Source organism: Frigoribacterium sp. Leaf8 (assembly GCF_001421165.1).
Taxonomy (GTDB): Bacteria; Actinomycetota; Actinomycetes; order Actinomycetales; family Microbacteriaceae; genus Frigoribacterium.
Genome location: NZ_LMKB01000005.1, coordinates 2045 through 232730, shown reverse-complemented (window position 1 = coordinate 232730; position 230686 = coordinate 2045). Strand labels below are relative to the sequence as shown.

The following is a 230686-nucleotide window of genomic DNA, read 5'->3' as shown; positions in this document are numbered from 1 at the left end:
CGTGCAGGACGAAGGGTCGCAGCTCGCCGCGCTCCTCCTCAGTCGACACCGCCCCGCCACACCCGGAGAACGGTGGCTCGACATGTGCGCCGGACCCGGCGGCAAGGCCGCCCTGCTCGGTGCCGAGGCCGCTCGGGCGGGTGCCCACCTCGTCGCCAACGAGCTCGTCCCGGCACGGGCGGGGCTCGTCCGAGAGGCGCTCGAGGCCGTCCCGGGCGACGTCGAGGTCCTCGAGGGTGACGCCACCCGTTTCGGGGCGGAACGGCCAGGAGGTTTCGACCGCATCCTGCTCGACGCGCCCTGCACCGGCCTCGGGGCCCTGCGGCGGCGACCCGAGGCCCGGTGGCGCAAGCAGCCGGCCGACGTCGGTCAGCTCACGGCCCTCCAGTCGCGCCTGTTCGCCAGCGCCCTGGACGCGCTGGCGCCCGGGGGGGTCCTGGCCTACGTGACCTGCTCCCCGCACACGGCCGAGACGCGCGGAGTCGTCGAGGCGGGCCTCCGAGGCCGCGACGACGATCTCGTCCTGCTCGACGCGACGGCCGGCGTCGAGCGCATCGCCGGCCGCGCCGTCGACCTGGCGTCGGCACCGTTCGTCCAGCTCTGGCCGCACCGTCACGGCACCGACGCCATGTTCGTCGCCCTGATCGAGAAACGTGCCGGACGGTAGGCTCGTCCCGTGTCGATCCGCATCAGCCCCAGCATCCTCTCGGCCGACTTCGCGAACCTCGAGCGCGACCTCGAGCGCATCTCGACCGCCGACCTCGTGCACGTCGACGTGATGGACGGCCACTTCGTGCCCAACCTCACCCTCGGACTCCCCGTCGTGCAGCGTCTCGGCGAGGTCAGCCCCGTACCGCTCGACCTGCACCTGATGATCGACGACGCCGACCGCTGGGCACCCCGCTACGCCGAGACGGGCGCCTTCTCGGTGACCTTCTCCGCCGAGGCGGCGTCCGATCCCGTCTCGACGGCGCAGGCCATCCGCAGCAACGGCTCCCGCGCCTCCGTCGCCGTGAAGCCGGGCACCGACCTCGAGCCCTACCTCCAGACCCTCGACGCGTACGACATGATCCTCGTCATGACGGTCGAGCCGGGCTTCGGCGGGCAGTCCTTCATGCCCGAGACGATGGCCAAGCTGGCCCGTGCCCGTGAGGCCGTGCGCGCCTCCGGGCTCGACGTGTGGCTCGAGGTCGACGGCGGCATCACGACCGAGACCATCGTCACGGCCGTCGAGAACGGTGCCGACACGGTGGTCGCCGGGTCCGCAGTCTACGGTGGGTCGCCCGTCGACAACATCGCTGCACTCCGGGCCGCCGCCGCGACGGTAGCCTTGACGTCGTGAAATCCTTCGACGACCTGTACCTCGAGCTCAGCGACAAGGCCCGCGACCGGCCCGAGGGGTCGGGCACCGTGGCCGAACTCGACGCCGGCGTGCACCAGATCGGCAAGAAGATCGTCGAAGAGGCCGCCGAGGTCTGGATGGCCGCCGAGTACGAGGGCGACGTCGCGACCGCCGAAGAGATCTCCCAGCTGCTCTACCACCTGCAGGTCATGATGATCGCCAAGGGCATCACCCCGGCCGACGTCTACCGACATCTCTGAGTCGGCCTCCGTCACCCCCGTTCGTCACGCCGCTCGCGCGGCACCCCAGCAGACAGAGAACCCCATGCTCCGCGTCGCAGTGCCCAACAAGGGATCGCTCAGCGAGACCGCCTCCGCCATGCTCGCCGAGGCCGGCTACACCGGTCGCCGAGACCCCAAGACCCTCCACGTCGAGGACCCGCGCAACGGCGTCGAGTTCTTCTACCTCCGCCCGCGCGACATCGCGACCTACGTGGGGTCGGGCGCCCTCGACGTGGGCATCACGGGTCGCGACCTGCTGCTCGACTCGCACTCGCCCGCACACGAGGTCGCACCCCTCGACTTCGGCGGCTCGACCTTCCGTTTCGCGGGCCCTCCCGGCCGTTTCGCCGACCTCCGTCAGCTGCAGGGCACCCGGGTCGCGACGAGCTACGCCGGCCTCGTCGGCTCGTTCCTCGAGAGCCACGGCGTGACCGCGACCCTCGTGCCGCTCGACGGAGCGGTCGAGAGCGCCGTGCAGCTGGGCGTCGCCGACGCCGTGGCCGACGTCGTGTCGACCGGTGCGACCCTGCGGGCGGCCGGGCTCGAGATCTTCGGGCCGGTCATCCTCGAATCGACGGCCGTCCTCATCTCGTCCGACGCCGACGTGGACGGTCTGGCGGTCCTCCACCGTCGCCTGCAGGGCGTCCTCGTGGCCCGGCAGTACGTCCTCATGGACTACGACGTCCCGGTCGACAAGCTGGACGCCGCGACCGCCGTCGCCGGCGGCATGGAGTCGCCCACCGTCTCCCCGCTGCACGACCGCGACTGGGCAGCCGTCCGCGTGATGGTCCCGCGGTCCGACACCAACCAGGTCATGGACGCCCTCTACGACCTCGGCGCCCGGGCGATCCTGGTCAGCCCGATCCACGCCGCGAGGCTGTAGCCGTGACCGCCGACGACGCGGTCGTCCCCGGCGCGGTCGCCGCCGACGCCTCCCTCGCCGTCCGGGTCATCCCGTGCCTCGACGTGGCCGCCGGCCGCGTGGTGAAGGGCGTCAACTTCCTCGACCTGCGCGACGCGGGCGACCCGGTCGAGCTGGCCCGCACGTACTACGAGCAGGGTGCCGACGAGATCACCTTCCTCGACGTCACCGCCACGGTCGACGAGCGGTCGACCACCTACGACGTCGTCCGGGCGACGGCCGAGCAGGTCTTCATCCCGCTGACGGTCGGGGGCGGCGTGCGCACCACCGACGACGTCGCCCGGCTGCAGGCGGCGGGGGCCGACAAGATCGGCGTGAACAGCGCCGCCATCGCGCGGCCCGACCTGATCGGCGAGATCGCCGACCGGTTCGGAGCCCAGGCGGTCGTCCTCTCGCTCGACGTCAAGCGTTCGAGCGGCACCCCCTCCGGCTTCGTCGTCACGACCCACGGCGGTCGCACCGAGACGACCCTCGACGCGCTCGCCTGGGCGCGTGAGGCCATCGAACGCGGGGCGGGTGAGTTGCTCGTCAACTCGATCGACGCCGACGGCACCAAGCAGGGCTTCGACCTCGAACTCGTCCGCGCCATTCGCGAGCTCAGCCGGGTGCCGGTCGTCGCGTCCGGAGGGGCAGGTCGGCTCGAGCACTTCGCCCCGGCCATCGAGGCGGGTGCCGACGCCGTGCTCGCGGCGTCGGTCTTCCACAACGGCGAACTCACCATCGGCCAGGTCAAGGACGAGCTGGCCCGGTCGGGGGCCGTCGTCCGCTGAGGCGGGCCGTCACCGCACCGGGCCGCAGCCGACCAGCCGACATCGCATCGCATCGCATCGCATCGAGGAGCACACCATGACCGACCAGCTGACGCGTGAGACGGTCGAGCCCGTCGTCGCCCGTGCCCGGTTCGACGCGTCGGGCCTGCTGCCCGCCATCATCCAACAAGAGGGCACGAAAGACGTGCTCATGATGGGGTGGATGGACGCCGAGGCGCTCCGCCGCACCCTCACCGAGGGGCGCGTCACCTTCTGGTCCCGCTCTCGACAGGAGTACTGGCGCAAGGGCGACACGTCCGGTCACGCGCAGTTCGTCCGCGCCGCCGCCCTCGACTGTGACGACGACGTGCTGCTCGTCACGGTCGAACAGATCGGCGCCGCCTGCCACACGGGCTCGCACTCCTGTTTCGAGGTCGACCCGCTCGAGCCGGCCACCGCCTCCTCGTCCCTGCCGTCCGGCGACACCGACCCCACCGGAGGCCTCCGTGGCTGACGCCCCGATCCGCACCTCGACGACCCGGGCCCAGTTCGACGAGCGGCTGGCCGGGCACCGGGTCGTCCCGGTCGTCCGCGACCTGTTCGCCGACGGCGAGACGCCCGTGGGGGTGTACCGCAAGCTCGCCGACGGCAGGCCCGGCAGCTTCCTCCTCGAGTCGGCGGCCCAGGGCGGGATCTGGTCCCGGTGGTCCTTCGTCGGCGTCTCGTCGTTCGGCGTGCTCACGACCGACGACGGCGAGGCCCGCTGGATCGACTACGGCATCGACCGCGACCGGGCGCTGGGCGATGCCGTCGGCCGTCCCCTCGAGGTGCTCTCCGCCCTGCACCACCGGTGGGCGACCCCGCGCATCGACGGCATGCCGCCCCTCACCGGCGGCCTCGTCGGGTTCATCGGCTGGGAGGCCGTGCGCGAGCTCGAACACCTTCCCGACGCGCCGCCGGCCGAGTTCACGGTGCCCTCCCAGGCGCTCAGCTTCGTGTCCGAGCTCGTGGCCCTCGACCACCGCACGGGTGCCGTCCTGCTCGTCGCCACCGCGTTGAACGACGGAACCGACGAGCCCGACGTCCTGTGGGCCGACGCGCAGTCCCGACTCGACGACCTCCAATCCCGACTCGCGGCCCCGAGCGAGGCGTTCCTGTCCGACGTCGACCTGACGATCGAGGCCACGCCGACCCGCCGTTCGACCGACGACGAGTACGCGCACGCGATCCGGCGGTCGAAGCAGTTCATCCACGACGGCGACGTCTTCCAGGTCGTCGTCTCCCAGCGCTTCGACCACGAGGTCACGGCCGAGCCGCTCGACGTCTACCGGGTGCTGCGGACGCTCAACCCGAGCCCGTACATGTACCTGGTGACCCTCGACGACGTGCAGGGCCGGCCGTACACCATCGTGGGCTCGTCGCCCGAGGCGCTGGTCAAGGTCGACGGCCGGCGGGCCTACACGCATCCCATCGCCGGGTCGAAGCCCCGCGGAGCCTCGCCCGACGAGGACCAGCGCTTCGCCGACGAACTCGCCTCGGACGAGAAAGAACGCGCCGAGCACCTCATGCTCGTCGACCTCGCCCGCAACGACCTGCTCAAGGTGTGCACGCCGGGAACCGTCGAGGTCACCGAGTTCATGCAGGTCGAACGGTTCAGCCACATCATGCACCTCGTCTCGAGCGTCGAGGGCGACCTCGCTCCCGGCAAGGACGCCATCGACGCGTTCCGTGCCACCTTCCCGGCCGGCACGTTGTCGGGTGCTCCCAAGCCCCGGGCCCTCGAGATCATCGACGAACTCGAGCCCGCCCAGCGGGGCGTCTACGGGGGAGTGGTCGGCTACTTCGACTTCGCCGGCTCGGCCGACGTCGCGATCGCGATCCGCACCGTCCTGTTGCAGGACGGCGTGGCCCGCGTGCAGGCGGGTGCCGGTCTCGTCGCCGACAGCGACCCGGTCGCCGAGAACCAGGAGGCGCGCAACAAGGCCGCGGCCCCCTTGCGTGCCGTCGCGGTCGCGAACGCCATGGCACGGCTCCGCTGATGCCCGTTCGTCGCCTGAAGCTCACGACGATCCTCGGGGGCATCCTGCTCGCGGGACTCGCCCTGCTGTCCTGGACGCAGGACTGGTTCCACGTCGTCGTCGCCTCCCCGCAGGGCGGAGACCTCCCGCTCGACGTCGCCGGCGACGTCGCCGGTGCGCCGTTGTCCGCCCTGTCGCTGGCCAGCCTGGCGCTCTTCGGGGCGCTCACGATCGCCGGCCGCGTCTTCCGCGTCGTCCTGGGGGTTCTCCAGGTGGCACTGGGCGTCAGCGTGGTCGTCACGACGTCGACCGCCCTGGCCGACCCCGTGCGCGCCTCGGGGAGCGCCGTGACGACCGCCACGGGCGTCGACGGCACCGACTCGATCCGGGCCATCGTCTCCTCGGTCGAGCCCACGGCCTGGCCCTGGCTCGGGCTCGTGGCCGGCGTCCTCGCCGCGCTCCTCGGAGTCGCCACCGCGCTCCTCGCGGGCGCCTGGCCCCAGGCCACCCGCAAGTACTCCGCCACGCGACTGGTCGCCGCGGATCCCTCGGCCGATCCGGCGGCCGCCTGGGACGCGCTGTCGGGCGGCGACGATCCCACCGACGACCCGGCGCAGCTCGACGGGGGCGGGTCGGGCCCCACCGAGCCGGGTCGTACCCGGTAGACTCAGCCCTCGTACCGACCTGATCCAAGGAGCACTGTGAGCACGAACACGACGAGCACCCCGTCCGGTGGCGACGCGCCCCTCGCGAACGCCCCCGCGAAGGTCGACTCCGGCTCGAAGGGCCGCGACACCGAGACGGCCGACGACCTCGGGCACGGCAACTCGCCCGCCGCCTGGACCGCCGTCGTCATCATGCTGGTCGGCTTCGCCATCGGCACGCTGGCCTTCTTTCTCGACGTCCCGTGGATCGTCTGGGCGTCGGCCGGCCTGGTCGTCGTCGGACTGATCGTCGGTCTCGTGCTCAAGAAGGCCGGTTACGGCGTCGGTGGTCACCGCTACGTGCCGAAGGCCCACAACTAGGTGCTCGACGACCTCTACGCGGGTGCCGTGGCCGACGCCGCAGCACGCCGCGAGTCCCTCCCGTTCGCCGCCGTCGAGGCAGCGGCGCTCTCTCGTGAGCCCGCACTCGACGCCCGCACCGCCCTCGCCCCCGGCGACCGCGTCAAGGTCATCGCCGAGGTGAAGCGCGCCAGCCCGTCACGAGGCCACCTCTCGACCATCGCCGACCCGGCGTCTCTGGCCCGCTCCTACGCGGCCGGGGGAGCGAGCGCGATCAGCGTCCTCACCGAGGGCCGGAAGTTCAAGGGCTCCCTCGCCGACCTCGAGGCCGTCCGCGCCGCAGTCGACGTGCCCGTCCTCCGCAAGGACTTCATCGCCGACCCGTACCAGGTGTTCGAGGCCCGGGCGGCCGGTGCCGATCTCGTGCTGCTGATCGTCGCCGGGCTCGAACAGCCCCGCCTCCTCGAATTGCACGACCTCGTGAGGCAACTGGGCATGACCGCCCTCATCGAGGCGCACTCCGCCGACGAGGTGTCGCGCGGCCTCGACGCCGGTGCCACCGTCCTCGGCGTCAACGCCCGCGACCTCACGACCTTCGAACTCGACAGGGACCTCTTCGGTCGCCTGTCGCACTCGATTCCGACGGGCGTCACCCGCGTCGCCGAGTCGGCGGTCTCGTCGCCCGACGACGTCGCCCACTACCGTCGCTCCGGTGCCGACGTCGTGCTCGTGGGCGAAGCCCTCGTGACCCACGGCGACCCCGCCGACGCCATCACCCGCTTCCTGGAGGTCTGACCATGGCACTGCGCGACGAGACAGGTCCGTATTTCGGTTCGTTCGGGGGTCGCTTCGTCCCCGAGTCCCTGGTGGCCGCCCTCGACGAGCTCGACGCGGCCTACAAGGCCGCGGCCGTCGACCCCGAGTTCGCCGCCGAGCTGACGGCTCTCCACGCCACCTACACGGGCCGGCCGTCGATCATCACCGAGGTGCCGCGGTTCGCCCAGCACGCCGGTGGTGCCCGCATCATCCTCAAGCGTGAAGACCTCAACCACACGGGGTCCCACAAGATCAACAACGTGCTCGGACAGGCGTTGCTGGCCCGGAAGCTCGGCAAGACCCGTCTGATCGCCGAGACCGGAGCCGGTCAGCACGGCGTCGCGACGGCCACCGCCGCCGCCCTCTTCGGCATGGAGTGCGTCGTGTACATGGGGCAGGTCGACACCGAGCGCCAGGCGCTCAACGTCGCGCGCATGCGCCTGCTCGGAGCCGAGGTCGTCTCGGTCACGACGGGCTCCCGCACCCTCAAGGACGCCATCAACGACGCCATGCGCGACTGGGTCTCCAGCGTCGACACCACGCACTACGTGCTGGGCACGGTCGCCGGTCCGCACCCGTTCCCGGCCATGGTGCGCGACTTCCACAAGATCATCGGCGAAGAGGCCCGCCAGCAGGTCCTCGACCTGACCGGAGCACTGCCCGACGCCGTGACGGCCTGCGTCGGCGGCGGCTCGAACGCCATGGGCATCTTCCACGCGTTCCTCGACGACCCCTCGGTGCGGTTGTTCGGCTTCGAGGCCGGCGGGGACGGCGTCGAGACGGGCCGTCACGCGGCGTCGATCACCCTCGGCCGCATCGGCAACCTCCAGGGCACCAAGTCGTACCTCATGCAGGACGAAGACGGTCAGACGCTCGAGAGCCACTCCATCTCCGCGGGCCTCGACTACCCGAGCGTCGGCCCGGAGCACGCCTGGTTGTCCGAGTCGGGCCGGGCCGAGTACCAGCCGATCACCGACGACGAGGCGATGCAGGCCTTCCGATTGCTCTCGCAGACCGAGGGCATCATGCCCGCGATCGAGTCGGCACACGCCCTGGCGGGCACGATCAAGCTCGGTCTGGAGCACCCCGACTGGACGATCCTGGTCTCGCTCAGCGGCCGTGGCGACAAGGACGTCTCGACCGCGAGCCGGTACTTCGGCGTCCTCGACGAGAAGGCACAGCAGCTGTGACCGCCGCAGTCCCCGCCGGGACGAGCAAGGTCGGCGACGCGATCCGGGCCCGGCGAGACGCCGGGAGCGGTGCCGTCGTCGGATACCTGCCGGTCGGGTTCCCCGATCTCGACACCAGCATCGAGGCCGCGGTGGCGATGGCCGAGAACGGCATCGACGTCATCGAACTCGGCATCCCGTACTCCGACCCCGTGATGGACGGCCCGGTGATCCAGGCAGCCACACAGCGGTCCCTCGCCGAGGGGTTCCGCGTGCGCGACGTCTTCACGGCGATCCGTGAGATCACCTCCCGGGTCGACGCTCCCGTCATCCCGATGACCTACTGGAACCCGGTCGAGCAGTACGGCGTCCAGCGGTTCGCCGACGACCTCGCGGCCGCGGGCGGTGCCGGGCTCATCACCCCCGACCTCATCCCCGACGAGGCCGACGCGTGGATGTCCGCGGCCGAGGCCGCCGACCTCGACCGGGTGTTCCTGGCCGCTCCGTCGTCCAGCGACTCGCGCCTCCGGCAGGCCGTGGCCAGTAGTCGCGGCTTCGTCTACACCGTCTCGACGATGGGCATCACAGGAGCCCGAACCGACGTCGACGCGGCGGCGAGCACCCTCGTCGCCCGACTCCGCGAGGTGGGCGTCGAGAACGCCTGCGTCGGTCTCGGCATCTCCACGGCCCAGCAGGTCCGCGAGGTGCTTGACTACGCCGACGGTGCCATCATCGGTTCGGCCTTCGTCCGTGCCCTCGCCGACGGCGGGGTCGAACGCCTCGCCGAGGTCTCCGCCGACCTGTCGTCCGGCGCGGCCCCCTCCGCCTCCTGACCCCCTCGGGTCCGACGCCCTCGCGCTAGAGTCGTCACCCGTCGGGTGACCGACGCTCCGCACCCCCTCCGAAAGGCATCACGCCCGTGTTCGTTCCCTTGAGCATCCCGAGCCCGTCGGCCGCCTGGCAGTACTTCGACGTCACCGCCTGGTTGAACTCGACCTTCGGGGCGTCGTTGCCCGGCTCGCTGCGGATACACGCCTACGCGATCTGCATCCTCGTCGGCATCGTCGCAGCGGTGGTCATCACGAACCACCGTCTGAACCGGCAGGGGGCGGAGAAGGGCATCGTCATCGACGTGGCCATCTGGGCCGTGGTGTTCGGCATCGCGGGGGGACGCCTGTTCCACGTCATCACCCACCCGGCGGACTACTTCTCCTCGCCCGACCAGTACATCCACGTCCTCTTCGTGTGGGAGGGCGGCCTCGCCATCTACGGCGCCCTGCTGTTGGGTGCCGTCGGCGTCTGGCTCGGTTGCCGCTTCACCGGTCTCCGGTTCACGGTCTTCGCCGACGCCCTCGCCCCCGGCCTGCTCGTCGCGCAGGCCTTCGGACGCCTCGGCAACTGGTTCAACCACGAGCTCTTCGGCATGCCGACCGACCTGCCCTGGGGCCTCGAGATCGAGTCCACGAACGCCGCCTACCCCACCGGCCTGCCCGAGGGCACGCTCTTCCACCCGACCTTCCTCTACGAGATCGTCTGGATGCTCGCCGGCGTCGCGATCCTCGTGCTCCTCGAGAAGAAGGCCCCCATGCAGTGGGGTCGGTCGTTGGCCTTCTACCTGGTCTGGTACGGCATCGGACGGGCCTGGTTCGAGTCGATCCGCACCGATCCCAGCCTGCTCTTCTTCGGCATCCGCACCAACGTCTGGATGAGCTTCTTCGCCATCGTCCTCGGGATCGTCCTCTTCGTCCTCGCCTCCCGCCGCCACACCGGCACGGTCCCCGGCCCCTACGTGCCCGCCCGTGCGCCGAGCGAGCGGGCGGCTGCTGTAGACTCCGACGGCACGTACACGGAGAACGACGAACCCGAGTTGGTCACCGTCGGCGCATCGGACGACAACACCGATCGCTCACCGCGTCCCTAGGTCGTCCACTCCACGACGACCGCGGGCCCGGCGCCCCACCGTCGTGGCGCCCGATCCCCTCCACCCCATCCCGGTGCGAACGATCCGCCCGCGACACGGTCCCGTGCACGCACCCGCGCCTCGTAAGATCGAGCGCAGTCGGCCCCTCCCGCCGGCGTGCACGCCCACGGTCGCCACGAGCCGACCTCTCCCGCCGAGTCGGGGCCGCCCACAGAAGCCGGCCCCGTCAGGCACCTCGGGCCGACGTCGTCCCGCCCCCTGTCGGATCTCTTCGTGAGGACGGATTCCATGGCTCTCACGCCAGCACACCAGCAGTTCAGCACGGTCCCCGAGGCCAGCGGCCTCTACGACCCGCGCAACGAGAAGGACGCCTGTGGCCTCGCCATGGTGGCGACCCTCCGTGGAACCCCCGGTCACGACATCGTCGACACCGCCCTGCGGGCCCTCCGGAACCTCGAGCACCGAGGTGCCGTGGGTTCCGACGCCGGCACCGGGGACGGTGCGGGCATCCTCTGCCAGGTGCCCGACGAGTTCCTGCGCCACGAGGTCGACTTCGACCTGCCGCCGGCCGGCCAGTACGCGGTGGGCATCGCCTACCTGCCCCTCGACGAGCAGGAGCGCTCCGAGCTGAAGACGGGCATCGAGCGCATCGCCGACCTCGAGCACCTCGACGTCCTCGGCTGGCGCGAGGTCCCCGTGCGCCCCGAAGAACTCGGCACGTTGGCGCGCAACGCGATGCCCGCCTTCGAGCAGCTCTTCGTCGCCAGCAGGCACCACGACGCCGACGGCGTCCCGCTCGCCGGCGTCGCGCTCGACCGCCAGGCGTTCCGGCTGCGCAAGCGTGCCGAGCGCAAACTCTCGGCCTACTTCACCTCTCTGGGCAGCCGGACCATGGTCTACAAGGGCATGGTCACCACACTTCAGCTCGAGCCGTTCTACCCCGACCTGAGCGACGAGCGCTTCGCCTCGAAACTCGCGATCGTGCACTCGCGCTACTCGACGAACACGTTCCCGTCGTGGCCGCTGGCACAGCCGTTCCGCATGATCGCCCACAACGGCGAGATCAACACGGTCCGGGGCAACCGCAACTGGATGCGTGCCCGGCAGTCCCAGCTCGAGAACGAGCTCATCGGCGACCTGAAGCCCATCCTCCCCATCGTCAGCCCCGGGGCGAGCGACTCGGCGTCGTTCGACGAGGTCGTCGAGTTGCTCAGCCTGACCGGCCGGTCCCTGCCGCACGCGGTCATGATGATGGTCCCCGAGGCGTGGGAGAACCAGGTCGACATCGACCCCACCCTGCGCGACTTCTACGAGTACCACTCGATGCTCATGGAGGCGTGGGACGGCCCCGCGGCCATCACGTTCACCGACGGCACGCACGTCGGCGCCACCCTCGACCGCAACGGCCTGCGGCCGGGCCGCTACCTCGTCACCGACGACGGCCTCGTGGTCCTCGCGAGCGAGATCGGCGTCATCGACGTCGACCCCGCCAAGGTGGTCCGCAAGGGACGGCTCCGCCCCGGCAAGATGTTCCTGGTCGACACCGAGGCCGGCCGCATCATCGAGGACGACGAGATCAAACGCGACCTCGCCACGGCCGCGCCCTACGGCGAGTGGCTCGCCGAGGGGCGCATCCACCTCTCGGAGCTGCCCGAACGCGAGCACATCGTGCACACCCCGGCGTCGGTCACCCGCCGTCAGCGCACCTTCGGGTACACCGAAGAAGAGGTCCGCATCCTGTTGACGCCGATGGCGAAGACCGGCGCGGAGCCCCTGGGCGCCATGGGAAGCGACACGCCGATCGCCGTCCTGTCCGAGCGCCCGCGCCTCCTGTTCGACTACTTCACGCAGCAGTTCGCCCAGGTGACGAACCCGCCGCTCGACTCCATCCGCGAGTCGGTGGTCACGTCACTCAAGCTGGGTCTCGGTCCCGAGCGCAACCTGCTCGCCGCGACCCCCGAGCACGCCCGCCAGGTGATCCTGGACTTCCCCGTCATCGACAACGACGAGCTCGCCAAGATCCAGCACATCGACCCGAGCCCCGGCTCCCGCAAGACGTCGACCATCCGCGGGCTGTACCGCGCCGACAAGGGCCCGCGGGCACTCGAGAAGCGCATCGCCGCCATGTGCAACGAGGTGGACGACGCGATCGAGGCCGGTGCGGAGTTCATCGTCCTCTCCGACCGCGACTCGAACGCCGACTTCGCCCCGGTGCCGTCGCTGCTCATGATCGCCGCGGTGCACCACCACCTGATCCGCACCGAGAACCGCATGAAGGTCGGCCTGATCGTCGAGGCCGGTGACGTGCGCGAGGTGCACCACGTGGCCACGCTGATCGGCTACGGCGCGTCCGCGGTCAACCCGTACCTCGCGATGGAGACCTGCGAGAACCTCGTGAGGGCCGGGATGATCACCGGGCTGAGCCCCGAGGACGCCGTGCACAACTTGATCAAGGCTCTCGGCAAGGGCGTGCTCAAGATCATGTCGAAGATGGGCATCTCGACGGTGTCGAGCTACGCCGCGGCGCAGGCGTTCGAGGCCGTGGGCCTCAGCCAGGAGTTCGTCGACACGTACTTCACCGGTACCTCGTCGATGCTCGGAGGCGTGGGGATCGACGTCATCGCGGCCGAGAACAAGCAGCGACACACGAGCGCTTACCCCAGCGACGGCTCCGTCATCGCGCACGAGCGGCTGGCCACGGGCGGCGAGTACCAGTGGCGCCGCGAGGGTCCCCGGCACCTCTTCAACCCCGACACCGTGTTCCGGCTGCAGCACGCCACGCGCACCCGCCGCTACGACATCTTCCGCGAGTACACCAAGCTCGTCGACGACCAGGCCGAGCAGCTGATGACGCTGCGCGGGCTGTTCCGGCTCAAGCACGGCGTCCGCCCGGCCGTCCCGCTCGACGAGGTCGAGCCCATCGAGTCGATCGTGAAGCGGTTCTCGACGGGGGCGATGAGCTACGGCTCGATCTCGCAGGAGGCGCACGAGACCCTCGCCATCGCGATGAACCGCCTCGGCGGCAAATCCAACACCGGCGAGGGCGGAGAGGACGTCGACCGCCTCCTCGACCCCGAGCGCCGCAGCGCCGTGAAACAGGTGGCCTCCGGGCGCTTCGGGGTCACCAGCATGTACCTCACGCACGCCACCGACATCCAGCTCAAGATGGCCCAGGGCGCCAAGCCGGGCGAGGGCGGTCAGCTCCCGCCGACGAAGGTCTACCCCTGGGTGGCACGAACGCGTCACGCGACGGCCGGCGTCGGTCTCATCTCGCCGCCGCCGCACCACGACATCTACTCGATCGAGGACCTCAAGCAGCTGATCTTCGACGTCAAGCGCGCCAACCCCAAGGCCCGCGTCCACGTCAAGCTCGTGAGCCAGTCCGGCATCGGCGCGGTCGCGGCAGGGGTCACGAAGGCCCTGGCCGACGTCGTGCTCGTGTCCGGCCACGACGGGGGCACCGGCGCGAGCCCGTTGAACTCGCTCAAGCACGCGGGCACGCCCTGGGAGATCGGCCTCGCCGAGACCCAGCAGACCCTCATGCTGAACGGGATGCGCGAGCGTGTCGTCGTCCAGGTCGACGGTCAGATGAAGACCGGCCGCGACGTCCTCATCGCCGCCCTGCTCGGCGGCGAGGAGTTCGGCTTCGCCACGGCGCCGTTGATCGTCGAGGGCTGCATCATGATGAGGGTCTGCCACCTCGACACCTGCCCGGTCGGTGTGGCGACCCAGAACCCCGAGCTCCGTGCCCGCTTCTCCGGCAAGCCGGAGTTCGTCGTCAACTTCTTCGAGTTCCTCGCACAGGAGGTGCGCGAGTACCTCGCCGCGCTGGGCTTCCGCAGTCTCGACGAGGCCATCGGCCGGACGGACGTCCTCGACGTCGACCGCGCCGTCGACCACTGGAAGGCCTCGGGTCTCGACCTCGCCCCGGTGCTGGTCGGTCCGACGTTCTCCGACGACGAGCCCCGACGCAACCGCACCTCGCAGGACCACGGCCTCGACGAGCACTTCGACGTGCAGCTGATCGAGCGCAGTGCCGACGTGCTGGAGAACGGTGGGCACGTCGAGATCACGCTCCCGATCCGCAACACCGAGCGGGCGGTCGGCACCATGCTCGGGCACGAGGTCACCCTGCGACACGGTGAGCACGGCCTGCCCGACGGCAGCATCGAGATCAACCTCAGTGGTTCGGCCGGTCAGTCGCTCGGTGCGTTCCTGCCCGCCGGCATCACCCTGCGCCTCGAGGGCGACAGCAACGACTACGTGGGCAAGGGCCTCTCCGGCGGCAACGTCGTGGTGCGTCCGCCCCGCGGCAGCGCCTTCGCCGCCGAGGAGAACGTCATCGCCGGCAACGTCATCGGCTACGGCGCGACCCAGGGCAGCATGTTCCTGCGGGGCATCGTGGGGGAGCGCTTCCTGGTCCGCAACTCGGGGGCCAGCGCGGTCGCGGAGGGCGTGGGCGACCACGCGCTCGAGTACATGACGGGCGGTCTCGCCGTCATCCTCGGCGACACGGGCCGCAACCTCGGAGCAGGCATGTCCGGAGGGACGGCCTACGTGCACCGGCTCAAGCCCGAACGGGTCAACGCCGAGGCGCTCGCTTCGGGTGAACTCGAACTCCACCCCCTCGGCAGCGCCGACGTCGAGATCCTGACCGACCTGTTGCGCCGGCACCTCGCCGAGACCGGGTCACCCGTGGCGGAGCACATGCTCGACGACCTCGACGCCACGGTGGCCGAGTTCGTGAAGGTGCTGCCCCGCGACTACGCCGCCGTCCTCGCCACCCGGCAGACGGCCGTCGACGAGGGTCTCGACCCCGATGGCGACGAAGCATGGAAGAGAATCCTGGAGGTGACCGGTGGCTGACCCCAAAGGCTTCCTGAAGACGCAGACCCGCGAGCTGCCCAAGCGCCGACCCGTGTCGGTCCGGCTCATGGACTGGAAAGAGGTCTACGAGCAGCAGGAGAGCGGCGAGCTCCGACGTCAGGCGGGCCGTTGCATGGACTGCGGCGTCCCGTTCTGCCACCAGGGCTGCCCGCTCGGCAACCTGATCCCCGAGTGGAACGACCTCATGTGGCGTGGAGAGGGCCGTCAGGCCGTCGAGCGCCTGCACGCGACCAACAACTTCCCGGAGTTCACCGGTCGTCTCTGCCCCGCGCCGTGCGAGTCCTCCTGCGTCCTGGGCATCAACCAGCCCCCGGTGACGATTAAGCAGGTCGAGGTCTCGATCATCGACCAGGCGTTCGCCGCCGGATGGGTCACCCCGCACCCGCCCGAGCGCCTGACGGGCAAGACGGTCGCCGTCGTCGGTTCCGGCCCCGCCGGGCTGGCCGCCGCCCAGCAGCTCACGCGTGCCGGCCACACGGTCGCCGTCTACGAGCGCGAGGACCGCATCGGTGGCCTGCTGCGTTACGGCATCCCCGACTTCAAGATGGAGAAGAAGCAGATCGAGCAGCGCATCGCCCAGATGCAGGCCGAGGGCACGCGTTTCCGCGCCCGGGTCGAGATCGGTCGGGACATCGCCTGGGACGACCTCCGGGCCCGCTACGACGCCGTGGTCGTCGCGACGGGCGCGACGGTTCCCCGTGATCTGCCGATCCCGGGACGCGACCTGTCCGGCATCCACTTCGCCATGGACTACCTCGTGCAGCAGAACAGGGCCGGAGCGGGCGACACGGTGGCCGACCAGATCACGGCCGAGGGCAAGCACGTCGTCGTGCTGGGCGGCGGCGACACCGGTGCGGACTGCATCGGTACCGCCCACCGGCAGGGTGCCCTCTCGGTGACCAACCTCGCGATCGGCCAGCAGCCCCCGGAAGAACGCCCCGAGGCACAGCCGTGGCCGATGTTCCCCACGCTGTTCGAGGTGTCGAGCGCCCACGAAGAAGGCGGCGAGCGGGTCTACCTCGCGTCGACGGTCGAGTTCCTGACCAACGAGGTCGGCGAGGTGCGGGCCATCCGCGTCGCCGAGACCGAGTACGTCGACGGGCGACGGGTCCCCAAGGCGGGCACCGAGCGCGAGGTCCCCGCCGACCTCGTCCTGCTCGCCCTCGGCTTCACGGGACCCGAGCGCGACACCATCGAGGAGCAGCTGCGGCTCACCTTCGACGGTGGCGGCTCCCTCGAGCGCGGTGCCACCTACGAGACGGGCGAACCCGGCGTCTTCGTGACCGGCGACGCCGGGCGCGGTCAGTCGCTCATCGTCTGGGCGATCGCCGAGGGCCGCGCCACGGCCTCCGCCGTCGACGCCTACCTCGAGGGCCAGACCGTGCTGCCCTTCCCGGTGAAGCCCACCGATCGGTCCATCTCGGTCTGATCCGGCCATCCGACGGGAATAGGGTGGGAGTCGGGCTGTAGTCGTCCCACCCCCTTTCCCCCCACACGAACGGAACACATGAGACGCGCAAAGATCGTCGCCACCCTCGGGCCGGCGACGTCGAGCTACGACGACATCCGGGCGATCATCGACGCCGGCGTCGACGTCGCCCGCATGAACCTCAGCCACGGCAGCTACGACGTCCACGAAGGCGTCTACGCGAACGTCCGCCAGGCGTCGGCCGACTCGGGCCGCGCCGTCGCGGTCCTCGTCGACCTGCAGGGCCCCAAGATCCGCCTCGGCAAGTTCGCCGACGGTCCGCACGACCTCGAGGTCGGCGACGTGTTCAAGATCACCACGGACGACATCCTGGGTTCCAAGGAGATCTGCGGCACGACGTTCAAGGGCCTCCCCGACGACGTCACGGCGGGAGACCCGCTCCTGATCGACGACGGCCGTGTCAAGCTCCGCGTCCTCGAGACCGACGGCACCGTCGTCACGACCGAGGTCGTCGTCGCCGGCACGGTGTCGAACAACAAGGGCATCAACCTCCCCGGCGTGGCGGTCAACGTGCCCGCCCTCTCCGACAAGGACGAGGCCGACCTCCGCTGGGGTCTCCGACTCGGCGCCGACCTGATCGCCCTGTCGTTCGTGCGCGACGCGGACGACGTCGTGCGCGTGCACGAGATCATGGCCGAAGAGGGCCGCAAGGTCCCCGTCTACGCGAAGATCGAGAAGCCCCAGGCCGTCGACAACCTCGAGGCCATCATCGACGCGTTCGACGGCATCATGGTCGCCCGTGGCGACCTGGGCGTCGAGTTGCCCCTCGAGGCCGTGCCCATCGTGCAGAAGCACGCGGTCGAGCTCTCGCGTCGCATGGCGAAGCCGGTCATCGTCGCCACCCAGATGCTCGAGTCCATGATCTCGAGCCCGATCCCGACCCGCGCCGAGACCTCGGACGTCGCCAACGCCGTCCTCGACGGCACCGACGCGGTCATGCTCTCGGGCGAGACGAGCGTCGGCGAGTACCCGGTCATCACGGTGCAGACCATGGCGCGCATCGTGGCCTCCACCGAAGAGCACGGGCTCGAGCGCATCCCTCCGCTCGGCACGCGTCCGCGCACGCAGGGCGGCGCCATCACCCTGGCAGCGGCCGACGTCGCCGACTTCGTCCAGGCGAAGTTCCTCTGCGTCTTCACCGAATCGGGTGACTCGGTGCGTCGCATGTCGCGCCTGCGTCACTCGATCCCCATCCTGGCCTTCACACCCAACGAGGCGATCCGACGCCGCATGGCGATCAGCTGGGGCGTCCAGTCCTACCTGGTCGAGACCGTCACGCACACCGACGCCATGTTCGCGCAGGTGGACGACATCCTGCTCGGCAACGACCTCGCCGAATCGGGCGACAAGGTCATCGTGATCGCCGGGTCCCCTCCCGGGATCGCGGGCTCGACGAACGATCTCCGGGTGCACCGCGTGGGTGACGCCCACGGGGAGGCCGCTCCGGCCTACGCGTCGCAGCCCTGACGCACCGCGACACCCCTGGCGAAGCCGGGGCGATCCCCTCGGATCGTCCCGGCTTCGTCGTGTCGGCGGGGCGTACGCTCACGGCATGTCCGTGGACGCCCGTCATCCCTCGTGCTTCGAGTTCGAGGCCCGCTTGTACGTGGTGCCGTCCTGGAGCGGTCACGGTGTGGTCGAGACTCGTCGCAGCCTCGGCCCCGAGATCCGAGAGACCAGCCGAGGAGGCGCGGGGGTGGGCCGGTGGGCAACTCTCGGTGCCCTCGTGGGCGGCTCGTTCCTCGGGGGAGTGGCGGCGACGGTGTGGCGGGTCGACGGCCTCTGGGCCCTCTCGCTGATCTTCGTCCTCGGCGCTGCGGTCGGGGCCGTGCTGGCGATCGGCACCCGGACGATCTTCCAGGAGGGTGCGGGTGACCAGGCTCGTGGGACCGCGGCGCCGAGTCCACCGGAAGGACCTCTGCCTGCCGTCGAGGTGCCGTGGGACGTCGCCCGGGCGGCGCCCGAGGACTCCACCGGGGACGAACTGGTCCTCTGGGCGACCTTGACCAGCCGATACCGCGAGGCGCGGGAAGCACTCGTCGCCGGTGGCGGCGAGGACGACCGGTTCACCGACCCGAGGGAGGCCGGAGCACGGATCGCCGAATGGGAGAGCGCTTACCGGACTGCGAGCCGGGACTACGAGCCGGTGGCGCGCCTCCTCGGCTTTCCCCTGCCGTGAGATGGCCGACCCTCCCACCCGAGACGGGAACGGAGAAAGCCCCGACCCGCCGGAGCGGATCGGGGCTTTCGGTTCAGTGGCGGGCGAGCCCGCCGACTGACGGCGTCACGAGGACGCCACCGAGTCAGATGACGCGGATGTTCTCGGCCTGGAGGCCCTTGTTGCCCTGAGCCGTGTCGAACTCGACCTTCTGGTTCTCTTCCAGGTTGCGGTAGCCGTCGCCGGCGATCGCGGAGAAGTGCGCGAAGACGTCAGTGGTTCCGTCGTCGGGGGTGATGAAGCCGAAGCCCTTTTCGGAGTTGAACCACTTAACGGTGCCTGTTGCCATTTTTCTTGTTCCTTCAATCAGAGTTGTCGATCTCGATTTCGAGATCGCTCGTCGCGGTGCCTTTTTGTCCGCTCCCTCTGAGAACGACGCCACCGTCGGAACCCCTCTCGGTGAGAGGAGGCCTTCGGCACGTCGCGAGATACAAATGCGTAACACAACAACCAGTTCCATCAGCGTAGTGCACGGATGCCCACGAACACACCCTCTGAGCAGAACTCGTGTCGGTGTGTCGGCCCGATGACCGGACGAGGCAAGGAGAGCCACATCTCGTCGGTCGGCTTCGCGCCGGGGCTGGTGCCGGATGTGGGACTCGAACCCACACGCCCTCACGGACAGAGCATTTTGAGTGCTCCGCGTCTGCCATTCCGCCAATCCGGCGCACAACAACCAGGTCGACAATACCGTAGGCTTCACGTCGTGAGTGACCAGGAAGCAACCCCAGCAGCACCCCGTCGCGTCGTCGTGGCCGAAGATGAGTCCCTCATCCGCCTCGACATCGTCGAGATCCTCCGCGACAACGGTTTCGAGGTGGTGGGAGAGGCCGGGGACGGCGAGACCGCCGTCGCCCTCGCCACCGAGTTGCGCCCCGACCTCGTCATCATGGACGTCAAGATGCCCCAACTGGACGGCATCTCCGCCGCCGAGCGGCTCTCGAAGGCGCACATCGCGCCGGTCGTCCTCCTGACCGCGTTCAGCCAGAAAGAGCTCGTCGAGCGGGCGAGCGAGGCAGGCGCCCTCGCCTACGTCGTGAAACCCTTCACCCCCAACGACCTGCTGCCCGCGATCGAGATCGCCCTCTCGCGGTACGCACAGATCATCACCCTCGAGGCCGAGGTCGCCGACCTGGTCGAGCGCTTCGAGACCCGCAAGCTCGTCGACCGGGCGAAGGGGCTCCTCAACGAGAAGATGGGGCTCACCGAACCCGAGGCCTTCCGATGGATCCAGAAGGCGTCCATGGACCGCCGCCTGACGATGCACGACGTGGCCCAGGCGATCATCGAACAGTTGAGCGCCAAGAAGTAGTCGTCCGCGACGAGAGAAGGCCCGCCCCGACGATCGGGGCGGGCCTTCTCTCGTCGGCTCACCGGTCGCGGGCGTCCGTGAGGAAGTTCGTGATGCGGACCGTCGACAACAGCCGACCGCGATCGTCGGTCATGACGACCTGGTGCGTCGTGAGCGTGGAACCGAGATGGATGGCCGTGCAGGTGCCCGTCACCCACCCGGTCGCCGCCGAGCGGCTGTGGCTCGCGTTCAGTTCGATGCCCATCGCGACGCGTCCCGCTCCCGCGTGCACGTTCGCCGCCACGGACCCGAGGGTCTCGGCCAGGACGACGTGCGCGCCGCCGTGAAGGATGCCGACGGGTTGGGTGTTGCCGTCGACGGGCATCCGACCCACGGCACGCTCGGCGCTCATCTCGTCGATCACGATGCCCATCTTCTCGGCCAGGGCACCGACACCCCGTCGTCGGAACAACTCGACGGCGGCATCGCTCAGGGACGCGTCCGACGCGACGGTCCTCTCGGCGTCGTTCGGGACGGCGGACGGAGTGCTCATGGTTCTCCGGTGGATCGGACCGGGGCGCCCGGCGACGGTGTCGGGGGTGCCCGCTAGGCTGACGTGGTGACGGACGACACGAAGCCTACCCTCCTGGTCATCGACGGCCATTCCCTGGCGTTCCGGGCCTTCTACGCCCTCCCGGTCGACAGTTTCGTGAACCGCGAAGGTCAGCACACCAACGCCATCCACGGCTTTATCTCGATGCTGCTCAGCCTGCTCAAGGCCGAGAAACCGACGCACCTGGCCGTCGCCTTCGACATCTCTCGCTTCTCCTTCCGCACCCGCGAGTACCCCGAGTACAAGGGCACGCGGTCCGAGACCCCGCCCGAGTTCGTGGGCCAGATACCGCTTCTCCAAGAGGCGTTGCACGCCATGGGCATCACCACGATCACCAAAGAGGACTTCGAGGCCGACGACATCCTCGCGACCCTGGCGAGCCGCGGTCGCGACGACGGGTACCGGGTCCTGGTGGTCTCCGGCGATCGCGACGCCATCCAGATGGTCAACGACGACGTCACCCTCCTCTATCCCTCGGCCCGCGGCGTGAGCGAACTCACCCGGTACGACCGCGACAAGGTCTTCGAGCGATACGGCATCGAACCCCACCAGTACCCCGAGGTCGCCGCTCTCGTCGGCGAGACGAGCGACAACCTCATCGGCATCGACAAGGTGGGGGAGAAGACGGCCGTCAAGTGGATCAACCTCTACGGGGGTCTCGACGAGATCATCGCTCGTGCGGACGAGATCAAGGGCGTCGTCGGGCAGAAGCTCCGCGAGCAGAAAGAGAACGCCATCCGCAACCGCCGGCTCAACCGGCTGGTGACCGACGTCGAGCTCCCGGTGGGGCCGGGTGACCTCGAGCGCCGGGCGATCGACGAGGCGGCCGTCCGAGAGCTCTTCGACAAACTGCAGTTCCGCACCCTGCTCGAGCGCGTCCTGGCCCTGTCGGGATCGACCGAGCCCTCCGCGGCGAACGCGGGTGAGACAGCGGTGACGGCGGCCCCCGAAGGCCTCCCCGTCGTCCGGACCCTCATCGACGAAGAACTGGCCTTCTGGCTGAAGAAGCATGCGTCCGACCCCGAGAAGCCCGTCGGCCTCACGGTCGAGTACGGCGCGGACGGCATCGTCGGGCTCGGCATCTCGTCCCTCGACGAGTCGGCGTACGTGCCCTGGGCCGCGGGTCGCGGCGACTACGTGGCCCTCGAGGCCTGGCTGGACGACGCCACGCCCAAGGTGGTCCACGACGCGAAGCGCGCCTACAAGGCGCTGTCGCGGGCCGGCCTCACGCTGACGGGCATCGCCGGCGACCCGCGGATCGCCGCCTGGCTGCTGCGCCCGGGCCGCACCTCGTTCGCCCTGTCCGACCTCGTCTACGAGCAACTGGGAGAAACGCTGCCCGTCGGAGATCCCAACCAGCTCGTGTCGGCGGACGACGACGTCAACGTGGCCTCCGAGGCCTGGTACGTCCTCCGATTGTCCGAGTCGTTGGTTGCCGCCCTCGACGAGGGCTCCCGTCGGGTGCTCACCGAGATCGAGCTGCCCCTGGTGCCGGTGCTCGGAGACATGGAACTCACCGGTGTCGCCGCCGACCGCGACACGCTCAAGGCGCTCTCGCTCCGTCTGGGTGAACAGGCCGGCGAACTGGCCGCGGCGGCGTTCGCCGAGATCGGACGCGAGGTCAACCTCGGCTCACCCAAGCAGCTGCAAGAGGTGCTGTTCGAGCAACTCCAGATGCCCAAGACCCGAGCGACCAAGACGGGCTTCTCGACCGACGCCGCCTCCCTGGCCGATCTGCAGGAGAAGCACCCGCACCCCTTCCTCGACCTGCTCCTGAAGCACCGCGACGCGACGAAGCTGCGCCAGATCATCGAGACCCTCGAGAAGTCGATCGCCGACGACGCGCGCATCCACACGACGTACGACCAGACGGGCACGACGACCGGGCGCATCTCGTCCGTCGACCCGAACCTCCAGAACATCCCGGTCAAGGCCGCCGTCGGTCGCGAGATCCGCGCCGCGTTCGTGCACGGTCCCGATTACGAGACGCTCCTCACGGCCGACTACTCGCAGATCGAGATGCGCATCATGGCGCACCTCTCGGGCGACGAGGGGCTGATCCAGGCGTTCAACGAGGGCGAAGACCTGCACCGGTTCGTCGGTGCCCGCATCTTCGGGGTCGAACCCGCCGACGTCAGCCCGGCCATGCGCACGAAGGTCAAGGCCATGTCCTACGGCCTCGCCTACGGGCTCAGCGCCTTCGGCCTGTCGAAGCAGCTGCGCATCGAGACCGCCGAGGCACGCCAGCTCATGACCGACTACTTCGCCCGGTTCGGTGCCGTACGGGAGTACCTCCGCAACGTCGTCGAGCAGGCGCGCGAAGACGGCTACACCGAGACCATCTACGGTCGGCGCCGCCCCTTCGCCGACCTCAAGTCCCCGAACCGCGTCCTGCGCGAGAACGCCGAGCGGGCCGCCCTGAACGCCCCGATCCAGGGCTCGGCCGCCGACATCATGAAGATCGCGATGCTCGGTGTCCGATCCGAACTGGACGAGCGAGAGATGGGGTCGCGCGTGCTGCTGCAGGTGCACGACGAACTCATCGTCGAGGTCGCACCGGGCGAGGTCGACGACGTGCGCGAGATCGTGCGTCGGCGCATGAGCGGGGCGGCCGACCTGCGCGTGCCGCTCGACGTCAGCGTCGGCCTCGGCGAGAGTTGGGACGCAGCGGCCCACTGAGCCCCGGGCGCCGCGGCGCCGAACGGCCACGGACCCTGAGGTCCATCTCGGCGACGTCGCACGTCGCACGTCGCACGTCGCACGTCGCCCGTCGCCCGTCGCACGTCGCCGAGACGGTCCGTCCTGCCCTTCTGCGCGCGCCTCCTGTCCCCGGGGTCCTACGACCCGGCCCGAGCGGCCCCGCTCGGGCACGTGCTGCCCGTTCATCGGGCATCGGTTGCCCATCGGGCAGCCAATCGACGCCCCACTCGGGCACAAACGGACACGACACGCGGTACAGACTTGACCGGGCCACACAAACGGACTTATATAAGCGCAGATCAACAACAGTTGAACTCCTTCCGCACTTCCGCACCACCGGTCAGCCCCCGAGGCGGCCGTGCAGTCCGACGACGAGGTCTCCCATGTACGCACCGGAGCGTCACCAGCAGATCCTCGACACGGCCCTGTCCCGGGGCCGAGTCGAGGTGGCCGGTCTCGCACGAGAGCTCTCGGTCGCGCCCGAGACCGTGCGCCGCGACCTGACCGCCCTCGAGCGCCGGGGCGTCCTCCGCCGCGTCCACGGAGGCGCCATCGCCGTCGAGCGCCTCGGCATCGAGCCTCCCGTGGTCGACCGGGAGGGAACGGCCGCGTCCGAGAAGGAGCGCATCGCCCGGGCCGCCCTCGACGAACTGCCCGACGGCGGCTCGATCATCGTCGACGCCGGCACCTCGACCATCCGTCTGGCCGAACTCCTGCCCCTCGACCGGGAGCTGACCGTGGTCACCCACTCGCTCGCCGTCGCCACCATCCTCATCAGCCGACCGAACGTCACGCTCCACCTGCTCGGCGGCCTCATCCGCACCCGCACGTACTCCGCGGTGGGGGACTGGACGCGGGCCCAGATCGCCGACGTCTTCGCCGACGTCGCGTTCATCGGGACGAACGGCGTCTCGGTGGAGCGTGGGATCAGCACCCCCGACCTGGCGGAGGCGCGGGTCAAGCGCGCGCTCATCGCCGCGTCACGACGCACCGTCGTCCTCGCCGACCACACCAAGTTCGGTCGCGAGGACTTCGCCAAGGTCGCACCGCTCACCGACGTCGACACCGTCATCACCGACTCCGGCGTGGACGCCGAGCTGGCCGACGACGTCGAACAGGCCGGCCCCCGGGTCGTGATCGCATGACGCGACTCCGACCGGCCCCCCTCGTTCCCTCCCGACGCACCACAGCACCTCGCACCACCTCCATCACCCCACACCCCTCTCGTCGCTGAGAGAAACAAGGAGAAGTCGTCACCATGTCCGAATTCACCCCCACCGTCACCGGTACGGGAGCCCGAGCGCGCGTCCAGCGCTTCGGCGGCTTCCTGGCCGGCATGATCATGCCGAACATCGGCGCCTTCATCGCCTGGGGCCTCATCACGGCCCTGTTCATCCAGACCGGTTGGACGCCGGTGCCCCAGCTCGGCGGCTTCGGCGAGATGTCCGACGGCACCCCGTGGCCCGGCCTCGTCGGTCCCATCATCAAGTACCTGCTGCCGATCCTGATCGCCTACACGGGTGGTCGCATGGTCCACGGTCAGCGCGGTGCCGTCATCGGCGCCGTCGCCGTCATGGGCGTCATCGTCGCGACCGACGTGCCCCAGTTCCTCGGCGCGATGATCGTCGGCCCGCTCGCCGCCTGGGTCCTCAAGCAGTTCGACAAGCTCGTCGACGGCCGCATCAAGTCCGGCTTCGAGATGCTCGTCAACAACTTCTCGCTCGGCATCATCGGTGGCGCCATGGGCGTGCTCGCCTTCTTCGGCCTGGCCCCGGTCACCACCGCGATCACGAACGTCTTCGGCGGCGCCGTCGGCTTCCTCGTCGACCGTGGCCTGCTGCCCCTGGCGTCGATCATCATCGAGCCGGCCAAGGTCCTGTTCCTCAACAACGCCATCAACCAGGGCATCCTCACCCCCCTCGGTGGCACGCAGGTGCAGGAGGCCGGCAAGTCGATCCTCTTCATGCTCGAGTCGAACCCCGGCCCGGGTCTCGGCATCCTCCTCGCGTACCTCTTCTTCGGTCCGCGCGCCATCCGCCCCTCGGCCCCGGCCGCGATCATCGTGCACTTCTTCGGTGGCATCCACGAGATCTACTTCCCGTACGTGCTGATGAAGCCGATCCTGCTCGTCGCCGCCGTCCTCGGTGGAGCGACCGGCATCGCGACCTTCGCCCTGTTCAACGTCGGCCTCGTCGGCCCTGCCTCGCCCGGCAGCATCATCGCCTACACGCTCGTCGCCGCCCGCGGGGACCTTCTCCCGATCTACCTGGGTATCCTGCTCTCGGCGGCCGTCTCGTTCGTCGTCTCGTCCCTCCTCATGGGCTTCGGTCGCAAGGAGAACCGCGAGGCCCGTGCCGAGGACTCCGCCGCACAGGAGCAGGCTCTCGCCGACGCCCAGGCCGCCACCGCGGCCAACAAGGCCACCAGCAAGGGCACCGCGGCACCCACCGCCTAGCCCGCCCGCACCACCAGTCAGCACCACCACCACACAAGGAGAAGGTCATGGCAACCCTCGACGGTTCCAGCATCAAGAAACTCATCGTCGCGTGCGACGCGGGCATGGGCAGCAGCGTCATGCTGGCGTCCACGCTCAAGAAGCAGCTGAAGAAGAGCGGTGTCACCGTCGAGCACTCGCCCGTCGCGTCGATCCCGTCGGACGCCGACGTCGTCGTCACCCAGAACAACCTCGCCGAGCGTGCCCGCGGCGTCGTGCCGAACGTGCCCGTCGTGCCGTTCCAGCTGTTCATGGGAGACCCCAACGTCGCCAAGGTCGTCAAGGCGATCCAGGACGGCTCGACGGTCGAGGTCTGACGATGACCGACCAGCAGGCACCCGAGCTCTCGGCGCTCCTCGCGGAGTCGTCCATCCGACTCGACGAGGTCGCCGCCTCGCGTGACGAGGCCATCCGCAAGACGGGTCGGGCCCTGATCGACGCGGGTGCGATCGACGAGTCGTACGTCGACGCCATGTTCGAGCGCGAGAACTCGGTGTCCACCTACGTCGGCGAGGGTGTGGCGATCCCGCACGGCACCCTCGCCGGCAAGGACTCGGTCAAAGAGGACGCCCTCGTCGTGCTGCGGTTCCCGACCCCGGTCGACTGGGACGGCAACGAGGTCTCGGTCACGGTCGGCATCGCCGCCAAGGGCAACGGCCACATCGCCATCCTCAGCCAGCTCGCCAGCATCCTGATGGACCCCGACAAGGCCGCCGCCCTGCGCGGGTCGACCACGACCGCCGAGGTCTACGAGTTGCTCGCGTCGACCGACGACGACGACTGATCCCCACCCCCTCCAGAGGAGAAGACATGCCAGAACGTTCCGTCACCATCGCCTCGAGCGTCGGGCTGCACGCCCGCCCCGCCTCGTTGTTCAGCCAGGCCGCCGGCAAGACCGGCGCCAAGGTCACGCTGACCTCCGCGGCCGGCAAGAGCGTCAACGCCGCCAGCATCCTCGGCGTGCTCTCGCTGGGCATCGGCCACGGTGAAGAGGTCGTCGTCGCGACCGAGGGCGACAACGCCGAGGCCGCCCTCGACGAACTCGTCGCGCTCCTGGCGACCGACCTCGACAAAGAGTAGGTACCGACACCAGAACGGGACGCCCGCCGACGAGAGTCGGCGGGCGTCCCGTTCGTCGTGGGAGCCGAGGAGGCGCGGTGCGGGGCCCCCTGCACCGCGCCTCCTGCGTCACTAGGCTCGTCGGCATGACCGATGCCGCGACGACGCCGACCCCTCGCACGCCCACCCCCGTCGACGGGGTCGCCGAACGCTGGGTGGACACCCTCTGCGAGCTCGACCCCACGACCGCGACCTGGATCGGCCGTGAGGGCCGGACGGGCGAGTACGGCGACTACTCGCCCGACGGTCATGCCCGACGCGTCGAGGCCGTCCGGGCCACGCTGGCCGAACTGCGGGCCACCACCCCCGTGGACGACGTCGACCGGGTCACCCGGGACGACCTGACGAGCGAGCTCGAGCTCGAGCTGCTCTACGCCGAACAGCGCCTCGAGTTGCGCGACCTCAACGTGATCGCGTCACCCGCCCAGGGCATCCGCGACGTGTTCGACCTCATGCCCACCGCCTCCGAGCGCGACTGGGTCGACGTCGCGACCCGCCTCGGCCGGGTACGGACCGCCGTCGACCAGTACGTCGAGACGTTGCGCGCGGGCATCGCCGGGGGAGTCACCCCCGCCCGGCGCCAGGTCGAGAAGGTGGCCGAGCAGTGTGCCCGCATCGGTGCCGACGACGGCTTCTTCGCCGAGTTCGTGCGGGACGCCCGGCTCGGTGACGGCACCGAACCCGGAACGGCGCTCGGCCGGGACCTCTCGTCGGGCGCCTCGTCGGCGGCGGAGGCCTACGTCGACCTCCGACGCTTCCTGCTCGACGAGTTGCTCCCCGCGGCGACGGCCGACGACGCCGTCGGGCGCGACGCCTACGCCCTGCACTCGCGACGGTTCCTCGGAGCGACGGTCGACCTCGACGAGACCTACGAGTGGGGGATCGACGAGCTCGCCAGGATGACGGCCGAACAAGAAGAGGTCGCCCGGTGGATCGAACCCGGGGCGTCGGTCTCCCGGGCCATCGAGCTGCTCGATGCCGATCCCGCACGCCAGCTCGACGGCACCGACGCACTCCGCGCCTGGATGCAGGAGCTCAGCGACCGCGCGGTCGCCGAGCTGGGTCGGGACCAGTTCGACATCCCCGAGCCGGTCCGCCGGCTCGAGTGCCGCATCGCACCGACCAAGGACGGCGGCATCTACTACACGAGCCCCAGCGACGACTTCTCGCGTCCGGGCCGCATGTGGTGGTCCGTGCCCGAGGGGGTCACCCGTTTCGGCACGTGGCGCGAGACGACGACGGTCTTCCACGAGGGGGTCCCCGGCCACCACCTCCAGCTCGGTCAGGCCGTCCACAACCGGGCCACGCTGAACACGTGGCGTCGACAACTGGCCGGCACCTCCGGGCACGCCGAGGGCTGGGCCCTGTACGCGGAACGGCTGATGGACGAACTCGGTTGGCTCGGTGACCCGGGCGACCGGTTGGGCATGCTCGACGGTCAGCGCATGCGTGCCGCGCGTGTGGTGCTCGACATCGGTGTCCACCTCGGCAAGCCGTTCCCCGGCGGCGGCGGGCGGTGGGACGCGACGAACGCCTTCGCCTTCATGTCGGAGAACGTCAACATGGACACCGAGTTCGTGCGCTTCGAGGTCGACCGGTACCTCGGCTGGCCGGGGCAGGCGCCGTCGTACAAGGTCGGTCAGCGCATCTGGGAAGACCTCCGTGCCGAACGAGCCCGTCGAGACGGCGCCACCTTCGACGTCAAGGCCTTCCACCGCGACGCCCTTCAGCTGGGCGGGGTCGGGCTCGACACGCTCAGGCGGGCACTGCTCGCGTGAGTCGCCGCGACCCGCGACACGCCGTTGCCCACACCTGCGGCGCCGCGCTAAGATGACCGAGCGCTATCTGCGTCGACATTTCCGCACGCCGCGTTCGACACACCCTCCCGGACACCGTTCGAGGGACGAGCACGGCCCGATTCATGCCCGTACTGGAGCACTAACTACATGACAACCGTAACGACCAAGGCACCCAAGCAGGTCGCCATCAACGACATCGGATCCGCTGATGACTTCCTGGCCGCGGTCGAGAAGACCCTGAAGTTCTTCAACGACGGCGACCTCATCGAGGGCACCGTCGTGAAGATCGACCGCGACGAGGTCCTCCTCGACGTCGGCTACAAGACCGAGGGCGTCATCCCCTCGCGCGAACTCTCGATCAAGCACGACGTCGACCCCACCGAGGTCGTCGAGGTCGGCGACACGGTCGAGGCCCTCGTCCTCCAGAAGGAAGACAAAGAAGGCCGTCTGATCCTGTCCAAGAAGCGCGCTCAGTACGAGCGTGCCTGGGGCGACGTGGAGAAGATCAAGGACGCCGACGGCGTCGTCACCGGTACGGTCATCGAGGTCGTCAAGGGTGGCCTCATCGTCGACATCGGCCTCCGTGGCTTCCTCCCCGCATCGCTCATCGAGCTGCGCCGCGTCCGCGACCTCACGCCCTACCTGGGCCAGGAGATCGAGGCCAAGATCCTCGAGCTCGACAAGAACCGCAACAACGTGGTCCTGTCGCGCCGTGCCCTCCTCGAGCAGACGCAGTCCGAGAGCCGCACGACCTTCCTCAACAACCTCCACAAGGGCCAGGTCCGCAAGGGCGTCGTCTCGTCGATCGTCAACTTCGGTGCGTTCGTCGACTTGGGCGGCGTGGACGGCCTCGTGCACGTCTCCGAGCTCAGCTGGAAGCACATCGAGCACGCCAGCGAGGTCGTCGAGGTGGGCCAGGAGGTCACCGTCGAGATCCTCGAGGTCGACCTCGACCGTGAGCGCGTGTCGCTCTCGCTCAAGGCCACCCAGGAAGACCCGTGGCAGGTGTTCGCCCGCACGCACGCGATCGGTCAGGTCGCTCCGGGCAAGGTCACCAAGCTCGTCCCCTTCGGTGCGTTCGTCCGCGTGGCCGACGGCATCGAGGGCCTCGTGCACATCTCCGAGCTGTCGGCGAAGCACGTCGAGCTGGCCGAGCAGGTCGTCGCCGTCGGCGACGAGGTGTTCGTCAAGGTCATCGACATCGACCTCGACCGCCGTCGCATCTCGCTGAGCCTCAAGCAGGCCAACGAGGGCGTCGACCCCGAAGGCACCGAGTTCGACCCGGCGCTCTACGGCATGCTCACCGAGTACGACGACCAGGGCAACTACAAGTACCCCGAGGGCTTCGACCCCGAGACGAACGAGTGGCGCGAGGGCTTCGACTCGCAGCGCGAGAAGTGGGAGCAGGACTACGCTGCCGCCCAGGCGCGCTGGGAAGCCCACAAGAAGCAGGTCGCTGCCTCGCTCGTCGAAGAGACGACGTTCGACGCTCCCACGGGTTCGTCGTTCTCGGCCGAGTCCGCTTCGGGCGCCGGCACCCTCGCCGACGACGAGTCGCTCGCCGCGCTGCGCGAGAAGCTGTCGAACAACAACTGAGTCCCTCCGGTCTCGACCAGAAGGCGGTTCCCCCTCGGGGGAGCCGCCTTCCGGCGTTTCCGGCGTAGTCTCGACGTCGTGTTCGTCTGTGGATTGACCGGTGGCATCGCCGCCGGCAAATCGGTCGTGGCCCGTCGACTCGCCGAACGGGGCGCGGCGCACATCGACGCCGACGCCCTCGCCCGCGAGGTGGTCGAGCCCGGATCCGCCGGACTCGAGGCCGTCGTCGCCCGCTTCGGGTCCGACGTCCTGCAGCCCGACGGCTCCCTCGACCGAGCCGCCCTGGGGGCGATCGTCTTCGCCGATGCCGCTGCACGCCGCGACCTCGAGGGGATCACCCACCCGGCCGTGCACGAGCTCTCGGTCCGGCGCATGTCCGACGCCGTCGCGGACGACGCGGGTCGCGTCGTCGTCTACGACGTGCCGTTGCTCGTCGAATCGCGGGGGACCGACGGCTTCGACGTGGTCGTCGTCGTGCACGCCCCGCGCGAGGTCCGCCTGAGGCGACTCGTCGAGCTCCGCGGGATGGACGACGAGGAGGCGCGGCGTCGCGTGGACGCGCAGGCGGACGACCGGACGCGGCTCGCCGTGGCGGACCTCGTCGTCGACTCCTCCGGTTCGCTCGAGAGCACGCTGGAACAGGCGGACGACCTCTACGACCGTCTGCGTTCGCTGTCAGCGGCGAAGCAGGCGGCCTCCCACGACACGAGTGTCGGTGGTCCCTCCTAAGCTGGAATCCATGGAACCGACCCGCAGTGTGCGCCCGTTCGAAGTCATCAGCGAATTCGAACCCAGTGGCGACCAGCCGGCCGCCATCGCCGAACTGGCGGGGCGCATCAACGCCGGCGAGACCGACGTCGTCCTGCTCGGCGCCACCGGAACGGGCAAGTCGGCGACCACCGCCTGGCTCGTCGAGCAGGTGCAACGGCCCACGCTCGTGCTCGCCCACAACAAGACGCTCGCGGCCCAGTTGGCGAACGAGTTCCGATCGCTCTTCCCGAACAACGCCGTCGAGTACTTCGTCTCGTACTACGACTACTACCAGCCCGAGGCCTACGTCCCGCAGACCGACACCTTCATCGAGAAGGACAGCTCGGTGAACGCCGAGGTCGAGCGGTTGCGGCACTCGACGACGAACTCGCTGCTGAGCCGACGCGACGTCATCGTCGTCTCGACGGTCTCCTGCATCTACGGGCTCGGCACCCCCGAGGGCTACATGGAGGCCATGATCGCCCTCCAGGTCGGCATGCGGATCGATCGCGAGACGCTCATCCGGCGGTTCGTCTCGATGCAGTACCAGCGGAACGACATCGACTTCTCCCGTGGCAACTTCCGCGTGAGGGGAGACACGATCGAGATCATCCCGATGTACGAAGAACTGGCCATCCGCATCGAGATGTTCGGCGACGAGGTGGAGGCGCTGTACGCCCTCCATCCGCTCACGGGCGACGTCGTCAAGACGATGGACGCCGTCTCGGTCTTCCCCGGTTCGCACTACGTCGCGGGCACAGATGTCATGCACCGCGCCATCGGCACCATCAAGGACGAACTCGCCACCCGCCTCGACGAGCTCGACAAGCAGGGAAAGCTCCTCGAGTCCCAGCGCCTGCGCATGCGCACGACCTTCGACCTCGAGATGATGGAACAGATCGGCTTCTGCAACGGCATCGAGAACTACTCCGCGCACATCGACGGTCGGTCGCCCGGCGAGGCACCCCACTGCCTGCTCGACTACTTCCCGGACGACCTGCTCGTGGTGATCGACGAGTCGCACGTCACCGTGCCCCAGATCGGCGCCATGTACGAAGGCGACGCCTCGCGCAAGCGCACCCTCGTCGACCACGGCTTCCGGCTTCCCAGCGCCCTCGACAACAGACCCCTCAAGTTCGAGGAGTTCCTCGACCGGGTCGGCCAGAAGGTCTACCTCTCGGCGACGCCCGGCAAGTACGAGCTGGGCATCACCGACAGCGTCGTCGAGCAGATCATCCGACCCACCGGGCTCATCGATCCCGAGATCGTGGTCAAGCCGTCCGCGGGCCAGATCGACGACCTGCTCGAAGAGATCCGCACACGGGTCGAGATCGATGAACGTGTCCTGGTCACCACCCTGACCAAGAAGATGGCCGAAGAACTCACCGACTTCCTCACCGAGGCCGGAGTGCGAGTCCGCTACCTGCACTCCGACGTCGACACGCTCCGGCGGGTCGAACTGCTCACCGAACTGCGGCAGGGCGTCTACGACGTGCTCGTCGGCATCAACTTGCTCCGTGAGGGCCTCGACCTCCCCGAGGTGTCGCTCGTCGCGATCCTCGACGCCGACAAGGAGGGCTTCCTCCGTTCGTCCACGTCACTCATCCAGACAATCGGCCGTGCGGCACGAAACGTCTCGGGTCAGGTCCACATGTACGCCGACGTGATGACCGACTCGATGAAACAGGCGCTCGAAGAGACCGATCGTCGTCGAGAGAAGCAGGTCGCCTACAACCTCGAGCGAGGCATCGACCCCCAACCGCTCCGCAAGAAGATCGCCGACATCACCGAGGTCCTGGCCCGAGAAGGTGCCGACACCGCACGCCTCCTCGCGGATCGCCAGGGTGGCAAGCGCGCCCCCACGCCGAACCTCCGCCGCGAGGGCAAGGCCGCCAGCGCCGCGAACGGCCTCGAAGCGATCATCGCCGACCTCAACGAGCAGATGCTGCAGGCCTCGGCCGAGCTCAAGTTCGAGTTGGCCGGTCGGCTCCGCGACGAGGTCGCCGACCTGAAGAAAGATCTGCGACAGATGGAGGCGGCCGGTCATGCCCGGTGATCGTCGACGCGTCGTCGTCACGGGTGCGACCGCAGGGCTCGGCTATTACTCCGCCGAGCGGCTCGTCGCGGCCGGTCACCAGGTCGTCCTCGCGGCCCGCGACGCCGAGAGGGCCGTGCGGGCCGCCGATCTCCTCCGCAGCCGCGTGCCCGGGGCGGACGTCGACACGGTCGCCCTCGACCTGGCCGACCTCGCGTCGGTCCGCACGGGTGCATCCGCCATCGCCGCCGGCGGACCGGTCGACGGCCTCCTGGCCAACGCCGGCGTCGTCGGCTCCCGTCGGCGTCAGACGACGACCGACGGGTTCGAGCTCCAGTTCGGCACCAATCATCTCGGCCACTTCGCCCTGGTCTCGCACCTCATGCCGGCCCTCGAGTCGGCAGGGCGGGCTCGAGTCGTGCACCTCGGAAGCATCAGCCATCGGTGGGTGCGACTCGACCTGGACGATCCCATGATGGTCTCGAGCTACTCCGGCGCGGTCGCCTACGCACGTTCCAAGCTCGCGGTCATGACCTTCGGCTTCGACCTCGACCGTCGCCTCCGGGCCGCCGGATCCTCGGTCTCCAGCGTCGTCGCCCACCCCGGGTTCTCGTGGGACTCGCTCAGCGACCCGCGCCCGCCCGTCGTCGAGCCCCGCCGCCCTCCCGCCGTCCTCACCTCGATGATGCACGTCTTCTCCCAGGGCAAGGAGGTCGGAGCAGAGCCTCTCGTCCACGCCCTCGTGGGCGAAGACGTCCACGGCGGGGAATACTGGGGTCCGGCCGGATGGTTCCAGTTGACCGGCGCTCCGGCACGCGTGCCCGCGAAACGTCACAGCCGTGACGAGTCGGTGGCCTCGCGTCTGTGGCAGGTGTCCGCCGGCCTGACGGGCGTCCATCCGACCGTCTCGTCCCCGGCCCCCTGACCCCGCGCCGCCGGCTGCACCTCCCGCGGGCCCGCCCGCCACGACGACGAGTGTCGTCCACATCGACAGAATGGTAAGAGTGTCCATCTCACCTGTAGAAGGTTCCTCCACGCTGAGCGTCCGGGGTGCCCGAGTGCACAACCTGAACAACGTCGACCTCGAGATCCCACGTGACTCGTTGGTCGTCTTCACCGGGTTGTCCGGCTCGGGCAAATCGTCCCTGGCGTTCGACACGATCTTCGCCGAGGGGCAACGTCGGTACGTCGAGTCCCTGTCGGCCTACGCGCGGCAGTTCCTGGGTCAGGTCGACCGTCCCGACGTCGATTTCATCGAGGGCCTGAGCCCGGCCGTCTCCATCGACCAGAAGTCCACGAACCGCAACCCGCGGTCCACGGTCGGCACGATCACCGAGATCTACGACTACATGCGCCTCCTCTGGGCACGCATCGGCGTTCCGCACTGCGCCGTCTGCGGCGAGAAGATCAGCAAGCAGAGCGTGCAGCAGATCGCCGACCAGCTCATGACCCTCGAGTCGGGCATCCGGTACCAGGTGCTGAGCCCCGTGGTCTCGCAGAAGAAGGGCGAGTTCGTCGACCTGTTCGCCGAGCTCGCGTCCACGGGGTATTCCCGGGCCATCGTCGACGGTGAGCAGATCCAGCTCAGTTCGCCGCCCAAGCTGAAGAAGCAGATCAAGCACGACATCTCGGTCGTGGTCGATCGCCTCGTCGCCTCCGACCAGGCGCTGACCCGTCTGACCGACTCGCTCGAGACCGCCCTGCGCCTGACGGACGGCCTGGTCACGATCGACTTCGTCGACACCGACGAGGGCGCGGCCGGCAAGTACCGGACGTTCTCCGAGAAGCTCTCGTGCCCGAACAACCACCCGGTCCAGCTCACCGAGATCGAACCCCGCACGTTCTCGTTCAACGCCCCCTTCGGCGCTTGTCCCGAGTGCTCCGGACTCGGCACGAAGATGTCGGTCGACTCCGACCTGCTGCTCGGCGACCCCGAGCTCAGCCTCGCCGACGGAGTCATCCTGCCCTGGACCCAATCCGGCAAGGGGCTCTACAACTACTTCCAGAAGCTCCTCGAGGGCTTGGCCGGTGATCTGGGCTTCAGCCTCAAGACGCCCTGGCACGAGCTGCCCGAGAAGGTCCGACAGGCCGTCCTGCAGGGCAACGACTTCGAGGTCACCGTGAAGTGGCGCAACCGCTTCGGCCGAGAGATGACCTACTCGACGGGCTTCGAGGGTGTCATGCCCTACATCGAGCGCAAGTACGCCGAGGCCGAGACCGACACGCAGCGCCAGCGCTACGCGTCCTACCTCCGCGAGATCCCGTGCGTCGTCTGCAAGGGCAAGCGGCTCAAGCCCGAGGTCCTCGCCGTCCTGGTCGACGGGCACGACATCGCGAGCGTGTCCGAACTCAGCCTCGCCGACGCGTTCGGGTTCATGAACAGCCTCACCCTCACGACCCGCGAGGCGCGCATCGCGGCCCAGGTGCTGCGTGAGATCCGGGTCCGACTCGAGTTCTTGCTGGAAGTGGGTCTCACGTACCTCTCCCTGGCCCGCGCCGCGGGGTCCCTCTCCGGTGGAGAAGCCCAGCGCATCCGCCTCGCGACCCAGATCGGGTCGGGTCTCACCGGAGTCCTCTACGTCCTCGACGAGCCGAGCATCGGCCTCCACCAGCGTGACAACCGCCGACTCATCGACACGCTGGTCAAACTCAAGAACCTCGGCAACACGTTGATCGTCGTCGAACACGATGAAGACACCATCAAGACGGCCGACTGGGTCGTCGACATCGGCCCGGGTGCCGGCGTCAACGGCGGCACGGTGGTGCACTCGGGCAGTTACGAGGACCTCGTCGCGAACACCGACTCGTACACCGGCGACTACCTCGCCGGGCGGCGCTCCATCGAGACCCCGACCAGCCGTCGCCCCGTCGACAAGAAGCGCATGATCTCGGTCGTGGGCGCCAAGGCCAACAACCTGCGCGACGTCACCGTCGACTTCCCCTTGGGCACCTTCGTCGCGGTGACAGGCGTCAGCGGCTCGGGCAAATCCTCGCTCGTCAACGACATCCTGTACAAGGTCCTGGCCAACCAGCTCAACGGAGCCCGTCAGATCCCCGGCAAGCACACGCGGGTCACGGGCCTCGACGCCCTCGACAAGGTCGTCCACGTCGACCAGGCGCCGATCGGTCGCACCCCGCGCTCGAACCCGGCGACCTACACGGGTGTCTTCGATCGCATCCGTACCCTCTTCGCCGAGACGACCGACGCGAAGGCCCGCGGCTACCTGCCGGGCCGGTTCAGCTTCAACGTCAAGGGCGGCCGCTGCGAGAACTGCGCAGGTGACGGCACGATCAAGATCGAGATGAACTTCCTTCCCGACGTCTACGTCGCCTGCGAGGTGTGCGGTGGTGCGCGGTACAACCGCGACACCCTGGCGGTGCGGTACAAGGGCAAGAACATCTCCGAGGTCCTCGAGATGCCGATCAGCGAGGCCGCCGAGTTCTTCGCCCCCATCTCGGCGATCTCCCGGTTCATGTCGACGCTGGTCGACGTCGGCCTGGGCTACGTGCGACTCGGCCAGAGTGCCACCACGCTGAGCGGGGGCGAAGCCCAGCGCGTGAAGCTCGCGACCGAGCTGCAGAAGCGCTCCAACGGGCGCAGCGTCTACGTGCTCGACGAACCGACGACCGGCCTGCACTTCGAGGACGTCCGCAAGCTCCTCCTCGTGCTGAACGGTCTGGTCGAGAAGGGCAACACCGTCATCACGATCGAGCACAACCTCGACGTCATCAAGTCCGCCGACTGGCTGATCGACATGGGCCCTGAAGGAGGCGCGGGTGGCGGCACCGTCATCGCCACCGGAACCCCCGAGCACCTCGCGACCGTGCCCGAGAGCCACACGGGCGTCTTCCTGAAGGAGATCCTCGAATCGGGTCACACCGTGCCCCGGGTGCAGAAGAAGAAGGCCACGTCGACTCGACGCCGGGAGGCCGTCGAAGCACGATGAGCAACACCGTCTCCTGGCGTCCGAAAGCGGGCGAGATCCCCACCGACCCCGGCGTCTACCGCTGGCGTGACGAGCGGGGGAGGGTGCTCTACGTCGGCAAGGCCAAGAACCTCCGGGCCCGGCTGAGCAACTACTTCGCACCGCTTCCGTCGCTGCACGAACGCACCCGACGAATGGTCCTCACCGCTCGATCCGTCGAATGGACCGTGGTGGGCAGCGACATCGAGGCCCTCCAGCTCGAGTACACGTGGATCAAAGAGTTCGACCCGCCCTTCAACGTCAAGTTCCGCGACGACAAGACCTATCCGTTCATGGCCGTCACCCTGGCCGACGAGGCACCTCGGGTGATGGTCACGCGCAACCCGCGCATCAAGGGGGCCAAGTACTTCGGGCCGTACCCGAAGATCTGGGCCGTCCACGACACCATCGACCTGATGATCAAGGTCTTCCCGATCAGGACCTGTTCCGACAGCAGCTACAAGAAGGCCATGCAGACGGGCAAGCCCTGCTTCCCGGGGCAGATCGGTCGTTGTGGGGGGCCGTGTTCGCACAAGGTGTCGATCGACGAGCACCGGGCGATCGTCGACGAGTTCGTCAAGTTCATGGGCAGCTACGACAAGAGGGTGATCGCCGACCTGCAGCGCTCCATGAAGACGGCCGCCACGGAGCAGCGCTTCGAGGACGCGGCCACGTACCGCGACCAGGTGCAGGCCCTCGAGGCCGTGCTCGACAAGTCGGCGGTCGTCCTCCGCGACAACGTCGATCTCGACCTCTACGCCCTCGCCGAGGACGAGCTGGCGGCCGCCGTCCAGCTCTTCACGGTGAGGGGCGGTCGCATCCGTGGCTCCCGCGGCTGGGTCGTCGACAAAGAGATCGACATCTCGACCGGCGACCTCGTCGAGCAGGTCCTGCAGGGCATCTACACCGCCGGCGCCGAGCTTCCCCGCGAGATCGTCGTGACCGAGACGCCGGACGACAACGACGCCCTCGAGAGCGTGCTCAGCACCCTCCGCGGTCGGGGACGGGTCCAGATCCACACGGCACAGCGCGGCGAGAAGGCCAACCTGATGCAGACGGCGACCCTCAACGCGCAGCAGTCGCTCATGCTCTACAAGACCCGTCGCAGCGCCGACTTCGCCACCCGGTCGACCGCCCTGGCCGACATCCAGGAGGCCCTCGGCATGAGCGACGCGCCCTTGCGCATGGAGTGCTACGACGTGTCCCACCTCTCGGGCACGAACATCGTCGCCTCGATGGTGGTCTTCGAGGACGGCCTGCCGCGGAAGGACCAGTACCGGCGTTTCAACATCCCCCGGTCGACCGACGACACCGAGTCGATCTACCAGACGCTCAGCCGCCGTCTCTCTCGCCTCGACGACGAACTCGCTCCCGTCGAGGAGGTGGGTGAGCAACGCAAACGGTTCGCCTACCGCCCCAACCTCCTCATCGTCGACGGCGGACAACCCCAGGTGGCGGCGGCCCGACGAGCACTCGACGACGCCGGCGTCACGGACATCGCGCTCTGCGGGATCGCGAAACGGCTCGAGGAGATCTGGCTGCCCGACGACGACTTCCCGGTCATCCTCCCTCGCAACAGCGACGCGCTGTTCCTCATCCAACGCATCCGCGACGAAGCGCACCGGTTCGCGATCACACACCAGCGACAGCGTCGCAAGCGCGACATCTCGACGCAGCTCGCGGAGATCCCGGGGTTGGGGCCCTACCGGGTGGCCGTGCTCCTGAAGCACTTCGGCTCGGTCAAGCGTTTGAAGGATGCCGAGGCAGCGGACATCTCGGCCATCCGCGGCATCGGCCCGACGCTCGCCGCCGCAGTCGTCGAGCGGCTTCGCGGAGCCGAGGACGTCACGGCCGACGACGTGGCGGCCGACGACGTCGTGCCCCCCACGAGCCCCGCCTAGACTCGATGCACCGCATGCCGACCCGGAGGACACCACCGACATGAGCGACGTCAGCGAACAGCAAGAGGTCCTGATCGTGACGGGGATGTCCGGCGCCGGACGGTCGACCGTCGGCAACGCCCTCGAGGACCTCGACTGGTACGTGGTCGACAACCTGCCGGCGCAGATGTTGCGACCGCTGCTCGACCTGGCCGAACGTGCGGGGGACTCGCTCCCCAAGATCGCTGCCGTGGTCGACGTCCGCGGGGGACGCCTCTTCAGTGAGGCCCAAGAGGCCGTGCGCACCTTGCGGGCGAGCATGCCCAGCAAGGTGCGGGTGCTGTTCCTCGACGCGACCGACGCGGCGCTGGTCCGGCGTTTCGAGCAGGTCCGGCGACCGCACCCGTTGCAGGGTGACGGCACCTTGCTCGACGGCATCCTCGCCGAGCGTGCGCGCATGGAAGAGCTCCGCGAGACGAGCGACGTGATCATCGACACGTCGGAACTCAACATCCACCAGTTGGCCACGACGATCTCCGAGAAGTTCGCCGAGTCCGACCGCGCCGGGGTCCAGGTGACCGTCCTCAGTTTCGGGTTCAAGTACGGCCTGCCCACCGACGCCGACATGGTGGGCGACGCGAGGTTCCTCCCCAACCCGTTCTGGGTGCCCGCGCTCCGGCAGCAGTCCGGGCTCGACGAGCCGGTCACGTCGTACGTCATGCAGCAGGACGGGGCCCGGGAGTTCGTCGACGCCTTCGCCGCTTCGCTCGTCCCCGTCTTGTCGGGCTATCAGCGTGAGAACAAGAGACACGCTACGATCGCCATTGGCTGCACCGGGGGCAAACATCGATCGGTCACCCTCGTGGGTGAACTGGCGGCGCGTCTGCGTGGACTCCCCGGCGTGGCCGTCAGCGTGAAACACCGCGACCTCGGCCGAGAATGACCCACCGAGGTGCTTCAGCACGCCCGTGCACCGACGACACCTCGACCTGACGAAAAGGAACAACCGGAGTGGCCCAGACTGCCGACGTCAAAGAAGAACTCGCCCGCGTCGAGGTGAGCAGGACGACGATCCGGGCCGCTGAGCTCGCCACCGTCCTCCGTTTCGCCGGAGGACTGCACCTCATCTCCGGTCGGATCGCCGTCGAGGCGGAACTCGATTCCGCGCTCATCGCCCGACGGGTCCGGAAGGACCTGGCCGAGCTGTACGGAGCCAGGAGCGACGTCGCGATGACGGCTCCTGCCGGCTCACGCCGCACCCCCGGGTTCCTCGTCCGGGTCCACGAGGCCGGTGAGACGCTGGCCCGTCAGACCGGGCTCATGGACGCCCGCCGACGACCCGTCCGTGGCCTGCCGAACCGGCTCACGACCGGCTCGCGCGACGATCTCGCCGCCATCTGGCGAGGGGCGTTCCTCGCGCAGGGCTCGTTGACCGATCCCGGTCGGTCCGCCTCGCTCGAGGTCGTGTGCCCCGGCAACGAGACCGCCATGGCGCTCGTCGGGGCCGCTGGCCGACTGGGCGTCGCGGCGAAGGCCCGAGAGGTCCGCGGCGTGCACCGGGTCATCATCCGCGACGGCGAGGCCATCGGCACCATGCTCAAGGTGATGGGCGCCGAGAAGAGCGTCACCGACTGGGAAGAGATGCGCCAGCGCCGCGAGGTGCGCGCGACGGCGAACCGACTCGTCAACTTCGACGACGCCAACCTGCGACGGTCGGCCCAGGCCGCCGTGGCCGCGTGCGCCCGCGTCGACCGGGCGATGGAACTGCTCGGCGACGACATCCCCGAGCACCTCAAGTACGCGGGCGAGCTGCGACTTGCCCATCGCGACGCCAGCTTGGACGAACTCGGCCACCACGCCGACCCCCCGATGACCAAGGACGCCGTCGCGGGTCGGATCCGTCGCCTGCTCGCCATGGCCGACAAGAAGGCCGGCGACCTGGGGTTGCCGGGTACGGACGCCAACCTGCCGCACGACCTCGACCTCGACTGAGGGGCGGCGGAGGGTCTTCACGACGTCACCGGAGGACGAATTCCGGAGGGCTGCTGCTACTGTCGTAAGCGGTGTCCGACCCGAGGTCATCGAGAGTTCGGGCGTCGCCACGGGCCTGGTCGCCCACACCCTCCACGCGTCCCCACGACGCCTGATCATCAGGAGTTTCATTGACCGTCAAGATCGGCATCAACGGCTTCGGTCGCATCGGCCGTAACTACTTCCGCGCGGCGCTCGCCAAGGGAACCGACATCGAGATCGTCGCCGTCAACGACCTGACCGACAACGCCGCCCTCGCGCACCTCCTCAAGTTCGACTCGATCACGGGACGTCTCGACGCGACCGTCGAGCTGGACGGCGACTCGATCGTCGTCGACGGCAAGCCGATCAAGGTCCTCGCCGAGCGCGACCCCGCCAACCTGCCCTGGGGCGAGCTGGGCGTCGACATCGTCGTCGAGTCGACCGGTTTCTTCACGAAGGCCGAGGACGCACGCAAGCACATCACCGCCGGCGCGAAGAAGGTCCTCATCTCGGCTCCGGCCACGGGTGACGACGCCACCATCGTGCTGGGTGTGAACGAGGGCATCTACGACCCCGCCAACCACCACATCATCTCGAACGCGTCCTGCACGACGAACAGCCTGGCCCCCCTGATGAAGGTGTTCCTGGACAACTTCGGCGTCGAGCGCGGTCTCATGACGACGGTCCACGCGTACACGGCCGACCAGAACCTGCAGGACGGTCCGCACAAGGACCCCCGCCGCGCCCGTGCCGCCGCGCTCAACATCGTCCCGACGTCGACCGGTGCCGCCAAGGCCATCGGCCTCGTGATCCCCGAGCTCGCCGGCAAGCTCGACGGTTACGCCCTGCGCGTGCCCGTGCCCACCGGCTCGATCACCGACGTGACCCTCGAGACCAGCACGCCGGTGACGGTCGAGCAGATCAACGCCGCCTACAAGGCCGCCGCCGAGGGTGAGCTCAAGGGCATCCTGGCCTACTCCGAAGACCCTCTGGTGTCGACCGACATCACCACCGACCCGCACTCGTCGATCTACGACTCGGGCCTGACCAAGGTCATCGGCAACCTCGTCAAGATCACCTCGTGGTACGACAACGAGTGGGGCTACTCGAACCGTCTCGTCGACCTGACGAAGTACGTGGCCGACCGCCTCTAGTCCGACCTCGGTGCCCCGGCCCTCACGGGCCGGGGCACCGTCCTCCGAACCCGAAACGAACCCATGAGCCTGCGTACCCTCGATTCCCTCGGTCCCCTGTCGGGCAGACGCGTCATCGTCAGATGCGACCTCAACGTCCCTCTGAAGGACGGCGAGATCACCGACGACGGCCGCATCCGTGCCTCCCTCGAGACCCTCGACCTGCTGATCAACCAGGGGGCCAGGGTCGTGGTCATCTCGCACCTCGGCCGCCCCGACGGCGAGGCGAAGCCCGAGTACAGCCTCAGACCGGTCGCCCAACGCCTCAGCGAACTCCTCGGGAAGAGCGTCGGCTTCGCCGCGCACACCGTGGGTGACGAGACCGCCGCAGCAGTGGACGACCTCACCGACGGCCAGATCGTCGTCCTCGAGAACCTCCGCTTCAACGCCGCCGAGACGTCGAAGGACGAGTCCGAGCGTCAGGAGTTCGCCGCACGCCTGGCCGAGCTCGGTGACGTGTTCGTCTCCGACGGCTTCGGGGTCGTGCACCGCAAGCAGGCGAGTGTGTACGAGTTGCCCGCGCTCCTCCCGAGCGCGGCCGGGACGCTCATCTCGCGTGAACTCGAGGTCCTCGACAAGCTGACCGAGAACCCCACGCGCCCCTACAGCGTCGTCCTCGGCGGCTCGAAGGTCTCCGACAAGCTCGGCGTCATCGAGCACCTCCTTCCCCGGGTCGACAACCTGCTCATCGGTGGAGGGATGCTCTTCACGTTCCTCGCCGCCCAGGGACTCCCCGTCGGCAAGAGCCTGCTCGAGAAGGACCAGCTCGACCGGGTCCGCGGCTACGTCGACGAGGCCGCGCGCCGGGGCGTCAACCTCGTGCTCCCCGTCGACGTGGTGGTCGCCTCGTCCTTCAGCGCGGACGCCGAGCACACGGTGGTCGCCTCGGACGGCATCGAATCCTCTGCTCTGGGCTCCGAGGCCCTGGGCCTGGACATCGGCCCCGAGACGGCCGCGCGCTTCGCGGAGACCGTCCAGACGTCGTCCACGGTCTTCTGGAACGGTCCGATGGGAGTCTTCGAGTTCCCCGCCTTCGCACACGGCACCCAGAAGGTCGCCGACGCGTTGACCCGGGTCTCCGGTCTCGGCGTCGTGGGCGGCGGCGACTCGGCCGCGGCCGTTCGTGCCCTGGGGTTCTCCGACGACCAGTTCGGCCACATCTCCACCGGCGGTGGAGCCAGCCTCGAGTTCCTCGAGGGCAAACGACTCCCCGGACTGGAGGTCCTCGGATGGTGACCACACGCACGCCCCTCATCGCCGGCAACTGGAAGATGAACCTCGATCACCTGCAGGCGATCGCGTTCGTCCAGAAGCTCGCATGGTCCCTCAAGGACGCCAAGCACGACTTCGACGCGGTCGAGACCGCGGTGTTCCCGCCGTTCACCGACCTCCGAAGCGTGCAGACCCTGCTCGACGCCGACAAGCTCGAGTTGGCTCTCGGAGCCCAAGACCTGTCCGCTCACGACTCGGGCGCCTACACGGGCGAGATCTCGGGGCAGTTCCTCGCCAAGTTGGACGTGCGCTACGTCCTGGTCGGGCACTCTGAGCGTCGGACGCTCCATGCCGAGGACGACGAGGTCGTGGCGACGAAGGTCGCCGCCGCGCATCGCTCGGGCCTCGTCCCCGTCGTCTGCGTCGGTGAGACGGCCGACGATCTCGAGCAGCACGGCCCCAGCGCGGTGCCCGTGGCCCAGCTCCGTGCGGCGCTCGCCCAGGTGCCGGCCTCCGCCGAGATCGTCGTCGCCTACGAGCCCGTCTGGGCCATCGGCTCCGGACAGGCCGCCACGGCCGAGCAGGCCGAGCAGGTCTGCGCGGCCCTGCGGGCGGCCCTGGTCGAGATCGTCGGTCCGGACGCCGCCGCCACCACCCGCGTCCTCTACGGCGGCTCGGTCAAGTCCACGAACATCGCATCGTTCATGCGAGAGCCCAACGTCGACGGAGCCCTCGTCGGTGGGGCGAGCCTCGACGTGTCCGAGTTCGCCAACATCGTCCGCTTCCAGGCGCACGTCGGCGTCTGACGGGCCGGGTGCGTCGCCCGTCGGCGCCCCTCCGACTCGGCCTGCCAGGGCGACGGCCTCTCGCGGTTATACTGTTCAGCGGTCTCACCGCATCGAAAGGTCCTACGTGGAAATTCTCCAGGTCATCCTGCAGGTGTTGCTCGGCATCACGAGCCTCCTGTTGACCCTCCTCATCCTGCTCCACCGCGGCCGTGGTGGCGGTCTCTCCGACATGTTCGGCGGTGGCGTCACGAGCAACCTCGGGGCATCCGGCGTCGCCGAACGCAACCTCAACCGCATCACGGTCTTCCTGGGTCTCGTCTGGATCACCTGCATCGTGGTCCTGGGCCTCATCACCAAGTTCGCGGCGGTCAGCTGATGGCCTCGGGCGGTAGCGCAATCCGCGGCTCGCGCGTCGGCGCAGGTCCCATGGGTGAGCAAGATCGCGGCTTCCACGCCGAGCGGATCACCATCTCGTACTGGGATGCCCTCGGCAACGAGGTCGTCCGTCACTTCGCGGCCAACGTGCCCGACGAAGAGATCCCCGAGACCGTCGACTCACCCTCGAGTGGATTGCCGGCAGGGCGCGACAAGGCGAACCCGCCGACGGTCGCGAAGCTGGAGCCGTACAAGACGCACCTCGCGTACGTCAAAGAGCGACGGACCGAAGAAGAAGCCGAGCAGTTGCTCGAAGAGGCTCTGCAGCAGCTGCGAGTCCGACGCGGCAAGGCCTGATCCAGCCGATCGCGCCTCCCGGTGTCTCCACACCGGACATGACGAAGGGCCCCGCAGCCGCGAGCTGCGGGGCCCTTCGTCATGCCGGCGTCGGTGCGCCCGCGGCGGGACTCAGTAGGTGGAGGCGATCAAGTTCTCGGGGACCTCAGCCGCCGCGTCCTGGTCGACGAAGAAGACCGTCCGCTTGCGTCCCTTGACCCCTGCCACCGGCACCTGGTCTGCGCCGGCACCCGCCAGGGCGAGCCCCAACGACGAAGCCTTCTCGGCTCCGGCGAGGATCATCCAGACGCGCTGGGAGTTGTTGATGACCGGCAGGCTCAACGTGAGGCGTACGGGCGGAGGCTTGGGGGAGTCGTCGATCGTGAGCACGGTCGGCTCGAGCTGACGGATCTGTGCCTTGTCCGGGAACAACGAGGCGACGTGACCGTCGGGACCGACCCCGAGGAGCGTGATGTCGAAGCGGGGGGCCGCGTCGTCGGCCTGTGCGTGCTGCAGCAACTCGTTCCGGTAAGCGTCGGCGGCCGCCTCGACGTCGTCGAAGTCGCCGACCGCACCGAATCGGTGGACGTTCTCGGGCAGCAACCCGATGTGGTCGAGCAGGTCGATGCCGGCCTGGGTGTCGTTTCGGTCCGCGTCCCCTGCGGGGACCCAGCGCTCGTCGGCCCACCAGATCGAGACCTTCGACCAGTCGACGCTGTCACGAGCCGGCGACGCGTTGATGGCCGCCAGCACGAGGGTGCTCACCGAGCCACCGCTGACGACGACCGACGCGTAGTTCTGCTCTTCGAGCACGTCGATGATCTTGGTGATGAAGCGGGCGGCCACGGAGGCACCCAGCGATTCTTTGTCGGGGTGGACCAGCACCCGGCGTTCGTTCGTCACGGTTCTCTATCTGCTCTAGTTGCTCTGGACGGGTTCGCTCAGTTGGCCGACCCCGTGTCTCACGACGTTCCCGAACAGGTCGTCGGGGTCGAGTCTACGGAGTTCCTCGGCCAGGCAGTCGCGCAGCGAGCGGCGTGGCAGCGCGAGGTCGTGCGTGGGTTGACCCGGTTGGGTGAGCGTCGCCACGTCGTCCAGGGAGCGTTCGAGGACGATGGACCCGGAGGCGCGGACCAGTTGGACACCGTGGATGCCGCTCGATCCCGTCGCCCGGGTCGTCAGCTCACCGTCAACGGGTACCTGGAGCTGCAGACGCAACCAGGCGGCCAAGAGCAAAGTCGACGGAGAATCGGGTGCGCCGGAGACACCGACCTCGGTGACCGATTCGTAAGGCGGTTGGTCGAGCACGGCAGCCAGTTGCGCCCGCCAGAGGGTGAGCCGGGTCCAGGCGAAGTCGGTGTCGCCGGGAGCGTAGCTCCGGGCGAGGTCGATGATCGACTGGCGTGGGTTGGACTGGCTCGCCGCATCCGTGATCCGCCGTTGCGCGATGCGCCCGAGGGGAGACTCGGAGACGACGGCGGGAGCGGTCTTCGGCCACCAGGCGACGACGGGAGCGTCGGGCAGCAGGAGCCCGGTCACGAGCCCCTCCTCGTCGCTCGCGGTCTCTCCGTAGGCCCGGAGCAGGATGACCTCGCTGGCACCGGCGTCGCCGCCCACCCGGATCTGCGCGTCCAGTCGCCCGTCGACCTCGTCGAGATCGAGGTCGGTCGACGTGGAGACGACGATGACCCTCATGGGGTGCTCTCGCGAGGCGTCGTTCGCGGCCTCGATGGCTTCCTCCTCGTCACCGAGACGGGTGGAGATGATCAGGGTGAGGACTCGGCCCAGCGCGACCGCGCCTCCTTCTTCCCGGATCTTGACCAGCGTCTTCTGGACGCGGCTGATGGTGCTGTCGGGCAGGTCGACGATCACGGACGCCTCCAGGTACGGCCGTCACGGGCCATGAGTTCGTCGGCAGAGGCGGGTCCCCACGTGCCGGGTCGGTACTGTTCGGGCTGACCCTCAGTCGCCCAGAACTCCTCGATCGGGTCGAGGATCTTCCAGGAGAGCTCGACCTCCTCGTGCCGGGGGAACAGGGGCGGGTCGCCCAGGAGGACGTCGAGGATGAGACGCTCGTAGGCCTCCGGGCTCGCCTCGGTGAAGGCGTGCCCGTATCCGAAGTCCATCGTGACGTCACGGACCTGCGTGCCGATCCCGGGCACCTTGGACCCGAAGCGCAGGGTCACTCCCTCGTCGGGCTGGACCCGGATCACGAGGGCGTTCTGCCCCAGCGACGTCTGCGTGCCGAAGATGTTCTCGGGCACCTGCTTGAAGACGACGGCGATCTCGGTCACGCGACGGCCGAGACGCTTTCCGGCCCGGAGGTAGAAGGGGACTCCCGCCCACCGCCGGGTCGCGATCTCGAGCTTGATGGCGGCGAACGTCTCGGTCGTGCTCTCGGGATTCATGCCTTCTTCGTCCAGGAATCCGAGCACCTTCTCTCCGCCCTGCCACCCCCCGGCGTACTGACCCCGCGCGGTTCCCGCGGCGAGGTCGGCGGGGAGGCGGACGGCCGAGAGGATCTTCTCCTTCTCGGCCCGGAGGTCACGGGCGGCGAAGGTGACCGGTTCTTCCATCGCCGTCAGGGCGAGGAGCTGGAGGAGGTGGTTCTGGATGACGTCACGAGCGGCGCCGATGCCGTCGTAGTAACCGGCGCGGCCGCCGACGCCGATGTCCTCGGCCATGGTGATCTGCACGTGGTCGACGTAGTTGGAGTTCCAGAGAGGTTCGTACATCTGGTTGGCGAACCGCAGCGTGAGGAGGTTCTGCACCGTCTCTTTGCCGAGGTAGTGGTCGATTCGGAACACGCTGTCGGGCTCGAAGACGGTCTCGACGACGGCGTTGAGCTCGCGGGCCGTCGTGAGGTCGCTGCCGAAGGGCTTCTCGATGACGACGCGTCTCCACGCACCGTCCTTCTCCTCGGCGAGGCCCGAGTTGCGCAACTGCTCGGTGACCATGGGGAACGCCTTGGGCGGGATCGAGAGGTAGAAGGCGTGGTTGCCCATCGTCCCGCGCTCACGATCGAGCTCTTCGATGGTGTCCTTGAGCCGAGCGAACGCGTCGGCGTCGTCGAAGACCCCCTGGACGAAACGGAAGCCTTCTTTGAGTTGACGCCAGACGTCTTCGTCGAAAGGCGTGCGAGCGTGCTCCTTGACGGCCTGGTACACGACCTGTTCGAAGTCCTGGCCCTCGAATTCACGACGGGCGAAGCCGACGAGCGCGAAGCCGGGGGGCAGCAGGCCACGGTTGGCCAGGTCGTACACGGCGGGCATGAGCTTCTTGCGGGAGAGATCACCCGTCACACCGAAGATGATGAGACCGCTGGGCCCCGCGATGCGGTTGAGACGTCGGTCGGAGGGCAACCGGAGCGGGTTGGACTCCGGCGTGATCGGCACCGGTGACATGATGTTCCGTTCTGTGGTTCGAAGGTGTTCCGGTCGGGACGGGCGGAGACGGCCGGGAACACCGGTGGCAAGGCGAAAGGGCCGGCGCCCCTGGGGACGCCGGCCCTTTCGGCTCAGCGGAGTGCGGCGGTGATGACCGGCAGCGCGGCCGCCACGTCGGTCACCGTCAGCGTGAGCACGGGACGACCGTGCTCGGCCAGGACCTTGGCATCACCGGCGGCCTGGGCCTGCACGAGCTGCCCGAACGTGAACGGGCTGTCCGGGATCTCGAGGTCGGTCGCGGGGACCTGCGTGATCTGCAGGAACACCCCGTTGGCCGGCCCACCCTTGTGGTATTGACCCGTCGAGTGCAAGAAGCGCGGACCCCATCCGAAGGTGACGGGACGCTGCGTGCGCATCGCGAGGAGGTCGCGGACCTCTTCGAGCTGGGGGTTCGCCACGCGGTCGACGTAGGCCTGGATCGAGACGTAGCCGTCATCGCTCAGGTGCGAGAGGAGCGCGGCCACGGCGGACTCGAGAGAGTCGCCCAGCTCGATTCCCCCGACCTCGCGGACCTCGACACCCTCGGCCGTGAAGGCCGGGGGAGTGGGCTCGGGACGGTCGTCGAGCAACGCCCGCGTCGCGACCTTGGCCGACTCGACGTCGGGCTGGTCGAACGGGTTGATGTCGAGCAGACGCCCGGCCACGGCGACGGCGTACTCCCAGACCATGATCTGGCCACCGAGCGAACCCGAGATCTCGACCTCGCCGGGCGCGACCTCACGGGTCTCGTCGGCGTTCGCCACGAGACGGACGACCTGCACGTCGTGCAGCCCCGCCGTGATCTCGGGGGCGGAGGTGCCGATGACGACGGGGAGCAGGCCGCGACCCTGCTTGCCGGTCGACTCGGCGATGAGCTGTTCGGCCCAGTCCGGGAACCCCACGATGTGGGTGCCGTCGGCGACGATGGCGATCTTGTCGCGCAGGGGCGAGGTGCCTGCCAGGACGGCACCCAACACGAGACCCGGGTTGTCGGCGCGGTCCTGGGCCAGCTCGACCGTGACGGCGTCGGCCTCGGCGAGCAGCTCGCGGATGTCGGCGCCGGCCAGGCCGGACGGCACGAGGCCGAACGCCGACAGGGCCGAGTAGCGCCCGCCGATGTTGGGGTCGGCGTTGAAGACGCGGTAACCGGCCTCACGGGCCTGCCCGTCGAGGGGCGATCCGGGATCGGTGACCACGACGATGCGCTCGACGGGGTCGATGCCGGCGTCGGTGAACGCCTTCTCGAAGGTCTTGCGCTGGCTGGCGGTCTCGACGGTGGAACCCGACTTCGACGAGACCACGAGCACGGTGCGCTCGAGACGGTCGGCGAGGGCCGTGAGGACCTGACCGGGCTCCGTGGCGTCGAGCACGGTGAGCTCGACGCCGTAGGTGCGGGTGATGACCTCGGGCGCGAGCGACGATCCACCCATGCCCGCGAGCACGACGTGATCGACGCCCTTGGCGGCGAGCTCGTCCCGGAGCGAGTCGATCTCGTCGAGCAGCGGAGTCGAGACCACGACGGCCTCGGTCCAGCCGAGACGCTTGGCGGACTCGTCCTCGGCGTCAGGGCCCCACAGGGTGGGGTTCTGAGCCGTGATGCCCGAGGCGACGAGGTCGCTCACGAGCTGCGGGACGACCGTCTCGACCGCCTGTGCGGCGTCGCCGCTGGCAGCGATGGTGATGGTCACTTGGACTCCCCGGCGGGCTTGGCGGCCTCGAGGGCAGCGGTGACCGTGTCGAGCAGTTCGTTCCACGAGACGACGAACTTCTCGACGCCCTCTTTCTCGAGGGCCTCGGTCACGTCGTCGTACGAGACGCCCTGCGCCGCGATCGCGTCCATGGTCTCGTTGGCCGAGGCGTAGGAGGCGCTGATCGTGTCGCCACGGACGTCACCGTGGTCGAAGGTCGCCTCGAGCGTCTTCTCGGGCATCGTGTTGACGACGTCCTGGGCGACGAGCTCGACCACGTACGTGGTGTCGAGGACGGCGGGGTCCTTGACACCGGTGGAAGCCCAGAGGGGACGCTGCTTGTTGGCGCCGGCGGCGAGGAGGCCCTTGGCCCGCTCGGTGTCGAAGGCCTGCTGGTAGACCTCGTAGGCGAGCTGGGCGTTGGCCACGCCGGCCTTGCCCTTCAGGGCCTTGGCCTCGTCGGTCCCGACCGCGTCGAGACGCTTGTCGATCTCGGTGTCGACGCGCGACACGAAGAACGAGGCGACGGAGTGGATCTCGGTGATGTCGATGCCGGCGGCCTTGGCCTGCTCGAGACCCGTGAGGTACGCGTTGATGACGGCGCGGTAGCGCTCGAGGCTGAAGATCAGGGTCACGTTGACGCTGATGCCCTGGGCGATCACGGCGGTGATGGCCTCGAGGCCCTCGACGGTCGCGGGGATCTTGATCAGGGCGTTGGGGCGACCGACCTTGGCGGCGAGCTTGACCGCCTGGTCGATGGTGCCCTGCGCGTCGTGCGCGAGACCGGGCTCGACCTCGATCGACACGCGGCCGTCGAAGCCGTCCGTCGTGTCGTAGAGCTCGCGGAAGATGTCGCAGGCGCGGGTGACGTCGTCGGTCGTGATCTCGAAGACGGCGTCCGTGACGCTGACACCGGTCTTCGCGAGCAGGGCGACCTGGTCGTCGTAGGCCTCGCCCTTGGCGAGAGCCGACGCGAAGATCGTGGGGTTGGTGGTGACGCCGACGACGTTGCGCTCGGCGATCAGCTTCTGGAGGCCGCCCGCGTTGATGCGCTCACGCGAGAGGTCGTCGAGCCAGATGCTGACGCCTGCGGCGGACAGCTGTGCGGTGTTGGAATCGGTCATGGTGTTCTTCTCTTTCCTTCGTCGTCGCTCAGAGAGCGGCGATCGAGTCCTTGGCGGCGGCGACGGCGGCTTCGGTCGTCATGCCGAACTGCTTGAACAGCGTCTTGTAGTCGGCCGAAGCACCGAAGTGCTCGATCGACACGCTGCGACCGGCGTCACCGACGATGCCGCGCCACGGCATGGCCACACCGGCCTCGATCGAGACGCGGGCCTTGACGGCGGCCGGGAGGACCGCCTCCTTGTACTCGTCGCTCTGCTCGTCGAACCACTCGATGCTCGGTGCCGAGACGACGCGGGCGTTGATGCCCTCGCCGCGCAGGACCTCACGGGCCTCGACGGCGATCTGCACCTCGGAACCCGTGGCGACGAAGATCACGTCGGGCGTTCCGCCCGGTGCCTCGGCCAGGACGTAGGCGCCCTTCGCCACGTTCTTCGCCGACGCGAAGGTGTCACCCTCGGCGTCACCGGTGCCGCGCTCGAAGACGGGCAGGTTCTGACGGCTGAGCGCGATGCCGGCGGGGCCGTGGTGGCGCTCGAGGATCGTCGCCCAGGCCCAGGCCGTCTCGTTGGCGTCGGCGGGACGCACGACGTCGAGGTCGGGGATCGCGCGGAGCGACGCGAGCTGCTCGATCGGCTGGTGCGTCGGACCGTCCTCGCCCAGGGCCACGGAGTCGTGGGTCCAGACGTAGATCGCCGGGGACTTCATCAGTGCCGCGAGGCGGACCGCCGGGCGCATGTAGTCGCTGAAGATCAGGAACGTGCCACCGAACGGGCGCGTGTTGCCGTGCAGCGTGATGCCGTTGAGGATGGCGCCCATCGCGTGCTCGCGGATGCCGAAGTGCAGAACGCGACCGTAGGGGTCTCCGCTCCACTCGTCGGTCGACCACTCGGTGGGGACGAACGACTTCGAGCCCGTGATCGTCGTCAGGTTCGACTCGGCCAGGTCGGCCGACCCGCCCCAGAGCTCGGGGACCACGCCGGCGAGGGCGTTGATGACCTTGCCGGAGGCGGCGCGGGTGGAGACGTCCTTGCCGGCCTCGAAGACGGGGAGCGCTTCTTCGACGCCCTCGGGCAGCTCGTTCGCGAGGATGCGGTCGAGCATGACCTTCTTGTCGGGGTTGGCCGACGCCCAGGCGGCGAGCTTCTCGTCCCACTCGGCGTGCTGGGCCTGACCGCGCTCGACGGCCTTGCGGGTGTGCTCGAGGACGGCGGGGTCGACGTCGAAGGACTTCTCGGGGTCGAACCCGAGGACCGACTTGAGGCCGGCGACCTCGTCGGCGCCGAGGGCCGAACCGTGGATCTTGCCGGAGTTCTGCTTCTTGGGCGAGGGCCAGCCGATGATCGTCTTGAGGATGATCAGGGAGGGCTTGTCGGTGACGGCCTTGGCCTTCTCGATGGCGTCGTGCAGCTCGGCGACGTCCTCGACGTACTCGCCGGTCTTCTTCCAGTCGACGACCTGGACGTCCCAGTCGTAGGACTCGAAGCGCTTGTGGACGTCCTCGGTGAAGGCGATGTTGGTGTCGTCCTCGATCGAGATCTGGTTCGAGTCGTAGATGGCGACGAGGTTGCCGAGCTTCTGGTGCCCGGCCAGCGACGCGGCCTCGCTCGTGACGCCCTCTTGCATGTCGCCGTCACCGGCGATGACGTACACGAAGTGGTCGAAGGGGCTCGTGCCGGGGGCGGCGTCGGGGTCGAACAGGCCGCGCTCGAAACGGGCGGCGTAGGCGAAGCCCACCGAGCTGGCGAAGCCCTGGCCCAGCGGACCGGTGGTGATCTCGATGCCGTCCGTGTGGCCGTACTCGGGGTGGCCGGGGGTCTTCGAGCCCCAGATGCGCAGGGCCTCGAGGTCGTCGAGCTCGAGACCGTAGCCGCCCAGGTAGAACTGGATGTACTGCGTCAGCGAGCTGTGGCCGACGGACAGGATGAACCGGTCGCGACCGATCCAGGTGCTGTCGCTCGGGTCACGACGCATGACCTTCTGGAAGAGCAGGTACGCGGCGGGCGCCAGGCTCATCGCGGTGCCGGGGTGACCGTTGCCGACCTTCTCGACCGCGTCGGCCGCGAGGACGCGGACCGTGTCTACTGCTTTGTTGTCAATGGATTCCCATTGCAGATCTGCCACTGGAAGTTGACCCTTCTTGATGCGAACTGCGCGGGGTCGATTCGCTCCCGCGCTGACGTGCGCCTGCCGAGACGTCGTCGGCTGGGTCGCACACACGCCGGGGCGGAGATCGGGACGGTTCGTCCGGTGATTCGGGACCGAGAGGGCGTACGACTGGCAAGCACCTGTAAGTATAGGGACGAACCCCCTTCGCCCGTCCGCATCGGCCGAGGGTTCGCCGTCAGCGTCGACGTTCATCGCCTAGACTCCTTGGGCAAACCGTTCGTCTCGTTAGAGGACTCATGACCGCAGCCGTTGACATCCGCCCCGACACGTCACCCCGGGGCTTCCGTCGCAAGGCTCGGGCGTACGTCGCCCTCACGAAGCCCCGCGTGATGGAGCTCCTGCTCGTCACCACGGCGCCGACGATGTTCCTGGCCCAGGGCGGCATCCCCAACCTGTGGCTCGTCGCCGCGACGCTGATCGGTGGTGCGCTCAGCGCCGGTTCGGCCTCGGCCTTCAACTGCTACATCGATCGCGACATCGACCGCATCATGAAGCGGACGCAGGGCCGACCCCTCGTGACCGGCGAGGTCAGCGACCGCGAGGCGTTGATCTTCTCGTACGTGGTCGGCGTCGCGTCGATCGTCTGGCTCGGCCTGACGGTCAACCTGCTCTCGGCGGCGCTGTCGCTCGGGGCGATCCTCTTCTACGTCGTCGTGTACACGCTCTGGCTGAAGCGCCGCACGCCGCAGAACATCGTGTGGGGCGGCATCGCCGGGTGCATGCCGGTGCTCATCGGCTGGGCCGCCGTCACGAACGACCTGTCCTGGTCGGCCGTCATCCTCTTCATGGTCATCTTCCTCTGGACGCCGCCGCACTACTGGCCGCTGTCGATGAAGTACCGCGACGACTACGCCGCGGCCGACGTCCCCATGCTCGCCGTGGTGCGCGGCCGGTCGATCGTCGGCCTGCAGGTGATCCTCTACGCCTGGGCCACCGTGGTCTGCTCCCTGATCCTCGTCCCCGTCGCCGGCATGGGCGCGCTTTACACCGTCGTGGCACTCGCGAGCGGGGCCTGGTTCGTCTGGGAGTCGCACCGGCTCTACAGCCGGGCCATCCAGCACGTCGCCGAGGTCCGTCCGATGCGCGTCTTCCACAGCTCCATCACGTACCTCACGCTCCTGTTCGTCGCCGTCGGGGTCGACCCCCTGCTGCCGTTCTGATCCCGTGAGGCCGTCCGACTGGACCGTCCGTCCGGCGCGCCCGGACGACCTCGAACAGCTGACCGCTCTCAAGCTCGTGGTGCTCCGACCCGAGTTCGAGAGGCTCGGCATCTGGAACCCGGCCCGCCACCGGGCTCGATTCGTCCGCGAGTACGTGGCCGACGAGACACGAGTCGTCGAAGGCGACCAGCGCCTCCTCGGCTGCATCGCGCTTCACCCGGACGGCGACACGACCTGGCTCCGTCACTTCTACCTGGTCGAGGAGGCGCGGGGCCACGGGATCGGGACGACCCTCCTCGCGCAGGCGATCGACTCGGTCACCACGGGGTCGGTCACCCTCGACGTGCTCACGGGAAGCCGAGCAGTGTCGCTCTACGAGCGGACGGGCTTCGTCGTCGTCGAGCAGGACGACGTCGACACCGTCATGCGCCGGGGCTAGACCCCCCGTCGCCCGGGTCAGACGCGGGCGGCGGCCGCCTCGACGATCGGCTCGACCTCGTCGGGAGCCTGGTCGTTGCGCAGCGACAGCACCACGGCGGTCGTCGCGGCCACCAGCAGCGCGGCCAGGACCATGTGACTCCCCACGAGCAGGGGCGGCAGTCCGGAGCGCGCCTGGGTGATGCCGACGGCGATCTGGACGAGTTCGACGCCCAGCAGGGCCACGGGGAACCGACGGGGGAGGCCCGCCTGGAGGGTCCAGGCGAGGACCGCCAGGGTGAGAGCGAGGGTCGCGTAGGCCGGCCAGCTGTGGACGTGGTCCATGATCGCCGGGTCGAGGCCGTTGCGGGGGGTCGCCGCATCGCCGGCGTGGGGGCCGGAGCCGGTCGTCAGGACGCCGACGATCACGGTCACGCCGACCACGGCGGCCGTCACGTGGACGAGTCGCGCATGACCACGCGGAGTGGCGGCGTGGTGCCCACGGGGCCCGCGGTACACGCGCCAGAGCAGGGTGGTGGTGAGGGCGACGAGGGCGATCGAGACGACGAAGTGTGCCCCGACGATGTACGGGTTCAGACCGGTGAGGACGGTGATCCCCCCGAGCACGGCCTGGAAGGGGATGCTCAGGCCCTGGACGAGGGTGAGCCAGAAGAAGTCGCGGCGGACCTTCCGCATCCGCAGCACGAAGAGGAAGGCGAGGATGACGACGAGCGTGAGCACGAAGGTCAGGAGGCGGTTGCCGAACTCGATGACCCCGTGGATGCCCATCTCGGGCGTGCTGACGAAGGAGTCGGCGGTGCAGCGTGGCCAGGTGGGGCAGCCGAGCCCCGATCCCGTGAGCCGCACGGCACCTCCCGTGCCGATCAGCAGCACCTGGCAGACGAACGACGCCCACGCGACGAAACGGACCCGGCGATCGACGGTCGTGGGGAGCCACGACCAGGCTCGGGTCAGGACTCCGGTGGCGCCCACCTGTGCGTTGCTCACGACTTGCTGCCTTTCGTCACTTTCGGCGGTCGGCCCTGTAGAATCAACGGGTTCAGGAACACGACCCGGCAGGGTGTCGACGGAGACATCCGAAGGACGTGAGATCCGCAGAAGCGGGACGCGGCCTTCATCAACAGTCTAAGCAACGCCACCTGACGTCTCGATCATGTCGAGCGTCGACGGACGGAGCGGCGACAGCCGACGTGTTCGACTCGCAGGGCGAGCAGCTGGGCCGCTCCACCACCCGGGGAATGCCGTTCGGCCGACCCGTGTTCGGTCCGGCAGAGAAAGAGGTAGTCATGTCAGACGTGTTGATCGATCGACCCGAGCTCGAGAGCCTGGGGCAGTACGAGTTCGGCTGGTCCGACTCCGACACCGCGGGCGCCTCGGCGCGCCGAGGGGTGTCACCCGAGGTCGTCACCGACATCTCGAACTTGAAGAGCGAACCCGAGTGGATGCTCAAGAACAGGCTCAAGGGCCTGACGCTGTTCGAACGCAAGCCCATGCCGACGTGGGGTGCCGACCTGTCGGGCATCGACTTCGACAACATCAAGTACTTCGTCCGGTCGACCGAGAAGCAGGCGACGACCTGGGACGAGCTGCCGGACGACATCAAGAACACCTACGAGAAGCTCGGCATCCCCGAGGCCGAGCGCAACCGCCTCGTCGCCGGCGTCGCCGCCCAGTACGAGTCCGAGGTGGTCTACCACCAGATCCGCGAGGACCTCGAGCAGCAGGGTGTCATCTTCATGGACACCGACACCGCGTTGCGCGAGCACCCCGAACTCTTCCAGGAGTACTTCGGCACGGTCATCCCGGCCGGCGACAACAAGTTCGCCGCACTGAACACCGCCGTGTGGTCGGGCGGCTCGTTCGTGTACGTGCCCAAGGGCGTCCACGTCGAGATCCCGCTCCAGGCGTACTTCCGCATCAACACCGAGAACATGGGTCAGTTCGAGCGGACGCTGATCATCGCCGACGAGGGCAGCTACGTCCACTACATCGAGGGCTGCACGGCCCCGATCTACAAATCGGACTCCCTGCACTCGGCCGTGGTCGAGATCATCGTGAAGAAGAACGCCCGAGTGCGGTACACGACGATCCAGAACTGGTCGAACAACGTGTACAACCTGGTCACCAAGCGGGCGATCGCGCACGAGGGCGCCACCATGGAGTGGATCGACGGCAACATCGGCTCGAAGGTGACGATGAAGTACCCGTCCATCTACCTGGTCGGTGAGCACGCCAAGGGCGAGACCCTGTCCGTGGCCTTCGCGGGCCCCGGTCAGCACCAGGACGCCGGCGCGAAGATGATCCACATGGCGCCTTACACGACGTCGTCCATCGTGTCGAAGTCGATCGCGCGAGGCGGCGGTCGCGCGGGTTACCGTGGCGAGGTGAGAGTCGACGAGGCCGCCCACCACGCGGCCAACACGGTCCGCTGTGACGCCCTGCTCGTCGACACGATCTCTCGTTCCGACACCTACCCCGCGATCGACATCCGCGTCGACGACGTCCAGCTCGGTCACGAGGCGACGGTGTCGCGGGTCAGCGAAGAGCAGCTCTTCTACCTCATGTCACGCGGCATGGCCGAAGACGAGGCCATGGCCATGATCGTCCGTGGCTTCATCGAGCCCATCGCCCGCGAACTCCCGATGGAGTACGCGCTCGAACTCAACAAGCTCATCGAGATGAGCATGGAAGGATCAGTCGGCTAGATGTCCGCCGCAGCACCCACCACCACACCAGAGTCCACCACCACGCCGGGCGTCCAGCACGGCGCGGGTGCCCACAGTGACGGCGGCTGGGGCCTCGTGCCCGTCCAGACGCGTTCCGAGCGGTTCACCTCGGTCGACCCCACGGCGTTCCCCGACGTGACCGGTCGCGAGGTGGACTGGAAGCTCAGTCCGGTGTCGCGCCTCCGTCCGTTGATCGACGGAGACCTCGACGGCTCGCCTTACGCCTACCTGGCCCGCGAGACGCCCGGCGCGACCGTCGAATGGGTCGACCGGTCCGACTCCCGTGTCGGCACGGCGGGCACTCCCGAGGACAAGGCCGCCGCCAACGCGTGGTCGAGCGTCGAGAAGGTGCTCGTCGTGACCCTCGACGGCGACGAACCGTCGGCCATCACCATCGGCCGCTCGGGCCTCGACCGTGAACCACGGGCGGGTCACACGCTGATCCACGCCAAGGCCAACAGCCAGTCCATGGTCGTCCTCCGCAACACCGGATCGGCCCAGCTGGTCGAGAACGTCGAGATCGTCGTGGACGAGGGCGCGCACCTCACCGTCGTCACGCTCCAGGAGTGGGACGACGACGCCGTGCACGTCGCGAGCCACCACGCCCGGATCGGGCGCGACGCCCAGCTGAAGCACTTCGTCGTCAGCCTGGGTGGCTCGGTCGTCCGGGTCAACCCGTCGGCCCACCTGGCCGAGCAGGGCGCGGACGCCGAGCTCTACGGCGTGTACTTCGCGGACGCCGGTCAGCACCTCGAACAGCAGGTGTACGTGAACCACGACGCCCCCAAGACGCGGAGCCGGGTGAACTACAAGGGCGCCCTGCAGGGTGCCGGTGCCCGCACGGTGTGGATCGGCGACGTCCTGATCGGTCGGACGGCACCAGGCACCGACAGCTACGAGCAGAACCGCAACCTGGTGCTGAGCGAGGGCACGCGCGCCGACTCGATCCCGAACCTCGAGATCGAGACCGGCGACATCGAAGGCGCCGGTCACGCCAGCGCGACGGGTCGCTTCGACGACGAGCACCTCTTCTACCTCCAGTCGCGCGGCATCTCCGAGCACGAGGCGCGTCGCCTCGTCGTCCTCGGATTCCTCGTCGAGGTCATCCAGAAGATCGGGGACGCCGACCTGCAGGCCCGCCTCGTGGACGCCATCGAGGTCGAACTGGCCGCGGGCGAGGCGACCTCGACCGAGACGATCGCCTGATGGCGACGAAGGTCTGCGGCGTCGACGACGTCAGCCCCTCCCAGGCCCATCGCGTCGTCGTCGACGGCGTCGCGATCGCCGTCGTGAAGGACAGCGCCGGCACGATCCACGCCATCGGCGACACCTGCACCCACGGCGACATCTCGCTCTCCGAGGGCTTCGTCGAGGACGACACCCTCGAATGCTGGGCCCACGGCTCGAAATTCGAGCTCACCACCGGCAAGCCGCTCACGCTGCCCGCCTACGAACCCGTACCGGTCTTCTCGGTCTCCGTCATCGACGGCGAGGTGTACGTCGACACCACCTCGACCTCCACCGACGCCGCACAGTAAAGGAACAGAACGCATGTCCACTCTCGAGATCCGTGACCTCAAGGTCAGCATCGACACCGACGCCGGCCCCAAGCCCATCCTCAAGGGCGTCGACCTCACCATCAACGAGGGCGAGATCCACGCCGTCATGGGCCCCAACGGCTCGGGCAAGTCGACGCTCGCCTACACGATCGCCGGCCACCCCCGCTACAACGTCGACGGCGGATCGATCCTGCTCGACGGTCGCGAGGTGCTCGAGATGAGCGTCGACGAGCGTGCCAAGGCGGGCCTCTTCCTCGCCATGCAGTACCCCGTCGAGATCCCCGGCGTCACGGTCTCGAACTTCCTCCGGACGGCCAAGACGGCCCTGGACGGCGAGGCCCCCGCGATCCGCGGCTGGATCAAGGACCTCCGCGAGTCGATGACCGCCCTCAAGATGGACTCGGCCTTCGCCGAGCGCAACGTCAACGAGGGCTTCTCGGGTGGCGAGAAGAAGCGCCACGAGATCATGCAACTCGAACTCTTGAAGCCGAAGTTCGCCGTCCTCGACGAGACCGACTCCGGTCTGGACGTCGACGCCCTCAAGATCGTGTCCGAGGGTGTCAACCGCGCGAAGGCCAACACCGGCCTCGGTCTGTTGCTCATCACGCACTACACGCGCATCCTCCGCTACATCAAGCCCGACTTCGTCCACGTCTTCGTCGACGGCCACGTCGCCGACGAGGGCGGCCCCGAGCTGGCCGACCGTCTCGAGAACGAGGGCTACGACCGGTACGTGACGGCAGCCGCCGCCGAGGCCGCCGCGACCTCGGCGGTCTGACCATGGCCGTCGCACTCAGCCCCGAGAAGTTCGACCAGACCATCGAGGCCCTGAAAGAGGTCGTCGACCCCGAGCTGGGCGTCAACATCGTCGACCTCGGTCTCATCTACGACCTGGCGATGGACGAAGAGCACGAGAACGCCCTCATCATCAGCATGACGCTCACGAGTGCAGGCTGCCCGTTGACGGACGTCATCGAGGGCGACACGGCGAACGCCTTGGACGGGGTCGTGGACGCGTTCCGCATCAACTGGGTGTGGATGCCGCCGTGGGGCCCCGACCGCATCACGGACGACGGACGCGACATGATGCGAGCCATCGGGTTCTCCATCTGAGAGTCGCCCGACGACGCGACACGACGAAGCCCCGCCCCTCCGAGAGGGGCGGGGCTTCGTCGTCGCGTCCCTCGCCGGGCACGCCGGGGGAGCGGGAGGCAGCTAGTCGCCGATGCGCTTCAGCGCACGCCAGGCGAGCGGCAGGGCCGCCGCCGCGATCAGCCACTTGGCGATCCCGCCCACGATGAACGGGTACAGACCGGCGGCGAGGACGCTCGGCAGGTCGTTCGGCAGGCCCAGCGATCCGAGCACGACGGCCAGGTAGGGGAGGCCCACGGCGAAGGGGATCAGGCTCGCGAGGAAGAACGCGGCGGCAGAACGCCACCATTTCTTGTCCCATTCGCGCTCGGAGAGCCAGCCGATGACGGCAGCCGCCACGACGAATCCGATGACGAAGCCGAAGCTCGGCTTGAGGACGCTGAGGGGACCGCCCGAGAACTCGGCGAAGATCGGCAGGCCGGCGACTCCCAGCACGAGGTAGGTGGCCAACGACAGCGCCCCTCGACGGGCCCCGAGGGAGGCGCCGACGAGCATGACGCCGAGCGTCTGTCCCGTGACGGGCACCGGCCAGAGCGGCACCTGGACCTGCGCGAGCGCCGAGACGACGGCGACTCCACCGAGGACGAGGGCCACGTCGGCGGCGGCGCCCCGGGCCACCAGACGGTCGGCGAGGACCGGCCGTGAGGTCGATGCGGCAGTGTTCGTCATGGGGACTCCTAGAATGGGTAGGTTGATCGGCCGAGCGGCTGGTCGGCAGCGCAGTGCTGCGACCCTCTCCACACGACGTCCCCATCTTATGGGCGGCCCCCTTCCGGGCCCCGTTGTGGACTCCTCACCAATCGATTGGACATCTGCTGTGCTCTCCGTGCACGATCTCGAGATCCGCGTCGGCGCGCGCCTCCTCATGGCCGACGTCTCGTTCCGGGTCGACCGGGGCGACAAGATCGGCCTCGTCGGCCGCAACGGCGCCGGCAAGACGACCATGACCAAGACGCTGGCCGGCGAGACCCTCCCGACGGGCGGCAAGATCGAGCGCTCCGGAGAGATCGGCTACCTGCCGCAGGACCCTCGCAGCGGCAACCCCGAGGACCTCGCCCGGACGCGCATCCTCGACGCCCGAGGTCTCGGCCAGTTGCTGCTCGGCATCCAGGAGGCGACCCTGGCCATGGGCGACCCCGACCCCGCCGTCGCCGCCCGCGCCATGAAGCGCTACGGCGACCTCGACGACCAGTTCAACGCGCTCGGCGGGTACGCGGCCGAGGCCGAGGCGGCGTCCATCGCGAGCAACCTCAGCCTGCCCGACCGCATCCTCGACCAGCCCCTGTCGACGTTGTCGGGTGGTCAGCGCCGGCGCATCGAGCTGGCCCGCATCCTCTTCTCGGCGGCCGACACGATGATCCTCGACGAGCCGACGAACCACCTCGACGCCGATTCGGTCGTCTGGCTGCGCGAGTACCTGAAGACCTACCAGGGCGGCGTCATCGTGATCAGCCACGACATCGAACTCGTCGAGGAGGTCGTCAACCGCGTCTTCTACCTGGACGCCAATCGACAGGCGATCGACGTCTACAACATGGGTTGGCGGAACTACCAGCGACAGCGCGCCGCCGACGAGGAGCGCCGCAAGAAAGAGCGCTCGAACGCCGAGAAGCAGGCCTCGGCCCTGCAGAAGCAGGCGGCCCGGTTCGGCGCCAAGGCGTCCAAGGCCGCGGCGGCCCACCAGATGGTGGCACGGGCCGAGAAGCTCCTCTCCGGCCTCGACGAGGTCCGCGCGGTCGACCGCGTGGCGAAGCTGCGCTTCCCGACGCCGGTCGCGTGTGGCAAGACGCCGCTGATGGCCTCGAACCTCTCGAAGAGCTACGGTTCCCTCGAGATCTTCACGGCCGTGGACCTCGCCATCGACCGCGGCTCGAAGGTCGTCATCCTGGGCCTGAACGGTGCGGGCAAGACGACGCTGCTCCGCATCCTCGCCGGGGTCGACGCTCCCGACACCGGGCAGCTCGAACCGGGCCACGGGTTGCGGGTCGGCTACTACGCCCAGGAGCACGAGACGATCGACGTCAAGCGCAGCGTCCTCGAGAACATGGTGTCCTCCTCTCCGAACATCACCGAGATGGAGGCGCGACGCGTGTTGGGCTCGTTCCTCTTCACGGGCGACGACTCGGCGAAGCCGGCCGGCGTGCTGTCCGGCGGCGAGAAGACGCGACTGGCGCTGGCCATGATCGTCGTCTCGGGGGCGAACGTCCTGCTGCTCGACGAGCCCACCAACAACCTCGACCCCGCGAGCCGACTCGAGATCCTCGACGCCCTGAGCAACTACGAGGGGGCCGTCGTCCTGGTGAGCCACGACGAGGGTGCCGTCGAGGCCCTGAACCCCGAGCGAGTGCTGATCATGCCCGAGGGCACCGAGGACCACTGGACCCCGGACTACTCCGACCTGATCAACCTCGCCTGACCCGGGCACCGGCCCAAGCCCCAAGCCCCAGGCCCCAGGCCCCAGGCTCCCGGCCCTGGGTGCCGTGGGGCCCCGGTCCACCCGGTCCCGGCCGGCGGTCCGGTCAGCGGTGAGCGCCGTCCAGGATCTCGTCCTCGACGTCGTTGTCGTGGCGGGGTCGGGCGTCACGACGGCGCTGGCGTTCTGCCTCGCGTTCGACGACTTCGTCGTCGTCCGCGTTCTGGTTGCGGTACTCCTGGCGGAACACGTAGAACAGGAACCCGAAGGCACCGACCGCGAACATGAGCCACTGGACGAAGTACGACAGGTTCAGACCGGTGTCGATCTCGGGCTTCGTGGACGGCACGGGTGCCGTGGCCGGCGCGGGGCTCTCGCTGACGACCAGACCGTAGGCGCTCGAGTAGACGGGCTGCCCGACTCGCGATTCGACCTCGCTGAGTTGGATGGTCGCGATCTGGTTCGTCCCGGGGACGCCCGTGCGGTCGCCCAGTGCCGGCTCGCCCGGCTTCAGGCGTGCGACCACGGTGACGTCGCCCGGAGGAGGCGCGGGCACGACGTCGGGGGAGTCCTGGGCGTTGCCGGTGGGTACCCAACCGCGGTCCACCACGAAGACGTCGCCCTGGGTGGTGCGGAACGGGACGAGGACCTCGAAGCCGGGTTGGCCGTTGAGCGGACGGTTGCGGACCAGCAACTCGTCGTCGGTGAGGTAGCGCCCCGTCATCTCGACCGGTTGCCACTCCTGGGCCGCGTCGTAGGACGACAGTTCGGGCAGGGCCTGGTGGAGGGGGACCGGGTCGGCGTCGTAGGTCTGCTCGAGCTGGTGCACGACCGCGAGCTTCTCGTCGTGTCGGGACCACTGCCAGTGCGCGAGGAACACGCAGATGATCGCGAACGCGACGGCGACGGCGAGGTAGCCCAGCCATCTGCGTGAGAGGGCGAAGCGGATGTTCGTCACCGCGCCTCCGTTCCGACCTGTTCGACGACCTCTGACACCCCCGTCACGACGACCGGGAAGTCACGTGCCGCGAGGAACTCGCGCAGGAAGTCGACGTGCTCGTCGCATGCCGACCACACCTTGACCCGGTCGATGCCGTGGATCTTGGGGTTGCGCCAGTGGACATTATGCCGTGCCTCGGCTCGACAGGAGGCGCGAGAGCACTGGACGCCGACGGGATCGAGACCGAGCATCAGACGGTGGGCCGATCGTGGTCGGGCTCGCCGGGATCGTCGTCGGACGGGGCTGCGGGGCCCGCAGGACCGGCGTCGCCGTCGACCACCGTCGGTCGGAACGGCGCCGGGGGCTCGCGGTACAGCTCGATGCCGCCGGGGCTCTCGACCGCGTCGCCGGACTCGTGACCGACGTTGGCGAACACCACGGCGATGTACGGGATGACGACGGCACCGATGACGGGCAACAACGTCCACCACCCGAGGGGGAAGACGAAGCAGAGGGCGATGCAGACCAACCTGATGCCCATCGCCACCAGGTACTTGACCATGCGGGAGTGCCGGTCGTCGGTGGGGGAGGGGGGCAGGGACGTGATCGTGTTCGAGGCCTTCACGGGGCACACCTCGATGTCGGGAGGAGGGTGGACGCACCACGGACGGGTGCCGGATCGATCTCGGGGACCAGACGTCCGGGGGACCGCCTCGATCCTAAGACCCGGGTCCGACAGTAGGCTGGTCGGCGGCCTGCCGATCACAGGTTCGCCGTGAGTCCGCCGCACCGAGCGGTGGCCGTCGAGATCGCCCCCGAGGAGACCACCCATGACCACGCCCCGCACCGTCCTCGTCACCGGCGGCAACCGAGGCATCGGCTTCGCCATCGCGGAGGAGTTCGTCGCCCAGGGACACCGCGTCGCCGTCACCGCCCGGAGCGGTCAGGGCCCCGAGGGCACGCTGACCGTCGTCGCCGACGTCACCGACGCCGCCTCGATCGACGCGGCCTTCAGCACCGTCGAGGCCGAGCTCGGCCCGGTCGAGGTCGTCGTGGCCAACGCCGGCATCACGAAGGACGGTCTGCTCATGCGCATGACCGAGGACGACTTCACCTCGGTCGTCGACACCAACCTCGGCGGGGCCTTCCGCGTCGTGAAGCGGGCGTCCAAGGGCATGCTCAAGGCCCGGTTCGGGCGCATCGTCCTCGTGTCGAGCGTGGTCGGCCTCTACGGCGGACCGGGCCAGGCCAACTACGCGGCCTCGAAGGCGGGCCTCGTCGGCTTCGCCCGCTCCCTGACCCGCGAGCTCGGTGCCCGCGGCATCACCGCCAACGTGGTGGCCCCCGGCTTCGTCGAGACCGACATGACCGCCGTCCTCCCCGAGGCACAGCAGGCCGAGTACAAGAAGAGCATCCCCGCCGGCCGGTACGGCACGACGGCCGAGGTCGCGAAGACGATCACGTGGCTCGCGGGCGACGACGCCGCCTACATCTCGGGTGCCGTGATCCCCGTCGACGGCGGCCTCGGCATGGGCCACTAGGCCCACCGGGCAGGAGGCGCGGGTCGACCACCGACGGGCGCCCGCCTCGTCCGGTGGCTCAGCCCCGGAGCCCGAGCAGGGGCAGCACCTGGGACAGGTCGTTCGTCCCGACGACCACGTCGGCGCGCTCCCGGACCCGCGGCTTGGCGTTGAACGCCACCGAGAGCCCTGCCACGGCCATCATCTCGAGGTCGTTGGCCCCGTCGCCGACCGCGACGGTGTGCGCGAGGTCGACCCGCGCCTCCTCGGCCCATCCGCGAAGAGCGGCGGCCTTGGCGTGCGCGTCGATCACGGGACCGGAGACCCGTCCGGTCAGCCTGCCCCCTCGGAGCTCGAGGCGGTTGGCCCGGCGGAAGTCGAGCCCCAGGTCGTCCGCGAGCGGGTCGAGGGTCTCGTGGAACCCACCGGACACGACGCCCACCAGACCGTCGGCGGCATGGACGCCGTCGACGAGTTCACGGACGCCGCGGGTCGGCGTGAGGTGCGCTCGGACCTCGGCGAGGACCGACTCGGGCAGACCCTCGAGGGTCGCGACGCGCTCGGCGAGACTCGCGGCGAAGTCCAGCTCGCCGGCCATGGCCCGGGAGGTCACGTCCTCGACGTGTGCCCGGGTGCCGGCGGCGTCGGCGAGGAGTTCGATGACCTCGTCCTCGATGAGGGTGGAGTCGACGTCGAGGACGATGAGGAAACGCGGCACGCCGACAGCCTAGGGCCGCCGACGCACCGCGCCGCTCGTGTGACTCCGGGCGTCTACTGGTCGACCCGGACGCCCTTGCCGACCACCGTGATGCCGGAGGGCGTGACGGTGAACCCGCGGGCCCGGTCGGCCTCGGGATCGACGCCGACGGAGGCGCCGGCCGCGATGACGACGTCCTTGTCGAGGATCGCCCGGTTGACGACGGCGTTCGGGCCGACGTGGGCCCGCTCGAAGACCACCGAGTCGACGACCCGCGAGCCGCTGTCGAGGGTGCACCATGGCCCCAGGACGCTGCGCTCCACGTGCGCTCCCGAGAGCAACGAACCGAGCGACACGATCGAGTCGATCGTCGTGCCGAGGTTGCCGTGGCCGTCGCGGACGAACTTCGCGGGGGGCGAGTTGAGCTGCTGGCTGAAGATCGGCCAGTCGGTGTTGTAGAGGTTGAAGATCGGCAGGGCCGAGATCAGGTCGCGGTGCGCGTCGTAGAACGAGTCGATGGTGCCGACGTCGCGCCAGTAGTAGCGGTCGCGCTCGGTCGACCCGGGCACCTCGTTGCGGTTGAGGTCGTACACCGCCGCGTCGCCCCGGGAGACGAAGTCGGGGACGATGTCCCCGCCCATGTCGTGGTTGGAGTCGGGCTTCTCACCGTCGCGCAGCACGGCGTCGATCAGGACGTCCGCATCGAAGACGTAGTTGCCCATCGACGCGAGGATCTCGTCGGGGGAGTCCGGCAGGCCCGTGGCGTCGGTCGGCTTCTCGAGGAACCGGCCGATGCGGGTCGGGTCGTCCGAGTCGACCTCGATCACGCCGAACTGGTCGGCCAGCGAGATGGGCTGACGGATGGCGGCGACGGTGACCCCGGCGCCCGAGGCGATGTGCGCCTCGATCATCTGCGAGAAGTCCATGCGGTAGACGTGGTCGGCACCCACCACGACGACGATGTCGGGCTTCTCGTCACGCAGGAGGTTCAGGCTCTGCAGGATCGCGTCTGCGCTGCCGGCGAACCATCGCTTGCCGAGCCGCTGCTGGGCCGGGACCGAGGCGACGTAGGCACCCAGCAGGCCCTCGATGCTCCAGGTCTGCGACACGTGGCGGTCGAGGCTGTGCGACTTGTACTGGGTCAGGACGACGATCTGCCGGAGACCCGAGTTGATCAGGTTCGACAGGGCGAAGTCGATGAGACGGTAGTTGCCACCGAACGGGACAGCGGGTTTCGCGCGGTCGGCGGTCAGCGGCATCAGGCGTTTGCCCTCGCCACCAGCCAGGACGATGCCGAAGATCTTCTTTGATGCCATGGGGCCAGAATGGCACGATTCGCGGTCGCACGACTACGGTGAACCACGTGCGAGTCGATGTCATCACCAAGGAATACCCGCCCAACGTCTACGGGGGAGCGGGCGTCCACGTCGTCGAACTCGTCAAGGCCCTGCGTCAAGGCGTCGAGGTGCAGGTCCGTGCCTTCGGCGAGGTCGACCCCGAACCCGACACGACCGGGTACCCCGACCTGCCCCAGCTCGACCAGGCCAACGCCACGCTGCGCACCCTCGGCGTGGACGTCAGCATGGCCCAGGACGTGGCCGGAGCCGACGTCGTCCACAGCCACACCTGGTACGCGAACGCGGCCGGCCAGTTGGCCCAGATGCTGCACGGGGTCCCGCACGTCCTGACGGCACACAGCCTCGAACCGCTCCGACCCTGGAAGGCCGAACAGCTCGGAGGCGGCTACCGCGTCTCGAGCTGGATCGAGCGTCAGGCCTACGAGACCGCCGACCGCGTCATCGCGGTCAGCGACGGGATGCGCCGCGACATCCTGCGCTCCTACCCGTCGATCGACGAGTCGAAGGTCCAGGTCGTCTACAACGGGATCGACCTCGAGGGCTGGAAGCGCGTCGACGACGCCGAGCTGGTCCGCAGCCTGGGCATCGATCCCGACCGCCCCTCCGTCGTCTTCGTCGGTCGCATCACCCGCCAAAAGGGCCTGCCGTACCTGCTGCGCGCGGCCAAGCTGCTGCCGGCCGACGTGCAGCTCGTGCTCTGCGCCGGCGCGCCGGACACCCCCGAGATCATGGCCGAGGTCACGGGTCTCGTCCGAGAGTTGCAAGAGGAGCGCACCGGTGTCGTGTGGATCGACACCGTGCTGCCCCGTCACCAGCTCAGTGCGGTGCTGAGCGCCGCCACCACCTTCGTCTGCCCCTCGGTGTACGAACCCCTCGGCATCGTCAACCTCGAGGCGATGGCCTGCGGCGTTCCCGTCGTCGGGTCCGACACGGGCGGCATCCCCGAGGTCGTCGCGGACGGTCTGACGGGCCGGATCGTGCCCCTCGACCAGGTGCAGGACGGCACCGGCACCCCGGTCGACCCCGACCGCTTCGTGGCCGACCTGGCGGCCACCCTCACCGAGGTCGTCTCCGACCCGGCACTCGCCCGCCTCATGGGACGAGCCGGCCGCATGAGGGCCGAAGAAGAGTTCTCGTGGTCGCGGATCGCCGAGCAGACGCTGGGGATCTACGAGGGCCTGCTCAACTAGGCTGAGGACCATGCCTACCGTCCTGCAGCTCACCGATGTCTCGATCGTCCGAGGCGGCACAGCCGTCGTCGACAAACTGACCTGGACGGTCGACTCCGACGAGCGCTGGGTCGTGCTCGGCCCGAACGGTGCCGGCAAGACGAGCCTGCTGCAGGTCGCCGCCGCGCAGAGCCACCCGTCCTCGGGCGAGGCCAGCATCCTCGGCTCCGACCTCGGCTCCGTCGACCTGTTCGACCTGCGGCCACGCATCGGCTTCGCCTCGACGGCCATCGCCCGGCGCATCCCGGCGAAGGAGAAGGTCGTCGACGTCGTCCTGACGGCCGCCTACTCGGTCACCGGGCGCTGGAACGAAGAGTACGAGGGCGTCGACGTCCGTCGGGCGCACCGCGTTCTCGACGAGTGGAAGCTCGACCACCTCTCGGACCGTACCTTCGGCGAGCTGAGCGACGGCGAGCAGAAGCGCGTCCAGATCGCCCGCTCGGTCATGACCGACCCCGAGTTGCTGCTGCTCGACGAGCCGGCCGCGAGCCTCGACCTCGGCGCCCGCGAAGAACTGCTGCAGATGCTCTCGGGCTACGCCTCGTCCGAGGGCGCTCCGGCCATCGTCATGGTGACCCACCACGTCGAGGAGATCCCCAAGGGATTCACGCACGCCCTGCTGCTCGACCACGGCTCCGTAGTGGCCGCCGGTCCGCTCGACGAGGTCATCACGGCCGAGACCCTCGGCGCCACGTTCGGCGTCGAACTGCGGGTCGAGTCCGACGGGGGCCGGTACTCGGCCCGCGCCGCGGGCTGAACCGCGCCTCCTACGATCCGGGCCGTCGGTCTGGTATCGTTGACAGCTGGCCCGCAGCGATGCTGCAAGCGCCTCCTGAACTCACCATCATCACTCGTTCGCTAGACCTAGGACAATCATGAAGACCGACATCCACCCCGAGTACAAGCAGATCGTCTTCCGGGACCTCGCGTCGGGCGCCACGTTCCTCACGCGCTCCACGACGACCAGCGACAAGACCATCGAGCTCGACGGTGAGACCTACCCGGTCATCGACGTCGAGATCTCGTCCGAGTCGCACCCGTTCTACACGGGCAAGCAGCGCATCCTCGACTCGGCCGGTCGCGTCGAGAAGTTCAACTCGCGCTACAAGAACTTCGGCAAGTAGGCCACAGCCCACACGCCCGAAAGAGGCGGTCCACTTCGGTGGGCCGCCTTTCTCGTGCGCCCGGGTGAGGGTGCCCGACCGAGAAGGTGCACGTCGTGTGACACCGCGGCGCAGGAGGCGCGGGCGAGCCCAGGAAGCGGAGGAGCGGGCGACCCAGGAGGCGCGGTGGGGCGATCGTGCTCAGGCGAACGGCAGTGGGCGGTGCGGCCAGTCACCGTGAGCGGTGAAGGTGGGGTCTTTCGCACGGCGCATGTACTGCTGGAAGCTCTCGGCCTGGGTCGAGCACCACCCGACCTGGAGGTCGTGCAACTCGGTCACGGGCACGTCGAGGCGATCGGGATACCGCTTGGCCATCGCCTGGGCGACACGGCCGGCGGCGATCGCGTCGGCCCCGGCGTCGTGGGCGTCGTCGAGCGAGACGCCGTAGACGGCCGCGGCGGCCTCGAGGGTGCGTTTGCCCTTGCGGTAGGTGTCGACGGCCTTGTCGATGACGAGCGGATCGACGACGCAGCCGATCTCGCCCACCTCGCCGAGAGGTTCGACACCGTGGCGGCGGGCCTCACGGTCGAGCAGCGTGAGGTCGTAGGGCGCGTTGTAGACGACCAACGGCACACCGCGGGCGAAGACGGCACGGATGGCCGCGACGATCTCGGCCACGACCTCGGCGGCCGGTCGCCCCTCGGCTCGGGCCCGCTCGGTCGAGATGCCGTGGACGGCGCTGGCCTGCTCGGGGATCTCGACGCCCGGATCGGCCAACCACTCGCCGTGTGCGACCGTCGCACCGGTGGCGTCGATCAGGCCGACGTGCGCGGTGACGATCCGGGCCGTCTCGACGTCGATGCCCGTCGTCTCGAGGTCGAAGACGCCGAGGGCCTGCCACCAGGCGGCCGGCGGCTCGCCCACGGCCGCGAGGTCGGGGGCGGTGCCGGTCGTGTCGGTGTCAGTCACTCTGTGAGCTTAGGAGGCGCCACCGACAGCGGGTGCCGCCGCCACGGGCACGTCGCCGACGTGCAGCCAGAAGAACGCCTGCGTGCCGAGGGTCAGGGTGACCTTGCCCTCGTCGTCGAACGAGGGGAACTGCGCTCCGCCGAAGAGGTCGACCAACGTGCGCCCGGCGAACTGCGGGGCCACGATGTCGACCGAGGTCGGGTTGTGACCGAACGAGAAGACGCAGAGGATGTCCTCGGCCGAGTCGCCGAACTGCGTGCCGGCCCCCTCGTAGGACCGGACGAACGACAGGACGGACTCCTGGTTCGTCTCGAGCACCTCGAGGGTGCCGAGGCCGAAGGTCGGGTGGGCCTTGCGCACGTGGATGACGTTGCGGACCCAGTGCAGCAGCGACCGCGACTGCGCCAGCTGGCTCTCGACGTTGACCAGGTTGTAGTTGTAGACGAGCGACTGGACGACGGGCAGGAAGAGCTTGCCCGGGTCGGCGGTCGAGAAGCCGGCGTTGCGGTCGGGCGTCCACTGCATCGGCGTGCGGGACGAGTCGCGGTCCGGCAGCCAGATGTTGTCGCCCATGCCGATCTCGTCGCCGTAGTACAGGAACGGACTGCCGGGCAGCGAGAAGAGCAGCGCGTGGACGAGTTCGAGTTCGGCACGCGAGTTGTCGAGCAGAGGAGCGAGGCGACGACGGATGCCGATGTTCGAGCGCATGCGGGGGTCGTACGCGTACCAGCCGTACATCGCCTGCCGGTACTCCTCGCTGACCATCTCGAGGGTGAGCTCGTCGTGGTTGCGGAGGAAGACGGCCCAGGCCGCGCCCGGGGGCACCTCGGTCGTCTCGGAGAGGATGCGCTTGAGCTCGTCGGCGCTCTGGGCGCGCAGCGAGTAGAAGATGCGGGGCATGACCGGGAAGTCGAAGGCCATGTGGCACTCCGGCTCGTCCTCGGTGCCGAAGAACGCCGCCGTCTCGGCGGGCCACTGGTTCGCCTCGGCGATGAGCACGCGACCCGGGAACTCCTCGTCGACCATGGCGCGCAGACGCTTGATGAACTCGTGCGTGGCCGGTTCGCCCTCGCCGTTGCCCTCTTCGGTCTCGAACAGGTACGGGATCGCGTCGAGGCGGAGCCCGTCGACGCCCATCGCCAGCCAGTGACGGACGACGTCGAAGACCGCTTCTTGGACGGCGGGGTTCTCGAAGTTGAGGTCGGGCTGGTGCGAGAAGAAGCGGTGGAAGAAGAACTGACGACGCACCGGGTCGAACGTCCAGTTCGACTCTTCGGTGTCGACGAAGATGACGCGGATGTTCGAGTACTCGTCGTCGGTGTCGCGCCAGACGTAGAAGTCGCCGTAGGGGCCCTCGGGGTCTTCGCGGCTCTGCTGGAACCACTCGTGCTGGTCGCTGGTGTGGTTCAGCACCATGTCGATGACGATGCGCATGTTGCGCTCGTGCGACTTCGTGACCAGGTCGCGGAACTCGTCGAGTGTGCCGAACTCGGGCAGGATCGCCTTGTAGTCCTGGATGTCGTACCCGCCGTCGCGCAGGGGCGACTGGAAGAACGGCGGCAGCCAGAGGGCGTCGACGCCGAGCCACTGCAGGTAGTCGAGGCGGGTGAGCAGACCCTGGAGGTCGCCCGCCCCGTCCCCGTTGCTGTCGACGAACGACCGCACCATCACCTCGTAGAACACCGCACGGCGGTGCCAGTTGGGGTCGAGGGTCAGTCCGGGCTGCTGGATCGGGGCAGTGAAGCTCACCCGCCCACCCTACGGGCGCGCGCCCCGGGACGCGCACTCCGACCAGCGCGTCGCTCGTAGACTCGGGCTCGTGATCGTCCGACCCCCGCGCGTGAAGTCGCCCTACCGTGCCCGCCTCGACGCCCGACCGGTGCGCGATGACGCCGTCGAGGTCGCCGGCAGCCTCACCCGCTACTGGACGTACGAGCCTCCCGAGGGGCAGGAGGCGCGGGTCACCGTCGTCGCGGTGCACGGCTTCCGGGGCGACCACCACGGTCTCGAACCGGTCGTGGCGCACCTCGACCACGCGAGGGTGGTCATGCCCGACCTGCCGGGCTTCGGCGAGTCGACCCCGCTCGACGCCGAGCACAGCGTCGCGGCGTACGCGCGCTGGCTGACCGCGTTCGTGGCGACCCTCTCGCTCGGTGACGACGTCGTGGTGCTGGGGCACTCGTTCGGCTCGATCGTCACGTCGGCCGCGGTGGCCGACGGGCTCCGCGCCTCCCGGTTGATCCTGGTCAACCCGATCGCCGCCCCTGCCCTGCAGGGCCCGCGCGGCGTGGTCACGCGTCTGGCCGTCTTCTACTACTGGGCCGGCGCGGCCCTGCCCGAACGTGCCGGTCAGCAGGTGCTGCAGAACGCGGCCGTGACGAGGTTCACCAGCCTCGCCATGGTCAAGACCCACGACCGGGCCCTGCGCCGCTGGATCCACGACCAGCACGACAGCTTCTTCTCGCGGTTCTCGGACCGTCGCGTGGTGCTCGACGCGTTCCGCGCATCGGTCTCGAGCGACGTGAGCACGTACGCCGCCCGCATCAGCGTGCCCACCCTGCTCGTCGCCGCCGACCGCGACGACATCACCGCCCTGCCCGCCCAGCACCGACTGCAGGCGCTCTTCCCCGACGCCACGCTCGACGTGATCGAGGGCGTGGGCCACCTGATCCACTACGAGAAGCCGCGCCAGGCCGCCGCCGCGATCGAGGCCTTCGTCCGATGAGGATCGTCGTCGACTGCCGCTACGTCCGCGTCGGACGCCACGACGGCATCAGCCGCTTCAGCGCCGGCGTGGTGTCGGCGCTGGCCGAGCGCCACGAGGTGACGATGCTGGTGAGCGACCCCCGCCAGCTCCACGCGTTGCCCGACGCACCCCACCTGCTCGTCAGCGCGCCCACGAGCGTCCTCGAGCCGCTCGTGGCCCGGCAGGTGAACGCGCTGCGCCCCGACGTCGTCTGGTCGCCCATGCAGACCATGGGTTCCGCCGGACGCCGGTACCCGCTCGTCCTGACCCTGCACGACCTGATCTACTACACGAACCGCACGCCGCCACCCGAGTTCGCCTGGCCGATCAAGCTGCTCTGGCGGCTGTACCACCTGGCCTGGTGGCCGCAGCGGGTGCTCCTGAACCGGGCCGACGCCGTCGTCACCGTGAGCCGCACGACGCGGGACGAGATGCGTCGCCACCGCCTGACCCGGCGTCCCGTGACGGTGGTGTACAACGCGGCCGACCCGGTCGACCCCGTCGAGCCCCGCACCGCGCCGGCGAGCCGCGACCTCGTCTACATGGGGTCGTTCATGCCGTACAAGAACGTGGCCGCGCTGGCCAGGGCACTGCCGTTGCTCGACGGGTACCGACTGCACCTGATGAGCCGGGTGTCCGGGGCCGAGCGCGCCTCCTTGACGGCCCTGGCACCCGCCGGGTCGTTGGTCTTCCACGACGGGGCGAGCGACGACGAGTACCGCGAGACCCTGCTGGGGGCGACGGCCGTCGTGACGGCCTCGCGCGCCGAGGGCTTCGGCATCCCGCTCGTCGAGGGCATGGCACTCGGCACGCCGGCCGTGGTCAGCGACATCCCGATCTTCCGCGAGATCGGCGGAGACGCGGCGCTCTACTTCGACCCGTCGTCGCCCGCGTCGATCGCCGCGGCCGTCCGACGACTCGAGGGCGAGTGGGAGGCGCGCTCGGCCGCGTCGGTCGAGCAGGCCGCCCGGTTCAGCTGGCGTGACTCGGCCGACGTGTTGCTGCGCCTGCTGGCCGACGTCGCCGCAGCGGGCGGCCACCAGCGTCGACGCCCGGGACGCTGACCCGTCGGCGGCCGGGGCCGGCGGCTCAGGCCGGTTCGGCCGCGTCGCGCTCGAGCGGGTTCTGGTACTCGAACGAGTAGGTGCCGGCGCGTTCGGACTCGACCTCGATCGGGTCGTCGAACTCCCGCAGCGTCAGGGCGTCGCCCGTGAACTCGAACGAGTGGACGGACCCGTTGCGGATGGGCACGCCCAGGTGCGCGTCGGTGTCGGGGGAGACGTGGTTCACGACCGCCCGGATGACCGCGCCGTGCGTCGTGACGACCACGGACGAGCCGGCGCCGTGCCGCGCCGCGATCGAGGCGAGGGCGGGCAGCACCCGTGCGACGAGGGCCCCGCGGCTCTCACGACCGGGCACCGGGGTGCCGTGGGGGAACCGTGCCTCGACCTGCTCGCCGGTCAGCCCCTCGGCGTCGCCGTAGCGACGCTCGGCGACCTCGGGGACGAGCTCGGGCGCGGCCAGGCCCAGGCGCTCGGCGATGATGGACCCGGTCTCGGCCGCGCGCGACAGAGGGCTGGCGACGACGGCGTCGAACCGACGCCGGGCGAGCAGGTCGCCGGTCTCTCGGGCCTGCGACCGACCGAGGTCGTTCAGGGGGATGTCGGTGGAGCCCTGGATGCGTCGGGCGCGGTTCCAGTCGGTCTCGCCGTGGCGGACCAGGTACAAGAGCGTCATCGTTCCTCCGGTGGGCACGGCCCGGGGGTCAGGCGCCCAGGTGCTCGGCCAGGGCCGCCAGGGTCTCCGACGTGCCGGCGTCCAGCTTAACCGTGGCCCGCGAGTCGCCCTTGGTGACGCCGCGGTTCAGGACGACCACGGGCAGCTTGCGGCGCGTCGCCTGGTCGAGCAGGCGGATGCCGCTGTTGACGACGAGCGAGGAGCCGGCGACGAGCAGCGCCTCGGCGCCGACGACCATCGAGCGCGCCTCGGCGAACCGCTCGGTGGGCACGAACTCGCCGAAGAACACGACGTCGGGTTTGAGCAGGCCGCCGCACACCGTGCAGGTCGGCACGACGAACGCGTCGATGTCGTGCACCTCGACGTCGCCGTCCGGGGCGAGCCGCACCTGGTCGGGCTCGTCGATCCAGGGGTTCTCGGCGGCGAGGCGGGCCGCCACCATGTCGCGGGCGAACGCCTGCCCGCAGGTGAGGCAGACGACCCGGTCGACGGTGCCGTGCAGGTCGACGACCCGGCGCGACCCGGCGCGGACGTGCAGGTTGTCGACGTTCTGGGTGATGACGCCGTTCGTGACGCCGGCGGCCTCGAGCCGGGCCAGCGCCCGGTGCCCCTCGTTGGGCCCGGCGGCACGGAAGGACTTCCAGCCGAGGTGGCTGCCGGCCCAGTAGCGCTTGCGGTAGCTCTCGCTCGAGAGGAACTGCTGGAAGGTCATGGGGTTGCGGGGCGGAGCACCCTCGCCCCGGTAGTCGGGGATGCCCGAGTCGGTGCTGACCCCCGCCCCGGTGAGCACGGCCACGCGGCGCCCGCGGAGGGCCTCGACCGCGGCCTCGAGGGCCTGCTCGTCGGTGGGGGCCGCGGGGGCGTTCGACACGGGTGGGGCTCCTTCGGGTGCGGTGACGCTAGCCTAAACGCGTCCCCCTCCGATTCGATTCCAGCGGTCGCCCGTCCGCCGGGGCCGTCCCCCGTGGAGCACCGTGCACGTCACCCGCATCACCGACCTCGACCACGAGGCACTCGCCGACTACAACCGGCTCACCGACGTCGCCCTGCGGCGCGTGACCGAGCCGGAGGGCGGCCTCTACATCGCCGAGTCGACCAAGGTCATCGAGCGGGCGCTGCGGGCGGGCCACGTGCCCCGGTCGGTGCTGATGACCGACCGGTGGTTGCCCGACATCGAACCCCTCGTGGCCGACCACGAGGGCGAGATCTTCGTCGGCGACGCGGCCCTGCTCGAGACGCTGACCGGCTACCACCTGCACCGGGGGGCCCTCGCCGCCATGCACCGTCCCGAGCTGCCGACGGTCGAGTCGGTGCTCGACGGCGCGCGGCGCGTCGTCGTGCTCGAGGACATCGTCGACCACACGAACGTGGGCGCGATCTTCCGAGCCGTCGCCGGCTTGGGGGCGGACGCCGTCCTGATCACCCCGCGCTGCGCCGACCCGCTCTACCGGCGCAGCGTCCGCGTCAGCATGGGCACCGTGCTGCAGGTCCCGTGGACGCGCCTCCCCGAGTGGCCGGCCGGTGCCGGGCTGCTCCGCGAGGCGGGGTTCGAGGTGGCCGCCCTGGCGCTGAGCGACGACGCGGTCACCCTCGACGCCTACGCGGCCGCGCCTCCGGACCGCGTCGCCCTGCTGCTCGGCACCGAGGGCGACGGGCTCAGCCGGGCCGCCCTGCGGGCCGCCGACACGGTGGTGACCATCCCGATGCTGCACGGCGTCGACAGCCTCAACGTGGCCGCCGCCTCGGCCGTGGCCCTCTGGGCCCTGCGTCTGCCGGCGGACGGGTCGGCGGCGGTCGCGTGACCGGTCGCGTGACCGGAGTCGACGGGCGTCGTCGACCCGGCGTGGTCCGGAGGCGCGTGGGCGTGGTCGCGCTGCTCGCCCTGGTAATCGCGGTCGGCGGCTACGTCCCCCTGGCACTGCTCAGCCCGCTGGCGCCCGCCGCGGCGGACGTCGCCTCGTACGCCGCACCGGCCGAGGAGGCTCCCGACCTGACCTTCCCCGCCTACGGCGCGACGGCGGTCGAGGCGATCGGCTGGGACGACAGCCTGACGACGAGCGGCGACGAACGACCCCGTCCGATCGCGAGCATCAGCAAGGTGGTCACGGCCCTCGTCGTCCTCGACGAGAAACCCCTCGACGGCGGTGACGGCCCGTCCCTCACCTTCGGCCCGGCCGAGGCGGCCCTGGTCGACGCGTACCGCGCACGGAACGGCAAGGTGGCACCGATGGCCGCCGGGCAGGTCCTCACCGAGCGGCAGGTGCTCGAGGTCATGCTGATCGAGTCCGCCAACAACTACGCCGAGGTGCTGGCCCGGTGGGCGTTCGGCAGCGACCAGGCCTTCGTCGACGCGGCGCGGTCCTGGCTCGACGGCCACGGCCTCTCGTCGACCACGCTCGTCGAGCCCACCGGGTTGTCGCCGCAGAACACGAGCACCTCGACCGACCTGATCGCGCTAGGCCGACTCGCCCTGGCCGACCCCGACGTCGCCCGCACGGTCGGCACGGCGACGACGTCCGTGCCCGGCATCGGCGAGATCAGCAACAGCAACGAACTGCTCGGGCTGGACGGCGTCGTCGGCATCAAGACGGGGACGCTCGACGAGGCCGGCGCCTGCCTGCTGTTCGCGGCCGACTACACGATCGGCGGGCGACGGGTCACGGTCGTGGGCGCCATGCTCGGCGGCGTCGACCACGACCAGCTGGACCGCGACGTGCAGGCCCTGCTCGCGAGCGTCGCGGAGGGCTTCCGGACCATCACGCTGACCAGCCGCGGCGACGCCTTCGCCGACTACGAACTGCCCTGGGGCGACGAGGCCCGAGCGGTGGCCGCGGAGGACGCCACCGTCCTCGTCTGGGGCGACGAGACCGTGCAGGCGTCGGTCGAGACCGACGACGTGGGCGCGGCCCCGGTCGGGACGCGCGTGGGCGACGTCACCTTCACCGTCGACGGAGAACCGCACGTCGTGCCCCTCGAACTCGACGCGGGCATCGGCGAGCCGGGCGCCTGGTGGCGCTTGACGCATCCCGACGAGGTGTTCTGACCCGAGCGTCAGTCGTCGGTGCGGTGGACCACGGTGACGGCGTCCGGTCGCTTGGCCCGGACCAGGTCGCCCGACGACTGGTGCCGGATGCGCCGTACCACCCAGGGCACGAGGTACTCGCGGGCCCAGCCCATGTCGTCGGCCCGTGCGTTGCGCCAGGGGCGACGCTCGAGCGGCTCGGGCTCGTAGGGCGCGAGGTCGTTCTCGACCGCGAGGGCCTGCAGGACCATCCGCGCGATCGTGTGGTGGCCGAGGGGACTGAAGTGCAACCGGTCGGGCGCCCACATCCGTGGGTCGACGAGCTGACGCAACGCCCACATGTCCGCGACCACCGCGTCGTGTCGCAGCGCGATGGCGTGGACGTGCTCGTTGTAGATCGCGACCTTTCCGCGGAGACGACCGAGGACCGGGGTGAGGCCGATGTCGGGCCCGGTGAAGACCACGACCGTGGCACCGTCGGACCGCAGTCGCGCGACCAACCCCTCGAAGCCCGCGGCGACCTCGTCGGGGTCGGTGCCGGGACGGATGATGTCGTTGCCCCCGGCCGACACCGAGATGAGGTCGGGCCGCAGGGCGAGCGCGGCCTCGGACTGCTCGTCGATGATCTGCTTCAGCAGGCGGCCCCGCACGGCGAGGTTGGCGTACGCGAAGTCCTCGGTCGAGGAGCCCAGCACCTCGGCGACGCGGTCGGCCCAGCCCCGGTGCCCCCCGGGGGAGCGCTCCTCGGGGTCGCCGATCCCCTCGGTGAACGAGTCGCCGAGGGCGACGTAACGGGACCACGGGTGTTGCTGACTCATGCCACCAAACTACTCTCGACGCGTGCCCGCACCGAAGCCCGCCCCTCCGTCCGACCCGACCCGCGCCTCCTGGTCGCCCGGCGAGCTGCTGCCCGACGAGCTGCTCGAGCGCTTCCGGGGGCGGGCCGCCGACCACGACCGCGAGAACACGTTCCCCCACGACGACCTCGCCGAGCTGCGCGAGCGCGGCTACCTGAGGGCGTTCGTCCCGGAGCACCGAGGAGGCGCGGGTCTCGGACTCGAGCAGGTCGCGTCCCTGCAGTCACGCCTCGCGGCGGCGGCCCCGGCCACGGCGCTGGCGGTCAACATGCACCTGGTCTGGACCGGGTGCGCGGCCGTGCTGCACGCCCGGGGCGACGACTCGCTCGACCTCGTCCTCGAGGACGCCGCGCACGACGAGGTCTTCGCCTTCTGGGTGAGCGAGCCCGGCAACGACCTCGTCCTGTCCGACTCGGTGACCTCGGCCGAACCCACGGGCGACGGCGGCTACCGGTTCACCGGCACCAAGGTCTCCACGTCGCTCTCGCCGGTCTGGACGCGCCTCGGCGTCTTCGGACGGGACGACTCCGACCCGGAGGCGCCGGCCCTCGTCCACGGGTTCGTCCACCGCGAGCAGCCGGGCCACGCCTCGCTCGGGGACTGGGACACCATCGGCATGCGCGCCACGCAGAGCCACACGACCCGGCTGACCGGGGTCGAGGTGCCCGCCTCACGCATCGTCCGTCGACTGCCCGTCGGCCCGAGCGACGACCCGTTCGTCTTCGCGGTCTTCGCCGTCTTCGAGACGACCGTCGCCGCCGTGTACCGGGGCATCGCCCGCCGGGCCCTCGAGCTCGCCGTCGAGTCGGCACTCGGGACGACCTCGCGGCGTGCCGGAGGAGCGGCGAGGGCGCTCGACCCCGTCGTCCGCTGGCGCGTCGCCGACGCCGGACTGGCGGTCGACGGACTCGAGCCGCAGGTCGACCGGGTCGCCCGCGACGTCGACGAACTCGTCGACCACGGGGCCGACTGGCCTCGCCTCGTCGTCGGGCTCAAGACGCGCGCCACCGGGACGGCCCGCGCGGTGGTCGAGCAGGCGGTCACGGTGGCCGGGGGGTCCTCGTACCGGTCGTCCTCCGAGCTCGGGCGCCTGCAACGGGACGTCCTCGCCGGACGCTTCCACCCGTCGAACACCGACTCGGCGCACGCGACCATCGCGGCGGCGCTCCTCGGACCGGGTTCCTGACGGGTCGACGCACGCGGCCGCACCGGGGGCCGCACCCCGGGCGACGACGATGTCGGTGGCGCGTGTGAGGATGCTCCGGTGAGCAAACAAGACGGCAGCGGGCGGATCGTCACGACGGTGCCGACCGACGACGCGACCGCGCCGATCTTCCACGTCGACATGGACGCCTTCTTCGCGTCCGTCGAGTTGCTCGACCACCCCGAGCTCCGGGGCCGACCCGTGGTCATCGGGCACCGCTCCGACCGGTCGGTCGTCACGGCCGCCACCTACGAGGCCCGCAAGTACGGCGTCAACTCGGCGATGCCCATGGCGATCGCGTTGCGTCGCTGCCCGCAGGCCGTCGTGCTCGAACCGCACTTCGAGAAGTACCAGCACTGGTCCTCACGAGTCATGTCGATGTTCGACGACGTCACGCCGCTGGTCGAACGCCTCGGCATCGACGAGGCGTTCCTCGACGTCAGCGGGTCGATCCGCCTGATGGGTTCGCCGTTCGAGATCGCCACGGCACTGCGTCGTCGGGTCCATGCCGAGACCGGGCTGCACTGCAGCATCGGGGCCGCGTCGACCAAGTTCGTCGCCAAACTCGCGTCGAGCGTCGCCAAGCCCGACGGGCTCCTGCTCGTACCGCACCGCCACACCCTGGCCTTCTTGCACCCGCGGCCGATCAGCGCGCTCTGGGGCGTGGGCGGCAAGACCGAACAGGTGCTGCTCGACCGCGGCCTCCGAACGGTCGGCGACGTCGCCTCGGCCCCTCTCGACATGCTCGTCCATGCGGTCGGGCCAGCCGCGGGCGCGAAGCTGCACGACCTGGCGTGGGGTCGCGATCCCCGCAGCGTCCACACCGAGACGGCCGAGAAGAGCGTCGGCAACGAGAACACGTTCGGCACCGACGTCGTCGACCCCGTCGTCGTCCGACGTGAACTCCTCCGCCTGAGCGACAAGGTCGGCACCCGTCTGCGGGCCGCAGGCGTGAGCGGTCGCACGGTCGTGCTCAAGTTGCGGACGACCGACTTCGTGACGATCACGCGGTCCCGGACGCTCGCCGACCCGACCGACCTCGGGCGACGCATCTACGACGAGGTCGTGTCCCTCTACGAGGCCACGGGCAAGCAGCACGAACGCATCCGGCTCGTCGGCGTGCGCGTCGAGCAGCTCAGCGAGGGGACGGGCGGTGACTCGCTCGGCCTGTGGGACGACGACGCCGACTGGCGCGAGGCGGAGTCGACCATGGACGCCCTCCGGGCCAAGTTCGGCTCGGCCATGCTGACGCCGGCCTCGCTGCTCGGCACCTCGCGGCGTCGACCCGGCGCCTCCGGTCGAGATGCGGGTGCCGCGTCCGTCGACGACGCCGGTCGAGGGTAAACTCGGTTCGAGTGAGCACCGCCAACGCATCCGACCCCGCCGGGGGTGAGCAGCACCTCGACGGCCTCTCGTCCGACCCTCTCGACGTCGGCGTCTCGGCAGGCAACTCGGCCGCCGAACACCTCTCGCCCGCGTTCCCCGAGCGGGCCGCCTGGGGCACCGCCAGCAAGTTGCGCGCGTGGCAGGCCGACGCCCTCGAGCTCTACTTCTCGACGATGCCGAGGGACTTCCTCGCGGCGGCCACACCGGGCGCCGGCAAGACGACGTTCGCCCTCCGCCTCGCCACCGAACTCCTGTCCCGCGGCGAGGTCGACCGCGTCGTGGTCGTCGCCCCCACCGAGCACCTGAAGCGCCAGTGGGCCGACGCCGCCGACCGGGTCAACCTCCGCCTCGATCCAATGTTCAAGAACGCCGACGGCACCTTCGGGCGGCACTACCACGGCATCGCCGTCACCTACGCCCAGGTCGGCATGAAGCCCGAGGTGCACAAGGCCATCACGACGGCCGGTCGCACCCTCGTCATCCTCGACGAGGTGCACCACGGCGGCGACGCGCTCAGTTGGGGCGACGGCATCCGCGAGGCCTACACCGGTGCCACCCGCCGTCTCTCGCTGACGGGCACCCCGTTCCGGTCCGACACGGCTCCGATCCCGTTCGTGCAGTACGCCCCGGACGAGCACGGCATCCGCACCTCGAGGGCCGACTACTCCTACGGCTACGGCCGTGCCCTCGCCGACGGCGTGGTGCGACCCGTCCTCTTCATGGCGTACGCCGGTCAGATGCGCTGGCGCACCCGGATGGGCGACGAGATGAGCGCGTCCCTCGGCGAAGCCGTGACCAAAGACATCACGGCCCAGGCCTGGCGTACGGCGCTGTCGCCGCAGGGCGACTGGATCCCGGCCGTGCTCTCGGCGGCCGACAAGCGCCTCACCGAGGTGCGCCGGGGCGTGCCCGACGCGGGTGGTCTCGTCATCGCCACCGACCACACCGCGGCTCGGCAGTACGCGGCCGTGTTGCAGAAGCTCACGGGTGAGCGCCCCACCGTCGTCCTGAGCGACGAGAAGGCCGCCTCCGACCGCATCCAGGCCTTCTCCGACGGCGACAGCCGCTGGATGGTCGCGGTCCGGATGGTCTCCGAGGGCGTCGACGTCCCGCGTCTCGCCGTCGGCGTGTACGCCACCTCGGCTTCGACGCCGCTCTTCTTCGCCCAGGTCGTGGGACGGTTCGTCCGAGCCCGCCGACGGGGCGAGACCGCGTCGATCTTCCTGCCGAGCGTGCCCAGCCTGATGGCCCTGGCCAACCAGCTCGAACTGCAACGCGACCACGCGCTCGACCGGCCCACCGACGCCGACGACGGCCTGTTCGCCCCCGAAGAAGACATGATGGCCGCGGCCAACCGCGACGAGAAGGCGTCGAGCCTCCTCGAGCAGCAACCGTTCGAGGCCCTGGACTCGCAGGCCTCGTTCGACCGGGTGCTCTACGACGGCGGCGAGTTCGGCACCGGAGGCGAGATCGGCAGCCTCGAAGAACTCGACTTCATCGGCATCCCCGGTCTGCTCGAGCCCGACCAGGTCCGCGACCTGCTGCGGCAGCGGCAGGCCACCCAGGCGCGACGGGCTCCGAAGACCGGGTTGCCCACGACCGCTCCGGTCGACGAGGCCCGACCCCTCTACCAGACCATCAAAGAGCAGCGGCAAGAGCTCAGCCGGCTCGTGTCGATCTGGTCGCGGCACTCGAACGAACCGCACGGGCTGATCCACGCGGACCTCAGGCGCATCAGCGGGGGCCCGTCCGTCGCTCAGGCCAGCACCGAACAGATCCAGAAGCGCATCGACGTGTTGCGCGGCCGCCTCGGCCAGCGCGCCTGACCCGGGTACGATCGACCGATGCTCGACGAGAACGTCCCCGACCGGTGGACCGTGCGCGCCGACCCCGAGGGGGCACCCGAGGCGGTCGTCGAGCGCTTCGGCGGCGGCTACCGACTGAGCCGGTGGAGCCCGACCGACGCCGAGCCGGCCCGCCTGGGCGTCTACACGTCCCCCGAGCTCGCCGAGACCGCCTGGTGGCGACTCGTCGACCGCGAGCGGGGTCAGGGCAGGCGGACGATGTCGACCAGGCGGACGGGCCTCGAGGACGCCTGAGGGACGCCGTCCGGGGCCGGGCGCACCCTGGTGCCCCCGCTCGGGCCGAGCGTCGAGACACCCTCGTCGCCGCACAGCAGCACCGGTCTGACCTCGAAGGGCCGTCCTCGCCCGAGCGCCCGGAGGCCGTCACCCCACCGGCGGTCCGAGGGACGGGGCGACGCGGCGCCGACCCTCTCGAGGACGAACGCCACGGTCGTGGCGCCGAACTCGGTGGCGACGGCGGCCAGGGCATCGCCGTAGTGGTCGAGGGCGGCGGTGTCGGGCACCTCGGGGATGCCCTCGAGGGGCACCATGAGGGGGAGGGGGACGTCGTCGTCGTCGAAGAACAACGTCCAGAGCTGGCGACGCACCGCCGACGGGACGATGGCCTCGACGTGGCGGACGAGGTCGTCGACGTCCTGGACGGGGGCGTGCGGATCGGCGACGCGTCCGGGATCGGACGTGGCGAAGGCTGCGACCGGGTCGGCGGGAGGGCGGTCGAGGGTGGTGTCGAGGACCGAGGTGAGTGTCATGGGTCGAGCATCTCGGGCCGCCACCGCTCCCGGAGGGTTCTCCCCAGCCGCATCGATCGACGAGGATCGACGCGGGGCTGGGGAGGACCGATCAGCCCTGGAGTCGCACCGAGTCGCCGACGGCGACCGTCTCGCCGCCCTGGCCCGGCGCCCCGGACAGTGCCCGGAGCGCCCTGCGGAGCACCGTGCTGGACGTGCTCATGGTGTACGGGAAGTAGACGACCTCGACCCCGACCGCCCCGAACTCTCGCTCGAGCCGGAGGCCCTTCTCGGTGCCCCGCCAGTCGTCGCCCTTGAAGAAGACGTCGAAGCGGAGCTCGCGCCAGACGTCCATCTTGTCGGGCACGGTCTCGGCGTGGACGCCGTCCACGACGTCGATGTGGCGGACGATCTCGAGCCGTTCGGCGAGCGGGACGACGGGGGAGATGCCCTTGGTCACCTGCAACATCTCGTCGGACACGACGCCGGCGATGAGGTGGTCGCACTGCGCGGACGCGTGCCGCAGCAGGTTCAGGTGGCCGATGTGGAACAGGTCGAAGGCGCCGGCCGCGTAGCCGACCCGGCCCGCGCCTCCTCGTCCGCTCCCGCCGTCGACGGGGTCGAGGGCGAGGCCGGTGGCGGGGGTGGGGATGACGTCCACGGGTGTGGTCCTCTCGTCGGGGTGGTGCTCGGAGGTGCTCACGACAGGGCACCGGGCCGGCGTCGGAGGCGGGGGAGGTCCTGCAGCGGGCGGGCGGCGCCCGCGTGGTCCACGAGGTCGGCGATGCTGAACGAGGGCGCGGGTTCCTCGACGGGGTGACGGACGTCGTCGTCGAGCCAGGTGGCACGCACCAGGACCCGGCGCCACGGGGGCACCCCGGTCAGCACGACGCCCACGGGTTGCACGTCCAGGCTGACGAGCTCGGCGCTCAGGCTCCGGAGGGACTCGACCGTCGTGACCCCGGACCGGACGACCAGCAGCACGCCGTCCACCTCGTCGGTCACGCTGCGCAGCGCGAGCGGGTGCGAGTCGCTGGAGGCCTGGACGACGGAGACGTCGTAGTCCTCGCGCAGGGCGGCGAAGAAGGCGTGGGTTCCCGAACGGACCAGGTGACGGGACGACGCGACGACCCCATCGGACACCGGCACGCGGTCGTAGCCGTGCCGATCGGCCTCGACCTCCTCGGGCACGGCGCCCACGGGCACCGTCGAGGGACGGGACAGCGTGCGGGTGTCGAAGTCGGACTGGACCAGGGCGCACGTGGCGCCGAGCTCGACGACGGCGCGCGCGAGGCCGCCGTCGACGCCGACCGCCTCGCGGACCGAGTCCGTCCGGGCCAGCAGGAGCGTGGCGGGCAGCGAGCCACCCCGGAGGGCCCTCGTGTTCTGCACGACCTCGCGCAGGGCCGTGCGGGTCCGGGCGGACGAGGCTCCGGTCACCGGGTCGTCGCCCTGCCGGAGGGCCCCCGGGAGCTGTCCCACGACCGGCAGCCCCGTGATGCGGCGCACGTCGTCGACCGTGTCGACCGTGGGCCGGGCACGGGCCAGGACGAGCGCGCCGGCGAGACCGACCGCCAGGCCGGCGAGGAGACCCGAGAGGACCGTCAGCGCGAGGCCCGGCTCGTCGGGCGTCGTCGGGACGGCCGCGGGGGAGGTGAGGTCGAGCGCGACGGTCTGACCGTCCGACCCGGCGTCCGATTCGGCGCGATCCACGACCGCCGAGAGGCTCTCGGCGACGTCGTCGGCGAGCGAGGCGGCCCCGTCGGGCGTTCCGGCCGTCGTCTGCACGCGGAGGACCGCGGTGCCGTCCGGGTTGACCACCGAGACCCGCTCGGCGAGCTCGTCGACGGGCAGGCCGAGGTCGGCCGCGACCGGTCCGAGGACTTCCGGGCTCGTGCCGAGCTCGGCGTAGGACGCCACGCGCTGCTGGGCGAACTGCCCGCGGGCCGCGAGGCCCGAACCCGGGGACTCGACCCGGACGAGGAGAGTCGCCTCGGCGCGCCAGCCGGCCGGAGCGAGCTGCGAGGCGCCGACGCCGGCGGCCACCCCGAGGAGCGCCGCCACGCCGATGAGCGCGGCATGGCGCGAGACGGCCCGACCGAGACCCCCCGAGACGGCCCGACGGACCGGGGCGACCTCGTGGCTCACGACCTCGAACCGATCGACGGGGGAGTCAGGGACTTCAGCTCGCGGAACCACTTCGGCAGGGCGAGGACGAGGTAGCCGGCGTTCGCGACGAGGAGCGCCAGGTAGACGACGGTGAACGCCGGCGGCCAGGCCAACAGGACGAACGCGAGGCACATCAGGCCGTAGTCCGTCGGGACGACCGCCAGCGAGTAGAGCAGTCCCGTGCGACGTCCGACGGGCGCGGCGACGCCGGTCCGGGCCGCCTCCGCCCGGCGGAGCTGGTCGGTCAGGACGATGGCGAAGAACGCCACCGTCGCCACGACCTGGTAGACGAGCGGCGCGGCCAGCAGGGCTTCGCGACCCTCCGGTTCATGGAGCCACGACGCGAAGACCGCCAGGTGCAGCACCGCGATCTTGGTCGCGTCGATGACGTGGTCGAGCCACTCGCCCGCGGGGCTGCCGCCGCCCCGGAGGCGCGCGACCTGTCCGTCGGCCGAGTCGAGGGCGTAACCCACGACGAGCAGCAGGACGACGGCCAGGGCCGTCCCGATGCCGGACGGCGCGAAGGCGAGGACCGCGATGCCGGCGAAGGTGCACGCGGCGCTGAGCGCCGTGACCTGGTTCGGAGTGGCACCCACGGTGTAGGCCACCGCGGCGGCCCATCGACCGAGTCGGCGGTTGACGAAGCGCGAATAGGCGGGCGCACCCGTGGACGGCTTCTGGGCCGACGCGAGCGCGGCGAGGGCGGGACGCACGGCGCGGGGCACGGCGGGTCGGGCCGAGGTCGCCTCGGCGGTCGCGGGGGCGTCGGTCACGAGGCCACCGCCAGGGAGTCGACGTCGGCCGTGTGCAGCTCGCGGGTGACCACCGCGCCGATCCGGCGACGCATGCGTTCCGGTGTGAACCGCTGGAGGTAGGCCTCGCGGGCGTGGCGCCCGGCGACGGCCAGGGTGGAGACGTCCATCGACGCCAGGATCTCGGTCAGGCCGTCGACGTCGCGACGGTCGAAGAGCCAGCCCGTGTGCCCCTCGTCGACGACTTCTTCCGGGCCGCCGGAGCGGCTGGCGATGACGGGACGCCCCTGGCTGAACGCCTCGAGCGTGACGAGTCCGAAGCCCTCGAGGGTGTCGGTCGGCAGGATGACCGCGTCGGCGTCGCGGAGGTAGGGCGACGCGTCGTCGACCTCTCCCACGACGGTGACCGTCTCGGGTCGCGAGACGATCGCCGCGACCAGACCGGGCACGTCGACGGAGGAGCCGACGGCCGGCGGGCCGCCCAGGATGACGAGCTGCCCGGGGCAGCCTGCCGCGTTCCAGGCCGTCAGGAGCGTCGCGTGGCCCTTGTGGCCGTTCCAGCGACTCGCGACCACGTACTGGGGCGCGCGACCCTCGGCACGGTCGGTGACGGCGATCGAGCGGTCCGACACGCCGTTGTGGACCACGACGGCGCGCGAGTCCTCCGAGAGGCCGGACGAGTCGAGCACCGACCGAGACACGGCGACCAACGAGGTGCAGGCGCGGGCCAGGGGACGGAGACCTCGACGGTCCCCGTCGCTCCAGGGCTCCTGCAGGTGCCCCACGACGCGGCGGACGCCCATGGCCCGGGCGACGGGCGCGACGATCAGGCAGGCGCTCGTGGCGCAGTAGACGAGGTCGAAGTGGCGCCCGGACAGTCTCAGCGCCGTGCGCGCCGCGTCGCGGGCCAGGCGGACGAGTCCGAGCGGTCCGAGCCGGGTCCGGCGCAGGATCGGGAGGGGCGTGCGCTCGACGCGCGCCCCGAGCTCGCGCAGCCTCGGGCCCAGGGGCCCGACGGACACGTCGGAGGGCAGCCAGACCGTCACGTCGAGGTCGTCGCGGGCGGCGAGCTCACCGACCACCTCGAGGACGATCCGGTCCGAGCCGTACATCTCGTCGGACGAGTGCACCAGCAGCACCCGGCTGCGCCGCGATCCCCTCCGACGGCGGGGGAGTTCGGGCAGGTCGACGCCCGTCCGGGCGTCCTCCCGCAGGATCGGTGCGGCGGTCGTCGCCGGTGCGGACTCGCGGTCCCGGTAGTGCCTGATGTCGACGGACATGCTCTCTCCCCTGTCGTCGTGAGCGTGGTCCGGGCCCGTGAACGGCCCGCGGTGGTCTCGGATGCTGCTGGTGGGGGTCAATACGCTCCCCGGTGCTCGAAGAGGACCCGGACGGTGCGCCACATGATGACGAAGTCGACCGTCAGCGACCAGTTCTCGACGTAGTAGAGGTCGAGGCGGACGCTCTCCTCCCAGCTGAGGTCGCTGCGTCCGTTCACCTGCCACATGCCCGTGAGGCCGGGCTTGATGTACAGGCGTCGGTGGACGTGGTCCTCGTACCCCTCGACCTCGCGAGGGAGGGGCGGCCGGGGCCCGACGACGCTCATGTCGCCTCGGACGATGTTCCACAGTTGGGGCAGCTCGTCGAGCGACCACCGACGAAGGACGGCACCCACGCGGGTGACCCGCGGGTCGGACTTCATCTTGAAGAGCAGGCCGGCTCCCTCGTCGGCCTGCGCGAGGCCGGCGAGCCGGCTCTCGGCGTCGACGACCATGGAGCGGAACTTCAGCATCTCGAAGGTGCGCCCGTCACGGCCGACCCTGCGCTGACGGAACAGCACCGGGCCGGGACCGTCGAGCCGCACCGCGAGGGCGACGACGGCGAACACCGGCGCGAGGACGACGAGCGCGGCGGACGCCAGTGCGAGGTCGGACAGACGCTTGAGGGCGTGTCGCGGGCCGTCGAACTGCGGCAGCTCGACGTGCATGAGGGGGAGACCCTCGACCGGGCGGTAGTGGATGCGGGGCCCGGCGACGTTCGTCAGTCGCGAGGCGATGACGAGCTCCGTCGCTCGTCCTTCGAGCGACCATCCGAGGTCGCGCAGGTACTCCCGGCCACGACCCGGTTCGCCGGCGACGATCACGCTCTCGGCGCCCAGGCGCCAGACCGCACGCGGGACGCCGTCGAGGTCCGCCACCACGGGGACGGTGCGGCCTCCGACCACGATGCCCCTCGGGTCGGCGTCCGGGACGGCCGCCCCGACGACGTCGTACACGGCACCGCTCGTCTTGTCGATGCGACGGACGACGTCGGCGATGTCGTCGCGCGATCCCACGATGACGGCTCTCGACAGGTAGTGGCCCTTGGCCCGCTGGCGTTCGAGCCAGCGCCGCATGGTCCACCGGCCGACGACCAGGCCGGCACCGCCGACGGGCAGCGCCACCAGGAAGTAGCCCTCGCCGCCGATGTGGCCGACCGAGGCGAACCCGATCGCCACGACGGCGAAGGCCCAGACACTCGCCGTGAGGAGGCGCTTGTACTCGACGACGCCGCTGCCGACGACCGCGAGGTCGCGGGTGCGGTGCAGCGTGAGGCAGAAGGTCCAGACCAGCCCGACGACGACGGGGAGCACGGGAGAACCCACCGACTCGATCAGGGTGGACGCGTCCGAGCCCCGACCGGCGGCGATGGCCCTCGCGGCGTCCACCACGACGGCACCGACGATGCTCAGGGTCAGGACGGCCGTGTCGACGAGGCGGAGCCGGCGCCGGTAGCGGCGAGCCCAGGCGGCGCCGGACTCGGCGTCGTGCGTCGCGGCGGGCGCCGCGAGGGGGCCGTCCGACTCGGTCAAGTCGAACGGGGGATCGATCCGTCGGGGTGACGACGGTCCGACCAGGAGTGAGCGGAGTTCGCTCTGCGTGCTGGACATCGGGTCTCGGGTTCGGGTAGGCGACGGCACGCCCACGTCGGTGGTGACGACGGGGGCGGTGGCGGGCGGTCGATCGAGGTTCGGGTTCGATCGACCGCCCAGGCGTCGCGCCGGAGCACGGACGTCACGATGGTGCGCGACGTCGGCCGGGCGGCGACGGGCGCGCCGGGCAGCGGGTCTGCTCGACGCACGATTCGGGTCGGTGCGGTGACGGGAGCAGATGCTCCCGGTGGAGAGGGTCGGGTTTCTCGGTTCCTGGCGATTTCGGGTCGACCAGGAGGATGCTGTGACTCTAGTTCGGGGGGCACCCGCCACAGGAGTCTAACAAGACCCCCCGTTCGGGGGCGATCGTGTCCCCCCTGTTGCCGACACCCGAACGGGTGACCCTCGGACCCCGCGATGTCACCCGTGCGGGGGTGACAAGAAGCCGTGAAAAGCGCGGCCACGGCGCGTCCCGTTCCAGGCGGGCGGTGGCGCGCGGCGCGTGACACGCAAAAGACCTGTTCAGGCCGGTGACACCACGTCCGGACCGACGGTCGACACGCCGCCGTCCGCGCCGTTCACCACCCCGACAGGTGTCGTTCATCTCCCGTCACCCCCGGTGTGTGGGGCGCAGGTGGGGTACAGACGGACAGCGCCCCCCGGCCCTTCGGCCGGGGGGCGCATCACCCGTCACAATCACCCTCGTCCGCGTGTCACGGACGGGTGACGAATCCCTGCTCGACCATCCAGTCGAAGGCCACGTCGGCGGGCTCTTCACCCTCGACGTCGACCGCCAGGTTGAGTCGTCGCATCTCGGTGTCCGTGAGGGCCGGCGAGATCTCGTCGTACACCTCGGCCAGCTGCGGGTACTCCTGGAGGGTGGCCGTCGAGAGGACGGGTGCCGCGTTGTAGGCGGGGAAGAAGCCCTGGTCGTCCTCCAGCACGTCGAGGTCGAGCGAGTCGATCCGGCCGTCCGTGGTGAAGACCTCGCCGAAGTTGCAGCTGCCCCGGTCGGTCGCGGTGTAGACCGTGCCCGTGTCCAGGATGCTCACGTTGCTCGTCGGCACGCCGTCGGCGGCGCCGAGTTCGAGCCCGTACGCCGCGAGCATGGGCGCGAACCCGTCGGCCCTCGAGTTGAACTCGGCCTCGACGCAGAAGGTGCGCTGCTCGACGGGCAGGTCGGCGATCTGGGAGAGCGACGTGATGTCGCCGAGCTCGGGAACGGCCTCGGCCCGGACCGCCATGGCGTAGGTGTTGTTGAGGGGCGCCGGCTCGAGCCAGGTCAGGCCGTTGTCGGCGTCCGCGTCGCGGACGGCCTCGTACTGCTCCTGCTGGTCGGGGATGCCCTCCGCCTCGGCGAGGTAGGTCAGCCAGGCGGTGCCGGTGTACTCGTAGGTCATGTCGGCCGTCCCGTCGAGCATCAGCTGTCGCACCGCCACCGACCCGGGCACGTTCGTCATGTCGGTCACCTCGAAGCCCGCGGCCTGCGCGGCGAGCACGGCGATCTTCCCGAGGATCAACTGCTCGGTGAAGTTCTTCGCCGTCACGGTGATCGCCGCGTCGTCGGGCAACCCCTCGACGGCTCGGATCGAGCCGGGCGCCACAGCGGGCACGAACGCCGTCGCCGGTTGCAGGCCGCACCCGGTCAGGGCGAGCGTCGCGGCGCCGATCACGGCGAGGGACGAGGAGGCGCGACGCAGTCGTCGGGGGAGGCGGGAGACGGTCATGCGCGGAGTCCCTTCGGACGGGCGACGTACTCGACCACACGGCCCAGCCAGTCGATCAAGAGGGCGAGCAGGGCGATGAGCAGGGCCCCGGAGACGAGGACCCGCGGCAGGAACAGGTTGACCCCGGTGGTGATCAGCAGCCCCAGGCCGCCGGCACCGATGAACGTGGCGAGGGCCGCCGACCCCACGAGCAGCACGAGGGCCGTGCGGATGCCGGAGAGCATCACGGGGACGGCCAGCGGCAGCTCGACCTTCAGCAGGACGGACGACGCACTCATCCCCATGCCCCGACCGGCCTCGACGAGGCGCGCGTCGACGCTCTGGAGTCCGATCATGGTGTTGCGCAGCACCGGAAGTGCCGCGTAGAGCACGAGGGCGACGACGGCCGCCCAGAACGTGAAGCCGAGCCAGAACGCGAGCAGCACGATGAGTCCGATGGCCGGCGCGGCCTGGCCGAAGTTCGCGAGGACCAGGACGGGACCGCTGATGCGCACGAACGGCCGCCGGGTGAGCAGCACGCCGAGGGGGATGGCGAGGACGAGGACGATCGCCGCGGAGACGAAGGTCAACGCCAGGTGCTCGCCCGTGTAGGCCAGCAGGTCGGAGGGGTTGAGGGTGGTCCGTTCGGCCGTCGTCAGGTCGGCCGTGGTCAACCACACGACGAATGCCGCGAACACGGCGAACACGGCCACGGGTTGCACGAGCAGTCCGAGCCACGCCGGGCGGGGCCCCCGCCGGCCGGACGAGCGTCCGTCGACCGAGGCCGGGGCGACCGAGGCGGTCACGCCGCGTCCTTCTCGTCGACGGGGGCTCCCGGCACGACGTCGAAGGAGCCCGTGTTGGTGCCCACCGGAGCGTCGTGGTGGGCCTCGGCGGCCGACGCGCGCGCCCGGGTGATGGCCTCCATGACGACCTCGACCGTGATGACGCCGATGAAGGCGTCGCGTCGACCGGTGACCAGGGCCGCACCCGCACTCGAGACGAGCATCGTGTCCAGGGCGTCGTTGAGGGTGGCGCCGCTGCCGATGACCGGCAGGTCGGCGTCGGGTGACGAGCCCAGCACGTCGAGACGGCCGAGCTGGCGGCGCGAGGGCCACGAGACGGGGCGTTCCCGGTCGTCGACGACGACCGCGTGGCCGTGGCCGGCCGCCTCGACCCGGGCGAGGACGTCGGCGGCCGAGTCGCCCGCTCGGGCGACGACGGCCTCGGCGAGGTCGACGTCACGGACGCGCGTCAGCGTCAGCTGCTTGAGGCCGGCCCCCGACCCGATGAAGTTCTCGACGAACTCGTTCGCCGGCTCGGCGAGGATGCGCTCCGGGGTGTCGTACTGCACGATGTGCGCGCCCTCGGAGAAGATGACGATCCAGTCGCCGAGCTTCACGGCCTCGTCGAAGTCGTGGGTGACGATGACGATGGTCTTCTGCAGCTCGTGCTGGATGTTGATCAGCTCGTCCTGCAGGCGCTGGCGGGTGATGGGGTCGACGGCACCGAAGGGCTCGTCCATCAGCAACACGGGCGGGTCCGCCGCCAGTGCCCGCGCGACGCCGACGCGCTGCTGCTGACCACCCGAGAGCTCACGCGGGTAACGGTCGCGGTACGTGGCCGGATCGAGCGACACGAGTTCGAGCAGCTCGTCGACGCGGGCGGCGATGCGCTCCTTCGACCAACCGAGCATCTTCGGGACGATGGCGATGTTCGCCCCGACGGTCATGTGCGGGAACAACCCGCCGGCCTGGATCACGTAGCCGATGCGGCGGCGCAACTCGTCGCCGTCGATCGAGGTGACGTCGTCGCCGTCCAGGACGATCCGCCCCTCGGTGGGCTCGATCAGCCGGTTGATCATCTTGAGGGTCGTGGTCTTGCCGCACCCCGACGGTCCGACGAGCATGACGATCTTGCCGGCCGGGATCTCGAGCGTGATGCCGTCGACGGCCGGCTCGGCCTGGCCGGGGTACCGCTTGGTGACCTGGTCGAGGGTGATGCTGCGGCCCGAGACCTCGTCCGAGGGGGACGAGGAGGCGCGGGTGGGGTCAGTTCTGGACACGGATGCCTCTCGAGATGGTCAGGCGGCCGAGGCCGACGAGGAGGAGGTCGAGGACGAGGGCGAGGAGGACCACGCCCACCACGCCCGTGACCACGGAGGCGAGCGCGTTCGCGCCGCCCAGTCGGGACAGGCCCGAGAAGATGAAGCCGCCGAGGCCCGGGCCGAGCGCGTACGCCGCGACCGCGGCGATGCCCATCACCATCTGCGCGCTGACGCGCACGCCGGTGAGGATGATCGGCCAGGCGAGGGGCATCTGGACGGTCGCCAGGGTCCGGAAGCGCCCCATGCCGATGCCGCGAGCCGACTCGACGAGCGAACCGTCGACCTCGTGCAGGCCGACGACGGCGTTCCGCAGGATCGGCAGTGCGGCGAAGAACGTGACGACGATGACCGACGGCGCCACGCCGAACCCCGCGAAGGGGATGAGCAGGCCGACCAGCGCGAACGACGGAAGGGTCAGCCCCACGGCCGACACCCCGTTGGCCAGCGCGTAGAGCGTCGGGTTGCGGTGCACCAGGGCGGCGAGGCCGACCGAGACGACGACCGCCAGGACGAGGCACTGCACCACGAGCGAGAAGTGCTGCCATGAGGCGAACCAGATCTGGCTCCACCGGTCCACCACGAAATCCCACGCCAAGCAGACCATCTCCTCTGAGCAACGACCATCAGTCCGAATCGTCGCTTCCCCGAGAGGCGACCGGCGTCCACACTAACCACGGCCCCCACGCCGCGTCATGTCGCCGACCACCCGTCCGGGAGCCTTAGAGTCGCCTGCCGTTATCAAATCCGACGAACGAACTCCCCGATGGGAACGGCGTGTCGGCTTTCGTCGACACGCCGTTGTAACGATCCTCAGATCCTCGCCCCGCAGGGCCTCCGTCAGCCGACGCGGGCTCCGGTCGAGACCTTGTACCGCGCCCCGTGGTGCTCGTCCGGCAACCGGTCTCCGCGCCCGAACAGCTTCTGCCGCAGCGTGCCCGGTTCGTACTCGGTGGGATAGACGCCCCGGGCCTGGAGCACGGGGATCACGTGCTCGACGACGTCCTCGAACGTGCCCGGAGTGATGGCGTAGGCGAGGTTGAACCCGTCGACGTCGGTCTCGTCGACCCACTCCTGGAGCTGGTCCGCGATCTCCTCGCCGGACCCGACGATGCGGGGCCCGAGACCGCCGATCCCGGCCGCCTCGGCGATGTCGCGGATCGTCCACTCCGCGCCCGTGTCACCCGCCTGCGCCTGGAAGTTCGCGAGGGCCGACTGGATGGCGTTGCTCTCGACGTCACCCACGGGGTCGTCGAGCGAGTAGGTCGAGAGGTCGACGCCCATCCACCCCGACATGAGCGTCAGGGCCCCCTCGTGCGAGGCGTATCGCCGGTACTCGTCGTGCTTGGCCCGGGCGGCCTCGGGGGTGGCGTCGGTGATGATGGTCAGCAACGTGTAGATGCGCGCCGAGTAGCGGTCGCGGCCCGCGGCCTCGAGCGCGTCCCGGATCTTGCCGACCGTCGCGGCCAGGCGTTCCTTGGTCGGGGCCGCCACGAAGATCGACTCGGCGTTGCCGGCGGCGAAGCGGATGCCCCGCGGCGAGGCACCCGCCTGGTAGATCACGGGGGTGCGCTGAGGGCTGGGCTCGGCGATGTGGATGCCGGGCACCTTGTAGTAGGTGCCGTCGTGCCCGATCTCGTGCACCTTGGCCGGGTCGGTGAAGACGCCGGACTCACGGTCGCGGACGACCGCGTCGTCCTCCCACGACCCCTCCCACAGCTTGTACAGGACCTCGAGGTACTCGTCGGCCTGGTCGTACCGGGTGTCGTGGTCGAGCTGGTCGTCGGCACCCATGTTGCGGGCGGCGCTCGGCAGGTAGCCGGTGACGACGTTCCAGCCGATCCGCCCCTCCGTCAGGTGGTCGAGCGTCGACATGCGCCGGGCGAACGGGTAGGGGTGCTCGTAGGCCGTGCCGGCGGTGATGCCGAAGCCCAGGTGCTCGGTCGCGGCGGCCATGGCCGAGACGAGCAGCACCGGGTCGCCGACCGGGGTCTGGGTGCCGTTGCGCAACGCCGCGTCGTGGTTGCCGCCGTAGACGTCGTACGTGCCGAGCACGTCGGCGATGAAGAGCCCGTCGAAGACGCCCTTCTCGAGGAGGCGCGCGAGAGAGGTCCAGTAGCTCAGCTTCGTGTAGTCGGCCGAGCGGTCGTCGGGGTGCCGCCAGAGACCGGGGGACTGGTGCCCCACGCAGTTCATGTCGAAGGCGTTGAACCGGATTCGTCGAGTCATGAGGCCATCATCACGACCCGGGCCCGTGCTGTCGTCCTCGCCGACACACGAGGTCACACTCCGCGCCCCGTAGCCTGTGTCGGTGCTCCCGTTCCGCCGCCACGTCACCGACGTCGACCGCCCCCGTCTCACCCGCGACGTCTACGTCCTCGGCGTGATCGCCTTCTTCGTCATGGTCGGCTTCGGGGTGGTCGTCCCGGTCCTGCCGGTCTACGCCCGCAGCTTCGGCGTCGACCACGCCCTGGTGGGTGCCGTCCTCTCGGCCTTCGCCCTCATGCGCCTCGTGGCGAGCCCGTTCGTGGGTCGACTCATCGACCTGATGGGCGAGCGGGTCGTGCTCTCGGTGGGCATCGGCATCGTGGCGCTGTCGAGCGGACTCGCCGGGCTCGCCCAGACCTACCCGCAGCTCCTCCTGCTCCGGGGGGCGGGCGGCATCGGCTCGGCCATGTTCAGCATCGCGGCGATGACGTTGCTGCTCGGCGCGACCGACCCGTCGCTCCGGGCCCGGGCCGTCGGCTTCTACCAGGGCGGGTTCCTCGTCGGCGGCATGGCGGGTCCTGCCCTCGGCGGACTGCTCGCGACCATCTCGTTGACGGCGCCGTTCTTCTTCTACGCGGGCACGCTCGCCGTGGCCGGCCTGGTCGGCGTCGTGCTCCTGCGCCGGGCACCGCAGCACTCCTCGACGACCGTCACCGCGCCTCCGGTGCCCCTCGGGGTCGTGCTGCGCGACGTGCAGTTCCGGACCGCGTGCGTGGCCAACTTCGCACAGGGTTGGTCGTCGCTGGGGGTGCGCAGCGCCCTCGTCCCCGTCCTCGTGGTCGAGGTCCTGCGCGGACCGACGGCCTGGACGGGGTTGCTCTTCGCCGCGTCGGCGGTGGCCCAGACCATCGCGCTGGCACCGGCTGCGCGCTTCGTCGACACGGTCGGCCGTCGACCGGCCGTGATCGGCTCGTTCGCGGTGGCGGCCGTGACCCTGTTCGCGGTGTCCCTCGCCCCGGACGTCTGGACGCTCGGCGCCCTGCTCTGCGTCTACGGCGTGGCGACGGCGTTCATGGGCACCGCGCCCGCGGCACTCGTCGGCGACGCCGCGGGGGCCCGCGGTGGTCGTCCCGTCGCGATCTTCTCGATGTGCTCGGACGTGGGGGCGATCGCCGGGCCGCTCGTCGCGGGCCTGCTCGTCGACACGGTCTCGTACCCCGCGGCGTTCGGCGTCGCGGCCGTCCTGCTGGCCGTGGCGGCCGGGGCGGCGATCCGCCTGCCCCGGACCGCCACCGGCACGCCGACCCCGGCCTGATCAGCCCAGGTGCACGGGCGCCTCGGTGGGCAGCAGGTCCTCCTTGCGGCCGCGGATGAGGAAGAACGAGATCGGCGCGGCGAGCAGCATGGCGACCGCGGCGGCGAGGAAGGCCACCGAGTAGCCGTCGACCAGCGGACCGAGCGGCCCGCCCACCGTCGACGTCGAGGACGCGACGGCCCCCGCGTAGAGGTTCGTGAAGACGGCGAGACCGATCGATCCGCCGATCTGCATCATGGCGTTCGAGGTCGCGCTGGCGGCACCGGCGTCGTGCGGGGCGACCCGGCTGAGCGCCAGGTTCTGCATGGGCACGAAGACGCCGGCGAGGCCGACGCCCATGACGAACAGGGCCGGCAGCACCTGGACGGCGTACGAGCCGTCGGCCGTGATCTGCGTGGCGAGCCAGAGCAGCCCTGCCCCCGCGACGAGCGGCCCGACGATCATCATCGGGCGAGGGCCGACGATCGGCAGCGCCTTCGTCAGCAGGGGAGCGCAGACCATGATGACCAGCGTCATCGGCAGGCTGGCGAGCCCCGCCTCGAGCGGGCCGAAGCCCAGAACGATCTGCAGGTGGAAGGTCAGGTAGAGCAGGGCGCCGATCATGACGCTCCCGACGATCAACTGCACCAGGAAGGCTCCGCCACGGACGCGGTCGGCGAGCACGCGCATCGGCAGCAGCGGGTGGTCGCTCCGTCGCTCGACGACGACGAACAGGGCGAGCAGACCGGCCCCCAGGGCGATGAAGCCGATGACGACGGCCGAGCCCCAGCCGTCCTCGGCCCGGGTGAAGCCGTAGACGAGGCTGGCGAGGCCGGCCGCGACGACGATCGTGCCGACGACGTCGAGGCGGTTCCGCCCCTCGGCCCGGCTCTCGCTCACGACGAAGGCGGCGGCGACGATGGCGACGAGCACGATCGGCACGTTGACGAGCAGGCACCAGCGCCAGCTGACGAACTCGGTCAGCACGCCGCCGAGCACGAGCCCGACGGCCGCGCCGGCGCCCGAGATGGCGCCGAAGACGGCGAAGGCGGTGTTCCGGTCGCGACCCGACGCGAAGGTGGTGGTGAGCACGGCCAGGGCCGCGGGGGCGAGCAGGGCCGCGAACACGCCCTGCAGGCCACGGGCGAGGATCAGCTCACCACCGGTCTGCACGAGCCCGCCGAACGCGGAGGCGGCACCGAAGCCGACCATCCCGACGATGAAGGTGCGCTTGCGGCCCCAGAAGTCGGCGATCCGACCGCCGAGCAGCAGCAGCGCGCCGAAGGCGAGCGCGTAGGCCGTCACGACCCACTGGCGGTTCTCGTCGCTGAGGCCGAGGTCGGCCTGGGCGTCGGGCAGGGCGATGTTGACGATGGTGCCGTCGAGGACGACGACGAGTTGCGCGAGGGCGACGATGACGAGCACCCACCAACGGCGCGACGAACGCGTCTCGGTGGGGGCGGGGGCGACGGTGGTCACTGCGGTACCTGTTTCTCTGGGGGACGACGAACTACCCTACCTACTAGTTGGTTGGTTCGTAAGTCGGCTACGGTGATCCGATGCGAACCGATGCCGCCGAGACCCGTCGAGCCATCCTCGAGGCCGCGACCGCGGAGTTCTCGCGACACGGGTTGGCCGGGGCGCGCGTCGACCGCATCGCGGCCGAGGCCGGCTGCAGCAAGGAGCGTCTCTACGCGAACTTCGGTGACAAACGGTCGCTCTTCACGACCGTCCTGAACGGCACCTTCGAGACCATGGGCGAGGCCGCGTCCCGCCCTGCCGGGAGCGTCGAGGAGTTCGCCCTCGCCGTCTTCGACCACATGCAGGCCCACCCCGACCACAACCGGCTGCTCGCCTGGGCCCGGCTCGAGGGCGAGCACGACTGGGAGGCCTCGGTCCCCACCCTGCGCTCGGTCCAGGACGCCGCCCTGTCGCAGCTCGACCGCCTTCGCCGCGACCCCGCCGTGACGGTGTCCTGGAGCAGCGACGACATCTTCGCCCTCGTCATGTCGCTCGCCTGCGCCTGGCAGAACCTGCCCGGTCTCGGCGAGGCGCATCCGGGCGTGGTGCTCGACCCCGCCCTGCAACGCGAGATCGTGCACGAGGCCGTGCGGCGCCTCACCACGGCCTGAGCCGGGCCCCGGGCCGCTCCACCGCACCGACGACGAAGGAGGCGCGCCCCGGTCACCCGGGACGCGCCTCCTTCTCGAGGTCGGTCGCGACTACTTCTTCGCGTCGACCTTCGGCGTCACCTTGAGGAATCCCGCGCGCGGGTCGCCGAGACCCACCAGCGGGGTCGTGTCGCGGCCGCCGACGAAGTTCGTCACCCAGCCCGACAGGATGCGGAACTTCCGGTTCAGCGTCGGCATCGCGTACAGGTGGTAGCCACGGTGGGCCATCCAGGCCGGCACGTTCTTCAGCTGGAGGCCGAACATGCTGGCCGCGCCCTTGCCGATGCCGTAGCTCGCCACGGTGCCGAGCGACTCGTGTCGGTACTCCTTGACGGGCTCTCCCGACAGGGTCGCGATGACGTTGTCGGCCACGGTGACCGCCTGGCGCACGGCGTTCTGTGCGTTCGGCGGGTAGTACGCCGGCTGCTTCTCGGCCAGCAGGTCGGGGACCTGCGCGCCGTCGCCGAGGGCCCAGACGCCGTCGAGCTTGTGGCCGTCCTCGGTCTGGACCTGCAGGGTCGCGCTGACGTTCACGTGTCCCTTCGGGCCGAGGGGGAGGCCCATGTCGCCGAGCACCGGGTTCGGCTTGACGCCGGCCGTCCAGACGATCGTGCCGGCGGGGATGGTCTCGCCGTCGCTCAGCACGACGTCGCCGTCGACGCACGAGGGCATCGTCGTCTTGAGGCGGATGTCGATGCCTCGACCGCGCAACTGGCCCAGGGTCCACTTCGAGAGCTCGGGACCGACCTCGGGGGCGACGCGGTCCAGGGCCTCGACGAGCACGAAGCGCAGTTCGTCGCGCGACAGGTTCGGGAACGTGTCGACGGCGGAGTTCGCGGCGTCGGACAGTTCGGCGAGGGCCTCGACGCCGGTGTAGCCGCCACCGACGAAGACGACGGTGAGGAGCTTGCGGCGGACGGCCGGGTCCTTGACGCTCGCCGCCTCGGCGATGTTGCCGAGGATGCGGTCGCGGACGTACTGAGCCTCTTCGACGCTCTTGAAGCCCACGCCGTTCTCGGCCAGGCCCGGGGTCGGGAAGGTCCGGGTGACCGCGCCGAGGGCGACGACCAACTGGTCGTAGGCGATGTCGCTGGACTCGCCGTCCGCACTCGTGACGGTGACCTTCTTGGCCTCGCTGTCGAGCCCGGTGACCGACGCCTCGACGACCTTCGTGCGCTTGAGCGTCTTGCGCAGCGGCACGGTGACGTCGCGCGCGGCGATGTGGCCACCGGCGACCTCGGGCAAGAACGGCTGGTAGGTGAAGTACGGGGCCTGGTCGACGAGGGTGATGCTCGCCGCCTGGGGTGGGTGTCGCTTCTGCAGTTCGAGTGCAGTGGTGAGCCCGGCGGAACCGCCGCCGAGAATTACGATTCGCTTGGTCATGTATGTGTTCCTCCCTCAGACGACCGTACCCCCGGGGCCGCCTGCCGGAACGCCACACGCCGAACGGCCCGGCACCCCTCGGGGGCCGGGCCGGGCACGGCCACGCGTCGGCCGGTGGGGTCAGCGACCGCCGTCGAGGTCGCTCTGCGTGAACGACCCGTCCGGTTCGCCGTCGTGGGGACCGCCGTCGGCGGCCGGCTCGTCCGGGACCTGCGCGTCGACGTACGACCCGTCGCCCTCGCTCGTGCCGGCCTCTTCGGTGTAGGTGCCGTCGGCCTCGCTCGTGTCGGCCTCTTCGGTGTAGGTGCCGTCGGCCTCACCGTCGTGCGGCCCGCGCGTGCGGGTGCCGCCGTCGAGGTCGTCGTCGACGTACGAGCCGTCCTCGCCCGAGGTGGGTCCGCCGGTGCTCGGCCGGTCGTGCTCGTGGTGGTTGGCGTCGCTGCCCATGGGTGATGCCCTTCGTCGAGGTCGGTCGGCGTCGTCGCCGCCCGTGCGGCTCACCCTAGACCGACGTGGTGCCGGTCGACCGGGCGGGACCGTGCCGTCAGAACCCCTCGTTCTCGCGGGTCACGTAGGGCGACTCCAGCGCGTCGAGCTCGTCGTCGGTGAGCCACAGGTCGACCGAGGCCACGGCGTCGTCGAGGTGCTGCATCTTCGTGGCGCCGACGATGGGGGACGTGACCGCGTCCTGCTGCCGCACCCAGGCCAACGCGACCTGCGCGCGAGGAACGCCCCGCGCCTCCGCGACGTCGGCGACGGCCTGCGCCACGAGGCGGTCACCGTCCTCGCGCTGCTTGTAGAGCGTCTGACCGAAGCGGTCGGTCTCGGTCCGGGCCGTGGTGGCGTCCCAGTCCCGGGTCAGCTTCCCGCGGGCCAGGGGCGACCAGGGCAGCACGCCGACGCCCTGGTCCAGGCAGTAGGGGTGCATCTCGCGTTCTTCCTCGCGTTGGATCAGGCTGTACTGGTCCTGCATCGAGACGAAACGCGTCCAGCCCCCGAGGTCGGCCGCGTGCTGCATCGAGGCGAACTGCCAGGCCCACATGCTCGAGGCGCCGATGTAGCGGGCCTTGCCGGCCTTGACGACGTCGTGGAGCGCCTCCATCGTCTCCTCCACGGGCACCTCGGGGTCGAAGCGGTGGATCTGGTACAGGTCGACGTAGTCGGTGCCGAGCCGGCGCAGGCTGTCGTCGATCGCGCTCATGACGTGCCCCCGGCTGAGCCCGGCCCCGTTCGGGCCGGGACGCATGCGGCCGTGCACCTTGGTCGCCAGGACGACCTCCTCGCGGGTCGCGAAGTCCCGCAGGGCCCGCCCGACGATCTCCTCGCTGGTGCCGTCCGAGTAGACGTCGGCGGTGTCGAAGGTCGTGATGCCGAGCTCGAGCGCCCGCGAGATGAACGGGCGGCTCTCGTCCTCGGGCAGGCTCCACTCGTGCGTCCCGCGGTCGGGCACGCCGTAGCTCATGCACCCCAGGGTCACCGCCGAGACGGTCAGGCCGCTCGTGCCCAGTCGTGCGTACTCCATGTGTGGCACCTCTCGTCGTCGAGGCGGGGCACCGACGCCCGCGCCGACTGCGACCCTACGCGCGGGGCGGCGCGGTCCGGCCCGCGATCGACGCGTCCCCTCGGATCACCGAGGCGGCGTGTCGGAGCGCCCGCCGCGCCTCCGGGGTCCAGGGCGCGCCGACGAAGTCGTGGAAGGCACCGCGGTACAGCCGCAGCTCGACGCGTCCACCCGCCGCGGTCACGCCGGCGGCCAGCCGCTTCACGTCGGGCGTCAGCAGGTCGCGATCGCCGGCGTAGGCGAACACGGGCGGGAGACCCGAGAGGTCGCCGCGCACCGGGCTGACGAGGGGGTCGGCCGGATCACGGTCGCCGGCCCACCACCGACCCGCGGCGACGAGACCGTCGCGGGCGAGCATCGGGTCGAGCGGTGCGACCTCGTCGATCGCGGGGGAGTCGAGCAGGGCGTCCACCCACGGCGAGAAGAGCACGAGGGCGTCGGGTGCCGGTCGGCCGGCGTCGCGTCCCCTCATGGCCGCGACGAGGGCGAGCGCCCCGCCCGCCGAGTCGCCGGCCACGACGACGCGGGACGGGGAGGCGCGTCGCACGTCCTCGAGGACGGCGTCCAGCAGCGGCAGCGCGTCGTCCACGTCGTGGGCCGGGGCGAGCCCGTAGAGGGGCACCGTGACGACGGCCCCGGAGGCGCGGACGAGACCCGCGAGCAGGTTCCAGTGCGTGGCCAGGACGGGGTGCACGTAGGCACCGCCGTGCAGGTAGACCACGTGGACGCCGCTCGGGGCCCGACGCGGACGGAGCGTGACGACGCGCTCACCACCGACCCGCGCCTCCTCGACGGTCGCGACGCGGTGCACCGCTCGCGTGACCGGCGCGGCGGAGCCCTGACGGGCGACCGAGCGGACGAGCGAGTCCTCGGACTCGGTCGAGCGGGGGCGGAGGCGGAGCCGGAGGCGCAGAAGAGCACGCGTCGCGGCCATCGAGAGCGACATGACCCGACCCTACGGGCGCCGGGGACGACCAGGGGAGGCGGGGGCTACCGGACGGGAGGCGAGGGGGCTAGCTTGTCCCCCGAACGGGTCACCCGACCCCGACGTCGCCGGTGCCGTCATCTGGGAGCGCGCACCGACGGCACACCTCGCTGCACGAACACACCCGAAGGAACGACGATGTTCGACACACGCTTCATCAGCAGTGCCATCTCCCGGAGCGCCGAGACCCCGATCGATCGACGACGGCTGCTCGCCGCCGCCGGGGTCACGGGCCTCGGCACGGGGCTCGCCGCGGTCGCCGCGACGCTGCCCGCCCAGTCCGCGGCCGCCGTGTCGCCCTCCGACGAGGTGATCAGTGATGCGACGATCCTCAACTTCGCACTCAACCTCGAGTACCTCGAGGCGGAGTTCTACCTGCGGGCCGTCACCGGCTCGGGGCTGCCCGCCGACCAGATCACGGGCATCGACCCCCAGGGCGGCGTCGTCGGCGGCGCACCCGTGCCGTTCAAGACCACGATCGTCAAGCGCATCGCGCAGGAGATCGCGGCGGACGAGAAGGCGCACGTCTCCTTCTTGCGGTCGGCGCTCGGGGGCGCGAAGGTGTCGCGACCGGCGATCGACCTGCAGAGCAGCTTCACGGCGGCGGCCCTCGCGGCAGGTGTCATCACGCCGGGCCAGACCTTCGACCCGTTCGCCTCGGAGGAGAACTTCCTGCTCGGGGCGTTCATCTTCGAGGACGTCGGCGTGACCGCCTACAAGGGGGCCGCACCCCTGATCTACAACAAGACCTACCTCGGCGCGGCCGCCGGCATCCTCGCGGTCGAGGCGTACCACGCGGGCATCATCCGCACCACGCTGAACGCCAAGGGACTGCAGGTGCCCGCGACGAAGATCTCGGACGCCCGCGACTCCCTCGACGGGTCGACGGACGACGACCAGGGTCTGACCCTCGGTGGCGTCCAGAACCTCGTGCCGACCGACGCCAACGCCATCGTCTACGGACGGACCGCCGAGCGCGTGCTCAACGTCGTGTACCTGACGCCGAACCAGATCGACAAGGGCGGGTTCTTCCCGCAGGGCATCAACGGCTCGATCGTCGCCAGCGGCAACCCCGGCAGCGCGGTCTGACGACCGACGAAGGCCGGAGAACCAAGGAAGGCCCGCACACCGGGGTGTGCGGGCCTTCCGTCGCTTGCGAACAAGCATCTGTCTCAACACAGATCTGGTGAAACGCCTCTGGAGAGAGAGTGTTTCGAGTGTCCGAGGGGGGACTTGAACCCCCACGCCCTATACGGGCACTAGCACCTCAAGCTAGCGCGTCTGCCATTTCCGCCACCCGGACTGGATGGTGCCGACCGAAGCCGACACGAAAGATTAGCACGGCTCGGAGGGCCCTCGTGACCACGGCCACGTCCGTCGGCGTGAGCGGCGCGGCAGGTAGCGTGGGGCGCATGACGACGACCCCCACGAGCACCGGCCCGACCGAGCCCGAGCTCGACGAGACGGCCCGCATCGCCCGCGACCTCATCCGGTTCGACACGTCGAACTACGGCGGTGGGCGGTCGAACGGCGAGGCGGATGCCGCCGAGTACGTCGAGGCGGCCCTCCGCGACCTCGGCCTCGAGCCGCAGCTGTTCGAGTCCGAACCCGGCCGGGTCAGCGTGATCGCCCGGGTCGAGGGCGCCGAGCCGGCGAAGCCCGGACTGGTGGTGCACGGCCATCTCGACGTCGTGCCCGCCGACCCCGCGAACTGGTCGGTCGACCCGTTCGGCGGCGTCGTCCGCGACGGCATGCTCTGGGGGCGCGGCGCCGTCGACATGAAGAACATGGACGCCATGATGCTGACGGCCGTCGGCGACATCCTGCGGGCGGGCGAACGACCGGCCCGCGACCTCGTGCTGGGCTTCCTCGCCGACGAGGAGGCCGGGGGAGTCCTCGGCTCGCACTTCCTGGTGAAGGAACACCCCGGGTTGTTCGACGGCGCCACCGAGGCGATCAGCGAGGTCGGTGGCTACTCGACCTTCATCGACGGTCGACGCTCGTACCTGCTGCAGACGGGCGAGAAGGCCCTGATCTGGATCAAGCTCAGGGCTCGGGGCACCGCCGGCCACGGCTCGCAGATGATCGAGGCGAACGCCGTGACGCGCCTGGCCGAGGCGGTGGCAGTCCTCGGCCGCCAGCAGTGGCCGATCGTGCTGACGGACACGACGACCGCCCTGCTGGGCGAGGTGGCCCGCATCCTCGACGTCGACGTGCACGAGGTCGCACCCGACGAACTGGTCCTGCGCACCGGCACCGCCAAGGGCTTCATCCGCGGCTCGCTGCGCACGACGACCAACCCCACGATGCTGACGGCGGGCTACAAGCACAACGTCGTGCCCGACACGGCCGAGGCCCTGGTCGACATCCGGTGCATGCCGGGGCAGGAGGCGGCGGTGCTCGCCGAGGTCCGGGCCCTGATCGGCGACGACGTCGAGATCGAGACGATGCACACCGACATCGGGCTCGAGACGCCCTTCTCGGGGCCCCTGGTGGACGCCATCACCGCCACCCTCGACCGGCACGACCCGGGAGCACCCGTCCTGCCCTACCTGCTCTCGGGCGGCACCGACAACAAGGCCCTCAGCCTGCTCGGCATCGCCGGGTACGGCTTCGCCCCGCTCCGGCTCGACGAGGACATGGACTTCCCGGCCATGTTCCACGGCGTCGACGAACGGGTCCCGCTCGACGCACTATCCTTTGGCAGTCGCGTCCTGCGGGACTTGTTGTCGACGTACTAGCAACCCCCGCACCAGAAGGGTCACCCGCGTGGAGCATCTCCTCCAGGCACTCCTGCTCGGCCTCGTCCAGGGCCTCACGGAGTTCCTCCCCGTCTCGTCGAGCGCCCACCTGCGGCTCGTCGGCCTGTTCTTCAGCGATCCCGGGGCGGCGGCCGAGTTCGACCCGGGCGCCACCTTCACGGCGATCACGCAGCTCGGCACCGAGCTCGCGGTCGTCATCTACTTCCGGCGCGACATCACCCGCATCGTCTCGCGCTGGTTCGCGGGCGTGACCGGCAAGATCCCCCGCACCGACCCCGACGTCCGCATGGGCTGGCTCGTCATCATCGGCACCGTCCCGATCGTGCTCGTGGGGTACGTCGCCCAGGAGTACATCCGCACGGTGTTCCGCTCGCTCTGGATCGTGGCGATCGTCCTGATCGTGTTCGGCGTCCTTCTCGGACTGGCCGATCGTCTCGGCAAGAAGACCGAGCGCTTCGAGGACATGCGCTACGGCCACGGCATCGCCGTCGGCGTCGCCCAGGTGCTGGCGCTCTTCCCCGGCGTCTCGCGGTCGGGTGCCACGACGACCACGGCACTCGCACTCGGCTACACGCGTCCCGCCGCCGCCCGGTTCTCGTTCCTGCTCGCCGTGCCCGCCGTCTTCGGCAGCGGTCTCTACGAACTCGTCCAGAGCTTCAGCGACCCCGGGCCCTACTCGCTGGGCGAGACCCTGGCCGCCACGGTCGTCGCGTTCGTCGTCGGCTTCGTCGTCATCGCGTTCTTCATGAACTACATCTCGCGCCGCAGCTTCGCCCCGTTCGTGGCCTACCGCATCGTGCTCGGCGTCGTCCTGCTCGTCCTGCTCGGCACGGGCGTGGTGGCCGCATGAGGTCCTGGGCAGAACCCGACGTCCCGCGCCTCCCGGGCCTGGGAGACCTCCCGGCGCTCCACGACACGTCGACCGGCACGGTGCACCCGACCGAGGTCGACGGGTCGCGGGCCGGTCTCTACGTGTGCGGCATCACGCCGTACGACGCCACCCACCTGGGTCACGCGTCGACCTACCTGGCCTTCGACACCCTGCTGCGCGTCTGGCGCGACGCCGGGGTCGAGGTGGTCTACGCGCAGAACACGACCGACGTCGACGACCCGCTGCTCGAGCGGGCGACGGCCACCGGCGTCGACTGGCGGGAGCTCGCGGACGGCCAGACCGACCTCTTCCGCAGCGACATGCAGCACCTGGCCGTGGTGCCGCCGACGCACTACGTCGCGGTGACCGAGGTGGTGACCGACGTCGCCGACGCCGTGGCGCGCCTCCTCGACCGGGGTCTCGCGTACCCCGTGCCCACCGATGCCTCGACCGCCGGCGACGACCTGTACTTCGACGTCCGGGCCGCCGAACGCGACACCGACTGGCACCTGGGGCTCGAGAGTCGCTACGACGCCGAGACGATGGCCCGGTTCTTCGCCGAGCGCGGCGGCGACCCCGATCGCGCCGGCAAGCGCGACCCCCTCGACCCGCTGCTCTGGCGCGCGGCCCGCGACGACGAGCCGTCGTGGCCCACCACCGTGGGCGCCGGCCGACCCGGTTGGCACATCGAGTGCACCGTCATCGCCCAGCAGCACCTCGACGTGCCCGTCACCGTCAACGGCGGCGGGAGCGACCTGGTGTTCCCGCACCACGAGATGAGCACGGCGCACGGCACGGCCCTCACCGGCCGCCCCTACGCCGTCCACCACACGCACACCGGGATGGTCGGCTACCAGGGCGAGAAGATGAGCAAGTCGCTCGGCAACCTCGTGAAGGTCAGCGAGCTCGTCGCCGCGGGCCGCGACCCCCGCGCCGTCCGGCTCGCCCTCCTGGCGCACCACTACCGCTCCGACTGGGAGTGGTTCGACGCCGACCTCGTCACCGCCGAACGACGGCTCGAGCGCTGGCTCGCCTGGGCCGCCACGAGAGCAGGAGGCGCGGTGCCGGTCCCGGCCCCCACCCCGTTGGTCGTCGGCCTGCGCTCGTCGCTCGCGGACGACCTCGACACGCCCTCGGCCCTCGACGCCGTCGACGCCGTCGTGGCCCGGGGAACGGCCCCGTCCGAGGTCGACGTCGACGCCGTGCAGGCGCTGTTGGGCATCGACCTGCGCGCCTGAACGCCGCCGACGGCGCCGAGGCGATCGGTCCGCCCCGTCACCCGGACGAAACGGGTCGTCCATCCCGTTCTCCATGCGCATGCATGAGTCTTCCTCAATCAGCACGCCCGTCTGCCCTACGATGGTCGGCGTGGAGACGTCGACGACCGCCCCGGCCCCGGCCGCGACGCCGGGCGACGCCCGCCGGCCGCTCACCCGACGCGACACCCGCGTCGACCTCTGGATCACCGCCCTCACCGCGGCGCTCGGCCTCGTCACGCTCTGGCTCAGCGCCGTCATCGTCGAGGACGCCGACGGGGCGGGTTCGCCCTCGACCCTCGAGAGCGTGCTGTGGCTCCTGGGCCTCTGCGCCCCGCTCGCCTTCCGACGGCAGCGTCCCGTGGCCGTCCTCGTCGTCGTGTCGGCCGTGTTCCTGGCCGCCCAGCTGAGGGGCTACCCCGACACCCTCACCCCGTCGATCGTCGAGTTCGTGGTCATCTTCACCGCGAACGCCTGGGCCGCCCGGCGCGCCCGTGCGCTCGTCGTCAGCGTCGTCGTGACCGCGGTCATGTTCGTCTGGCTCGGCGTGTGGCTGCGCTCCGTCTACGTGTCCGACGCCGAGGCACCCGACCCCGTGACCCTCGCCACGATCGCCTACACGCTCGTGTCGAACGGCATCGTCCTCGTCACGGCCATCGCTTTCGGCCGGGCGGCCCGCGTGTCGGCCACCCGGCTCCACGCCCTCGAACGCACGGGGGTCGAGCTGCGCGCAGCCCACGAGCTCGTCGCCGATCGGGCCATCAACGAAGAACGCACCCGCCTCGCCCGCGAGCTGCACGACGTGGTCGCCCACCACGTGGCCGTCATCGGCATCCAGGCGGGCGCCGCCCGGCGGACGCTCGACCGGCCCGACATCGCACGAGGCGCCCTCTCGGCCGTCGAGGGCACGGCGCGGACGACCATCGACGAGTTGGACCGCCTGCTGTCCGTCCTGCGGTCGCGGGACGGCGAGGCCGGGTCCGGCCCCTCGGGCCTCGGCGCCCTGCCCGAACTGATGGCCGACACGCGAGCTCTGGGCCTCGAGGTCCGGTTCTCGGTGCACGGCGACGCCCGCGACGTCCCCGAGAGCATCGGGGTCACCCTGTACCGCATCACCCAGGAGGCCCTGACCAACACCCTCAAGCACGGCAACGCCTCCCTCGCCGAGGTGCACCTCCGCTACGGCGACCGGACGATCGAGGTCGAGGTCGTCGACGACGGTCGTCCCGGCCCCATGCCCTATCCCGGCGCGGGTATCCCGCTGGGATCGACGGCGACCGGCCCCGGACTGGGCCAGCGGGGCATGCGCGAGAGGGTCGACCTGCACGGGGGCGAGCTCCAGCTAGGCCCCCGCCCGCGCGGGGGCTACCGGGTGTGCGCGGTCCTGCCCGTGAACGCCTGCGCCGACGCCCGCCCCCTCGACCACGTCACCGCCGCCGACCCCTCCGAGAGACCATGACCGACACGACCGCCCCCGTCTCCGTCCTGCTCGTCGACGACCAGGACCTCGTCCGCACGGGTTTCCGCATCATCCTCGACACCGCACCCGACGTCCGCGTCGTCGGCGAGGCCTGCGACGGGCTCGAGGCCGTCGACCTCGTCCGGCGGCTCCGCCCCGACGTCGTCGTCATGGACATCGAGATGCCCGTCCTCGACGGACTCGAGGCCACGCGTCGCATCCTCGCGCAGTCACCCGGGGGCGGCCCGGCGGTCCTCGTCCTGACGACGTTCGGCCGGGACGACTACGTCTTCCGGGCCCTGCAGGCGGGGGCGAGCGGCTTCCTGCTCAAGACGGCCACGCCCGAGGACCTGATCGAGGCGATCGCCGTCGTCCACCGCGGAGACGCCCTGCTCTCGCCCCAACTCACCCGGGCCGTGGTCGAACGCGCCGTGGGCGACCCCGCGACGACGCGCGTCGTCGTCCCCAGCCCCGCACTGGCGACCCTCACCGAACGCGAACGAGAGGTGCTCGACCGGTTGGCCTCGGGGGCCTCCAACGCCGAGATCGCCCGCCGGCTGTTCCTGGGCGAGGCCACGGTCAAGACGCACGTCTCCAACGTGCTCGGCAAGCTCGGCCTCCGCGACCGGACGGCGGCCGTGGTGTTCGCCTACGAGAACGGCGTCGCGGTCCCGGGCGGGCCCGCCACCTGACCGGGGCCGTCGTATCGGGCCCCACCCCGCCCCTCCTGACGGGTCGCCAGCGGACCGGTCAGGGGACCGGGGGGTACCGCGGGTCGTCCGGTCGTCCGTCCCCGCCCTTGCCGTCGCGACGACGGAGGTACCGTTCGAACTCCTGCGCGATGGCCTCACCGCTCGCCTCGGGGCTGTCCACCGTGTCGCGGGCCTGCTCGAGCTGCTCGATGTAGCCCGCCATGTCCTCGTCGTCGGCGGCGAGGGCGTCGATGCCGGACTCCCAGGCCGTCGACTCGGCGGCGAGCTCGCCGCGGGGGATCGTCACGCCCGAGAGCTCGTCGAGCTTCTCGATGAGCGCGAGCGTCGCCTTGGGCGACGGGGCGTTGTGGACGTAGTGGGGGACGGAGGCCCAGATCGACAGGGTCGGCACGCCCGCGGCCTCGACGGCGTCGGCGAGGACCGACAAGATGCCCACCGGCCCCTCGTAGGTGCTGCGCTCGAGGGTGTACTCGTCGCGGACGGCCTCGTTCTCGCTGCTGACGAAGACCGAGATGGGCCGCGTGTGGGGGACGTCGGCGAGCATGGCTCCGAGGAACACCACGCCCGTGACGTCGTGCACGTCGATCAGGTCGACGATCTCGGCGGCGAAGCCGCGCCAGCTCCGCGACGGTTCGGCACCGAGCAGCACGAGCACCTCGGTGGTGGGCGACGACGGGTCGCGGGGGAGGACCGTCGCGGCGTCGGCGGCCGCGTGCAGCTGGATGCGCGGCCACACGAGGGTTCGCACCCCGTCGTCGTCGAGCCCCACCTGCGGGCGGTTGAACTGGTAGTCGATGTACCGTTCGCCGTCGAGTTCGGCCACCGGTTCGAGCGAGAGGGTCTCGACCAGGCTGCGCGCGACGCCGCTGGCGGCCTCGCCGGCGTCGTTCCAGCCCTCGAAGGCGACCACCAGCAGGCGTCCCGCAGCGAAATCCGACGTGTTCGTCAACCTGAGTCCTCACCGTGCCGGAAGGGCGTCCGGCGCTTGACCCTCCACGATAGACCGTGACCGCCACCAGGAGGCGCGGGCCGGGAGGCCACGTCGACCAGGCCCGGTAGACTCGTCCGCCGTGACCGAAACCCTGCCTGCCGCCGTCCTGTGGGACATGGACGGAACCCTCGTCGACACCGAACCGTACTGGTTCCTCTGCCAGGTCGAACTGGTCGAGTCGTTCGGCGGCACCTGGAGCCGCGAGGACGGCGACGCCATGATCGGGAGCGGCCTGTGGCAGTCCGCCCGGGTCCTGCAGTCCCACGGGGTCGACCTGACCGAGGACGAGATCATCGACCGCCTGACCACCGCGGTCCTCGAGCGCGCCGCGGTCGAGATCCCGTGGCGTCCCGGGGCGAAGGAACTCCTCGCCGAGCTCCGCCGAGAAGGCGTCCCGACCGCCCTGGTCACCATGTCCATCCGCCGCATGGCCCAGTTCATGGTCGACGCCATCGAGTTCGAGGCCTTCGACGCGATCGTCGCCGGCGACGACGTCGAGCACGCCAAGCCGCACCCCGAGGCCTACCTCCGGGGCGCCGCCCTGCTGGGCGTCGACCCCGCCGACTGCATCGCCATCGAGGACAGCACGCCCGGCCTGGCCTCGGCCGTCGCCGCCGGCACCGTCGCGATCGGCGTCGAGCACCACGCACCGCTCGCCGACGACGGCCCCTACATCCGCCGCGACACCCTCGTCGGCACCACGGTCGACGACCTCCGCGCGTTGCACCGGGCCGGCCGTGCCGTCCGCGACCAGGCGACCTCCGACTCCTGACCCCGGTGCGCACGCCGCGCCTCCTGCACCCCTCGGGGTGCGACCCGACCGAAAGCAGCACCCTCGCATGACCGCGTTCCGCCGCCAGTCCGGCCCCTTCGTCGAAGGCGACAAGGTCCAGCTCACGGGCCCCAAGGGCAAGATGAACACCATCGTGCTGACCCCGGGCGCCGTGTTCCACACGCACCGCGGCATGATCGCGCACGACGACGTCGTCGGGTTGCCCGACGGGTCCGTCGTCCCCAGCACGACGGGCGACGAGTACCTCGCCCTCCGTCCGCTGCTGAGCGACTTCGTGATGTCCATGCCCCGGGGCGCGGCCATCGTCTACCCGAAGGACGCCGCCCAGATCGTGGCGTTCGCCGACATCTTCCCCGGCGCGACGGTCGTCGAGGCGGGCGTGGGTTCGGGTGCGCTGTCGCTCTGGCTGCTGCGGGCCGTCGGCCCCGAGGGTCGCCTGGCGTCCTTCGAGCGCCGACAGGAGTTCGCCGACGTCGCCGAGGGCAACGTCGCGAGCTTCTTCGGTGCCGAGCCCGAGAACTGGACGGTCACGGTCGGCGACCTGGCCGACGAGTTGCCCGCGGCGATGCCCGACGGGACGGTCGACCGGGTCGTGCTCGACATGCTCGCGCCGTGGGAGAACGTCGACGTCACGGCCGACGCCCTCAAGCCGGGCGGTCTGGTGATCTGCTACGTCGCCACCGCGACACAGCTCTCGCGCACGGCCGAGGCCCTGCGCGCCTCCGAGGCCTTCACCGAGCCCGACGCGTCCGAGACGCTCGTCCGCGGCTGGCACGTCGAGGGCCTCGCCGTCCGCCCCGACCACCGCATGATCGGGCACACCGGCTTCCTCCTCACCGCCCGCCGGCTGGCACCGGGAGCGGTGCTCCCGCAGCTCAAACGACGCCCCTCCAAGTCCGACTACAGCGATGCCGACGTCGAGGCCTGGACGCCCGGCGCACTCGGCGAGCGGTCGGCCAGCGACAAGAAGCTGCGCAAGACGGCACGCCAGGCCCGGACGGCGGCCGAGGCCGCGATCGCGGCGACCGAGGCCGTCGACGGCACCACCGACGGAGCCGGCGCCGACGGCACGTCGACCGGTTCCACCCCGGCCTGAGCATCGTCGAGGGCTCCGACCACCCCCGCTAAGCTGTCCCCGCATCCGAACGACCCGACCGGTCGCCCCACCCGACCCCCCGGTCGCCTCCACGAAATGAGTCCCCGTGCGCAAGATCCCCGCCCTCGTCGTGACGGTCGGCCTGCTCGCCTCGATGACGGCCTGCTCGAGCACGGCCGGCCCCGGCTCCGCCGGCTGCCCTCCCACGGGTGACGCCGCCTCGGTCGTCACCGCGACCGGCGACTTCGGCACGAAGCCCGACGTCGACGTGCCGACGCCGATCGTGACCAAGAAGACCGAGGTCTCGACGCTCATCGAGGGCGACGGTCAGCGACTCGTCGACGGCACCCCGGTCGTCATCGACTACACCCTGTTCGACGGCAGCACGGGCCAGGAACTCGAGGACAGCGGCTACGACGGCTCGACGAACGTCCCGTTGACGGTGGGCGGGCAGACGCTCGCCCCGCTCGTCGACGCGTTGGAGTGCTCCACGGTGGGGTCGCGCGTCGCGGTCGCCGTCAAGGCCAGCGACCTCTCGGCATCGATCAACGGCGCCGCGTCGACCCCGAACGACGATCCCGACGCCGCCTACGTCGCCGTCGTCGACGTCAAGCGGGCGTTCCTCGCGAAGGCCGACGGGGCCCTCCAGCTCGGCGCGGACGGCCTGCCCGCGGTGGTCACCGCCCCCGACGGTGCACCCGGCATCACGATCCCCGCGGGTGACGCCCCCACCGACGAGGTCGTGCACCTCGTCCGCAAGGGGCACGGTCCTACGTTGACCGCCGACGACTCCGCCGTCGTGCAGTTCACGGCCGTCACCTGGAGCCAGCCGTCCACGGTCGCGGGGTCGACCTGGACCAACGGCGGTTCGGCGACGCCGGTCGACCTCGGCGACGAGCAGATCCCCGACGACATCCGCTCGGCCCTGGTGGGCCAGCAGGTCGGCTCGCAGGTCATGGTCGTGCTCCCCGCGACGTCCGACAGCGGTGGCTCCGCCTACGTGTACGTGTTCGACGTGCTCGGGGCGATCCGATGACCCGGCCCTGCTGAGCCGGTCGCCGTGCCCACTGCCCGCACCCCCCGCGTCCCCGTCGAAGAGCGACTCTTCAGCCTCGTGTTGGCCTTGCTCGCGACGGACTCCGGGTTGAGCAAGACCGAGATCCTGTCGACCGTCCAGGGGTACCGCCAGAAGTACTCGCGCTCGGGTGACAACGCCGCGCTCGAGCGGCAGTTCGAGCGGGACAAGGACGACATCCGCGAACTGGGCGTCCCCCTCGAGACGATCGACGACCCGGCGGCGGCAGGCAACAACCAGGCACTCCGCTATCGCATCCCGCGGGGCGCGTACGAGCTGCCCGAGGACATCTCGTTCTCGTCCGAGGAGACCGCCCTCCTCACCTTGGCGGCGATGGTGTGGCGCGAGGGGTCGCTCTCGCACGAGTCCCGACGGGCACTCCTCAAGTTGCGCTCGCTCGGCGGCGCGGCGAGCGTTCCCGAGCTCGAGTACGCCCCTCGGCTCCGTTCCCGCGACGCGGCCTTCGAGCCGCTGCGGACGGCGCTCGACCGGGGCGTCGTCGTCCGGTTCGACTACCTGAAGCCCGGTGACGAGTCCGCCCGCCGGCGCGAGGTCGCCCCGGCAGCCCTGGTGCAGCACCAGGGCCGGTGGCTGGTGTCGGCGGTCGAGGTCGGCACGGGGGCACTCAAGACCTTCCTCCTGTCCCGTGTCGTCGGCCCCGTCCAGCTGACCACCACCCCGTACACGAGACCCAACGACGCCACGGCCGAGCGCGCGCTGGCCGACCTCGAGCAGGTCTGGCGCGATCGCACCGCGACCGTCCGCGTCGAGCCCCTGTCCGACGCCGAGACCCGACTCGGCAAGCGCCGTGGCACGACCCGTCTCGATGCCGACACGCTCCTCGTCCACTGGACCGACGACAACCTGCTCGCCGACGAGCTGGCCTCCTTCGGTCCCGAGGTCACCGTCGTCGAACCCGACGGTCTCCGTGCCCTGGTGCGCACCCGCCTCGAGGCCGTGCTCGCCGCCCACACCACCGGCCCGGTCGACGGGGGTGCCCGTGGCTGAGCCCCGCGGTGCCCTCCACGCGGCCGACAAGCTCGCCTTCCTGCTGTCGCTCGTCCCGTGGCTCATGGACCACGAGCGAGTCAGCGTGGCCGAGGCGGCCGCGCACTTCGGCGTGAGCGTGGGCGAGATCCGGCGTGCGGTCGAGCTGATCGCCGTCTCGGGCGTCCCTGGCGAGACGACGCAGTACCAGCACGGCGACCTCTTCGACATCGCGTGGGACGACTTCGAGCAGAACGACGTCATCGTGCTGACCAACCTCGTCGCCATCGACGACTCGCCACGGTTCTCCGCCCGCGAAGCCGCCGCCCTCATCGCGGGCCTGCAGTACCTCTCGTCGCTGCCCGAGAACGCGGACCGCGCGGCCATCGCCACACTGATGAGCAAGCTGTCGCGTGGGGCGTCCAGCGAACCGAGCCAGGTGGCCGTCGACCAGTCCGAGACGAACGAGGTCCTGGGGCTCGTCGGCCGGGCGGTCGAGGCGGGCGTCCAGCTCGAGTTCGACTATCGCGGCACCCGGGGGGTCGCGGAACGACGGCGGGTGGACCCGCTGCGGGTCGAGTCGGTCGACGCCGACTGGTACCTCAGGGCCTGGGACCACCTGCGCGAGGCTCCCCGGACGTTCCGACTCGACCGGATCGCCTCCCCGGCGCTCACCGCGACTCCGATCGCTCACCGGGCCGACGACGTCACCCTGCCCGAGACGCTGTTCGAGGGGTCTCCGGACGACCTGGTCGTGGTGCTCGACCTCGACGCCGCCGCGGCGCCGCTCCTCGCGGACTACGGTCCCGACGAACCCGAACCCCTCCCGCACGACCGCGTGCGCCTCCGGTTGCGCGTCAACCGACTCGGCACGCTCTGTCGCCTCGTGGCGGGACTCCCGGGTCACCCCGAGGTCGTCGGGCCCGAGTCGGCGCGCTCGGCCGTGGCCGACTGGGCGCGTCGGGCGATCGAGCGTTACGACGTCGACCCGTCCGTCACTCCCTGAACGTCCGGCTGCGGCACGCCCTGTGCATCGCCTGCGCCGTGCCTGCCGCAGACGAGGCCGCACGGTAGAGTGGACGTCACCCTGCCCCGCAAGGAGACCCCATCATGTTCGGAAACGCGCTCTCAGGCTGGCACCTGATCATCATCCTGGCGATCGTCCTGTTGCTCTTCGGTGCGCCGAAGCTCCCGGCCCTCGCGAAGAGCATCGCCCAGTCGATGCGCATCTTCAAGAACGAGGTCAACAGCGACAAGAAGGAGTCGGCCGTCGACGACGACCTCGAGGACCGTCCCGTCCGTCGTCCGGACGACTCGTCCGCCCGGTACACCGACGGTCCGACCGCACGACGCGTCGACGACTCGTACCCGTCGCCGAACCGCGACGTCCCGCCGAAGTCCTGACGCGTGGCCACGACGACGACTCGTGGCGACAGCACCCAGGGGAGGGGCACGGGCCGCAGCCGAGGCCGTGACGGCAAGATGTCCCTCGGGCAACACCTGCTCGAGTTGCGCAAGCGACTCTTCATCTCCGCCCTGGCCCTCATCCTGGCTGCTGTCGCCGGTTGGTTCCTCGCGCCCTTCGTCCTCGACGCCCTGAGGTCGCCGGTCGAGGCGATCGCGGCGGCACGCACGGGTGAGACCACCCTCAACTACTCGAACATCACGGGCGCCTTCGACCTCAAGCTCCAGATCGCGGTCACCGTCGGCGTCGTCATCTCGAGTCCCGTCTGGCTGTACCAGGTCTGGGCCTTCATCGTTCCCGCCCTCGTGCGCAAAGAGAAGCTCTACGCCGTCGGCTTCATCGGCACCGCCATCCCGCTCTTCCTGGGCGGCTGCCTGGCGGGATGGTACGTGCTGCCCCACATCGTCGAGGTCATGACCGGCTTCGTCGACACCCAGGACGCGACGATCATCGAGTCGAAGGTCTACTACGACTTCGTCCTCAAGCTGGTGCTCGCCGTGGGCATCGCCTTCGTCATGCCGGTGTTCCTGGTGCTGTTGAACTTCGTGGGCGTCGTCTCGGCCGCCGCCATCGTCAAGGGCTGGCGGGTGGCCATCCTCGTCATCGTCCTGTTCACCGCGATCGCGACCCCGTCGGCCGACATCTTCTCGATGTTCCTCCTGGCCATCCCCATGATCGTGCTGTTCTTCCTCGCCGCCGGCGTCGCCTGGCTGCACGACCGCCGGGTCGCGAAGCGGGCAGCCGCGCTCGACGCCGAACTCGCGGCGGGGTGACCCGGTGAGCCCCGACCTCAGTCCCGCGGAACGCTTCGCCGCGGCGAAGACGCGAGACAAGACCCCCAAGCTCCAGGCCTTCCGGTCCCGTCTCGGCTTCGCCCTCGACCCGTTCCAGCTCGCCGCGTGCGCCGCCCTCGAAGCGGGCGACAGCGTCCTCGTCGCGGCACCGACCGGCGCCGGCAAGACCCTGGTGGCCGAGTACGCGATCCACCTCGCCATGCAGGACCCGCGGGCCAAGGTGTTCTACACCGCACCCATGAAGGCACTGAGCAACCAGAAGTTCCAAGAACTCGTGGCCGAGTACGGAGCGTCCGAGGTCGGGCTGCTCACCGGTGACACGAACGTGAACTCCCGGGCGCGCATCGTCGTGATGACGACCGAGGTGCTCCGCAACATGATCTACGCCGGGTCCGAGATGCTGACCGACCTGCGGTACGTCGTCCTCGACGAGGTCCACTTCCTGGCCGACCGGTTCCGCGGCGCGGTCTGGGAAGAAGTCATCATCCACCTGCCGCTCGACGTGCGGCTCATCTCGTTGAGCGCCACGGTGTCGAACGCCGAAGAATTCGGCGACTGGCTCCAGACGGTCCGGGGGAGCACCGAGGTCATCGTCTCCGAGGACCGTCCCGTGCCCCTCGACCAACACGTCCTGGTCGGGGGCAAGTTCCTGGACCTCTTCGACTCCTCGGGGCAGGCCGCGACGAACCGGGTCAACCCCGAGCTCCTGCGCGCGACCTCGCTCGGTCGACGCGGCGGGCGGAGCGGTGGTCGTCGAGACGGCCACTCGGTGGGTCGGACCGGCCCCCGGGGCCACGTCGTACCTCCGACGCAGGGCGGTCCCGGTCGCCTCGACCGCTGGAAGATCGTCGAGATGCTCGACGACCAGAACCTGCTCCCCGCCATCTTCTTCGTCTTCAGCCGGGTCGGCTGCGACCAGGCCGTGTCCCAGGTGCTGAGGTCGGGCATCCGTCTCACGACCGCCGACCAGCGTCGTGAGATCCGCGAGATCGTCGAGGCCCGTTGTCGCACCCTGCGCGACGAAGACCTCGCGGTCCTCGGCTACTGGCGGTGGCTCGACGGGCTCGAGCGAGGTGTGGCGGCCCACCACGCCGGCCTGTTGCCGGCCTTCAAGGAAGTCGTCGAAGAGCTCTTCCAGAAGAAGCTCGTCAAGGTCGTGTTCGCGACCGAGACGCTGGCGCTCGGCATCAACATGCCGGCCCGCACGGTCGTGCTCGAGAAGCTCGAGAAGTTCAACGGCGAGGCTCGGGTGCCCATCACGCCCGGCGAGTACACCCAGTTGACCGGTCGTGCCGGTCGCCGGGGCATCGACGTCGAGGGCCACTCGCTCATCCAGTGGCAGCAGGGTCTCGACCCGCAGGCCGTCGCCTCGTTGGCCTCGCGGCGCACCTACCCGATGAACAGCAGCTTCCGGCCGACGTACAACATGGCCGTCAACCTCATCGAGCAGTTCGGGCGATCCCGCACCCGCGAGGTGCTCGAGACGTCGTTCGCACAGTTCCAGGCCGACCGCTCGGTCGTCGACCTGGCCCGCAAGGTGCGATCGCAGCAGCAGTCACTCGACGGCTACGCCGCGTCGATGGCGTGCCACCTGGGTGACTTCGGCGAGTACACGATGCTGCGTCGAGAGGTCGGCGACCTCGAGAAGCAGGGGGCGGCCCGGGCCGACTCGCAGTCGCGGGCCGAGCGCGACAAGCGTCAGCGTCGCATCGGCGAACTGCGTCGGCAGGTGCGGACGCACCCCTGCCATGCCTGTCCGGAGCGCGAACAGCACGCCCGCTGGTCCGAGCGCTGGTTCAAGCTGAAGAAGCAGACCGACCAATTGTCGGCGCAGATCCGCAGTCGGACCGGCGCCGTCGCCAAGGTCTTCGACCGGGTCACCGACGTGTTGCTCGACCGCGGCTACCTCGTCCCCACGGGCACGAACGCAGGAGGGGCGGGTCGCGTCCCGCGGGACGTCGAGGTCACCGTCGCCCCGACCGGTCGCACGTTGCGGCGCATCTACGGCGATCGCGACCTGCTCGTGGCCGAGAGCCTGCGCCTCGGTGTGTGGAACATGCTCGACGTGCCGTCCATGGCGGCCATGGCGGCCACCCTCGTGTACGAGCCCCGTCGGGACGAAGGCCAGCTCTCCGAGCGATTCCTGCCTCGCGGCGAGTTCCGTGCCGCGCTCGACGCCACGCAGCTGCTCTGGGCGGAACTCGACGACCTCGAGCACGAGCACCACCTTCCGGGCAGCCAGCCCCCGGCACCGGGTCTCGCCCTCGCGATGCACCGTTGGGCCCGCGGTGCCGCACTCGATTCGGTGCTCGACGACGCCGACCTCGCCGCCGGCGACTTCGTCCGCTGGACGAAGCAGACGATCGACCTGCTCGACCAGCTGTCGGTCGTGGGGGACCTGCCGGTCGGTCCGACGGCCCGGCAGGCGCTCGACGCCGTCCGTCGCGGCATCGTGGCCTACACCGCGGTCGGCCCCTGACCCTCCTCCCCGACGAGGCCGGACGTCCGCCGAGGACGACCGGCCTCCCAGACGCCGCCACCTAGAATCGCGGGGTGTCTTCCCGAGCGACCGACGTCCGACTGCCCCTCTGGCTCGCCCTGATCGTCGCCCTCGGTGCCGGCGCCGTCCTCGACGGCGGCTTCCCGGACGGCGACGTCTGGCCGCTGACCTTCGTCGGCATCGGGTTCGTGCTGGTGGCCCTCCGGGGCCGGTCGCTCGGCGGTTCCTTCCTGGTCGGCCTCGTGGCGGGCCTGTCCTTCTACCTGATCCACATCTCGTGGGCGACGCTCTTCCTCGGTGTCGTGCCCTGGGCCGCGTTGTCGACCCTCGAGGCGCTCTTCTTCGCCGCCGGGGCGATGCTCATCACCCTCGCGTACCGCTGGGTCCCGCTCATCTGGCCCGGCACCCTGGGCCGCACAGTCCTCCTGCCCGTCGTCGTCGGGGGGCTCTGGACGCTCCGTGAGTTCGTCGCCGGCAACTGGCCCTACGGCGGCTTCGCCTGGGGTCGCGTGGCCCTCAGCCAGTCCGAGAGCCCGTTCGCCGGTCTCGTCGCCTGGCTCGGCATCTCGGGGCTGTCGTTCCTCATGGTGGCGATCGTCGCCGCACTGATCCAGCTCGCCCTGCAGACGACCGTCCGGGGTTCGACCCGCGTGCTCGCCGCTGCCACGGTCGTGGTCGCCGCCCTCGCGGTGCCGCACTGGCCGACGCACTCCTCGGGCACCGCCACCATCGCCGCCGTCCAGGGCGACGGCGACGCCGGCTACTTCGCCGACCGGCAGTACGGCGACCTGACCAACGCCCAGGTCCTCGCGATGAGCGACCTGCAGGCCCAGCTCGCACGGCTGCCGGAGGACCAGCGCTCCCTCGACATGATCGTCTGGCCCGAGGGAGGCAGCGACCGTGATCCCACCCGCGACGCCACCGGCCAGTACGTCTTCGACGCGATCTCCCGTGGCTACGACGCCCCCCTCGTGTCGGGCGTCATCACCGAGAGCGACGACGGTGAGACCGTCCACAACTCGTCCCTGCTCTGGTCGGACGGTGGAGTGGCGGACCAGTACGACAAGAAGCACCCGGTCCCGTTCGGGGAGTACGTCCCCGATCGCGCCTTCTGGCGGCCCTTCGCTCCCGACCTGATCGACCTCATCGGGCGGGACTACACGCCGGGCACGCGGGACGAGGTCTTCGACCTCGGTGACTTCCGTGCCGGGATCTCGATCTGCTTCGACATCGTCGACGACCAGCTCATCACCAACATGATGGACGAGGGCGCGCAGGTCATCATCGGCCAGACCAACAACGCCGACTTCGGGACCCGTCCCGGGCAGACCGACGAGAACGAGCAACAGCTCGCCATCGCACGCCTGCGGGCGATCGAGACGGCGCGTCCCCTCGTCAACGTCTCGACCGTCGCCTCGACGCGGGCCATCGACGCCTCGGGCAGGACGACCGCGAGCATCCCCGACTACGAGCCCGGAACGATGGTGGCTGTCGTCGACCTCGGTACCGGGACGACGCCCGCCGTCGTGGCGAGTCGAGCGATCGAACTCCTCGTGTCGTTCTTCGGTCTCGCGATGCTGCTGCTGTCGCGCCTCTTCATCGGGACCCGGCGTTCCACTCGTCGACGCCGGCTCGACGAGGCACCCGACCCGATCCTGCCGCGGTGGCGGGTCGTCGACTGACGGTCCGGCTCCGCCGGGACGAGAGAAGGCCCGACCACCGTGAGGTGGTCGGGCCTTCTCGTCGGATCGCTGCCGGACGGGTCGTCAGGCGCCGATCTTGTGCTGACCCTTTCGGGCCCTGAGGAAGTCGAGTCGTTCTTGGAGGAGCTCCTCGAGCTCGTCGCGGCTGCGTCGCTCGAGCAACATGTCCCAGTGGCTCCGGGGGACCTTCACGTCTCCGGCGTCGATCTCGACGGGCTTGCCGTCGGCCGAGAGCAGACGACCCTCTTGGCCGCTCTTGGGCGACTGCCAGATGTCCGGGATCTCGGCGTCCGCAGCGAACACCATGTCGAACGTCTGACCGTCGGTCGTCTGGTAGACGGCCTTCTTGCGGGGCGAGAACTCCACGCCCTCTTCGCTCTGCAGGCTCTGGCTGCCGAGCCTCATTCCGCGCAAACTGCGATCTGCCATTGTGTGGTCTCCTCTCGCGTTGCAATCACCCGTTGTAACCCGTTCTGGCCCTCCGCCGTTCCGGGCCGTGCGATTTCACAGTCCCTTCACAGTGCCCGGGCAGTCTCGGGACGGGGTCACACGGCGCGCCGACGCACCTCGTCGAGCGCCAGGTCGGTGCGATCGGTGACGATGCCGTGCACGCCCAGGTCGAGCAGCCTCACCATGTCGGCAGGCTCGTTGACGGTCCACACGTGCGTCTCGACACCCAGGGCCGCCCACTCGGCCACGCGCGCGGTCGTGACGATGCGGACCGGGCCCTTGCGCTCGGGGACCTGGACGGCCCGGCACCCGGCGAGGGCGCGCCGCACCAGCGACCGCCGGAGACGGGGGAGCGGGACGAGGCCTGCGGCAACCGCCGCGACGATGCCCCGGGACGAGGCCGACGTCGCGACTCCCGGCAGGGCCCGGACCGCCCGCAGACGCCTCCGGTGGTCGAACGAGGTCACCAGGACGCGATCCGTCGCCCGGACGCGGGCGATCGCTCGGACGGCCGGTGCGACGGCCTCGTCCGACTTGAGGTCGATGTTGAACCGGGTCTCCGGGAAGGCGTCGAGCGCCTCGTCGAGGGTGGGGATCTCGTGCTCACCGTCGAGCCGGACCATCTTGACCTCCGCGAGGTCGAGGTCGAGGAGGCGCTCCTCACGTCCCGCGAGCCGCGTCAGGTCGGGATCGTGGCTGATCACCGCGATGCCGTCGCGCGTGGCGTGCACGTCGGTCTCGACGTACGTCGCCCCGGCCGACACGGCGAGGGCGAACGCCAGCATCGTGTTCTCCGGGGCGTCGACGGCCAGGCCCCGGTGCGCCAACACCCGGGGGCCGGCCGGAGCGAACCAGCCGGCCGAGACCGGGGGAGCGGACGGCACTACGAGGTCGCCGGAGGAGTGGTCGGCCCGGTGTCCGACGCGCCCGCCCCGGGAGCCGGCCGGTCAGCGCCGGCCGCACCCGCGCCTCCGGAACCGACACCGGAGCCGGTCTCACCGGGCGTGGTGACGGTCGGGAAGCCGAGGTCCGGTTCGGCCTCGAGGTCGACGGTCGATGCGAGGTCGGGCGTGACGTCCATCTCGGAGACCTTGGGGGCCTCGGTCGGGGTCCACCCCGGGGCGTTCGGGTCGCGCGGGGCGAAGAAGCCCTGCCCGATGCCCTTCAGGGCCTCGGTCAACTCGCTCGGGATGATCCACATCGTGTTGGCCGAGCCGTCCGCGATCTTCGGCAGGGTCTGGAGGTACTGGTACGCGAGCAGCTTCGGGTCGGGGTCGCCGGCGTGGATGGCGTTGAAGACCGTCGCGATGGCCTCGGCTTCGCCCTGTGCCCGCAGCACCTGGGCCTTGGCGTCGCCCTCGGCCTTGAGGATCGACGACTGTCGCGACCCCTCGGCCTCGAGGATCTGGGACTGCTTGGTGCCCTCGGCGGTGAGGATGGCGGCGCGACGGTTGCGCTCGGCACGCATCTGCTGCTCCATCGAGTCCTGGATCGACAGGGGCGGATCGATGGCCTTCAGCTCGACGCGACCGACCCGGATGCCCCATTTGCCGGTGGCCTCGTCGAGCACGATGCGCAGCTGGCCGTTGATGTTGTCGCGACTGGTGAGGGCCTGCTCGAGGTTCAACCCTCCGACCACGTTGCGCAGCGTGGTCGTCGTGAGCTGTTCGACGGCCCCGAGGTAGTTGGCGATCTCGTAGGTGGCCGCCCGGGCGTCGGTCACCTGGAAGTACACGACCGTGTCGATCGAGACGACCAGGTTGTCCTCGGTGATGACGGGCTGCGGCGGGAACGAGACGACCTGCTCGCGCATGTCGATCAGCGGCCGCACGCGGTCGATGAACGGCACCAGCAGGTTGAGCCCGGGGGAGAGGGTCTTGTGGTACCGCCCCAGACGTTCGACCACGCCGGCACTCGCCTGCGGGATGATGCGGACCGAGCGGAAGAGGATGACGAGGACGAGCACGACGACGATCGCGACGACCACGATCGTGACGACGGTTCCGGCACTGATGGTGTCCATGGCTTCAGGACCTCTCTGCGGGGGCGACGAAGGCGGTCGACCCCTCGATGGCGGTCACGACGACCGGGGCCCCGGTGTCGAGTGCGAGGTCGGGGCCTGCCGACGTCGCGGGGGAGGACAGCACGCGGGCCGTCCAGGTCTCGCCGTTCGACAGCTTGACCTGGCCGGGGTCGGAGCCGATGGGCACGACGACCGTGCCGCGCAGCCCGAGCAGCGCCTCGACGTTGCTGGGGGTCGGATCGCCCCCGCGGCGGAGCGCCCGCAGCAACGGCGGCCGCACGGTGAACAGCAACAGGACCGCGAGGACGGCCGCGATGATCGCCTGCAGCCACCACGGGGCACCGAAGAGGCCGGCGAGCAGCCCGCCGACGCTGCCGATGGCGAGCATGAGGAAGGTGAATTCGAGCGTCGTCACCTCGACGATGACGAACACCAGGATGAGCGCGATCCACGCGACCCATGCGTAATCGTTCAAGACGTCCACGTCGACCTTCTCTCGTTCCCCTGTTATGAAAACTATCACCCGCCCCTGACGATGACGAGGGGGATTGGTAGGGTCGAGTCCGGTCCACGGGCCGATCGATCCCCGCACAGTCTGGAGCACGCCTTGTCCAACCCCCTCGCCGCAGAGTCCCTCGCCGGAGCCCGAGTCCTGGTCACCGGATCGTCCCGGGGGATCGGTGCCGACACCGTGCGCTACTTCGCCGAGGCCGGAGCCAAGGTCGTCGTGAACTACCGCAACAAGGAGAAGCGCGCACTGCAGCTCGTCTCGACCATCGAGCAGGCGGGCGGCGAGGCGATCGCCATCGGGGCCGACCTCACCGACGAGGCCAGCCTGGCGGCGATGTTCGACACGGTGCGTGACGCCTGGGGCGGCCTCGACGTGCTCGTGATGAACGCCTCGGGCGGCATGGAGACGGGCATGGCCGAGGACTACGCGCTCAAGCTCAACCGTGACGCCCAGGTGGCGCTGTTGACCGCGGCCCTGCCGCTGCTCGCCCCGGGGTCGCGCGTCGTCTTCGTCACGAGCCACCAGGCGCACTTCATCCGCACGACCGAGACGATGCCCGAGTACCTCCCCGTCGCCCTCAGCAAGCGTGCCGGCGAGGACGCCCTGCGCGAGATGCTGCCGCAGCTCGAGACCGCGGGCGTCGAGTTCGTCGTGGTCTCGGGGGACATGATCGAGGGCACGATCACGGCGACCCTGCTCGAACGCTCGAACCCCGGTGCCATCTCGTCGCGGAAAGAGAGCGCGGGCAAGCTCTACAACGTCGCCGAGTTCGCCGCCGAGGTCGCGTCGGCCGCCGTCGACCCCGTCCCGGCCGACCACACCCGCCTGGTGGGCGACACCAGCGACTTCGCCCCGATCGTCTGAGACGGGCCCCTTCGTGACCGAGCGCATCGTCCGACCGACCTCGCGCCTCCTCGTCCTCGACGACGACGACCGCGTGCTGCTGATGAAGACGGTGGCGCCCGACACGAGTCGCTTCGCTCGCTGGATCACGCCGGGTGGCGGGGTCGACCCGGGCGAGACCCATGTCGAGGCGGCGATCCGCGAGTTGCACGAAGAGACCGGACAGGTGGTCACCGAGGTCGGTGACGTCGTGCGCGTGGACGACTTCGAGGTGTCCTGGGACGACGCCGACCACACGCACGGTCACGCCGAGTTCTACGTCGTCCGCCTTCCGCACTTCGAGGTCGTCGACGACGACTGGACCGACGACGAGCGCAGCGACATCGTCGAGTCGCGCTGGTTCACCCTCGACGAGCTGGCGACCACCGACGAGCCGGTCGAACCCGGCGACCTGGCCGAGCTGCTGCGTCGGGTGCTGGCCGAGTCGTCCGGGGCGTGAGGGCGGGGCGCCACCCGAGCCACCGCGCACCCCTTCCGGCGTCATCCCTGCGTGACTGATAATGCTCATTATGTCAAGTAACGTCGAGAGGGGCGACGGAAGCGCTCCCCGCTGACGCACGCCGCGCCTCCTCGGAGTTTCCTGGTCGCATGACGACCGACACGACCCCCACGCCGCCCGACGACGCGCATCGCCGACCCCACGGGCTCGACGACGACACCGTTGCTGCGCTCGGCGAACTCTCCGCCGCGCTCGAGATCGTCGAGCAGGCCCGTGGATTCCTCTACGGATTCCACCGACTGACCGGCAAGGCCGACCTCGCCCTCGGCGATGCCGTGGAATCGCTTCGCCGAGCCGGGCACGACGAGATCGCCGACCTGCTGGACCGGGACCTCGTCGGTCGCAACGTCGTCGAGGGACGCTGGACGTACCAACTCGTCGAGGACTACGACGACGGCTACTACGCCGCGTTCCGCGACCATGAGAAGAACGTACGTGATTCCTTGGCGGACGGCAAGAAGCACCTCTTCGAGGCCGAGATGAAGGAGGCGCGGCGCAGCCACGGACGGCGCCACCACGAGGCGCTCCCCCGCGAGTCCGCCGTCGACCTCGGGAGCAGCACCGACGGCGCGGTCGGCCCCTCCGCCTGAGAGGATGGTGCGATGACTCCTCCGCCGATCGACGGGCCCCGCATCGAGGCCGCCGTGCTCGAACTGCTCGCCGCGATCGGCGAGGACGTCGACCGGCCCGGGCTCGAGTCGACCCCCCGACGCGTGGCCGACGCCTACGCCGAGTTCTTCTCGGGGCTCACGGTCGACGCGGCCGATCTCGTCCGCCAAGCCACCGTCCCGGCCGAAGCGCACCAGCTGGGCGAGGTCGTGATCGTTCGCGACATCTCGTTCCGGTCGGTGTGCGAGCACCACCTGCTGCCCTTCGTCGGCGTCGCTCACGTGGCCTACGTCCCGGGCGAGACGATCGTCGGCTTGGGTGCGCTCCCCCGCGTGGTCGACGCGGTCGCCTCGCGCCCCCAGCTCCAGGAGCGACTCGGCGAGGAGATCGCCGAGGCCGTGGAGACCGGCGCCCGCCCCGACGGCGTCCTCGTGGTGCTCGACGCCTCGCACGGATGCGTCACGACCCGGGGCCCCCGTCAGACGGGCAGCACGACGGTGACGCTCGCGAGCCGGGGCGTCCTGTCCACGCCGTCGGCGCGGGCCGAGGCGGTCGCCCTGATCGGCACCTCCCGTGGCTGAGGCGGCCGCTCCCTCCCCCGCGGCCCACCCCGCCGGATTCGCCGTGCCGCCCCTCCTCGTCCCCCGCCGTCGCATCGGGTCACGGACCTTCGAATTCTCGCACCAGGTCGCCGTCATGGCGATCGTCAACCGCACGCCCGACTCGTTCTTCGACCGTGGCGCGACCTTCGCCCTCGACCGCGCCGTGCAGGCCGCCGTGGACGCGGCCGAGGCGGGCGCCGACTGGGTCGACATCGGGGGCGTCCCCTTCGCGCCCGGGCCCGAGCTGTCCGCCTCTGACGAACTCGACCGGGTGCTGCCCGTGGTGGAGGCGCTCGCGAGCCGGTCCGACGTCGTGATCTCGGTCGACACCTTCCGCCCCGAGGTCGCCGAGCGCGTCATCGCCGCCGGGGCGCACGTCGTCAACGACACCACGGGGCTCCACGATCCGCGCCTGGCCGACGTGGTCGCCGACAGCGAGGCCACGCTCGTCGTCACCCACAGCCTCGCGGCACCACGGCGTCCGCACCCCCGTCCGCACTACGGCGACGTCGTGGCCGAGGTCGTCGAGTTCCTCGCACGGCGGGTCGACGTCGCCCGTGCCCACGGCGTGCCCGACGACAAACTCGTCGTCGATCCGGGGCACGACCTGAACAAGACGACCCGACACTCGCTCGAGCTCACCCGGCGCCTGTCCGAGGTGGCGGCCCTGGGTCACCCGACGCTCGCCGCGGTGTCCAACAAGGACTTCGTCGGCGAGTCGCTCGGTCGCGACAAGCCCGACCGCCTGGCGGGCTCGCTCGCGGCGGCCACGGTGAGCGTGCTGCAGGGCGCGCGCATCGTCCGCATGCACGACGTCCGGGCCAGCGTCGACGCCGTCCGGATGGTCGAGGCGATCCTCGGCTGGCGGGACCCCCTCGTCGAGCGCCACAACCTCGACGAGGACGCCCTGTGACCGCGACCACCCTCGTGCAGCTGCACCCCGCTCCCCCGGTCGGCCGTGGCGCACTGACGATCGACGACCTCGTCGAGCTCCACCGGCCCCACGACCGGACGACGCCGTCCGTGCGGGCGAACTTCGTCGCCAGCGTCGACGGATCGGCGACGGCGGCCGGCAGGACGCGCGACCTGGGCGGGCCGGCCGACCTGCTCGTCTTCGACCTGCTGCGCCGACTCTGCGACGTGGTCGTGGTCGGGGCGGGCACGGTCCGCGACGAGGGCTACGGCCCGATGCGACTCGACGACGAGGCCGTCGCCTGGCGTCGGGCCGCGGGCCTGTCCGACCACCCCGTCTTCGCCGTGGTCTCGAGCGGACTCGGCCTCGACCCGGCGAGCGGCGTGTTCGCGGACGCCCCGGTCCGCCCTCTGGTGCTCACCCACGACGCGGCACCTCGCGCGGCTCGGGCCCGACTCGACGAGGTCGCCGACGTCGTGTCGTGCGGTCGCGACCGGGTGGACCCGCGCCTCCTCGTCCGGGTCCTGGTCGAGCGAGGGCTTCCCCAGATCCACACCGAAGGAGGCCCGGCGTTGCTCGGCGACCTCGTCGCCGCCGACGTCGTCGACGAGCTGTGCCTCACCGTGTCGCCCAACCTCGAGGGCGGAGCCGGCCCGCGCATCGTCGCGGCCCGCGACGAGATGGCCCTGCGCGGCCTCGCCCTCGACCACGTCCTGGTGTCGGGCGACATGCTCCTCACGAAGTGGTCGCGACGGCGCTAGGTCGCGACGGCGCTGGGTCGCGACGGCGCCAGGTCGCGGCCGCGCGACGCGAGGTCAGGAGGCGCGGGCTCCGCGGGCGATCAGCTCGCCTTCTCGCCGAAACCGCCTTCGATCAAGGCGATGAGGTCGTCCACGGCGGCCGCGGCGTCGGGACCGGTCGCCATGACGGCCACCGTCGAACCGACGCCCACGTTCAACCCCATGATGCGGAGCAGGCTCTTGGCGTCGACACCGTTCACCGTGACGTCGGCCTGGAACCGAGACGCGTGCGTGACGAGGTCGGCGGCGGGACGGGCGTGCAGCCCCGACGCGTTGACGAGGACGGCCGAGCGCTCGACGGCGTCGCCACCTCGGAGGTCGCGCTCGTCGGCGTGCGCGTCGGCGACTCCGGTGGCCGTCCGGGCGGCCGCCGCCACGGCCTCGAGGTCTCCTCCGGTCTCGGCGGACACGGCCGCGGCGACCGTTCCCTCGACCAGTGGCGCGTCGGCGATGAGCACCCGCTGCTTGTCGGCGTCGTCGAGGAAGTCGACGGCCGTCTCGCTCGTCAGGATGGCGGAACCGAGGTCGCAGAGCACGACCGCACCGCCGTCCCGCCCGGCCTCGGCCAGGGCGGCGGAGATCTTGTCGAAGCTGGTGCCGATGGACCCGTCGTCCGTCCCTCCGGCGGCCACGAGGGTGGTCGTGGGGGCCATCTGGCGAGCGAGGTCGACCACGCCCTCGGCGATCTTGACACTGTGCGAGACGACGACGATTCCGATGGTGGGCATGCTCAGGACTCCTTGCTCGAGCCGTCCGCGGCGTCGGCCGCGGCGGCGATGATGAGGGACGACGACTGCGCGCCGGGATCGCGATGACCCACGGCACGCTCGCCGAGGTAGCTGGCTCGGCCCTTGCGGGCGACGAGGGGTTCGGTCGAGGCGGCACCGGTCGCCGCGGCGTCCGCTGCGGCACGGAGGACGCCTGCGGGCGAGGCACCGTCCGCAGCTGCGGCGGCTGCTGCGTCGACGGCCGGGGTCCACGCGTCGATCATGGTCTTGTCGCCGACCTCGGCCTTGCCCCGCAGCACGACACCGTCGCGGGCCGCCGTCAGGAAGGCGACCAGAGCCTCCGCGTCCAGCTCCGTGGCGTCGCCCAGGGCCGCCGACCCTTTCAGGTACGCCGTGCCCAGCAGGGGGCCCGACGCGCCGCCGACCGTCGAGATGAGCGTCGTGGCGACGAGTTTGAGGGCTGCTCCGGGCGTCGCGTCGGCGGGGAGGTCGGCGAGCCGGGCGCGCACGGCGGTGAAGCCGCGGGACAGGTTCTCGCCGTGGTCGCCGTCGCCGATCTGGCGGTCGAGTTCACTGAGGGCCGTGTGGTGGGCGGCGACGACGTCGGCCGTCCGGTCGATCCAGGCCCGGGTCCAGGTGGCGTCGAGTGTCATGCGGTGGTCGTTCCTCTCATCGTGCGGTGGTTCGGTGATGCGGCGCGGCGTGCCCTGCTCTCGGCATCCACGCGGACGCCTACCGGCCCCGGCGCAGGGCCGCGGTCTCGACCGGGGCGTCCCAGAGCTCGGCCAGCTCGTCGTCGAGGCGGGTCACCGTGATCGACATGCCCTGCATCTCGAGCGACGTGACGTACGAGCCGACGAGGCTGCGGTACACCTCGACGCCTCGTGCTTCGAGGGCCTCGGCCGCACGACGGTAGGCGATGTAGAGCTCGACGAGCGGCGTACCGCCCATGCCGTTGACGAAGAGCAGCACCCGTTCGCCAGAGGCGAGTCCCAGATCGTCGGTGACGGCGTCGAGCAACCGGTCGACGATGGCGTCGACCGGTTCGAGCGGGATGCGCTCCCGCCCCGGTTCGCCGTGGATGCCGATCCCGATCTCGACCTCGTCGTCGGCCAGCGTGAAGCTCGGCTCACCGGCATGGGGGACGGTGCCCGCCGTGAGGGCGACGCCCATCGACCTGGTCGCCGCGTTCGTGCGTCGAGCCACCTCGGCGACGGCGTCGAGCGAATCGCCCCGCTCGGCCGCGGCACCGGCGGTCTTCTCGACCACGACCGTGCCGGCGACGCCTCGGCGACCGGCGGTGTAGAGGGAGTCCTTGACCGCGACGTCGTCGTCGACCACCACCGAGCGCACCTGGATGCCCTCGGCCTCCACGAGGTCGGCAGCCGTCTCGAAGTTGAGGACGTCGCCCGTGTAGTTCTTGACGATGTAGAGGACGCCCGCTCCGGCGTCCACCGCCTGCGTGGCGGCGACGATCGGATCGGGCGTGGGCGACGTGAACATCGGACCCGGCACGGCGGCCGAGAGCATGCCGAAGCCGACGAACCCCGCGTGCAACGGTTCGTGACCGCTGCCGCCGCCGCTCACGATCGCGACCTTGCCGGCCACGGGAGCCGCCGATCGGCGGACGAACGTCGGGTCGTGCGAGACGACCACGAGGTCCGCATGAGCCGCGCCGAAGCCGGCCACGGCCTCGGCGACGACGTCGGACGGATCGTTGATGAGCTTCTTCATCGAAGTCCCTTTCTCGGCGCCGGGAACGGTGCTCTGGTGCACCAGGCTGCCGCTCAACCTACTCCCGGCACCCCCTGATGCACATATGTGCAATCACCGGATCTTTCCTTCTCATCACGTGTGATCACCGCACTAAGGTGTTGACACACGCTCACCGCGGGTGCACTGTCGCCCCGCCGTACGACAAGGAAGGTCGACGTGAACCTGGGATTGATTTTTCTTTCAGAAACGGTGGGCACCGCATTGCTGCTCACCCTCGGTGGCGGAGTCGTCGCCAACGTCGCCCTCACGAAGACGAAGGGCTTCAACGGCGGCACGCTCATGGTCAACTTCGGCTGGGGCCTCGCGGTCTTCGTCGGCATCCTGGCCTCGTACTCGTCCGGGGCGCACCTCAACCCGGCCGTCAGCATCGCCCAGCTGATCCTCGGCAACATCACGTTCGCCGCATTCCTCGTCTACGTCGCGGCGCAGATGGTCGGTGCGATCATCGGTGCGGTCGTCGTCTGGCTGGCCTACAAGCAGCACTTCGACGAGGAGCCCGACCCGGCCACCAAGCTCGGCGTGTTCTCGACCGGCCCGGCCATCCGCAACTACGGCTGGAACCTCGTCACCGAGATCATCGGCACCTTCGTGCTGGTCTTCACGATCATCGCCATCACCAACGGCGCCTCCCCGAACGCCGCGAACCTCGGCCCGCTCGGCGGCCTGGCCGTCGCACTCCTCGTGGTCGGCATCGGCGCCTCGCTCGGTGGTCCCACGGGCTACGCCATCAACCCGGCCCGCGACGTCGGCCCGCGCATCGCCCACGCCTTCCTGCCCATCAAGGGCAAGGGCGGCAGCGACTGGTCCTACGCCTGGGTGCCGGTCGTCGGCCCCCTCGTCGGCGGCGCCCTCGCGGCACTGCTGTCCTTCCCGCTCCTCCCCCTGGCCGCCTGACCCGGCGATCCGCTGATCGGCCGAGGCCGGCTCCCCCGCGCCGTCCGACGCCCATCGATCCACCCGCTCCCCGCAGAGGCTCGGGCCCGTCCGCTCCATTGGACCGACCCGGGCCTCCGTGCGAGCCGCATCCATCAACGACGAAGGAGTTCCACCCGTGAGCGACACCGACTACATCCTGGCCATCGACCAGGGAACGACCAGCACCCGCGCCATCATCTTCGACCACTCGGGCTCGATCGTGGCCACCGGCCAGAAAGAGCACGAGCAGATCTTCCCCCGTGCCGGCTGGGTCGAGCACGACCCCGCCGAGATCTGGGAGAACACCCGCGAGGTCATCGGTCAGGCCCTCTCCCGGGCCGACATCACGCGCCACAACATCAAGGCCGTCGGCATCACCAACCAGCGCGAGACCGCCGTGGTCTGGGACAAGACCACCGGCAAGGCCGTCTACAACGCCATCGTCTGGCAGGACACCCGCACGCAGTCCATCGTCGACCGCCTGGCCGCCGACGGTGGCGTCGAGCGCTTCAAGCCGATCGTCGGCCTGCCGCTCGCGACCTACTTCTCGGGCACGAAGGTCGTCTGGATCCTCGAGAACGTCGAGGGCGCCCGCGAGAAGGCCGAGGCGGGCGACCTGCTCTTCGGCACGACCGACACCTGGGTCCTCTGGAACCTCACCGGCGGCACCGACGGCGGCGTCCACGTCACCGACGTGACGAACGCCTCGCGCACCCTCTTCATGGACCTCGAGACACTCGAGTGGCGCGACGACATCCTCGAGGCCTTCGACGTGCCGAGGTCGATGCTCCCCGAGATCAAGAGCTCGTCCGAGGTCTACGGCACGGTCGAGGCCTCGAGCCTGCTGCGCGAGGTGCCCATCGCCGGCATCCTCGGCGACCAGCAGGCCGCCACCTTCGGCCAGGCCGCCTTCGACCAGGGCGAGTCGAAGAACACGTACGGTACCGGCAACTTCCTGATCTTCAACACGGGCGAAGAGATCGTCCACTCGAAGAACGGGTTGCTCACGACGCTCGGTTACAAGCTCGGCGACGCCGCACCCCACTACGCCCTCGAGGGGTCCATCGCGGTCACGGGTTCGCTGATCCAGTGGCTGCGCGACAACCTGGGCATGATCGGCTCCGCCCCCGAGGTCGAGGAGCTCGCCAAGACCGTCGAGGACAACGGCGGAGTGTACTTCGTGCCCGCCTTCTCGGGCCTGTTCGCGCCCTACTGGCGGTCCGACGCGCGTGGTGCCCTCGTCGGCCTCACCCGCTACGTCAACAAGGGCCACATCGCCCGCGCCGCCCTCGAGGCGACCGCGTTCCAGACCCGCGAGGTGCTCGACGCGGTCAACGCCGACTCCGGCGTCGACCTGACCGAGCTCAAGGTCGACGGTGGCATGACCGCCAACGACGCGCTCATGCAGTTCCAGGCCGACATCCTCGACGTCCCGGTCGTCCGTCCCGTGGTCGCCGAGACCACCGCGCTCGGAGCGGCCTACGCGGCCGGTCTCGCGGTCGGCTTCTGGGAGACGCTCGACGACCTCCGTGCCAACTGGCAGGAGGACAAGCGCTGGACGCCGAACATCGACGCCGACGAGCGTGACCGCACGCTGCGTCTCTGGAAGAAGGCCGTCACGAAGACCTTCGACTGGGTCGACGACGACGTCAACTGATCCTCCGCGCGAAGGGCCCGTCCGATCGGACGGGCCCTTCGTCGTCCGCCCGCCCGAGGACGAGGAGGCACGGTTCGTCTCAGGAGGCGCGGGTCGCCGCCACCCACTGGTCCAGTTTCGCGATCGCCGCCCCCGAGTCGACGGCGCGGGCCGCGACGTCCAGCTGCTCCCGGAAGCGGGCGAGGAGCGGCCGTTCGCGCTGGCCCGGGTCCGCGGCCAGCCCGTACGAGACCAGTCCGGCCGCCGCGTTGAGCAGCACGATGTCGCGGACGGGGCCGCGCTCCCCCGCCAGCACCACGCGGGCGACGGCCGCGTTGTACGCCGCGTCGCCGCCGACGAGGTCGGAGATGCGCGCCCGCGGGATGCCCAACTCGAGCGGGTCGAGGTCGTGCTCGGTCACCGAGCCTCCGGTGACCTCCCAGATGTGGCTGTGACCGGTGGTGGTCAACTCGTCGAGGCCGTCGTCGCCGCGGAACACGAGCGCCGTGGCGCCCCGGGTCTGGAACACGCCCACGATCAGCGGCACCTTGTCGAGCGACGCGACGCCGACCGCACTCGCCTCGGGTCGTGCCGGGTTCACGAGGGGCCCCAGGAAGTTGAAGACCGTCGGGACGCCGATCTCACGCCGCACGGCGGCGGCGTTGCCGAAGCCCGGGTGGAAGGCGGCCGCGAAGGCGAAGGTCAGCCCGGCTTCGCGCAGGACCTCGGCCACACGGTCGGCGCCGATGGTCAGGTCGATGCCGAGGGCCGACAGGACGTCCGAGGAACCGGACGACGAACTCGCCGCCCGGTTGCCGTGCTTGATGACGGGCACGCCGGTGGCCGCCACGACGACGGAGGCCATGGTCGAGACGTTGACCGTCCCGAAACGGTCTCCGCCCGTGCCGACGATGTCGACGGCCATGCTGTCGACCGGCAGGGCCACGGCGTGGGCGAGGACGGCGTCGCGGAATCCCACGATCTCGTCCACTGTCTCCCCCTTGGCCCGCAGGGCCACGAGGAACGCCCCGAGCTGGGCCGGGGTGACATCGCCGGTCATGACCTGCTCCATCGACCACGTCGCCTCGCTGATCGAGAGGTCGCGACCGACGAGGAGCGCGTCGATGATCAGGGGCCAGGTGAGCTCGGAGGTCATGCGCCCAGGCTACCGGCGGAGCACGGGCGGCTCCGATGTCTCGGCGTCAAGGGAAATTCCCGACCCGGGGTTTCGAGCGCAAACCCAAAGCGACTTACCAGGCATAATGGACCTCGTGACAAGTACCTCTCTCTCGAGACCTTCTGGCGGCCCCGTCGTCAATCGACCCAGCACGGTTGCCGTGGGCACCATCGTGTGGCTCGGCAGCGAGGTCATGTTCTTCGCCGGCCTCTTCGCGATCTACTTCACGCTCCGCTCGACGTCTCCGGGCCTGTGGGCCGACCAGACGGCGCTGCACAACGTGCCGTTCGCGCTGACCAACACCATCACCCTGGTGCTGTCCTCGGTCGCCTGCCAGTTCGGCGTGTTCGCGGCCGAGCGCATGCAGCCGCACCGTACCGGCCGCCTGTTCCAGGTCGGCCGCTGGGGCATGGTCGAGTGGTTCTTCCTCACCTACGCCATGGGCGCGGTCTTCGTCTGCGGCCAGGTGTTCGAGTACGCGACGCTGATCTCCGAGCACGTCACCCTCAGCTCGAGCGCCTACGGCTCGGCGTTCTACATGACGACCGGCTTCCACGGCGCGCACGTCATCGGTGGCCTCATCGCCTTCCTGCTCACCATCGGTCGTGCCTACGCAGTCAAGAACTTCGGGCACAAAGAGGCCACGACGGCCATCGTCGTGTCGTACTACTGGCACTTCGTCGACGTCGTCTGGATCGGCCTCTTCATCGTCATCTACCTCCTCAAATAGGCATTGGATCGTCTGCACAGCATGTTCTCCAGAACCTCGTCCTCCCGACGCACCAAGAAGGCCGGCCGTCGCGGCCCCGTCGCCACCGCCTCCCTCCTGCTCGTCGGTCTGCTCACCACGGGCGGTGCCTACGCGCTCTTCTCCTCGACCGCCTCGGCAGACGAGAGCAGCGCCACCGCCACGTCGCAGCAGAGCATCGACGAGGGTCAGAAGCTCTTCGCCTCGAACTGTGCGACCTGCCACGGTCTGAGCGCCGCCGGCACCGACAGCGGTCCCAGCCTGATCGGCGTCGGGGCGGCCTCGGTCGACTTCCAGGTCGGCACCGGTCGCATGCCCATGGCCGTGAACGGTCCTCAGGCCGAGCAGAAGCCCACGCAGTTCTCCGACGAGCAGGTCGCCGCCATGGCCGCCTACGTCGCCTCCCTCGCCCCGGGTCCGGCCATCCCCGACGAGTCCCTGCTCCAGGCCGACGGCGACACGACCAACGGCGCCGAGCTGTTCCGCATCAACTGCGCCATGTGCCACAACGTGGCCGGTGCGGGTGGCGCGCTCACCCAGGGCAAGTTCGCCCCCGCACTCGACGGCGTCACCGCCCACCACATCTACGAGGCCATGCAGACGGGCCCGCAGAACATGCCGGTCTTCAACGACCTCAACCTGTCGCCCCAAGACAAGGCCGACATCATCACGTACCTCAAGTACGTCGAGAACAACCCGTCGCCGGGTGGATTCGAGCTCGGGAGCCTCGGCCCCGTCGCCGAAGGTCTCTTCATCTGGATCTTCGGGCTCGGTGCGATCGTCGCGATCACCATCTGGCTGACCGCCCGGTCGAACTGACCCGCGTTCTCTCCGTACTTCACGAAAGGCAGAATCAATGGCAGAGCACGACGACGAGGCCCCCACGGCGGGCTCGGCTGTCGAGAAGCGTGAGCCTCGACAGGTCTCGGCCGGCACGGCGGTCGTCACGTCCGACGTGTTCCAGAACCCGGGTGAACCGCCCCACCGCGACCGCGTCACCGACATCGACCCCAAGGTCGAGAAGCGTGCGGAGCGTCAGGTCAGCCTGTTCTTCTTCCTGTCGATCGTCGGCAGCATCGCGGCCATCGGCGCGTACGTGGCCTTCCCGATCACGTCGGGTGACTCCGGCTCGGTCCGCCTGAACAACCTGTTCCTGGGTCTCGGGATCGCCCTCGGTCTGTTGTCCGTCGGAATCGGTGCGGTGCACTGGTCCAAAACGCTCATGCCGGCGCGAGAGATCACCGAGATGCGCCACGACACGCGTGGCTCCGAGCCGACGCGTGAGAAGGCCGTCGAGGTCTTTGCACTGGGCAACCACGAGAGCGGCTTCGGTCGTCGTTCGCTCATCCGCAACAGCCTCATCGGCGCTCTCGTCGCGACGCCCCTCCCCGCCGTGGTGCTGTTCCGCGACCTCGCACCTGCGGAAGACCCCAACGCGGTCCTCCGCCACACGCTGTGGGAAGAAGGCATGCACCTCGCCGCCGACCCCTCCGGAACCCGCATCAAGGCGTCGGACGTCACCCTCGGTTCCGTGTTCCACGTCATCCCCGAGAACCTCAACGAATCAGAACACTTGCTCGAAGAGAAAGCCAAAGCGGCCGTCCTTCTCATGCGCCTCAAGCCGGAAGACCTCAACCCGGCCGAGGGACGCGAAGACTGGCAGTACGACGGAATCGTCGCCTACTCCAAGATCTGCACGCACGTCGGGTGCCCCGTGGCCCTCTACGAACAGCAGACACACCACCTGCTCTGCCCCTGCCACCAGTCCACGTTCGACGTGACGAACAACTGCGAAGTCATCTTCGGGCCCGCCAAGCGCCCCCTGCCGCAGCTGCCCATCACGGTCGACGCCGACGGGTACCTCGTCGCGCAGAGCGACTTCCACGAACCTGTGGGCCCGAGCTTCTGGGAGCGCGAAAAGTGATCACCACCACCCCGGCACACGGTGCCGAACCGGCCACGTCCGAGAACATCGGCAAGGCTCCTGCCTTCGCACCGACGAAGACGAACAAATTCCTCGGCGCGACGGCCAACTACATCGACGAGCGCACGAGCATGTCCGGCCTGGTCAAAGAGGTGGGTCGCAAGATCTTCCCCGACCACTGGTCGTTCATGTTGGGCGAGGTCGCTCTCTACTCGTTCGTCGTGATCCTGCTCTCGGGCACGTTCCTGACGTTCTTCTTCCAGCCCTCGATGGCTGAGGTCAACTACAACGGTTCGTACGTTCCGCTCAAGGGCCTCAACATGTCGGCGGCGATGGCCTCGACGCTCGACATCTCGTTCGACATCCGTGGCGGCCTCCTGTTCCGCCAGATCCACCACTGGGCCGCTCTGCTGTTCGTGGCCGCGATCATGCTGCACATGCTGCGCGTCTACTTCACCGGCGCGTTCCGCAAGCCCCGCGAGATCAACTGGGTCGTCGGCTTCACGCTCTGGATCCTCGCGATGGCCGAGGGCTTCACCGGATACTCGCTTCCCGACGACCTCCTCTCCGGCAACGGTGCCCGCATCATCGACGGCATGATCAAGGGCATCCCCGTGATCGGCGTCTGGATCTCGTACCTCGTGTTCGGTGGAGAATTCCCGGGTACCGACATGGTCGGCCGGTTCTACTCGCTGCACATCATGCTGCTGCCCGCACTGTTGATCGCCCTCCTGGGCGTGCACCTGCTGTTGCTCATCATCAACAAGCACACGCAGTTCGCCGGCCCCGGCAAGACGAACCAGAACGTCGTGGGCGTGCCCGTCATGCCCGTGTTCGCGGCGAAGGCCGGTGGATTCTTCTTCATCGTCTTCGGTGTCATCGTGTTGATCGCCTCGCTGTTCACGATCAACCCCATCTGGAACTACGGCCCGTACGACCCCTCCCCCGTGTCGGCAGGTACGCAACCCGACTGGTACATCGGTTTCGCCGACGGTGCCCTTCGTCTCGTTCCTCCGGGCTGGGAGTTCGTCGCCTTCGGCTACACGGTCTCGATGAACATCCTCGTGCCGATCACGGTCCTGGGTCTCTTCATCGTCGTCGTCCTGCTGTACCCGTTCTTCGAGGCCTGGGTGACCGGCGACAAGCGCGAGCACCACATCCTCGACCGGCCTCGCAACGCTCCGACGCGCACCGCGATCGGCGCCGCCGGCATCGTGTTCTACGCCAGCCTGTGGGCAGCGGCGAGCTCCGACATCATGGCGACGCACTTCCACCTGTCATTGAACTACGTCATCCACGCGTGCCAGGCAGCCCTGATCATCGGGCCGTTCATCGCCTTCTGGGTCACGAAGCGGGTCTGCCTCGCCCTTCAGAAGAAGGACCGTGAGATCGCTCTCCACGGCTACGAGTCGGGACGCATCGTTCGCCTGCCGGGTGGCGAGTACATCGAGGTGCACGAGCAGCTCGACGAGTACGAGCGCTGGCGCCTGCTCGACTTCAACGAGTACGAGCCCCTCATGGTCCGACCGAACGCCAACGGCAAGATCACGGCTCTGCAGCGGGCCCGAGCATCAGCGTCGTCGTTCTTCTTCGAGGACCGCATCGCCCCCGTGAAGCGTTCCGAGATCGAGGCATCGCACCACGACGAAGGACACTGACCTTCGGTAGCCCTTGGGCCCGGTCGCACATCGTGTGCGGCCGGGCCTTCGGCGTTCCTGGAGTGGCGAACGGCAGTTCAGTCGGCCCACCCTCGCGCAGCCGACGAGTCCAACCGTTGGGTGAGATGGGATCTCCGGCGACAATACCTCTGGACGTCATCGGATCGAGTGTCGAGACGCCGCGACTGCTTCTCCCTCAGAGCGGTCGAGGCTGAGACATCCCGGCCGACCGCACGAGCGGGCCTCCTCCGAAGGATGCTGCGTGGTACCTGGCTATGATGACTCCTCCAGTCCTGCACGGAGTTGACACAGTGATCCCGGCGACGGTGATCGGTACATCACCGCGGCCTGCGGCCAGGTTCTCAGCCACGACGTCACACCCTCGGTTGAGCGCATGTCACGGTCGGCAGTGGCGATCATCGCCCGGATTCTCGACCTCGTGTGCTCCCTGTGCCCACTCCACGCGAGCCCTCAGGATGACTCTGGCTCCGCCCACCACTCGCTCCGGGCTCGGAGGACCGATGTCAGCTCCCTCGAGGGGCGTGCTCACCAACCCCAGCTGACGACCGCATGAAATCGTCACGATCGACCACACAGGCGCTGTCGTCCCCAGCGACAAGGCCCACGTTCCCCATCAGGACGGCACCCGCGAGGAAGCCTGTAAACGTCCCTGAGCCGGCTCTCCCTGGCCCGGACAGCCGACGATGCATCGGTCGCCTTACGAGATCCAGAGCCACACCCGGCTCGGCGAGAACGGCAACCGTGGTTCGGGCAGCACTCCCCCAGCCTCACTCACGTCGTCCGGACCTCAGGGCCATGGCGCCTACCTCCCACTCCTGGCCGCGTCCCCGCGCCTCAGGACCACGCGTCGACCAGCACCAGGAGCGACCGCGACCCCGGTGGACACCGTGACGACCAAAACCCGGCCCTCCGACCGAACCCAACGAAGCCGTGTGGAGCAAGGAATCCGGTACCGCCGGTGCCGTCGCCACCGGGACGGACGCATGCGGAGCCAGAGCGACAGCACAGGCGGAGGCCCGGGCCAGGCCCAGGCACTGCCACGGGAAGGCTACGGCTACCGGCGCTTGTCCACCCGCGCTCGGCACCGACCAGCGGCCAGTGGCCGAAGGCAGCAACCCGTGGCCCGTAGGCAGCGGCAGCGGCTCGTGGGCGGCGGCGGCCATCGGGCGGAGGCCAGCGGGCGGCGGGCGGCGGCCATCGGACGGAGGCCAGCTGACAGCGGACAGCGGACAGCGGCTGACGCATGACTCACACGATCACCAAACTGGTCGTCTGGGCCGGCCCAGGGCGGCCTGTCCCGCACGTGGGAACGAGAGGCCTAGTGGCCACTCATCAGTTCAGATCTGCATTCCTCGCCTCTGGCCACAACACCCGTGGCGAACACGACGAAGGGCGCCGGCCCGAAGACCGACGCCCTTCACACTCGAGGGAGCAGTGATGTCAGTGTGCGAAGTTTCCGCGGTAGTACTCGTAGACCCAGCCGACCAAGGCAACGGCCGTCAGGGCCGCACCGATGTAGATGATCCACATGCCGACGGCCAGCGCCAGGAAGATCAGGCTGCAACCGGCGGCCAAGATGATGGGCCACCACGACCAGGGGCTGAAGAAGCCCATCTCGGGGTCACCGTCGTCGATGTTGGCGTCCAGACGGTCCTCGGGAAGCTCGCCTCCCTGGGTCGCGTGCGAGCGACCCATGTAGAACGCCAGGAATGCTCCGAGCATGCCGGCCAGACCGATGCCGAGCGTACCGGCCCATTCGACCTGACCGGTGTCGAGGAGGCTCCAGAGCACGTAAACCGCACACATGAGGAAGAAGAAGATCGCGAGGATCCAGAACAGCGTCGCGTTGGTCTTCATCAGGTCTACTTCACTTTCTCGCTGGACGCGTCGTACGTGGGGGCGTCAGGTGCATCCTTCACCGGCCCGATGCCGACGGGCAGTCCGGCCTCTGGGTGGTTGAGGTCGAATGCCGGCGACTCCGAACGGATGCGCGGGATCGACGTGAAGTTGTGTCGCGGCGGCGGGCACGAGGTGGCCCACTCGAGCGAGCGAGAATAACCCCAGGGATCGTTGACCTCGACCTTGGGCGCACGCCGAGCCGTGATGTAGACGTTGTAGAGGAACGGCAGGATCGAGACACCGAGCAACATGGCGCCGATGGTCGAGAGCTGGTTCATCCACGTGAAGTGGTCTTCCGGCTGGTAGGTGGCGTAGCGACGGGGCATGCCCATCACGCCGAGCCAGTGCTGCACGAGGAACGTGGTGTGGAAACCGACGAACAGCATCCAGAAGTGGATCTTGCCGAGACGCTCGTTGAGCATCTTGCCGGTCCACTTCGGCCACCAGAAGTAGAACCCGGAGAACATCGCGAAGACGACGGTACCGAAGACCACGTAGTGGAAGTGAGCCACGACGAAGTACGTGTCGGACACGTGGAAGTCGAGCGGGGGCGAGGCCAGGATGACGCCGGTGAGACCACCGAAGGTGAACGTGATGAGGAATCCGATGGCCCAGAGCATGGGCGTCTCAAACGTCACCGAACCGCGCCACATGGTGCCGATCCAGTTGAAGATCTTCACGCCGGTGGGCACCGCGATGAGCATGGTCATCAGCGAGAAGAAGGGCAGCAGGACCGAGCCGGTCACGTACATGTGGTGGGCCCACACGGTGACGGACAGGGCGGCGATCGAGATGGTGGCGTAGACGAGCGTCTTGTACCCGAAGATCGGCTTGCGGCTGAAGACCGGGAACACCTCGGACACGATGCCGAAGAACGGCAGGGCGATGATGTAGACCTCCGGGTGACCGAAGAACCAGAACAGGTGCTGCCAGAGGATGGCGCCACCGTTCGCGGGGTTGAAGACCTGCGCGTCGAAGACGCGGTCGAACCCGAGGCCGAAGAGTGCGGCCGCCAGCACGGGGAACGCCATGATCACCAGGATGGAGGTGATCAGGGTGTTCCAGGTGAAGATCGGCATGCGCCACATGGTCATGCCCGGAGCGCGCATCGAGACGATGGTTGTGATGAAGTTCACCGAACCGAGGATCGTGCTGAAGCCGGTGAGGCCGAGACCGAACACCCACAGGTTGCCGCCGAGCCCTGGAGAGAACGTCGTGTCACTCAGCGGTGCGTAGGCGAACCAGCCGAACGATGCGGCACCCTGCGGGGTGAGGAAGCCGGCGACGGCGATGATCGAGCCGAACGAGTAGAGCCAGAACGCGAAGCCGTTCAGGCGGGGGAAGGCGACGTCCGGTGCACCGATCTGCAGCGGCATGAGCACGTTGGCGAATCCCGAGAAGAGCGGGGTCGCGAACATGAGCAACATGATCGTGCCGTGCATGGTGAAGAGCTGGTTGTACTGCTCTTTCGTGGCCACGATCTCGAGGCCCGGTGCGAAGAGCTGGGCGCGGATGATGAGCGCCATCACCCCACCGAGGCAGAAGAAGAGGAAAGACGTTATCAGGTACATGTACCCGATCGTCTTGTGGTCGGTCGACGTGATCCAGTTGACGACGACGTTGCCCTTGCGGCCGACCTTCGTGGCGCCGAAGTTCTGACCGGACGAGGTCCCGCCGGTGGTGGGACGGGTGGCGGTGGCTGAGCTCATCGAACCGTGCCTTACTTCTCGGAGTCTTCGGTGCCGGCGGCGTTGGCGGGAGCCTCGGTGCCGGGCTGGTTGGTGTTGGTGTTGTACTGGTCGCCCAGCAGGCCGGTGTTTCCCTCGGCATCGAGCGACTGGATGTACTGGTCGTACTCGGACTGGGACACGACCTTGACGTTGAACAGCATCAACGAGTGGTATTCGCCGCACAGCTCGGCGCACTTGCCGCTGAACGTGCCCTCTTTCTCGGGCGTGAAGTACATCGAGTTGGTCTTGCCGGGGATCGTGTCCTTCTTGTAGAGGAAGTCGATGATCCAGAAGGAGTGAGCCACGTCGCGGGACTTGAGGTCGATCTGCACCGTCTTGCCGACAGGGAGGTAGAGCTCGGGGAGCTGGCTCTCGTCGATCGTGCCGTCACCCAGTTCTTGCGCCTGGATGCCCTGGTAGTAGACGCTCTCGTCTTCGTTCTGCTGGTCGATGTAGTTGAAGTCCCACGCCCAGCGCTTGGCGTAGACGTCGATCTTGACGTCGGGGCTCGCGGTGGGTGCCTCGATGGCAGCCTGGTCGCGGGCCGTGAAGGCGAAGAAGCCCAGCACGAGGATCAGGGGGACGACGGTGTAGAAGATCTCGATCGGCATGTTGTAGCGAAGCTGGACCGGGAGGCCGGTCTGGCCCTTGCGACGCCGGTAAGCGACGCAGACCCAGATGATCAGGCCCCACACGATCACGCCGACGATCAGCAGGACGATCCACGAGGTGACCCAGAGTCCGATCACACGGTCCACGTGGTTGGTCGTGCCCGCGGTGGTGGGCAGCCACCCCTGGAGCTGGTCGGTGGTGCACCCCGCTAGCACGAGAGCCAGGACGACTGCCATGGGGGCGGCAGCCCAACGAAGACGGCGGTTAGAACGCACTGTTACCTCTCGGATGACACGACAGTGGGGGTGTTCCCAGTGTTGACGGGGACCTGCCTAGCTTACTCGCAGGTTCGCCTCCCCAACGCACGGCACGCGCCGGAAGCCTCTCGACGTCGAGCGAGAACCGTCGTGGTACGACCGAGGGGACCACCCTGTCGGATGGTCCCCTCGGTGACGCCGGCTCAACCGCGACGGACGGCCCGGAGTCGTCCTTCGACGACCGGAGCCGCCCCTCGACGATCAGTGGAAGCTGTCGCCGCAGGCGCAGCTGCCCTGCGCGTTGGGGTTGTCGATGGTGAACCCCTGCTTCTGGATGGTGTCCTCGAAGTCGATGGCCGCACCGTCGAGGTAAGGGACGCTCATCTTGTCGACGATGACCTCGACGCCGTCGAAGTCGACGGTCGCGTCGCCGTCGAGCATGCGCTCGTCGAAGTACAGCTGGTAGATGAGTCCCGAGCAGCCGCCGGGCTGGACCGCCACGCGGAGGCGAAGGTCGTCCCGACCCTCTTGCGTGAGCAGGCTCTTCACCTTGTCCGCGGCGGTGGACGTGATCGTCACGCCGTGCGCCTTCGCGTCGACGGGAGCGGTTGCGATGTCGGTCATGGTGCCTCCTTCGGGCCGGGTCGAGTGCGGGGCACTCGTCGTCGACCAGTGTAAGCAGCCGTGGGCCGGTTTTGTTCCGGACCCGCGCCTCCCCCGCTCGACAACGGTGCCGAGGAGGCGCGGGTCGTGCCGGTCAGCCCCTCGCGTCGAGGCGCGCCAGCAGGATCGCCTCGCTGAGGACGGCCCGGTGGAGGACTCCGAGGTGCTGGGACTCGTTCGGGCTGTGCGCTCGGGTGTCGGGGTCCTCGACGCCGGTCACGAGGATCTGGGCTTCGGGGAACGTGCGCACGAGGTCGGCGATGAACGGGATCGACCCGCCGATGCCCGTCTGGACCGGGGCCTCGCCCCACCCCTCGGTCATCGCGACGGTCGCGTCGGCGATCGCCGTGCCCGTGGTGTCCACCAGGAAGGGGTCACCCCGGTCGACGTCGTCGATCTGGACGTGGGCGCCGAACGGTGCGTGCGCGTGCAGGTGCGCGTCGAGAGCGGCGTAGGCGTCCTCGGCGGTCTGCCCGGGAGCGATGCGGGCGCTGATGCGGACGGACACCTCGGGACTCAGGGTGTTCGACGCGTTGGCGACCGACGGGGCGTCGATGCCCGTCACGGTGATCGACGGTTGCGACCACACCCGGCTCAGGATCGGTCCCCGACCGATGGGGGTCACCCCCTCGAGCAGGCCGCTCTCGTCGCGCAGCTGCTGCTCGCTCTGCTCCGGGTGGTCGGCCTCGCGGCTCGTCAGCCCGGCGACGGCGACGCTGCCGTCGTCGTCGTGCAGGGTCGCGAGGAGCTTGACCATGGCCAGCATGGCGTCGGGGACGGCGCCGCCGAGCATGCCCGAGTGGGAGGCGTGGGCCAAGGTGCGGACGGTCAGGCGGAAGGTCACGTTGCCGCGCAGGCCCACGGTGATGGCGGGGACGGTGGTGCTCCAGTTGTCGGAGTCGGCCACGACGATGACGTCGGCACGGAGCTCGTCTTCGTGCTGCACGAGGAAGTCGGCGAAGGAGCGGGAACCGAACTCCTCCTCGCCCTCGATGAACAACGAGACGCCGACACCGAGGTCGTCTCCGAGCACCTCGTGCACCGCGCGCAGCGCCGCGACGTGCGTCATCACGCCGGCCTTGTCGTCGGACGCCCCACGCCCGTACAGCCGGTCGCCCTTCACGGTCGGTTCGAACGGAGGGGTGTCCCAGTCGGCGTCGTCGCCCTGCGGCTGCACGTCGTGGTGGGCGTACAGGAGGACGGTCGGCTTGCCCTCGCGGGCCGGGCGTCGGGCGAGCACGGCGGGCTGGCCGAGGGGGCCGCCCTCGCCGATCGGCGCCCGGCTCACGGTCACCTCGTCGAAGAGGCCCGTCCCCTCGACCAGGGCGGCCACGGCCTCGGCACTACGTCTCACGTGCTCGGGGTCGAAGGCGTCCCACGAGACGGAAGGGATGCGCACGAGGGCACCCAGGTCGGCGATCGTCGCGGGCAGACCCGCGTGCACGGCCTCCGCGAGTTCGCTGACAGTACGGGGATCGGTCGGTCGGACGGGATGCTGCGAGTCGCTCATGCAGGTAATCTTAGGAACTCGGACAACCCTGAGGATCTCCCGTGGCCAAGCCAGACAGCAAGACGACCGAGACGACCACCGTCGCCGAGCCCGAGTCGACCGCGGTCGGCAAGGGTCGCCCGACGCCCACGCGACGCGAGCGCGAAGCCGCCAACCAGAGGCCCCTGGTGGCCTCGGGCAAAGAAGCCCAGAAGGCCCAGCGTGCCCGTCTCGCCGAACAGCGTGACCGCGCCCGCGTCGGCTTGGCGAACGGCGAGGAGCGCTTCTTGCCCGACCGCGACAAGGGGCCGCAGCGCCGCTTCATCCGCGACCACGTCGACGCCCGCTACAGCGTCGGCGAGGCCATGATCCCCATCATGGTCGTCGTCATCGCGATGACGCTCGTGCAGTCTGCGGCCATCCAGTCGATCACCCTGCTCGTGCTGTGGGGATTCTTCGCCCTCGCCGTCGTCGACTGCCTGATCGTCGGCCGGAGCGTCAACCGCAAGCTGGCTGCCAAGTACGGCGCGGAGAACGTCCGGAAGGGCAACCGCTGGTACGCGGCGATGCGGGCGATGCAGCTCAAGCCCATGCGCCTGCCGAAGCCGCAGGTCAAGCGGGGCGAGTACCCGACCGCGTAGCCGACGCGGCTCCCCGTACGACGAAAGGCGTCGCCCCCGGTGGGTGGCGCCGTTTCGCGTTCTCGACCTCGCCGACCGCGTGCTTCGTCAGGTGGCGCGTCGACGCCGATCCAGGGCGACGAGCCCCCGGTTGACCTGTCGGGCCCAGAGGGGCCCTCGGTAGAGGAACGCCGTGTAACCCTGCACGAGCGTGGCCCCGGCCCGGAGCCTCGCGTCGACGTCGGCGGCGCTCGAGACCCCACCGACCGAGATGACGCACATGCTGCTCGGGACGGACTCACGGACCAGCTTGAGGACCTCCAACGACCGGACGGCGAGCGGGGCACCCGACAGACCGCCGGCTCCGGCGGCCTCGACGACCGCCCCCTCGGTGGCGAGGCCTTCCCTGGACACCGTCGTGTTGGTCGCGATGACGCCCGCGAGGCCGAGCTCGGTGACGAGGGCACCGATCCGACGAACGCCGTCGTCGTCGAGGTCGGGAGCGATCTTGACCAACACCGGAGTGTGCCCGGCGGCGTCGCGCACGGCCTCGAGGAGTGGAGCGAGCCTCTCGAGCTCTTGCAACCCGCGGAGCCCCGGGGTGTTCGGCGAGCTGACGTTCACGGCGAGGTAGTCCGCCAGAGGAGCCAGGAGGCGCGTGCTGGCCAGGTAGTCGTCGATCGCGTCGTCGACGTCGACGACGCGGCTCTTCCCGATGTTGACGCCGATCACGGGCCGTGACGGAGCCGACCGAGCCCGGCTGAGTTCGAGGGCCGCCGCGTGGGCCCCGGAGTTGTTGAACCCCATGCGGTTCACGACCGCGAGGTCCGGAACGAGTCGGAAGAGACGAGGTCGTTCGTTGCCGGGCTGCGGTCGAGCGGTCACCGTCCCCACCTCGACGTGCCCGAACCCGAGAGCGCCGAGGCCGGCGATGCCCTTGGCGTCCTTGTCGAAACCGGCTGCGACACCGAACGGCGAGGGGAAGTGGAGTCCGAGCGCGTCGACCGCCAGGGACGGGGCCGGGGCCGTGAAGCGCCCGACGAGGCCGGCGAGGCCCAGCTTGGGGATCGCCTTGATGACCCGGAAGGCGAGGTGGTGGGCGTCCTCGGGGTCCATCTTCGCGAAGACGACGTCGAAGAGGACGCGGTACGGGGTCCTCACTCGTCGACCGATCGGGTGGAGAGCGGCCGGGACGCGTGCTCTTCGCGCAGCTGTCCGATCGAGGCCTCGAAGTCCTCGAGCGAGTCGAAGGCCTGGTAGACGCTCGCGAACCGGAGGTAGGCCACCTCGTCGAGGTCGCGGAGCGGAGGGAGGATGGCCAGACCGATGTCGTTCGCCTCGATCTGCGACGCACCGCTCGCCCGGACGGCCTCTTCGACCTTCTGTGCCAGCACGGCGAGATCGCCATCCGTCACCGGGCGCCCTTGGCAGGCCTTGCGGACACCCGAGATGATCTTGTCGCGGCTGAACGGTTCGAGGACGCCGTTGCGCTTCACGACGTTGAGGCTCGCGGTCTCGGTCGTGCTGAACCGACGACCGCAGTTGGGGCATTGCCTCCGACGTCGGATCGACGTGCCGTCGTCGCTGGTCCGGGAGTCGACGACTCGTGAGTCGGGGTGGCGGCAGAAGGGGCAGAACATGGTGGGGCCAGATTATCGGACGGCGGGCTCGACGTCGGACGCCAGGGCCACCCGAGCACCGGATCGCGAAGGCCCCGCCCGGCTCAGGGGCGCGACAACCGAGCCGCGACGGCCTCGCCGTGGGCGGGCAACAGCTCGGCGTTCGACAACGCCACGAGCCGCTCGGCCACGGCACCGAGGGCCTCGGCGTCGTACCGGACGATCTGCTGTGGTCGGAGGAACGTGAACGCCCCGAGCCCCGACGAGAAGCGCGACTGACCGCTGGTGGGCAGGACGTGGTTCGACCCGGCGAGGTAGTCACCCAGGCTGACGGGCGTGTCGGGCCCCACGAAGATCGCTCCGGCATCGGTGATGTCGGCCAGGACCGCGTCGTCGTCACGGGTCTGGACCTCGAGGTGCTCGGGGCCGTAGGCGTTGCTGAAGGCAGCAGCCTGCCGGAGGTCGTCGACGAGGACCACCGCCGACTGCCGACCGGAGAGGGCCGTCCGGACCCGGGCGGCGCTGAGGGTGCGGGGCACGAGCCTGGTCAGTTCGGCGACGACGGCCTCGGCGAAGGGCGCGGAGTCCGTCACGAGGACGGCCGAGGCCTCCTCGTCGTGCTCGGCCTGGCTGATGAGGTCGACGGCGACCAACGTGGCGTCCGCCGAGTCGTCCGCGATGACGAGGATCTCGGTCGCACCGGCCACCGAATCGATGCCGACACGACCGCGCACGAGTTGCTTCGCCGCGGCGACGAAGTTGTTGCCGGGACCGGTGATGACCTGGACCGGCTCGAGCTCGAGCTCGGGCACACCGTAGGCGAGCGCGCCGATCGCTCCGGCACCCCCGATCGCGTAGACCTCGTCGATGCCGAGCAGGCCGGCGGCCCCGAGGATGACGGGGTGGACTCCCCCGCCGTGTTCGCGCTGCGCCGGAGAGACGAGGGCGATCGACGACACCCCCGCGACCTGAGCCGGAACGACGTTCATCACCACGCTGGAGGGGTACACGGCCTTGCCGCCGGGGACGTACACGCCGGCCCGCGTGACGGGCTGCCACCGCTGCTCGATGGTGGCCCCCGCCGCCGGGCGGGTCGTGGTCGGTGCCGGGACCTGGGCGCGGCTGGCCTGGGTGACGCGCGCGATCGACTCGACCAGCGCCTCCTTGACCAGCGGGTCGAGGGCCGCGACGGCCTCGTCGATGGTCTGCGTCGTGACGCGCAGGGCATCGGGACGGACACCGTCGAAGCGCGCGGCCTGGTCCCGCAGTGCGGCCGCGCCCCGCTCGCGGACGTCGTCGACGAGTCGCCGGGCGGCGTCCGTCGCGGCGCCCACGTCGGCGTGGGACCGGGGGACGAGGTCGAGCAGCTGGGCGTGGGTCGGCGCGAGACCGCGCAGATCTGTGGTCTGGATCATGGCTCGTCCAGCCTAGTCAGTAGGGTCGGGAGCATGACGGACGACAACGCGGCTGCTCCGCGGCCCGACGACTCTCTCGAGGTGTTCAAGGAGGCCTTCCGACGACACGCCGCGGGCGTGGCCATCGTCACGGCGCGTGACGGCGAGGGCACACCGGTCGGGTTCACGGCGACGTCGCTGGCGTCGCTGGCCGCCGTGCCGCCCCTCGCGACGTTCAACATGGCCAGGACGGCGAGCTCGTGGCCCGCCGTCTCGGAGACGGACCAGGTCATCGTGCACCTGCTCGGCCTGCGCAACCGCGACCTCGCCCGCCGCATGGCGGGACCCGCCGCCGAACGCTTCGCGGGCGACCACTGGACCGACGGTCCGAACGGGGTACCTCTGCTCACGGGCGTGACCGCGTGGATGACCGGGACGATCGTCGAGCGGGTGCCCGTCCACGGCAACGCCGTCGTGGTCGTGCGCATCGGAACCGGCGGGGTCGGCGAGGACGACGACGCCCTGCTGTACCACGACCGTCGGTACCTGAGACCGGTCCATCTCGAGGACTGACGCCGAACGGGTGCCGGGCGCCGGAACCGGTCGGGGCACCAGGACCCGACGGAGCACCGGCCACCTCAGACGAGGCAGCCGGGGCCCAGCAGGCTCTTCAGTTCGCCGAACAGGTCGGCCGTGACGTCGACCGGCATGGGGATCTCGAAGACCCGTGCGGCTTCGCCCTTGACGAGTCGGAGACGGACTTCGGTGCCGCCGGCGTGACGCCCGAGCACCGCTGCCAGCTCGGTGACCGTGTCGTGCGTCGCCCGGTGCTCGGGCATCTGCAGGAGCAGCGGCCCGTGGTTCACGCCGACACCGAGGTCGGGCATGAACATGCTCGCGGCGTGCATGTTCATGCCGTCGTCGCGGACGCTGACCCGACCCTTCAGGACGATGATCGAGTCCCCGACGAGCGACGGCCCGAATTCTTGGTAGGTCTTGCCGAGGAACATGGCTGAGATCTCGCCCCCGAAGTCCTCGACGGTGATGATTCCGTAGGGGTTGCCCGAGTTGCGTGCGACCCGGTGCTGCACGCTGGTGATGAGCCCCGCGATCGTGACCGTCTCGCCGTCGATGGTCGCGGGGTCGCTCGCCAGGATGTCGGTGACCGTCGTCTGGGCATGCTTGGCCAAGGGGAGCTCGAGGCCCGCGAGCGGGTGGTCCGAGACGTAGAGGCCCAGCATGTCGCGCTCGAAGGCCAGCTTGTCGCGCTTGGACCACTCAGGACGTTCGGGCACGTGCTGGACGTCCTGCGGCTCGTCCCACAGGGAGTCGAAGTCGAAGCCGACCTGACCGTTCGCCTCGGCCCTCTTCTCGCTGACCGCCGCCTCGACGGCGGACTCGTGGATCTCGACGAGGGCACGCCGCGTCGACCCCAGGGAGTCGAATGCGCCGGCCTTGACGAGCGACTCGACGGTGCGCTTGTTCGCCACGGGGAGCGGCACCTTGCGCAGGAAGTCGTGGAACGAGGTGAACGCCCCCTCTTTCTTGCGCGCGGCGATGACATGGTCGACGACGTTGAAGCCGACGTTGCGCACGGCACCCATGCCGAAGCGGATGTCGTCGCCGACGGCCGCGAAGAAGCCGATGGATTCGTTGACGTCGGGTGGCAGCACCTTGATGCCCATGCGGCGACACTCGTTGAGGTAGAGACCCAGCTTGTCGCGGGAGTCCCCCGTGCTGGTGAGCAGGGCGGCCATGTACTCGGCCGGGTAGTGGGCCTTGAGGTAGGCCGTCCAGTACGAGACGACGCCGTACGCCGCGGAGTGCGCCTTGTTGAAGGCGTAGTCCGAGAAGGGCAGCAGGATGTCCCAGAGCATCTTGACGGCATCGGGCGAGAAGCCGTTGTCGAACATGCCCTGCTCGAACCCGGCGTACTGCTTGTCGAGCTCGGACTTCTTCTTCTTGCCCATGGCCCGCCGGAGGATGTCGGCCTGACCGAGCGAGAAGCCGGCGACCTTCTGCGCGATGGCCATGACCTGCTCTTGGTAGATGATCAGGCCGTAGCTGGTCGACAGGATCTCTTTGAGCGGCTCTTCGAGCTCGGGGTGGATCGGGGTGATGTCTTGCGCGCCGTTCTTGCGGAGCGCGTAGTTCGTGTGCGAGTTCGCGCCCATGGGCCCCGGGCGGTACAGCGCGATGACGGCCGAGATGTCTTCGAAGTTGTCGGGCTTCATCAGCCGGAGGAGCCCGCGCATGGGCCCGCCGTCGAGTTGGAACACCCCGAGCGTGTCGCCGCGACCCAGCAACTCGTAGGCCCCCCGGTCGTCGAGCTCGAGGTCTTCGAGCACGAGGTCGAAACCGCGGTTCGTCTTGATGTTGTCGAGGGCGTCGTTGATGATCGTGAGGTTGCGCAGCCCCAGAAAGTCCATCTTGATCAGGCCCAGCGACTCGCAGGCCGGATAGTCGAACTGCGTGACGATCTGCCCGTCCTGCTCGCGCTTCATGATCGGGATGATGTCGATGAGCGGATCGCTGGACATGATGACGCCTGCGGCGTGCACGCCCCACTGACGTTTCAGGCCCTCGAGCCCCAACGCCGTGTCGAAGACGGTCTTGGCCTCGGGGTCGGACTCGACGACCGTCCTGATGTCGCCGGCCTCTTTGTAGCGCTCGTGCTGCTTGTCGAAGATGCCGGTGAGCGGGATGTCCTTGCCCATCACGGCGGGGGGCATGGCCTTGGTGAGCTTCTCACCCATGCCGAAGGGGAACCCGAGCACCCGTGAACTGTCTTTCAAGGCCTGCTTGGCCTTGATGGTGCCGTACGTGACGATCTGGGCGACGCGTTCGTCTCCGTACTTCTCGGTGACGTACTGGATCACCTCGCCGCGACGACGGTCGTCGAAGTCGACGTCGAAGTCGGGCATGGACACGCGATCGGGGTTGAGGAACCGCTCGAAGATCAGACCGTGGCGCAGAGGATCGAGATCGGTGATGCGCATGGCGTAGGCGGCCATCGAGCCGGCCCCCGAACCACGGCCCGGACCGACCCGGATGCCGTTCTCCTTGGACCAGTTGATGAAGTCGGCGACCACGAGGAAGTAGCCGGGGAAGCCCATGCCGGTGATGACGCCGATCTCGTATTCGGCCTGCTTGCGCACGTCGTCCGGGATGCCCGCGGGATAGCGGTACACGAGCCCCTTCTCGACCTCTTTGATGAACCAGGTCTCTTCGGTCTCGCCCTCGGGCACCGGGTAACGCGGCATGTAGTTGGCCGAGGTGTTGAACTGCACGTCGCAGCGCTCGGCGATGAGGAGCGTGTTGTCGCAGGCCTCGGGGTGGTCGCGGAAGAGATGCCGCATCTGCTGGGCGGACTTGAGGTAGAACTCGTCGGCGTCGAACTTGAACCGGTTGGGGTCGTTCAGCGTCGAGCCGGACTGGACGCAGAGGAGAGCCGCGTGGCTGGTCGCGTCGTGCTCGTGCGTGTAGTGGAGGTCGTTCGTCGCGACGAGGGGCAGGTCGAGGTCTTTCGCCAGGCGCAACAGGTCGCCCATGATCTGCCGCTCGATGCCGAGCCCGTGGTCCATGATCTCGGCGAAGTAGTTCTCACGGCCGAAGATGTCGCGGAAGTCGGAGGCCGCCTTGAGCGCTTCGTCGTACTGGCCGAGCCGCAGGCGGGTCTGGACCTCGCCGCTCGGGCAGCCGGTCGTCGCGATGAGGCCCTCGGAGTACTGCGAGAGCAGCTCGCGGTCCATGCGCGGCTTGAAGTAGTAGCCCTCGAGGGAGGCCCGGGACGAGAGCCGGAACAGGTTGTGCATGCCCGTGGTGTTCTCGGACAACAGCGTCATGTGCGTGTAGGCACCAGAGCCCGACACGTCGTCTCGTCCACCGTCGCCCCAGCGCACGCGAGTCTTGTCGCCCCGGTGCGTGCCCGGCGTGATGTAGGCCTCGGTGCCGATGATGGGTTTGACGCCCGCCTCGGTCGCCGTCTTCCAGAAGTCGTACGCGCCGAACACGTTGCCGTGGTCGGTGACCGCCACCGCGGGCATGCCCTGTGCCGCGGCCTCGGTGACCAACGGTTTGACCCGGGCGGCGCCGTCGAGCATCGAGTACTCGCTGTGCACGTGCAGATGGACGAATGAGTCTTTGCTCGAGGCCACGGGGCTCCTCGTCTGGTGGTGGATCTGGCGACTAGGGGAACAGCCTAACCGTGACGGAGGACGTCGAGGGCTTGCTGGAGGTCGGTGGGGTAGGTCGAGCGGTAGACCACCGGCTCACCCGTGCCGGGGTGCCGGAATCCGAGCTGCACGGCGTGCAGCCACTGCCGCGTGAGACCGAGGGTCGCCGACAGCGTCGGGTCGGCTCCGTAGGTCGCGTCACCGACGCACGGATGTCGCTGGGCGGCCATGTGGACGCGGATCTGGTGGGTCCGACCCGTCTCGAGGTGGATCTCGAGCAGCGACGCCGACGGGAACGCCTCGACGGTCTCGTAGTGGGTGACCGACGGCTTGCCGTCGACGACCACGGCGAACTTCCAGTCGGACGACGGATGCCGCCCGATGGGTGCGTCGATCGTCCCGGTCAACGGGTCGGGGTGGCCCTGGACGACCGCGTTGTAGATCTTCTCGACGGTGCGTTCGCGAAAGGCCTGTTTGAGCAGGGTGTAGGCCCGCTCGGTCTTGGCGACGACCATGAGGCCGCTCGTTCCGACGTCGAGGCGGTGCACGATGCCGGCACGCTCGGACGCCCCCGAGGTCGACACGGTGAAGCCCGCGGCGGCGAGTCCGCCGAGCACCGTCGGTCCCGTCCAGCCCACCGACGGGTGTGCTGCGACTCCGACCGGCTTGTCGACGACCACGATCTCGTCGTCGTCGTGGACGACCGCCATGCCGGGCACCTCGACGGCGACCACGGCCGGTGCCTCACGCGGTGACCATGTGACGTCGAGCCACGCACCGGCCTCGAGCCGGTCCGATTTGCCGACCGTGCGCCCGTCGACCGTCACCCCGCCCGAGGCGGCGACCTCGGCCGCGAAGGTCCGGCTGAAGCCGAGAAGCTTGGCCAGGGCGGCGTCGACACGTTCGCCGGCGAGCCCGTCGGGGACCGGGAGGGCGCGGGTCTCGCTCACGAGGCGCTCCGGTGATCGGCAGGAGGCGTCGTGTCGACGGGACCGCTGGGCTCGTCACCGGACGTGCCCGGGTCGCTGACGGCCGTGGAGCCGGCCACCTGAGGGTCGCCGTCGCGACCGTCGCCCGCCGGTCGAGCCGACTTGCCTGTGCTCGGCGTGCGCGTGCCGTCGAGCCCGATGCCCAGCAGCGTGAGCAGGAGGAGCAATCCCATGCTGGACACGATGAAGACGTCGGCGACGTTGAAGATGGCCGGCAGCAGGGAGGGGAAGTAGATGAAGTCGACCACGTGCCCCTGGCCGAACGACGGCTCTCGGAGCAGGCGGTCCGTCAGGTTGCCGAGGGTGCCGCCGAGCAGCATGCCCAGCATGATCGACCAGGCCAGCGATCTGATGCGTCGGGCCACGACCAGGATCGCGACGGCGACGCCGGCGGCGGCGATCGAGAAGATCCACGTCGACCCGCTCGCGAACGAGAAGGCGGCACCGGGGTTCTTGACGAAGTGCAACTGGAAGAACTCGCCGACGACGTCGACGGAACCTCCTTCGACGAGAGTCCGGGTGACCAGCAGTTTGGTGCCCTGGTCGAGGCCGTAGGCCACGACAGCGACGAAGGCCAGCGTCGCGAGAACGCGGACGCTGGCCTTCGTGGCGGGCTTGTCGCTCGACAAGTCCTTAGTTCGAGCCGAAGCCCTGGGCGCTGGCCGGAGTGGGCCGACCGGCCTCGCCGGTGCCCTCGCCGTCGAGCTCGTGCAGCTGACCCTCGATGTAGCTCTTGAGCTTGGAGCGGTAGTCACGCTCGAACGAGCGCAGGTCGTCGATGCGACGCTCGACGCTCGACCGCTCGGTGTTGAGGCGGTCGAGGATCTCGCGCTGCTGGGTCTCGGCGGCACCGATGATGTCGCGGGACTTCGTCTCGGCCTCGGCGACGACCTCACGCTGGCGGGCCTCGCCCTCGGACACCAGACGAGCCGCGGTCGCGTGGCCTTCGGCGATGAGCTGGTCGCGCTTCTCGACGCCCTCGCGGACGTGTTCTTCGTGCAGACGGCGAGCGAGCTGCAGCAGGCTGTTGGTGCTGCTGGTCTCGTCGGCCTCGGACACCGCGGGAGCGGAGTAGGCCGGAGCGGACGCGACGGCGGCGGGGGCCGCGACGACGGGCTCGGACTCGACGACCGGCTCGGGCTCGACGGCCTCGGGGGCCGACGCGGGAGCCGGTGCCGACGCAGGAGCCGGCGCGCTGGCCACCGGAGCCGAGACGGGAGCGGCCTGCGCCACGGGGGCGGAGTCGCCGGACGAGAGGCGCTGACGCAGCTCGTCGTTCTCCTGGTTGAGACGTCGCAGCTCGGCGACGACCTCGTCGAGGAAGTCGTCGACCTCGTCTTGGTCGTATCCCTCGCGGAACTTCGTCGGCTGGAACCGCTTGTTGACTACGTCTTCCGGCGTCAAAGCCATTGCCGTCACCTCGTGCATCTGTTGGATCGTGTGATCGTGGTCTGGGTCGTTCTTCTACACCGTAGAGGAGCGGGGCCCGGTCGGGCCGGGATCGTGCCGTTCGGGCGCTGCAGTGAGCCTACCCTGTCGTCCACGGACGACGTGGTCAGCCGAAGGTGCGGAGCCCGGAGGCGACGCTCATCAGGATGATGACGGCCAGCATGATGATGCTCCAGCCGAAGTCGAGCGCGACCGATCCGAGGCGCACGGGGGGCAGGATCTTCCGCACGCGGCGGATGGGCGGGTCGGTCACCGTGTAGGCCACTTCGGCGATGACGAGCACCGGCCCCTTGGGGCGCCACCCGCGGCTGAACGACTGCGCGAGGTCGAGCACGAAGCGGGCCCACATGAGCAGGAAGAAGATCAGCAACGCGTAGTACGCGATCGTGGCGATCAGGTAAGTGATCATCGGGGGGTCATCAGCTCACACGAGTCGGCGCGAGGAGACTCGCGGACGGGCAGGTCGTCACGTCGACGCAGAGAAGCCGCGACGACGGGCTCGTCACGACTGGGCGAAGAACGACGCTTCGATGTCGGATTCTACCTCAGCCTGATCACCGCTCACCGCGATGTGCGCCGGCGACAACAGGAAGACCTTGTTGGTCACGCGCTCGATCTTGCCGTACAACCCCTGCGAGAGACCGCTGGCGAAGTCGACTAGACGACGGGCGTCCGCCTCGGTCATCTGTGACAGGTTGATGATCACCGGGATGCCGTCACGGAAGCTCTCGGCGATCGCCTGGGCGTCCTTGTACTCGCGGGGGTGGACGGTCAGGATCTCGTTCATGTCGTGGGGCACCGTGTTCTTCGGGGTCGAGGAGCGACGCAGCGGCGTCACGGGGGCGCGGGTGGGCGCGGGGGCGGCAGCGGGAGCCGAGTGGACCGGGGCGACGGGAGCCGGAGCCTGGGCGGCCGCCTGCGGTCGCGGCGACTGCTGGGGCTGCGCTCGTTCGTGAGGCTGCTCGTCGTACTCGAGCTCTTCGTCGGCGAGGCCCAGATAGACCATCGTCTTGCGCAGCGGGTTGGCCATGGTGTTCCTCCGAGTCAGTGGATCGTCAGGACCGACATTAACGAGCATCGGGCCGAGAACCCGTGATTGCCGTGCCGATCCGTAGGTGTGTCGCGCCCTCGGCGACGGCCTCGGCGAAGTCGGGAGACATGCCGGCCGAGATCGCGTCGGCCGAGGCCTCGAGGGACCGCACCCTCTCGGAGACCGCACGGAGGCGCGCGAAGGCCGGACGCGCCTCCTCACCCAGGGGGGCCACGGCCATGACGCCGCGCAGTCGCAGCCCCGGGGTCGAGAGCACCCGCTCGGCGAGCCGCTCGACCTCGTGCTCGGCCACTCCCCCGCGGCCGGGGTCGTCGGTCAGGTTGACCTGGACGAATCCGTCGACGAGGGACCCGGAGTCGTCCGAGAGCGCACCGACGACCGAGTCACGGTCGAGCGAGTGGACGGCGTTCGCGTAGCGCCGGGCCTGGCGCGCCTTCTTCGACTGCAACTGGCCCACGAAGTGCCACCGGAGTCCGTCGAGGTCGTCCAATTCGACGGCCTTGGTCTGCGCCTCTTGGTGACGGTTCTCGCCGACGTCGCGGACCCCGAGGGCGTACAACGCCCTGATGAGCCCGGGCGGATGGAATTTCGTGACGACGATCGTCGTGAGCTCGCCCGGAGAGCGTCCCACAGCGGTGCAGGCGTCGTCGACGGCCGCGGCGACCCGGGCGAGACGCTCGCCCAGGTCGCCGTCGACGTCCGTCGGATCGGTCACGCGTCGTTACTTGAGGAAGTCCGGGACGTCGAGGTCGTCGTCACCGTCGTCGAAGGCCGGGTCGACGGCCTGGGTCGCGGGCTCTTCGGGCCGCTTCCACGCGGCGGGCTCGTGCGTCGCCCCGCTGTCGGCGATGGCCGAGACACCGGCGACCGAGGTCGCCGTGGGGCCGTCGGAGTCGACGAAGCTCGACCGGCGATCTTTCACCTTCGTCGAGGGCTCACCACCGTCGAACCCCGCCGCGATGACCGTCACGCGGACCTCGTCACCGAGGGTGTCGTCGATCACGGCACCGAAGATGATGTTGGCCTCGGCGTGGACGGCCTCCTGCACCAGGCGCGCCGCATCGTTGATCTCGAAGATGCCCAGGTTGGAACCGCCCTGGATGGACAGCAACACCCCGTGTGCGCCGTCGATGCTCGCCTCGAGGAGCGGAGACGCCACGGCCAGCTCGGCCGCCTTGATGGCGCGGTCCGCGCCCCGCGACGATCCGATGCCCATGAGGGCCGAACCGGCACCCTGCATGACCGACTTGACGTCGGCGAAGTCGAGGTTGATGAGACCGGGCGTGGTGATCAGGTCGGTGATGCCCTGGACACCGGCGAGGAGCACCTGGTCGGCCGTGCCGAAGGCCTCCACCATGCTGATGCCGCGTTCGCTGATCTCGAGCAGGCGGTCGTTGGGGACGACGATGAGGGTGTCGACCTCGTCCTTCAGGGCGGCCACGCCGGCCTCGGCCTGGGCCTGACGGCGCTTGCCCTCGAAGCCGAAGGGCTTGGTGACGACACCGATGGTCAGTGCGCCGATCGACTTCGCGATGCGGGCGACGACCGGGGCCCCGCCCGTGCCGGTGCCACCGCCCTCGCCGGCCGTGACGAAGACCATGTCGGCACCCGCGAGGGCTTCCTCGATCTCTTCGGCGTGGTCCTCCGCCGCGCGGCGTCCGACCTCGGGGTCGGCACCGGCGCCGAGGCCCCGGGTGAGTTCGCGACCGACGTCGAGCTTGACGTCGGCATCGCTCAACAGCAGCGCCTGGGCATCCGTGTTGATGGCGATGAACTCCACCCCGCGGAGCCCGAGTTCGATCATGCGGTTGACGGCGTTGACGCCACCGCCGCCGACACCGACGACCTTGATCACGGCTAGGTAGTTATGGTTCGTTGTCACGTCCGGGCCTCCGCTTGAACCTTAACTCTGCAGTTGAAGGTTAAAGTTGTACATGGTATGCAAGTTCTGCAGTCACAAGGTATGGGTGCGCCGCAGGCGCTGTCGCCAGGGTGGCCAGCGTGTCGCGAACACACCCTCTCATCTCGTCCTGATGATCCCGTTGTCGGGCGCGGACACGTCGTACTCGACGCTCGCGCCCGGGTCGCGCCGGGCCTGGTCGGCGATGAGTCCGGTGAGCACCTGGGCCTTCTTCGCCGACTCGTCGGCGCTGCCCCAGACGACCCGCTCACCCGAGGTGAGTTGCAGGGTCACGTCGTCGGCCGTCGACGCCGTCACGGTGTCGACGGTCGAACGCAACGTGACCGGCAAGGCCAGCAGCACCTCGGCCACCGAACGGTACGCGGGGCCGTCGAGGGCTGCTCCCCCGACGTCGACCAGGGGTACTCCCTCTTGCCGGGCGTCGAGCGTCTGGACCACGACGCCAGCCGGGTCGACGAGGTCGAACCCCTCCCCCGCGGCGACCGTGGCGACGGGCTGCCGCTCCTGGATGCGCACGACGAGCGTGTGGGGCGGAGCGGTCTCGGTCACGTAGCTGGCGATCAGGGGGAACGCCCCGAGCTCGCGGGTGACCTCGTCGAAGTCGATGAGGGCGAGGGGCGTGCCGAGCTGCCCGTCGAGGGCGGTCTGCACGGCCGCGGCGTCGACGCGGTCCGTCCCCTCGACACGGATGGTCTGCAACGACAGGAGCGGCGTGAACACGGCGACCGCGACGGACGCGACGAGGAGGAGCACGACGGCCCCGAGCGACACCAGGGTCGCCCGACGGTGTCGGCTGCGACGCGTGAAGCGACGGACCTCGACGCGCTCGACGCGCCTCCGTTCGCTCGACGCCCGACGCGCCTGCCGGCGTGCCGCGACGGCTCGCGACTTGGCCTCGGCGGCCGTGCCGTCGGGTGCCACGATGCGCGGAGGCTCGGAGCCCCGAGGTGCGACCCGCCCGGGGTGATCGCTCGCGTCGGAGGTCGAGGGCTTCGTCAGGCGGTCCCGCCAGGCCGCGGGGGCTCCGGTGATCGACCCGAGGCGGCCCTTGAGCGACGACGGGGACGACGGATCGGATGCGTCGGCGTCGGCCGCCCGCGAGTCACCGGCAGCACCTCGGGGAGGCCGCGAGGCACCGACGACGGGGACGGGCCCGGTGGCCTCCGGGTCCCGTCCCCGACGGCGTCGGTTGGGCGCCGCCGGAGGAGTCGGGGTGTGTTCTGGTTCGTCGAATCCGTCGGGCCGCTTCATCGGAGGGCCCCCGACACCACGGACCTGTCGTGACGAGTCACTCCGCGGAGTCCTCCGCGACGGCGACGACGGGTTCGTGGGCCGCGTCGAGTGAGCCGAGCAGTTGCGGCACGATGCGGTAGACGTCGCCACAGCCGAGCGTGATGACGAAGTCGCCCTCTCGAGCGACCTCGGCCGTCCGGTCCGCCGCGGCCTGCCAGTCGGACACGAAGTCGACGCGGTCGGGGTCGGCGAAGCGTTCGGACACCAGCGCGCCGGTGACGCCGGGCTCGGGGTCCTCGCGCGCGCCGTACACGTCGAGCACGATGGTGTGGTCCGCGAGTCGCTCGTAGGTCTCGGCGAACTCGCCGGCCATCATCCGCGTGCGGCTGTAGAGGTGGGGTTGGTGCACGGCGATGAGGCGCCCGTCGCCGACCACGGAACGCGCCGCCTGCAGCGCGGCGGCGACCTCGGTGGGGTGATGGGCGTAGTCGTCGTACACGCTGACGCCCCGCACGACGCCGTGCAGTTCGAACCGCCGCTCGGTGCCGCCGAAGGTCTCGAGACCCGCGATGGCGGCCTCCGCGTCGACGCCCAGGCCGACGAGGACCGCGAAGGCACCGGCGGCGTTGACGGCGTTGTGCCGCCCGGGCACGCGCAACTGCACGGGCCACGAACGACCCTCGGCGTGCAGGGTGAACGAGACCGGACCGGTCGTGGCGACGTCGCTCAGGCGGACGTCGGCGTCGGCGGCCTCGCCGAAGGTCACGACGCGCGGGTGGTCGAGGCGTTCGGTGACACGGACGGCACCGTCGTCGTCGCTCGAGACGACGACGAACTCGCGCGCTGCCGACGCGAACCGGACGAAGGCGTCGTCGAACGCCTCGTGCGAGCCGTAGTGGTCGAGGTGGTCGGCGTCGACGTTCGTGATCAGGGCGACCGAGGTGTCGTAGAGCAGGAACGAGCCGTCGGACTCGTCGGCCTCGACGACGAACAGGTCGTCGTCACCGCCACGGGCGCTGACGCCCAACGACTGGATGACCCCGCCGTTCACGAAGCTCGGGTCGTGCCCTGCGGCGAGCAGGGCGGTGACGATCATGCCGGTGGACGTGGTCTTCCCGTGCGCCCCGGCGACCGAGACGAGCCGCTGCTGCCCGACGAGCCAGGCGAGCGCCTGCGAGCGGTGCAGGACGGGCAGTCCCTTCGACAGCGCGAGCTGGTACTCGGGGTTGTCCTGCCAGAGGGCGCCGGTCACCACGAGCGTGTCGGCGTCGCCGACGTTGGCCGCGTCGTGGCCGATCGCGATCTCGGCGCCTGCCGCCCGGAGCGACTCGACGGCCGCGCTGTCGCGGGCGTCCGACCCGGTGACACGGTGGCCGGCGGCGAGGAAGACCCGGGCGATGCCGCTCATCCCCGAACCGCCGATGCCGACGAAGTGGACGGCACCGAGTTCGGCGGGGATCGGCTGGTCGAGGTCGGGTTTGATCATGATGTCTCGCTGAGGTCGGGGTTCGGGGAGGACGAGGAGGCGAGGCCCACGGCGTCGAGGACGAGGTCGACCGTGCGGTCGGTTCCGTCGCGCACCCCGACCGAGGCGGCGCGGACGGCCATGTCCGCCACGACGGCCCGGTCGAGCAGCAGGGGGACGAGCGTGCGCTCGACCCAGGCGGGCGTGAAGTCGGCGTCGGCGACGAGCAGTGCTCCCCCGGCACCGACGACGTCGGTGGCGTTGTGTCGCTGTTCGCCGTTGCCCACCGGGTACGGGACGAGCACCGAGGGCAACCCGAGCGCGGTGAGCTCGCTGACCGTGGCCGAGCCGGCCCGGGAGACGACGAAGTCCGCCGCCGAGAGCGCGAGGTCCATGCGGTCGCAGTACCGGAGGAGGTGGTGGCCGTCGAGGTCGGTCGAGGTGAGATCGGACTTCTCACCCGTGATGTGCAGGATCTGCCAGCCGGCGCCGAGCACGCCGACGGCCGCCCTCGACATGGTCTCGTTCAGCCGCCGCGCACCGGTCGAACCACCCGTGACGAGCAGGGTCGGCCGCGCCGGGTCGAGGCCGAAGGCCGCGACGGCCTCGTCGCGGTGGGCCCGTCGGTCGAGGGACTCGATCTCGTCGCGCAACGGCATGCCGACCTGCCGTCCGCCCCGGAGTCGGGTGGAGCGGAAGACGACGCCGACGTGGGACGAGAGGAACGAGCCGAGGACGTTCGCCATGCCGGGTTTCGCGTTGGCCTCGTGGACGACCACGGGCACCTTCGACCGCCAGGCCGCGACGTAGGCCGGGGCGGCTGCGTAGCCGCCGAATCCGACGACGACGTCGACGTCGTGCTGTGCGAGCAAGGACCGGATGCCGTCGATCGCGCCGGCGAGTCGGCCGGGGAATCGCAGCGCCGCCGCGGAGGGCTTGCGGGGGAAGGGCAGCCGCGGCACGGTGAGCAGTTCGTACCCGCGTTGCGGGACGAGCCGTGCCTCGAGCCCCTCGGCGGTGCCGAGCACGAGCACGGTCGCGTCGGGCTCGCGCCGACGGAGCCGATCGGCCACGGCGAGGAGGGGGTTCACGTGCCCGGCGGTGCCACCGCCGGCGAGGAGATACGTCGTCACCGCAGAGACCCTACCCGCTGTCGCGGGAGCCCCTGCGGCGTCGCGGACTCTTCGGGCACCCGGGCGAACGAGAGCACGACGCCGATGGCCACGAGCGTGACGATCAACGCCGATCCACCGGCCGAGATGAGCGGCAAGGGGACGCCCAAGACGGGCAGCAGCCCCAGGACGACCGCGATGTTGACGAGCGCCTGACCGATGATCCACGCCGTGATGGCCCCGGTCGTCACACGGACGAAGGGGTCGTTCGTCCGGCGGATGATCTTGACGAAACCGACGGCGAGGACGATGAAGAGGGCCAACACGACCATCGCTCCGATCAATCCGAGCTCTTCGCCGATGATGGCGAAGATGAAGTCGTTGTCGGCCTCGGGCAGCCAGGACCATTTCGACTTCGAGTTGCCGAGACCGACGCCGAAGAGTCCCCCCGAGGCCAGCGCCCACGTTCCGTGCAGGGTCTGCCAGCACTCGGCCTGGTACTGGCTCGAGTCCGAGCAACCCGACAGCCACGCGGCGATGCGTGAGTTGCGCGAACTCGACCCCTGGGCGATCAGGGGCACGACCACCGCGAGGAACGCGAGGGGCGCCAGCAGGTAGCGCAGCCGGACGCCGGCGAACCAGACGGCCGCGAAGACGAGCAGGAGCATGATCATGGTCGTCCCGAGGTCGCCACCGAGCACGACGAGGCCGATCGCGACGCCGGCCACGGGCACGAGCGGGATCGCCAGGTGCTTCCAGTCGTCGAGCAGGTCGCGCTTGACCGAGAGGATCATGCCGAGCCAGATCGCCAACGCGAGCTTGACGGCCTCGGAGGGCTGCGCCGTGAACGAGCCGAGGTCGATCCAGTTGCGGTTGCCGCCGATCTCGTAGCCGAGGGGCGAGAAGACGAGCAGTTGCAGGACGATGGTCGCCCCCAGGACGTGCCACGCCCAGCGCTTGAGGAACGACACCGGCAGCCGGGACACGATGAGCATGAGCGGGATGCCCACGGCCGCGTACGTGCCCTGTCGGATGAACGCGCCGAAGAACGACGTGTGTCGTGACGAGATGTACTGCTCGACCGAGGACGACGAGAGCACCATGACCAGCCCGAGCACGACCATGAACAACGTCGTCCCGAGGATGACGAAGTACGAGCCCGTCTCGGCGGCGAAGAGCTTCTTGACGCGGACGACGGCGCCGGCGGTGCGCTTCGAGGAACCCAGGCCGCTCGAGGCGTCGTCGGTCGGTCGGACGGGCCCGCAGCGCGTGCGGCTCGACTCAGTCGGCCGACGGCGCGGGAGGCTGGACGGCGGGTTGGCCATCGACGTCACCCCTCAAGTGTTCGTGTACGGCCTGGGCGAAGGATCGCCCTCGGGCCGTGTAGTCGGTGAACTGGTCCATGGACGCCGCCGCCGGGGCGAGGAGCACGGTGTCCCCGGGACGGGCCACGCTCGCGGCGAGGCGCACGGCCGTCGGCATCACCTGCCCAGTGTCGGTGGCGTCGACCTCGAAGACGGGGATGCCGGGCGCGTGTCGGGAGAAGGCCCGGCGGAGCGGCTCACGGTCGACGCCGACGAACACGGCCGCCCGGACGGCGTCCGTGGACTCGAGGACGAGCGGCTCGACGTCGACGCCCTTGAACAGGCCTCCGACGATCCAGACGACCGACGGGAAGGACGTCAGGGAGGCGCGCGCGGCGTGCGGGTTCGTCGCCTTGGAGTCGTCGACCCAGGTCACGCCGCCGGACTCGGCCACGACCTCGGTGCGGTGGTGGTCCACCGCGAAACCGGCGAGGGCGTCGCGGATCGAGACGGGAGCGACGCCCACGGCACGCACGAGCGCGGCGGCGGCGAGCACGTCCTCGACGAGGTGGTCGGCGCCGAGGCCGACGCCCTCGAGGGCCTCCCGGGTGGTCAGTTCGAGCGCTCGCGTGTGGCGCTCGGCGAGGAAGGCGCGGTCGGCCAGGACGGAGACCCCGTCGCCGGTCACGATGCCGACCTCGCTGGGCCCCGGGGCGTCGAGGCCGAAGCCCACGGCGCGGCAGCCCTCCTCGACGTCGGCTTCCTCGACCATGCGCAGGGTCGCCTCGTCCGCCTTGTTGTAGACGCACGCCACGACCGTGTTCTCGTACACCTTGGCCTTCGCGGCACGGTAAGCGTCCGCCCCGCCGTGCCACTCGAGGTGGTCCGCCTCGAGGTTGAGACACACGGAGGCCCGGGGTCTGAGGGCACCGGCTCCCCCGGTCGGCAGGTAGTGCAGTTGGTGGCTCGAGAGCTCGACGACGAACAGGTCGAAGCCGTCGGGGTCGCGCACCGCGTCGAGGACGGGGACGCCGATGTTGCCGCAGGCCGCCACGCGGCGACCGTCGGCGCCGGCCATCGCCGACGCCAGCTGCGTCGTCGTGGTCTTGCCGTTCGTCCCGGTGACGAGCACCCACTCGGCCACGCGCTCGACCTTGTCGCGTACGCGCCAGGCCAGCTCGACGTCACCCCACACGGCCGTCCCCGAGTCGACGGCCCAGCGGACCAGGGGGTGGTGCGGGGCGAAGCCCGGGCTGGCCACGACGAGGTGCGCGTCGAAGGCCGTGAGCGTGGCCGACGGTGTGTCGGTGGACTCGACCTCGTCGAGACGTGCCCCGATCAGCTGCAGCAGCTCGGCTTTGTCGGCGTCGACCGCGGGGGCCACGACGAGGACGTCGGCGCCCAGTTCGGCCAGGGTGTCGGCCACCGAGAAACCGGTCGCGCCGAGCCCGAGGACGGCCACGCGCAGGCCCGACCAGTCGGCGTGCCAGCTGTCGAGCCCGGCGAGCCGCTCGGCGAGGGGGGCGGTGCTGCCGTCGCTCATGAGGTGCGGAGGATCCATTCGAGGTAGAAGGTGCCGACGCCGGCGGCGACGAAGAGCCCGGCGATGATCCAGAAACGGACCACGACGGTCACCTCGGCCCAGCCCTTGAGTTCGAAGTGGTGGTGCAGGGGGCTCATCAAAAAGATCCGCTTGCCCTTCGTGATCTTGAAGTACGCCCGCTGCAGGATCACCGAGCCGGTGACCACGATGAAGAGACCACCGATCAGCACGAGCAGGAGTTCGGTGCGGCTGAGGATGGCCAGGGCGGCCAGCGCCCCGCCGAGGCCCAACGAACCGGTGTCGCCCAGGAAGATCTGTGCAGGCGAGGTGTTCCACCAGAGGAACCCGATGAGGCCACCGCAGATGCAGGCGGCGACCACGGCCAGGTCGAGCGGGTCGGCCACCTGGTAGCAGGCCGCCCGCGTGGCCTCGTCGAGGCGCACGCTCGTGCAGAGCTGGTTGTTCTGCCAGAAGCCGATGAAGATGTACGACGCGATCGCGAGGATGGAGGCGCCCGTGGCGAGACCGTCCAGGCCGTCCGCGACGTTCACGCCGTTGGAGGTGCTGACGGTGATCAGGACGACCCAGATCAGGAACAGCCCGCCCCCGACGATGGTGCCGAAGAACATGAAGTCGAGCCAGGGGATGTCGCGCAGGCCCGAGATCATCGTCGACGCGGGGGCGAGCCCGCGATCGTTCGTGAACGAGAGCGCCAGGACGGCGAACACCGCCCCCACGACGACCTGCCCGGCGATCTTCGCCCACCCGCCGAGCCCGAGGCTGCGCTGGTTGCGCACCTTGAGGAAGTCGTCGAGGAACCCGACCACGCCGAGGCCGACCATCATGAACAGCACGAGCATGCCGCTGAGGGTGAGCTCGTCCCCGCCGACCAGGTGACCGATGAAGTAGCCGAGCACGGTGCCGATGATCAGGACGATGCCGCCCATGGTCGCCGTGCCGCGCTTGGTGTGGTGCGACTGCGGGCCGTCGTCGCGGATGAACTGACCCCACCCGAGACGGTGGAAGAGCTTGATGAACGCCGGCGTCATCAGCAGCGTGAAGGCGAGGGAGAACCCACCGCCGATCAGCAGCGCGATCATGCGGTCACCCCGGCCAGGCGGTCACCCAGGAGGCGCAGGCCGGCCGATTTGGACGACTTCACGAGGACGACGTCCCCGGCTCGCAGGGTGCCCTGCAAGAAGTCGTACGCCTCGTCGATCGTGTCGACCAGCACGCTTTCTCCGTCCCACGAGCCTTCGAGGCCCGCCGCCATGTGGATGTGTCGTGCTTCGTGGCCGACGACCACGAGCTGGCCGACGTTGAGCCGGACGACCAGGCGGCCGACGCGGTCGTGCTCGTCACGCGCGTACTCGCCGAGCTCGGCCATCTCGCCGAGCACGGCCACCGAGCGGTGGTCGGGGCCGGTGATCTGGGCGAGGGTCTTCAACGCCGCGGCGACCGAGTCGGGACTCGCGTTGTAGGCGTCGTTCACGACCGTCACGCCGCCGGGCGCGTCCAGGACCTCCATGCGCCAGCGCTCGGCCCGTGTCACGCCCTCGAGGACCGTCACGGCCCGATCGAGGTCGACGCCCCATTCGCCGACGACGCTGAGGGCCGCCAAGGCGTTCATCACGTGGTGCTCGCCCAAGATGCGCAGCGACACCCGGCGGCTCACGTCGCCGTGCTCGAAGGTGAAGGAGGTGCCCGACGCCGAGACGTCGATGTCGGACGCCCGGTAGTCGGCCGAGGGACCCTGACCGAAGGTGACGACCCGTGCGGCCGTCACGGCCGCCATGCCGGCGACGCGGTCGTCGTCGGCGTTGAGGACGGCCGTCCCCGTGGCGGGCAGGTCGGTCACCATCTCGGCCTTCGCCGCACGGGTGCCCTCGATGCCGCCGAAGCCGCCCGCGTGGGCGAGGCCGACCTTGAGCACGACCCCGGTGTCGGGACGGGCGATGTCGACGAGCCGGGCGATCTCGCCCGGGCCGCTCGCACCCATCTCGACGACGAGGTACTCGGTGGTCTCGTCGATGCGCAGCATCGAGATCGGGGCACCGACGTGGTTGTTGAACGACCCCTGGGGGGCGACGGTCGGCGCGACGTCGCCCAGTACCGCGCGGAGCATGTTCTTGGTGCTCGTCTTGCCGTTGGAACCCGTGACGCCGACGACCTTCAAGCGTCCGAGGCGCCGGACGTGGTCGACGACGGCGGCGGCGAGTCGGGACAGCGCGACGACCCCGTCGTCGACGACGACGAGCGGTGCGGTCGTCTCGAGTTCGCGCTCGGCGACCACGAGGGCGGCGCCGTTCGACGTGGCGGCATCGACGAAGAGGTGCCCGTCGGTGACCTCACCGCGCAGGGCGAAGAAGATCGACCCCGGGGTGACCAGACGCGAGTCGGTCTCGACCGTGCCGTCGACCGGGGTCGCGACCCGCGCCTCCTCGGGGTGGACCAGGCGCCCGCCGGTGATGTCGGCGATCTGGCGAGGCGTGAGCGCGATCACTCGGACCACCCGGCCTCGCGCAGGGCGGCACGGGCCTCGTCGCGAGCGGAGTACGGGGTGCGCTCACCACGGATGTCGCGGTAGTCCTGGTGGCCGGGGCCGGCCCAGAGGATCGAGTCGCCTTCTCGGGCCAGGGCCACGGCCGCCCGGATGGCAGCCTCGGGCGGGCTCACCTCGTGGATCTCGTGCTCCGGGTACGCCTCGCGGGCGGCGTCGACGAGCGTCTTGCGGATGGAGGCCGGGTCTTCGAAACGGGGGTGGTGGTCGGTCACGACGAGGATGTCGGAACCGGCCGCGGCCACCCGGGCCATCTCGCCGCGTTTCGTCGTGTCGCGGTCGCCGTCCGCACCGAACAGCATGATGACCTTGCCGGGTGTGAAGGTGCGCACCGCGGCCAGGGTGGTCAGGAACGCGTCGGGGCTGTGGCCGAAGTCGACGTAGACGCTCGGGCCGGTGTCGCCGGACACCCGCTCGGTGCGCCCGGGCAGGTACGCGACGATGCCGCCGTCGGCGTCGAGCGCCTGGCCGATGGCCTCGAGCTCGAAGCCCGCCTCGACCAGCATGACGATCGCCAGGGCCGCGTTCGCGACCATGTGCCACCCGATCAGCGGGACGCGCGTCACGAGCGAACGCTGCTCGGGGCCCGACAGACGGAACTCGGTGTAGGCGGCCTGCTCGTCGAGGATCTGGACCGTCCAGTCGGCCTCGACGTCGGGGAGGATCGTGATCGTCGTCAGGGGGATGCGGGCGTTGTCCACCACGCGTTGTCCGTAGGGCGAGTCGAGCGAGACCACGGCACGACGGGCACGGTCGGGCTGGAAGAGCGGCAACTTGGCCTGGAAGTACTCCTCCATGTCGGCGTAGTCGTCGAGGTGGTCGTGGCTCAGGTTCGTGAAGGCGGCGACGTCGAAGACGAGGCCGTCGACGCGGTTGCGGCTGAGTGCCTGGGCACTGACCTCGACGGCCACCGCGCGCACCTCGCTCTCACGCATGCGGGCCAGCAGGGCGTGCATCTCGCTGGCCTCGGGGGTGGTGAGGCGGCTGACGACGGTGAGGTCGCCGATGTGGCGCTCGGCCGTGCTGCTGAGGCCGGTGACGAGGCCCAGCTGTCGCAGGACGCCTTCGAGCAGGTACGAGGTGCTGGTCTTGCCGTTGGTGCCGGTGACCGCGAGGAGGAGGGGTGCGTCGTCACTGTCGGTGCGGTAGATCCATGCCGAGAGCTCGCCGAGGGCCGCCCGGGGCGAGTCGACGAGGACGACGGGGAGACCGCTGGACCGGGCCAGCTCGGCCCCCGCGGCGTCGGTCAGCAGTGCGACCGCGCCACCGTCACGTGCCTGGTCGGCGAACTCGGCTCCGTGCCGGTGCGCACCGGGCACGCCCACGTACAGGTCGCCGGGGTGGAGGTCCGCCGTGCTCAGCGTGATGCCGGTGATCTCGATGCCGTCGAGGGAACCCTCGTGCTCGAGTCCGAACTCGCTGACCAGTTGGGCGAGTGACCTCGCCGACGGATGTTCCGGTCGAAGGACCGGGGGGATCCGGGCGCTCAAAGAATCCTCTTCTCTCACCAGGTCTCGGGCAGGCTGGGTGCCGGCTCCGTCGACGGAGGGACCCGATACATCTCGAGGACCTGGGACATGATCTTGTTGAAGGTCGGCGCCGCAGCGGCCGACGTCTTGATGGTACTGGGCTTGGTGAAGGTCACGACGACGACGTACTGCGGGTTCTCGGCCGGAGCGATGCCCGCCACCGAGACGATGCGGTCAGAACCGTAGCCGGTTCCGTCGGAGCGCGCGACCTCGGCGGTGCCGGTCTTGGCCGCCACGCGGTAGCCGGGGATCGACAGGACGTCCTTGAGGTCGCCGTCGCTGACGACCTTCTCGAGCATGTTGACGGTCGTGTCGGCGGCCCACGGCGAGACGACGCTCGTGCCCTCGGCGGAGGGCGCGTCGGTGACGGTGCCGTCGGGGGCGGTGCACCCGGCGACGAGGTTGACCGGCAACCGGGTGCCGTGGTTGGCCAGCGTCTGGTAGATGCTCGCGATGTGGATGGCGGTCGTCGAGACGCCCTGTCCGAACATCGTGTTGATGCTCGTCTGCTGGTCCCACTGGGAGGCCGGCCGGATGCCCGTCGTGGGTTCACCGAGGAAGGCCACGCCGGTCGGGTCGTTCAGACCGAACTTCACCATGTAGTCGTGACGTTGCTGGGCCGAGAGCGACTGGCCGAGCAGGGAGATGCCGACGTTCGACGAGTCGCGCAGGATGCCCGTCAGCGTGAGGTTCTCGGTCGGGTGGAAGGTGGCGTCGTGGATCTCGCCGCCCCAGGGGAACGTGCGGGAGTACGGCACCGTCGCCCGCGTCGCGGGATCGGCCTTGCCCGAGTCGAGCAGCATGGCGGCGGTCATCGCCTTGAAGGTCGAACCCGGCTCGTACGAGTAGGTGAAGGCCTTGCTGCCGAGGTCGTCGACGGCGGTGCCGTTGACGTCGTTGGGGTCGACGGCCGGGTAGTCGGCGACCGCGAGCAGCGAGGCGTCGCTCGCCTTCATGACGACGGCCGTGGCCGACTCGGCCCCGATGGCCTCGGCCTGTTCGCCCAGCGCCTGCTGGGTCATGTACTGGAGGTCGCTGTCGACCGTGAGACGCAGCGTGCCCCCGGCGACCGCTTTCTTGGTCGTGACGGTGCTGCCGGGCAACTGGACCCCGTCGGCTCCGCGCTCGTAGGTCTCCGAGCCGTCGGTGCCCGCCAGGCACGCGTCCTGGCTGAGCTCGAGTCCGGCCTGCGGCCCGTCCGTGCCGATGAAGCCCGTGAGGTTGCCCGCCACCGCGCCGTTGGGGTAGGTGCGCGCGGCCTGGCGCTGGAAGTACACCCACGACACGTCCATCTCGCGGACCTCGCGGAACGCGTCGACGTCGACGCCCTTGACCAGGTACGCGAAGTTCGCCTCGGGGTCGGTGGTCAACGCCTTCGTCATGGTCGCGGCGTCACCCCCGGTGATCTCGGCGATGCGTTCGACCACCTGGTCGACCGTCAGCTCGGTGGTCGTGCCGTCGTCGCCCTTGACCTTGGCCGTCGTGGCGAAGGCCGGAGCGGCCGTGATGTTGTACCGGGTGACGCTGCCGGCGAGCACGGTGCCGTCGACGTCGGTGATGTCGCCACGATCGCCGTAGGTCGTCTGCACGATCTCGCGCTTGTTCTGGGACTGCTCGTTGAGCTCGGCCGCCTGCACGAGCTGGATGTCCGCCAGGCGCACCACGAAGACGCCGACGAGCGCGATGATCAGCGCCATCGCCAGCGTCGCGCGGAGACGGCGGCTTCGGGGAGCTGCTTTCACGAGAGGTTCCTCACCGCGGCCGGGCGCCTGCCCGACCCGCTGTCGTCGTTCGATGTACCGGTGACGGCACGCCGCTAGCGGGTCTGCGGAGCCGCCAGCTCGTTCGCGCCCGACGCTACCGACTCGCCGGCCGATCCCCCGTCCGCCGCGCCTGCGTCGGTCGGAACGGCCACGGCGCCCGCCGTGGTCGGAGCACCGACCGACGAGGCGGAGGAGTCGGTGGTCGCCGTGCCGTCGGCGGCGGTCGCGGGGGCCTTGGTCGTCAGCGGGACGCCCTCGAGCAGGGTGTTGGGGATCAGGTTGCCGGACGTCGCCTCGTCCGCCCCCGCCGCAGGGGCGGGCGAGCCGTGGACCGCGCCCGTGGCCAGATCGAGGTAGACGGGGTTGGAGTTGCGGACCATGCCGAGTTCGTCGGCGTTGGCGGCGAGGTTCTGCGGCGAGGACAGCACGTCGCGCTGCTCGCTGAACTTCTGCTGGTCGCGGACGAGCTCGGTCTTCGCGGCCTGCAGGTCGGAGATCTTGTAGGCGCCGTCGCTCAAGGCGATGCTGATGGCGAGCTGGGCCAGCAGGAGGACGAACAGCGCCGCCGTCGCGATCAGCGCGTAGGCGATCTTCGGACGGGCCCGTCGCTGCGACCGACTCGTGACGATCTCGACCGGGCGCGCCGTCGGGGTCGACGACGGCTGCGGACGGCTCGACGGGGTCGCGATGGCCAGGTTGCTGCTCATGCTTTTCTCCGAATTCGTTCAGCGGCGCGCAGTCTCACGGGCTTGGCTCGGGGGTTGAGGTCGCGTTCGGCGTCGGAAGCCAGCTCGGCCCCTCGGACGAGGAGGCGGAAGTCGGGACGGTGCTCCGGCAACTCCACCGGGAGGCCCTGCGGCGCCGTTGAGGTCGTCCGAGCGGCGAGTTCCCGCTTGACGAAACGGTCTTCGAGGGACTGGTAGGCGAGGACGACGATCCGCCCGTCGACGGCGAGACGGTCGAGGGCGACCGGGACGGCCGCCTCGAGCGAGGCCAGCTCGCCGTTCACCTCGATGCGGAGCGCCTGGAACACGCGCTTGGCGGGGTGACCGGCACGTTGCAGGGCCATGGGCGTCGCCGCGATCAGGAGGTCGACCAACTCGCCGCTGCGGGTGAGCGGGGCGTCGGCCCGGTGCTCGACGATCCGCCGGGCGTAGCGCGGAGCCAGCTTCTCTTCGCCGTACTGGTAGAAGATGCGCCTGAGCTCGCTCTCGGGGTACTCGGCGAGGACGCGCTCCGCCGTGACGGGCGAGGTGGGGTCCATGCGCATGTCGAGGGGCGCGTCCTTGGAGTACGAGAAACCGCGCTCGACCCGGTCCAGCTGCAGGGACGACACGCCGAGGTCGAAGAGCACCCCGTCGACGGTGTCGAGATCGAGGTCGTCGAGCGCGTCGGCGATGCCGTCGTACGTCGTGTGCACGAGGCGAGCCCGGTCGCCGAAGGGTGCGAGCCGCTCGCCGGCGAGGGCGAGTGCCTCGGTGTCGCGGTCGAGGCCGACGACGGTCAGCTCGGGGAAGGCCTGCAGCATCGCTTCGCTGTGGCCACCCATGCCGAGGGTGCAGTCGACGACGACGGCGCCGGGACGCGAGACGGCCGGGGCGAGGAGTTCGAGGGTCCGCTCGAGGAGGACGGGGGTGTGGATCTGATCGGCCATGACGACACGGGCTGTGCTCGTCGGCCCTGATCCCCATCCGTCGGGACCTGGCACCGGGGAAGGTGCGCCAGGGCTGACGGCTGAGGGTCGGGGCCCACGGGCTAGAAGAGCCCGGGGATCACCTCCTCGGTGGTGTTGGCGAACTCGGCCTCCTGGGCCTCGTAGTAGGTGTTCCAGGCGTCGGTGGCCCAGATCTCGGCACGGTTTCCCGCGCCGATGACGGTGAGGTCACGGCCGAGGCCGGCGTACTCGCGCAGTGTCGCCGGGATGGTGACCCGGTGCTGCTTGTCGGGGATCTCGTCGCTCGCACCCGAGAGGAAGAGGCGCATGTAGTCGCGGGCCTGCTTGCTCGTGACGGGCGCCTGGCGGATGCGCGAGTGCATGTCTTCGAACTCGCGCTGGCTGAAGACGTAGACGCACCGCTCTTGCCCACGGGTCATGACGAGGCCGGAAGCCAGTTCGTCACGGAATTTCGCGGGGAGGATGATGCGCCCTTTCTCGTCGAGCTTGGGCGAATAGGTGCCGAGGAACATGCGCCCGTCTCCCCTCGCCCCGCACCCCGTCTGTGGCACGTACCTCCACTTTACTCCACAACCCACCACCAGACAATGAAAAGGCGGGTCCTCCGCTGCGCGTCCGGCCTGAGATCCGCTCCAGTTCGGGGGCCACACGGGTGGAGGACGGTGGAGGGAAAGGACCACGAGGAGGCGCGTCCTGCGTGTCGCGCGCCTCCCGCGGGGTGGACGGGCGCACCAAAAAAAGGGGCCGGCCCGAAGGCCGACCCCTGTGGTCGTGGTGCTGGTGGCGCCTAGGAGCGCTCGTCGCCGTCCTGGCGGCGGTCCCACCGGTCGTTGAGCCGATCCATCAGGCCCCCCTTGGCGGGATGCGCGGGGCGGGAGGTGGAGGAACGGGGAGCCGACGGCATCGAGGCCGTCGAGGATCCCTTCCGCTTGGGGGGCGCGATGGCGAACAACACGCCGGCGAGCATGACCACGAACCCCGCCACGCCGACCAAGGGCTGGCGGAAGATGACGCCCGCGACGATCACGGCGATTCCGACGAGCGCCCCGAGGACCCCGACCACGACCAGCGTGTAGTTGGGTCTGGCGCCGCGGGTCCCGACCGTCGCCACGAAGTCGGAGTCGTTGTTGTAGAGACTCCGCTCCATCTCTTCGAGGAGCCGCTGCTCCTGTTCGGAAAGTGGCATCTTGGTGTTCCCTTCGAGCACGGGCTCTCAAGCGCGAGGCGGGAGCCTCGGGATCGACGCGATGAGTAGCTGCGAGTGTATGCCCGACAGCTATCGCTAGGCTAGGCAGCGTGGCTGAGAGTACGCGGTTAGTGGACGTCGTTCAAGAGCGCATCGATCGGTTCCTCGAGCGTCAGCGACCGGCCCTCATGGGCATCGCTCCCGACCTCGATCCTTTCTCCCTCTACTCGGGCGATCTGCTCCGCGGCGGGAAACGCTTCCGGGCTCTGTTCTGCTACTGGGGCTGGCAGTCCGTCGCCGGGCTCGACACCGGATTCGATCCCCTCGGGGAGCCCCGCGACGAACGCGAGATCGACGCCGTCATGACCGCTTCGGCGGGGCTCGAGTTCTTCCACGCCGCCGCGCTCGTGCACGACGACATCATGGACAACTCGGACACGCGCCGCGGACTCCCGGCGGCGCATCGGCGCTTCGAGTCCCTGCACCGCGAGGGGGCCTGGCTCGGGTCCCCTGAGGCGTTCGGTCGCTCGGGAGCCCTCCTCATGGGAGACCTCCTCCTGGCGTGGAGCGACGAGCTCCTCAGCGAGGCCCTGGACTCCCTCCCGTCCCGTGACGCCGCCCGCGCGGCCCGCCTCGAGCTCAACCGGATGCGGACCGAGGTCACGGTGGGCCAGTACCTCGACATCCTCGAGGAGAACGCCTGGCGGACGGTCGACGAGGTGCAGCTGTTGCCGCGTGCCCAGCGCGTCATCGTCTACAAGTCGGCGAAGTACAGCGTCGAAGCCCCGCTGACCGTCGGCGCGGCCATGGCCGGGGCCGACCGACCAGCCCTCGAGTCCCTGCGGCACTTCGGGCTGCCCCTCGGCATCGCCTACCAGCTGCGCGACGACCTCCTCGGCGTCTTCGGCGATCCCTCGGTCACGGGAAAGCCCGCGGGCGACGACCTCCGAGAGGGCAAGCGCACAGTCCTCGTGGCGACGGCCCGCCGAGCCCTGCCCCCCGGGGCCGTCCGCCTGCTCGACGAACTCCTCGGTGACCCCGAACTCGACGACGACCAGATCAGCATGCTCCAGGCGACGCTCCGCGACAGCGGTGCCGTCGACGCCGTCGAGCAGACGATCACCGATCAGGTGGAGCGTGCCGTCCATGCACTCGAGAGGTCGGGACTCGCGCCGTCGGCCCGGACGCAGTTGACGCGACTCGCCGAGACCGTCACGCGCCGCGCCTCCTGACGCCCTCTGAGCCGTGGCGGCCGAGGACCGGCAGCCGCCAGAGGCGCGGATCGGGGCTAGAGGAGGCTCTGCGCGATGCGCCGGACCTCGGCTTTGCGTCCGGCCTGGAGGGCGGCGACGGGGCTCGTGCCGAGGGCCTCGTCGTGCGACAGCATCCAGTCGAGGGCCTCGTCGTCGTCGAACCCGTTGTCCGACAGGACCGTCAGGGTGCCCCGGAGGTCGTGCCTCGGCTCGGAGCCGTCGAGGAAGACGGCCGGCACCTTCGTGACGCCGTCCACGCGTGTCCCGACGAGGACGTGCTCCTCGAGGAGGCGCCGGACGCGGCTGACGCCGAGGCCGAGCCGCTCGACGAGGTCGGGCACGGTGAGCCATTCGGTGTCGGCGAACCAGGGGCGTTGAGAGAGATCGGTCACGCCACAACCTTGCCACGGGTTCGTGGCCGTCGCTGCGCCTCCTCGTCTCCCTCACGTGGGTCGAGTCACATGCGCAACATCCGTCACGCTGATTGACTTGGATATCCGCGTGTGCCAACTTTGGACGACGTGGCACCGCGGCTCACCGATCACCCAGCGACCGTGTCCCCGCCCCCGAACCGAGGATCAGCCCATGAACGACGTCAGTTCCGCCCGCCCCGACTCCGAGTCCGTGACCACCCAGGACGCCCGGTCGACCAGCGCCTTCGGCCCCCTCGGTGGCGGAGACGAGCGCAAGCCCCTCTCCCGCATGGCCCGGTCGATGCTCAACACCGTCCCGATCGTCCTGGCGGGCTCGATGGCCCTCAGCATGGGCGTCACGGGCCCCGTGTTCGCCCTCGACCAGAACCCGACGAAGAAGCCCGACGCGTCACCGCGTCCCGTGCTGCCTCCTCGACTGTCCGCGCCCGAGCAGAAGACCGCGGCCACGGTCGAGACGGCCGCGACCTCTGCCACGGTCTTCGGCGCGGCCCCCGCCACGTACACCGTCAAGTCGGGCGACACGGTCGCGAGCATCGCCGGCTCGTTCGGTCTGAGCACCGCGTCGGTGCTCGCCCTCAACGGCCTCAGCTGGAAGTCCACCATCTTCCCGGGCCAGACCCTGAGCCTGAGCGCCGCCACGAGCGCCGCAGCCAAGCCGTCCACCGCGCCCGCCCCGGCCAAGGCGACGGGCGGCCGGTACGTCATCGTCCGTGGGGACACGCTGAGTTCCATCGCGCGTGCGCACGGCGTCACGACCAGCGCGCTCATCCAGGCGAACGGGCTGGGACTGTCGAGCATCATCTACCCGGGCCAGACCCTGACCGTCCCGACGGGCGCCTCCGCCGCCGCCCCGACACCGGCCCCCGCCGGGGGGCCCGCGGTGGGCAGCTACGTCATCCAGCGGGGTGACACCATCGCCTCGATCGCCTCGAAGTCGGGGACGAGCGTCAAGGCCCTCCTCGCCGCGAACGGCCTCTCGTTCACCAGCACCATCTACGCCGGCAAGACCCTCACCCTCCCCGGTGCCTCCGCGCCGACCGCCACGACCGTCGTCGCGTCGACGTCGGCCGCACCCCTGGGCGTCAGCGCGACGTTGACCGCCGAGCAGGCCGCCAACGCCCGGATCATCATCTCGGTCGGACGCCAGCTCGGGGTCGGAGACCGTGCGATCGTGATCGCCCTGGCCGCGGCCGCCCAGGAGAGCAGCCTGCGCAACCTCGACCACGGCGACCGTGACTCCCTCGGCCTCTTCCAACAGCGTCCGAGCACGGGGTGGGGCACCCCCGCCCAGCTGCGCGACCCGGTGCACGCGACCAAGCTCTTCTTCGGTGGCGCGAGCAACCCCAACACCGGCAAGACGCGCGGCCTCCTGGACGTCAAGGGGTGGCAGTCGATGTCCCTGACGAAGGCGGCCCAGGCCGTCCAGTACTCGGCGTTCCCGGATGCCTACGCCAAGTGGGAAGCTCCGGCCACCACCTGGCTCGCGACCCTGCGCTGAACCCCGGACGACCCACATGCCGGGCGGTTTCCCGCCGTGCGGTGAGTTGGGACACCCGCACGGCCCTCGGTCCGTAAAATCACGAAGGTGAGCGTGAACCAGACTGACCCGATGATCGGCCGTCTCATCGAGGGCCGGTACGAGGTCCGTTCGCGCATCGCCCGAGGTGGCATGGCCACCGTCTACCTGGCCACCGACCTGCGACTCGAACGTCGCGTCGCGATCAAGATCATGCACGGCCACCTGGCCGACGACGCGTCGTTCAAGGAGCGCTTCATCCAGGAGGCGCGCTCGGCCGCCCGCCTGGCCCACCCCAACGTCGTCAACGTCTTCGACCAGGGCCAGGACGACGAGTCGGCCTACCTGGTGATGGAGTACCTGCCCGGCATCACGTTGCGCGAACTCCTGCAGGACCACAAGGTGCTGACGCCCGAGCAGGCGATGGACATCCTCGAAGCCGTCCTCGCCGGTCTCGCCGCTGCCCACCGCGCCGGCATCGTGCACCGCGACCTCAAGCCCGAGAACGTCCTCCTCGCCGACGACGGACGCATCAAGATCGGCGACTTCGGCCTGGCGCGGGCCGCGACGGCCAACACCGCCACGGGTGCCGCGCTGTTGGGGACGATCGCGTACCTCTCCCCCGAGCTCGTGACCCGCGGCATCGCCGACACCCGCAGCGACATCTACGCGCTCGGCATCATGATGTACGAGATGCTCACGGGCGAGCAGCCCTACAAGGGCGACCAGCCCATGCAGATCGCCTACCAGCACGCCAACGACACGGTCCCCACCCCCAGCTCCGCCAACCCCCGCGTGCCGGTCGAGCTGGACGAGCTCGTCCTCTGGGCGACCGCTCGCGATCCAGAACAGCGACCGAGGGACGCCCGGGCCCTGCTCGACCAACTCCTCGACGTGCAACGGGTCCTGGCCGATCCCTCGGGACCACCCGCGAACCGGACGATGGTGCTCCCTGCCGCGGGCGCGACCTCCGTCCTGCCGTCCGGCGGCACGGGCGAGACGCAGATCCTGCCCAAGGCGCGACACCGGACCGGGCCGGTCCAGGCCGCACCCGACGACGCCGCCACGACGCTCGCGGCCGTCGCCGACCGTCGCCGGCGGCGGGGACGGGTGCTCATGGCCGTCGTCGTCGCGGTCGCGCTGCTCGCCGGAGGGACCGGCTGGTGGTTCGGCTCGGGTCCCGGGGCGCAGGCGTCCGTCCCCGACGTGTCAGGACGGGCACCGGACGCGGCGACGGCCGCCCTCACGTCGGCCGGCTTCGTGGTCGCCCCCGATCCCCAGACGGACTTCTCCCCGGTGGTGCCCTCGGGCCAGGTCGCGCGCACGGACCCCGACGCCACGACCCGTGTGCAGAAGGGGTCCACGATCACCCTGGTCGTCTCCCAGGGGCCCCGGCAACTCCCGGTCCCGACCGTCGTCGGCGACACCGAGACCGCGGCCACCGAAGCGCTCTCGGACTTCACACTGCAGCCGACGTCGAGCCAGTTCGACGAGTCGGCCGCCGGCACCGTCCTCGGGATCAGTGGCGTGGACGACGCGGACACGCCGGTCGATCTCGCCGGAGCAGCCCAGTACGGAGAACGACGACCCGTGACGCTCACCGTCTCGCTCGGCCCCGTCCCGGACGTGGCGGGCCTCTCGGTGGCGGACGCGCAGGGCGCTCTCGCGGGGGCACAGTTGACGGGTGTGGAGAGCGGAACGGAATTCAGCGATGCGGTCGCCTCCGGGGAGGTCATCCGGTACGAACAGCAGGCCGAGGGGCCGCTCCGACACGGCGACACGGTCAACCTCGTCGTGTCGAAGGGTCCGCCGCCCATCACCATCCCGGACGTCCGAGGCAAGACCATCGACGCGGCCACGTCCCAGTTGCAGGGTCTCGGCTTCCGGGTGAGCTACCCGACCTGCACGGCCTTCACGTGTGCGTTCTACGACTGGGAGGCCCGCCTGCCGGTCACCGAGACGAACCCCGCCGCCGGCCTGACCGCGACCAAGGGTGCGACGATCACGCTCACGTACCGGGTGGAATGAGTCCCGGCCGCCCCTGAGGCCGAGGGCACCGACGAGCTCCGAGGTCGAGGGCACCGACAGGGCGACGGCCCCGGGACCGAGGGTCCCGGGGCCGTCGCCGTGTCGACCGGGCTCAGTCGGCCGCGAGTTCCTCGGCCACCAGGAAGGCCAGTTCGAGCGACTGCATGTGGTTGAGGCGGGGGTCGCAGAGCGACTCGTAGCGGGTGGCGAGCGTCGCCTCGTCGATGTGCTCGGAACCACCCAGGCACTCGGTGACGTCGTCGCCGGTCAGCTCGATGTGGATTCCGCCCGGGTGGGTGCCCGCGGCACGGTGTGCCTCGAAGAACCCCTTGACCTCGTCCATGATCTCTTCGAAGCGCCGGGTCTTGTAGCCCGTGGGCGTCGTCAGACCGTTGCCGTGCATCGGATCGCTGACCCACAGGGGCGTCGCGTCGGCCTTCTTGATGGCCTCGAGGAGGGGAGGCAGGGCATCCCGGATGGTGCCTGCCCCCATGCGGGTGATGAAGGTCAGGCGCCCGGGCTCACGCTCGGGATCGAGCTTGTCGATGAGGCGCAACATGTCGTCGGCCGTCGTCGTCGGGCCGAGCTTGACGCCGATCGGGTTGCGCACCCGGGAGAGGAAGTCGACGTGGGCACCGTCGAGGTCGCGGGTCCGCTCGCCGATCCACACGAAGTGCGACGACAGCACGTACGGCGTACCCGTGCGCGAGTCGATGCGGGTCAGGGGGCGCTCGTAGTCCATGAGCAAGCCCTCGTGGCTCGTGTAGAACTCGACGCGCTTGAGTTCGTCGAAGTCGGCCCCCGCCGCCTCCATGAACCGGATCGCCTTGTCGATCTCACGGGCGAGGTGCTCGTACTCGGCGTTGGCCGGGTTGCGGGCGAAGCCCTGGTTCCAGCTGTGCACCTGGCGGAGGTCGGCGAACCCGCCTTGCGTGAAGGCCCGGATCAGATTGATGGTCGAGGCGGAGGTGTGGTAGCCCTTCACGAGCCGCGAGGCATCCGCACGTCGGGACTCGGGGGTGAAGTCGTAGCCGTTCACGATGTCACCGCGGTAGGCCGGCAGGGTGACGCCGTCCCGGGTCTCGGTGTCGCTCGAGCGCGGCTTGGCGAACTGGCCGGCCATGCGGCCCATCTTGATCACGGGGACGGACGCGCCGTACGTGAGGACGACGGCCATCTGCAGGATGGTCTTGACGCGGTCGCGGATCTGGTCCGCGGTCGCTCCCGCGAAGGTCTCGGCGCAGTCACCACCCTGCAGCAGGAACGCCTCGCCCCGGGCGGCCGACGCCAGCCTGGTGCGCAACGTGTCGACCTCGCCGGCGAAGACGAGCGGAGGCAGGGTGGACAGCTCGGCCGAGGCGGCCTCGACGGCTGCACCGTCGTGCCAGGTGGGCTGCTGCTTGATGGGGAGCGTGCGCCAATGGTCGAGACCGTCGATCACGTCGGGATCGGTGACGACGAACGGTTCGGTGAGCTGGGCCACGGTCTTCCTTGCCACTTGACGGTCTCGAGGCCGAACGACCTCGACAGGCGAGCCTACCGTGAAAGGGTCGGGCGCTTCTCTTTGACGCTGGTCGCGTAGACGTCGCTGTACTGCTGGCCACTGAGGGCGTTGAGCTCGTACATGATCTCGTCGGTGATGGACCGCAGGATGAAGCGATCGCCTTCCATGCCCTCGAAGCGGCTGAAGTCGAGGGGTTCACCGAACACGATCCCGACCCGGTGCAGGCGAGGGATCTTGGTACCGGTCTTCATCACCTTCTCGGTTCCGATCATGGCGACGGGGATCACGGGCACGTGACCCTCGAGGATCATGCGCGCCACGCCCGTCCGACCGCGGTACAGCTTGCCGTCGGGGCTGCGGGTGCCCTCGGGGTAGATCCCGAGTTGCTCGCCGCGACGGAGGACGGACAGGCCCGTCGCCAGCGACGCCTCGGAGGCCTTGCCCCCGGATCGGTCGATGGAGAGCTGACCCGTGGCCGTGAAGAACAGACGGATGGCCCACCCCTTGATGCCCTTGCCGGTGAAGTAGTCGCTCTTGGCGAGGAAGGAGATGCGCCGATCGAGGGCGAGCGGCAGGAAGATCGAGTCGACGAACGAGAGGTGGTTGCTCGCGAAGATGACGGCACCCGAGGCCGGGACGTGCTCACGACCGCTGACCCATGGTCGGAAGATCGACAGGACGAGCGGACTCGCGACCATCGTCTTCAGGAACCAGTAGAGCATCGGTGCTCCTCTCGTCGGGGCGTCGGGAGTCTAGCGGTCGCCGGCGTGGAGGCGGGCGAGGTCGGCGGCGCCCACGACCCCCGCGTCGTTCACCAGCTCGGCGATCACGAACTCGGGCTCGGGGTGGTAACCGCGAGCAGGCAGGTGCTCGAGGTAGGCCGCGCGGACGGGTGCCAGCAGCAGTTCGCCCGACTGCGCGACCCCGCCGCCGAAGACGAACACCTGCGGATCGAGGATCGCGCTCAGCGACGCGGCGGCTTGTCCGAGCCAGGTCCCGAGGCGGCGCAGGGCCTCGACGGCACCGTCGTCACCGGACTGCAGCAACAAGCTGACGTCGTGACCGGTGAGCTCGCCGCCGTTCGCCGTGCGGACGTCCGCGAGGCCGCGGCCGAGGCCGCCCTCGTCGGCCACCTCACCGGCGATGCGGAGCAGTGCCCGCCCCGAGCCGTACTGCTCGATGCACCCACGAGCCCCGCAGCCGCAGGGCAGACCGTCGGGCACGATGCGCATGTGGCCGAGTTCGCCACCCGTGCCGAATCCCCCGCGCAGGAGGCGGTCCTGCGCCACGATGGCACCGCCCACCCCCGTGCCGATGGTGAGCATGGTCATGTCGCTGGCGAGACGACCGGCCCCGAACCGGAACTCGGCCCAGCCGGCGGCGTTGGCGTCGTTGTCGATGGTGATGTGCAGGTCGAGACGTTCGGACAGCCGCGCCCGGAGGGGCTCGTTGCGCCACGCGATGTTGGGCGTGTAGTACACGGTCGACTGTGCGGCGTCGATGAAGCCGGGCGCCGCGACACCGGCGGCGGCGACGTCGGGGTAGCGTGCCTGCAAGGAGGTGACCATCTCGACGACCGCGTCGACGATCGCACCCGCGTCGCCCGCGGGCGTCGCCACGAGCTCTTCGTCGACGATCTCGCCGAACTCGGTGACCACCCCGCCCGCGATCTTCGTCCCACCGATGTCGATTCCGATTGCCTGCACGAGGATCGAGTCTATCCTCGACGACCCACCACCTCGGGCACCCGCTCCTGCGAGGCCGCGTTAGGGTGGTCGGACCATCGTTCGGTACCGAAGGAGCTGCCGTGAACGAACACACCGTCCCCCCCGCCGTCCCCGCCGACCCGTCGGCGAACGCCACCGACCTTTTGCTCGCGCGGGCGGCGGCCACGCCCGACGAACCACTCTTCTCCGTGCCGGACGGACGAGGCGGCTGGCGCGACATCACGGCGGCTCGGTTCCTCGAGCAGGTGCGCGCACTCGCGAAGGGCCTGATCGCCGCGGGCGTCGAACCGGGCGACAAGATCGGCCTGATGTGCCGCACGCGCTACGAGTGGACGCTCATCGACTTCGCGACCTGGTTCGCGGGCGCCCTGCTCGTGCCCGTCTACGAGACGTCGTCGCCGGCACAGGTCCACTGGAACCTCAGCGACTCCGAGGCCGTGGCCGTCATCGTCGAGACCGCGGACCACTTCTCGCGGTTCGACGAGGTGCACCCCGAGTTGCCCGCCGTGACACGGGTCTGGCAGGTCGACCTCGGAGACCTCGACAAGCTGGCCGCGTCCGGTGTCGACGTCTCCGACGACGAACTCGAACGCCGCCGGAGCGCGGCCGTCGCCGGGGACGTCGCGACGATCATCTACACGTCGGGCACCACCGGCCGCCCCAAGGGCTGCGTGCTCACCCACGCCAACTTCGTCGAGACGAGCCGGAACGCCGCCGTCGCCATGAGCGACGTCGTGGCGCCCGGCTCCTCCACCCTCTTGTTCGTGACGACCGCGCACGTCTTCGCGCGCTTCATCGCCGTGATGTCGGTCCACGCCGGCGTGAAGGTCGGGCACCAGGCGGACACCAAGCAGTTGCTGCCGTCGCTGGCCTCGTTCAAGCCGAGCTTCCTGCTCGCGGTCCCCCGCGTCTTCGAGAAGGTCTACAACTCGGCGGAGCAGAAAGCCGAGGCAGGGGGCAAGGGCGGCATCTTCCGGCAGGCCGTGGCCGTCGCGATCGCGCACAGTCGCGCGCTCGACGAGGGCACCGTGCCCCTGGGACTCAAGCTCCGCTTCGCACTGTTCGACCGCCTGGTCTACAGCAAGCTCAAGAAGGCCATGGGCGGCAACATCCGTTACGCCGTCTCGGGTTCGGCTCCGCTCGGCACACGACTCGGTCACTTCTTCCGGAGTCTCGACATCCGCATCCTCGAGGGGTACGGACTGACCGAGACCACGGCGCCTGCGGCCGTCAACCTCGTCTCCAAGTTCAAGATCGGAACGGTGGGCCCTGCGCTCCCCGGCGTCGGCATCACGATCGCCGCCGACGGAGAAGTGCTCGTCAAGGGCGTCAACGTCTTCGCGGGGTACTGGAAGGCCGACGAGGCCACGGCCGAGGTCCTCGACGACGGCTGGTTCCGCACTGGCGATCTCGGCTCGCTCGACGCCGACGGTTACCTGACGATCACCGGTCGCAAGAAGGAGATCATCGTCACCGCGGGAGGCAAGAACGTCTCCCCTGCCGCCCTCGAGGACCCGATCAGGGCCAATCCCCTGGTCGGCCAGGTCGTCGTCGTGGGCGACCAGCGGCCGTTCGTCGCGGCCCTCGTCACCCTCGACACGGAGATGCTGCCGGTGTGGCTGAACAACGCCGGTGAAGCAGCCGACATGCCGTTGGCCGAGGCCGCCCGGCACCCCAAGGTCCGCGCCGAGGTCCAACGAGCCGTCGACGGTGCGAACGCCGCCGTGTCGCGCGCCGAGTCGATCCGCAAGTTCGAGATCCTGCCGGTCGAGTTCACCGAGGCCGGCGGGCATCTCACGCCCAAGATGAGCGTCAAGCGTGCCGTCGTCCTGAACGACTTCGCCCAGCAGATCGCCGACATCTACACCGCCCACCCCGACACCGAGTCGGTGCGCACGGTCACCGCACGGGGACGGTGATCAGGCGCGCCACCAGTCGGCGGCGCGGATCTCTCGCATGGCCTCGCGCTTCGTCTCGGGTTCGAGGGTGAGCACGTAGAGCGTGCCGTCGAGGTGGTCCGTCTCGTGCTGGAGGGCCTGGGCCATGAGTCCCGTGCCCTCGAGCACGACCTCCTGGCCGTCGAGGTCGACCCCCTCGACACGGGCGTACTCGTAGCGGGGGGTGGGGAACCAGAACCCCGGCACCGAGAGGCACCCCTCGTCGACGAGGGTCTTCTCTCCGGACACCTCGACGACGACGGGGTTGAGGACGTATCCGACCTCACCGTCGACGTTGTAGCTGAAGGCTCGGAGCGACACGCCGATCTGAGCGGCCGCGACCCCGGCTCGTCCCGGCTCGCGAACGGTGTCGAGGAGGTCCTCGACCAGGGACGCGAGCCGAGGATCGCCGACCGTCACGGGGTCGGACGCCGATCGAAGGACGGGATCGCCGAACAGGCGGATGGGTCTCACGCTCACGGCGCGCCTCCTGGGGTGGGTCGGGGTGTGGTGCGGACGACGGGTCGCGACACCGTGACGACGACGGGTGGGCTGGTGCCGTCGCTTCGCAGAAGCCGACGCACGCCGCATCGACGTGGCTGTTGGGTGATTCAACAGTAGTGAAGGTATCGTCTGTGTCGTGCATGTACTCAGCGTCAGCTCTCTCAAAGGGGGCGTCGGCAAGACGACGGTGACGCTCGGACTCACGTCGGCCGCCTTCGCCAAAGGTCTCAGGACCCTCGTCGTCGACCTCGATCCCCAGTCCGACGTCTCGACCGGCCTCGACATCACGGTCTCGGGCCACCTCAACGTCGCGGACGTCCTCGCGTCGCCCAAGGAGAAGACGGTCCGGGCGGCGATCGCCCCCAGCGGGTGGACCAAGGGCCGCCAGGGCAAGGTCGACGTCATGATCGGCAGCCCCTCGGCCATCAACTTCGACGGCCCGCACCCGTCGATCCGCGACATCTGGAAGCTCGAAGAGGCCCTCGCCAACGTCGAGGCCGACTACGACCTCGTCCTGATCGACTGCGCCCCGTCGCTCAACGCCCTCACGCGCACGGCCTGGGCCGCATCCGACCGCGTGACGGTCGTCACCGAACCGGGTCTGTTCAGCGTGGCCGCCGCCGACCGGGCGCTCCGGGCGATCGAGGAGATCCGTCGAGGCCTGTCACCGCGCCTCCAGCCCCTCGGCATCATCGTCAACCGGGCCCGGGTGCAGTCCCTCGAGCACCAGTTCCGCATCAAGGAGCTGCGTGACATGTTCGGCCCCCTCGTCCTGTCACCCCAGCTGCCCGAGCGTACGTCGCTGCAACAGGCACAGGGTGCCGCCAAGCCGCTGCACGCCTGGCCCGGTGAGAGCGCCCAGGAGATGGCCCGCAACTTCGACCAGCTCCTCGAACGCATCATGCGGACGGCCAAGATCGGCGACTACGCCGAGCCTGCCGCCCGCTGACCTCCGGTCCCAGCTGCACACGACGAAGGCCCCGCACGATCTCGTGCGGGGCCTTCGTCGTGCTCGACCGCCACTCGCGGTCGAGGTGTGGTCAGCTGGCTCGGGTGCCGCGTCGCGCCGCGAGCTCGTCGGAGGGATCCGCGGCGGGGGTGCTGTCGATCTCGACGAGACTCGACTCGACCTCGCGGAGGACCTTGCCCACGGCGATGCCGAACACGCCCTGACCGCGGCTGACGAGGTCGATGACCTCGTCGTCCGACGTGCACAGGTAGACGCTCGCACCGTCGCTCATCAGGGTCGTCTGGGCGAGGTCGTTCACCCCGGCCTCACGGAGCTGGTTGACGGCCGTGCGGATCTGCTGGAGCGAGATGCCCGTGTCGAGGAGGCGCTTGACGAGTTTGAGGACGAGGATGTCGCGGAAACCGTAGAGGCGTTGCGAACCGGAGCCGGCCGCGCCGCGGATGGTCGGCTCGACGAGTTCGGTGCGGGCCCAGTAGTCGAGCTGGCGGTAGCTGATGCCGGCGGCCTTGGCCGCGACGGTACCGCGGTAGCCGCTGTCGGCGTCGTGTTCGGGCAGGCCGTCCGTGAAGAGCAGACCCAGCTCGTAGCGGGATTCCTCGGAGGAACCTGACTCACTCATGCTGTTGCCTTCCACGTTCTACTTCCGGAGCTCAACGTTCAACATCGGGTTGATGGTTGTACAGGACTCACGGTACCCACAACGGGGAGCTGCCTGGGCGACATTCGCATCGACGGGTCGGCGTGTCGAGGATATTCGCCCGGAGGGCAGACGTCTAGGCGTCGAGTCGCCCGAGAGCCGACCGGACGAGCCCCGACCGGACGACGTCGACCTGCGCCGCGAGCTCACGGGAGAGCTCGGCGACCCGCGCCCGGGAGGCCGCGTCGTGCTTCCGGGCCAGTGGCGCGAGGGCCGTCTCGATCAGGCCGAGCTCGCGGTCGACCGAGGCCCGGACCGTCCGGAGGTGACGAGGCTCGATGCCCGACCTGCCCAGCTCGACCAGGGCCGACAACACCGAGATCGACTCGTCGCCGTAGTGCCCCGCCGACGGGAGGAGAGACGCCGAGACGGCCTCGTCGAGCAGGGCGGGCGTGGCGCCGGTCTCGCGGAGCAACTCGTCGCGACCGAGCCGCCGACCGTGGGTCAGGATCGAGACGGGCGCCGCCCCGGACGGGAGCGACGCAGGTCGGCCCGCGTCGAGGTCGGCGAGGTGTTGCCTGATGACCTTGAGCGGCAGGTAGTGGTCGCGCTGCAGACCGAGGATGAAGCGGAGCCGCTCGACGTCCGCCGGTGAGAACTTGCGGTAGCCGGACGGGGTGCGCACCGGTGTGACCAACTCGCGCTCTTCGAGGAAGCGCAGCTTGCTGTTCGACAGGTCGGGGAACTCGGGCTTGAGCCGTGAGAGGACCTGCCCGATCGTCAGCAGGTCGGACGGCCCGGTCTGCGACGACCGGGCGGTGGCGGTGCGGGGCACGACTACTTGATCGCCAGGTTCGCGAGGTCGACCCGCGATGCGTAGAACGTGAGGCGGAACTTGCCGACCTGGACCTCGGCTCCGTCGGAGAGCCGGGCCTCGTCGATGCGGACGCCGTCGAAGTAGGTACCGTTCAGCGACCCGAGATCGCGCACGCTGAAGGTGCTGCCCTCGCGACGGAACTCGGCGTGCTTGCGGCTGACCGTGACGTCGTCGAGGAAGATGCCGGCCTCGGGGTGACGTCCGGCGACCGTGACGTCCGAGTCGAGGAGGAACCGGGCGCCGATGTTGGGGCCACGACGGACCACGAGCAGCGCGGAGCCCGAAGGCAGTGCGGCGACGGCGTCACGCTCGTCGGTGGACACGCCGCTCTCGAGAGCGGCCAGTTGCGCCTGGAACTCTTCGTTGAAGCTGAGGGTCGTGTCGACCTCGCGAGGGGCGCCGGGAGCGCGGTCCTGCTCGCCGGGTGCCGGGTTGGCGGGCTCTGCCATCGTGGACCTCCTTTGGCGTCCCAGCGTATCGGAACTCCGACCCTCGTCGGGAACCGATTTCGGGGACCGGCCCCCTCAGATCGCGGTGCGCGCGATGGTGAGGCGATCTCGGCTCCGTTCACCGCGCCTCCTCATGGGACTCCCCACCGCCTCACGGTCCGGTCATAGGGATCTCTTGGGGTCGCGCCGTTCCATGGACCCCACGTCACCACCACCGCCACAGGAGGCACACCATGAACGACCGAGACGGCGACAACACGACCGGCACCCCGGACGACGCCACGCCCGTGACGCCCTCCCCGTCGACCGCCCCGCCTGCCGGCGAGGGCGTCGAGCAGCCCGCCGAGGCGCACACGCTCCCCCACGTCACCGGCGCGTCGGACGCACGCTACGTGTCGGCGGCTCCCACCTGGATGGCTCGCGACGACGCCCACCAGGCCTACGACGCAGCGGCCGGCGCATCGACGGTGCGGGGTGGCGACGGCGCGGACGGCACGGTGCCCCCGGCCTTCGGCGGCGCCACGAGGCCGCGCCGCTCGAAGAAGTGGCTCGCCCTCACCGGCGCGGCCGCCGCCGTCGTCATCGTCGCGGGTGCGGCGGGCGGCGGCGCCTACGCCGCCGGTCGCTCCGCCGGCACCGCGGCGGCCCATGCCGCGAGCGAACGGCAGGCGCTCGAGCTGCTCCCCCAGCTCACGCAGCCGGGAGGTGGATCGAGCGACCCGGCATCGCCCTTCGGGGGTTCGAGCCCCCAGGACGGGTCGTCGCAGGACGGTTCGTCGCAGGGCACCTCGACCCAGACCAGCGCCACCGCGGCCACCGCCGAGGAGACGGCCGGCGTCGTGACCATCGTGTCGACGCTGAACTACGACGCCTCGTACAAGTCGGCCGGCACGGGCATGATCCTGACCTCCGGAGGGCTCATCCTGACGAACAACCACGTCGTGCAGGGCGCGACCAGCATCCAGGTGACCGTCGAGTCGACCGGTACGACCTACACGGCCGACGTCGTCGGCACGGATGCCACGAACGACGTGGCCGTGCTGAAGCTGCAGGACGCGACGGGCCTCACCCCGGTGAGCTTCGACGCGTCCGGCGACGTCGCCACGGGGGACGTCGTCCACTCGACGGGCAACGCCGAGGGCACGGGCGACCTCGTCACCGCCCAGGGCACCGTCCTCGCCACGGACCAGTCGATCACGGTGCAGAGCGAGTCCGGATCGGGGACCGAGTCGCTGTCCGGTCTCATCGAGGTCGATGCGGACGTGGTGTCGGGCGACTCCGGCGGTCCCCTCCGCGACGGTGACGGCGACGTCGTCGGCATCGTGACGGCCGCATCGCAGGGACCGTCGACGGTGACCGGCTACGCCATCCCGATCGACCACGCCCTGGCCATCGCCAAGCAGATCCAGTCGGGCACGGGGAGCTCGACCGTGCAGATCGGCCTGCCCGCCTTCCTCGGCGCGCAGATCTCGAGCACGGCGACCGGCACCGCGGGCGGCGTCACGATCGCCGGCACGGTCGAGGGCAGCGCGGCGGCGTCGGCCGGCCTGGTCGCCGGGGACGTGATCACCGCGATCGACGGCACGGCCGTGGCGGACGCGTCCGCACTCACCGCCGCGATCCAGGCGCACGACTCGGGTGACCAGGTCTCGGTCACCTGGACCGACACGACGGGTGCGTCCCACACCGCGACCGTCACGCTGGGCGACGGCCCCGCCGCCTGACCCGGGACCGGACGCGAACGGCCCGCTCCACCGACCGGTGGAGCGGGCCGTTCGCCCGTGTCAGTCGAGGCCGACCGCGCGGCGGAGGGCGCCTGGACGCACGAGGGTGGCCCCGAGGGCTTGGACCCGGTCGGCGAGGCCCCGGTCGGCGGTGACGACGACGACGCGCGGCGCCACGCCGGGCACGTCCCGCAGGTCGTGCACGCGGGCCACGATCGCCGAGTCGCCGTCGGCCTCGGCCCGGACGACGGTCAGGCCGGGGAACGACCCACCGACGGCACGGGCCTCGCCCTCGACGACGGCCGTCACGTCCGGCCACCGCCACGTGGGCGCCCCGGGAGGCTCGCCGGTGGAACCGTCCGCGAACGCCCCGGCGTCCGTCGGCGAGTCGTCGGCGTCCGGCCGACCCGTCGCCGCGGGGGTCCCGCCGCCACCCGGTGCGACGAGCGCCTCGGCCACTCCGTCCCGGGCACCCCGCGAGAGGGCCTCCAGGAACCGAGTCGTGGCACCGACCCGATCGCGCCACCACCCGTCGGGACGGGAGCCGAGGACGTTCGCGACGTCGACGACGACGTGCACCCGGCCCCCGAGTTCGGATCGGAGCCTCGGCCACGACGCGGCGAATCCGGGATGGAGCGGGAGGTCGGACACCTCGTCGACGGGCACCCAGCTCAGGGCGATGCTCTCGGCGTCCGAGACGACGGGCTCGAACGGGCGCACGGCCCGGGCCACGACGGTCGTGTACGACCAGAAGCCGAGGTCGAGCTCGGCGGCGAACAGCAGGCGCAGCGCGTCGGCCGGCACCGCCGCCTCTTCGCCGCTCTCGCGCAGAGCGCCCTGTACCGCGCTCTCGTCGTGGTGGCGGGCTCCGCCGGGGAGCCCCCAGGTGCCGCCGAAGTGGCTCCAGTCGGCCCGGTGCTGCAACAGCACCCGGTCGTCCGGGTCGACGACGAGCAGGCCCGCGGCACCGGCGCGGCCCCAGAACCGACGCCCGTCGGGGGCCTCGACCCAGCCGTCCGCGGGCTCGTGCGTGTTCACACGGTCGAGCTTGCCACAGGGACGAGGAGGCGGTGGCCGCGTCGCGCGCACGACGTCACGTCGACGGGTCGACCCGATGGCGGGCGACCAAACCGATGGGTGCGGCAGTTCCGAAGGCACACCTGGGGCTGGCCCGGAACCCGATGTCGGGCCAGCCCTCCCCCGGGTCCGGCACCGCGCCTCCCCGGCTCGCGCGTCGGACCGGGCGATCAGGGCTGCTGGACGGAGAAGACGTTGCCCGCCGGGTCGGTGAACCAGGCGATGTCGGGGCCCAGGTCGACGCTGCGCCCCCGCATGACGCCCCGCTCGTCGGAGTACCCGCCGAGGTGGAGCGGTTCGAGGCCCCGCTCGGCCAGCGCGTCGAGGGCGGCGTCGACGTCGTCGACGACGAGGTTGAGGACGGTGTACGACGCGGGGGCGTGGTCGGGCTTGCCGTAGACGAACACCCACGCCGCGCCTCCCGGGAGGCGGAGCCGGAACATCTGACCGTCGACGAGGACCTCGATCTCGAGGCCGAGGACGTCGCGGTAGAAGGACGTGGCGGCCGCCACGTCGTCGACGCTGAACCCGGAGTAGCCGGACCGAGGACGGAACACGGGTGGCCCCTCTCTGACGCGGGACGGCCGACGGACGCCGGCGTCTCGCTCCCAGCGTGGACCCTGCCGGGCCCGGGCGCCAGCCCCGGTCAGACGAACCGGATGGCCTGCTGCAGCCGGGCCCGGACCTCGAAGACGTCCGAGATGCTCGTGCGGTCGCCGAGCTCGGGACCGTGACGCAGGACCTGCGGCAGCAGCGAGCGACGCACGACCCAGGTGCCCCCGGCACGACGCCCGACCTTCTCGAGGGCGGGCCCGAAGTCGTCGTCGGGCACCACGATCAACTGGGCCGTGAACGACACGCGGGTCTCCCGTCGCACGGCGCGGGCCTGACGCGTGAGGTCGCGGACGGGCTCCTCGTCGGCGGGGATGCCCCTGCCGACGAGCTCGCCGCGCGACACCTGCACCTCGCTGCCCCAGTCGGAGGACTGGATGGCGAAGAGGCCCGACGGCCCCAGCACGACGTGGTCGAGCTTGCCCTCGACACCCGCGTCGACGTCGCTCCAGATGGTGAAGCCGATGCCGAGTTCGGTGACGGCCGCGACGGTGGCCTCTTCGGCCATCGCGTCGGCGAGCACGTGACGGATCTCGGGAGGCGCGCTCCGGACGAGGCGCTCGTCGTACGGATCGTCGAGCGGGACTCCCCGACCGACCCACTCACGCATCAGGCCGAGGTACCGCTCGCGGTTCGCACCACCGGGGTGGCCGTGCACCCGGGCCTTGGGCTTCGAATCGGTGCGAGCCGGCTCCCGGGGCGGCGGTGACCAGCCGGGGGCATTCGAACCCGCGGACCGCGCGCTGCCCGAGGGGGCGGTGCTCCGGGACGCCGACCCCTGGTCGTAGGAGGCGCGGGCCTCGGGCGTGCCCACCTGCTGCCACGCGTGCTGCACGTCGCGGAACGCCTGCGCGGTGCCGCCGAGGTCGGGGTGGGTCTGGCGGGCCAGCCGTCGATAGGCGCGACGGAGGTCGTCGGTCGACGCCGTCGACGGCACGCCGAGCACCTCGTAGGGCGTGGCGGAGGCGGGACTGGGCGTCACGACGGCGACTTTACCGAACGTGCGCTGGACGTCCGGTCGACGGCCGCCGGGACCGTGTGGGCCCGATGGTTCACCGCGACGGGGCGGCCGAGGGCTTCACGGTCGACGCCCGCCGCGCCGACCGGGCGACCCGCCACGCCCGCCACCGGAGACGGGCGCGGCCGACGAGTCGACGCACCCACAGGGTGATGCGGTGGGCGGCCGGGAACTCCGTGCCCAGCACGGCGACCCCGAGGAAGACGACGAGCCAACCGGGTCCGGGCAGCGGGACCAGGATGAGGCCTACGACGACGATCAGGGCTCCGAGCACCCCGACGCCGATCTTGTAGAGCAACCGGAGCCGAGGGTGCGCGTCGAGCCTCAGGCGCATCTTCGCGTGACCGTCGCGCAGTGCACGGCGCCGAGCACCGCGGTGCGGACCGGCCCCGCGACGCTCGTCGAGGGGCACGCCGTCCGGGCTCTCGGGCTGCTCGTCCATGACGGCGACGTTAGGGGGCGTTCCTGTGAGCAGCACGGCCCGGGAGGGGGTAGCCAGGGAACATGGATTACACACACCTCGGACGCACAGGGTTGTCCGTCTCACGGGCCGTCCTCGGCACGATGAACTTCGGGCCCCAGACCACGGAAGACGACTCCCACGCGATCATGGACCGGGCCCACGAGCTCGGCGTCAACTTCTTCGACACGGCCAACGTCTACGGCTGGGAGAAGGGCGAAGGCATCACCGAGCAGATCATCGGTCGGTGGTTCGCCCGTGGGGGCGGGCGACGGGAGAAGACCGTCCTCGCCACGAAGCTGTACGGCGACATGGGCGACTGGCCCAACGACGGCAAGCTCAGCGCCCTGAACATCCGTCGAGCGCTGGACGCGAGCCTGACGCGTCTGCAGACCGACCACATCGACCTCTACCAGTTCCACCACGTCGATCGCGAGACGCCGTGGGACGAGATCTGGCAGGCGATGGAGGTCGCGGTCCAGCAGGGCAAGGTCCTCTACGTCGGCAGCAGCAACTTCGCCGGCTGGCACATCGCGCAGGCCCAGGAAGCCGCCAAGGCACGTCACTTCAGCGGCCTCGTGAGCGAACAGTCGATCTACAACCTGATCGTGCGGGACGTCGAGCGCGAGACCCTGCCCGCCGCCCGTCACTACGGTCTCGGGATGATCCCGTGGTCGCCGCTCAACGGCGGTCTGCTCGGCGGCGTCATCGAGAAGACCGAAGAGGGCTCACGACGACTCGAGGGGCGGAGCGCGGAGTACGTCGCCGAACACCGCGACCAGCTCGAGGCCTACGAGGCGTTCGCCCGCGAGTTGGGCCACGCGCCCGGCGAGGTCGCCCTCGCCTGGCTGCTGCACCAGCCGGGCGTCACCGGGCCGATCACGGGCCCGCGGACGATGGCGCAACTGGAGTCGGCGGTCGCCGCCGTCGACGTCGAGCTTGACGAGGCCGCGCTGGCGCGGCTGGACGAGATCTTCCCCGGGCACGAGACGTCGCCCGAGGACTACGCGTGGTGAACCGGAGGACGACATGAAGACCAGGACAATCGGAGACGTGACGGTCAGTGCGATCGGCCTGGGCGGCATGCCCCTGTCGATCGAGGGCCGACCCGACGAGAAGCAGGGCATCGCGACCATCCATGCTGCACTCGAGCAGGGCATCACCCTGATCGACACGGCCGACGCTTACCACCAGGCGGGCAAGGACGAGGTCGGGCACAACGAGTTGCTCATCGCCAAGGCGCTGAAGAGCTACCACGCCGACACCGACCAGGTGCTCGTCGCCACGAAGGGTGGACACCTCCGCCCCGAGGCGGGGGCGTGGGCGCAGAACGGCGACCCGGCCTACCTCAAGGAGGCCGCCAAGGCCTCCGCGAAACGGCTGGGCGTCGAGACGATCGGGCTGTACCAATTCCACCGACCGGACCCGGCGGTGCCCTACGCCGACTCGATCGGCGCCCTGGTGGAGCTGCTCGACGAGGGCGTCATCCGCATGGCGGGCATCTCGAACGCCACGCCCGACCAGATCCGCGAAGCGAACGAGGTGCTGGACGACCGACTCGTGTCGGTGCAGAACCAGTACTCGCCTGCGTTCCGGTCGAGTGAGGTGGAGCTCGCGCTGTGCGACGAGATGGGCATCGCGTTCCTGCCGTGGAGCCCCCTCGGTGGCATCACGAACGCCGGTGAGCTCGGAGCGAAGCACGCCGTGTTCGCCGAGATCGCCAACGCCCGACGGGTCACGCCGCAGGTGCTGACGCTCGCCTGGGAGCTCGCCAAGTCCGAACTCGTCATCCCGATCCCGGGGTCGACCCGACCGCAGACGATCATGAACTCGGCGACGGCGACGTCGATCAAGCTCTCGACCGACGAGATCCAGCGGCTCGACGCCGCCTGATCGCACACCCGGTGCGCCCGCCCCTCGGGGCGGGCGCACCGTCACGACCATCCCCGACGAACAGGAGACAGCCATGGCCGACGCCAACCTGACCCGCCCCTACGACATCATCGGCATCGTGCCCGGGTTCGAGCTCTCGAGCACGGACCTCACCGACGGGGGTGAACTGCAGCGCGCGCAGGTGAGCGGCATCATGGGCCCGGGCGGAGACGACGCCAGCCCCCAGCTGAGCTGGTCCGGCGCCCCCGAGGGCACCAAGAGCTATGCCGTGACGGTCTACGACCCCTACGCCCCGACGGGCTCGGGCTTCTGGCACTGGGCCGTGGCCGACCTCCCCGCCGACACGACGTCGTTGCCCTCCGGTGCGGGTGACGACCAGGGCTCGGGCCTGCCCGAGGGGGCCCTCCAGCTGAAGAACGACGGTGGGCTCGCCCGCTACGTCGGTGCGGCACCGCCCGAGGGCCACGGACCGCACACGTACTTCGTCGCGGTGCACGCCCTCGACGTCGAGAAGATCGGAGTGGACGAGACCGCCAGCCCGGCGTACCTCGGCTTCAACCTGCACTTCCACACGCTGGCCCGCGCGGTGATCTCCGCGACGTTCGAGGTCCCCGGGGCCTGAGCCCGGGGCCTGGGCGGTCGCACGCCGAGCCGACGCACGACGACGCCCCGCCACGATCTCGTGGCGGGGCGTCGCCGCGTCGGACGACGGCCGATCAGGCTTCGCGGCCGGCCGGCATCTGCGTCTTGCGCGGGTCCGTCTCGGCGAGGCCGTCGAAGATCGACTCGATGCGCGACAGGACGTCCGCCTCGAGGGTGACGCCCGACGCCTTCGCGTTCGACTCGACCTGTTCGGGACGCGACGCCCCGATGATCGCCGAGGCGACGTTCTCGTTCGACAGCACCCACGCCAGCGACAGCTGCGCCTGGGTCAGCCCCAGGTCGGACGCGATCGGCTCGAGCTGGGCCACGGCGTCGAGGACGTCGTCGCGCATCCAACGTTCGATCATGCCCGCACCGCCCTTCTGGTCGGTGGCCCGGCTGCCCGCGGGCAGCTCGGCACCGACGGTGTACTTGCCGGTCAGGACGCCCTGGGCGACGGGAGACCAGACGATCTGCGAGATGCCGAGTTCGGCCGAGGCCGGGACGACCTCGTCCTCGATGACGCGCCAGAGCAGGGAGTACTCGGGCTGGTTCGAGACGAGCTGGATCTTCAGCTCGCGAGCCAGGGCGTGCGCCTCGCGCAGCTGCTCGGCGTTCCACTCCGAGACCCCGATGTAGAGCACCTTGCCCTGGCGGACCAGGTCGGCGAAGGTCTCCATCGTCTCCTCGAGGGGCGTCTCGACGTCGTACCGGTGGGCCTGGTAGAGGTCGACGTAGTCGGTCTGCAGGCGCTTCAGCGACCCGTTGATCGACTCGGTGACGTGCTTGCGGCTGAGGCCCGTGTCGTTGTGGCCCTTGGGCCCGGTGGGACCGTAGACCTTGGTGAAGATCTCGAGCGACTCGCGCCGCTCGCCCTTCAGCGCCTCACCGAGCACCGTCTCGGCCTGCGTGTTCGCGTAGACGTCGGCCGTGTCGAACGAGCTGATGCCGACGTCGAGAGCCGCACGGACGCAGCGCGTCGCCGTGTCGTTCTCCACCTGGGACCCGTGGGTGAGCCAGTTGCCGTAGGTGAGCTCGCTGACCTTGAGCCCGCTGTTGCCGAGGTACCTGAACTTCATGGACGACCTTTCTCGGTGGTGCCGCCTCGATGCGGCACGCCGTCGACGCTACGCGCCGCCCCCGCGCCGTGACGCGTCGTCCGACCGCACCCGCGCCTCCGGCACTCGGTACGCTCGCCCCGTGTCGGTGATCGGGGAGTTCTTCGGCGGGGTGGGCCTGCTCGGCCGAGGCCTGCGCCTGTGGGCGACGTCCCCGCGGCTGATGCTGCTGGGCGCGGTGCCCGCCCTCGTCGTGGGTGCGGTCTTCGCCGCGGCCCTCGTGGGCGTGGGCCTCGCCGCCGACGACCTGGCCCGCACCCTGACGCCGTTCGCCGACGGATGGCCCGAGTGGTCCCGCACCCTCGTGCGTCTCGGCGGCGGCCTGGCCGTCGCGGCCCTGGCCGTGCTGCTCGCGGTCGTCGCGTTCACCGCCGTCACGCTCCTCGTCGGCGATCCCTTCTACGAGCGCATCTGGCGTCGCGTCGAGGAGCGAGAGGGCGACCCGCCGGCCGACGTCGACCGGGGCTTCTGGCGCGGGCTCGCCCGGAGTGCCGGCGACTCGCTCCGACTGCTGCTGGCCACGGCCGGCGTGGGCGTCCTCCTGTTCGTCGGCGGGTTCGTCCCGGTGCTCGGCCAGACGGTCGTCCCCGTGCTCGGCGCCCTGACCGGCGGATGGTTCCTGGCGGTCGAGCTCACCGGGTACGCCTTCGACGCCCGGGGCCGCTCGCTCGCCGAGCGCCGCCATGGCCTCGCCGTCAACCGGGCGCGCACCCTGGGGCTGGGCACCGCCACCTACCTCCTGTTCTTCGTCCCCCTCGGGGCCGTGCTCGTGATGCCGGCGGCCGTCGCCGCGGCCACCCTGCTGGCCCGCGAGGTCACGACGGGCCCGACCACGGCGGGCCCGACCACGGCGGGACCGAGCACGGCGGGCCCGACCACGGCGGGGCCGGCCACACCCTTCCCGCGCGACGACTACCATCCCCCGGCATGACCACCCCCGCGACTCCGACCAATCCCGCCGTCGCCCTGCCCGACGGGCGCGTCGTCCCGGCCCTCGGCCAGGGCACCTGGAACATCGGCGACGACCCACGGCGCCGCGCCGACGAGGTCGCCGCCCTGCGGGCCGGCCTCGACGCCGGCCTGACCATGATCGACACCGCCGAGATGTACGGCGGCGGGCGGTCCGAACAGCTGGTCGGCGAGGCGATCGCGGGCCGGCGCGACAAGGTGTTCCTGGTGAGTAAGGTGCTGCCGGGCAACGCCTCGCGGCGGGGCACGGTCGAGGCCTGCCACGCCAGCCTCGGGCGCCTGGGCACCGACCGCCTCGACCTCTACCTGCTGCACTGGCGGGGTCGCCACCCGCTCGCCGAGACCGTCGAGGCCCTGGAGGCGCTGGTCGCCGAGGGCGCGATCGGCGGCTGGGGCGTCAGCAACTTCGACGTCGACGACCTGCACGAGTTGCTCTCGGTGCCCGGTGGCGAGAACGTCCAGACGAACCAGGTCCTGTACAACCTGGCCCGTCGCGGACCCGAGTTCGACCTGCTGCCCTGGGCGCGCGAGCACGGCGTGCCGCTCACCTCGTACTCCCCCGTCGACGGCGGCGAGCTGCTCGGTCACCCCGTGCTCGAGCAGGTCGCGACCGATCTCGGCGTCTCGTCGGCGCAGCTCGCCCTCGCCTGGGTGCTGCGCCTCGTGCCCGACCTCATGGTCGCCGTCAAGGCGGGCACGGCCGGGCACACCCTCGAGAACGCGGCCGCACTGGCCGTCGACCTCGACGACCAGGCGTTCGTGCAGCTCGAGCGCGCGTTCCCCGCGCCGACGACCAGGGTGCCGCTCGAGATGCGCTGACCCGCGCCTCCCAGGCTCGCCTCGCGCTCGCGCATGCACCCGACGGGCTCGCCTCGCGCTCGCGCATGCGCCAGAGTGGAGGGACCAGCCCGGGTGACATCGACGTCACCCGGACGCGAGCTCCAGAGGACACCGCATGATCATCGACAGAGCCGACGTGATCGTCACCAGCCCCGACCGCAACTTCGTGACGCTGAAGATCACGACCTCCGACGGCGTGACCGGCCTCGGCGACGCCACCCTGAACGGGCGCGAACTCGCCGTCGTCGCCTACCTGACCGAACACGTCGTGCCCCTGCTGATCGGGCGCGACCCGGCCCGCATCGAGGACACCTGGCAGTTCCTCTACCGCAGCGCGTACTGGCGGCGCGGGCCGGTCACGATGGCCGCCATCGCCGCGGTCGACGTCGCCCTCTGGGACATCAAGGCCAAGGTCGCCGGCCTGCCCCTCTACCAGCTGCTCGGCGGAGCCTCGCGCACGGGGTTGCTGACCTACGGCCACGCCTCGGGGAAGGACCTCGAGGAGCTCTTCGACAGCGTCCGAGACCACCAGGAACAGGGCTACAAGGCCATCCGCGTGCAGACCGGTGTGCCCGGCCTGAAGTCGATCTACGGCATCGCCTCGAACGCCACCTTCGACGCCAACAGCGGCGTGCGCTACGACCACGAGCCCGCCCAACGCGGGGCCCTGCCGAACGAGGAGGACTGGGACACCCGCTCGTACCTGCGGCACGTGCCCACCGTGTTCGAGGCGGTGCGGAACGAGTTCGGCCCCGAGATCCCCCTGCTGCACGACGGTCACCACCGCATGACGCCGATCCAGGCGGCGAGGCTCGGCAAGAGCCTGGAGCCCTTCGACCTCTTCTGGCTCGAGGACGTCACCCCGGCCGAGAACCCCGAGGCCCTGCGACTCGTCCGGCAGCACACGACGACCCCGCTGGCCATCGGCGAGATCTTCAACACCGTGTGGGACTACCAGCAGATCATCCGCGAGCAGTTGATCGACTACGTCCGCAGCGCCGTCACGCACACGGGCGGCATCACCCACCTCAAGAAGGTGCTCGAGTACGCCTCGCAGTACCAGATCAAGTCCGGCATGCACGGTCCGACCGACATCTCACCGGTCGGCATGGCGGCCGCGATGCACCTCGGACTCGCGATCCACAACTTCGGCATCCAGGAGTACATGAAGCACGGCGCGAGGACGGACGAGGTCTTCGAGCAGAGCTTCACGTTCGAGGACGGCATGCTGCACCCGGGTGAGCAGCCCGGCATCGGGGTCGAGCTGGACGAGCGGGCCGCCGCGGCGTACCCCTACGCGCAGGCCTACCTGCCCTACAACCGCCTCGCGGACGGGACCGTCCACGACTGGTGACGAGGAGGCGCGGCGCGGGCGAGCGCGTCGGTCACCCCTCGTAGGCCGCCGCCAGCTCGGCGATGACCAACCGCGTCATGCCCATCATCGCGGTCATGGCCCGAGCGGCGCCCTCGGGGTCGGGCCCGCCGAGGTAGCGGTCCATCACCGACGGGACGACCTGCCAGGAGAAGCCCCAGCGGTCCGTCACCCAGCCGCACCGCCCCTCCTGGCCGCCGTCGGCCGCGAAGGCGTCCCAGTAGTGGTCGAGCTCGTCCTGGGACTCGACCGAGATCGAGAACGACGTGGCCTCGGTCGGCCTCGGCCCTCCGTCGCCGCCGTTCAGCAGGCGGTAGGGCTGGCCGTCGAGTTCGAGGTCGACGACGAGGGCCTGACCGGCCATCGCTTCGTCGGGGAAGTCGTCGGGATAGCGCGACACGTCGGTGACGCGCGACGACGGGAACAGGGTGACGTAGAAGTCGGCTGCGGTCTCGACGTCACGACCGAACCAGAGCGTGGGGGTGATGCGGGGCATGACGCGCCTCCTCGGGGTGGGCAGGCGGCGCCGTCGCCGCCTGCTGCCGGTCAGCGTACTGCGGAGCGGATCGCCGCACGAGACCTCACGACGTGCCGCGCGCCCGGAACGCCGAGCGGCCCGTCGTGACGTCCCGGTGGACGCCTAGCCGATCAGCGCCTCGATCGGGCCGCGCACGAAGTAGACCAGGAACCCCGCCGCGACGATCCAGAGCAGCGGGCTGATCGTGCGGGCCCTGCCCGCGAACGCCCGCACGACAACCCAGCTGACGAAGCCGACGCCGATGCCGTTCGCGATCGAGTAGGTCAGCGGCATGGTGATGATCGTCAGGAACACCGGCAGGGCGACCGAGAAGTCGGTCCAGTCGATCTGGCTGATCTGCGACACCATGAGCGCGCCGACGATCACGAGCGCCGAGGCGGCGACCTCGAGCGGGACGACCTGGGTCAGCGGCGTGAAGAACATGGCGAGCAGGAACAGCGCACCGGTGACGACCGAGGCGAAGCCCGTCCGGGCGCCCTCACCGATGCCCGAGGCCGACTCGACGAACACGGTGTTGGACGACGAACTCGTCGCACCGCCCGCGACCGCGCCGACGCCCTCGACGATCAGGGCCGAGCGGAGGCGGGGGAAGGTGCCGTCGGCGTCCGCGACGTCGCCGGCCTTGGCCAGGCCGGTCATCGTGCCCATGGCGTCGAAGAAGTTGGTGAAGACGAGCGTGAAGACCAGCATGACCGCCGACAGCACGCCGATGCGGGCGAAGGCCCCGAAGCTGAACTGGCCCACCAGCGAGAGGTCGGGCAGGGCCACGATCTGGGTGGGCAGCACGGGGGCGTTGAGGTTCCAGTCGTCGAGGTTCTGGCCGTTCGACGGCGGCACCTGGAAGATCGCCTGCAGGGCGATGGCGATGACGGTGGACGCGACGATGCCGATGAAGATCGCCCCCCGCACCTTGCGGGCCATCAGCACGCCGATGACGAGCAGGCCGATGACGAAGGTGATGGTCGGGAGGGTCGCCACCGAGCCGGAGTCACCGAGCTGCAGGGGCGGCGACGACGTCCCGCTGGTGCGCACGAAGCCCGAGTCGACCAGGCCGATGAACGCGATGAACAGGCCGATGCCGACCGTGATCGCGGTCTTGAGCGCTGCGGGCACCGCGGTGAAGATCATGCTGCGCAGACCGGTCACGGCGAGGATCGTGATGACGAGCCCGTTGATCACCACGAGACCCATGGCCTCGGGCCAGGTGACGTCCTGCACGACGTTGACGGCCAGGAACGAGTTGATGCCGAGTCCGGCGGCGAACGCGAACGGGAGGCGCGCGACGGTTCCGAAGAGGATCGTCATGACGCCCGCGGTGAGGGCCGTGACCGCGCCCACCTGACCGTTCTGCAGCCAGTTGCCGGCGACGTCCTTGGCGGCCTGGTCGGCGCTGAAGCCGCCGAGGATCAACGGGTTCAGGATGACGATGTACGCCATCGTGACGAAGGTGACGACGCCGCCCCGGATCTCGCGGGCCCAGGTCGAGCCGCGATGGGTGATCTCGAAGAACCGGTCGAGGGTGCCCCCGACTCCGGGTCTCGGCGGGGTGGTGACGGGGGCGTTCGTGGCCATGGCGATGCGTCTCCGGTGAGATCGGATGTCGAGGGGGAAGAGAACAGGATAGGGCGTGCCCCGGGTGCACCCAGCAACGACCCCGCTCCGCGACCGCCGACGCGCCCGGACGCCTAGGAGGCGCGGTGCACGCCGAGCGCGCGCGTCACCAGCGGCACCTGCAACGGCAGCCGCACGAGGGTGACGACCCGGCGAGCCATCGTGGCCCGCTCGCTCGTCAGGGCGCGGAGGGCCATCGAGACGTTGGCCGGGAAGACGGCGACGAAGAGCGCGGCGGCGGCGAGCCCGCCGACCGGACGCGTGCGCGGGGCGAGGAGGGCGGCGGCGATGCCGACCTCGGCGAGACCCGAGCCGATCGTCCAGAACCGCGCGGGGCCCGGGACGCTCCTCGGGACGACCGCGTCGTAGACCGCGGGTGTGGCGAGGTGCAGGAGGCCGGAACCGCCCAGGATCGCGGCGAGGACGCGGGCGTCCCGACGGGCGGCGGACTTCTGACGGCGTGTGGGGCGGTGACTCATGCGACCATCTTGCGCGCGCCTCCCGGGGTCGGGCGGGGGCGGCGCGCCGGAGTGGCTGACCGGTGCGTCCCGTCGGACCGGGTCAGACGGCGCGGCTGACGCCCCGGCTGGTGATGGCCGACATGAGGGCGTCGACGGGCTCACGGGCGGCACCCGGGTTGGCGACGAGCACGTAGTCGACGTCGCCGAGGGTGGGCAGCGAGAACCGGTCGCTGACCTTGACGAGGTCGGTCGGGATCAGCGAGAACGGGAACACGGCGACCCCCATGCCGGCCCTCACGGCGGCGAGGACGCCGTTGACGTCACGGGTGTTGCAGGTGATCCGCCAGGTGCGGCCGGCGCGCTCGAGGGCGTCGATGGCCATCTGCCGGCTGAGGCTGGGCGCCTGGTAGGCGATGAGCGGCACGGGCTGGCCGGGTTCGACGACCAGCTTCTCCTGGCCGATCCAGACCATGGCGTCGCCCGCGACGCGCGTGCCCTCGTCGGACTCGCCCGCGGTCTGCTTCACGAAGATCAGGTCGAGGTGGCCCGCGGCCAGACGACGGCGCAGCGGCGCGGACTGGTTGACGGTGAGCTCGAGGTTGATCTGCGGGTAGAGCTGGCGGAAGTGGCGCAGGATGCGCGGCAGCTGGGTGATGGCGAGGTCGTCGGCGGCCCCGAAGCGAAGGCGGCCCCGCATGGCCGAGCCGCTGAAGTAGCTCTCGGCGGCGGCGTGCGCGGCGAGGATCGTGCGCGCGAAGCCGGCCATGGCGTCGCCGTTGTCGGTCAGTCGGACGTCCCGGGTGTCGCGGGCGACGAGCGTGCGGCCCGCGGCCTTCTCGAGCCGGCCGACCTGCTGGCTGACCGTCGGCTGGCTGATGCCGAGGCGCTGCGCGGCCCGGGTGAAGCTGCGCGTCTCGGCCACGACGAGGAACGTCGCGAGCAGCGTGGGGTCGTACACCGCGCCTCCTCCGTCGAAGGGTCTCGGTCCTCGTCATTCACGAAGCCAATGTGATTGATCATCCCCCACCGGGGTCCGAATGACCAGGCCGGCCCTACCGTTGGTGCAGACCGTGAACCGAACCACCAGCGCAGGAACGTGATGTCCGCCCCGCCCCGCACCGACTTCCCCCCGACCGCCCCGCTCCCGATCAGCACGACCCGCCCGCCGTGGCGGCACACCTTCATCGCCCTCAGCGTGCCGAACTTCCGTCTCTGGACGGCCGGCAACGTCGTCGCGATGACCGCCGGGTGGATGCAGCGCATCGCCCAGGACTGGCTCGTGCTCGAACTGACCGGCAGCGCCACCGCCGTGGGCATCACCGTGGCGATGCAGTTCGCCCCGATGCTGTTCTTCGGCCTGCTCGGCGGGGTCATCGTCGACCGCTTCTCGAAGCGCGCCCTCATGCTCGTCACGCAGAGCGTCTTCGCCGTGCTCAGCCTGGGGCTCGCCTCCCTGACCCTGGCGGGCGTCGTCGAGGCCTGGCACGTCTTCGCCATCGCCTTCGCCACGGGCCTCGTGACCGTCGTCGACAACCCGGCCCGACAGGTGATCGTCACCGAGCTCGTCGGTCACACCCACCTCCGCAACGCGATCAGCGTCAACTCGAGCGTGTTCCAGCTGGGCGGCATGGTGGGCCCCGCGATCGCCGGCGTGCTGCTGCTGGCGGTCGGCGCGGGATGGGCGTTCGTCGTCAACGGCGTCGCCTGCCTCGTGGTCGTCGTGATGCTGACGATGCTGCGGACCGCGCAGATGACCCGGGTCGCCTCGTCGGCACGAGGCCGCGGCCAGCTGCGGCAGGGCCTCGCCTACGCCCGCTCGAAGCCGACCATCGTCGTGCCGGTGCTGCTCGTCGGCGTCTACGCCGTGTTCGGCCTCACGATGCCCGTGCTGCTCGCGTCGTTCGCGGCGGACGTCTACGACGTGGGGCCCGGCGGGTACGGCCTCTTCAACTCGATGATCGCCGTCGGGGCCCTGACCGGCGCCCTGCTGTCGACGCGGCGCGCGACGATCCGGCTGCGCACCATCGTGCTGGGCGTGCTCGTCACCGGCGTGCTGCAGGCCGTGGCCGGCTCGATGCCCTCGCTCGTGCCGTTCGCCGTCGTCCTCGTCGGCGTCGGGCTCGCGTCGTTGCTGTTCTTGACGGCCGCGAACCAGCTGGTGCAGATGTCGAGCAACATCGCGATCCGGGGGCGCGTGATGTCGTTGTACATCCTCGTGCTGCTCGGCGGCCAGGCGATCGGCGGACCGCTGATGGGCGTGATCGTCGAGACCTTCGGCACGCACGTCGGCATGATCGTCTCGGGCGGCGTGCCGGCCGTCGCCGCCGCCGTGACGGCGCTGGTGCTCGCCCGGCGAGGGCAGCTGACCCTCCAGGTGCGGACCCGCTGGCACGTGCCCGTCGTCACGATCGAGCAGCGCTAGGCCGGGCGGGCGTCAGGCGGTCACGCCGCGGGTGAGGGCGGCGACGACGTCGCCCATGACGTCGCCGGCCGCCTGCTCACCCGTGGCAGGCCAGTCGAAGGCGACGCCCAGCGTGATGCAGATGAGGACGCGGGCGAGCGTCCGCGGCTCGAGACCGGTCACGGGGACGGTCTGCCCCTGGAAGACCTCCTCGACGAGGCCGTGCAGGGCGTCGAGCACCTCGCGGCGCTGACGGACGAAGTCGGCCATCACCTCGGGGTGCGAGAGGGCGTGCGCGCGGAACTCGCTCATCAACGCGAAGTCCTCGACCTGCCCGGGGCCGTAGGGCGCGAACGCCGTGCCGATCTTCTCGGGCAGCTGGTCGAGCGAGGTGCCCGGGAAGAACATGCCCTCGAGGGCGCCGAGCGCGCCGTCGGTCTCGCGACGCATGAGGCTGCGGACCAGGTCGTCCTTCGACGAAAAGTTCGAGTAGACCGCACCCTTGCTGAACCCGGCGGCCCGCGCGACGTCGTCCAGGGTGGTCGCGTGCACCCCGCGTCGGGAGAACAGCTCGGCCGCCGCGTCGAGCAGCCGCTGCTTGACCTCGGCTCGTGGGATGCGGGGAATCGGAGCCCCGGAGGTGGTGGCCATGCTGCGACCCTAACGGGTGCGGGTGATCCTCAGAAGTCACCCGCGCCGCCCCCGGAGAAGGCGCATACCGGCGGGTATCCAGGCGCTACCATCGTGATCGCCTGGTGAACCCGAAGCATCAGGAGAACGCGCGGGTGCGCGACCGTCCGACCCTCACCACGTCCCCAGGCCGGTCGCGCACCCCGCACCCCACTCCCGGTCGGAAGCCGTCGAAGGGGCACGACCCGCCCCTCCCGGCGTCGACCGCGAGCCGCGTCAGATCGCGGTGCGCCGCGCCGATCCGCCGAAGCCGATCGAGACGTCGAGGCGCCAGGCCTTCGGCTCGCCCGAGACGTGCGTGGTGCCCACGAAGCGCAGCCGGTCGCCGGCACCGAGGCTGAGCACCCCGTGCACGTCGAGGTTCTCGCCGAGCCGGAAGACGATCTCGTGCTCGTCGAGCAGGTCGTCGTCGACCGTGGCGCCGAAGGTGGCACCGTCGAACTTCACGGGCACGTCACGGAACACCAGCGACGGCGGCTCGTCGGACCAGTCCGCGACCTCGGGCACCCGACCCGCGACGATGCGGGCGTCCACGACGCCGTCGTCTCCGAGCGTGACCGAGGAGGCGCGCAGGTCGATGCCGAGGTCGTCACCGTCGATGCGAAAGCGGTTCTCCACGGCACCACGCTACCCAGCACGGCCGCCCGACGGAATGGCCGGGCGACGTCGGGGGTTTGCCCGGTCATGAAGAAGCGCATCGGGTTCCTGTCGTTCGGCCATTACCAGGACGTGCGGGGCTCGGCGACGCCGACCGCCCGGGAGGCGCTGGTCCAGTCGATCGAGCTGGCCGAGGCCGCGGAGGAGATCGGCGTCGACGTGGCCGCCGTGCGCGTGCACCACTACGTGCGCCAGGCCGCCAACCCGTTCCCGCTGCTCGCGGCGATGGCCGCGCGGACGACCCGCATCGAGCTCGGCACCGGCGTGATCGACATGCGCTACGAGAACCCGCTCTCGATGGCCGAGCAGGCGGCGGCCGCCGACCTGATCAGCGCGGGGCGCCTGCAGCTCGGCGTCAGCCGCGGATCACCCGAGCCCGCCCTGCGCGGCTGGGAGGCCTTCGGCCACGTCCCCCTCGAGGGCGAGAGCGACGCCGACCTCGCCCGTCGACACACCGAGGCGTTCCGGGCGGCGATCGACGGCGCCGACGTCGCCGAGTCGGACCCCAAGATGACCGGCTGGTCGCACGGGCTCTCGGTCGAGCCGCACTCCCCCGGCCTCGGCGAGCGCATCTGGTGGGGTTCCGGCAGCCGGTCGACGGCCGTCTGGACCGGCGAGCAGGGCATGAACCTGATGAGCAGCACCCTCCTGACCGAGGACACGGGGGTGCCCTTCGACGAGCTGCAGGCCGAGCAGATCGCGCTGTACCGGGAGGCCTACCGCGCCGCCGGGCACGCCCGTGAGCCGAGGGTGTCCGTCAGCCGCAGCGTGATCCCGATCACCACCGACGAGGACCGTCGCTACTTCGGCGTCCGCGCCCAGGCCGACTCGCAGGACCAGGTCGGCCTGCTCGACGGCGTGCAGTCACGCTTCGGCAAGAGCTACGTGGGCGAACCCGACGTCATCGCCGAGCAGTTGGCCGCCGACGCCGCAGTCCGGGACGCCGACACGATCCTGCTGACGGTGCCCAACCAGTTGGGGGTCGCCTACAACGCCCGTCTGCTGCAGACGGTGGCGGACCACGTCGCCCCGGCGTTCGGCTGGGTGCCGAACCTGGCCCGCGCGAGCTGAGCCGCGCCTCCTGCACCGCGCCTCCTCGGCTGTCGTCGCGGGCTGCGGTAGACAAGGGGGCATGTTCACCGACCTGCCCGAACCCGCCCTGCGGGAGTACCGCAGCACCCAGACCGACCCCGACGACTTCGACGAGTTCTGGGCGACGACGCTCGCCGAGACGCGGGCGCACCCGCTCGACCTGCGGGTCGACCGGGTCGACACGGGGCTGACGACGGTCGACGTCTACGACGTGACGTTCTCCGGGTGGGCGGGTCAGCCCGTGCGGGCCTGGTTGCGCGTGCCCGCCGAGGCGGAGGGACCGTTGCCGGCGGTCGTCCAGTTCGTCGGCTACGGCGGCGGACGCGGGGCCGCCGTCGAGAACCTCTTCTGGTCGTCGGCCGGCTTCGCGCACCTGCAGATGGACACCCGTGGCCAGGGCTCGGGGTGGAGCATCGGCGCCACCCCTGACCCCGACGGTTCGGGCCCGGCCCACCCCGGCGTCATGACGCGGGGCATCGACTCGCGCGAGACCTACTACTACCGCCGGGTGTTCGCCGACGCCGTCCGCGCCGTCGAGGCCGCGCGCGGCCTCGACGTCGTCGACGCCTCCCGGGTGTCCGTCGTCGGCGGCAGCCAGGGCGGCGGCATCGCCCTCGCCGTCGCGGGACTCGTCCCCGACCTCGCCGCCGTCGCGGCGTACGTGCCGTTCCTCTGCGACTTCCGGCGCGCGACCGTCATCACCGACGCCGACCCGTACAAGGAGATCGGACGCTACCTGGCGGTCCACCGACACCGTGCCTCCTCGGTGCACGACGTCCTCGCGTACTTCGACGGCGTCAACTTCGCGAGGCGGGCCACGGCCCCGGCCCTGTTCACCACGGCGCTGATGGACCCGACCTGCCCGCCGTCGACGGTGTTCGGCGCGTTCCACGCGTACGCCGGGGCGGCCGACGTCACGGTCTGGCCGTACAACGGGCACGAGGGCGGCGGGTTCGAAGACGACCTGCTGGCGCTCGCCCTGTTCCGCGGCGCCGGGGCCTGAGCCGGCCCGCGCACCACACGACGCCGTCGAGTGGGCACGACACCGTGACGTGCAGCGGTGCCGTGTCCACTCGGTGGCGTCCCGGGCGGGAACACGGCGGGGCCGGGTCTGGTTGGCTCCGGGCATGAAGTCGATCGTGTACTCCGAGACCGGACCCGCCCCCACCGTGCTGCAGCTCGTCGACCGCGACCTGCCCGAACCCGCCGCCGGCGAGGTGCGGGTGCGCGTCGTGTTCTCGGGCGTCAACCCCACCGACTGGAAGTCCCGCGCGGGCGGCGGGCCCGGCGAATCGCTGCCGTTCCCCGAGGTCACGCCCAACCAGGACGGCTCGGGCGTCGTCGACGCCGTCGGCGAGGGCGTCACCGGCCTCTCGGTCGGCGACCGCGTCTGGACCTACCTCTCGGCCCACCAGCGCCCCACCGGCACCGCGCAGGAGTTCACCGTCCTGCCCGCGTCCCGCGTCGTCCCGCTGCCCGACGGCGTCGGCCTGGACGTCGGTGCGAGCCTCGGCGTCCCCGCCATGACCGCCCACCGCGCGCTCACCGTGTGGGAGGACGGCCCGAGCCGCCTGACCCCCGGCAGCCTCGACGGCGCCGTCGTCCTCGTCGCCGGAGGCGCGGGTGCGGTCGGTCACGCCGCCATCCAGCTCGCCCGCTGGGCGGGGGCCACCGTCGTCACGACCATCAGCAGCGACGAGAAGGCCGCCCTGGCCACGGCCGCCGGCGCCCACCACGTCGTCAACTACCGCACGGACGACGCCGCCGCCCGCATCCGCGAGATCGCCCCCGCCGGCGTCGACGTCGTCGTCGAGGTCGCGATCTCGCAGAACGCCGACCTGCTGGCCGACGTCGTCGCCCACCGCGCCTCCGTGGCGATCTACGCCGACAACGGCGGCGACACGACGACCATCCCGATCCGGGCGAACATGATCACGAACACCCGGTTCCAGTTCGTCCTGCTCTACACCGTGGGCGAGGAGGCGCTGCAGGCCGCCGTCGAGGACGTCACCGCGGCCCTGCGCGACGGCGTGCTGCCGGTCGGCGAGGCCGCCGGCCTGCCGCTGCACACCTTCCCGCTCGCCGACACGGCCGCCGCCCACGAAGCCGTCGAGGGCGACGTGGTCGGCAAGGTGCTGATCGAGGTCTCCGCCGAGTAGACGACGGGCGCCGCATAGTCCGGCGCCGCGTCGACGACGGGCTCCGCATGGCCCGGCGCCGCCTCGACGGACGCGGGGCGGCGCGGGCGGCGCTGGCTAGGCTCGCGGGGTGACCGACGCCACCAGCCGACCCGCGCCTCCTGCCCCTCCCGTCCCGCTCAGCCCCGTGCAGGCCGACGCCGTCCGTCACGGCGCGCTGCCGCCCGTGGAGGAGGTCCGGCACGGCGTCTGGTCGGTCGCGTTCGAGTTCGGCGACGGCGTCGACGACCACTCGCTGGGCTACGTCGTCGAGGGCTCCGACGGCGCCCTGACGGTCATCGACCCCGGGTGGGGAGTCGAGGCCAACCTCGACCGCCTCGAGAGCGCCCTCGCCGACGTCGACCACTCGCTGGCCGACGTCGACCTGATCGCCGTGACCCACCTGCACGCCGACCACCTGGGCGGAGCCGAGGCGCTGCGTCGGGCCTCCGGCGCCCGGATCGCCCTGCACGCCGCCGAGCAGCGCGCGCTGGGCGAACGGCCGTCCGACGCCGCGGCCGCCGACACCGACATCGCCCGGTGGGGCGCGCCCCGGGACGACCAGGAGGCGCTGGTCGCGTCGTGGGGGTCGGGTCGCCACCTGCCCGTGCTCACCGCCGACCTGCTGCTCGGCGACGGCGACGTGCTGCCCGTCGCGGGACGGCTGCTGCGGGCGGTGCACACCCCGGGCCACACGGCGGGCCACCTCTGCTTCGTCGAGCCCGAGCAGCGACTCGTCTTCACGGGCGACCACGTGCTGCCGCGGATCAACCCCGGCATCGGCCTCGGCGGGCGCACGGGAGAGAACCCGCTGACCGACTACCTCGCCTCGCTCGACCGCATGGTGGCGCTCGACGTCGCCGGCCCCGACGCCCTCGAGGTGTGCCCCGGCCACGAGTACCGCTTCGTCGGCCTCCGCGCACGGGCCGAGGCCCTGATCGCGCACCGCGCCGACCGCAGCCGTGACGCGGCCGCCGCCCTGGACGCGCTCGACCGGCCGACGGTGTGGCAGGTCGCCGAGCGGATGTCGTGGAGCGGCGGCATCGCCTCGTTGCACGGCTACCGGCTCGGCTCGGCCCTCGCACAGACCGAGTGGCACGTGCAGGACCTCGGCCGCGCCGACGAGCTGCGCGCCGCCTGACACCCGCCCGAGGACGTGGCGAGGTGACCGGCCTAGTGTCGAGCGCGGCCCCGGGGGACGCACCGCGCCTCCTGCCCGGACCGCCACCACGACCGAGGAGAGACATGAGCACGACCACGACCACGACCCCCACCCGCACCGCCCTCGTCCTGGGCGGTGGCGGCATCACCGGCATCGCCTGGGAGCTCGGCGTGCTGTCGAGGTTGCTCGAGGCGGGCGTGCCCGTGGACGAGGCCGACCTCGTCGTCGGCACCTCGGCCGGATCGGTCGTCGGGACGATGGTGCGGCTCGGCCGCGTGGACGAGGGCCTGCGGGAGCAATTCGAGGCCGTGACCGAGCTTCCGTCGGGCTCGATCGACCCCGAGGTGTTCCAGCAGACCCTCGGGCAGGCCCTCGCCGGGGCGACCGACCAGCAGGAGGCGCGGGCCCGCATCGGCGCCCTGGCGCGCGAGACGCCCGTGGTCGCGGACGAACCCGAACTCGTCACGGCCATGCGGGAGCGCTTCGGAGGCGTGGCCTGGCCCGACGCCGCCCTGACCGTCTGCACCGTGGACGCCACCGACGGCTCGTTCCGTCCGCTGGACGCGGGCTCGGGCGTCGACCTGTACCGGGCCGTGGCCGCGAGCTGCTCGGTGCCCGTCGTCTGGCCCACCGTCGACGTCGACGGCCGCCCGACCATGGACGGCGGCGTGCGCTCGGGCACCAACGCCGACCTCGCCGACGACTACGACCGGGTGCTCGTGCTGTCGTGCGGACCCGAGCTCGACGTCTCGCCGCTCGGGCCCACGCTGCCGCAGGTCGTCGAGGCGCGCCGCACCGCCGGCCGGGACGTCCTGGTCGTCCAGGCGGACGCCGAGTCCCTGCAGGCGTTCGGCACCGACGTCCTCGCGACGACCACCCGCCGCCCCGCGGCGGAGGCCGGCCGCCGACAGGCCGAGGCCGTGCTCGACGACGTCCGAGCCTTCTGGGCGGGCGGGGTCGCCTGACCGGCGACGCGCAGACCGCGGGGGCGGTGGGCCGGTACCCTCGGGAAGTGACCACCGCCTCCTCCCCGCTCCGCATCGCCCTCGTGTCGTTGCACACGTCTCCCGGTGCCGAGCCCGGGTCGGGCGACGTCGGCGGCATGAACGTCGTCGTCCGCAACCAGGCCGAGGCGCTCGGCGCCGCGGGCCACGAGGTCGAGATCCTGACCCGCCGGTCCTCGCCCGACGAGCCGGCGAGCCTGGTCCTCGCCCCCGGCGTCACGCTGCGGTTCCTCGACGCCGGCCCGGCCGAACCGGTCACGAAGGGGCGCAACGAGCTCTACGTCGACGAGTTCCGCGACCGGCTCGCCGAGCTCGGCCCGTGGGACGTCGTCCACTCGCACCACTGGTTCTCGGGCATGGCCGCGCTTCCCGTGGCCCGTGCCCTCGGCGTGCCCCACCTGCAGAGCTTCCACTCGATCGCCGCCCACGACTCCACCCCCCTCTCACACGGCGAACGCGCCGAGTCCCCCGGCAGGATCGCCGGCGAAGAACGGCTCGCCCGCGAGTCCGACGCCGTCGTCGCGATCAGCCACGCCGAGGCCGGGACCGTCACCTCCCGTCTCGGCGGCTCGCCCGACCGCGTCCACGTCGTGCTGCCGGGCGTCGACGGCGAGCTCTTCCACCCGGCCGAGGCGGGCCGGACCGCCCCGGGCCGCCCGTACGTCGTCGTGGCGGGGCGACTCGAACCGCTCAAGGCACCCGACCTCGCCCTGCGCGCGGTGGCGGCGGTCCCCGCCGAGGTGCGCCCCGACCTCGTCATCGCCGGAGGCGCCTCGACCGAGTTCGCCGGGTACGAGTCCGAGTTGAGCGCCCTGAGCGACGACCTCGACCTCACCGTGCACTTCCTGGGCCCGCGGTCACGGCCCGGCCTCGCCGCACTGCTGCGCGACGCAGCCCTCGTGCTCGTGCCCTCCCACTCCGAGACCTACGGGCTCATCGCTCTCGAGGCCGCGGCCAGCGGGGTCCCGGTGATCGCCGCGGCGTCGGGCGGCCTCCGCGAATCGGTGGTCGACGGCGTCACGGGCATCGTGCTGCCGCAGCGCGACCCGCAGGCCTGGGCCCGGGCGATGACGCAGGTGCTCGCGGACGCCGGGCTGCGCGACCGGCTCTCGCGCGCCTCCCGGTCCCACGCCCTCGACCACCCGTGGTCGCGTTCGGCCGACGACCTCGTGGGCGTCTACTGCGGGTCGCTCGCCCGCCAGGGGTCGCCCTGCGCCGCGGCCTCGGCCTGACCCCTCCCGGCGCCACCAGCCCGTTGACGGGGGCCGGGCCTAGGCTCGGGTCGTCCCGCGACGGCGCGCCGCCGCGCGCCCGTGCCGACCCACCAGCTCGCCCGACCACCCCAGGAGGCCACCGATGACCGACGACACCCTGCTCCAGACCCTCATCGAACAAGAAGAGCGCCTCGTCTTCCGGCGGTTCACCCTCGACGTCGCCCTCGACCTGGGCGCGCACCTCCTGGCCGAGGCCCGACGCCGCGACCTCGCCGTCGCGGTCACCGTGCGGCACGGTCGGCAGCGGGCGTTCCACGCGGCCCTGCCCGGAAGCAGCCTCGACAACGACGAGTGGCTCGACCGCAAGGCCCGCGTGGTCGAGCGCTACGGGCAGGGTTCGTACCGGGTGGGCGAGTCGTTCCGGGTGCAGGGCGGCACGTTCGACGAGAAGTCGCGCCTCGACACCGGCCTCTACGCGGCGCACGGCGGGCTGTTCCCCGTGCGGGTCACGGGCGTCGGCGTCGTCGGCTCGGCCGGCGTCTCCGGCCTGCCGCAGGCCGACGACCACGCGTTCGTCGTCGACGTGATCGAGGACTTCCTCGACCACGGCTACGACGCCTGAGCCCACCGCCCGAGCATCACGTGGACGACCCGACCGCAGGAGGCGCGGTGCCGGCCCCCGAGTCCCCGTCCGACGACGAGGCGGCCGCCTCGCTCCGTGCCCTCGTCGAGCAGGCGACCGACGACCTGGCCGCGCGCGGGGCGCGCACCGAGGCCCTCGCCCGCCACAAGCCCGCCCGGCGCATCGTCGTGGTGAAGACCGCCGAGTCGCTCGAGCCCGCCGGGCGCGCCTGGCGACTCGGCGTGCTGCTGCTCGGCACCGACGGCCGCGTCTTCGAGACCGGACGCATCACCCGGGCGGTCACGCCGACCCGTTCCCAGCACCTGTCCGCCCAGGTCGAGCAGCGCAAGGCCGAACGGCGGGCGGCCGTGCGCGGCCACTTCGCCGAGGGCGAGGTCGTCAACTACGGGTACGAGCCGGTGGACCTGTCGACCGCGGCGTTGCAGGGCGGCGAGCAGCGCCTCCTCGTCCGCGACGGGCACGCCCTCGTGCGGTGGGGCACGGCGACCGGCGAGGTCCGCGATCTCGCCGCGTACCTCGCCGATCGGGCCGAACTGCTCTAGCGCGCGGTCCCCCGCGAGGGCGACGCAACGGACGCGGTCGTCGTCGCGGGCTCGTCAGGCTCGGTGGGGTCGACGATCTGGGCGGGCTCTGCGTCGAGGAAGGGCAGGTCGCCGAGGTCGATGTTCGGGTTGGCGTCCTGCGTCTCGACGAGCTCGTGCGCCTCGGCCTCGGTGGCCACGCTCGGCATCGAGCCGGGCAGCGGGCGCTGCGACGACTCCTTCATGAACCACACCGCGACGGCTCCGACCAGCGAGGTCGCCATCAGGAAGAACGCCGGCACGAGCTCGTTGCCGGTCGCCTGCAGCAGCGCCTGGATGATCAGGGGCGTCGTCCCGCCGAACACGGCGATCGCGACGTTGTACGACACGCCCATCGCGCCGTAGCGGCTCGCGGTCGGGAAGAGCGCGGGCAGCGACGACGCCTGGCTCGACACCCAGAGCGCGACGCTCACGGCGAGCAGCGACAGCCCGGCGAGGGTCGTCGCGATGCTGCCGACGCCGATCAGGAGGAACGCGGGCAGGGCGAGCAGCAGCACCGATGCGGCACCGAGCCACATGACGGGACGTCGACCGATGCGGTCGCTGAGGCGCCCGGCGACGGGCAGCAGCAGGGCGAGCAGCACGAGCACCGGGATGGTCAGCAGCGTGCCGTGCAGCGGGTCGTAGCCGAGCGAGTCGGTCAGGTAGGTCGGCATGTAGCTGGTCAGCGCGTAGCCGACGGTGTTGGAGGCGGCGACGAGGCCGATCGCGATGACGATCGGACGCCAGTGCTGCCGGACGAGGGCGAGGGTGTTGCGCGGACGGCCCTGCGCGTCGGCGATCTCGCCGACCTTGTTCTCTTGAGCGTCCTGTGTCGCCTGGAACGCGGGCGATTCCTCGATCTTCAGGCGGAAGTAGATGGCGACGACGCCGAGCACGCCGGCCAGCAGGAAGGGCAGCCGCCAGGCCCAGTCGAGCATCTGCTGCTCGGTGGTCAGCAGCTGCAGCACCGACACGACCGCGGCGCCGAGCGCGAAGCCCAGGTAGCTGCCGAGGTCGAGGATGCTCGCGAAGAACCCGCGCCGTTTGTCGGGTGCGTACTCGCTGACGAACGTCGTCGCCCCGGCGTACTCACCACCGGTCGAGAAGCCCTGCAGCAGCTTGAGCACGACGAGGGCGATCGGGGCGAGGGCGCCGATCGCGGCGAAGTCGGGCAGCACGCCGATCAGGAAGGTCGCGCCCGCCATCAGGATGAGCGTGGTCGCGAGCACCTTCTGACGTCCGACCCGGTCGCCGAGGCGGCCGAAGACGACCCCGCCGAGCGGACGCGCGACGTAGGTCGAGGCGAAGACGCCGAGGCTGAAGAGGATCTGCAGCGACGGGTCGGCCTCGGGCAGGAAGACCCGGCCCATCGTGACGGCGAGGTAGCCGTAGACGCCGACGTCGTACCACTCCATGGTGTTGCCGACGACGGTGCCGCCGATGGCGCGCTTCATCATCGCCGGGTCGACGACGGTGACGTCGTCGACGCGCAGACGCCGCGGGCGCCTCCGTCCGGAGGCGCGGGTCGGGCGGTCGGGACGGGTCTCGCGGGCAGGGGTGGGTGGGGTTCCCATGAACGACGTTCCTCTGGATCTCGGGCGCCGGTCGCAGGGACGGGCGCCGCGGCGATCGAGCTGCGGAGGGGCGGTGCCCGGCTGCCGCGGCCCGAGTGGTCGGGTCGACGGCGGGCAACGCTACCGGCATGTCGGCGGCGGATTGCCAGGGCATTCGGAGGGAGGCACACCCACCGCCCAGCCGACGCGGGACGAACTGCCGAGCGGATCGCCTATCCTCGACGACGACTTCCGTGCCGGTCGCCGCCCGCTGATCGCCACCCCACCCGACCCTCAGGAGGCCCGCCGTGCGCCGCGTGCTGATCGCCGTCTCCGTCGTGTTCGGCGTGGGGCTCGTCGCCTTCGTCGTCGCCGTCGCGATGGTCGTCTCGGCGCTCACGGCGCCCCGAGACGAGGACGTCACGGCGATCACGTCGACGCCCGTGCCGGCCTGCCCCGAGGTCGACCCGGTGATGGTCGGCGACATCGAGGTGCCGGCCGGGCCGGTCGCGGGGTACTGCCAGGACCGGCTGGTGAACGCCGCGTACATCATGCTGGCCGCCCGGGCGCAGGGCATCGGGGAACACACCCAGGCCATCGGGGTGATGACCGCCATGGGTGAGTCGAGCCTCCGCAACATCGACTACGGCGACGCCGTCGGGCCCGACAGCCGAGGGCTCTTCCAGCAACGGGACAACGGCCAGTGGGGCACCTACGAGCAGCGGATGGACCCCTACACGGCGGCGACCAGCTTCTTCACGAAGCTCGTGGCCATCCCGGGCTGGAAGGACCTCACCCCGACCCAGGCGGCGCACGCCGTCCAGGTCAACGCCGACCCCGACCACTACACGAAGTGGTTCCCCGACGCCGAGGTGGTCGTGGCGGCGCTGTCGAGCTGAGCCGCGCCTCCTCGGGTCGGGGCCGGTCGGCCGGTCGGGGCCCGTCGGGGCCCGTCGGAGCCGGTCGGGGCCCGTCGGGGCCGACCGTGACTACTTGGCGCGGCGGCCGATGCTGCTACGGTCGCGCCAGGCGCCCGTCGACCAGAGCGACAGCAGGACGAGCAGCGGCTGGAAGACCAGGCGGAAGGCGCGCCTGCCGTCGGTGTCGAGGCCGAACGCGTCGGTGTGCGTGACGAGCTGCGAGATGTTGCCGGGGAAGATCGCGGTGAAGAACGCCGCGGCGACCCAGCCGACGGTCACGCGGTGCTTGGGGGCGACGACGAGGGCCGCGCCGATGCCGATCTCGACGACGCCGGAGGCGAGCACGACGAAGTCGTCGTCGAGCGGCAGCCACTCCGGTACCTGGGCCTGGAACGGCTCGCGGGCGAACGTGAGGTGGCTCGTGCCGGCGAAGACCAGGGCGCCACCGAGGGCGATGCGGCCCAGGGTGCGGGCGAGGGACGTGGGGCGGGGGCGGGGTCGTCTGGACATCCGTCCAGTCTCCTCCTGTCGGGGCCCTCGTCCCTACCAGCCCATCGTGCCCGGTGCGCCCTTGAACGGACCGACCAGGTTCGCGGTGATCCAGCCGCCGTAGAAGTCGCCCTCCTGCGCCTGGACCACCTCGCCGTCGATCTCGCAGGAGTCCATGGCGCCCGGGTACAGCGCGACGTGGTGGACGAGGGACTCGTAGCCGGGCCAGGGCTCGGCGTAGGACCAGCCGGCGCGGCGCGCGACGACTCCCCCGCCGGTCACGTCGAGGTAGCCGGCCTGGCCCTTGAACTCGCAGAGGCTGCGTCCCTCGGCGCGCGACAGGGCTCCTGCGGCGAAGTCCGAGCGGGGCAGGTAGTAGACGGGCGGGTGGCTCGTCTCGAGCACGCGGATCGCGGCCGTCGTGTCGGCCACCACGACTCCGCCGAGACGGACGACGACGCGCTCGGTGCGGGGCTCGACGCGCGGCGGGCGGGGGTAGTCCCACACGGACTCCTGCCCGGGACCGGGCTCGACGCGGACGGGGTGGGACGGACGGGAGGGGCGGCGGAAGGCGGGCATGGCCTCATGATGCGCCGCGGGGCTGGGACGCCGCACCGGGTCGCCCGAGAGCGCACGGACCTGCCGTCGGGCGACCGATCGCGATGGCCGGACGAGCCCCGACTCCACCACGAGGCTGATCCCCGACGGCCGATCCGCACCTACCCCCGCTGGACGATCGACTGACGGCCGCCCTCGTGCCGCTGTGCCATGGGAGCGACGACGGCTTCCCAGAGGATCTCGTCGTCGACGACCGTCGACGTGGGTACGAGCCCGAGCCGACGGGCCACCCGAGCTGACGCCTCGTGGTCGGGGTGGACGTAGGCCTGAAGGCGCCCGACACCCAGCGAGGTCAGCCACGTCACGACGACTGTCGCCGCCTCCCCGGCGAGACCGCGACCCTGTTCCGAGGCCGTGACCAGCCACGCGAGATCAGCGACGAGGTCAGCGCCCTCGCGGGTGAGCGTCGCCTGGACGAATCCGACGGCCGGCCCACCGCCAGCAGATCGGATGATCCAGTTCAGCCACCCGGCACGTCCCTCTTCGGACTGACCCGTCGACTGACGGCGGTAACGCGCTTCGAGTTCCCATCGACACGCGGTGGCTACCCGCTCGTCGCCTCATCCGTGGCGGCACGGGAGAGGGGATAGGCGCGGTCCAGGCGGGGGCTGAGGACGACGAGGAACAAGAACATCGACAGCAACCACCCGGCGATCCAGTAGGCGGGAATCGAGAAGATCACGACGTTCGGCGCGACGTCGGTGGCGACTGCGACGACCACGGTGATCGTGAAGAGCACGCCCACGCCGTAGTACAGGGCTCGGAAGCCCTCCTCGACCCGGCCTCGCCGATCCTGCTGGCGAGTCGTCCGCTCGTCGAGAGCGGTGACCGAGCGGCCGTAGTCGTCCTCGGTGACGGTGACGAAGAGGTCACGGACTGGTACGCCGAAGGCCTTCGCCACCCGCGACAGCGTGTCGAGGCTCCCGTCATTGCCCGCCTCGAGCCTCTGGACGGTGCGGACGGTCACGCCGCTCGCGTCTGCGAGGCGTTCCTGGGTCCAACCCATCTGGGTCCGGAGATCGACGATCCGTGTCTCGTTCATGCACCTCACACTAAGAACGACCAGCCCCGAGGTCCACGACACGGACCCGACAAACAGCCGACACCCTCACGACAGAACACCTCGGGGCCCCAGTCCCGATCATCACCTCCACCGCAGCAGACCTCGGTCTCAGATGGGGTCCGATGAACGACCGTCCATCCGGACGGCTGGCCGCCCGGTCAGAGCTGCACGTGAGCCAGTCAGCTGTCGAGCGCAAGGACCCAGAGGGCCAGTACGACACCGGTCACTACGAGCAACCCGATTCCGGACCAGAACCACGGAGCGCTCGGACCGCGTTCCGCCCTGGCCCCCGCGATGCCGTCTCGGCGAACGGCCATCACACAGGCGCGTCCGATCAGCCCGAGTCCCCCGAGGGCGACGATCACGAGCCCCGACCAGGTCCACCACGAGAACTGCATGTGATGAGGATGGCCCAGACGACCAACTCCTGTGCGCGGGCCACTTACCGGCAGCCACCTCGCCGACCGCGTGCCGCCCCATGGAAGGATCGCCCCGTGACCGACACCGACTCGACGCCACCGCTCACGCTGACACCCGGCGGGTCCCCTCGAGCGCAGGCCCTCCTCGACCGGTGGAATGTCCAATGGCAGGGCGTGCTGCCCTGGCGGTGGGCACCCCGAGAAGCGCGGCCGGAGGCATGGGTGCGCTTCCACACGCTGACAGAGGGCAGGCAACAGATTCGTCACCGTCGTGATGCCCGGGCGGTCCGCCGTCGCTTCCGACGAATCGTCCGCGCTGTCGAGCAACTGACGGATCTGCCCGCCATGGTGATCGTGTTTGCCGACGACCCTCGGCCCGGGCCCTTGCGCGATCGGGCGCTGTCAGTTCTTCCCCACCTCGAATCATGGGTCACCGACCCGCCCATGGATTTCGGGACCGACGTGGACTGGCAAGACTCCGACCGGGATGAGGACGGGGAAGACGAGGACGGGAAGGAGTGGCCGCTGCCGACGCACTCGTTCACGACAGGCCCAGTCGAGGATCGCCTCCTCGACGCCTTGGTCATGCTCGTCCACGAACAAGACGACGACCTCATCCTCTTGGCCGAGGACCTGAGCTGGGCGATCAGTGCTTACGACGGCGGCGTCGACGTCGTCTTGTGCGACCCAGACGACGCTGCGACCCTCGCCGATTGGCTTGCACCCTGGCTTCCTCCCAGCGACTGGCCGGGCGCATACTCATGGAGCCGAAGCGCGACAACGCGCGAGATGCGTCAAGGCTTGGGTGTCGTCGACTTCGACGACGAAGACGGGAACGAGCAAGAGGGCCATGTCGGAGAGGACACGACGCCGACGTGACCGGTAGGTCACCCTTGTGCGGGCAGAAGCTCCCGCCCCGACGGCGAGAAGACCCGACGGTGGACCACAATCGAGGCATGGTCGATACTCGAGGTGACGCGTGGTCCGAGTTGTCGAGACTCATCGCCACCTCGCCCCTGAATGTGATGGTGTGCCCACCACACGACGCCTCAGCCACCGCGGCGACACTGGGACTTGGCACAGGCTCTTTTCTCGGCGCGTTCGCTCGCAACACTTCTGGCGTCATCGTGGACGACGGGTGGCTGCGCCTCCTCGGAGGTAGTTCCAGCGCCGATGGCCTGCCTGGTCTCGACCAGGCCAGTGCCGCCACCACGGGGCTGCTGGTGATTGCGATCGACGTATTGGGCGGCGTCTTCGCCCTGGACGGGGGTGCCCTCGGCACAGGCAACGGCTCCGTCCACCACTTCTCGGTCGACTCATTGAGTTGGGAGGACCTCGAGTTGGGCCACGCGGCCTTTGTGACCAGGATGCTCGCTGGTGCGACCACGAGCTTCTACGAGTCCCTCCGGTGGCCGGGGTGGCAGGCCGACATCGCCACACTGCAGCCGAGGCAAGGCTTGTCTCTCTACCCTTATCCGTTCACGGCAGAGGGAAAGGACGTCAGCAGCGCCAGCAAGCGGGCCGTGCCCATGGCGGAGTTGCTCGCCGTGCACAACGACATCGCCACTCAGTTCGGAACCGATCGCGGCGTCCAAGCGACGTGGCCCTGAATCGTCCCCACCGTGCCGGAAACCGATCATCCATCGGGCACACGACGGCCCCGTGCTTGCCCGGCAAAGCAACTAAGACTGCACGAACCAAGCGACCATGCAAACCAGCCCCACAACAGCGATAGAGACCGTGAGCACAGCAGAGCGGATGCGACGCTCTTTCGACATCGCCTTGCCACCACTGACATGAGCGGCCGTGACCACGTTCATCCCAACGGCGATTACAACGCATACGAGCCCGATCGCAAGGAGGAGGCCTGCGGGTGCCATGGCACTCATCTTGCCCTCCTACCTCGCGTGACCTCGCGTGTCCGTCCTCGTTCCATCTGCTTCTAGCTCACCTCATCGGCGCATAGCCCGGCAGGCGATCCCCTTTTGAGACTCCGCCACGATACGGGTAGCCGGCTTTGTTCCTTGGCGTGGCTCCCTCGACATGGCATGGTCGCGACCATGGAGATCATCGACGACGTTGAGCGGGCCGCGTGGCTGGGGCGCCGAATGCAACGGGAGCACAGCTGGGCACGGGTCGGTGGGGTCGCCGGATACGACTTCGAGGCCTACGCGCGCATCCTCCACCCCCGACCAACCGGGAATGGCGCCTGGGAACGCCGCCGCTGGGCTGACGTCGCGTCCGCCGCCGGCAAGGTCATGCACCCGCTCGTGCAATGGGAACGACTGCTCGGCCACGACGAACCTCGCGGTGGGACAAGTGACGTCGGGTTCCTCGACCCTCAGATCCTCGCCGCCCTTGCGCCGCTGCTCGGCGCCGCGACCACCACGCCCGACGACGCCGTTGCCGCGTACTGGGCAGGCGGCTCGGGCCACGGCCTCAGGGCCGGTGCGACAGCGTTCATCGACCGCTACGACTACGTCCTCGCCCAGACGAGCACGGCAGAGCTCGCCGAACCCGGCTGGGGCCGGGCAATAGGTCACCGCTCCGATGAGCCGCTGCAGCTGCTCTGGCCCGAGGACCACGCCTGGGTGCTCGCCACCGAGATCGACTGGGACTCCACGATCGTCGCCGGCTCAAAAGCGCTCGTCGATGCGGTCCTCACCGAGGGCCGTTTCGAGGCCTACCCCGTCGACCAGGACTCCGACCTCTCCTGGGACGGCGACACCATCAACCGACCCGCGACCTAAGACCCACAGAGCGATCCCCTATCGGATTACCCGACGGGCATTCTGCGGCTGCTCATCTCTGCGCCTGCCATTCTCAGCAGGTGCTGGGCAGTGTTGCCATCGTGTCGTTGGGCTTTTTCGTGTGGTCCATTGTTCGAATGGTTCAAGTTCGCAGGTCCCGAGCAGCCGGCCAAACGCCAGACAAGAAGTTCGTTCAAGACAGCAGGATCGTCCTAGCCCTGTCTGCCCTGGCGGTGATCGCAACGTTTTTCGTCGGCATGGTGTTGCTGCCTCGTTCTCAAAGTCGACTCTCGTTACAGCCACCGATCATCTCTCGGGACGGCTCGAGCGAGGTCGCCACAGCTCACTGGCATGATCGTTGTGTGCATGCCGAACCCCCTGTCATTGAGCGACTCAAGCACGCTTTCTTGTGGCGAGGTGATCGAACAGACTCTGTTTCTCGGGCCGATGTCACGCGGTGGTGGCGCGATGCCGACACGCTCAACGAACTGGGGCCAGGTCTGGCACAGCTCTTCCCTGACGCTTCACCGACCGTCGTCATGGGGACCGAATCAAGAGGCAGTCTGCTCGGGGTCCTCACTGCACAGCACCTTCACACCGGCTTCGCCGAGGTGCGAAAGAATCCTGAAAGAGCAGCGGACAGCGACGCCTGGTGGGAGACCGTCACGGGCCCCGACTACCAAGATCGGAACCTCCACCTCGGAGTGCGCCGGGCCCTTCTGAAAGCCGGCGACAGGGTGCTCTTCGTCGACGACTGGATCGCGACGGGGGCACAGGCCCAAGCCTGCCACCGCCTGGTCAAGATGAGCGGCGCGTCGTGGGTCGGGGCAGCGATTGTCGTAGACGGCCTCGAAAGGACATCTCTTCGTCGATCCCTCACGCTTCGTTCACTGCTATCGGTTCGGGACCTCTAGCCCGGCCTCGTCCGGCCCGTAAAACGATCCCCTGTCGGGCAAATGACCTCAAGGTTCGGGCGCACAACGTCGACAGCCAATCCCGGCATGCCGCCAAACGGCGTTGGCTCCGCCATCATGGGCGGAGCCAACTCCCTCAACGTAGAGCCCATGCCGAAGCAACTGATGACCTATCCAACTGAGGTCGTCCGATGCTACAGACACCTATTCCAGGTAGACGACGTACCGAAAGGCGCGTCGCCGGCGCCACGAACATCGTGTCCGGCTTCATCTTGCGCCGGCAGGTCTGGCGCAAAAAGAAACCCGATGCCGACCGCTGACCGATCCCCTATCGGACACGCTCTGGAGTCGAGTCATCGAGGATGCGAGGCAAATTCGAGGGTGCTAACGCGGCCGGTGGCCACGCCGGCGCTAGGGTCAGGGCATGAACGACGCCGACCGCGAATTGCTCCGCCGTGCTGAGGCGGAGGTGGCAGCGCTCCCCCACCGTCACTCCCTCGCTGACTCGTCTGCCTGGTCGGAAGGCGGCCGCGACGCCGAGTCCGAGCCGACCGGTCGGGCTCGATTGCTCGCCCCGCTGACCCTCATCGTCTGCTTCGTCACGGCCTGCGCCGAGGGTTCGTGGCTCTGGTTCTCCGCCGCAGAGTGGACCTCAATGGTCTGGTTCGCCGTGCCATTCCTGCTGGTCGCCTCGATTGTGCTCGCGCTCATCGCCGGCGCGCTAGGCGGCCGCACTGGCCGATGGGCCGGCGTCTGTGGTGGCATCGCGATCGTACCGCCCGTGTGTTTCGTGGTGTCGCTTCCCCTGGCGCTTTTCACGTAGGCCGCTGCGGCTTGCGCCGCGGCAGCCCGTCGGCCTCCCGGTAGCCGACCGTCTATCGGGCACCGACCGGTGTGACGAAAAGGTCAGACGGGATGCAAATTCGGTTGGCTGAGAGAGGGTTGCATCTAAGAACGCCCCAGAAGGAGACGACCATGAGCCTGACGATTCTCGAAGATCGAAAGATTTGGGGGTTCATACCTCGTGAGATCACATACCTGGGTGCGACCGCGGCCGGCCTCTGCACCGGATTGCTCGTCTTCGCTGCGTTGGTCACGGGCATGTGGATCTTCTGGCTCGGCGTAGGGGCAGGCGCCATCTCCGGCGCCATGCTCCTCAAGGTCACTTTTTACCTGCGAGCCCTCCCTTACGAGGCCTACGAAGATCCAACCCCACCAGAGGTATCCAACTAAGCAACGCGGCCGGTGGCCGATCCCCTATCGGGCGGCGAACGCGAACGCGCGGCCAAGCCGTTGACAGCCCTGCACTACGGTTCAAATCATGGAGACTGTTCCGCTCGTCATCACCATCATCGGCGCTCTCGTCGTCGTGGCGGGTTTCGCCTACGCCTCGAAGCTCAGGAAACGGGGAAGGGTCCAAGTAGGGAGCCGCTCCTTCCTCACCATGACGATCATGATCGGATTGGGGACCGGAATTCTCGTAGCTGGCGTCGGCGCCGCGCTGAGCTGACTCGCAAGCGCCCAAGCCGATGGTCGATCCCCCAATCGGGCATCTAATTCAGGGACGAGCACCTTTGAGGAGCCGGATAACGCCCACCCCGACTGCACCGGCGCCGCTGATCCACAGCAGTCCGACAAGAGCCCAGCCCGGGAGTCCTACCCGGCCCATCGGCTCACCGAGGTCGTGACTCGTGAACCTCATGAAGAGGCCGATGCCGATGAAGAAAAGGCCCAAGCAGATGGCGATGATTGCTTCCTCATACGGCGTTGCCTGCGGCGCCTTTGACACACATCCTCCTCGTTCGTGAGCCAGAGCCTAACCGGGCTCGTTTCCGGACGCGCGATTCCTAGGGGTGACGTGGGAACCATAGATCATCATCGACCAGGCATTGGACCGACTCTCACTTCGAGTCAGTAAGCGGTCGGTCACCGATCACCGGTGGAGGCTAGCCGCTCACCCGCAGCTACAGGGCGCCGGGTGTCTCGAGAAGTCAATCCGACACTGATCTCGATGGCCGATCCCCTCACGGGCAGCCCATCACGGGCGAGGGATAGACGGCTCTCGTCACTACGGGCCGTATATCAAGGTGATGATCACGGAGCTCAGCACGATTTCGGCCACACCACTGCAAGCTGCAATGGCGGCCCAGATAGAACGAGCGCCCGAGCCGAGCGACTTGCTTAACAACGCGCTTAAGAAGCCCGCAAAGCTGAAAACTACGACAGCGAAGAGAAAGACCGTGCCGTCCGACTGGCCGCGAAAGAAACTGACACCGTTGAGACCGGACACGGGCACCAGTAGAAAAGCCAGAAACGAGAGAGAGATGAAGGCGACAGTCAGCCAAGGAATCGCACGCTTCGTCTCGGTCATGGGGTCACGCTAATGCTGCCGCTTTCGCAATCATCGGGACAGTCGCGTCCGCCCTCGTCGTCAAAGTGCAGCCCCTGATCCATGGCACCGCTGAGGGATCGCCTACCGGGCAGAGGACTTGTGCACCGGTGAAAAGCAGCCGCAGGCCCGCCTTGACCGTCCACACCGCATCCTGAAAGGTAGATCGATGACTCCTACGATGAAAGACATCCTGCTGGCAGTGATCGTCGGTGTCGCTTTCCTGCTGATTGCACTCGGGCTCCAGCTGTCGATGCCCACTCTTGCTTTCCTCCCGGTGGCCACCTTCCTAATCTTTCTCACTGCCCGCCTCGTTCGCAGACACAGGGCAACAAGCGGCAGGGGGTAGACGCTGCCGTGTTGGACAGACAAACAGCAAGGGCGTACCGCTCGACTGCCAGCCAGAGTCTCCGTCCCCATCCACCCAGAAACCGATCCTCTAGTGACACAGAGTCAGACGTGCTGCGCGAAGCAATCGAAGGGCAGGGTTCGTTCACGGCCCTCGATGGTGGTCATCGTCCAGCGGCGCATTTTCCTTGGGCTTGTCCTCGACGACAGTGATGCCGGGATTCCAGCCGTGCCCCGTCCACCAATTGCGAAGCGCAATTCCCAACGAGCAACCTATGGGCCCTGATGCAAGGACCATGAAAGGTCCCTCAAGCCAGAAAAGCAAGACGACGCCGATTAGGACCCCCAAGCCGCAAGGAAGATAGATCCTCCCGGGCGACGTGGGCTTCATGGCCTCAACGTATCGGCCGCGCGACTGGCAGCGTCGGCATCGTGCCAGCTATGTCGCCATGATCGATCGTCTATCGGGCAGTGCACGTTTGTTCCGCGCGGCACGAAATGATGGTGGCATGTCCACCCCCGAGCAACTCGTGCCGACCGTCCGTCGTGCGGATCCCACCGGAAGTGACGCAGCGCAGGTAGGAAAGCTCGTCGCCGACTACCTCATCCAGACCGAGCGGGAAAAGGCCGAGCACCTAGACGGCGCCCACGGTCCGACGCCATTGCCTGAGAAGTACCGCCATGAGGTCGACGAGCCTTGCTCCGCGTATGCCTCTGCCGACGTGTACGTGGCTGAGTTGCAGGGCCACCTAGTCGGCGTCGCTGTGGTCCTTGGCGACCAGGACGCGGACGAACTGAAGAGAGTGTGGGTCGATCCAGCTGCTCGCGGAACTGGCGCAGGATCCGCACTCCTCAACGCAGCGCTGACACGTGACGAGCAGCGCCCGCTCCGGCTGACAGTGTGGAGGTGGCGCGATGACGCGATCAGGCTCTACTCCCGACGCGGCTTTCAAGCCGTTGCCTCATGGGACCCGCGTCCTGACCTGATCTGCATGGAACGACGAACCTGACCCGACCTCGCAAGCATTCCAGGCACGGATCGCCTAACGGGACACCGCTCCCACGCCTCATGGTTGGATCGGCCTATGCCGCAGGGAAAGCCATCAGAACCGCGAACCGAGAAGCAAAATATCGGGACGATGGTCTTCGGTCTGGGGCTCGGGGCTTTTGGCGCGGCCTGGCTCATCTTCAACCCCGATTGGTCGGACATCACGTTTCGAGGTTTACCGGTCTGGTTGGTCGGCCTATTGCTCATTGGGCCTTCGTGCGTTCTGTTCGTGATTGGACTACGGGGCTTCCTTGCCAACAAGCCGTAGTTGCGGCGATGTTCACACCTGGATAGCTCGAAGGAGTCACGCACAGACCCCTGAGTAATGGCTTAGCCGAGGCCAGCGGTAGGGGGATCGTCTATCGGGCACCACGGTCGTTTCCGGCGCGCGACCGCGGTCACTGACGGATGTCGTCCTGAGCGACGAAGGAACCTTTTGGGGGTCGACCGTGAACAGGTACAGACGCATGCTCGCTTGGATTCTTGGACCCGTTGCCATCTTGTTCCTCGCCTTTACGATTTTCGCCGCCGCCACGGGCTTCGTCTCGTGGTTGCCCCCTCTAATCGCGACGATCTGCCTAATCGGCGGTGGCACGGTCATTTGGATCAATCTCGGCAAAGCGCCCCGGTAGCGAGTCCTACCGGTCTGCTGATCGATCGGCTAACGGGCGGACGCGGGTTAGTAGCTAATGGCGCAGTCGGTGAATCCGGTCATGCCAAGGAAAGCCGCGCAACAGGCGATCGAGTGGACGGAGGCGGACGGGTTCAGGCCGGTGCTCGGACTGGGGAGGATCGCCACGATGATCGACGTCGTTCACCGAGTCGGCGGGCCTTAGCGCTCTCGCGTCAGCCTCGGAAAACCACCCGCGTTCCTCTAACATGACGACCTCCGTCGGTTCCGAGAAGCATCCCAGCGGAATGCTTCGCAGTCAACGATCGTCTAGTGAGACGGGTGCACGGTCTTAGCAGCGGGGCCAAGCACGTAAGGGAGAAAGTGCAGCTGACGGGGACGCAGCCGATGCACCCCGTCCCGGTACGAGCCGCCGACGACAGCGCCGCCAACGTCCAGTAGGTCACACGTACGCCACGTGCTGCGAACGGTCCCACCTCTGACCACGAACTGCGTCACAACGCGGAGCGCCTCGACCAGACCGTCATCGCCGTCACCGCCCAGATCCCACCAGCCGAAGTCCTTACCGCTGACGACGACCGAGTCGTCCTTGATCACCAGGACCTCGAAAGGCAGGGCCCCGTGCCGGCGCGGGGTCACGGTCAGGACACGGTCGAACTCGGCCTGAACGGTCGAGACTTTGACGTCACCAGCCTCCCCGACAGTCGCGATGACCCGAGCAACGAACCCGTCGAGACTGCCAGGCTCGAGGCGTTCGGTCAAAAGATGGTCCGCAAGCAGGAACCAGGCCTCCGCAAAGTCAGCCTCGTCCCAACCGAGCTCCCACCGCCGGGCTGGCACTCTTGAGGTCGGGGCGATGTCGATCACCAGCCCGTCAGCCGCGACGACCGAGAACGGGCCCACGTGAAGCATCGGCGGTGTCGAACTGCCTGACCCGAGGGATTTTGACCGGACGGCGCTACCGAACTCTTCACGGGCGCGAGTGGCGAAGACGTCGAACCGCTTGGTGACGTCATCGGGGACCGGTGCCATGCGATCATCCTGCGGCATCAAGACCCAGCCGGCCATCAATTCAGGCTCATGCCGAGTCAGTAGCCGGTTCCCTATCGGGCGCCGTTCACGAGTGCGTTTTAGCGATCGACCAGGTGCGCCATTCGGGGCGGTCCTAGTCGAAGGACGAGCGACTCCGAGAACCAGTGCATCCAGACCGCTTCGACATCCTGGGCAGTGACGACGCCGGCCATGAGAAGCATGCGAACCAGATCAACCGCCTCCATCTCGTACTCATCCAACGGAGCGCCTTCGGGCGAACCAGGCTCGAGACCGTACGGATCTACATCGCTGAGAACAGCCAAGACACCAGCGAGAGTCGTCTTGTAGGTAGCTGTCCTCGCTCTCACACCTCAATGATGCCTGGGGCGGCCTCGACCGCTGACCGATCCCCTAAAGGGCATTAGCGTTCTGCTATGACGCCTGTGGTTTTCGTCCTAGTTGCAATTGGCTTCGCCGGATTCGGGTCGGCTGTCATCTACGAACAGGTTCAGCACCGCAAGACGGGCGGAAGACCCTTCGAGGGACGCAAAGCCATTGTCTTCCCGTGGATCGTCACTTCTTGGCTAGTCTTCGGCGTCGGATTCGTCATCCTCGTCGTAAACGAGAACTAAAGACCTGCCCGCCGACCGTCAACCGAGCGGCTATCGGGCATCTCCGGCGACGTCCTAGCCTGGTCGAATGACCAACCACAGCGCACCGGCCACGGGACGCCGGTCTGTCTGGACAGTAGAACATCTCTACACGGCGACCGTCTCTAGCTATGAAGAGGTCGAATTCCCTCGCGTGTTCGGTGTCTACTCGACAGAAGAACGAGCGAACGAGGCCCGCGAGAGGGCCCGGCTCCAGCTCGGCTTTGACGGCCGCCTCGGGCCGGTGGACGCCCAGGAGGAGCTCACGGTGTACCGGTACGGCCTCGACGACGTCGCATGGCGTGGAGGCTTCTTCTCTTATGACGCTGAGGGCCGAGAGGGATGAAGGTCTACTCCGTGACACACCTCCGCCCCCGAGGGCAGAACACCGAGTGGCCATTGGTCAACCTCAAACAGATCGGCTACTTCACCTCCGAGAATGAGGCACGACGCGCAATCAGGAGCCTCCGCCTCGATCCCGGCTTCCGCCGGTTCCTCGACCAGTTCCGCATCGACATCGTCGAAGTGGACGTCGACCTGTACGAGAAGGGCTTCAACCACGAGGACGACCGAGGACTTGTGCCGGTCGACTGACGCCACTACAGGGATCGCCCGATGGTCGATCCCCTATCAGGCAGTCAGAAACGATCGTTCATGGAGCAAGCAGAAACATGCTCATCCATAAACCTGCTTGACCGACAATTTTCGTATGTCGATTAATTCTTGGGGCGAGTCGCTTGGGCCTGTCTTCTGATCGGTCTTGCCACCGGAGTCGCTGTACTCGGTCGAGCCATTGATGTCCATGGCTGGCGACACGANGTGGTGCATGATTGCCAACTAGGCCACAAGCCAAGGGGAGTCATGTCTCGACGCGTTCGACTTATCGTTGCCCTGCTTGCCCTCGTGGCAAGCACCTTCGGACTGAGCGCGTGCAGTAGGGACACCTTCGAAGAGCGATTTGCCTCACAACTGCTCATTGCGAGTGACATTGGTCTCGACGACTCCGACTCCGTTGCTGCAGTTTCCGGCACGGGAGGCGGCCCAACGCCAACAACACTGA

Annotated in this window: 220 protein-coding genes, 2 tRNA genes and 2 pseudogenes (1 of these 224 only partly in view); 121 read left to right on the top strand and 103 right to left on the bottom strand. The window is 70.0% G+C overall.

The annotated features are described in order from the left end of the window. From ASL10_RS05870 to ASL10_RS05790, 17 genes and pseudogenes are all read left to right on the top strand, one after another. A protein-coding gene (locus ASL10_RS05870; protein WP_056045302.1) for an RsmB/NOP family class I SAM-dependent RNA methyltransferase crosses the window boundary here: on the top strand, positions 1 to 667 show its end. It extends 704 nt beyond the left edge of the window; only the last 667 of its 1371 coding nucleotides appear in the window; the start codon falls outside the window, past its left edge; the stop codon is at positions 665 to 667. A 9-nt stretch (positions 668 to 676) separates the two neighbouring features. Next, a complete protein-coding gene (gene rpe / locus ASL10_RS05865) occupies positions 677 to 1342 on the top strand; it encodes a ribulose-phosphate 3-epimerase (RefSeq protein WP_056045300.1) in 666 nt (221 codons plus the stop codon). Further along, positions 1339 to 1602 carry a phosphoribosyl-ATP diphosphatase gene (locus tag ASL10_RS05860; protein WP_043592769.1) on the top strand — a complete coding sequence of 88 codons (264 nt, stop codon included), beginning with the start codon at positions 1339 to 1341 and terminating at the stop codon, positions 1600 to 1602. The genes rpe and ASL10_RS05860 overlap by 4 nt, the downstream gene beginning before the upstream one ends. Positions 1603 to 1666: 64 nt before the next feature. Continuing rightward, the gene (hisG, locus tag ASL10_RS05855; RefSeq protein ID WP_056045298.1) at positions 1667 to 2506 is read left to right on the top strand and encodes an ATP phosphoribosyltransferase; all 840 of its coding nucleotides are present in this window, start codon (positions 1667 to 1669) and stop codon (positions 2504 to 2506) included. Between the two features lie 2 nt (positions 2507 to 2508). Next, entirely contained in the window at positions 2509 to 3315 is an 807-nt protein-coding gene (gene hisF, locus ASL10_RS05850) for an imidazole glycerol phosphate synthase subunit HisF (RefSeq protein WP_056045295.1), read from the top strand. A 76-nt stretch (positions 3316 to 3391) separates the two neighbouring features. Next, positions 3392 to 3808, top strand: a complete 417-nt coding sequence (gene hisI, locus ASL10_RS05845; protein WP_054146066.1) for a phosphoribosyl-AMP cyclohydrolase — start codon at positions 3392 to 3394, stop codon at positions 3806 to 3808. Continuing rightward, entirely contained in the window at positions 3801 to 5333 is a 1533-nt protein-coding gene (locus tag ASL10_RS05840) for an anthranilate synthase component I (protein ID WP_369794370.1), read from the top strand. The genes hisI and ASL10_RS05840 overlap by 8 nt, the downstream gene beginning before the upstream one ends. Further along, the gene (locus tag ASL10_RS05835) at positions 5333 to 5977 is read left to right on the top strand and encodes a Trp biosynthesis-associated membrane protein (RefSeq protein ID WP_056045290.1); all 645 of its coding nucleotides are present in this window, start codon (positions 5333 to 5335) and stop codon (positions 5975 to 5977) included. Before ASL10_RS05840 ends, ASL10_RS05835 begins: the two co-directional genes overlap by 1 nt. Positions 5978 to 6121: 144 nt before the next feature. Next, a pseudogene (locus tag ASL10_RS05830) lies at positions 6122 to 6337 on the top strand (DUF6704 family protein); the annotation flags it as partial. Further along, positions 6338 to 7111 carry an indole-3-glycerol phosphate synthase TrpC gene (gene trpC / locus ASL10_RS05825; RefSeq protein ID WP_056045286.1) on the top strand — a complete coding sequence of 258 codons (774 nt, stop codon included), beginning with the start codon at positions 6338 to 6340 and terminating at the stop codon, positions 7109 to 7111. A gap of 2 nt (positions 7112 to 7113) precedes the next feature. Then, a complete protein-coding gene (gene trpB, locus ASL10_RS05820) occupies positions 7114 to 8322 on the top strand; it encodes a tryptophan synthase subunit beta (RefSeq protein ID WP_056045283.1) in 1209 nt (402 codons plus the stop codon). After that, a complete protein-coding gene (gene trpA / locus ASL10_RS05815; protein ID WP_056045280.1) occupies positions 8319 to 9134 on the top strand; it encodes a tryptophan synthase subunit alpha in 816 nt (271 codons plus the stop codon). Before trpB ends, trpA begins: the two co-directional genes overlap by 4 nt. An 86-nt stretch (positions 9135 to 9220) precedes the next feature. Next, entirely contained in the window at positions 9221 to 10222 is a 1002-nt protein-coding gene (gene lgt, locus ASL10_RS05810) for a prolipoprotein diacylglyceryl transferase (protein ID WP_082460227.1), read from the top strand. Positions 10223 to 10510: 288 nt separating this feature from the next. Next, a complete protein-coding gene (gltB, locus tag ASL10_RS05805; protein ID WP_056045274.1) occupies positions 10511 to 15088 on the top strand; it encodes a glutamate synthase large subunit in 4578 nt (1525 codons plus the stop codon). Continuing rightward, positions 15081 to 16538 (top strand): glutamate synthase subunit beta, encoded by a 1458-nt coding sequence (locus ASL10_RS05800; RefSeq protein WP_056045271.1) that lies wholly within the window; start codon positions 15081 to 15083, stop codon positions 16536 to 16538. Before gltB ends, ASL10_RS05800 begins: the two co-directional genes overlap by 8 nt. 78 nt (positions 16539 to 16616) lie before the next feature. Then, positions 16617 to 18065 carry a pyruvate kinase gene (gene pyk, locus ASL10_RS05795; RefSeq protein ID WP_056045267.1) on the top strand — a complete coding sequence of 483 codons (1449 nt, stop codon included), beginning with the start codon at positions 16617 to 16619 and terminating at the stop codon, positions 18063 to 18065. An 85-nt stretch (positions 18066 to 18150) separates the two neighbouring features. Beyond that, positions 18151 to 18777: a hypothetical protein gene (locus tag ASL10_RS05790; protein ID WP_056045265.1), complete on the top strand. Its 627-nt coding sequence runs from the start codon at positions 18151 to 18153 to the stop codon at positions 18775 to 18777. Positions 18778 to 18901: 124 nt separating this feature from the next. Here the strand turns inward: ASL10_RS05790 and ASL10_RS05785 are convergent, their stop codons facing one another. Both ASL10_RS05785 and ASL10_RS05780 read right to left on the bottom strand, forming a co-directional pair. Beyond that, positions 18902 to 19105 carry a cold-shock protein gene (locus ASL10_RS05785; protein WP_043592793.1) on the bottom strand — a complete coding sequence of 68 codons (204 nt, stop codon included), beginning with the start codon at positions 19103 to 19105 and terminating at the stop codon, positions 18902 to 18904. Between the two features lie 292 nt (positions 19106 to 19397). Continuing rightward, a tRNA-Leu gene (locus ASL10_RS05780) sits at positions 19398 to 19483 on the bottom strand. A gap of 39 nt (positions 19484 to 19522) precedes the next feature. Between ASL10_RS05780 and ASL10_RS16190 the strand changes: the two genes are divergently transcribed. Continuing rightward, a complete protein-coding gene (locus ASL10_RS16190) occupies positions 19523 to 20128 on the top strand; it encodes an ANTAR domain-containing response regulator (RefSeq protein WP_043592796.1) in 606 nt (201 codons plus the stop codon). 58 nt (positions 20129 to 20186) lie between these two features. Here ASL10_RS16190 and ASL10_RS05770 read toward each other — a convergent pair whose 3' ends face one another. Further along, complete coding sequence (locus ASL10_RS05770) at positions 20187 to 20540, bottom strand: PaaI family thioesterase (RefSeq protein ID WP_233568385.1); 354 nt, start codon at positions 20538 to 20540, stop codon at positions 20187 to 20189. Between the two features lie 186 nt (positions 20541 to 20726). Between ASL10_RS05770 and polA the strand changes: the two genes are divergently transcribed. The 20 genes from polA (at position 20727) to ASL10_RS05670 (ending at position 44996) form a co-directional block, all read left to right on the top strand. Continuing rightward, on the top strand, positions 20727 to 23399 hold the full coding sequence (polA, locus tag ASL10_RS05765; RefSeq protein WP_056047436.1) for a DNA polymerase I: 2673 nt from the start codon (positions 20727 to 20729) through the stop codon (positions 23397 to 23399). Between the two features lie 404 nt (positions 23400 to 23803). After that, positions 23804 to 24565 carry a DeoR/GlpR family DNA-binding transcription regulator gene (locus ASL10_RS05760; RefSeq protein WP_056045263.1) on the top strand — a complete coding sequence of 254 codons (762 nt, stop codon included), beginning with the start codon at positions 23804 to 23806 and terminating at the stop codon, positions 24563 to 24565. A 113-nt stretch (positions 24566 to 24678) separates the two neighbouring features. Next, positions 24679 to 25875: a PTS mannitol transporter subunit IICB gene (locus tag ASL10_RS16505; protein WP_056045261.1), complete on the top strand. Its 1197-nt coding sequence runs from the start codon at positions 24679 to 24681 to the stop codon at positions 25873 to 25875. A gap of 47 nt (positions 25876 to 25922) precedes the next feature. Next, the gene (locus ASL10_RS16500) at positions 25923 to 26231 is read left to right on the top strand and encodes a PTS lactose transporter subunit IIB (protein WP_054146078.1); all 309 of its coding nucleotides are present in this window, start codon (positions 25923 to 25925) and stop codon (positions 26229 to 26231) included. A 2-nt stretch (positions 26232 to 26233) separates the two neighbouring features. Next, on the top strand, positions 26234 to 26698 hold the full coding sequence (locus tag ASL10_RS16495) for a PTS sugar transporter subunit IIA (RefSeq protein ID WP_056045258.1): 465 nt from the start codon (positions 26234 to 26236) through the stop codon (positions 26696 to 26698). Positions 26699 to 26724: 26 nt separating this feature from the next. Continuing rightward, positions 26725 to 26994 carry an HPr family phosphocarrier protein gene (locus ASL10_RS05740; RefSeq protein WP_043592801.1) on the top strand — a complete coding sequence of 90 codons (270 nt, stop codon included), beginning with the start codon at positions 26725 to 26727 and terminating at the stop codon, positions 26992 to 26994. A 125-nt stretch (positions 26995 to 27119) separates the two neighbouring features. Further along, a complete protein-coding gene (locus tag ASL10_RS05735) occupies positions 27120 to 28811 on the top strand; it encodes a DUF885 domain-containing protein (RefSeq protein ID WP_056045255.1) in 1692 nt (563 codons plus the stop codon). Between the two features lie 168 nt (positions 28812 to 28979). Then, a complete protein-coding gene (gene rpsA, locus ASL10_RS05730) occupies positions 28980 to 30428 on the top strand; it encodes a 30S ribosomal protein S1 (protein WP_043592805.1) in 1449 nt (482 codons plus the stop codon). A 78-nt stretch (positions 30429 to 30506) separates the two neighbouring features. After that, positions 30507 to 31157 (top strand): dephospho-CoA kinase, encoded by a 651-nt coding sequence (gene coaE / locus ASL10_RS05725; protein WP_056045251.1) that lies wholly within the window; start codon positions 30507 to 30509, stop codon positions 31155 to 31157. A gap of 10 nt (positions 31158 to 31167) precedes the next feature. Further along, a complete protein-coding gene (gene uvrB / locus ASL10_RS05720) occupies positions 31168 to 33234 on the top strand; it encodes an excinuclease ABC subunit UvrB (protein ID WP_043592809.1) in 2067 nt (688 codons plus the stop codon). Continuing rightward, on the top strand, positions 33224 to 34138 hold the full coding sequence (locus ASL10_RS05715; RefSeq protein ID WP_056045248.1) for an SDR family NAD(P)-dependent oxidoreductase: 915 nt from the start codon (positions 33224 to 33226) through the stop codon (positions 34136 to 34138). Before uvrB ends, ASL10_RS05715 begins: the two co-directional genes overlap by 11 nt. 70 nt (positions 34139 to 34208) lie before the next feature. Then, positions 34209 to 37160, top strand: coding sequence for an excinuclease ABC subunit UvrA (uvrA, locus tag ASL10_RS05710; protein ID WP_123570081.1), 2952 nt, complete (start codon positions 34209 to 34211; stop codon positions 37158 to 37160). Next, the gene (gene uvrC / locus ASL10_RS05705; RefSeq protein ID WP_082460224.1) at positions 37157 to 39079 is read left to right on the top strand and encodes an excinuclease ABC subunit UvrC; all 1923 of its coding nucleotides are present in this window, start codon (positions 37157 to 37159) and stop codon (positions 39077 to 39079) included. The genes uvrA and uvrC overlap by 4 nt, the downstream gene beginning before the upstream one ends. A 40-nt stretch (positions 39080 to 39119) precedes the next feature. Continuing rightward, positions 39120 to 40001: an RNase adapter RapZ gene (rapZ, locus tag ASL10_RS05700; protein ID WP_056045245.1), complete on the top strand. Its 882-nt coding sequence runs from the start codon at positions 39120 to 39122 to the stop codon at positions 39999 to 40001. Between the two features lie 68 nt (positions 40002 to 40069). After that, complete coding sequence (gene whiA, locus ASL10_RS05695; RefSeq protein WP_056045242.1) at positions 40070 to 41050, top strand: DNA-binding protein WhiA; 981 nt, start codon at positions 40070 to 40072, stop codon at positions 41048 to 41050. Positions 41051 to 41220: 170 nt separating this feature from the next. After that, on the top strand, positions 41221 to 42225 hold the full coding sequence (gene gap, locus ASL10_RS05690; protein WP_043595015.1) for a type I glyceraldehyde-3-phosphate dehydrogenase: 1005 nt from the start codon (positions 41221 to 41223) through the stop codon (positions 42223 to 42225). A 63-nt stretch (positions 42226 to 42288) separates the two neighbouring features. Continuing rightward, a complete protein-coding gene (pgk, locus tag ASL10_RS05685; protein ID WP_056045239.1) occupies positions 42289 to 43500 on the top strand; it encodes a phosphoglycerate kinase in 1212 nt (403 codons plus the stop codon). Continuing rightward, entirely contained in the window at positions 43494 to 44282 is a 789-nt protein-coding gene (gene tpiA / locus ASL10_RS05680) for a triose-phosphate isomerase (RefSeq protein ID WP_056045237.1), read from the top strand. Before pgk ends, tpiA begins: the two co-directional genes overlap by 7 nt. Positions 44283 to 44388: 106 nt before the next feature. Further along, positions 44389 to 44640, top strand: a complete 252-nt coding sequence (gene secG, locus ASL10_RS05675; protein ID WP_043595012.1) for a preprotein translocase subunit SecG — start codon at positions 44389 to 44391, stop codon at positions 44638 to 44640. Next, complete coding sequence (locus ASL10_RS05670) at positions 44640 to 44996, top strand: RNA polymerase-binding protein RbpA (protein WP_043595011.1); 357 nt, start codon at positions 44640 to 44642, stop codon at positions 44994 to 44996. Before secG ends, ASL10_RS05670 begins: the two co-directional genes overlap by 1 nt. Positions 44997 to 45107: 111 nt before the next feature. Here ASL10_RS05670 and pgl read toward each other — a convergent pair whose 3' ends face one another. The 6 genes from pgl to tkt all read right to left on the bottom strand — a co-directional run bounded on the left by pgl (position 45108) and on the right by tkt (position 53334). Continuing rightward, positions 45108 to 45878 carry a 6-phosphogluconolactonase gene (pgl, locus tag ASL10_RS05665; RefSeq protein ID WP_056045234.1) on the bottom strand — a complete coding sequence of 257 codons (771 nt, stop codon included), beginning with the start codon at positions 45876 to 45878 and terminating at the stop codon, positions 45108 to 45110. Positions 45879 to 45893: 15 nt separating this feature from the next. Continuing rightward, a complete protein-coding gene (locus ASL10_RS05660) occupies positions 45894 to 46847 on the bottom strand; it encodes a glucose-6-phosphate dehydrogenase assembly protein OpcA (RefSeq protein ID WP_056045231.1) in 954 nt (317 codons plus the stop codon). After that, complete coding sequence (gene zwf, locus ASL10_RS05655; RefSeq protein ID WP_056045228.1) at positions 46844 to 48379, bottom strand: glucose-6-phosphate dehydrogenase; 1536 nt, start codon at positions 48377 to 48379, stop codon at positions 46844 to 46846. Before zwf ends, ASL10_RS05660 begins: the two co-directional genes overlap by 4 nt. Positions 48380 to 48492: 113 nt before the next feature. After that, positions 48493 to 50088, bottom strand: a complete 1596-nt coding sequence (locus tag ASL10_RS05650) for a glucose-6-phosphate isomerase (protein ID WP_056045225.1) — start codon at positions 50086 to 50088, stop codon at positions 48493 to 48495. Beyond that, positions 50085 to 51212, bottom strand: a complete 1128-nt coding sequence (tal, locus tag ASL10_RS05645) for a transaldolase (protein ID WP_056045222.1) — start codon at positions 51210 to 51212, stop codon at positions 50085 to 50087. The genes ASL10_RS05650 and tal overlap by 4 nt, the downstream gene beginning before the upstream one ends. 28 nt (positions 51213 to 51240) lie before the next feature. Next, a complete protein-coding gene (gene tkt, locus ASL10_RS05640) occupies positions 51241 to 53334 on the bottom strand; it encodes a transketolase (protein ID WP_056045218.1) in 2094 nt (697 codons plus the stop codon). A 281-nt stretch (positions 53335 to 53615) separates the two neighbouring features. On the opposite strand from tkt, the gene ASL10_RS05635 reads away from it, so the two are divergent. Both ASL10_RS05635 and ASL10_RS05630 read left to right on the top strand, forming a co-directional pair. Further along, the gene (locus ASL10_RS05635) at positions 53616 to 54539 is read left to right on the top strand and encodes a heme o synthase (protein ID WP_056045215.1); all 924 of its coding nucleotides are present in this window, start codon (positions 53616 to 53618) and stop codon (positions 54537 to 54539) included. Positions 54540 to 54543: 4 nt separating this feature from the next. Next, on the top strand, positions 54544 to 54978 hold the full coding sequence (locus ASL10_RS05630; protein WP_056045212.1) for a GNAT family N-acetyltransferase: 435 nt from the start codon (positions 54544 to 54546) through the stop codon (positions 54976 to 54978). 17 nt (positions 54979 to 54995) lie between these two features. On the opposite strand, the gene ASL10_RS05625 is transcribed toward ASL10_RS05630, so the two are convergent. Further along, positions 54996 to 55964, bottom strand: coding sequence for a heme A synthase (locus tag ASL10_RS05625; RefSeq protein WP_235452461.1), 969 nt, complete (start codon positions 55962 to 55964; stop codon positions 54996 to 54998). 299 nt (positions 55965 to 56263) lie between these two features. Between ASL10_RS05625 and sufB the strand changes: the two genes are divergently transcribed. From sufB to ASL10_RS05600, 5 genes are read left to right on the top strand one after another with little or no spacing between them, the layout of a single operon-like run. Next, entirely contained in the window at positions 56264 to 57682 is a 1419-nt protein-coding gene (gene sufB / locus ASL10_RS05620; protein WP_056047429.1) for a Fe-S cluster assembly protein SufB, read from the top strand. Continuing rightward, positions 57683 to 58909: a Fe-S cluster assembly protein SufD gene (gene sufD, locus ASL10_RS05615; protein ID WP_082460223.1), complete on the top strand. Its 1227-nt coding sequence runs from the start codon at positions 57683 to 57685 to the stop codon at positions 58907 to 58909. It begins immediately after the preceding gene. Beyond that, entirely contained in the window at positions 58909 to 59241 is a 333-nt protein-coding gene (locus tag ASL10_RS05610; protein ID WP_082460222.1) for a non-heme iron oxygenase ferredoxin subunit, read from the top strand. Before sufD ends, ASL10_RS05610 begins: the two co-directional genes overlap by 1 nt. Before the next feature lie 13 nt (positions 59242 to 59254). Further along, positions 59255 to 60040, top strand: a complete 786-nt coding sequence (gene sufC, locus ASL10_RS05605) for a Fe-S cluster assembly ATPase SufC (protein ID WP_056045210.1) — start codon at positions 59255 to 59257, stop codon at positions 60038 to 60040. Positions 60041 to 60042: 2 nt separating this feature from the next. Beyond that, positions 60043 to 60375 carry a metal-sulfur cluster assembly factor gene (locus tag ASL10_RS05600; protein ID WP_043594998.1) on the top strand — a complete coding sequence of 111 codons (333 nt, stop codon included), beginning with the start codon at positions 60043 to 60045 and terminating at the stop codon, positions 60373 to 60375. Between the two features lie 102 nt (positions 60376 to 60477). Here the strand turns inward: ASL10_RS05600 and ASL10_RS05595 are convergent, their stop codons facing one another. After that, positions 60478 to 61083 carry a biotin transporter BioY gene (locus tag ASL10_RS05595; protein ID WP_056045207.1) on the bottom strand — a complete coding sequence of 202 codons (606 nt, stop codon included), beginning with the start codon at positions 61081 to 61083 and terminating at the stop codon, positions 60478 to 60480. 148 nt (positions 61084 to 61231) lie between these two features. Between ASL10_RS05595 and ASL10_RS05590 the strand changes: the two genes are divergently transcribed. Further along, the gene (locus tag ASL10_RS05590) at positions 61232 to 62830 is read left to right on the top strand and encodes an ABC-F family ATP-binding cassette domain-containing protein (RefSeq protein ID WP_056045204.1); all 1599 of its coding nucleotides are present in this window, start codon (positions 61232 to 61234) and stop codon (positions 62828 to 62830) included. Positions 62831 to 62933: 103 nt separating this feature from the next. Here the strand turns inward: ASL10_RS05590 and ASL10_RS05585 are convergent, their stop codons facing one another. Genes ASL10_RS05585 through ASL10_RS16490 form a run of 3 tightly spaced genes read right to left on the bottom strand, consistent with a single transcriptional unit; the run spans position 62934 to position 64392 of the window. Then, positions 62934 to 63785 (bottom strand): SURF1 family protein, encoded by an 852-nt coding sequence (locus ASL10_RS05585; protein WP_056045201.1) that lies wholly within the window; start codon positions 63783 to 63785, stop codon positions 62934 to 62936. Further along, positions 63782 to 64018 (bottom strand): hypothetical protein, encoded by a 237-nt coding sequence (locus ASL10_RS05580; RefSeq protein WP_056045199.1) that lies wholly within the window; start codon positions 64016 to 64018, stop codon positions 63782 to 63784. The genes ASL10_RS05585 and ASL10_RS05580 overlap by 4 nt, the downstream gene beginning before the upstream one ends. Then, entirely contained in the window at positions 64018 to 64392 is a 375-nt protein-coding gene (locus ASL10_RS16490) for a DUF3099 domain-containing protein (RefSeq protein WP_056045196.1), read from the bottom strand. The genes ASL10_RS05580 and ASL10_RS16490 overlap by 1 nt, the downstream gene beginning before the upstream one ends. A gap of 205 nt (positions 64393 to 64597) precedes the next feature. Between ASL10_RS16490 and fabG the strand changes: the two genes are divergently transcribed. Further along, positions 64598 to 65308: a 3-oxoacyl-ACP reductase FabG gene (gene fabG / locus ASL10_RS05570; RefSeq protein WP_056045191.1), complete on the top strand. Its 711-nt coding sequence runs from the start codon at positions 64598 to 64600 to the stop codon at positions 65306 to 65308. Between the two features lie 58 nt (positions 65309 to 65366). On the opposite strand, the gene serB is transcribed toward fabG, so the two are convergent. Together serB and ASL10_RS05560 are read right to left on the bottom strand one after the other, a co-directional pair. Beyond that, positions 65367 to 66005, bottom strand: coding sequence for a phosphoserine phosphatase SerB (gene serB, locus ASL10_RS05565; protein WP_056045188.1), 639 nt, complete (start codon positions 66003 to 66005; stop codon positions 65367 to 65369). Positions 66006 to 66058: 53 nt separating this feature from the next. After that, positions 66059 to 67300 carry a glucose-1-phosphate adenylyltransferase gene (locus ASL10_RS05560; protein WP_054146106.1) on the bottom strand — a complete coding sequence of 414 codons (1242 nt, stop codon included), beginning with the start codon at positions 67298 to 67300 and terminating at the stop codon, positions 66059 to 66061. Between the two features lie 47 nt (positions 67301 to 67347). Between ASL10_RS05560 and glgA the strand changes: the two genes are divergently transcribed. The 3 genes from glgA to ASL10_RS05545 all read left to right on the top strand — a co-directional run bounded on the left by glgA (position 67348) and on the right by ASL10_RS05545 (position 69695). Next, positions 67348 to 68532: a glycogen synthase gene (glgA, locus tag ASL10_RS05555; RefSeq protein ID WP_056047422.1), complete on the top strand. Its 1185-nt coding sequence runs from the start codon at positions 67348 to 67350 to the stop codon at positions 68530 to 68532. A 10-nt stretch (positions 68533 to 68542) separates the two neighbouring features. Next, positions 68543 to 69328: an ABC transporter ATP-binding protein gene (locus ASL10_RS05550; protein ID WP_056045184.1), complete on the top strand. Its 786-nt coding sequence runs from the start codon at positions 68543 to 68545 to the stop codon at positions 69326 to 69328. A 118-nt stretch (positions 69329 to 69446) separates the two neighbouring features. Further along, positions 69447 to 69695, top strand: coding sequence for a type B 50S ribosomal protein L31 (locus ASL10_RS05545; protein ID WP_043594989.1), 249 nt, complete (start codon positions 69447 to 69449; stop codon positions 69693 to 69695). A 180-nt stretch (positions 69696 to 69875) separates the two neighbouring features. Here the strand turns inward: ASL10_RS05545 and ASL10_RS05540 are convergent, their stop codons facing one another. Both ASL10_RS05540 and treS read right to left on the bottom strand, forming a co-directional pair. Beyond that, positions 69876 to 70598: a 3'-5' exonuclease gene (locus ASL10_RS05540; RefSeq protein WP_052505248.1), complete on the bottom strand. Its 723-nt coding sequence runs from the start codon at positions 70596 to 70598 to the stop codon at positions 69876 to 69878. Positions 70599 to 70652: 54 nt separating this feature from the next. After that, positions 70653 to 72392 (bottom strand): maltose alpha-D-glucosyltransferase, encoded by a 1740-nt coding sequence (gene treS, locus ASL10_RS05535; RefSeq protein ID WP_056045180.1) that lies wholly within the window; start codon positions 72390 to 72392, stop codon positions 70653 to 70655. A 70-nt stretch (positions 72393 to 72462) separates the two neighbouring features. Between treS and ASL10_RS05530 the strand changes: the two genes are divergently transcribed. Together ASL10_RS05530 and ASL10_RS05525 are read left to right on the top strand one after the other, a co-directional pair. Continuing rightward, complete coding sequence (locus ASL10_RS05530) at positions 72463 to 73368, top strand: alpha/beta fold hydrolase (protein WP_235452458.1); 906 nt, start codon at positions 72463 to 72465, stop codon at positions 73366 to 73368. Then, a complete protein-coding gene (locus tag ASL10_RS05525) occupies positions 73365 to 74453 on the top strand; it encodes a glycosyltransferase family 1 protein (RefSeq protein ID WP_056045177.1) in 1089 nt (362 codons plus the stop codon). Before ASL10_RS05530 ends, ASL10_RS05525 begins: the two co-directional genes overlap by 4 nt. A 25-nt stretch (positions 74454 to 74478) precedes the next feature. Here the strand turns inward: ASL10_RS05525 and ASL10_RS05520 are convergent, their stop codons facing one another. Both ASL10_RS05520 and ASL10_RS05515 read right to left on the bottom strand, forming a co-directional pair. Beyond that, a complete protein-coding gene (locus ASL10_RS05520) occupies positions 74479 to 75126 on the bottom strand; it encodes a histidine phosphatase family protein (RefSeq protein WP_056045174.1) in 648 nt (215 codons plus the stop codon). Positions 75127 to 75154: 28 nt separating this feature from the next. After that, positions 75155 to 75997 carry an NAD-dependent protein deacetylase gene (locus ASL10_RS05515; RefSeq protein ID WP_056045171.1) on the bottom strand — a complete coding sequence of 281 codons (843 nt, stop codon included), beginning with the start codon at positions 75995 to 75997 and terminating at the stop codon, positions 75155 to 75157. A gap of 103 nt (positions 75998 to 76100) precedes the next feature. Between ASL10_RS05515 and ASL10_RS05510 the strand changes: the two genes are divergently transcribed. Both ASL10_RS05510 and ASL10_RS05505 read left to right on the top strand, forming a co-directional pair. Continuing rightward, complete coding sequence (locus ASL10_RS05510; protein ID WP_056045169.1) at positions 76101 to 76928, top strand: RNA methyltransferase; 828 nt, start codon at positions 76101 to 76103, stop codon at positions 76926 to 76928. Positions 76929 to 76936: 8 nt separating this feature from the next. Next, positions 76937 to 78169: a D-alanyl-D-alanine carboxypeptidase family protein gene (locus tag ASL10_RS05505; protein WP_162234598.1), complete on the top strand. Its 1233-nt coding sequence runs from the start codon at positions 76937 to 76939 to the stop codon at positions 78167 to 78169. Between the two features lie 8 nt (positions 78170 to 78177). Here the strand turns inward: ASL10_RS05505 and ASL10_RS05500 are convergent, their stop codons facing one another. Further along, entirely contained in the window at positions 78178 to 78966 is a 789-nt protein-coding gene (locus ASL10_RS05500) for an SGNH/GDSL hydrolase family protein (RefSeq protein WP_056045163.1), read from the bottom strand. A 22-nt stretch (positions 78967 to 78988) separates the two neighbouring features. Here ASL10_RS05500 and ASL10_RS05495 point away from each other — a divergent pair, with 22 nt between their 5' ends. From ASL10_RS05495 to ASL10_RS05480, 4 genes are all read left to right on the top strand, one after another. Beyond that, positions 78989 to 80191, top strand: a complete 1203-nt coding sequence (locus ASL10_RS05495) for an acyl-CoA dehydrogenase family protein (RefSeq protein ID WP_235452455.1) — start codon at positions 78989 to 78991, stop codon at positions 80189 to 80191. 78 nt (positions 80192 to 80269) lie between these two features. Then, a complete protein-coding gene (dinB, locus tag ASL10_RS05490) occupies positions 80270 to 81553 on the top strand; it encodes a DNA polymerase IV (RefSeq protein WP_056045159.1) in 1284 nt (427 codons plus the stop codon). An 11-nt stretch (positions 81554 to 81564) separates the two neighbouring features. Beyond that, complete coding sequence (locus ASL10_RS05485) at positions 81565 to 83421, top strand: DEAD/DEAH box helicase (protein WP_056045156.1); 1857 nt, start codon at positions 81565 to 81567, stop codon at positions 83419 to 83421. 18 nt (positions 83422 to 83439) lie between these two features. Next, a complete protein-coding gene (locus tag ASL10_RS05480; protein ID WP_056045153.1) occupies positions 83440 to 83694 on the top strand; it encodes a hypothetical protein in 255 nt (84 codons plus the stop codon). Here ASL10_RS05480 and ASL10_RS05475 read toward each other — a convergent pair. The 11 genes from ASL10_RS05475 to ASL10_RS05425 form a co-directional block, all read right to left on the bottom strand. After that, a complete protein-coding gene (locus ASL10_RS05475) occupies positions 83643 to 84209 on the bottom strand; it encodes a hypothetical protein (protein ID WP_056045150.1) in 567 nt (188 codons plus the stop codon). The two genes, ASL10_RS05480 and ASL10_RS05475, sit on opposite strands and share 52 nt — an antisense overlap. Positions 84210 to 84300: 91 nt before the next feature. Next, positions 84301 to 84741, bottom strand: coding sequence for an adenylyltransferase/cytidyltransferase family protein (locus ASL10_RS05470; protein WP_056047412.1), 441 nt, complete (start codon positions 84739 to 84741; stop codon positions 84301 to 84303). A gap of 146 nt (positions 84742 to 84887) precedes the next feature. Further along, a complete protein-coding gene (locus ASL10_RS05465; protein WP_056045145.1) occupies positions 84888 to 86336 on the bottom strand; it encodes a hypothetical protein in 1449 nt (482 codons plus the stop codon). Beyond that, positions 86333 to 87130: a CDP-alcohol phosphatidyltransferase family protein gene (locus ASL10_RS05460; protein WP_235452453.1), complete on the bottom strand. Its 798-nt coding sequence runs from the start codon at positions 87128 to 87130 to the stop codon at positions 86333 to 86335. The genes ASL10_RS05465 and ASL10_RS05460 overlap by 4 nt, the downstream gene beginning before the upstream one ends. Beyond that, a complete protein-coding gene (locus ASL10_RS05455) occupies positions 87127 to 88389 on the bottom strand; it encodes a glycosyltransferase family 4 protein (protein WP_056045142.1) in 1263 nt (420 codons plus the stop codon). Before ASL10_RS05455 ends, ASL10_RS05460 begins: the two co-directional genes overlap by 4 nt. A 77-nt stretch (positions 88390 to 88466) precedes the next feature. Next, on the bottom strand, positions 88467 to 90038 hold the full coding sequence (locus ASL10_RS05450) for a sugar transferase (RefSeq protein WP_056045139.1): 1572 nt from the start codon (positions 90036 to 90038) through the stop codon (positions 88467 to 88469). A 695-nt stretch (positions 90039 to 90733) separates the two neighbouring features. Then, positions 90734 to 91747, bottom strand: a complete 1014-nt coding sequence (locus tag ASL10_RS05445) for a glycine betaine ABC transporter substrate-binding protein (protein ID WP_056045137.1) — start codon at positions 91745 to 91747, stop codon at positions 90734 to 90736. Then, positions 91744 to 92454 carry an ABC transporter permease gene (locus tag ASL10_RS05440; protein WP_056047408.1) on the bottom strand — a complete coding sequence of 237 codons (711 nt, stop codon included), beginning with the start codon at positions 92452 to 92454 and terminating at the stop codon, positions 91744 to 91746. The genes ASL10_RS05445 and ASL10_RS05440 overlap by 4 nt, the downstream gene beginning before the upstream one ends. 74 nt (positions 92455 to 92528) lie before the next feature. Then, positions 92529 to 93791 carry an ABC transporter ATP-binding protein gene (locus tag ASL10_RS05435; protein WP_056045134.1) on the bottom strand — a complete coding sequence of 421 codons (1263 nt, stop codon included), beginning with the start codon at positions 93789 to 93791 and terminating at the stop codon, positions 92529 to 92531. After that, complete coding sequence (locus ASL10_RS05430) at positions 93778 to 94428, bottom strand: ABC transporter permease (RefSeq protein ID WP_233568317.1); 651 nt, start codon at positions 94426 to 94428, stop codon at positions 93778 to 93780. Before ASL10_RS05430 ends, ASL10_RS05435 begins: the two co-directional genes overlap by 14 nt. A gap of 242 nt (positions 94429 to 94670) precedes the next feature. After that, positions 94671 to 96059 (bottom strand): LLM class flavin-dependent oxidoreductase, encoded by a 1389-nt coding sequence (locus ASL10_RS05425; RefSeq protein WP_056045128.1) that lies wholly within the window; start codon positions 96057 to 96059, stop codon positions 94671 to 94673. Positions 96060 to 96141: 82 nt separating this feature from the next. Here ASL10_RS05425 and ASL10_RS05420 point away from each other — a divergent pair, with 82 nt between their 5' ends. Then, positions 96142 to 97353, top strand: a complete 1212-nt coding sequence (locus tag ASL10_RS05420; RefSeq protein ID WP_235452450.1) for an MFS transporter — start codon at positions 96142 to 96144, stop codon at positions 97351 to 97353. On the opposite strand, the gene ASL10_RS05415 is transcribed toward ASL10_RS05420, so the two are convergent. Then, the gene (locus ASL10_RS05415) at positions 97354 to 98811 is read right to left on the bottom strand and encodes an MFS transporter (protein ID WP_200922574.1); all 1458 of its coding nucleotides are present in this window, start codon (positions 98809 to 98811) and stop codon (positions 97354 to 97356) included. Positions 98812 to 98891: 80 nt separating this feature from the next. Here ASL10_RS05415 and ASL10_RS05410 point away from each other — a divergent pair, with 80 nt between their 5' ends. Beyond that, positions 98892 to 99464 (top strand): TetR family transcriptional regulator, encoded by a 573-nt coding sequence (locus ASL10_RS05410; RefSeq protein ID WP_056045121.1) that lies wholly within the window; start codon positions 98892 to 98894, stop codon positions 99462 to 99464. Positions 99465 to 99554: 90 nt separating this feature from the next. On the opposite strand, the gene ASL10_RS05405 is transcribed toward ASL10_RS05410, so the two are convergent. From ASL10_RS05405 to ASL10_RS05390, 4 genes are all read right to left on the bottom strand, one after another. Continuing rightward, positions 99555 to 100886: an NAD(P)/FAD-dependent oxidoreductase gene (locus tag ASL10_RS05405; RefSeq protein WP_056045118.1), complete on the bottom strand. Its 1332-nt coding sequence runs from the start codon at positions 100884 to 100886 to the stop codon at positions 99555 to 99557. 120 nt (positions 100887 to 101006) lie between these two features. Beyond that, the gene (locus ASL10_RS05400; RefSeq protein WP_056045115.1) at positions 101007 to 101333 is read right to left on the bottom strand and encodes a hypothetical protein; all 327 of its coding nucleotides are present in this window, start codon (positions 101331 to 101333) and stop codon (positions 101007 to 101009) included. Positions 101334 to 101430: 97 nt separating this feature from the next. Continuing rightward, positions 101431 to 102408 (bottom strand): aldo/keto reductase, encoded by a 978-nt coding sequence (locus tag ASL10_RS05395; RefSeq protein ID WP_056045111.1) that lies wholly within the window; start codon positions 102406 to 102408, stop codon positions 101431 to 101433. Positions 102409 to 102463: 55 nt separating this feature from the next. Further along, a complete protein-coding gene (locus ASL10_RS05390) occupies positions 102464 to 103393 on the bottom strand; it encodes an alpha/beta hydrolase fold domain-containing protein (protein WP_056045108.1) in 930 nt (309 codons plus the stop codon). Positions 103394 to 103570: 177 nt separating this feature from the next. Between ASL10_RS05390 and ASL10_RS05385 the strand changes: the two genes are divergently transcribed. Further along, a complete protein-coding gene (locus ASL10_RS05385) occupies positions 103571 to 104521 on the top strand; it encodes a ferritin-like domain-containing protein (protein WP_043594964.1) in 951 nt (316 codons plus the stop codon). 129 nt (positions 104522 to 104650) lie between these two features. On the opposite strand, the gene ASL10_RS05380 is transcribed toward ASL10_RS05385, so the two are convergent. Further along, a tRNA-Leu gene (locus tag ASL10_RS05380) sits at positions 104651 to 104735 on the bottom strand. Positions 104736 to 104844: 109 nt separating this feature from the next. On the opposite strand from ASL10_RS05380, the gene ASL10_RS05375 reads away from it, so the two are divergent. The 5 genes from ASL10_RS05375 to ASL10_RS05355 all read left to right on the top strand — a co-directional run bounded on the left by ASL10_RS05375 (position 104845) and on the right by ASL10_RS05355 (position 110472). Next, complete coding sequence (locus ASL10_RS05375; RefSeq protein ID WP_056045105.1) at positions 104845 to 106173, top strand: M20/M25/M40 family metallo-hydrolase; 1329 nt, start codon at positions 104845 to 104847, stop codon at positions 106171 to 106173. Positions 106174 to 106201: 28 nt separating this feature from the next. Then, on the top strand, positions 106202 to 107044 hold the full coding sequence (locus ASL10_RS05370) for an undecaprenyl-diphosphate phosphatase (protein WP_056045103.1): 843 nt from the start codon (positions 106202 to 106204) through the stop codon (positions 107042 to 107044). Beyond that, positions 107041 to 108303 (top strand): cysteine--1-D-myo-inosityl 2-amino-2-deoxy-alpha-D-glucopyranoside ligase, encoded by a 1263-nt coding sequence (gene mshC, locus ASL10_RS05365; RefSeq protein ID WP_056045100.1) that lies wholly within the window; start codon positions 107041 to 107043, stop codon positions 108301 to 108303. The genes ASL10_RS05370 and mshC overlap by 4 nt, the downstream gene beginning before the upstream one ends. Before the next feature lie 130 nt (positions 108304 to 108433). Then, positions 108434 to 109780 (top strand): sensor histidine kinase, encoded by a 1347-nt coding sequence (locus ASL10_RS05360; protein WP_056045098.1) that lies wholly within the window; start codon positions 108434 to 108436, stop codon positions 109778 to 109780. Further along, entirely contained in the window at positions 109777 to 110472 is a 696-nt protein-coding gene (locus tag ASL10_RS05355) for a response regulator transcription factor (RefSeq protein WP_056045093.1), read from the top strand. Before ASL10_RS05360 ends, ASL10_RS05355 begins: the two co-directional genes overlap by 4 nt. 58 nt (positions 110473 to 110530) lie before the next feature. On the opposite strand, the gene ASL10_RS05350 is transcribed toward ASL10_RS05355, so the two are convergent. Continuing rightward, positions 110531 to 111442 (bottom strand): proteasome assembly chaperone family protein, encoded by a 912-nt coding sequence (locus tag ASL10_RS05350; protein WP_056045092.1) that lies wholly within the window; start codon positions 111440 to 111442, stop codon positions 110531 to 110533. 121 nt (positions 111443 to 111563) lie between these two features. Here ASL10_RS05350 and ASL10_RS05345 point away from each other — a divergent pair, with 121 nt between their 5' ends. The 9 genes from ASL10_RS05345 to lnt all read left to right on the top strand — a co-directional run bounded on the left by ASL10_RS05345 (position 111564) and on the right by lnt (position 121876). Next, on the top strand, positions 111564 to 112256 hold the full coding sequence (locus ASL10_RS05345) for an HAD family phosphatase (protein WP_233568315.1): 693 nt from the start codon (positions 111564 to 111566) through the stop codon (positions 112254 to 112256). 67 nt (positions 112257 to 112323) lie between these two features. Then, the gene (locus tag ASL10_RS05340) at positions 112324 to 113373 is read left to right on the top strand and encodes a tRNA (adenine-N1)-methyltransferase (RefSeq protein WP_056045090.1); all 1050 of its coding nucleotides are present in this window, start codon (positions 112324 to 112326) and stop codon (positions 113371 to 113373) included. Positions 113374 to 113479: 106 nt separating this feature from the next. After that, positions 113480 to 114409, top strand: a complete 930-nt coding sequence (locus tag ASL10_RS05335) for a hypothetical protein (protein ID WP_056045089.1) — start codon at positions 113480 to 113482, stop codon at positions 114407 to 114409. Positions 114410 to 114433: 24 nt separating this feature from the next. After that, positions 114434 to 115456 (top strand): YafY family protein, encoded by a 1023-nt coding sequence (locus ASL10_RS05330; RefSeq protein ID WP_056045087.1) that lies wholly within the window; start codon positions 114434 to 114436, stop codon positions 115454 to 115456. Continuing rightward, entirely contained in the window at positions 115449 to 116441 is a 993-nt protein-coding gene (locus ASL10_RS05325) for a YafY family protein (protein ID WP_056047399.1), read from the top strand. Before ASL10_RS05330 ends, ASL10_RS05325 begins: the two co-directional genes overlap by 8 nt. A gap of 104 nt (positions 116442 to 116545) precedes the next feature. Next, positions 116546 to 116839: a twin-arginine translocase TatA/TatE family subunit gene (tatA, locus tag ASL10_RS05320; protein ID WP_056045086.1), complete on the top strand. Its 294-nt coding sequence runs from the start codon at positions 116546 to 116548 to the stop codon at positions 116837 to 116839. A 78-nt stretch (positions 116840 to 116917) separates the two neighbouring features. After that, on the top strand, positions 116918 to 117673 hold the full coding sequence (tatC, locus tag ASL10_RS05315) for a twin-arginine translocase subunit TatC (protein ID WP_056047397.1): 756 nt from the start codon (positions 116918 to 116920) through the stop codon (positions 117671 to 117673). 4 nt (positions 117674 to 117677) lie between these two features. Next, a complete protein-coding gene (locus ASL10_RS05310) occupies positions 117678 to 120173 on the top strand; it encodes an RNA helicase (RefSeq protein ID WP_056045084.1) in 2496 nt (831 codons plus the stop codon). A gap of 74 nt (positions 120174 to 120247) precedes the next feature. Further along, the gene (gene lnt / locus ASL10_RS05305) at positions 120248 to 121876 is read left to right on the top strand and encodes an apolipoprotein N-acyltransferase (protein ID WP_082460215.1); all 1629 of its coding nucleotides are present in this window, start codon (positions 120248 to 120250) and stop codon (positions 121874 to 121876) included. Positions 121877 to 121960: 84 nt separating this feature from the next. On the opposite strand, the gene ASL10_RS05300 is transcribed toward lnt, so the two are convergent. The 4 genes from ASL10_RS05300 to ASL10_RS05285 all read right to left on the bottom strand — a co-directional run bounded on the left by ASL10_RS05300 (position 121961) and on the right by ASL10_RS05285 (position 124854). Then, on the bottom strand, positions 121961 to 122326 hold the full coding sequence (locus tag ASL10_RS05300; RefSeq protein WP_043594952.1) for an RNA polymerase-binding protein RbpA: 366 nt from the start codon (positions 122324 to 122326) through the stop codon (positions 121961 to 121963). Between the two features lie 116 nt (positions 122327 to 122442). Beyond that, entirely contained in the window at positions 122443 to 123231 is a 789-nt protein-coding gene (locus ASL10_RS05295; protein WP_056045082.1) for a glycerophosphodiester phosphodiesterase family protein, read from the bottom strand. Further along, complete coding sequence (locus tag ASL10_RS05290; RefSeq protein WP_082460214.1) at positions 123231 to 124370, bottom strand: SPFH domain-containing protein; 1140 nt, start codon at positions 124368 to 124370, stop codon at positions 123231 to 123233. Before ASL10_RS05290 ends, ASL10_RS05295 begins: the two co-directional genes overlap by 1 nt. A gap of 4 nt (positions 124371 to 124374) precedes the next feature. Further along, on the bottom strand, positions 124375 to 124854 hold the full coding sequence (locus tag ASL10_RS05285) for an NfeD family protein (RefSeq protein WP_056045080.1): 480 nt from the start codon (positions 124852 to 124854) through the stop codon (positions 124375 to 124377). 123 nt (positions 124855 to 124977) lie between these two features. Here ASL10_RS05285 and ASL10_RS05280 point away from each other — a divergent pair, with 123 nt between their 5' ends. From ASL10_RS05280 to ASL10_RS05255, 6 genes are all read left to right on the top strand, one after another. Continuing rightward, positions 124978 to 125745: an SDR family oxidoreductase gene (locus ASL10_RS05280; RefSeq protein WP_056045077.1), complete on the top strand. Its 768-nt coding sequence runs from the start codon at positions 124978 to 124980 to the stop codon at positions 125743 to 125745. 13 nt (positions 125746 to 125758) lie between these two features. Further along, positions 125759 to 126223 (top strand): NUDIX hydrolase, encoded by a 465-nt coding sequence (locus tag ASL10_RS05275; RefSeq protein WP_056045075.1) that lies wholly within the window; start codon positions 125759 to 125761, stop codon positions 126221 to 126223. Between the two features lie 149 nt (positions 126224 to 126372). Further along, positions 126373 to 126873, top strand: coding sequence for a hypothetical protein (locus ASL10_RS05270; RefSeq protein ID WP_056045073.1), 501 nt, complete (start codon positions 126373 to 126375; stop codon positions 126871 to 126873). A 12-nt stretch (positions 126874 to 126885) separates the two neighbouring features. Continuing rightward, positions 126886 to 127473 (top strand): GTP cyclohydrolase I, encoded by a 588-nt coding sequence (folE, locus tag ASL10_RS05265; protein WP_056045070.1) that lies wholly within the window; start codon positions 126886 to 126888, stop codon positions 127471 to 127473. Next, a complete protein-coding gene (gene folP, locus ASL10_RS05260) occupies positions 127466 to 128407 on the top strand; it encodes a dihydropteroate synthase (protein ID WP_056045069.1) in 942 nt (313 codons plus the stop codon). The genes folE and folP overlap by 8 nt, the downstream gene beginning before the upstream one ends. Then, positions 128404 to 129168 carry a pyrimidine reductase family protein gene (locus tag ASL10_RS05255; RefSeq protein WP_056045067.1) on the top strand — a complete coding sequence of 255 codons (765 nt, stop codon included), beginning with the start codon at positions 128404 to 128406 and terminating at the stop codon, positions 129166 to 129168. Before folP ends, ASL10_RS05255 begins: the two co-directional genes overlap by 4 nt. Before the next feature lie 80 nt (positions 129169 to 129248). On the opposite strand, the gene dhaM is transcribed toward ASL10_RS05255, so the two are convergent. The 3 genes from dhaM to dhaK form a co-directional block, all read right to left on the bottom strand. Continuing rightward, entirely contained in the window at positions 129249 to 129935 is a 687-nt protein-coding gene (gene dhaM, locus ASL10_RS05250) for a dihydroxyacetone kinase phosphoryl donor subunit DhaM (protein ID WP_056045065.1), read from the bottom strand. A gap of 2 nt (positions 129936 to 129937) precedes the next feature. Beyond that, on the bottom strand, positions 129938 to 130588 hold the full coding sequence (dhaL, locus tag ASL10_RS05245) for a dihydroxyacetone kinase subunit DhaL (protein WP_056045063.1): 651 nt from the start codon (positions 130586 to 130588) through the stop codon (positions 129938 to 129940). A 79-nt stretch (positions 130589 to 130667) separates the two neighbouring features. Further along, positions 130668 to 131669, bottom strand: a complete 1002-nt coding sequence (gene dhaK, locus ASL10_RS05240) for a dihydroxyacetone kinase subunit DhaK (RefSeq protein ID WP_056045061.1) — start codon at positions 131667 to 131669, stop codon at positions 130668 to 130670. A gap of 198 nt (positions 131670 to 131867) precedes the next feature. On the opposite strand from dhaK, the gene ASL10_RS05235 reads away from it, so the two are divergent. Both ASL10_RS05235 and glpK read left to right on the top strand, forming a co-directional pair. After that, positions 131868 to 132605 carry an MIP/aquaporin family protein gene (locus tag ASL10_RS05235; protein ID WP_082460213.1) on the top strand — a complete coding sequence of 246 codons (738 nt, stop codon included), beginning with the start codon at positions 131868 to 131870 and terminating at the stop codon, positions 132603 to 132605. Positions 132606 to 132762: 157 nt separating this feature from the next. Continuing rightward, positions 132763 to 134283 carry a glycerol kinase GlpK gene (glpK, locus tag ASL10_RS05230; protein WP_056045060.1) on the top strand — a complete coding sequence of 507 codons (1521 nt, stop codon included), beginning with the start codon at positions 132763 to 132765 and terminating at the stop codon, positions 134281 to 134283. A gap of 79 nt (positions 134284 to 134362) precedes the next feature. Here the strand turns inward: glpK and trpD are convergent, their stop codons facing one another. After that, complete coding sequence (gene trpD / locus ASL10_RS05225) at positions 134363 to 135418, bottom strand: anthranilate phosphoribosyltransferase (RefSeq protein ID WP_056045059.1); 1056 nt, start codon at positions 135416 to 135418, stop codon at positions 134363 to 134365. Positions 135419 to 135524: 106 nt separating this feature from the next. Between trpD and ASL10_RS05220 the strand changes: the two genes are divergently transcribed. The 4 genes from ASL10_RS05220 to ASL10_RS05205 are packed head-to-tail and all read left to right on the top strand — an operon-like array spanning position 135525 to position 139769. Beyond that, the gene (locus ASL10_RS05220) at positions 135525 to 136169 is read left to right on the top strand and encodes a heme-copper oxidase subunit III (protein WP_082460212.1); all 645 of its coding nucleotides are present in this window, start codon (positions 135525 to 135527) and stop codon (positions 136167 to 136169) included. A 21-nt stretch (positions 136170 to 136190) separates the two neighbouring features. After that, positions 136191 to 137006, top strand: coding sequence for a c-type cytochrome (locus tag ASL10_RS05215; RefSeq protein WP_056045057.1), 816 nt, complete (start codon positions 136191 to 136193; stop codon positions 137004 to 137006). 37 nt (positions 137007 to 137043) lie between these two features. After that, positions 137044 to 138111: a ubiquinol-cytochrome c reductase iron-sulfur subunit gene (locus ASL10_RS05210; RefSeq protein WP_043594939.1), complete on the top strand. Its 1068-nt coding sequence runs from the start codon at positions 137044 to 137046 to the stop codon at positions 138109 to 138111. A gap of 47 nt (positions 138112 to 138158) precedes the next feature. Further along, positions 138159 to 139769 (top strand): cytochrome bc complex cytochrome b subunit, encoded by a 1611-nt coding sequence (locus ASL10_RS05205; RefSeq protein ID WP_043595069.1) that lies wholly within the window; start codon positions 138159 to 138161, stop codon positions 139767 to 139769. Between the two features lie 1461 nt (positions 139770 to 141230). Here ASL10_RS05205 and ASL10_RS05200 read toward each other — a convergent pair. From ASL10_RS05200 to ASL10_RS05180, 5 genes are all read right to left on the bottom strand, one after another. Continuing rightward, positions 141231 to 141647 carry a cytochrome c oxidase subunit 4 gene (locus ASL10_RS05200; RefSeq protein WP_054146161.1) on the bottom strand — a complete coding sequence of 139 codons (417 nt, stop codon included), beginning with the start codon at positions 141645 to 141647 and terminating at the stop codon, positions 141231 to 141233. A 5-nt stretch (positions 141648 to 141652) separates the two neighbouring features. After that, positions 141653 to 143398, bottom strand: coding sequence for a cytochrome c oxidase subunit I (gene ctaD, locus ASL10_RS05195; protein ID WP_082460211.1), 1746 nt, complete (start codon positions 143396 to 143398; stop codon positions 141653 to 141655). An 11-nt stretch (positions 143399 to 143409) separates the two neighbouring features. Then, positions 143410 to 144267 (bottom strand): cytochrome c oxidase subunit II, encoded by an 858-nt coding sequence (coxB, locus tag ASL10_RS05190; protein ID WP_082460210.1) that lies wholly within the window; start codon positions 144265 to 144267, stop codon positions 143410 to 143412. 282 nt (positions 144268 to 144549) lie between these two features. Then, the gene (gene erpA / locus ASL10_RS05185) at positions 144550 to 144912 is read right to left on the bottom strand and encodes an iron-sulfur cluster insertion protein ErpA (RefSeq protein ID WP_043594936.1); all 363 of its coding nucleotides are present in this window, start codon (positions 144910 to 144912) and stop codon (positions 144550 to 144552) included. A 133-nt stretch (positions 144913 to 145045) separates the two neighbouring features. Further along, positions 145046 to 146461, bottom strand: a complete 1416-nt coding sequence (locus ASL10_RS05180; protein WP_056045053.1) for a dipeptidase — start codon at positions 146459 to 146461, stop codon at positions 145046 to 145048. A 41-nt stretch (positions 146462 to 146502) separates the two neighbouring features. Between ASL10_RS05180 and ASL10_RS05175 the strand changes: the two genes are divergently transcribed. After that, positions 146503 to 147081 (top strand): DUF3043 domain-containing protein, encoded by a 579-nt coding sequence (locus ASL10_RS05175; protein ID WP_056045052.1) that lies wholly within the window; start codon positions 146503 to 146505, stop codon positions 147079 to 147081. Between the two features lie 87 nt (positions 147082 to 147168). Here ASL10_RS05175 and ASL10_RS05170 read toward each other — a convergent pair whose 3' ends face one another. The 3 genes from ASL10_RS05170 to hisD all read right to left on the bottom strand — a co-directional run bounded on the left by ASL10_RS05170 (position 147169) and on the right by hisD (position 150094). Beyond that, positions 147169 to 148221, bottom strand: a complete 1053-nt coding sequence (locus ASL10_RS05170) for a quinone-dependent dihydroorotate dehydrogenase (protein ID WP_255350781.1) — start codon at positions 148219 to 148221, stop codon at positions 147169 to 147171. Next, positions 148218 to 148700, bottom strand: a complete 483-nt coding sequence (gene nrdR / locus ASL10_RS05165) for a transcriptional regulator NrdR (RefSeq protein WP_054146163.1) — start codon at positions 148698 to 148700, stop codon at positions 148218 to 148220. The genes ASL10_RS05170 and nrdR overlap by 4 nt, the downstream gene beginning before the upstream one ends. An 83-nt stretch (positions 148701 to 148783) precedes the next feature. After that, on the bottom strand, positions 148784 to 150094 hold the full coding sequence (gene hisD / locus ASL10_RS05160; protein WP_056045050.1) for a histidinol dehydrogenase: 1311 nt from the start codon (positions 150092 to 150094) through the stop codon (positions 148784 to 148786). A 33-nt stretch (positions 150095 to 150127) separates the two neighbouring features. Here hisD and ASL10_RS05155 point away from each other — a divergent pair, with 33 nt between their 5' ends. After that, entirely contained in the window at positions 150128 to 150646 is a 519-nt protein-coding gene (locus tag ASL10_RS05155; protein ID WP_056045048.1) for a flavin reductase family protein, read from the top strand. Between the two features lie 65 nt (positions 150647 to 150711). Here the strand turns inward: ASL10_RS05155 and dnaE are convergent, their stop codons facing one another. The 21 genes from dnaE to ASL10_RS05050 form a co-directional block, all read right to left on the bottom strand. Next, a complete protein-coding gene (gene dnaE, locus ASL10_RS05150; RefSeq protein WP_056047386.1) occupies positions 150712 to 154176 on the bottom strand; it encodes a DNA polymerase III subunit alpha in 3465 nt (1154 codons plus the stop codon). Positions 154177 to 154274: 98 nt separating this feature from the next. Further along, entirely contained in the window at positions 154275 to 155198 is a 924-nt protein-coding gene (locus ASL10_RS05145; RefSeq protein WP_056045046.1) for an RluA family pseudouridine synthase, read from the bottom strand. Beyond that, a complete protein-coding gene (gene lspA, locus ASL10_RS05140; RefSeq protein ID WP_082460209.1) occupies positions 155195 to 155866 on the bottom strand; it encodes a signal peptidase II in 672 nt (223 codons plus the stop codon). Before lspA ends, ASL10_RS05145 begins: the two co-directional genes overlap by 4 nt. A gap of 4 nt (positions 155867 to 155870) precedes the next feature. Then, positions 155871 to 156647, bottom strand: coding sequence for a DivIVA domain-containing protein (locus ASL10_RS05135; protein WP_056045044.1), 777 nt, complete (start codon positions 156645 to 156647; stop codon positions 155871 to 155873). A 145-nt stretch (positions 156648 to 156792) separates the two neighbouring features. Next, on the bottom strand, positions 156793 to 157095 hold the full coding sequence (locus ASL10_RS05130) for a YggT family protein (protein ID WP_056045042.1): 303 nt from the start codon (positions 157093 to 157095) through the stop codon (positions 156793 to 156795). A gap of 93 nt (positions 157096 to 157188) precedes the next feature. Continuing rightward, positions 157189 to 157716: a cell division protein SepF gene (locus tag ASL10_RS05125; RefSeq protein WP_056045041.1), complete on the bottom strand. Its 528-nt coding sequence runs from the start codon at positions 157714 to 157716 to the stop codon at positions 157189 to 157191. A 37-nt stretch (positions 157717 to 157753) separates the two neighbouring features. After that, positions 157754 to 158452, bottom strand: a complete 699-nt coding sequence (locus ASL10_RS05120) for a YggS family pyridoxal phosphate-dependent enzyme (RefSeq protein WP_056045038.1) — start codon at positions 158450 to 158452, stop codon at positions 157754 to 157756. A gap of 6 nt (positions 158453 to 158458) precedes the next feature. After that, positions 158459 to 159619, bottom strand: a complete 1161-nt coding sequence (gene ftsZ / locus ASL10_RS05115) for a cell division protein FtsZ (protein ID WP_043594926.1) — start codon at positions 159617 to 159619, stop codon at positions 158459 to 158461. Positions 159620 to 159757: 138 nt separating this feature from the next. Then, complete coding sequence (locus ASL10_RS05110; RefSeq protein WP_056047382.1) at positions 159758 to 160579, bottom strand: FtsQ-type POTRA domain-containing protein; 822 nt, start codon at positions 160577 to 160579, stop codon at positions 159758 to 159760. Between the two features lie 367 nt (positions 160580 to 160946). Then, entirely contained in the window at positions 160947 to 162377 is a 1431-nt protein-coding gene (gene murC / locus ASL10_RS05105; protein ID WP_056045036.1) for a UDP-N-acetylmuramate--L-alanine ligase, read from the bottom strand. Then, complete coding sequence (locus ASL10_RS05100) at positions 162374 to 163489, bottom strand: glycosyltransferase (protein ID WP_056045034.1); 1116 nt, start codon at positions 163487 to 163489, stop codon at positions 162374 to 162376. Before ASL10_RS05100 ends, murC begins: the two co-directional genes overlap by 4 nt. Further along, positions 163486 to 164793, bottom strand: coding sequence for a putative lipid II flippase FtsW (ftsW, locus tag ASL10_RS05095; RefSeq protein ID WP_056047380.1), 1308 nt, complete (start codon positions 164791 to 164793; stop codon positions 163486 to 163488). The genes ASL10_RS05100 and ftsW overlap by 4 nt, the downstream gene beginning before the upstream one ends. Continuing rightward, the gene (gene murD / locus ASL10_RS05090; RefSeq protein ID WP_056047378.1) at positions 164750 to 166315 is read right to left on the bottom strand and encodes a UDP-N-acetylmuramoyl-L-alanine--D-glutamate ligase; all 1566 of its coding nucleotides are present in this window, start codon (positions 166313 to 166315) and stop codon (positions 164750 to 164752) included. Before murD ends, ftsW begins: the two co-directional genes overlap by 44 nt. Continuing rightward, a complete protein-coding gene (gene mraY / locus ASL10_RS05085) occupies positions 166312 to 167415 on the bottom strand; it encodes a phospho-N-acetylmuramoyl-pentapeptide-transferase (RefSeq protein WP_043594922.1) in 1104 nt (367 codons plus the stop codon). Before mraY ends, murD begins: the two co-directional genes overlap by 4 nt. After that, the gene (gene murF / locus ASL10_RS05080) at positions 167412 to 168818 is read right to left on the bottom strand and encodes a UDP-N-acetylmuramoyl-tripeptide--D-alanyl-D-alanine ligase (RefSeq protein ID WP_056045033.1); all 1407 of its coding nucleotides are present in this window, start codon (positions 168816 to 168818) and stop codon (positions 167412 to 167414) included. The genes mraY and murF overlap by 4 nt, the downstream gene beginning before the upstream one ends. Next, entirely contained in the window at positions 168815 to 170365 is a 1551-nt protein-coding gene (locus ASL10_RS05075; RefSeq protein WP_056045031.1) for a Mur ligase family protein, read from the bottom strand. The genes murF and ASL10_RS05075 overlap by 4 nt, the downstream gene beginning before the upstream one ends. A 14-nt stretch (positions 170366 to 170379) precedes the next feature. Then, positions 170380 to 172146: a penicillin-binding protein 2 gene (locus ASL10_RS05070; RefSeq protein ID WP_233568309.1), complete on the bottom strand. Its 1767-nt coding sequence runs from the start codon at positions 172144 to 172146 to the stop codon at positions 170380 to 170382. A gap of 74 nt (positions 172147 to 172220) precedes the next feature. Continuing rightward, positions 172221 to 172874, bottom strand: coding sequence for a hypothetical protein (locus ASL10_RS05065; RefSeq protein ID WP_056045028.1), 654 nt, complete (start codon positions 172872 to 172874; stop codon positions 172221 to 172223). Continuing rightward, entirely contained in the window at positions 172871 to 173821 is a 951-nt protein-coding gene (gene rsmH / locus ASL10_RS05060) for a 16S rRNA (cytosine(1402)-N(4))-methyltransferase RsmH (protein WP_056045024.1), read from the bottom strand. The genes ASL10_RS05065 and rsmH overlap by 4 nt, the downstream gene beginning before the upstream one ends. Before the next feature lie 101 nt (positions 173822 to 173922). Beyond that, positions 173923 to 174354 carry a division/cell wall cluster transcriptional repressor MraZ gene (mraZ, locus tag ASL10_RS05055; RefSeq protein WP_055973040.1) on the bottom strand — a complete coding sequence of 144 codons (432 nt, stop codon included), beginning with the start codon at positions 174352 to 174354 and terminating at the stop codon, positions 173923 to 173925. A gap of 275 nt (positions 174355 to 174629) precedes the next feature. Further along, positions 174630 to 175028 carry a DUF3040 domain-containing protein gene (locus ASL10_RS05050; RefSeq protein ID WP_056047377.1) on the bottom strand — a complete coding sequence of 133 codons (399 nt, stop codon included), beginning with the start codon at positions 175026 to 175028 and terminating at the stop codon, positions 174630 to 174632. 110 nt (positions 175029 to 175138) lie between these two features. On the opposite strand from ASL10_RS05050, the gene ASL10_RS05045 reads away from it, so the two are divergent. Further along, the gene (locus ASL10_RS05045; protein ID WP_056045023.1) at positions 175139 to 176260 is read left to right on the top strand and encodes a polyprenyl synthetase family protein; all 1122 of its coding nucleotides are present in this window, start codon (positions 175139 to 175141) and stop codon (positions 176258 to 176260) included. Positions 176261 to 176316: 56 nt separating this feature from the next. On the opposite strand, the gene ASL10_RS05040 is transcribed toward ASL10_RS05045, so the two are convergent. Beyond that, the gene (locus tag ASL10_RS05040; RefSeq protein WP_056045021.1) at positions 176317 to 176673 is read right to left on the bottom strand and encodes an Rv2175c family DNA-binding protein; all 357 of its coding nucleotides are present in this window, start codon (positions 176671 to 176673) and stop codon (positions 176317 to 176319) included. A gap of 193 nt (positions 176674 to 176866) precedes the next feature. Here ASL10_RS05040 and ASL10_RS05035 point away from each other — a divergent pair, with 193 nt between their 5' ends. Beyond that, positions 176867 to 178213, top strand: coding sequence for a LysM peptidoglycan-binding domain-containing protein (locus ASL10_RS05035; protein WP_056045019.1), 1347 nt, complete (start codon positions 176867 to 176869; stop codon positions 178211 to 178213). 87 nt (positions 178214 to 178300) lie between these two features. After that, complete coding sequence (gene pknB / locus ASL10_RS05030; RefSeq protein WP_056045017.1) at positions 178301 to 180259, top strand: Stk1 family PASTA domain-containing Ser/Thr kinase; 1959 nt, start codon at positions 178301 to 178303, stop codon at positions 180257 to 180259. A 112-nt stretch (positions 180260 to 180371) separates the two neighbouring features. On the opposite strand, the gene ASL10_RS05025 is transcribed toward pknB, so the two are convergent. The 3 genes from ASL10_RS05025 to ASL10_RS05015 form a co-directional block, all read right to left on the bottom strand. After that, a complete protein-coding gene (locus tag ASL10_RS05025) occupies positions 180372 to 181700 on the bottom strand; it encodes a class II 3-deoxy-7-phosphoheptulonate synthase (protein ID WP_056047376.1) in 1329 nt (442 codons plus the stop codon). Positions 181701 to 181795: 95 nt separating this feature from the next. Beyond that, on the bottom strand, positions 181796 to 182485 hold the full coding sequence (locus tag ASL10_RS05020; RefSeq protein WP_056045016.1) for a 1-acyl-sn-glycerol-3-phosphate acyltransferase: 690 nt from the start codon (positions 182483 to 182485) through the stop codon (positions 181796 to 181798). A gap of 30 nt (positions 182486 to 182515) precedes the next feature. After that, on the bottom strand, positions 182516 to 183469 hold the full coding sequence (locus ASL10_RS05015; protein WP_056045015.1) for an ROK family glucokinase: 954 nt from the start codon (positions 183467 to 183469) through the stop codon (positions 182516 to 182518). Positions 183470 to 183570: 101 nt separating this feature from the next. Between ASL10_RS05015 and ASL10_RS05010 the strand changes: the two genes are divergently transcribed. Further along, positions 183571 to 185409 (top strand): long-chain fatty acid--CoA ligase, encoded by a 1839-nt coding sequence (locus ASL10_RS05010; protein ID WP_056045012.1) that lies wholly within the window; start codon positions 183571 to 183573, stop codon positions 185407 to 185409. Here ASL10_RS05010 and def read toward each other — a convergent pair whose 3' ends face one another. Beyond that, complete coding sequence (gene def, locus ASL10_RS05005; RefSeq protein ID WP_056045010.1) at positions 185410 to 185907, bottom strand: peptide deformylase; 498 nt, start codon at positions 185905 to 185907, stop codon at positions 185410 to 185412. Positions 185908 to 186067: 160 nt separating this feature from the next. On the opposite strand from def, the gene ASL10_RS05000 reads away from it, so the two are divergent. Beyond that, entirely contained in the window at positions 186068 to 186880 is an 813-nt protein-coding gene (locus tag ASL10_RS05000) for a ParA family protein (RefSeq protein WP_054146774.1), read from the top strand. A gap of 91 nt (positions 186881 to 186971) precedes the next feature. Here the strand turns inward: ASL10_RS05000 and ASL10_RS04995 are convergent, their stop codons facing one another. From ASL10_RS04995 to ASL10_RS04985, 3 genes are all read right to left on the bottom strand, one after another. Beyond that, positions 186972 to 187520 (bottom strand): MerR family transcriptional regulator, encoded by a 549-nt coding sequence (locus ASL10_RS04995; protein WP_056047373.1) that lies wholly within the window; start codon positions 187518 to 187520, stop codon positions 186972 to 186974. A 154-nt stretch (positions 187521 to 187674) separates the two neighbouring features. Continuing rightward, positions 187675 to 188373, bottom strand: coding sequence for a MerR family transcriptional regulator (locus tag ASL10_RS04990; protein ID WP_056045008.1), 699 nt, complete (start codon positions 188371 to 188373; stop codon positions 187675 to 187677). A gap of 2 nt (positions 188374 to 188375) precedes the next feature. Further along, a complete protein-coding gene (locus ASL10_RS04985; protein ID WP_056045006.1) occupies positions 188376 to 188864 on the bottom strand; it encodes an FHA domain-containing protein in 489 nt (162 codons plus the stop codon). A gap of 233 nt (positions 188865 to 189097) precedes the next feature. Here ASL10_RS04985 and ASL10_RS04980 point away from each other — a divergent pair, with 233 nt between their 5' ends. Continuing rightward, positions 189098 to 190588 carry a S1C family serine protease gene (locus tag ASL10_RS04980; protein ID WP_157485302.1) on the top strand — a complete coding sequence of 497 codons (1491 nt, stop codon included), beginning with the start codon at positions 189098 to 189100 and terminating at the stop codon, positions 190586 to 190588. A 60-nt stretch (positions 190589 to 190648) separates the two neighbouring features. On the opposite strand, the gene ASL10_RS04975 is transcribed toward ASL10_RS04980, so the two are convergent. The 4 genes from ASL10_RS04975 to ASL10_RS04960 all read right to left on the bottom strand — a co-directional run bounded on the left by ASL10_RS04975 (position 190649) and on the right by ASL10_RS04960 (position 193737). Continuing rightward, positions 190649 to 191626 (bottom strand): NUDIX hydrolase, encoded by a 978-nt coding sequence (locus ASL10_RS04975; protein WP_056045004.1) that lies wholly within the window; start codon positions 191624 to 191626, stop codon positions 190649 to 190651. A gap of 209 nt (positions 191627 to 191835) precedes the next feature. After that, positions 191836 to 192222 carry a VOC family protein gene (locus tag ASL10_RS04970; protein ID WP_056045002.1) on the bottom strand — a complete coding sequence of 129 codons (387 nt, stop codon included), beginning with the start codon at positions 192220 to 192222 and terminating at the stop codon, positions 191836 to 191838. 89 nt (positions 192223 to 192311) lie between these two features. Further along, positions 192312 to 193259 carry a DnaJ domain-containing protein gene (locus ASL10_RS04965; protein WP_056045000.1) on the bottom strand — a complete coding sequence of 316 codons (948 nt, stop codon included), beginning with the start codon at positions 193257 to 193259 and terminating at the stop codon, positions 192312 to 192314. Positions 193260 to 193329: 70 nt separating this feature from the next. Further along, positions 193330 to 193737, bottom strand: a complete 408-nt coding sequence (locus tag ASL10_RS04960; RefSeq protein WP_082460206.1) for a TIGR02611 family protein — start codon at positions 193735 to 193737, stop codon at positions 193330 to 193332. A gap of 62 nt (positions 193738 to 193799) precedes the next feature. Between ASL10_RS04960 and ASL10_RS04955 the strand changes: the two genes are divergently transcribed. The 3 genes from ASL10_RS04955 to ASL10_RS04945 all read left to right on the top strand — a co-directional run bounded on the left by ASL10_RS04955 (position 193800) and on the right by ASL10_RS04945 (position 196270). Continuing rightward, entirely contained in the window at positions 193800 to 194771 is a 972-nt protein-coding gene (locus ASL10_RS04955; RefSeq protein WP_056044998.1) for an aldo/keto reductase, read from the top strand. A 13-nt stretch (positions 194772 to 194784) separates the two neighbouring features. Further along, a complete protein-coding gene (locus tag ASL10_RS04950) occupies positions 194785 to 195648 on the top strand; it encodes an aldo/keto reductase (protein WP_056044995.1) in 864 nt (287 codons plus the stop codon). Positions 195649 to 195721: 73 nt separating this feature from the next. Then, positions 195722 to 196270, top strand: a complete 549-nt coding sequence (locus ASL10_RS04945) for a YbhB/YbcL family Raf kinase inhibitor-like protein (RefSeq protein ID WP_056044992.1) — start codon at positions 195722 to 195724, stop codon at positions 196268 to 196270. A gap of 94 nt (positions 196271 to 196364) precedes the next feature. On the opposite strand, the gene ASL10_RS04940 is transcribed toward ASL10_RS04945, so the two are convergent. After that, complete coding sequence (locus tag ASL10_RS04940) at positions 196365 to 197369, bottom strand: aldo/keto reductase family protein (protein ID WP_056044991.1); 1005 nt, start codon at positions 197367 to 197369, stop codon at positions 196365 to 196367. A 121-nt stretch (positions 197370 to 197490) separates the two neighbouring features. On the opposite strand from ASL10_RS04940, the gene ASL10_RS04935 reads away from it, so the two are divergent. From ASL10_RS04935 to manD, 3 genes are all read left to right on the top strand, one after another. Continuing rightward, the gene (locus ASL10_RS04935; protein WP_200922573.1) at positions 197491 to 198339 is read left to right on the top strand and encodes an EI24 domain-containing protein; all 849 of its coding nucleotides are present in this window, start codon (positions 197491 to 197493) and stop codon (positions 198337 to 198339) included. After that, positions 198336 to 199196: an aldo/keto reductase gene (locus ASL10_RS04930; protein ID WP_056044988.1), complete on the top strand. Its 861-nt coding sequence runs from the start codon at positions 198336 to 198338 to the stop codon at positions 199194 to 199196. The genes ASL10_RS04935 and ASL10_RS04930 overlap by 4 nt, the downstream gene beginning before the upstream one ends. A gap of 136 nt (positions 199197 to 199332) precedes the next feature. Beyond that, positions 199333 to 200571 (top strand): D-mannonate dehydratase ManD, encoded by a 1239-nt coding sequence (manD, locus tag ASL10_RS04925; RefSeq protein WP_056044985.1) that lies wholly within the window; start codon positions 199333 to 199335, stop codon positions 200569 to 200571. A 31-nt stretch (positions 200572 to 200602) separates the two neighbouring features. Here the strand turns inward: manD and ASL10_RS04920 are convergent, their stop codons facing one another. The 4 genes from ASL10_RS04920 to ASL10_RS04905 form a co-directional block, all read right to left on the bottom strand. Then, positions 200603 to 201085: a VOC family protein gene (locus ASL10_RS04920; protein ID WP_056044983.1), complete on the bottom strand. Its 483-nt coding sequence runs from the start codon at positions 201083 to 201085 to the stop codon at positions 200603 to 200605. A 144-nt stretch (positions 201086 to 201229) separates the two neighbouring features. Beyond that, complete coding sequence (locus tag ASL10_RS04915) at positions 201230 to 202699, bottom strand: NCS2 family permease (RefSeq protein ID WP_173150795.1); 1470 nt, start codon at positions 202697 to 202699, stop codon at positions 201230 to 201232. 113 nt (positions 202700 to 202812) lie between these two features. Further along, entirely contained in the window at positions 202813 to 203217 is a 405-nt protein-coding gene (locus ASL10_RS04910) for a hypothetical protein (RefSeq protein ID WP_056044979.1), read from the bottom strand. Between the two features lie 82 nt (positions 203218 to 203299). After that, positions 203300 to 204157 (bottom strand): LysR substrate-binding domain-containing protein, encoded by an 858-nt coding sequence (locus tag ASL10_RS04905; protein ID WP_043594893.1) that lies wholly within the window; start codon positions 204155 to 204157, stop codon positions 203300 to 203302. A gap of 141 nt (positions 204158 to 204298) precedes the next feature. On the opposite strand from ASL10_RS04905, the gene ASL10_RS04900 reads away from it, so the two are divergent. Further along, entirely contained in the window at positions 204299 to 205621 is a 1323-nt protein-coding gene (locus tag ASL10_RS04900) for an MFS transporter (RefSeq protein WP_056044978.1), read from the top strand. Between the two features lie 12 nt (positions 205622 to 205633). Here the strand turns inward: ASL10_RS04900 and ASL10_RS16325 are convergent, their stop codons facing one another. Together ASL10_RS16325 and ASL10_RS04890 are read right to left on the bottom strand one after the other, a co-directional pair. Beyond that, on the bottom strand, positions 205634 to 206251 hold the full coding sequence (locus ASL10_RS16325; RefSeq protein ID WP_056044976.1) for a TetR/AcrR family transcriptional regulator: 618 nt from the start codon (positions 206249 to 206251) through the stop codon (positions 205634 to 205636). A 255-nt stretch (positions 206252 to 206506) separates the two neighbouring features. Beyond that, the gene (locus ASL10_RS04890; RefSeq protein ID WP_056044973.1) at positions 206507 to 206908 is read right to left on the bottom strand and encodes a hypothetical protein; all 402 of its coding nucleotides are present in this window, start codon (positions 206906 to 206908) and stop codon (positions 206507 to 206509) included. Positions 206909 to 206974: 66 nt separating this feature from the next. Here ASL10_RS04890 and ASL10_RS04885 point away from each other — a divergent pair, with 66 nt between their 5' ends. The 8 genes from ASL10_RS04885 (at position 206975) to ASL10_RS04850 (ending at position 214781) form a co-directional block, all read left to right on the top strand. After that, the gene (locus ASL10_RS04885; RefSeq protein WP_056044972.1) at positions 206975 to 208018 is read left to right on the top strand and encodes an LLM class flavin-dependent oxidoreductase; all 1044 of its coding nucleotides are present in this window, start codon (positions 206975 to 206977) and stop codon (positions 208016 to 208018) included. Between the two features lie 61 nt (positions 208019 to 208079). Continuing rightward, positions 208080 to 209042: an acetylxylan esterase gene (locus tag ASL10_RS04880; protein WP_056044969.1), complete on the top strand. Its 963-nt coding sequence runs from the start codon at positions 208080 to 208082 to the stop codon at positions 209040 to 209042. A 124-nt stretch (positions 209043 to 209166) separates the two neighbouring features. Then, positions 209167 to 210198, top strand: a complete 1032-nt coding sequence (locus ASL10_RS04875; RefSeq protein WP_056044968.1) for an NADPH:quinone reductase — start codon at positions 209167 to 209169, stop codon at positions 210196 to 210198. A 109-nt stretch (positions 210199 to 210307) separates the two neighbouring features. After that, a complete protein-coding gene (locus tag ASL10_RS04870) occupies positions 210308 to 211357 on the top strand; it encodes an MBL fold metallo-hydrolase (RefSeq protein ID WP_082460204.1) in 1050 nt (349 codons plus the stop codon). A gap of 104 nt (positions 211358 to 211461) precedes the next feature. Next, a complete protein-coding gene (locus ASL10_RS04865; protein ID WP_056044964.1) occupies positions 211462 to 212343 on the top strand; it encodes a patatin-like phospholipase family protein in 882 nt (293 codons plus the stop codon). Between the two features lie 47 nt (positions 212344 to 212390). Next, positions 212391 to 213614, top strand: coding sequence for a glycosyltransferase (locus ASL10_RS04860; protein WP_056044962.1), 1224 nt, complete (start codon positions 212391 to 212393; stop codon positions 213612 to 213614). A gap of 124 nt (positions 213615 to 213738) precedes the next feature. Next, the gene (locus ASL10_RS04855) at positions 213739 to 214218 is read left to right on the top strand and encodes a heme-degrading domain-containing protein (protein ID WP_056044960.1); all 480 of its coding nucleotides are present in this window, start codon (positions 213739 to 213741) and stop codon (positions 214216 to 214218) included. 20 nt (positions 214219 to 214238) lie between these two features. Further along, the gene (locus ASL10_RS04850) at positions 214239 to 214781 is read left to right on the top strand and encodes a hypothetical protein (RefSeq protein ID WP_082460203.1); all 543 of its coding nucleotides are present in this window, start codon (positions 214239 to 214241) and stop codon (positions 214779 to 214781) included. Here ASL10_RS04850 and ASL10_RS04845 read toward each other — a convergent pair. After that, positions 214778 to 216376, bottom strand: coding sequence for an MFS transporter (locus ASL10_RS04845; RefSeq protein WP_056044958.1), 1599 nt, complete (start codon positions 216374 to 216376; stop codon positions 214778 to 214780). The genes ASL10_RS04850 and ASL10_RS04845 overlap by 4 nt on opposite strands. A gap of 287 nt (positions 216377 to 216663) precedes the next feature. On the opposite strand from ASL10_RS04845, the gene ASL10_RS04840 reads away from it, so the two are divergent. Next, the gene (locus ASL10_RS04840) at positions 216664 to 217254 is read left to right on the top strand and encodes a hypothetical protein (RefSeq protein ID WP_056044955.1); all 591 of its coding nucleotides are present in this window, start codon (positions 216664 to 216666) and stop codon (positions 217252 to 217254) included. Positions 217255 to 217344: 90 nt separating this feature from the next. On the opposite strand, the gene ASL10_RS04835 is transcribed toward ASL10_RS04840, so the two are convergent. From ASL10_RS04835 to ASL10_RS04815, 5 genes and pseudogenes are all read right to left on the bottom strand, one after another. Then, complete coding sequence (locus ASL10_RS04835) at positions 217345 to 217785, bottom strand: hypothetical protein (RefSeq protein ID WP_056044953.1); 441 nt, start codon at positions 217783 to 217785, stop codon at positions 217345 to 217347. A 33-nt stretch (positions 217786 to 217818) separates the two neighbouring features. Then, positions 217819 to 218343, bottom strand: coding sequence for a DUF427 domain-containing protein (locus ASL10_RS04830; protein ID WP_056044950.1), 525 nt, complete (start codon positions 218341 to 218343; stop codon positions 217819 to 217821). 140 nt (positions 218344 to 218483) lie between these two features. Continuing rightward, positions 218484 to 218894: pseudogene (locus tag ASL10_RS04825) on the bottom strand (GNAT family N-acetyltransferase); the annotation flags it as partial. 32 nt (positions 218895 to 218926) lie between these two features. Further along, a complete protein-coding gene (locus ASL10_RS04820; protein WP_056044948.1) occupies positions 218927 to 219424 on the bottom strand; it encodes a helix-turn-helix transcriptional regulator in 498 nt (165 codons plus the stop codon). A gap of 200 nt (positions 219425 to 219624) precedes the next feature. Next, positions 219625 to 219843 carry a hypothetical protein gene (locus ASL10_RS04815; protein ID WP_056044946.1) on the bottom strand — a complete coding sequence of 73 codons (219 nt, stop codon included), beginning with the start codon at positions 219841 to 219843 and terminating at the stop codon, positions 219625 to 219627. Between the two features lie 96 nt (positions 219844 to 219939). Between ASL10_RS04815 and ASL10_RS15950 the strand changes: the two genes are divergently transcribed. From ASL10_RS15950 to ASL10_RS04780, 7 genes are all read left to right on the top strand, one after another. Continuing rightward, positions 219940 to 220743, top strand: coding sequence for a hypothetical protein (locus ASL10_RS15950; RefSeq protein WP_157485300.1), 804 nt, complete (start codon positions 219940 to 219942; stop codon positions 220741 to 220743). Positions 220744 to 220820: 77 nt separating this feature from the next. Beyond that, positions 220821 to 221474, top strand: a complete 654-nt coding sequence (locus ASL10_RS15535) for a DUF2625 family protein (protein ID WP_162234597.1) — start codon at positions 220821 to 220823, stop codon at positions 221472 to 221474. A 450-nt stretch (positions 221475 to 221924) separates the two neighbouring features. After that, complete coding sequence (locus ASL10_RS04800; protein ID WP_157485298.1) at positions 221925 to 222614, top strand: hypothetical protein; 690 nt, start codon at positions 221925 to 221927, stop codon at positions 222612 to 222614. 137 nt (positions 222615 to 222751) lie between these two features. After that, a complete protein-coding gene (locus ASL10_RS16645) occupies positions 222752 to 223528 on the top strand; it encodes a phosphoribosyltransferase family protein (RefSeq protein ID WP_369794398.1) in 777 nt (258 codons plus the stop codon). Positions 223529 to 223952: 424 nt separating this feature from the next. Continuing rightward, positions 223953 to 224351, top strand: a complete 399-nt coding sequence (locus tag ASL10_RS04790) for a hypothetical protein (protein WP_056044940.1) — start codon at positions 223953 to 223955, stop codon at positions 224349 to 224351. Between the two features lie 152 nt (positions 224352 to 224503). After that, positions 224504 to 224761, top strand: a complete 258-nt coding sequence (locus tag ASL10_RS04785; protein WP_157485296.1) for a hypothetical protein — start codon at positions 224504 to 224506, stop codon at positions 224759 to 224761. A gap of 88 nt (positions 224762 to 224849) precedes the next feature. Further along, positions 224850 to 225038: a hypothetical protein gene (locus ASL10_RS04780; protein ID WP_056044937.1), complete on the top strand. Its 189-nt coding sequence runs from the start codon at positions 224850 to 224852 to the stop codon at positions 225036 to 225038. Positions 225039 to 225596: 558 nt separating this feature from the next. Here the strand turns inward: ASL10_RS04780 and ASL10_RS04770 are convergent. Next, positions 225597 to 225899: a hypothetical protein gene (locus ASL10_RS04770; RefSeq protein WP_056044933.1), complete on the bottom strand. Its 303-nt coding sequence runs from the start codon at positions 225897 to 225899 to the stop codon at positions 225597 to 225599. An 875-nt stretch (positions 225900 to 226774) separates the two neighbouring features. On the opposite strand from ASL10_RS04770, the gene ASL10_RS04765 reads away from it, so the two are divergent. Next, a complete protein-coding gene (locus ASL10_RS04765) occupies positions 226775 to 227275 on the top strand; it encodes a GNAT family N-acetyltransferase (RefSeq protein ID WP_056044931.1) in 501 nt (166 codons plus the stop codon). A gap of 978 nt (positions 227276 to 228253) precedes the next feature. Here ASL10_RS04765 and ASL10_RS04760 read toward each other — a convergent pair. After that, entirely contained in the window at positions 228254 to 229012 is a 759-nt protein-coding gene (locus ASL10_RS04760; RefSeq protein WP_157485292.1) for a hypothetical protein, read from the bottom strand. Positions 229013 to 229675: 663 nt separating this feature from the next. Here ASL10_RS04760 and ASL10_RS15945 point away from each other — a divergent pair. Both ASL10_RS15945 and ASL10_RS04745 read left to right on the top strand, forming a co-directional pair. Beyond that, positions 229676 to 229972: a hypothetical protein gene (locus ASL10_RS15945; RefSeq protein ID WP_157485290.1), complete on the top strand. Its 297-nt coding sequence runs from the start codon at positions 229676 to 229678 to the stop codon at positions 229970 to 229972. Positions 229973 to 229983: 11 nt separating this feature from the next. Further along, positions 229984 to 230220: a hypothetical protein gene (locus ASL10_RS04745; RefSeq protein ID WP_157485288.1), complete on the top strand. Its 237-nt coding sequence runs from the start codon at positions 229984 to 229986 to the stop codon at positions 230218 to 230220. Positions 230221 to 230686: the final 466 nt, after the last annotated feature.

Coding starts and splice junctions, on each gene's coding strand:
- ASL10_RS05355 (WP_056045093.1), top strand. CDS start 109,777: ATGACCGACACGACCGCCCCCGTCTCCGTCCTGCTCGTCGACGACCAG.
- dhaM (WP_056045065.1), bottom strand. CDS start 129,935: ATGCCCACCATCGGAATCGTCGTCGTCTCGCACAGTGTCAAGATCGCC.
- mshC (WP_056045100.1), top strand. CDS start 107,041: ATGAGGTCCTGGGCAGAACCCGACGTCCCGCGCCTCCCGGGCCTGGGA.
- tpiA (WP_056045237.1), top strand. CDS start 43,494: ATGGTGACCACACGCACGCCCCTCATCGCCGGCAACTGGAAGATGAAC.
- ASL10_RS05180 (WP_056045053.1), bottom strand. CDS start 146,461: ATGAGCGACTCGCAGCATCCCGTCCGACCGACCGATCCCCGTACTGTC.
- ASL10_RS04995 (WP_056047373.1), bottom strand. CDS start 187,520: ATGAGTGAGTCAGGTTCCTCCGAGGAATCCCGCTACGAGCTGGGTCTG.
- murC (WP_056045036.1), bottom strand. CDS start 162,377: ATGATCAAACCCGACCTCGACCAGCCGATCCCCGCCGAACTCGGTGCC.
- gltB (WP_056045274.1), top strand. CDS start 10,511: ATGGCTCTCACGCCAGCACACCAGCAGTTCAGCACGGTCCCCGAGGCC.
- ASL10_RS05020 (WP_056045016.1), bottom strand. CDS start 182,485: ATGCTCTACTGGTTCCTGAAGACGATGGTCGCGAGTCCGCTCGTCCTG.
- ASL10_RS05065 (WP_056045028.1), bottom strand. CDS start 172,874: ATGAGCAGCAACCTGGCCATCGCGACCCCGTCGAGCCGTCCGCAGCCG.
- ASL10_RS05340 (WP_056045090.1), top strand. CDS start 112,324: ATGACCGCGTTCCGCCGCCAGTCCGGCCCCTTCGTCGAAGGCGACAAG.
- ASL10_RS04900 (WP_056044978.1), top strand. CDS start 204,299: ATGTCCGCCCCGCCCCGCACCGACTTCCCCCCGACCGCCCCGCTCCCG.
- ASL10_RS05155 (WP_056045048.1), top strand. CDS start 150,128: ATGACGGACGACAACGCGGCTGCTCCGCGGCCCGACGACTCTCTCGAG.
- pyk (WP_056045267.1), top strand. CDS start 16,617: ATGAGACGCGCAAAGATCGTCGCCACCCTCGGGCCGGCGACGTCGAGC.
- ASL10_RS05270 (WP_056045073.1), top strand. CDS start 126,373: ATGACGACCGACACGACCCCCACGCCGCCCGACGACGCGCATCGCCGA.
- sufD (WP_082460223.1), top strand. CDS start 57,683: ATGTCCGCCGCAGCACCCACCACCACACCAGAGTCCACCACCACGCCG.
- ASL10_RS05450 (WP_056045139.1), bottom strand. CDS start 90,038: ATGTCCAGCACGCAGAGCGAACTCCGCTCACTCCTGGTCGGACCGTCG.
- uvrB (WP_043592809.1), top strand. CDS start 31,168: ATGGAACCGACCCGCAGTGTGCGCCCGTTCGAAGTCATCAGCGAATTC.
- ASL10_RS05550 (WP_056045184.1), top strand. CDS start 68,543: ATGCCTACCGTCCTGCAGCTCACCGATGTCTCGATCGTCCGAGGCGGC.
- ASL10_RS05595 (WP_056045207.1), bottom strand. CDS start 61,083: ATGACGAACACTGCCGCATCGACCTCACGGCCGGTCCTCGCCGACCGT.
- tal (WP_056045222.1), bottom strand. CDS start 51,212: ATGACCGATTCCAACACCGCACAGCTGTCCGCCGCAGGCGTCAGCATC.
- rsmH (WP_056045024.1), bottom strand. CDS start 173,821: ATGGCCGATCAGATCCACACCCCCGTCCTCCTCGAGCGGACCCTCGAA.
- ASL10_RS04790 (WP_056044940.1), top strand. CDS start 223,953: ATGAACGACGCCGACCGCGAATTGCTCCGCCGTGCTGAGGCGGAGGTG.
- ASL10_RS04910 (WP_056044979.1), bottom strand. CDS start 203,217: ATGAGTCACCGCCCCACACGCCGTCAGAAGTCCGCCGCCCGTCGGGAC.
- ASL10_RS05770 (WP_233568385.1), bottom strand. CDS start 20,540: ATGGGCATCGTGATCGACGAGATGAGCGCCGAGCGTGCCGTGGGTCGG.
- ASL10_RS16495 (WP_056045258.1), top strand. CDS start 26,234: ATGACCGACCAGCAGGCACCCGAGCTCTCGGCGCTCCTCGCGGAGTCG.
- uvrC (WP_082460224.1), top strand. CDS start 37,157: ATGAGCAACACCGTCTCCTGGCGTCCGAAAGCGGGCGAGATCCCCACC.
- ASL10_RS05455 (WP_056045142.1), bottom strand. CDS start 88,389: ATGTCCGTCGACATCAGGCACTACCGGGACCGCGAGTCCGCACCGGCG.
- ASL10_RS04830 (WP_056044950.1), bottom strand. CDS start 218,343: ATGCCCGCCTTCCGCCGCCCCTCCCGTCCGTCCCACCCCGTCCGCGTC.
- ASL10_RS05525 (WP_056045177.1), top strand. CDS start 73,365: ATGAGGATCGTCGTCGACTGCCGCTACGTCCGCGTCGGACGCCACGAC.
- ASL10_RS05135 (WP_056045044.1), bottom strand. CDS start 156,647: ATGGCTTTGACGCCGGAAGACGTAGTCAACAAGCGGTTCCAGCCGACG.
- ASL10_RS04985 (WP_056045006.1), bottom strand. CDS start 188,864: ATGGCAGAGCCCGCCAACCCGGCACCCGGCGAGCAGGACCGCGCTCCC.
- ASL10_RS05035 (WP_056045019.1), top strand. CDS start 176,867: ATGAACGACGTCAGTTCCGCCCGCCCCGACTCCGAGTCCGTGACCACC.
- nrdR (WP_054146163.1), bottom strand. CDS start 148,700: ATGTTCTGCCCCTTCTGCCGCCACCCCGACTCACGAGTCGTCGACTCC.
- ASL10_RS05715 (WP_056045248.1), top strand. CDS start 33,224: ATGCCCGGTGATCGTCGACGCGTCGTCGTCACGGGTGCGACCGCAGGG.
- ASL10_RS05130 (WP_056045042.1), bottom strand. CDS start 157,095: ATGATCACTTACCTGATCGCCACGATCGCGTACTACGCGTTGCTGATC.
- ASL10_RS04765 (WP_056044931.1), top strand. CDS start 226,775: ATGTCCACCCCCGAGCAACTCGTGCCGACCGTCCGTCGTGCGGATCCC.
- fabG (WP_056045191.1), top strand. CDS start 64,598: ATGACCACGCCCCGCACCGTCCTCGTCACCGGCGGCAACCGAGGCATC.
- ASL10_RS04815 (WP_056044946.1), bottom strand. CDS start 219,843: ATGCAGTTCTCGTGGTGGACCTGGTCGGGGCTCGTGATCGTCGCCCTC.
- ASL10_RS05735 (WP_056045255.1), top strand. CDS start 27,120: ATGACCGATGCCGCGACGACGCCGACCCCTCGCACGCCCACCCCCGTC.
- ASL10_RS05835 (WP_056045290.1), top strand. CDS start 5,333: ATGCCCGTTCGTCGCCTGAAGCTCACGACGATCCTCGGGGGCATCCTG.
- dnaE (WP_056047386.1), bottom strand. CDS start 154,176: ATGCTCGACGGCGCCGCCCGGGTCAAACCGTTGGTCACCGAGGCCGCG.
- ASL10_RS04915 (WP_173150795.1), bottom strand. CDS start 202,699: ATGGCCACGAACGCCCCCGTCACCACCCCGCCGAGACCCGGAGTCGGG.
- ASL10_RS04880 (WP_056044969.1), top strand. CDS start 208,080: ATGTTCACCGACCTGCCCGAACCCGCCCTGCGGGAGTACCGCAGCACC.
- ASL10_RS05290 (WP_082460214.1), bottom strand. CDS start 124,370: ATGGACACCATCAGTGCCGGAACCGTCGTCACGATCGTGGTCGTCGCG.
- ASL10_RS05545 (WP_043594989.1), top strand. CDS start 69,447: ATGAAGACCGACATCCACCCCGAGTACAAGCAGATCGTCTTCCGGGAC.
- ASL10_RS05500 (WP_056045163.1), bottom strand. CDS start 78,966: ATGAGTCAGCAACACCCGTGGTCCCGTTACGTCGCCCTCGGCGACTCG.
- ASL10_RS04945 (WP_056044992.1), top strand. CDS start 195,722: ATGGCCGACGCCAACCTGACCCGCCCCTACGACATCATCGGCATCGTG.
- ASL10_RS05740 (WP_043592801.1), top strand. CDS start 26,725: ATGCCAGAACGTTCCGTCACCATCGCCTCGAGCGTCGGGCTGCACGCC.
- hisI (WP_054146066.1), top strand. CDS start 3,392: ATGACCGACCAGCTGACGCGTGAGACGGTCGAGCCCGTCGTCGCCCGT.
- hisD (WP_056045050.1), bottom strand. CDS start 150,094: ATGATCCAGACCACAGATCTGCGCGGTCTCGCGCCGACCCACGCCCAG.
- ASL10_RS05050 (WP_056047377.1), bottom strand. CDS start 175,028: ATGCCACTTTCCGAACAGGAGCAGCGGCTCCTCGAAGAGATGGAGCGG.
- ASL10_RS04835 (WP_056044953.1), bottom strand. CDS start 217,785: ATGTCCAGACGACCCCGCCCCCGCCCCACGTCCCTCGCCCGCACCCTG.
- pgk (WP_056045239.1), top strand. CDS start 42,289: ATGAGCCTGCGTACCCTCGATTCCCTCGGTCCCCTGTCGGGCAGACGC.
- ASL10_RS05405 (WP_056045118.1), bottom strand. CDS start 100,886: ATGACCAAGCGAATCGTAATTCTCGGCGGCGGTTCCGCCGGGCTCACC.
- ASL10_RS05390 (WP_056045108.1), bottom strand. CDS start 103,393: ATGTCGCTCTCGATGGCCGCGACGCGTGCTCTTCTGCGCCTCCGGCTC.
- ASL10_RS05210 (WP_043594939.1), top strand. CDS start 137,044: ATGGCAGAGCACGACGACGAGGCCCCCACGGCGGGCTCGGCTGTCGAG.
- mraZ (WP_055973040.1), bottom strand. CDS start 174,354: ATGTTCCTCGGCACCTATTCGCCCAAGCTCGACGAGAAAGGGCGCATC.
- ASL10_RS04845 (WP_056044958.1), bottom strand. CDS start 216,376: ATGGGAACCCCACCCACCCCTGCCCGCGAGACCCGTCCCGACCGCCCG.
- ASL10_RS05300 (WP_043594952.1), bottom strand. CDS start 122,326: ATGGCAGATCGCAGTTTGCGCGGAATGAGGCTCGGCAGCCAGAGCCTG.
- ASL10_RS05410 (WP_056045121.1), top strand. CDS start 98,892: ATGCGAACCGATGCCGCCGAGACCCGTCGAGCCATCCTCGAGGCCGCG.
- manD (WP_056044985.1), top strand. CDS start 199,333: ATGATCATCGACAGAGCCGACGTGATCGTCACCAGCCCCGACCGCAAC.
- uvrA (WP_123570081.1), top strand. CDS start 34,209: ATGGTAAGAGTGTCCATCTCACCTGTAGAAGGTTCCTCCACGCTGAGC.
- ASL10_RS05215 (WP_056045057.1), top strand. CDS start 136,191: ATGTTCTCCAGAACCTCGTCCTCCCGACGCACCAAGAAGGCCGGCCGT.
- ASL10_RS04955 (WP_056044998.1), top strand. CDS start 193,800: ATGGATTACACACACCTCGGACGCACAGGGTTGTCCGTCTCACGGGCC.
- trpD (WP_056045059.1), bottom strand. CDS start 135,418: ATGACCTCCGAGCTCACCTGGCCCCTGATCATCGACGCGCTCCTCGTC.
- ASL10_RS04800 (WP_157485298.1), top strand. CDS start 221,925: ATGGAGATCATCGACGACGTTGAGCGGGCCGCGTGGCTGGGGCGCCGA.
- tatC (WP_056047397.1), top strand. CDS start 116,918: ATGTCCCTCGGGCAACACCTGCTCGAGTTGCGCAAGCGACTCTTCATC.
- ASL10_RS05790 (WP_056045265.1), top strand. CDS start 18,151: ATGTCCGTGGACGCCCGTCATCCCTCGTGCTTCGAGTTCGAGGCCCGC.
- ASL10_RS04770 (WP_056044933.1), bottom strand. CDS start 225,899: ATGACCGAGACGAAGCGTGCGATTCCTTGGCTGACTGTCGCCTTCATC.
- ASL10_RS04820 (WP_056044948.1), bottom strand. CDS start 219,424: ATGAACGAGACACGGATCGTCGATCTCCGGACCCAGATGGGTTGGACC.
- tatA (WP_056045086.1), top strand. CDS start 116,546: ATGTTCGGAAACGCGCTCTCAGGCTGGCACCTGATCATCATCCTGGCG.
- ASL10_RS04930 (WP_056044988.1), top strand. CDS start 198,336: ATGACCACCCCCGCGACTCCGACCAATCCCGCCGTCGCCCTGCCCGAC.
- ASL10_RS04855 (WP_056044960.1), top strand. CDS start 213,739: ATGACCGACGACACCCTGCTCCAGACCCTCATCGAACAAGAAGAGCGC.
- ASL10_RS16500 (WP_054146078.1), top strand. CDS start 25,923: ATGGCAACCCTCGACGGTTCCAGCATCAAGAAACTCATCGTCGCGTGC.
- ASL10_RS05785 (WP_043592793.1), bottom strand. CDS start 19,105: ATGGCAACAGGCACCGTTAAGTGGTTCAACTCCGAAAAGGGCTTCGGC.
- ASL10_RS05425 (WP_056045128.1), bottom strand. CDS start 96,059: ATGACTCGACGAATCCGGTTCAACGCCTTCGACATGAACTGCGTGGGG.
- ASL10_RS04960 (WP_082460206.1), bottom strand. CDS start 193,737: ATGGACGAGCAGCCCGAGAGCCCGGACGGCGTGCCCCTCGACGAGCGT.
- ASL10_RS04780 (WP_056044937.1), top strand. CDS start 224,850: ATGGAGACTGTTCCGCTCGTCATCACCATCATCGGCGCTCTCGTCGTC.
- ASL10_RS05520 (WP_056045174.1), bottom strand. CDS start 75,126: ATGACGCTCTTGTACCTGGTCCGCCACGGCGAGACCGACTGGAACCGC.
- ASL10_RS05220 (WP_082460212.1), top strand. CDS start 135,525: ATGGACCTCGTGACAAGTACCTCTCTCTCGAGACCTTCTGGCGGCCCC.
- ftsW (WP_056047380.1), bottom strand. CDS start 164,793: ATGGCCAACCCGCCGTCCAGCCTCCCGCGCCGTCGGCCGACTGAGTCG.
- erpA (WP_043594936.1), bottom strand. CDS start 144,912: ATGACCGACATCGCAACCGCTCCCGTCGACGCGAAGGCGCACGGCGTG.
- trpB (WP_056045283.1), top strand. CDS start 7,114: ATGGCACTGCGCGACGAGACAGGTCCGTATTTCGGTTCGTTCGGGGGT.
- ASL10_RS05635 (WP_056045215.1), top strand. CDS start 53,616: ATGACCGCAGCCGTTGACATCCGCCCCGACACGTCACCCCGGGGCTTC.
- ASL10_RS04980 (WP_157485302.1), top strand. CDS start 189,098: ATGAACGACCGAGACGGCGACAACACGACCGGCACCCCGGACGACGCC.
- ASL10_RS16645 (WP_369794398.1), top strand. CDS start 222,752: ATGGTTCAAGTTCGCAGGTCCCGAGCAGCCGGCCAAACGCCAGACAAG.
- ASL10_RS04885 (WP_056044972.1), top strand. CDS start 206,975: ATGAAGAAGCGCATCGGGTTCCTGTCGTTCGGCCATTACCAGGACGTG.
- sufC (WP_056045210.1), top strand. CDS start 59,255: ATGTCCACTCTCGAGATCCGTGACCTCAAGGTCAGCATCGACACCGAC.
- rpsA (WP_043592805.1), top strand. CDS start 28,980: ATGACAACCGTAACGACCAAGGCACCCAAGCAGGTCGCCATCAACGAC.
- ASL10_RS16505 (WP_056045261.1), top strand. CDS start 24,679: ATGTCCGAATTCACCCCCACCGTCACCGGTACGGGAGCCCGAGCGCGC.
- ASL10_RS05475 (WP_056045150.1), bottom strand. CDS start 84,209: ATGACACTCACCTCGGTCCTCGACACCACCCTCGACCGCCCTCCCGCC.
- ASL10_RS04760 (WP_157485292.1), bottom strand. CDS start 229,012: ATGGCCGGCTGGGTCTTGATGCCGCAGGATGATCGCATGGCACCGGTC.
- folE (WP_056045070.1), top strand. CDS start 126,886: ATGACTCCTCCGCCGATCGACGGGCCCCGCATCGAGGCCGCCGTGCTC.
- ASL10_RS05445 (WP_056045137.1), bottom strand. CDS start 91,747: ATGACCGTCTCCCGCCTCCCCCGACGACTGCGTCGCGCCTCCTCGTCC.
- sufB (WP_056047429.1), top strand. CDS start 56,264: ATGTCAGACGTGTTGATCGATCGACCCGAGCTCGAGAGCCTGGGGCAG.
- ASL10_RS05670 (WP_043595011.1), top strand. CDS start 44,640: ATGGCCTCGGGCGGTAGCGCAATCCGCGGCTCGCGCGTCGGCGCAGGT.
- ASL10_RS05375 (WP_056045105.1), top strand. CDS start 104,845: ATGACGACGACCCCCACGAGCACCGGCCCGACCGAGCCCGAGCTCGAC.
- ASL10_RS04920 (WP_056044983.1), bottom strand. CDS start 201,085: ATGCCCCGCATCACCCCCACGCTCTGGTTCGGTCGTGACGTCGAGACC.
- murD (WP_056047378.1), bottom strand. CDS start 166,315: ATGAGCGACGGCAGCACCGCCCCCCTCGCCGAGCGGCTCGCCGGGCTC.
- ASL10_RS05200 (WP_054146161.1), bottom strand. CDS start 141,647: ATGAAGACCAACGCGACGCTGTTCTGGATCCTCGCGATCTTCTTCTTC.
- ASL10_RS04940 (WP_056044991.1), bottom strand. CDS start 197,369: ATGAAGTTCAGGTACCTCGGCAACAGCGGGCTCAAGGTCAGCGAGCTC.
- ASL10_RS04865 (WP_056044964.1), top strand. CDS start 211,462: ATGAGCACGACCACGACCACGACCCCCACCCGCACCGCCCTCGTCCTG.
- ASL10_RS05560 (WP_054146106.1), bottom strand. CDS start 67,300: ATGGCATCAAAGAAGATCTTCGGCATCGTCCTGGCTGGTGGCGAGGGC.
- ASL10_RS04950 (WP_056044995.1), top strand. CDS start 194,785: ATGAAGACCAGGACAATCGGAGACGTGACGGTCAGTGCGATCGGCCTG.
- dhaK (WP_056045061.1), bottom strand. CDS start 131,669: ATGAAGAAGCTCATCAACGATCCGTCCGACGTCGTCGCCGAGGCCGTG.
- ASL10_RS05125 (WP_056045041.1), bottom strand. CDS start 157,716: ATGGCCAACCCGCTGCGCAAGACGATGGTCTATCTGGGCCTCGCCGAC.
- zwf (WP_056045228.1), bottom strand. CDS start 48,379: ATGTCACCGGTGCCGATCACGCCGGAGTCCAACCCGCTCCGGTTGCCC.
- ASL10_RS04785 (WP_157485296.1), top strand. CDS start 224,504: ATGAGCCTGACGATTCTCGAAGATCGAAAGATTTGGGGGTTCATACCT.
- hisG (WP_056045298.1), top strand. CDS start 1,667: ATGCTCCGCGTCGCAGTGCCCAACAAGGGATCGCTCAGCGAGACCGCC.
- ASL10_RS15535 (WP_162234597.1), top strand. CDS start 220,821: ATGGTCGATACTCGAGGTGACGCGTGGTCCGAGTTGTCGAGACTCATC.
- ASL10_RS15945 (WP_157485290.1), top strand. CDS start 229,676: ATGACCAACCACAGCGCACCGGCCACGGGACGCCGGTCTGTCTGGACA.
- ASL10_RS05610 (WP_082460222.1), top strand. CDS start 58,909: ATGGCGACGAAGGTCTGCGGCGTCGACGACGTCAGCCCCTCCCAGGCC.
- ASL10_RS05600 (WP_043594998.1), top strand. CDS start 60,043: ATGGCCGTCGCACTCAGCCCCGAGAAGTTCGACCAGACCATCGAGGCC.
- ASL10_RS05760 (WP_056045263.1), top strand. CDS start 23,804: ATGTACGCACCGGAGCGTCACCAGCAGATCCTCGACACGGCCCTGTCC.
- ASL10_RS05480 (WP_056045153.1), top strand. CDS start 83,440: ATGCTCGACGAGAACGTCCCCGACCGGTGGACCGTGCGCGCCGACCCC.
- coxB (WP_082460210.1), bottom strand. CDS start 144,267: ATGGCAGTCGTCCTGGCTCTCGTGCTAGCGGGGTGCACCACCGACCAG.
- ASL10_RS04875 (WP_056044968.1), top strand. CDS start 209,167: ATGAAGTCGATCGTGTACTCCGAGACCGGACCCGCCCCCACCGTGCTG.
- ASL10_RS16325 (WP_056044976.1), bottom strand. CDS start 206,251: ATGGCCACCACCTCCGGGGCTCCGATTCCCCGCATCCCACGAGCCGAG.
- mraY (WP_043594922.1), bottom strand. CDS start 167,415: ATGATCGCGCTGCTGATCGGCGGTGGGTTCTCCCTCGCCTTCACGCTG.
- ASL10_RS05395 (WP_056045111.1), bottom strand. CDS start 102,408: ATGGAGTACGCACGACTGGGCACGAGCGGCCTGACCGTCTCGGCGGTG.
- ASL10_RS05385 (WP_043594964.1), top strand. CDS start 103,571: ATGTTCGACACACGCTTCATCAGCAGTGCCATCTCCCGGAGCGCCGAG.
- dhaL (WP_056045063.1), bottom strand. CDS start 130,588: ATGACACTCGACGCCACCTGGACCCGGGCCTGGATCGACCGGACGGCC.
- ASL10_RS05580 (WP_056045199.1), bottom strand. CDS start 64,018: ATGCTCGGTCTCGATCCCGTCGGCGTCCAGTGCTCTCGCGCCTCCTGT.
- rapZ (WP_056045245.1), top strand. CDS start 39,120: ATGAGCGACGTCAGCGAACAGCAAGAGGTCCTGATCGTGACGGGGATG.
- ctaD (WP_082460211.1), bottom strand. CDS start 143,398: ATGAGCTCAGCCACCGCCACCCGTCCCACCACCGGCGGGACCTCGTCC.
- ASL10_RS05400 (WP_056045115.1), bottom strand. CDS start 101,333: ATGGGCAGCGACGCCAACCACCACGAGCACGACCGGCCGAGCACCGGC.